Below are 230,686 nucleotides of genomic sequence, written 5' to 3' on the forward strand. Positions count from 1 at the left end.
GTTTGGCGCCGGCCTGATAAAGAAACTTGCATAGAAGGTAGCCGACATTGCCGACCCCTTGCACGGCGACTTGTACGCCGCCCAGGTCGCGCTTGAGCTTGTAAGCGACAGCGGCTTTGATGCCTTCAAATACTCCGCGGGCGGTGTATAGAGACGGATTGTCTTCGTCGCTGGTGCTGGTGACATGATTGGTTTCGCGACGGATGTAATCCATTTCCCGGGCGCTGGTGCCGGAATCGATCGCGGTGATGTAGCGTCCGTTGAGAGATTCAATAAAGCGGCCAAATGTGCGGAAAAGTTTTTCCGCATCGTAAGCGCCTTTGGGTTTCATGATGACGGACTTGCCGCCACCCTGCTCCACGCCCGCCAGCACAGCTTTGTAGCTCATGCCTCTGGCTAGCCTAACGGCGTCAAGCAGGGCCGCCTCCGTGGAATCGTAAGAGATAAAACGGCATCCGCCCAGGGCGGGACCGAATCGGGTATTGTGAATAGCGATAATCGCTTTGAGCCCACTGTCTGCATCGTCTCTGACATGCAATTCGTTGACTCGATATTTGTCGAGCAGATCAAACATGACTGCACTCCTCTTAAAAACTCACGTTACAGCTAAGGGGGAAGGAGACTTGTGGTCGCCGCGCCTTGCCGGAGCCGTGAAAGGTGATAACCTCGCGTTAACAGAGGAAACGCGCTTTTTTATTTTGGGCGGATGCGCTTTGCTGTAGGAAGCTAAGACTCCGCGTTAGGAGTTATTTCCCGCTCTAAAGACGGGGCATAACCTCGTTTGAGTATAAAACGACCTGGCCGCTTAATAAACCCGCTGCCAGGTCCGGGAAAAATACTGGCGCAGTGACAGAGCGAAGCGGCTTGGCTATGCTCTTAGGTATCGGAGAAACCCATTAAAAATAAATAATTAAGCTGGCGCTCCAAAGCGTAGAGGAGATTCCGGCCGTGCGTACGATTGAAGAACTTGCGCTGGCGAATGAATTGATGAAATGGGCGTACGTGAAAAAACTCACGTTGCACCCTGACTCTGAGGATTTATCCGCCATTCTCGAACAGCACCCTAAATTAGTGGTGACGATGAATCATGGCCCGGCGCTAGGCGCGCTGGCGGCGGCGATTGCCCTGATGCACGCGTATTTGCGCAATGGAGGCGAAGAGCGTGTGCCTTTTGCGTTGACTTGGCGAGGTTACTATCAGGCGCCTGTGCTGAAGCAGTTTTTTACGATGCTGACACAGGTTGATCGCGCCTTGTCGTTTAATGATGTCCTGCGGTTGATGCGGGCCAGCCGCTACACGGACTGCCTTATCATGCCGGAAGGCGAGAATTGCAGCTTCGGCGATGGCCTGAACGTGCAGCCTTTCCTGAGCCCACGCTTTATTGAGCTTTCCTTGCGGTCGCGCGCGCCATTGTTGCTGTGTCTGCATCAGGGAGCGGAATCCTGGGCCAGATCGGTGCGCATCCCTCCATGGCTATTAGGCGTGGGGAGGCTGTTGCCCAGAAACATGGAGCAGCGGCTGCGGGATTCGCGCATGCTCAGCATTCCCCGTTTTCCGCGCAAACTCAGTAATCTGAATGTGATGTTCCGACTTTATCATCCTCGCCTGTTGGAAAAAGATCTCAGCGACGACGCCTCGATCAGGACGCGTCAGCTCTGGCAGGAGGCCTGGCAGATCCACGCTGTCATGCAATCCCATATTGAAAAAATGGCGCAGGCGACGGCGCCCAGCTTACATGGAAATGACTATGAACTTCACTCAGGAGGTTAGCGCGTGGCTGTCGGAGAATGGATATGGCGAGCTTGAGTCATCGCAGTCCGTGGGGGGAGGTTGCATTAATCAAACTCTGGAAATTCACACCAGCCACAAAGAGCGGTTCTTCCTGAAATATCATGGCTCGCCGCCGGTAGGGATGTTTTCGGTGGAGGCGCGTTCACTGGATATATTGCGCGAAGCCAAAGGCGTGCGCGTTCCGGTGGTGATCGCCAATGCGGAGCACTATCTACTATTGGAGTGGGTGGAGCCTCACGAGAGAGCGCCGGACTACTGGACTCGCTTTGGCGAGGGGCTGGCGAAGCAGCATCAATCTGTGGCACCGGAATTTGGCTTTGGATTCGCCACCTATTGTGGAACCACCTTGCAGCCCAATGATAATTACACCGACGGATATGTTTTTTTCGCACAGCAGCGTTTACTGTTTCAAGGGCAGCTCGCCTACGACAGCGGTAAACTGGATAGCGGCTCTATGTGGCGTTTGGAAGCCTTGTGTCGCAAGCTTCCCGAACTGGTGCCACAGCAGCCGCCATCGCTGCTGCATGGTGATTTATGGTCCGGTAATGCGCATCAGGATGAAAACGGCGCTCCCGTCTTGATTGATCCCGCCTGCTATTACGGTTGGCGTGAGGCGGAGCTGGGAATGACCATGTTGTTCGGCGGGTTTGGTGAAGAGTTCTACGCCGCCTATGACGCGGCGTACCCGCTGGAAGAAGGTTGGCGCGACAGAGTCGACATCTACAACCTTTACCATTTATTGAATCATCTCAATTTATTTGGCGGCGGTTATGCCGGGCAGGTGCAGCGCATATTGGGCGCGTACACCTGATTGGCGCGTTTAATCCATCGTCAGTACGATTTTGCCGCGCACGTGTCCGCCTTCCAACATTCGATGGGCCTCCGCCGCTTGCGCCAGCGGGAAGGTCGCTTGCACTTCCACGCGCAACTTTTCCTTGGCGGCTGAGGTCAATAACGCCTGCAGACGACGCGGGTCGGGGTGTACGGTATAGCCGCTGGCCTGTTTCCCCTGAACCTTGGCCGCATCGCAAATGGACGTGGCGCTGATGGTCGGCAAGGTCACCAATGCGCCCTTGGGGGAGAGGAAATCCAATGCCGCCAAGCCCGTTTCTCCGCCTACGGCGTCAAAAACGAAGTCCATATTGCGCAGTTTTTCCAGCTCGTGCGGATTGTGGTAATCCACAGGAGTGACGCCCATGCTGTTCAGAAAATCATGATGGGGTTTTGACGCAGTGCCCCAGACATGAGCGCTTTTGCTTTTCGCCAATTGCGCGGCGAGATGCCCAACGCCGCCCGCCGCAGCCAGAATAACCACTTTTTGCCCTGCGCACAGCGCGCCGACTTCGAATAACCCCTGCCATGCGGTCAAGCCAGCCAAAGGTAATGCGGCGGCTTGCACATAGGAAAGCTCCGCAGGAATTTTGACCAGATTGTCGGTGGACAGGGCGATGTACTCACTGTAGCCGCCAGCGGGCAGAGGGAAATTTACCAGGCCGCAAACCCGGTCGCCGGGTTCAAAGGACAATCCCGCGCCGTTCACTTCAACGATCTCTCCGGCGATATCGTACCCAGGCGTCCAGGGCATACGTGTTTTGACCTTCTCAGCTACGAAACCCAAGCCTCTGCGCGTTTTATAATCAATAGGATTGACGCCGCAGGCGCGCACTTTGATCAGTGCTTGATTGGGGGCGGGTGTTGGGATTTTCGCTTCGCTCAGTCGTAACGTGGATGGGTCGCCAAATTCACTTATCTGGACGATCTTCATGGGGGAAATACCTCCTGTGAACAACCTCTAAAGACGGCCTCACTGCAGGTGAGTATTATTCTTTTGAGTTATTTAAACGTTATTTAATGCGGGCAAGTATACCTTTTCGGGGAGTCAGTTTCAGTGCGGCGGTGACCTTTATTTATTTGTGTTTTAATAGAAAAGGCTTGACGCAGCGTTGAATTGCGGGTGGATTTTTAATTGTGAATGAATAGATTATTGTATATAGCGCATAAGTTATGCGGCGGATATGCAATGGAGCAGAAAGTTTGCGTGAGTAATCACCAGATTGAGATAGGTACTCCCCGCTCTGGGATTGTCGGGGGTTAGTGCTAAAATGCCGCTCAGATGACAACCTCAAAACAACGAACATATTTAGTCTCGTTACAGGAATTCGAATAATGAAGCTGAAAGCAGCCCTGATTGGATTAGTTGGCGCAGTGAGCATCCAGGCGTTAAGCGGTTCGGCCGGGGCGCTGGAGCTGACTTGGAATCCCAAGCAGGATATTGTCGGTAGAGAACATCGATTGGTGGCGAAAAGAGAATACACCTTCGTCGATCTCGGCGAGCAGTACAATTTTGGGTTTAATGAACTGGTGAGCGCCAACCCCGGCGTTGACGCCTGGTTGCCTGCGGAAGGCGATGAAATTGTCATTCCCGGACGCTTTATTCTCCCACCGGGATTGCGTAATGGCATCCTGATAAACTTGGCGGAATACCGCCTCTACTATTTCCAGCCTGATAAGAAGCGCCTTTACACCGTACCTATCGGTATCGGCACTGTCGATTTCCCTACGCCGATCATGGACACCAAGATCGTCACCCGCATGAAAAATCCAACCTGGTATCCGCCAGAGTCCATTCGCCAAAGACAGATGGACGAATATGGCGAGCAATTACCCAAAGCGATCCCCGCTGGGCCGGATAACCCATTGGGCTCCTATGCGTTCAAGTTGGATGCGGACAGTTATCTGATTCATGGCACCAATAAGGGCGTGGGTATTGGAATGCGCGTCAGCCATGGCTGTATCCGTCTGTATAACTGGGATATCAAGCAGATGATGTCGCTAGTGCCGGACGACACTCCGGTCAAAATCATCAATCAGTCCGTCAAGCTGGCCGTAGACGATGGCAAACTCTGGATGGAAGTGCATGCAGAGGCTGATGTTACTGAACAAAAACTGCGGGAAGAGTATACCTATCAACTGCTTAAGCTACAGTCGACTGGCGTCAGTGTGATGGTGGACGAAGAGAAGGTGACGAAAGCGCTGGCGGAGTTGAGTGGCCTTCCTTCGCCGATTGGAGAGCTGCAGCCGTCCCTGGCCGCAAGCATGTCATCCGGTTCGTAAAGAGCCGGATTACTTCATGCTGGCTCTTTCCAGCATGCGACGCGCGCGTTCGTTTGCTTCGTTAGCCGCTTTTTGAGCAGCCAGAGCTGCAGCTAAAGCTTCTTCAGCTTTGGCGTAAGCTTCGTTAGCGCGTGACAGAGCTGTATCAGCAGTGTTTTGCGCACCGGAAACAGCTTGCTCTGCGTTGTTCGCAGTAGTCGTGGCGGCGTCGAGGGCTTGACGGTCTTGCTCAGTCAAGCTGGCGCAACCACCGGCAAGCAACGAAGACATAACGATCCCTGAAACTAGAAGTTTTTTCATTGAGGTTTCCCCCTTTTTTATGGGTGGTGATAATCTGTTATGACTTTGAACTGAAGGTTCAAAGCGCCGGGTTAGTTTAATTAGACTGCATCGGGTTTTAAAGCCATTAAGTATAAATGCTAATCGGAATAATTAATTAGTAAGTTCTGCTCAAATATCAATTTATTTATGCCCTATAACAGGGCGTTTCAGTGGACGCTCCCTTAATCGCTGCATAATATTCCCCTGTTTTCGTGAAACGAACGATAATTAAGGGTGTGCGACTAAATATGCTTAATCAGATTTATTAATAAATGGTCATATTTAAAAACGGGATTAAGCGACAAACATCCAGGCAGCAGCAGATGACGCCCGGCTCTGGAGGCATGCGTTATTTGCGCAGCGGTATTTTTGTTCTGGTTTTATGTTTGCTTTTCAGCGGCATGATTTATGTCACTGAAGACTGGGCCCGGACCTCTGCTGTTCGGGAGCTGGAGCAGGACGCCGCTAATGAGCTACAGCGCTCCGTTTCCAGCCTGCAGGCGTTGTTGAGTAAGTATGAATCCCTGCCCCATATCCTCGCCGTAGATCCCCGCTTGCTGGCTTTGTTGCAGGACCCGACAAACGCTGAACTGACCAACCGCACCAATGCTTATCTGGAATCAATCAACTTCATTGGCGGCGCGGCGGATGTGTATTTGCTGAATGCGCGTGGAGACACCCTTGCCGCCAGTAACTGGCGTCTGCCGCGAACCTTTATCGGACACAACTTTTCCTATCGGCCCTATTATTCAGACGCCATGCAGGGGCGCTCCGGGCAGTACTTCGCACTGGGGACGACCTCAGGCGTTCGTGGTTTCTACTTCTCTTTTCCCGTATCGGATGACGATGTCATCCTCGGCGTCATTGTGGTCAAGATTGACCTCTCCGCCGTTGAACAACGCTGGGGCAGCCCTTGGGGGAAAAACGCCTATGAGGTGCTGGTGACGGATAATTATGGCGTGGTGTTTATTTCCACTCGCGCTGAATGGCGTTTCCGGTTGACGCGCCCGCTAGGGGCGGTGGAAGCCCGTGAGATAGAAAAAGAGCAGCGCTATGATCCGGAACTGTTAAAACCCATGATGCTGACGCAAACGCAGGCGTCGGATCAGCTACTGGACTCTGCTACACAGTTTGTCCGCGCCGGATTGCATGACGAAAGCGCGCAAACCTATCTGACCAAGTCCGCTGATATGCCCCAGGCCGGTTGGCGGGTGCAGGTTTTATTGCCGATGGAGCGCGTGAAGAAAGAAATCAGCAACGTTCTGCTGCTCAGTCTGTCGATGATTTTTATCATTGTGCTGCTGGCGTTGCTGTTGGTGGAGCGGGCGCGGCGGGAACGGGCGCTGCGCGCCGCCCGTGATCTGCTGGAGGCGCGGGTACAGCATCGTACTCGTGATCTTTCCGAGGCCAACGCGCGCCTGCTTGAGGAAGTAGAAGAGCGGGAAAGGGCGGAGAAAGAGCTTAAGCTGACTCAGGATGAGCTGATTCAAGCCGCTAAATTAGCTTTGCTGGGGCAGTTATCCGCAGGCATCAATCATGAGCTTAACCAGCCGCTGACGGCGCTGCGCACCTATGCGCAGAATGCGCAGGCGTTTATTGAGCGTCATATGTCGGAAAAGGCGCAACTGAATTTACGGGAAATTGTTGGTCTGACCGATCACATGGCCTCCATCATCGGGCAGCTGAAAATCTTCGCCCGCAAAGAGGCCAATGTGTCTGGGCCGGTGCACGTGAACAGTTGTATCGACGCGGCCTTGAAAATCACTGAGCCAGAGTTGCGTCGGGCGCATGTGGACTGGCGCGTAGACGCTGCGGCGGACGATATTTATGTTCAGGGAGATATGGTGCGACTGGAGCAGGTGTTGATCAACCTGATCACCAACGCTTTGCACGCTATGTCTGGCAGTCAGGAAAAGCAGTTGCGCATTCAGTGCGTCAACCAAAAGGGCAAAGTGCGCATCCAGGTTCGCGATACCGGTTCGGGCATCCCGGAGCATGTAATGCAGCACATCTTTGAGCCGTTTTATACGACCAAAAACAGAGGACAAGGCCTGGGATTGGGTCTTTCTATTTCATACAGAATCATCGAGTCGATGAAGGGCGAATTGCGCGCCGCCAACAATGAGGACGGGGGCGCGCTGTTTATTGTCGAGCTGCCGCTGGCTCAGGCGGACGCTTCCAACGTTCCCGACTCGCAAGCCGCCCTGCAGTCGGCCGGCGGCGACAATGAGGAGTAAGACTTTGCAGTCAGAGAATGCGGGCGCAACAGGCGCCGAACTGATGGTGTACTTCATCGATGATGACCGCCATATCCTGCAGTCCGTTGGCCAGACATTGGAGCTGGAAGGCCTGCAGGTGGAAACTTTTCTCAGTGCGGAAGAGGCGTTGCGGAACCTGCAGACTGACTGGCCCGGCGTGCTGGTCAGCGATATCAATATGCCGGGAATGGACGGGTTGCAGTTGATGCAGGCGCTGCAGAAAGTGGATTCCGAATTGCCGGTGATTCTGGTGACCGGGCATGGCGATATCTCAACAGCCGTTTCCGCCATGCGCGAGGGCGCCTATGACTTTATAGAAAAGCCCTTCAGTAACGAGCGCCTGCTGGATACCATCCGGCGAGCCATGGACAAGCGTCGCCTGACGCTGGAGAACCGAGATTTACGCAGAGAGTTGCAGGAACAGAACGCGCCCGGGCCGCGCATTCTGGGACGCACTCCTGCGATATTGCGATTGCGCCGCGTGTTGCAACAAGTGATGAACACCCCGGCGGATATTTTATTGTTTGGTGAAACCGGCGTCGGCAAAGAGCTGGTCGCGCGCTATCTGCATGAGCACAGCAACCGGCGCGAGCACAACTTCGTCGCCATCAACTGTGGCGCGGTGCCCGAAAATCTTATTGAAAGCGAGCTGTTCGGTCATGAAGCGGGCGCTTTCACCGGTGCAGATAAACGTCGAATCGGCAAATTTGAGCACGCTAATGGCGGCACGCTGTTTCTGGATGAAATAGAGAGTATGCCGCTGTCTCTGCAAGTCAAAATTCTGCGGGTGCTCGAAGAACGCAAGGTGGAAAGGTTAGGCTCCAATACGCTGATTCCACTGGATTTGCGCGTAATCGCCGCTACTAAAATCAGCTTGAAGGAAATGGCGGACAAGGGCGAATTTCGTAGCGATTTATATTATCGGCTGAACACCGTGGCGGTGGAAATTCCCTCTCTGCAGGATCGGCTGGAAGATGTGCCGCTTTTATTCGAGCACTTTGCGTTAGTCGCCGCCGCTCGCTACCAGCAGGAAATCGTACCGTTAAAACCTGAACAACGACATCGCCTGCTGACTCACAACTGGCCAGGCAATGTGCGGGAGCTGCGCAATTTGGCGGAGCGTTACGTGATTATGGGGGAGGAATGCTCCTTCGATATGGAGCATATGCTGGGCGAACCGGAGATTCAGAGTCGCCGCACGCTGACGGAGAAGGTCGAGCTGTACGAACAGACTCTCATCCGCGAAGCCTTGGCCGCCCATCACGGCAGCATTAAGGATACGCTCGTTGCGCTGGGCCTGCCGCGAAAAACCCTGTACGACAAGATGAAAAAATATGGCATCAGCCGCCAGGATTTTCGCGAGTCGGAGTAGGGCTCGCATTCTTATATTTCTCTTCAAGGCATGAAGTTATTTCGTTTATGAAACGTCTGCTGTGTTTCGTATTGGCGCTGGCGGCTTTGCTGTTTGCGTTATGGTATTACATCACTGTTCCCGTCTTCTTTGTTGCGTCGCCCGAGAGCTACCAGTCGCTGGCCAGCGCCGACACGTTGCGACGGCATGTAAGAACGCTTTCTGAGGAGTTACCTTCCCGCTCTGAGGACGCTGACGAACTGGCGGCGTCCGCGGGTTATATCCAGGCGCAATTTCAACAGCATACGGATAGAGTTGAAGCGCAACCCTTTGGCGTGTGGGGAATCGAATACCAAAATATATCGGCGAAATTCGGTCCTGACGACGACAATGCTCCAGTCATCGTCATTGGCGCTCATTATGACGCGTTCAAAGGCTTGCCCGGCGCAGACGACAACGCCAGCGGCGTCGCGGGATTGCTTGAGCTGGCCAGACTATTCGCTGCTCAACCGCCTCCTATCCAGGTAGAATTAGTCGCTTACGCCTTGGAGGAACCGCCGTACTTTCGCACTGACGATATGGGGAGTTTTCATCACGCTCAGTCTCTGAGGGAGGAGGGGGCGGAAGTCAGATTGATGGTCTGTCTGGAAATGATCGGCTATTTCTCTGAGCAAGCCGGCAGTCAGCGATACCCTTTAGCCAGATTAAATGCGCTCTACCCGGACAAGGCGGATTTTATCGCAGTTGTCTCCAACCTGGGCGGACACAGCGACGTCCGCGCATTGAAAACCGGCATGCTGCAAGCCACGCCTCTGCCCGTGGAGTCCATGCTCGCGCCCGCTTTCCTGGCCGGCGTCGACTTCTCCGATCACATTAACTACTGGTTTCACGACTACCCTGCGGTCATGGTGACCGACACCGCATTCTACCGCAATCGCGCTTACCATACGGTCCAAGATACCTGGGATACGCTGGACTATGAGCGGATGGCGATGGTTGTGGATGGTGTGTACTCGGCTGTTAAGGAATTACCTTCCTCGTTCTGAGTCCCTTCTGATGAGGATGCTCAGCCGTTATTGCCACTTCGATTTACACTGTTCAGTTTCAATTCAGCTTGCATGTACATAATGGCCTCCGTGTTGTTGCTTCATCTGGTTTGACCGAGGTGGAGGGCGCATCTAACGGTAGCCTGCAGCTTTTGATGATAACGGGTGGTTTTCACCGCTGGCGTGGTCGGTTGTATGGCGGATTATCAAATAGTATTCGTACATAAGTCATCTCAGGAATATCTATGAAAAAGGTAGTGGTAGCGTCGGTTCTAACTTCATTTCTTCTTTCCACTGGTTGCGCGAGTATTGTCAGCGACAGCAGCTATCCCGTAGCGATCAGCAGTTCTCCTTCCGATGCGCAGTTCATCGTTGAAGATTTAAATGGCAACGAGATTCACGCGGGCCGTACACCTGCAACGGTAACCCTGAGCGCTGGCGAAAGTTACTTTCAAAAAGCGAAATACCGAGTGAAGTTCCACAAAGACGGCTATGACGATAAGACCGTCATGCTGGAAAGTAAGCTGGATGGCTGGTACTTCGGCAATATCTTGCTGGGCGGCGTAATTGGCATGCTGATAGTCGATCCGATTACTGGCGCCATGTGGAAGTTGCCTGAAGGTCAGGCGACAGTATTGGAGCAGAAGTACGCTGCAGCGCCAAATAACGGCGGTCTGACTATCGTATCTATTGATCAGCTTTCAGATATCGAGCGCGATTCCCTGGTGCGGATTAATTAAGACTCCCAGTCCCGCAGCGGGTGAAGCCCCGCCCTCTGCGTCTACTCTCCTCTTCGATCATCTCCTTGCATCATGCGCAGAAAGCGCTAGGCCACAGGCGCCAGTCGGCGTGAACGGTAGCGCATCACCGCATCCCAGGACACCAGCGCCAAAGCGCACCAGATAATGACGAACGTGATCCATTTGCCTTGCGGCACAGGCTCCTGGTAGAGCGTGATCGCCAAGATGAACATGATGCTGGGGCCGAGGTATTGGAAGAAGCCGAGGATTGTCAAAGTCAGCCTGCGGCTGGCGATGATGAACAGCAACAGCGGTAAAGTTGTTGCGGGCCCTGCTGCGAGTAGCAACAAGTTGTGGTAAGCGTCGTTGGTGAGCATGTCGCTGGCGGGAGACGCGGAGGTCCACATATAGATCAGCGCAGCCGGCGCCAGCAGGCAGGTCTCCACGCACAGTCCGCTGACGGCGTCCACCGCCACCTGCTTGCGCAATAAGCCGTAAAAGCCGAAGGAGAGCGCCAGCACAACAGCGATCCAGGGCAGGGAGCCAAAGGCGACGATCTCCAGTAATACTCCACCCACCGCAAGGGCGGCGGCGATGCGTTGCAGGAAGGTGAGTCGTTCACCCAGAAACAGATAACCCAACAGCATGTTGACCAGTGGGTTGATGTAATAACCGAGACTGGCTTCCGTCAAATGATTGTTGTTCACCGCCCAGATGAACAGCAGCCAGTTGCCGCCCACCAATAACGCCGACAATGCCAGCCACCGCAATTTGCGCCATTCGAGCAGACCCGCGCGCACCGCCATCAGGCGACCGCTGACGGCGCACAGCAATACTGTCAATACGCTGGACCAGACGATGCGATGCCCCAGGATTTCCAGAGCGGGCATATGGCTCAGTTGCTTGAAATAAATAGGCATGAACCCCCAAAGGAGGAAGGCTCCCAACGCGGCTAAGGCGCCGGTGGATGAAGACGGTGGTGTTGACGATGCGCTCATGGGTTCCTGCAGAGGCAAAGGTAGGGACTGGTTACTATGCTGATGAAAAGCCTGACTGGCAAGCTCGGATTAACCTGAACTCATACAGGGTGTGATTCGGTGGCGAGAGGAACTGGAGCGTTGCATAATTTGTCCAATAACCGTAACCGGTTCCCGCTTGCTGCTAAAATCAGGCGCAATTACGCAACCCGCCGAATATGGAGACTGCTGCGATGCCCGACGCAATCCGAAATCTGACATTTACCCTGGTTGAAATCGCCACCTTTTTCGGTGCGGCGGTGATCGCCATATTGGTAGTTTGGGTGTTGATCGCCTATGTCATCGATATTACCCAGAAGAAACACGCGATTCGCCGTAATTTCCCGGTGATCGGACGTTTCCGTTATTTTTTCGAACACCTTGGCGAATTCTTTCGGCAGTATTTTTTCGCCATGGACCGGGAAGAGTTGCCTTTTAATCGGGCGGAGCGGGCCTGGGTTTATCGTTCCGCGAAAAATGTCGATAACACGGTGGCGTTTGGCTCAACCCGTAATCTCACTCATGCGGGCGAAGTCATATTTTTGAACTGTCCTTTCCCCACGCTGGAGGAAGACGCAGTGCCGCCAAAGGAAATCACCCTGGGAGAGGGCTTCGCGCGCACGCCCTACAGCACCAGCTCCATTTTCAATATCTCCGGTATGAGTTATGGCGCGATCTCGCGTCCAGCGGTCCTGGCGTTGTCACACGGCGCCAAAGAAGCGGGCGTGTGGATGAATACCGGCGAAGGCGGGTTGACCAAATATCATTTGGAAGGCGGCTGCGACCTGGTGTTTCAAATCGGTACGGCTAAATATGGCGCACGCAACGAAGAGGGTGCGTTGAGCGACGAGAAGCTGTTGCAGATTGCGTCGCATGAGCAGGTAAGAATGTTTGAGGTCAAGATGAGCCAGGGCGCCAAACCCGGTAAAGGCGGCATTCTTCCCGGCGGTAAAGTGACGGAAGAAATTGCCGCTATCCGGGGCATCCCTGAGGGTAAATCCTCTATCAGCCCCAACGGTCATCCGGAAATCCGCAATGTGGACGATCTGATGGATATGATTCACCACATTCGTGAAGTCACCGGGAAACCGGTGGGATTTAAAGCGGTGATTGGCGCTTACGGCTTTCTCGACACCTTGTTCAAACGCATTCATGAACGTGGGCTTGAATATGCGCCGGACTTTATCACCATCGATAGCGCGGACGGAGGCACGGGCGCGGCGCCGCAGAGCCTGATTGACTATGTAGGGCTGACCATCAAAGAAAGTCTGCCTCTGGTGGTGGATAAACTGATGGAGTACGGCTTGCGACACCGTATTAAAGTCATTTGCTCCGGTAAGCTCATTACGCCTTCCGGCGTCGCCTGGGCATTGTGCATGGGAGCGGATTTCATCGTTTCCGCGCGAGGGTATATGTTCGCTTTGGGATGCATTCAGGCGCTGCAATGCAACAAGAATACCTGTCCAACTGGCGTCACCACTCATGATCCGGAACTGCAGAAAGGCCTCGACCCCGCCAACAAAGCCGTCCGCGTCGCCAACTACGCCAAGAAAATGGCTTATGAAGTGGGAGTGATCGCCCACTCTTGCGGTGTGCGCGAACCCAGGGAGCTGCGTCGCTATCACGCCCATATTATTAACGACAGCAGTTTCTCTACGTCCCTGGAAACACTGTTTCCCACGCGTCAGGTGCGTCCGGAGTACGCGGAGGAAGTGGTTAAGTTAGTCCAGTCCGAGTAAGCGCTGTTTCAGCGACTCATCAAAAGGGCGTCGGCCCAGCCAGATATTGAAGTAGGCGTGCGCCAGCGGCTCCTCGCGCAGGCGCGCCAGCTCCTGATCGTTGAGCAACAAGCGCAGGCCATCGTTGGCTTGATACTCCAGGCGATACTGGTCGCCATCACTTACATCGCGATAGCTGGAATGGAATTGGCGCAGGGCGCTGGCGTTTTCAGGCAAGGATTGGTTGCGACGCAACAAGGTTTCCGCACTTTCCGTAAAGGCGTGGGCGGGGATGTTGCGTTCATAGCGAAACAGCATCACGCGACTTTCCTGTGTGTCCTGTCGCCAGGATGTTGCGCAGTTCTCACGGTAGAGAGCGGCGGCGCCAACGGTGAACAGTCGGTAGGCCTTTAACTCGGCGACGCCGCAGCGTTGTAACGTCACGTCAGCAATCTGCTGTGTTGATGGAAATCTAACTGAGTCTGCAGCCCAAATCTTTGGGGTGGTTAGCGCCAGGATGAGCAGCAGGCAGGCTTTCACTGGTTTGCTCCCACGCCGCCGCGAATCTTCTGCAGGACGCCTCCGACCAACGGGAGGTGGTAGTAAAAACCCTCAGCACTGTCCCAGTAGTCCTGATGAAGAACGATCTCTCCTTGAGCATTGAAACGTAGATGAGAGATGCCGATGGAGGTCACTTCGACCTGCTTCCACCAGACTTTGAACTTTAAGGTCATGGTCCAGCGCAGCAGGATGTCATCGCCTGTCGATGCAAAGTCAAGGAACTGTACTGACGTGGAGGCTTTCTCCGCCATCGCGACGAAGTAGTGCGTCAGGTCCTCCCGCTCCTGCAAGCTGTGAAAGGTGTCATTGAAATAAAATGTCTTCGCGTAAGCGCGCTCGACGGCGGCGGGGATAGTGTCTGGCGTGAAATTATTCATGAGCGCTATGAAACCTTGCAGTCGTGGTTCCTGCTCAATGGAAGAGAAAGTGTCGGAACCCGCTGCGGTTAAATAATCCTGATGGGGCGTCAACGGACCTGAACTGGAGCAGGCGCTCAGTAAACTTGCGAGGGTGGCGGTCAAACTGGTGCGGAGAAGTGCCATAACGTCGATTCCTGAAAGGTTTCCATGTACTTGATGCTAAGCTTTACGACGCTGGACGAGATTCAGTTTTGCCATGGTCGGCGATGATGACGTTGAAGCCTCGTCGAACCTGACCAAGACAGTTATAAAATCCCGCCTGCAAACCAAACCGCTTCTTCGTTCGTAAGATATTGGCGATGGCAGCGGCGACTCTCTCAACTGAGGACTGATTTTAATATGCAAGGCTTGGGCAGGTTATTGAGCTGGATTGATAATGACCGCAAAGGAATGTCGGTAGATGTGGGTCGGGACGCTGTGGACTGGTATAGAGTCTGGCCGTTCGTCGGCATTCATCTGGCCTGCCTTGCGGTGCTTTGGGTGGGCTGGAGCCCCGTAGCGGTGTGGGTGGCGGTGGGCGCTTATCTGTTGCGCATGTTCGCCATCACGGCGTTTTACCACCGATATTTTGCTCACAAATCCTTTCGCACCAGTCGCCTCGTGCAATTCGTTTTCGCTGTGCTGGGGGCTTCCGCCACCCAGCGCGGCCCACTTTGGTGGTCGGCGCATCATCGCCATCATCACCGCACATCAGATACCGAAGCAGACCCTCACTCGCCCCGACACGGCTTTTGGCGTAGTCATGCCGGCTGGTTTTTGGGAGGCAAGTACTTTAAGGCTCCGCTGAATCTGGTGAAGGATTTCAGTCAGTATCCCGAATTACGCTGGCTTGATCGGTTTGACATGTGCGTGCCTCTGGCTTTCGGTTTCAGCATGTGGTGTCTGGGCGAAGGGCTTGCCTATATGGCTCCGCAACTGCAAACCAGCGGCTGGCAAATGCTGGTGTGGGGCTACTTCATTTCCACAGTGGTGTTGATTCACGCGACTTTGGCCATCAATTCCCTTGCTCATCGCTGGGGGCGGCGGCGCTATGAGACAGGGGACGACTCCCGCAATAATTTTCTTCTGGCGCTGCTGACTCTGGGAGAAGGCTGGCATAACAACCACCATCATTATTCCGGCAGCGCGCGCCAGGGTTTTTTTTGGTGGGAGCTGGACTTGAGCTATTACCTGTTGCGATTGATGGCGGTGGTAGGCTTGATCTGGGATCTCAGAGATGTCCCTGAACATAAGAAGTGGGCTCACAAACCTGAAGTTTCAGGCCTGACGCTGAACGGAGGCCGTAGATGAATATCGCGATCATCGGCGGTGGCGTTTCCGGTCTTACCGCGGCTTATTATCTGCATAAAAACCATGAAGTGACGCTGTTTGAGGCGAACGGACGTCCAGGCGGCCACACCGATACTCATTCTTTGCGACTGGATGGTCAGGATGTGGCGGTTGATTCCGGCTTTATTGTATTTAATGAACACAACTACCCCAGATTCTGCGACATGCTGCGAGAGTTAGGCGTGCAATGGCGCGACAGCGACATGAGTTTCAGCGCAGTGAATGAGGCGACGGGCATGGAGTATGGCGCGGCGGGGTTGAGTCGTTTGCTGGCGCAGAAGCGCAATCTGCTGCGCCCGGACTTCTATCGGATGCTCAAAGATCTTGCGCGTTTCTACAAAGAAGCGCCGAGGCGGGCCCTGGAAGTTGATACGGATCTGACATTGGGCGAGTTCCTGCGCCAGGATGGATATAGCCGCGCGTTTATCGACAACCACATTGTGCCCATGGCATGCGCGCTATGGTCCGCGTCCGCGCGAATGATTGAGGCTTTTCCGTTTCGTTTTTTTATCTCCTTTATGGATAACCACCGCATGCTGCAATTGCGCGGTCGGCCGCAGTGGAAAGTCGTGCAGGGCGGTTCGCAGCAATATGTGCTGCGCATTCAGGCAGTGCTTGGACGACGTGTGCGCCTGTCTTGTCCGGCCGCCGTGGTGTCTCGTTGTGGTGATTCCGTGATGGTGCACTCGGAGCGCTATGGCGCTGAAAACTATGACGCCGTCGTCTTCGCCTGTCACAGCGATCAGGCGCTGGCTCTGCTTAAAGACTCGGACCGAACGGAACGTGAGGTTTTGGAGGCGATTCCCTATCAGGACAATCTGGCCGTGGTGCATTCCGACACACGCGTCATGCCCTCGCAGCGCGCCGCCTGGGCGAGTTGGAACGCCTTTATTCCACAGCAGACAACGCAGCATTGCTCCGTCAGCTATTGGATGAACTCCCTACAGGGTCTTTCTTGTGAGACGCCCGTGATGGTGACCTTGAATCCAACCTTCCCGATCGCCCCTGAAAAAATATACGCCCGTCGCACCTATGCGCACCCCGTCTATACCCGTGAAATGTTGGCCGCCCAGGCGCGCCGGGAGGAAATTAATGGTCGCCGCAATACCTATTTCTGTGGCGCTTATTGGGGCTGGGGGTTTCATGAAGACGGCGTGCGAAGCGCGTTGGATGTCGTGTCCCTGATCCAGCGGAGGCGTTATGGCGTTGCGGCATAGCGCAATCTGCGAAGGTAAAGTGCGGCACCGCCGTTATACGCCAGCGTCGCATCATTTTGAGTATCGCATCAGCATGACCTGGCTTGATTTGGATGAGCTAGAGGAAATCAACACTCTGCCTTTCTGGTCCAGTCGAGGCTTTAATTTGATGCAATATCGGCGTTCGGACTATCTGCGTCGAGATGTTCCTGACTTAAAGCAGGCGGTGTATGAACGTCTACAGGAAGCAGACGTGGCCCCGCAGGCTGGCGCTATTCGCCTGTTGACCCATTTACGCTCCTGGGGATTTTGCTTCAACCCAGTCTCGTTCTATTTCTGCTTCAACCAGCGGGATGAGCTGTACGCCATCGTCGCGGAGATCAATAACACGCCCTGGAACGAACGGCATTCCTATGTGTTGCCGCTGACGCCGCAACGGCTGCAGGGACAGGCGCTCACTTTCAGCTTTGATAAGGCGTTTCATGTGTCGCCCTTCATGCCGATGACTCTGAAATATGAGTGGCGATTTCGATTGGACGAGCAGCGGGTCTGGACGCACATGCGTTTATTGGACAACGGCGCAGCGGTGTTCGACGCCAGCCTTCGGCTGGTCAAGAAACCCCTGACCGCCGCCAATGCCTGGCGCGCGCCGCTTAAATTTCCCTTTATGTGCGCCACCGTCGCAATGGCGATTTATCGGCAGGCGTTTTCGCTTTGGCGCAAAGGCGTTCCTTTCTATCCCCATCCCAACAAAAAGGCGCGGGGAGAGGGAAAGCGGATGAATCAGGAAACGGTTTAAAACGGCGTTAAGCCGTGATAGTTCAAATAGCTGGAGACATAACTATGTGGGCGAGTGCGATCAGCAAACCCTTATTGTTGCCCGAACGTTTTTGGAAACAAGCTTTATACCGTTTGTGCTCGGGAATACAAGGCGGGGAACTTGAGCTGCGCAGCGACGGAGAAAGTCGCGTTTTCGGCGCGCCGGGACGGGATGCGTTACGCGCCAGAATTGATGTCGCCACCGCCGATTTCTACCGCGTCGCATTGACTGGAGGCGTCAACGGCCTGGCGGAAGCCTGGATGGCGGGCTCCTGGACGTCACCGGACCTGACTGCGCTGGTGCGCTTGTTGTTGCGCAACCGCGCGCGACTGGAGCAGTTGGAATCCGGCATGGCGCGCCTGCCGGGGGCGCTGAGTAAGCTTTGGCACAGCTTCAACCGCAATACGCTGCAGGGCTCCCGCAAAAATATCGCGGCGCACTATGACCTCGGTAATGATTTCTTCCGCCTGTTTCTGGATGAAAGCATGATGTATTCCTCTGCGGTGTATGTCACCGGCGAGGAATCTCTGGAACAGGCCTCGAAAGCCAAATTGGAGCGAATTTGCCGCAAGCTGGCGTTAACGCCTAACGATCACCTGCTTGAAATTGGTTCAGGTTGGGGAGGCATGGCCTTGTACGCCGCTGGGGAATATGGCTGCAAGGTCACCACGGCGACCATTTCCGTCGAGCAGCACGCCGCCGTAGTTGAGCAGGTTCAGCAGGCGGGGCTGCAAGATCGGGTGACTGTGCTGTTGCAGGACTATCGCAAACTGGAAGGCAGCTATGACAAGGTGGTGTCCATTGAAATGGTGGAGGCGGTGGGACATCAGTTTCTTGATGGCTACTTCCGTCAGATCAGCGGCCTGTTGAAGGATGATGGTCTGGGGCTGATTCAAGCGATCACCATTGATGATAATCGCTACGAAAAAGCGCTGCGGCATGTGGACTTCATCAAACGCTATATTTTTCCCGGCAGCTTTATCCCCTGTGTGTCCGTGCTGACGCAGAGCGCCGCCAATGCCGGCTTGCGTCTGTTTAATCTGGAGGATATCGGGGAAAGCTACGCCCTTACTTTGCAGGAGTGGCGCAGTCGCTTCTTGCGAAATTTGCCGCAAGTGCGCGAGCAGGGATTTGACGAACGTTTCATTCGCATGTGGGAGTTTTATCTTTGCTATTGCGAGGGTGGTTTCCGCGAACGGGCGATCTCCAATGTGCAGATGTTGTTCGCCAAACCGGGCTGTCGTCGCAAGCAATGGCTGTGAATCTGATGCTGCTATGGTGGTCGCCGGTCTGTTTGGCGGTCGTGTTCTTAGTGGCATATCTGTGGCAAACCCAGAGCCGCAATGCCGGCTGGGTTGACGTTTGCTGGGCGGCCGGCGTAGGCGTCACTGGCGCATTGCATGCCCTGGTGGGAACCGGCGATGCGTCGTTACGTTTGACTGTGGCGTTGATCTATCTGGTGTGGTTCGGACGATTGTCGTTGCACCTGGCTGGCAGAGTCGCAGGAGCAGAGGAGGATGGCCGTTACGCCGCTCTGCGTGTATGGGCGGGGGATCGTTGGCGGAGTGTGTTTCTGGGAATGTATATGACGCAGGCGTTCTGGGTTTGGCTGTTCGCGCTGCCAGCCTGGGTGATCAGTCAGGCCCAGGAACCGCCAGCGGTATTGTATGTGGCGGCGCTCCTCCTGGTCGTTGTCGCGTGGCTTGGTGAAACCCTGGCGGATCGTCAGCTCGCAGCGTTTAAAGCCGATCCGCAAAACCAGGGTAAAACCTGTCGAAAAGGTCTATGGCGCTATTCGCGACATCCCAATTACTTTTTTGAATGGCTGCATTGGTTCGCTTATCCGCTACTGGGGGCTGCATCTCCCTGGGGATTCTGGCTCTGGAGCGCGCCGGCGGTAATGTTCGTCTTCTTGTATTTCGTCACCGGCATCCCTTTTACCGAACGACAGGCGTTGCGTTCGCGGGGGGAGGACTATCGGGATTATCAACGCCGCACTCCCATGTTTATACCCTGGAGGCCAAAATCATGAGTATGATCGAACTGGCGGAAAAAGGCTGGTTGCCTGACGCCCTGATTCGTTTTGGTATTCGCCGACTGTGTCGCGAACGTCTGCTGCAGGAACGCAAGCGGGGCGGCGGCGAGCTTGAAAGAATCGCCCGCTATCTTAATGGTCCTATCGCCATAGAAACGCGTGCGGCCAATGAACAACATTATGAAGTGCCTGCGGAGTTCTATCGTCTGGTTCTAGGGCCGCGCTTGAAATACAGCGCATGCTGGTGGGGGAAAGAGGTTGGCGATCTTGCTGAAGCGGAGGAGGCTATGCTGGCGTTATACGCCGAGCGGGCGCAGTTGGCCGATGGACAGCGTATTCTGGATTTGGGGTGCGGCTGGGGCTCTCTAAGCCTGTGGTTGGCGGAGACCTTTCCCAAGGCGGAGATTACTGGCGTCTCCAACTCCGCATCGCAGCGCAGCTATATTGAGGAACAGGCGGCGCTGCGCGGTTTACGCAATCTTAAAATTCTGACTTGCGATGTAAATGTGTTTAGCCCTTCCACCACCTTTGATCGCATCGTTTCGGTGGAAATGCTGGAGCACGTACGCAACTATCAGGCGTTATTTGAGCGAGTCAGCCAGTGGTTAGCGCCGGCGGGATTGTTCTTTGCTCACATATTTTGTCATCGCAACCTGCTTTATCCCTTTGAAACGGAAGGCGCCAATAACTGGATGGGCAGATACTTCTTCACCGGCGGACTGATGCCTGCGGCGGGAACGTTCGGTCATTTCCAGCAGAACCTGCGCCTGATGCAACAGTGGATGCTCAATGGTCGTCATTACGGCGCGACAGCGGAAGCCTGGCTGGCCAACCTGGACGCCAACGAAGCCAAAGTAAGGAAAATCTTCGCTGACGCCTACGGAGACGAGCAAGCCGATCTCTGGACCCAGCGGTGGCGCATGTTCTTCATGGCTTGTGCGGAGCTGTTCAATTATCGCTCCGGGGCGGAATGGCAAGTTGGTCATTATCTCTTTATGAAGCAGTAAGTTGCGCTGCATCTGGTTTATGGCGCTGCTGCTCAGCGCCTTATAGTCCCCTTTGACGCCTTGCGGACTGCAATCGCCGGGCAAGACCCGGCATAGCTTCTGACATGGCCACGCACTTGAGGCGGCGCGAGATGTGCTGTCTCAGCCTGCTCATAGACAGCGAATCAATGACTGTCCTTTCGGAGGACTTTGGTGTCGTCTGTTCACAAAATGTAATAACGATATTCATATAAATGAATATATATCTGCTAGTTCATTGTTGCTTCGCGGAATAGCGCTGAAGTGTACGACTTTATTATGAATTTTAAGCCCGCCATTTTTATAACTACATGATAATAAAAGCCATTATTAATGCTCATCCGGAGAGTGTAGGCGGTACGATCGTCCAAATAGTCCATATGGATGGTCGTAATTTCATCAATCATGGGGTTAAATACGCCGCTTGTTGGATGATTCGCGTGTAAGCAGGATAGGTTTCAGTATTGGTCGCCAGGGTATCCGGCGCTTTTTCCGCCGCAAACGCGAATATTTTGCAGAAAAGGTTAGATAGATTCTATGGAAGAACCCAGAAATCGGGCCGGTTTCGTTTCTCCGGAGTTTGAGCGGGGAGAATGACGATGTTGAAACTCGTGCTTAAATTTTTGTTTCTTGTAGGCGCGCTAAGTCTGTTCGGTTGCGGACAGGACGAAAGCGCTGCGGACAAGGCTCCGTTTTCTCTCGAAATCACCGATGCGCCGGTGGATGGAGCGACCAAGGTGGTCATTGAATTTACCGGCGTGGAGATCCAGTCTCAGTCAAACGGTCGTTCCGTCTACGAATATGCAGAGCCGCGCAGTATAGATTTGTTGTCAGAATCTCTGGCGGGAAATCGTATTTCCCTGTTGCAGGGAGAGCTGGGCATTGGCGCGTACTCATGGTTGCGACTCATGGTGAATGCTCGTTTGGACGGTATTTTCGACTCCTATATTGAGTTAGCGGATGGCTCACGCTATGAGTTGGCCATTCCTGAAGATAATCTGGATGGACTGAAAATTGACCGGGAGTTCCTGGTTAGCACTGGACAGCCCAAAGGTTTTCTTATCGATCTGGATTTGAGACGCTCCATCATTGAGAACAACCGTCAGTTCAAGCTGAAGCCCGTACTGAAAACGGTGGACTTGAACAGCGTGCGCTCTTTGACCGTCAATGTTGCGCCCGAATTGCTGGCGGCGAACTGTGATGACTCCGGCCAGTATGCTGGCGCGATATATATGTTCGCCGGCGCTCATGCAGTTCTGGACGATATTGACGGTGACGACAAAGATCCAGTGGCGACAGCCGTGCTGTCCAGCGCCGCGAACCCGGAGAATGGCATGTATAAGGCGGTTATCTGGAATCCGGACAACGGCGCATATCGCTTGGCGTATAGTTGTAATCCCAAAGATAATCCAGAGCTGAATGACCAAGGGTTCTCCTTCGCCGAACAAACGGTCACAGTCGTTGTTGTTAATGATGACGGCGATAAGACTGCAACCCTGGACGCGTCCGCGACGCCGCTATAAGCGGCGTCTGCTTAGACATCACTCATTACCTTTAGGCCTTGGCGCCGTTTTCTAATCTACTCCCTCTCCTTCCTGACGCTACGCCCCTTCCTGCGGCGTTATAGATGATGCGCCTTGGCCCCATTTCACCGAGCATTTTGGTTCTGACTGCGACACATCCAATAACAACTTTGCAGGAGAACAAGAATGCAAAAGCCTATCCTTATTTCCGCTTTGGCGGCGTCCCTATTGCTGGCCGGTTGCGCCTCCACTGGAGGCAAACGCGACCTCAGCCAGTCGCTGTACCTGCGGGGACAGTTTGCATGGTGGGATGCGCTGGATGAATACAAGGTTAAAAAAGCCGGACCGGATCTTTATGTCGCCAGCGTGGAATTGAAAGCGGACGGACAGCCCTACGAACTGAAGTTTGGCGACGCAGCCTGGAGCGCTGGCACTAACTGCGGCTTTCTGTCTCAGGAAGATCAGATGTTGGAGTTTGGGAAGAAGTCCAAAGCCAATTGCTCGTCCGTTTTTGAAAACTTCAAATTCAACCCACCCGAAACCGGGGTGTACAGCTTTTATCTGGATAACAGCGGCGAACAGCCAGTGGTTTACGTAGAGCCGGCTAAATAAAGTCGTTATCCCTGCTGCAGGCTGGTCCCGTTTCTCAGTGACGTGGCCAGTTTGTACAACTGATCTGGAGGTAAAGGTTTGGCGAACAGGTATCCCTGAGCTTCATCGCAACCCTGTTTTTGCAGATAGGTGGCTTGCGCCTCTGTTTCCACGCCTTCCGCCACGACGCTCAGATTAAGGTTATGCGCCATGGCGATGACTGCGTTAATGATGACCCTGTCATCCGCGTTGGTTTCCAGCTGCGACACAAAGCTGCGGTCGATTTTGATGCAAGAGATGGGGAAGTGCTTGAGATAGGCGAGGGAGGAGTAGCCAACGCCAAAGTCGTCGATGGATAGACGGAAGCCCATTTTAATCAGCTCGTTAAGATGGGCCATGTTGGACTCAATGTTCTGGATGAAAACCTCCTCTGTCAGTTCGAACTCCAATTGCCTCGGTGGGACGTCGAACTCTCGTAAGAGGTCGTCGATTTTGTGGACCAGTTCTTTATCTTCCAGTTGGATGGCGGATAAGTTGATCGCGAGCCGGATATTGCCTAATGGAGTACCTCGCCATTCCGATAATTGCTGGCAGGCTCGGCGCACCACCCACATGCCCAATTCTTTTATCAAGCCGGTTTCCTCCGCCAAGGGAATAAACTCCACCGGGGAGATAAAGCCCTGTTCTGGACGATACCAACGCAGCAGCGCCTCGGCTCCAGTGTACTCGCGGGTCTTCAGATTCACTTTTGGCTGGAACGCCAGGCTGAGTTCGTTGCGCTCGATTGCTTCGCGTAGCCAGCGGTCCAGCTCTAGGCGTTTAAGCGCCTCCGCGTGCATGCCTGTGGTGTAGAAATGGTAGCCGTTGCGTCCTGCTGCCTTGGCCCGGTAGAGCGCGGCGTCGGCGTTGCGGATCAAGTCTTCGGCGCTGACGCCGCCTTCTGGATAGACAGCGATGCCGATGCTGCAGGTAATGAAGACTTCTTCGTCGTTGAGCGTGAAGGGCTGCTTCATGCAGGCCATGATGCGATTGGCGATTGCAATCACCTCATCCACAGATTCGGGGTTTTCCAGCAGCATCATGAACTCGTCGCCACCGGCTCGCGCGATGCTGATTTCGCTTTCCAGTAACGTGTTGAAGCGTTTGGTCAGCGATACTACGAGTTGGTCGCCGGCGCTGTGAGTGAGGGTGTCGTTGATTTTCTTGAACTGATCCAGATCCACTAGCATGACGGCGAGATATCGGTTGGCGCGCTGGGCGCGAAGAATGGCTTGAGCCAGGTCTTCCTGGAAGAAGGATCGATTGGGCAATCCGGTCAGTGCGTCATGGGTGATGACATGAGACAGCGTTTGCTCCACTTCTTGTCGATTGGCGATTTCACTTTGCAGGGACTCGTTGGCGCTGAGCAGTGAACGGCGTTGACGCCCTAAAGACATGGCGAGATAGCAAACCCAGGCCAGCAAAGCTGAGGAAATAGTTCCTGCGCTCATGACGAAGGCGGGAAGAGGGGATGAGTAATTGTGCAGCCAGTCGGATTTTGGCTGTACGCTCAAGCGCCAGGAAAACTGCAGTGGCTTCCAGTCCGCCGCGGCGCTGGTGTCGGGACTGACGTCAGCGGAGCTGTTGCTGAATATCAGTTTATCTTCTTCATACACGCGGACATGGAAGTGATCTTCTTCCTGTGGCGAGATGAGGCTGCCCAGCAACTGCTCCACCAGGAAAACGCCGACGATAAATCCCTGAAAGTCCTCGCCTTTGCTAATGGGGGCGTACACAACCACGCCCTGGCCGCCTTGTTGCAGAGTAATTACCGGCGTGGAGTTGATGTCGCCCTGTGCGCGGGCGGCGTCCAGCGCCCGACGTCGGCTCTCGTTGAAGGCCACGTTGAAGCCCAGGGCCTGTTCATTTCCTGCCATCGGCTCGATCCACTGGATAACGTAATTTTTATCTGTCCACTCAATGGCTTTGAAGTTAGGGAAATCCCGATGTAGCGCCTCCGCGTTCTTGCGCCAGGTTTCCTTAGTGAAGCCGCCATTATTGTCCCAGTAAGCGGCGAGGCGCTTGAGCGCGCGCACTTGCTCCAGAAACTGGCGGGTAATGCGCTTGCTGAGAAATTCGGCCTGGTAATCCAGAGCATGCTGTCGCCTTTCGCTGGTTTCGATATCAATGCGCGACCATAAGGACAGCGTCATTGTAAAGCCCAGGCAAAACACGAGTAGCGACAGTAGCAAGTGATAAGACGCTCTAGCGGACAAATTGCACCCTGCAGGATTGTGAGACTTATCAATAAAAAATAGCAGGCGCAGCCATTATCGACAAAGACTGAAGGCGTCTGGCGTAGGCAGTAAAATCTGACGGGCAAAAAAAGGGCCGGTTAACCGGCCCGAACACTTGGGTTGAGATTGGGGAATGGGAGGTGGATTACCACCAGGCTTCCATTTGGACGCCGAAGTTCAGCACGCTGTCTTCACCGCCTTCAAACGGCGTACCTTCGCCATCGTTAATGTAGCTGGCGAAAACCCGGATTTCCGGACGCGCCCAGAAGCTGGGGCCGGCGGACCAGGCTTGTGCGATAGTGACCTTGTCCAATTGAGAGTCGACGCCATTATCATCTGCAGCGAAGTGACCCACTTCCAGATACGTGCGCATGTAATCAGACCACTTATACGCGGGGCGTGCGGAGATGCTGTAGAAAGACGAATCGTCATTCATGGTGTCGTCGTCGAAGACGCCATACATCGCGGCATAGCTGAGTTCGATATTGGAACCGGCTTTCACTACGCCCCAGTCGATCAGACGAAAGCCTTTGCCGCCTTTGTCCAACGTCCCGTTCCATTGACCGCCGCCGAAGTTACGCATTGGAGAGGCGTAGCCTTCCGTTCCATACTGGAATACGATTTTGTTGAAGCCATCGAAAATAGAGGTGGACAGTTCAGCGGTGAGCAAGGTGCTCAGATCGTCCGCTGCGCCCGCGTCTTTTTGGGCGTCTGTCAGTCGTGGTTTGGCCAAGTCCAAGCCCACTTCCAATGAGCTGGCGCCGACTTGAATGCCGGAATAACGGAAGTCGAGGATATTGATGTTGCCGTAGCCTCTGGTCCAGGCGGCGGAGAATTTGCCCGCGCCTGCGTCGATACCTTCAATGCCCGCGCCAGGACCGGATACGTCCCAGTAGAAAAGATCCAGATGGTGAATATCATGGCGCTGATAGTAGCGTTTACCCGCCCACAGCGTTGCTTCGGGGGCGAATCCCAGCACCCCTTTGGCCTGAACGTTCATCTGGCGAAGCGCGATTTCGTCATCTTCGCTGTTCAGGGCTTCATAGTCTCCGTCCTGGTTGGATTTATAACTGAGCATGGTTTCAACTTTGAACGTTCTGCCGTCGCGGTTGAAAAGCTCTTGCTGAAGATCCAGCTCCGCATAGGTTTCGCATTCGTTGCCCAAACGGCCAACCGCCTGCTTGTTGATGCACTGCTGGTCGCCGTTGTCGCTCATGCCAATGCCTGAACGCGCATAGCCATGCCACTCAACGGCGCTGGCGTTCACGGTGAACAAAGAAGCCGCGATGGCGGTCGCCAGAGGGGCTACTTTGAAGAGGCGCTTGTTGTTCTTGTCTGTCATCGTTTTTTCCTGCTCTTGTTGTTAAAGGACTCGCCAGGCCGGACCTTTGAGTACGCCCGGATAACGGAGGCGCTTTGTCGATGGGACAAATTGTTATTTGCTTGGTCTCATACTCAGTGAACGCCTGATATGGCACATCCTCCGTTAGGAAAGTTTTGGGGGGGGAGGAGTCAGGGGGAGGGGGGAGGAGAAAAGTAGTAATGCGTGCGTCAGGCTGATAGCGAGCGCTATTTCAGTGATGAAGGATGCAAAACGAGGGCGCCCGGAGAGTAGCTGTTACGCTCCGGGTGTGGGCTTATATAGAAAGCAGAAATAGAAGAATCAGCGCGCAGATTTAGGCGCCTTCAGCGCCGTCATCGTGAGGATAACGGGTGTCGCGCAGGCTGTCCTTGATGCGCTTCAGATGTGAGTGGAAGTCTGCGCCGCGCTTGAGGGTGACCCCGGTGGCGAGAATGTCGATCACCGCTAAATGCACGATGCGCGACGTCATGGGCATGTATACGTCCGTATCTTCCGGCGCGATAACGTCCAGCGCCACGGTGCACTCCTTCGCCAACGGAGAGTCCGGCGCGGTGATGCCGATCACGATGGCGCCCCGCTCCCGCGCAATTTTGGCGACTTCCACCATTTCCCGCGTACGACCGGTGTAAGAAATGGTGACGATGGCGTCGCCGGTATGCGCGGCGGCGGCGACCATGCGTTGCATGAGAAAGTCGTCGTAGGCGGTGACCGGAATATTGAAGCGGAAGAACTTATGCTGGGCGTCGATAGCTACGGCGGCGGAGGCGCCCATGCCGAAAAACGAAATTTGCTTGGCCTGGATCAGGTAGTCCACCGCCTTGGAAATGCCGGAGGTGTTCAGGGACTGTCTGGCTTTATCCAGATCGGCGATAGTACTGAGGAATATTTTGTCGCTGTACTCCTCAACGGTATCGCTCGACTCCACGCTCTGGCTCACATAAGGCGTGCCGCTGGCGAGGCTTTGCGCTAGCTGGATTTTGAAGTCGGGAAACCCGCTGGCCGCGAAATTACGACAAAAGCGGTTAACGGTCGGTTCACTGACGTCGGAGGCGCGCGCCAGTGCGGCTATACTGTAGCGAGTAGCGGCTTTGGGGTCGCGCAGGATGACTTCGGCGACTTTGCGCTCGGATTTATTCAAATCGTCGAGCCTCTGCCGGATCACCTCCAGCAGATTCTGGTGGGATATGGTTTCATTCATTATCTGTATGGATTCCGGGAGCGATTTATTTATTGTTGTAGTGAAATTACTACACATTTTGTTATCGCCTCTAATATAACCCTGCGCATCCTGGGTCGCCAGCCGAACGGTCGGTCGGCCACTAGTCAATAAGTGGAAGGGAAATCAGTGAAAACGGGAAATGTAGTAAAATTATCACAATATTTGCCGTTTCAGGTTGAAAATACCAATTTTTTGTCTCAAAATTACGAATAATTACTACCAAATATGAAAACTATGAATCGAGCAGCATCTACACAATGTGACTTGGCGCTCTTCGGCGCGCTGGGCGATCTGGCGCAACGCAAGTTGTTTCCGGCGCTATTTCAACTGGAGCGGGCGAAACTGCTACATCCGCAGACTCGCATTCTCGCGCTGGCCAGACAGGAAGTTGACGAAGAGTCCTTCAAAGCGCAGACCCTGGAGCGTTTCAAGGCGTTACTGCCCAAGAATGACTTGGAAGAGGCGGCGCTGAAACGCTTTTTCGACAAAGTCCGCTTCCAGCAGCTCGATTTCGGCGATGCCGAAGGCTATCGCAGTATCAATCAATGGCGCGGGGATTCTGAAGTTCCTCTGATCGTCTATATGGCTACCCCTCCCGCGATCTACGGCATGATCGGGGAAAACCTGAAAAGCGCCGACTGCGTTCAGCCGTCCACCCGCGTAGTGGTGGAGAAACCCATCGGTCATAATCTGGAGTCTTCTTTCGAGATCAATGACCGTTTGGCGGAGTTCTTTGATGAATCCCAGCTGTATCGCATTGACCACTATCTGGGTAAAGAAACCGTACAGAACCTGATTGCGCTGCGCTTCGCCAACAACCTGTTCGCGACTCAGTGGAATCAGCGTTACATCTCCCACGTGGAAATTACGGTGGCGGAGAAGGTCGGCATCGAAGGGCGCTGGGGATATTTTGACAAGGCGGGACAGCTGCGTGACATGGTGCAGAACCATTTGCTGCAATTGTTGTGTCTGATCGCCATGGACCCGCCTTCTGATCTGTCCGCTGGCAGTATCCGTGATGAAAAAGTGAAAGTGCTGAAAGCGCTGAAGCCGATTACGCCGGATCTGATGGAAACTCACATGGTGCGCGGACAGTACACCGCTGGCAACATCGACGGCAAACCCGTTCCAGGATATCTGGACGAAGAGGGCTCCAACGAGGGCAGCTCCACGGAAAGCTTCGTCGCTATCAAGGCGGAAATCTGCAACTGGCGTTGGGCGGGCGTGCCTTTCTATATGCGCACCGGTAAGCGTATGCCGCAGAAGCTGTCGGAAATCATCATTCACTTCAAGCCGGCGCCGCACTATATATTTGATCCTGACCAGAAACATCTGGCCAACAACAAACTGATTATCCGTCTGCAACCGGATGAAGGCATTTCCCTGCAGGTGCTGACCAAAGACCAGGGCCTGGATAAAGGCATGCGTCTGCGTCAGGGCCCATTGCAACTGAGTTTCTCCGAAGCTTTCAACACAGGCCGGGTGCCTGACGCCTACGAGCGATTGCTGTGGGAAGTCATCAAAGGCAACCAGTACCTGTTTGTGCGTCGCGATGAAGTGGAGTACGCGTGGCGCTGGATTGACCAGGTCATTGAAGGCTGGGCTGAGTTGGGACTGCCGCCCAAGAAATATCCTGCAGGAAGCTGGGGGCCCGTGGCTTCCATCGCCATGATCACCCGGGACGGAAGGAGCTGGTACGAAGATGCTTGAACTATCCTGGCCGCAGGGCGTCACCCTGCAATTGGAAGAAGAACGTGAAGCGCTGGCGCATAAGCTGGCGTTGCAAACAGCGGAGTGGCTGCGCGCCGCACTGCTGGAAAAAGAACGCGCCTTGCTGGTAATTTCCGGTGGCCGTACGCCGGTGGCTTTCTTCAAGTCGCTGGCGCAGCAGGAGCTGCCTTGGAGCAAGGTGGACGTCACTCTGGCGGACGAGCGCTGGGTGGATGAATCTCACGATGACAGCAACGCCGCGCTGGTGAAAGAATTTTTATTGCAAGGCCCTGCGGCGGAAGCGAATTTCATGCCGCTGAAAAATGCAGCTGCGACCCCTGAAGAAGGGTGCGAACAACTGGAAGCCAGTCTGGCTGAATTGTCCTGGCCGATTGATGTTCTGATTTTGGGAATGGGCGCGGACGGACACACCGCCTCTCTGTTCCCGGGCGCGAAAGAGCTGGCTCACGGCCTGGACACCACAGACAAGTGCGCACCGATGCATCCGGTCACGGCGCTGCATCCGCGCATGACGCTTTCCTACAAGGTTTTGGCGGCGGCCAAGCATCAGGCGCTGCATATCACTGGCGAAGACAAGCTGACCACCCTGAACAAGGTGCTGGCCAAGCTGGACGCCGTGGCGGAGATGCCCGTGCGCGGATTTATCCGCCCAGGCCTCAATGTTTTTTGGAGTCCTTGAGAAGGAACCTCGAGAGTAATAGAGAGAATAGAAACCTATGACATCCCAGACCTATCCTGAAGCGTTGCAAAAACAACTGGACGCTATCGTAAGCAGTTGCCCGTTGGTGCCGGTCATCACTATCGATCGTCCGGAAGACGCATTGCCGCTCGGGAAAGCCCTGGTGGAAGGCGGCGTCCGTATTCTGGAAATTACCTTGCGCACGCCGCACGCCCTGCAGGCGATCACGGACCTGCGGGCCGCGCTCCCCGAAGTTTGGGTTGGCGTAGGCACGGTGGCGACGGTTGAGCAATTCAAGGCAGCGGAAGATGCTGGCGCTCAATTCGTTATCACGCCGGGCTCCACCAAAGAACTGCTGGAATATGGCCTGACGGCGAAAATTCCGATGTTGCCGGGTGTATCTTCACTGTCTGAAGTCATGGAAGGTTATCGCCTGGGATATCGCGCATTTAAGTTCTTCCCGGCGGAAGTCGCTGGCGGCGTGTCTGCCCTGAAGGCTTTCTCCGGTCCTTTCCCCAATGTGAAGTTCTGCCCGACAGGCGGCATCACCCGGGAAAAAGCGAAAGATTATCTTGCCCTGCCAAACGTATTGGCGGTTGGCGGCTCTTGGTTAACCCCCAAAGACGCTATTTCCGCTGGCGATTGGCGGCAGATCCGGACTATTGCTGAAGAGAGTCTGGCCGCTATCTGACGGCGACTGGAATCTCTCTTTATCGATAGCAACGACCCTCCCTCATTGCATTAGCAATATATTTTTACCCGTCGCCTGGCGGGTTTTTTTATTTCTGAGCAGACCTATTCAAACAGGGTCTGCATGAGATCAGGTGTTGGCGCAGTCTATAAAGTAGAACAGGCAGTCGGTGGTGGCGATGATGGGATTGGTGGTCACCATGAACAGTTTCAATGGATGTTTGGGGGATAGTCTGCCGTTGATATCGGCGAAGTGATCATGCAGGCGCTCCCGCCCCAGATGGTCTTTGGCGGTCAAAGCTTCCAGGCCCGCCGCGCCTAGAATAGCCAGACGTTCGCCGGTGGGCACTGAACCGTAATTGAAACGGGCGGCGTCCAACGGCAGTGTTAGCGCCGCATCGGGGTCAGCAGCATCGCCGTAGTGCACTCGTCGGCCTGGCTTCAATTCCATGCGAATAGGATTGCGAAACCGGTTCACGCCATAATCGCGCCCGGCGGCGGCAAGCACCTGCTCGCTGCCGAAGTAACGCTGCATGCCTTCCCGCGCGATCAGCAGAGAGGTTTCATCCTGGGCTCCGCCGCATTCTATCGTCACCGTGGGCACGTCCAGCTCGCTGATTTCCATCAGAGCGCCCAGGCGCAGGTCGGTGACGATCAGGTCGTTGGTCCAGAGTGAGGTCAGGGCGCGGTGATCGGCGTCGCAGCGTATGGCGACGCCGAAGGCGGGACCGCTGCCTGACGTATTGTGCAGATCAATCAGGCACTCGGGTTTGCTGTCGTGCAAGAATCGCAGAATCGCTTCGGCTAATTTGCCCTGACCATCATCAAAGGGGGGGCGGAAGCAGCGGTTGAGATCACGCTGGCCAGGCAGCATGCGCTGGCTGAACATCGGAGGGGCCAAAGCTGCGGGAATGGAAGCGATAATGACGTCCAGATCCACCGCTGGGGTTTCGCCGGAGCGCAGGTACGCGTACAAGGCGCGGGCGCCGGAGGGCTCGTTGCCGTGCAGCAAGGTGCAGAAAGCGCGGCGGCGTGAATGGTCGCGGCCCTGCAGACGAATCAGCGTGGGACCGCCCAGGCGTTGCAAGAAACGGGTGAGGTCCTCTTCCAGCGCTAAACTGCGAATTCCTTCAATGACCTTGAGCGGCATAATAGACAGCCCCCTTGGGGATTCTCTGAGTCGATGGACGCATAAGACTTAGTAGGTCCATCGATGCACGGGTTCTCCACTACGATAATTATCCTGATAGCGAATCACCAGCTCTCTTAACGCCTCTTCATCATTGCGCTGGAGACGCAGTTTCTCAAGCATGCGTAATTGCCAGAGCGCGCCGTTGACCGGTTGCGCCAGATTCTGAGCGCACACTCCCAGATAGTGACGAATCTCCTCCGGGTCGATGGGCAGTACGTTCAGGCCTTGTTCCGCCACCGGCAGCATGTCGTCCAGAATGTCCATGACTGGCCGCTCCTGCAAGCCTTCGCCGTCTTGTCCCGGCCAGAACAGTCTGGCGCGCAGTCCGTATTTGGCGGCGCGATAAAAGTTGTATTCGCAGTAGCGGAAAGGAATGGCGGGAAGCATATCCTGCATGGACGGGCGCAGCCCTTCGATCAGCCCCACCATCAAGGCGGCGTTGGCGAGCATGTCCGTGGTGCTGGGGCCGGCGGGCAACGCGCGAATTTCTATGCGGATATGGCCGCCGTCCACCGGATCATAGATGGGGCGATTCCAGGCCCAGATACTGCCCTGATGCAAGCGCAGCTCATCCAAGGGCGGCGCCTGCCCGGGACGGGGTGCGTCTTCATCGCCGCAAATGGGGAGCAGCGGCTCAAACAGCGAGACGCCTTCGCAGAAAATCTCATGGGCGTCCTTGCGCACCCAGCCATTGCCGAATAACACCCTTGCGGGCAGCCTGAAGCGCAATGGCGTTTCCATACGACAGTCTGTCGCCTGTTTGAACAGGGCGATACGGGTTTCATGCCAGAGTCGACGCCCCAGAAACAACGGAGAATTGGCCGCCAGCGCCACGGCAAGCGGCGTGGCCAGTTGCGCGGCGTTAAAGGCGTCGGCGAAGTCCCCAGGGTTCACCCGATAATGAAACTGGAAAGAGGTGTTGGCGCCTTCCAGGGATACATCCTGCCAATACAGATCAAGCGTATCGCGGCCTTTGATGCTGATGTGAAAATCTTCACCTCGTTTATCCCGCAACTGTCGCGCCAGGGCCTGATAACGGGGACTCTCTGTAATCGCCTCCGGCCCCATATCGTCAGACGTCAGCGTCGGCAGAATGCCAATGGGCAGGAGTGAGGCCCCTTGCGCGGCGGCGTGAGTTTCCAGCGATTGCAAGACGCCGTCAATCTGTTGCTGCAGGGCGCGGAAAGGCGTTCCGGCGGCGGGTGTCGGCTCCAGATTATATTCTAGATTGAAGCGATTCAGCTCCAGCGTCAGATTGGGATCGTCAACGGCGGCCTGGATTTCCTGGTTTTTGGCCGTGGGCCGACCGTGCTTGTCGATGATGTATAGCTCCAGCTCCGCTCCGAAGGACGGCGGTCCGACGCCAAAGGCAGGGTCATCGAGCAAGTTTCGCAACGTCGCCAGATTTTCCTGTAATCGTCGTTGGAAGTCCGCGTATTCCTGAGCGCTGAACCGCGCCTTATCAATATGTCGCCCCATCTTCGCGAGTTCTCCAGCAACCGCTCACGCAGCTCACTTTTTTAATTAAAGTAGGCTAACTTTTCAGGGTGCGAAACTGCAGTGTGAAAAAAGCGGTTGCAGGGCGTCTTGTTCTGCTTACTCAGCCTGCTTGAAGGGAAGGTGGGCATTGGCGTCGCGAACATACTCACTGACGCCTTCGCGTTCTTCATCCAGAAAGTTGGCGATGGCCTGACGGAAAGCGGGATGCTCGATTCTATGCAGGGAGTAGGTGGGCGTGGGCCGAAATCCTCGCAGCAATTTATGCTCCCCTTGAGCGCCTGCGTCAAAGCGCAGCAGTTTATGCGCAATGCAGTAATCGATGCCCTGGTAATAGCAGGTCTCGAAATGCAGGTGATTGAACTCTTCAGTACAGCCCCAGTAGCGGCCGAACAGTGTTGACTGATTCTTCAGGAACAAGGCGCCGGCGACGTAGCGCTGCTCCCGTTGCGCCAGGATGAGAAATACCTGCTCCTGCATGACAGCAATCAGGCGCTGGAAAAAGGCGTAGCTGAGGTAGGGCCGCTGTCCTCGTTTCAGGTAAGTTAACTGGTAGAAGTCGTAAAAAGCCTCCAGTTCAGACTCGCCCACATCCGCTCCTTCGATCACCTTGAATGCAATGCCCTGGTTGAGCACTGCCTGGCGTTCTTTACGGATGTTCTTGCGTTTGCGTGAGGCTAGCGCCAGCAAAAAGTCATCAAAGGACGCATAGCCTTCGTTGAGCCAGTGGAACTGGGTTCCGTGGCGCAACAGCAGAGATTTGTCTTCACTCAGACTTTTCCGCGTGGCTTCGTCTGGAAACAACAAGTGCCAGGAAGAGGCGCCGGTTTGATGTATGCGTTCGCCCATGGCGTGACTGATCGCCAGTGAGACGCGCTCCCGCTCAGCGTTGGCGGAGACCAACAGACGCGGTCCGACGGAGGGCGTGAAAGGGATGGCAGTGAGCAGCTTCGGGTAATACTCCAGACCATGGCGATGGTAGGCGTCCGCCCAGGCCCAGTCGAACACATATTCTCCGTAGGAGTGGGATTTCAGATAACAGGGCGCAGCGCCGACTAAGACGTCTTGGGCGTCGCGGATCAGAATATGTTGCGGCCGCCAGCCGGTTGTTCCGGTGACGCAGCCGGTCGTCTCCAGGGCGTGCAGAAACTCGTAACGGATAAAAGGGTTGTCCACGCAGCTCAACTGATTCCATTGAACGGGGGAGACGGCTTCAATGCTGTCGATAAACTCCGCGCGCAGCGCTGTCATACTCGGGCCCAATGCATGTTTCGATGAAACCAGGAATTTGGCCCATTATTGGTCAGTTCGCCGTAAAGGAAAAGCCGGAGCGACGCCTGCGCCGTCCGGCGGAAGGAGATTACATGACGGATTCCAGGCCGCGCTGGGCGAGAATCTCCCGCGCCTCGCCGGATTCATAGGTTTTACGCAGCGCCTTATTGAACTGGTTCACCAGTTTGCGTCCGGTTTTTTTGCTGAACCCAATGTGATAGTTGCGTTCCGTGTGGGTCCAGGCGAAACGGACTTTGTCCGCGAGCCCGCTTTGCCGCATCAGGTCGAGGCCCACATCGCGATTGATATAGACAGAGTCGAGTTGTCCCTGAATCAGTTTTTTCAGGTTGCCCAGATCGTCCTTGGACAATTGTATGTCCATGTTCACCACAGGATTGATGCGATCCAGCGTCTTGGAGCTGCTGGACGGACCAAACACGCCCACCCTTTGGCCGCTGAAGCTGGACAGGGTCAGGTAGTCCTTTTTGTCCGTCGCCGGCACGAAGAATCCCCAGCTGGTGCGCAGAACTGGGAGGGTGTAGTACATCCATTCCGCGCGGCTTTCGCTCCAGCTCACCAGATAAACGCCATTGACGACGCCGGCTTTTACCTGTTCTTCCGACTTACTGAAAGATTCCTGTTTGATGCTGCATTCCACATTGATCTTTTTGCAGGTGAGCAGAATGACGTCGGTGACGGGTCCCCCCATCTTGCCATTTTCCTCGTAAACGAAGGGGCTGAATTCCGCAGAGTTGAAGATGAGCTGTTCGGATCTGGCGAAGCCCGCCAGGGAAAGGGAGATGAAAGTGATGACCGAGATGATTAAGCGCATTTTGACTCCTGTATAGTTGGTCGTTTTATCGGAGCGAACTGCAAAAAGGGGGCAGAACCGAAGTTCTGCCCCCTGAATTACTTACATCGGGCGGCGGCGTGCGAACCGCATGGTCAGCAGAGCCAGAATGCTCAGCAGACCCAGGCTGCCGCCTCCGTCATCCTTGCCTTTGTCCGTGGACTTTAAGTCCATCGTCACCACAACCGGATCGTGGTCGGAGCTGCGATAGGGGCCGACGCCGAAATATCCGGTGGAGTCTTTGTAGTATTTGAACAGGCCGTCCGCCTGCAGGGCGTAGGCTTCGATGGAGTTAACGTTCCAGTGATCGAGATCCACGATATCCTCCATGGCGGCGCGGCTGGCCAGGATATGGTCAAGGCTGCCTTGCGCGCCGTCGTAGGTATAAGAGAACCCTTCCGCATCATGGGTTTCAGCAACCAAAGCATAGCCATAGTTTTTGCTTACTTCCACTGCGGCCCCTGCGTCCATGCCAGTGTTGGCGGCGGTTTTGATGGTGTAGCCGTGGGTGGCCGGGTTGTAGTCGGTCAGCACGGAAATTGGGTCTTCCTTGGAGTAGGCGTTCAGGTCGCCCAGGATCAGAATGCGCTCAGGCAGACCCAGCGTCGCCAAGGCTTCGCCGAGGGTGACCGCAGCGGAAACGCGCAACGGGTTGCAGTTGCCCTGCATCTGGTCGATATCCGTGGGAGCGCTGTTATCGCAGGCGCTGCTGGAACGCTTGGATTTGAAGTGGTTGATGGAGACGGCGAAGCTCTGCCCGGTTTTCTTGTGAGTGAACGCCTGCACAAGAGAAGGACGCATGGCGGCGGTTTCTGCGCCTAGAGTCTGCTCGGGCATATCGACCACAATGGCGTCGCCTTTGGGGGTGACGTTGGCGGCGCGATAAATCAGGCCGACGGTGATTTGATCCGTCCCAGGCTTGCTGCCGTCTTTCGTCGACACGTAGGTATAGGCGTCTTCGCCGATTTCATTGTTTAGCGCCGTCACCAGTGTGTTGATAGCGGAGTCGTCGCCGAAACCGTCGTTCTCCAGCTCCATCAGGCCTACGACATCCGCGTCCAGAGTTTTCAAGGCTTTGACGATGCGCGCCTGTTGCAACAGGAACTCGTCCTCTGTTGTAGCGCCCCGTGGGTTGGCGGAGTAGTCGATGGAACCGTCGTCTTTTTTCACGCCGTTGAAATAGTTCAGGACGTTGAAGCTGGCCACCGCCAGATTGCCCAGCGCGGCTTCCGGCGCTGCGGTGCGGCCGGGGGAGGTGACGCTAATCGGAGCCATTGGGTTGATGCGGTACACATCGTAAGAGAAGTTCAGCGGCCCGGTGGCGGACACCAGATCGCCCAGCAGAATAGGATTGTCGTAGCCAAACTCAGGATAGAAGCTGACGCTGGCGGTATTCTGGCTGGAAGTATTGTCTTCGATGTAAAGCAGGTTGGCTTTGTTTTCCGCAATGACGGCGTCGTATTCCGCGCTGCCGGGAATGGCCGCGTCAGTGGGGGTCCATTTCAGCTTGTCGCTGATGGTAATTTCCCCATAGCGGCCCAGGCCGTAAGTATTGGCGACCACTGCATTAGACACGCTGACGACCATGCCTTCCAGCGCTTCCAGATTAAGATCTGCAGCAAACGGCAGGGTGATTGGCGTGACCGTGGCGACGGCGTCAGTGGCGCCGCAATCCGCCAGTTCGGAGACGCTGATCTGGCTGTTGCCGTGGTAATCGGAAACGGCGCCTTTTATACGCACCAGATTGCCCAGGGTCAGAGAGCCGCCGCCATTGCTGAATGCAAAGATGCCTTCAGAGGTCTGGGGATTGCCGTCTTCGTCAGAAGGTTCTTCCTGGACGAAGAAGCCGTTGTTACGAAAACCGGTGATTATGCCTTCAACGGTCACGGTCTGGTCTTTCATCGCCACTTCGTCAGCACTGCCTTGTACGGCGCTGATCAGTGTGGCTGCTTCGCCGCAGGCCCCCAGGGTCGGCGCAGGATCGCCGCCGTCGCCGCCATCTCCTCCGTCCGCGCCAGGGGCTTTGCCCAGCCCGCTGAAGGTGTCTTTCGCCAGTGTTTGCCACTGATCCTGGTTAAAATCCGGGTTGGCGGTCGTATCTGTACGGGACAGAGTGACATCTTTCAGGTAAGCGCTTGCGCCTTCTTTAAGCGTTCCCACACGGTCGACGATCGCGCCGCCAACCAGGCGCAACACGACGGAATCGCCGCCATTAAATCCGATGGCGTCGTCAGTTGAGGTGCTGTTGGCCAGCGCTTTCAAGCCATCATTAGCGCCGCTGTTAGCGTGCACATATACCGCGCCGGCCGCCAGGGAAAACGAAGGCAGGGTCATGTAGGCGTTAGGAGTTTCTGCGCCGTCTTTAAAACGGGCGATCTCATAGGCGCTGAGTTCTACGGCGTCGCTGCCGGTGTTGTAGAATTCCAGGGCTTTATTGTTGGAAGAACCTTCCACGTATTCCGAAATGATGAGGTCCGCCTGAGCGGAGAGTGGGAACGCGGTGATCATCGCCGCCATGAGGGCGCGGCGTCTGCTGTTTTCAGGATATTTCATTTTAATTATTTCCGAGTTACAACCAGGATTGTATAAAGTGCGTCCGGCCAATACTGCTCTGACTCCAGCCAGATATAACCGGACGAGAGCTTAGAGCAAGCGTTATGCCACGATCAAGGCGGGGGAAGAGCGTAATGTGACCTGGTTACAATAAATATAAATACCTATTACTCGGACAATAGAGGCAGCTGCAAACAAAACGGATTTAATAAGCGGCAAATCAATTGCTTATGAGGCGTCAGCCGGAGTCTGGCGAAGTTGGACGGACTAATCCGGGATAGAGTCAGGCTCTGTTTATTATTTGACCATATGATCAACAAGAGTGCATTTTCTGACGTGAAGGTCAAAAAATGCGCATCCTGAAAATCGCCTTTTATGGCGAGATGTTCAGTCAACAAATCCCAGTGGACTGGGGTAAAATCCTCCCTTCGTCATCTTCAAAGCCAAGTTGGCGGCATACCAATAAAACTACAGGTGGTCCGAACGGTGTCGGAAAATGAAGTCGCCGCGATGAGTTGGTGCGTGTATATGTTGCTGGCCAGCGATAACTCGCTGTATACCGGCATCACCAATAACCCTGCGAAACGTTTTCGGGATCATTTGCAGGGCAATGGGGCGAAGTATTTTCGCGGGCGTAAGCCAGTGCGTCTGCTGTATGTGGAGGCGGGACACGATCGCGCCAGCGCAAGCCGCCGGGAAATTGAGATTAAAAAACTAAAACGCAGTGGCAAACTGCGCCTGATAGAAGAAAATGTATTGGATAACGCTTTTCGGGAGTTGAATCGTAGTTGCTTCGGCCTGTGACGACAGGTCCCGCGTTCCTGATGCGACCTTCACCAAGTGAGATGGGAGAACAACACGATGTCCACGGACGTAATCGTCAGCCACTTTCTGGCTATTTTTTTCACCATGATTGGCGTGCATTACACCTGTCGTAGCCTGGGGCTGCGCAAGCGCACCGGCGTCAGTCATATTCATTACGGTTCCGCCGCCAGCAAAAGCTGGTTCGTGCGCTGGGTGTTCAATCTGTTTCGTTTACTGATTCTGGCGGTGACGGTGGCGCGGGTGTTCTATCCCGATGTGGACGCCTATCTTGGCGTATTTCCTGCGCTATACACGCCGGCGGTGTTGTGGACGGGAGTCGGCTTGCTGCTGTGTTCTTTTGGGTTGATTGATTACGTGCATTCCTACATGCACACGGACTGGCGCTCGGGCATTGATACTGACGGCAAGGCGCAGTTGCTGACTCAAGGGCCTTTCCGTTATTGCCGTAATCCGTTGTTCGCTGGCGTATATATCGGCCAGATTGGGCTGTTTCTGGCGCTGCCGTCACTGTTTACTTTGGCGTGCCTGCTCATCGGCGCAGGGATGATCGCCATTCAAACGCGATTGGAGGAGGCCGCTCTGCGACGCGCATACGGACAAGCCTATGAGCGTTACTGCGAACGGGCGCCCCGCTGGCTGCCCCGTTTCGGTAAGGCCATAGGGCCGGGCTGGCAGGATTAAGCGTTCAGCCCTTTTCCGCTTCCAGCAGGCGCATGAAAACCAGGGTGATTTCCGCGGTTTCCTCCGGCGCTTCGATCATCGGCGCGTGGCCGACGCCATCGATGATCATCTTGCGTGAATTGGCGATCTGCCGGGTGAATACCTCCGCATTGCGATAGTTGATCACCCGGTCTTCTTTCCCCCACAGCACCAGGGTGGGGCTTCTGATGTCCAGCAACACTTGCTTGAAGTCATAGCGGTGTCGCTCTCTCACCAATTCCGCGAATATATGGTCGTAAATGCCCGTGTTGGCGATGGCTTTTTCCGTGAGCACGGAAGTAATCGGCCAGGGAATGAAAGGCTTGTCCTCCATGGCGAATTCCATGAGGGCGTCAAAATCCTCCGGCTTTCTCACTATTAGCGGGTTTTCTCCCTTTTGCAGGCGCGTTTCCAGCTCGCTGGAAAAGTCATACACGCCAGCGGGGTCCATCAGCACTAACGAAGCGACGCTGTCTGGATATTCGGCGGCGTACATCGAAGAAATCGCTCCGCCCATGGAATTTCCCATCAAGTGAAAACGGCTCAGGCCGGCGGCTTCGGTAAAGGCGCGCACGTAGCCGACCTGATCGTCGATATCATAGGGAATGCTGGTGTCCTTGCTGCTGTCGCCATGGCCCAACAGGTCGAGGGCGACGATCTGATAGCGCGGGGGAAGATGGCGTATGAAACGCAGCCAGTTTTCTTTGCTGGCGCCGAAGCCATGCAACAGCAGGATCGTTTCGGCGTCCGGCGGCGCCTGATTTTCCAGAAAAGCGAAATGACGCCCCTGGGTCTCCAGGCTTTTGGGAGTCACGCCCGCCTGGGAGCGTTCGAAGTCCATGGCGAGATCGTACAGGCCGTATTTGATCTCGGAACACGCCGACAGCAGGGTCAGCGCAGCGATGAGAAACCCGGCCCGGAAAATCTGAGCGGAATGAGACATGCGCATGCTGTTTCCTGTAAATCCATACTGACAGACAGGAGCCCTGTGAGCGTCGCTGGACACGGGATCTAAGGGCTGCCGTAAGCGGACATTTAATCAAATCCGGAGCCGCCGAGGCAACGGTCTAGCCTTGAATCTGAGTGGCGGCGCGGCCGAATTCTCCACACTGATCTACACTGAGATTGATCTGTAAATCAACGCGTCTTTTGCTTCTACATGAATATGACGCCCAGGCTGATTGCGGTGGAGAACCAGGCTATGAACGCTGACACCCAACCCCCTGACGACAGTTATTGGCGCGACGCCGATCGCGAAGAAAGCGATGAGTTGAAGTTTCAGCTGGAGCAACGCGCCCGTACGGGCGAGCCCATGCGCGGATTCAAGCTGAGCCGTGCGGAACTGTCCGGGGTTGATCTGGTGCGGCGCAACGCCAAGGGCGGCTATCAACTGGTGGAGTCCGATCTTTACCGCGCCAACCTGGAAGGAGCCCATTGCTTTCACTTGGATTTACGGGGCTCTTCCCTGATGAAAGCCAATCTCAGCAAGGCGAATTTACACTGCGCCAACCTGCAGGACTGCAACCTGTTGGGGGCGGTGTTTGAGCAGACCAAAATTGAACACATCCAGTGGGGCGAAAAACTGCTGCAGGAGAAACTGGCGGAAAAAGCCGCCAATCGTGAGCAGAAGCTGGATTTGTATCAGCAGGCGGAAGAAATCTATCGGCATTTGCGCAAGGTCGCAGAGCAGCAGGGACTTTTCGAAACCGCCGGCCATTTTTTCCAGAAAGAAATGCTGATGCGACGTTTCCAGCTGCCGCCTTTCTCCGGCGCGCGCTTCGTCTCCAAACTGGTGGATTTATTCTGCGGTTACGGTGAGCGTCCTGACCGCGTCATTATTTTTTCCTGTCTTATGGTGCTGGCCTTCTCTCTGATCTATTTCACCCTGGGCATCCGCGAAGGAGAGCAGGCCCTATATGCGGGCGGCGGCGCCAATTTGTGGTCGGAATTGCAGTATTTTCTGAGCTGTCTGTATTTCAGCGTCGTCACCTTCACCACCCTGGGCTATGGAGACCTTGCCCCGGTGGGTCTCACCCGTGCGTTCGCCGCGACCGAAGCCTTTGTCGGCAGTTTCACCCTGGCGCTCTTTGTTGTCGTTTTCGTGAAGAAAATGACGCGATAGACGGCCCGGTTGAAATCTGATCCCGCCGTTGTCCCTTCAGGACATGGGCTATAGTTAAATTAATTGTGACAGGACTGAAATATTCGGGAGCCGGCTTATGGGATTCTCATATTTCATGGTTGCGGCGGTGTTGAGCGCTTCATGCAGTCTGGAGCCGCCCGCGCCTACGCAGCCTTTATACAGGGTGGCGGTGATTGACCGTTTTTATCCTGGCGATGAGTCCTTCGCTTCCGAAGAAGACAAGGACATGGACGGTTGGCTCAATGGCATGGTCGACCTGGATCGCGACCGCAAGCGGGAACCGCTATACCATGGCGACATCGTCAGCCTGCTGGCCTCCGCGCCGCAAGTGGAGGTGACGCCTTATCCTCTCACTCCCGGTCAGCCTGCGCAGGAAGAAATCCTGCGGCAGTTGGCGGAAGTACGCAAACATGTCTTCTGGGGCGAGCCCATCGACGCGGTGGTGTTGTCATGGGAGTCCTCCACTTTGATCAGCGCTTTTGAAAAGCCCCTGCGTGCGGAGAATGTGGAAAACTACAAAGCGGTCGTGCGCAGCTGGGCGGAGCATGATCCGGTATGGAGTCTCAGTTATCGCATCATTCGTCTGATGGAGGATCTGGCGGAAAGCGGTGTGCAGGTCTACACCATCGCCGGCAATGGCGGGCGCGGCATGGTCAACACCTATTCCTTTGCGGATGGCGTAGTGACGGTGGGCGCGGTGGAGGAGGAACTGGGCGACTTCATCGCCGATAACGAATTAGTGGATACCCACGAGCAAGCCGCGTACTTCTTCCGATTGGTGCTGGACGCCACCGGCGCTCCGGTAGGCTACGATGTAGACGGAGATGATTGCGCGGATGTGCCGGTAACCTGTCTCACAGGCTACTCCCCTGAACGTAAGGATTATCCGGCGAAACCCTGGCCGCCATTGAAAGGCTCTTCCTTCGCCGCGCCCATGGCGCTGCGCAGGCATCTTTTGGGCGATCAAAGCCACAGGTGCTCTGGGACCTGAAGCAAATTGAGGGGCGCTTCCGCCGTTACGCCACCAGAAGGTTGCGGAAGCCTTTTTTCAAATACTCCATCTGATCCGCCAGAATGCGTCGATTGGCCAGATACAGATACTCGTAGCGGTTCGGCGTATAAGGCACCGCCAGCAATTCCATGTTGCACTCGCTCAACAGCCGCGCGCCCTTATGCCCGTTGCAGCGTTTGCAGGCCGTCACCACATTGGTCCACACGTTACGACCGCCACGGCTCAAGGGCACGATGTGATCGCGGCTCAGCAGACTGTGGTGGAATTTTTCGCCGCAGTACATGCAGCGGAAGCTGTCTCGGGAAAAAAGGTAGCGGTTGAGGAGGGGAGGAATGCTGCGTAGTTCTTTGGGGTCCTTGCGGCCAACGATGATCTGCGGCACGTCAATGCTGGACTGAACTCCTTGCGAGTTATACCCGCCATGCAGTGTGGAGCATATTTCTCCAAATGTGTATAACGCCCTATCGCACACGATCTCAGTCACGGCGGCGTAAACATCCAGCCAACACTGAGGAAGTCCTGACGGCGTTATCTTGAGTACCATGGGATACATGGACACCTCTGATCTTTCGTCAATTAGGCACGTTCCAGTGCTATATGAAATACATTTACTCTGACAGTTGTATTACAAGTGAGCAGTTTTTTCCATGTATTTCGGTAAATTAAGTGAGCAAGTCGATGATTTTTTGTACGCCCGGAACGGATTTTGTATTCCTGAAAGTGGTCAGTGTAAGCGCTGTAAAAATGGCGGGAAACGGTCCCCCGAAACCGCTTTCTTATGCTGCCTGTCCAGTCATCAATAACCGGGTGGTTCTTTCCCTCTGCTACACTTTCAACAACAGCCTTTCAGAGCAGGGACATGGATATGAGTGGGAGTATTTCAGAGGCGCAGTTGCAGACAGTCGGAGGTGCGCCGACAGTGAATAAAGCGCCGTTGTCCGCCTACCGTCCTTCCACCAAAATCGCCTCAGAAACCAGCAATGACGAGGACATGCTCAACCGGTCGCCTCTGGCGGACACCCTGGCCGGCTTTCTGGCCGCCCCGGCTAACAATGATCATCAAACCATTGGACTCATGGGGGATTGGGGCGTTGGCAAAACCTCGTTTATTCAGCAGTTGAAGAAGACGCTGCGGGAAAAGTACGGTGAGGAGCAGCCCTTTCTCTTCGGCGAGTATAACGCCTGGAAATACGAGCATACGGAGAGTCCTCAGGCCGGGCTGGCGCAGGAGACGATCAAGGCATTGTCAGCGTTTGCAACACCGGCAGGGAACGGGAAATCCTCTTCCTTGAAGCTTAATATGGTCGGAAAGGCGCTTTTTTCACTGGCTGCGGTGATTATTCTCGCTCTCGCAGCGCTGCATTTTCTAAAGGCCTACGCCGGATTCAATACCTGGGTGACCAATTTAATCGGCGACGGCATGGTGTCCTGGCTGATGTCCGCCAGCGTCGTATTGGCGGCGTCCTCCATCCTGTATTTGCTGTACCTGGGATATCACAACCGGCAAAAACTGCTGCTGACATTCAAGTTCGGCTGGAAACTGAAGTCAGAGCGCATTTGTATCTTCGCCGCCGTATTGGGATTGCAGATCGTATTCTGGTGCGTGCAATACTCGGACGACACTTCCGTGTTCTCCTCAGGCATCGGCAAAATCGCCGCGCATATTCCCGCATTGTTGCTGGCGGGTTCCTATAAATACTTTCAGACGGTCTGGGCGAGTCCCATGGCGCCGGAGTTGAACACGTATCTGCGTCTGCCCACCTATGGGCACTATCTGGGAACCGCTCCGGTCATGCACAACCATCTGCAATCGCTCTGCGAGCTGCGGCTGAATCCGAAAAAAGGACCGGAAAGCCGCTTTCTGCTGGTGGTGGAGGATTTGGATCGCTGTAGTTATGAAAACATCGTCAAAACCTTTGAGACCCTGCGTCTGGTGATGAATATTCCCCGCGTCACCGTGATCATCGCCATCAACCAGCAGATCGCCCTCACTGCGCTGGCGATGCATTACGAAAAGCTGGCCCCGCAGCACAAGTGGCAGAATCCCCAGGCGATTGCGCGGGATTATCTGGCGAAAGTCATGCATGTGCCTATTACGCTCAGCGAGCCGGATGCGGCCGCCGTAACGCGCTATTTGGGAAGTGTTTGCGGCGCTCAGGCTGACCTGCAGCAGGAAACGTCCCACATGGCGATTCATAAACTGCTGCCCGATGCCCCAGCTCGCGCCAACGCGGAAGGCATGGCGCCCCAGCAAAAACAAGCGTTTTATTACTGGCTGGAGCATTTCGAGTTAAGTAATCCCAGGCAAATCAAGCGCCTGTATAATGGTTATAACCTGCTGCGCGCCTACCTGCGGGAGGACTGGCTGCAGACCGAGGATGAAGCGCCGGGCCTGAGCGAACAGCGGCAACCTCTCGCTTATCCCATGATGGTTGCGCTGTTTGCGATGGAATACGTCAACGATCATCCAGATCAGCTTGGCGAGAAAGGGCTGCATTACTGGAAAAAATTCCTGCGCGGCGAGCGGGTGAAACCGCTGGAAGACGGCGACAGCCTGGGCCGCATCGATCATGACGTTCTGACGATCATCAAAGAGCCGGCATGGGAAGACAAACTCATTCCGGCGATTAAGGCGTTTGTGCTGCCCGCCATTGAAACCGAGGAGATTGAGCCCGTGCTGAAGGGCTGAAGCAGGACGCCCCCAACCTTTACCCGATACCAATTCCCGCCGCATACCAGTAAAGTGAGTATTTAAGGCAGGTTATTGATCGTACGTTTTATGCTGAGTAGAGTTTTGGGCGGGTGTTTGCGGCCGCTGATTATCGCCGTGACAGTGTTCCTTTCCGCTTGCGCAGAGACTACATCCAGTCCGCAACTGCATCTTGGCGATGCGGATCTGGACTGGGTAGGGCGCAAAGTTTTTCAAAATGAATGCGCGGGCAAGCGCGAATGTCTGGTGACCTGGAATCAGGGAGAAGCGTTTCCATCCCTGGGAATCGGTCATTTCATCTGGTATCCCGCAGGTGTTGAGGAGAAGTTCAAGGAAAGCTTTCCTCTGCTGTTTCAATACATGCTGACGCAAGGCGTGGTCGCTCCTTCCTGGATACTGGAGCTGGACCCGCTCGACGCCCCCTGGCCAACCCGACAGGCGTTTCTGGCGGTTCAGAACAGTCCGCAGGTTGAGGAACTGCGGGGCTTTCTGGAACGTACTAAAGCGCAGCAGGTCGCCTTTATGTTTCAGCGGGCGTCCACGTCGTTGGAAGCGATCATTGAATCTGCGCCGGTCGGCAGCCATGAAACCATCCGTCTGCGGGTCATGCGCTTGAGCGAAACCCGCGGCGGGGCCTATGCGCTGATTGATTACGTCAATTTCAAAGGCGACGGCCTGTCGGAGTCGGAGCGCTACAAAGGCGAGGGCTGGGGCCTGAAGCAGGTGCTGGAGGAGATGGATCGCTTTGAGCAGGGAAGGACGCCTTTGCTGGCGTTCCGGATGGCGGCGATCTTTGTGCTGGAAAGACGGGCGCATAACGCCGCAAATCCTATCGAAAAGGAAAAATGGCTGCCGGGATGGAAAAACCGGCTGACCACATACACGGACCCGGAGGCTTCGTAATCGTGCTGGAGATTTCCAACAAAGTCAGCATTCCCGACCATGAAATTGACATGCAAGCCATCCGCGCCCAAGGCGCGGGGGGGCAGAATGTCAACAAAGTGTCTTCCGCCGTGCATCTGCGCTTTGATATCAGGGCGTCGTCGTTGCCGGACATTTACAAGGAAAGGCTGCTGGAGCTGAGCGATCAGCGCATCACCAAAGACGGCGTTATCGTCATTAAAGCCCAGCAATATCGCACTCAGGAGCAAAATCGCGAGGACGCGCTGGTGCGGTTGAAGGAAGTGATCGTGGGAGCGATGGCGACGCGCAAGAAACGCATCGCCACCAAGCCTACCAAGGGCTCACAAACCCGACGCCTGGACGGCAAAACCAAGCGCGCTCAGGTCAAATCCTCCCGCGGGCGAGTGAACCGTTACGACTGATTTATATTATTAATATGGCGATGATATTGGCCTGCCTGATTAATAGTTCTCGCAGTCCGCCGACAGACTGTGATTGCAACCGTCGCGGCCAATATACTGCTGAGTGCTGTACTCGGCGATCGGCAGTTTAGCCACGGTCATGCCGTCTTCGGTGAGCGCGTCCACATAATCCACGAATCCCTGCGCATACTCGGTGAACGTATCCACATACAGGCCGGCGTTATAAGGCGTGGCGAACGTGTTGTAGCCATCCTGGCCGGAGGCGATGAAGTCGTTGGTGACCACGGTGTAGGTCGCGTTCAGGTCGATGGCGCTCCAGTCCCCCGCCACACGTGAGTTCACCTCCACATTGGACAGGCGCGCGCCTTTGGCCTGTGAGGCGTCCACATTGAAACGCAGGCCGGCGGCGTAGGGGTAGGAGCCGGAAGAGCCATTGTTATCCAAGGTATTCGACAGCGCATCCTCCAGCACGTCGACGATTTGTTGTCCTGTCATCTCCAGCGTCACCAGGGTGTTGGAGAAGGGAAGCAACGTAAAGGCGTCCGCCACGGTGAGGTCGCCCATGGGAATGTCCGTTCTCACGCCGCCGCCGTTCTGGATGGCGATATCGGCTGTGGGCGTCACGGTCAGGAAGGCTTTGGCGACGATATTGGATATGTCGCTGCCGTTAACGTAGTTGTCTGCGACATCGCACAAACTGGAGCGCGATTCGCCGGGCCAGCGGACCAGACACAGGTTGTCTGATACCGTACCGATCACGGTCTGCTTCAGGGTATCCACTTCATCGTCATAAATCGCCAGCAGGCGCTCTGAAATGGCGTCCGCCGTGGTGGAGACGATTTCCTTGCGGCTGGTCAGCGCTTGCGTCACCCGGTCGGCGTCAGCGGCAGGCAGGGTTTTAGTGACTTTATCCGCGGCTGTATAGGTGAACGACTTGGCGACTGGCATGTAAGGATTTCCGCTACAGGCGGTGACTTTTCCGCTGGCGTCGAAGCTGACGTCCAGGGCGCCCAGCAGGTGCGCGTATTCCCATGCGTGTACGATACAGACCGCGTCCCCGGCTTTATCCGTGGCCTTTTTCGGGTAGTCGCTGACGACGTTGAAGCCCAGTTGGGTGAACGTTTCTCCGCCCATCAAGGTGTGGGAGTCGCCGCCGACAATGACATCCACCCCAGTCAGGCTCGCAGCCAGGGTTTGGTCGTTGGCGTAAGTGTAGTGCGTCATCAGGATGATTTTGTTGACGCCCTGGGCGCTGATTTCATCAATGTATTTCTGCGCGGTGGCGGTTTCGTCGAGTAGAGTGGTGCCGGCGTCAGGACGGCTGGATTCCTGGGTCTTTTGCGCGATATCGATACCGATAAGGCCAATTTTCTGGCCGCCCACTTCTTTGATGACATACGGCTTGATGTAGCCTTGGGCGATAGGCGAGGCGTCGCCGGGAGCGACGTTGGCCGCCAGGACGTCGGTTCCGCAATCGTCCGCCGCCAGATAGTTCAGGAATGACGCCAGGCCGCTATCGCCGTTGTCGAACTCATGGTTGCCGAGGGCGAAGGCGTCAAAACAGATCCGGTTCATCATCTCCGCATCCGCTTCGCCGCCGAACAGCGTGAAATACAGAGTGCCGGTGACCGCGTCTCCAGAGTGTAGTTTCAAGACATTGCGCTTTTCATCCGCCAGGGTGTCGGCAAGGCTGGTCAACATAGGAAAACCGCCGTAAGAAACGGTCACCGAACCGATGTCAGAGCCGTTATCCGCCTTGGTTTGCAGACCCAGCGCGCTCACGTCGTAACTGAAGGTGGACGCGGCGAGATGGGAGTGATGGTCGTTGATGTGCAGGATGCTCAGGCTGAACCCGGAGTCGTCATTGCTTTGGGTGTTGTTGCTGTCGCTGCAGGCGGCGAGTGCGATCGACGCGCACAATACTGCGCCTGTGCGCGTTAAAGGAAAAGGCGCCATAAGACATGCTCCACAGTGAATTTGAGTGTTGAAGTTCGTTGTTATCGGAGCAGGGAGTGTCCCACTGAATTATTGCGGCAATGTTGCAACTAACGGAGAAGGAAAGAGGGGCGCTCCCTGTGGCGCGGCGTCAAGGGAGCGGTAGCGATATGGCGTCGCGTCAGGATGACTTGGGGACGCCCAGATATTTCTGGCGAATGCGGTCGTACTCGCCGGACTCGCGAATCATGCGCAAACCTTTGTTGAACTTCAGCATGGTGTCCAGACTCATGGGGTGTCTTTTGCTGAAACAGGTGTAATAGGGCGCGCTGGATATGCCGATGAAGTTCAATTCGGGGGGATTCTCCATCTGCTGCGCCTCGTACTGAATCGTGTCGGCGAAGGAATAGATGGCGTCCACGCGCTGGAAGGTGAGCATATTGAGCAGCAGTTTGTCTGTTCCCACGGTTTCGATGTTTTCCAGTCCCGCTTTTTCCAGCTCCGTCTCCAGGTTGTAACCGCGCACCACCGCCAGCTTGTAGGGTTTCATATCACTCAGTGCGACGACTTTATGAATTTTGCGTCCGCTCAAGGTGAAAAAGCCTTTCTCCAGTGCGCCCAGTTCGTCGGAGAAGTATAGAAAGCTTTCTCTTTCCGGCAGATACGAGCAACTGCAGAGGCCGTCGTAGGTTCCGGTTCTGGCCAGCTCCAGCGCGCGATTCCATGGGAAATAGCGGAAGGTGACCGCCACGCCCACCTGTTGGAAGGCGGCCTGTAACAGCTCGATGTCGTAACCCGGCCGGTCCGTGTTCTCGGGAGAGTCGATTTTTTGAGGAGGGAAGTAGTTGCACGCCAGATTGATGGAACTGTCAGCGGAGGCGGCGGTTGTCCAGAGTCCTGTGCTGACCAGTAACCAGAACGCCAATCTACGTAATAAAACGATGCTCAATAGGACCTACCCGTATGCTCGAAACCAAATCAAGAATTATCATGAGGCCCGGCGCTGCGTGACGAGTGCATGTTTAGAAGAGCGTCGTCGCACGAACTCGCGCTGGGCAAAATTTCACCAATCTAAAGTATGTCCGGCCCTGGTCTATTTCAATTCAGGCGCGTTCCCAGCGTCCGTATTTTTACACTCTTTTTAAAAGTGACGCTATTTGACTTTTTTACAGTAGATTGATGAAAAACGAGTCAAATTGTCATGATTTTGTTGCGAACAAGCCGGATCAGGGCGTGGGGAGCGTGATCCTGTCGTTTCGATGTTTACAATTTGCGTCTGCGTGAGAGAAGGGAGCCGAGACGCTCCGGGTTAAGCTTTCGCTCTCTTTTCTCACGCCATGTTCACCCACTCTGTCGACAGGAGGACATTGATTTGTCATATGAACAGCGATTGCGGCGCACCGAGAAAGAGTATCCTTTCGATCTTTGGGCGGAGCGTTTCCAGGATGGGTTGGAGCAATATACGGACGAGAATAACACCGCCGCCAGACGGATTATGGATAATTTGTTGCAAGCTCTGTTGGAGCTGAGTGAAGGCGCGACGGAGAAGGTGAAGGTCAAACAGTTTGAGGTCGCCGTGGAGTCGCTTAACTACCTTAACGACACAGTGGGCGGGGACTTGATCGAAACGGCGGAAAGGGAAGAGCTGTGCGATCTGTTTGACGCCATCGCGGTAGCGGCGGGCATCGATCCGGAAAATTATGGCGACGGGGAGGGTATCGCCAGCGAGTGGCGAGACTGGTAAGCTGCTGATGTGACAAGTCGTCCGCTCTGATGCAGGCGCGTTGGAGTGGGCGCGAAAGGAATAATAATCAGCGAGAAAGCAGGAATGACCGACTTCCACGATATTCAGAAGACTTTTCCCCATGAGCAGGACTGGACGGCGCTTCAGGAAAATACCCTGATAGAATTAGTCCAGGATTATCAATCAGAACCCTTCTGCGCCAACTCCGCCCTTGTTGAACTCGCCATCCGCAATCATCCGAAAACCACCGAACTGAGCGAGCACATACTGGACGACGAACGGGCGGACAAATGGCTGAAGGCCTCCGCGCTGGGCTCTCTCCTTACCAAAGACTTCAAGCGCGCCTTGGACAAGTCCCTGGGTTTTATCGACCACTGCGATCACCGGCTGCTCTGCGAGCTGGTGGAAGCGATGAATTATGAGTTTCAGGGCGAACTCAAAGACTACGCCGCCAACCACGCCACTACTCAGAAATTGAAACAGCGCCTGCGCGCCGGCGCGGACAAAGACGTGGATTACTGCGAATTGTTTTACGAGTACGTGGGGGCTGAGTAAAAATAGCCGCTTTCGATTATTCGTAAGCTAAGGAGTCAAAACGTGCTCGTCAGCACCATTTACCCCGTTCAACCTATTGGAAACGGCCGCTTTTCCGTCATGGCCAAACCGGTCGCCGGGGAGTGGATGGAAGAGGAGTTCGCGGGCATCGCCCGCAGCGGCGTCACCAGGATGCTGTCTCTACTGGAGACCCAGGAGATTCGTGAGCTGGGGCTGGCGCAGGCGCCGGAGCTGTGTCGCCGCTTGGGCATGGCGTTTACCCATTTCCCCATTCCCGATTTCGGATTGCCCAGGTCCGTGCGGGACGTCGCCGCACTGCTGGACGCTATTTATCCCGCCGTGTTGGCGGGCGATCATCTGGTTATTCACTGCCGCGCCGGCATCGGACGCACTGGCACGATCGCCGCCTCTTTGCTGGTGCGTCATGGCTGGACCCCAGAGCAGGCTTTCGCTGAAATCAGCTTGAAGCGCGGCGTGGAAGTGCCGGATACGGACGCGCAGCGGCGCTGGGTGATAGAGCATGCCCGCGCTTTATCCCAATAATGTCAACTTCTCGTCTACGTAGTACTACTTAGATTGAGTCCGTAGTTATGCGGGCGTATTCGCCCACCGCCTAACGGCGCTAATACGGATAGAATTTGATCAGTCAAAAAGAGAGCATTTTGTGAAGCGCCCGGGTACGAGTGCGACGCGAGCCCGTTGCCGTTTAACGGCGACGGCGGTTATTACGCGAAAATAAATATAAGAAAGGTACACAATATGACTCTTAAGCGATTCCTGAGAATCCTTCCCGTATCTGTTTTGTTGGCTTTCGGAATCTCCGGATGCAACGAATCCAGTCCGGCCGCCAGTGCGCAGGCCGCCTCCCCAGAAGCCAAAGCCCCGGAACAAGTGTATACCTTGAGACTGGCGGAAACCTGGCAGCCTAACTTCCCGATATTCGGCGATGCGCCCCGCAATATGGCGGCGATGGCGGAAAAGATGTCCAATGGCCGGCTGAAAATCACCATTGATTCCGCCAACAAGCACAAAGCGCCCTTCGGCGTGTTCGATATGGTCAAGACTGGCCAGTATGACATGGGCCACTCCGCTTCCTATTACTGGAAAGGCAAAGTGCCTGAGACGCTTTACTTCACCACCATGCCTTTCGGCATGATCGCGCCGGAGCAATACGCTTGGTTTTACTACGGCGGCGGCATGGATCTGATGGAGAAAGTCTACGCCAAGCACAACATACTCTCGTTCCCTGGCGGTAATACCGGCAACCAGATGGGCGGTTGGTTCCAGAAAGAAATCAACTCGCTGCAGGACCTGCAGGGTCTGAAAATGCGTATTCCCGGATTCGCCGGCGAAGTATTGGCCAAAATCGGCGTGAGCCCCACCAATATCCCTTCCGGCGAGCTGTATACCGCGCTGGAGCGCGGCACCATTGACGCTCTGGAGTGGGTCGGTCCCTCTCTGGATTTGCGGATGGGCTTCCACAAAATCGCGCCTTATTACTACACCGGCTGGCATGAGCCTGCGACCGAGTTGCAGTTTATGATCAATAAGAAATCCTGGGAGAAACTGCCTGCGGACCTGCAGGAGATTCTGCGTGTGTCCATGCGCACCGCCGCCTACGACATGTATATCCAGTCCACTCATGAGAGCGCGGTGAATTGGGCGACCATTCAAACGGAATTCTCCAACGTCAAACTGCGCACTTTCCCCAAAGAAGTTATCGCCGCCATACGTAAGGCGAACGACGAGCTGCTGGCGGAAAAAGCCGCTACCGATCCCATGGCGGCGGAAATCCTCAAGTCGCAGCACGATTACATGCTGAAAGCGCGTCGCTGGACCGAGATTTCCGATCTCGCCTACCTCAACAGCCAACCCCAAGGCTAATCGCAGTTAAACCCGGGGCCGTTCAGACAGAGCGCGCCTCCGGCGGAACTTTCACTGGCGTATACAAAGCGCCTGCCTGTTATAGGCGGGCCTGAGGAGACGCTGTGTGTGGGAGCAATCTGCTGGAGGGCTGTCCTGCGCCCGGGCCGGAGTGGAATATGCAGTGGATTAAGATCTTCGATCGCCTGTTCGAGCGGGCGTCTCACCTCTGCGGCCTTATCGCCGCAGGCTGTTTCCTGATGATGCTGGTCAACGTGTTTTATGACGTGGTGATGCGATATCTGTTCAATCAGGTGTCTATCGGCATGCAGGAATTGGAGTGGCATCTGTTCGCCGCCGTCTTTTTATTAGGCGTTCCTTATGCGCTGCGTACGGATGGCCATGTGCGCGTGGATGTGCTGTATGAAGGCTGGTCGGATCGAGTGAAAGCCATCGTCAACATGGTTGGGGCGATCGTATTCGTCACGCCATTCTCACTGCTGGTGATGTATTTCGGTTTTGGCTTCACCGTGGATGCTTTCGATCTGATGGAAGGCAGCGGCGATCCAGGCGGTTTACCTTATCGCTGGATCATTAAGTCATTGATTCCTCTGTCCTCTCTGCTGATTCTGCTGTCCGGCCTGGGCATGATCACTCAGGCGCTGAGAGTGCTGCTGTTGGGAGAGAAGTACGCAGAGTCTCATGCGAAGGAGGGCTTGGCGTGATCGGCATTATTATGTTCGCGGTGGCGTTGCTGATGTTGATGTTCGGCTTCCCCGTCGCATTCACTTTTGGCGGCGTGGCGTTGGTGTTCGGCTTGATCGCCCAGGGGCCGGAGCTGTTCGCTTTCATGCCGTATCGTATTCAAAGCATCATGGAAAATACCGTGATGATGGCCATTCCCATGTTCATTTTCATGGGGTTGGTGTTGCAGAAGACCCGATTGGCGGAGCAGCTGCTGGAGGCCATGGGACGTCTTTTTGGCGGCGTGCGCGGCGGCTTAGCCATTTCCACCGTACTGGTCGGCGCCTTGCTGGCGGCTTCTACAGGCGTGGTTGGAGCCAGCGTGGTGGCCATGGGGCTGATTTCATTGCCGGTCATGCTGAAGTACGGCTATCACAAGGGTTTGAGCACCGGGACCATCTGCGCCTCCGGCACCTTGGGGCAGATTATTCCTCCCTCTATTATTCTGATTATTCTGGGCGATGTGATGGGCATTCCCGTAGGCGATCTGTTTCAGGCGGCGGTGGTTCCTGGCGTGGTGCTGATCGTCGCCTACATTGCCTATATTTTGATTGTCGCCTGGCTGAACCCCGATATGGCGCCGGCATTGCCGGACAACGGCGAGAACCGGGCGCAGCAGGTGAAAATCGCGCTGTTCTCTATCCTGCCGCCATTGGCGTTGATTCTGGTGGTGCTGGGATCGATCTTCACTGGCGTCGCGACGCCGACGGAGTCCTCCGCTCTGGGTGGCGTGGGCGCCTTGCTGCTGGCGGTGTGCTATCGCCAGTTTTCCTGGAAAATGGTGTGGGAGTGCAGTCGCGAAACCGTGACGGTCACCGCCATGGTGTTTGCGATTCTGCTGGGCGCGACGGCGTTTTCCATGACCTTCACTTATGCGGGAGGCGATACGCTGGTGGAGCACTGGATGACGCAATTGCCCGGTGAGAAGTGGGGCTTTCTGATCCTCACCATGCTGGTTATTCTGGTGCTGGGATTTTTCATCGATTTCGTGGAAATCTCTTTTATTATTGTGCCGATCCTGGCGCCGGTGGCGGAATCGCTGGGCATCAGTATGGTCTGGTTTGCGGTGTTGATCGCCATGAACCTGCAGACCAGCTTCCTGACGCCGCCGTTTGGGTTTAGTTTGTTCTATCTTAAAGGAGTCGCTCCGAAAGAGGTGACTACGATGGACATTTACCGGGGCGTGACGCCATTCATCATCCTGCAGGCGCTGGTGCTGATTTTGCTGCTGGTCGCGCCAGGATTGTTTGGCTTTGAAGTCTGATTGAGGCGAGGCGCAGGGAGGCGCTCCGCCAGATCCTGTTTATCTGCTGGAGGCTTGCGTCATGACGCTGCGCACTAAAGTTGTTCTGTTGGCGTTAGCGCCGTTGCTGCTGATCTCCATCGCATTTGCGCTGGCGATGGTGAATCTGGCGGATGAGCTGGCGCAGCGTGAACTGGAGACCTTTGAGAACAATCTGTTGCGCTCCAAGGAAACGGCGCTGAAAAGCTATGTCAGCATCATGCGCATCACCTCCGGCTACCTCATTGAGAAGGCGGAGTCCGACGAAGAGGCGAAGCGCAGCATTCAGGAACTGATGCAGCGCATGCATTTCAGTGAGGACGGCTACTTCTTCGCCTACACCCCCAGCGGCGTGAATCTGGTGCACGCCACCCAGCCCGGACTGGTGGGCATGGACCTGCTGAATATTAAGGACAACAATAGTAACTACGTTATCCGCAATCTGCTGGCGCGCGCTACGGAAGGCGGCGGCTTTCACAACTATCTCTGGCAGAAACCGACCTCCCGGGTGACCGTGGACAAGATCAGCTATGTGGAGTCCCTGCCGCCTTGGAACTGGATGTTCGGCACTGGTCTCTATCTTGATGATATTCAACAGGAAATGGAGCTGATCAAAGACGGCGTGGACGAGAACGTGGCGGATGCGCTGCTGACCTTCGTCATTATCGCCTTGCTGGCGGTGATGGGTGTGCTGATCGCTTCAATCTGGTTCAACGTGCATGAACACCGCCTGGCGGATCAAAGCCTTAAGGAACTCAGTCATAAAACAGTGCAATTGCAGGAGGAAGAGCGGCGAAGGGTGTCGCGGGAACTGCACGATGGCATCAATCAATTGCTGGTGTCGGTGAAATATCGTATCGAGACGGTGCTGGGCCTGCTGCAGGAAAGCCAGCAAACCTTGCGCGAACCTCTGTTGAAAGGACGGGAAACTCTGAAGCAGGCGATTCAGGAGGCGCGGCGTATCAGTCACGACTTACGCCCCAGCATTTTAGACGATTTGGGTCTGGTGGCGGCGTTGGAGCATCTCGGAGAAGATTTTGAAGAGCGCTCCGGCATTGACGTATCCGTGTATCTGCAGGTATCGGAAACCAAGTCGGATGAAGATATCGCCACGACCCTCTACCGCATCGCCCAGGAAGCGTTATATAACGTGGAAAAACATGCCGGCGCCAGGCAGGTGACGTTGCGCCTGGAGCAGGATGCGGAAGGACTGTTTCTTGAAGTGAAGGACGACGGCGCAGGATTTTCGTTGCGGCGTCTCGGTCACGGCAGAGGCATCGGGATTCGCAATATGCGCGAGCGAGTGGAGTTTCTTGGCGGAAATTTCAGTGTACATTCGGAAGAAGGCAAAGGGACCTGCATTCAGGTGACCTTCATGGGATAAAGAGACAAGAATGATAAGACTGGTATTGGTTGACGATCATATTCTGGTGCTGGAAGGCATCCGCGCCCGGCTGGAGCAGGAGCCTGACATTGATGTAGTGGCTCAGGCCACGGACGGTCAGCAGGCGATTGAAGCGGTGGCGACCCATCAACCGGATGTCGTGATGATGGACGTGAGCATGCCGCGCATGAACGGCATCGACGCCACGGAGTACATGGCGCAGCACTTTCCCGATACCCGCGTGCTGATTCTCAGCATGCACAACAATAAAGAGTATGTGTCGCAGATTCTGCACAAAGGCGCCAAGGGCTATATTCTTAAAGATGTGTCTGTGGATGAAATGATTCGCGCCATTCGCACAGTGTATGAAGGCGGCACCTATATCAGCAGCGGCGCCTCCGCAGCCCTGTTTTCCCAGCCGCAGTTGCGCGGCGAGACGTCCGCCAGTCTGACTCACCGGGAGGCGTCAGTATTGAAGAAAGTGGCGGAAGGCAAGAGTAACAAGGCGATTGCGGAAGAGCTTGCCATCAGCGTGCGTACAGTGGAAACTCACAGGCAGAATATCAAGGCGAAACTGGGACTTAGCTCCACGGCGGAATTAACCAAGTACGCCATTAAGCATGGGTTAATGTAAGTCGGTTTATCGTTTCGCCTGTCAGCGCAAGTTTAGAGGATCGGCCGATGCGTATATCCGGATTCATATTAATCACCATTTTGATGGCGTTCGCCTCCGGGTGTAGCTCTGTGCGGGTGAATCGTCCGCCGACGGCGATACCCTCTCCAGAACAAATATCCAGCCCTGTCGCCGCTGCTTTGTATGACCAGTATGACGAGTGGCGCGGCGTAGACTACCGCTATGGAGGCCTTGATAAGTCCGGCGTGGACTGTTCAGGTCTGGTGTACCTCACTTTTCAGGAGCGCTTCGACGCCAGGCTGCCCAGAACCACGAAAGGGTTGGCGCAAAAAGGGCGTCAGGTGAGCCGAAAAGAGTTGCAGCCCGGCGACTTAGTGTTCTTCAAACCCGGCGGCTGGAAAGGGCTACATGTCGGCATTTACGTGGAAAATAACCGTTTCCTGCATGCATCCACCAGTAACGGCGTGGAATTGGCCTATCTGCATAACGGCTACTGGGCCGACCATTTTTGGCAGGCGCGGCGGGTTAAATAGTAGGTCCGCCGTCGTTGGCGCAGAAAAGCTTTAGGCTAGGCGCAACATTCATCAACTTCTGAATAAAGAGCTGCTCACGGTTTCATTGGGTTTAAATACATCTTGAGAAATATCCTATTTGTTTGCAGTCGTAACCAGTGGCGCAGCCCTACTGCAGAGCAGGTTTGGCGCAGGCATCCAGAGTTGCGTGTTCGCTCGGCGGGGACCAGCCCTAAAGCCCGCAAAAAACTCGGTCCGGCGGATATTCTCTGGGCCGACATTATTTTTGTTATGGAAGATAAGCATAAGCATCGTTTAATGTCGGAATTTGGCCACTTGCTGGAGCACAAGCAGGTGCATGTTCTCGATATTCCGGATGAGTATCAGTACATGGACCCAGAGTTGGTGGAGATACTACAGATATCTGTCGCATCCATTCTTGAATTAACCAATTTTTAATCAACTAACGCCAGCCTGAACAGGTTTATTTCCTTTATGATGGTTCAATTCAATATTGAACCCTTGTGTGGGACTGACCATGAAAATGACGAATCTTCTTGAAAGGAAGTTGATCGGCGTCGATCCATTTTGGGTCGTCAGAATCGACTATTCTCCTTTGACCGCAAAATTGTGTCTGGATCTCACACCGGAGCCGGAATCCGGCATCGTTACCAGAAGAGCAATTTTTTCCGGGGTCACTACCTGCAAAGCGGATTATTTTGACGCCGTCGGCGACGCTGACTATATGCCCACCGTTATTGGCGTGCTGAGCGCGCAGAAAGGCGCGCAACAAAAGATTATCGTTACGACGGATGCGTTCGAACTGACCTTTGACTGCGCCGGAGAGCCCGAAATCGACCTCTAATTTCACAAAATTTTTCCCGCCATGCACATTTGAGACTGTTTGTCAGCCCTTATAATTTTCGGTTATCTCTTTATAATGTTCGGCCCTCTCGAAGTTAGGTCTTCGAGCAGGAAAAAGAAGAGTGTGCGGCAACGAATTTGAGGTTTTTGGTGATAGTTTTTACTGCTACCGATCAAGTTACGGGGAAAGTTTTTGCGGGCAGCACCCGCAGGTCATTGGAGGATCATTGGGGGCATTTGTTGGTCCAGGAATCCGAAGGCGCAATGGGTGAGTTCTTTGAAACTCTGCGGTCCAGCGGCGCGGACTCTTTCAAAATGGAAGAGTGGGGTTATTCTGATAACCCTAAAGAACTTCGGGAAATGTTGGCTGAAGCGATGGAAGCGCTGGGCGCCAAAGCAATCAAAGTCACACTGACTCGACCAGAGAACAAATCCAAACCATCAATGGATCTGATGAAAGAGTTGGAAGCATTGAAACAGGAAATGTCGGACGGCTCTGACGATCCCGACTATACGCCGAAGAAAAAAGAGGCTGTGGTTAAGCCGGAAGCTCCAAAGCCCGCCCCTAAAGCGGAACCGAGACCACTGCGTCACACTGCTTCCACCCGTGAGGCGGAAGAGATGCGCGCATTGATTGCCGGTATCGAGGCCCGCCGTCGCGGTGGGACCAAAGCGGGGCAGAAGGCGGCGAAGAAAGCCGGCGCTGCAGGTCTGGCGAAAGCAGCCAAATCTGCGACTGGCGCAACCGCTCCCGCTCCAGTGAACCGTCCCAAGCTGTCTGAAGGCCGTACTGGCTCAGCAGCGAAGGAAAAACGCATTCGCGAAGCGATTGCGGCTGAGAAAGCGGAAATGGAAGCGCAGAAGCGTAACCAGGCTTCAGAAGAAGCGAAAGAAATGCGCGAGATCATGGCGCGTTTGGATCAGCGCACCAAAGAAGGCGCGCGTATCCATCGTCGTCTGTAGTACAGCGTGTTCTAAGCAGGGCTCTGTGATCAACAGGCCCTGCGACCTCTCCCGAATATTCTCTCTTTCCTCATCTGTAGTAAGTATAGTAAGCAACACTGTTATCTATTCCAGACTTGTCCCTGTTCGTCTTCCTGATGATGTCGGCGCTATTTTGCCGAACGCGTTTCTAGTGCTATGATGCCGCCTCCCCGCTGTTAGGCGAGAGGAGCAACAATGACGGAAACATCAATGGAGGTGTGTCATGCGTACCAAATACGAAGAAATGCTGTGCTTTCGAGGTCACCAGTAAGCGCAGGAAAGGTTATCCATCTGAAGCTCAGGTGAAGCGCGGCTACAGAGTCGTTCATGGAGACAAAGATCTGCATGAGAAGCTGGGGAGAAATGACCCCTGTCCCTGTGGCTCACGGAGGTTGTTTCAAACAATGTTGTCTTAAGTCAGGTTGCTTTCGACGGCGTTAACCGAGACGACTATTTCCGCTAAGCAGGCGCTTGTGGCCCCTGTGTCGACAAGCGCGCAAAATCAGACTTACCTCAGCCATCGCCGCCGCCCATACAGGCGGGGCGATGGCCTCCAGATACTTCCCTATCTATACCCCTTTCTACTTCATTGACCCCCTGTGCGTGACAGGGGTACATTGCTGGGAGCGATATTTGATCTACAGCGTTATGGCGGTGGCGTATGAGTCTGGATACTTATTTGATGTTTGTGGTGGCCTCTCTGGTCGTGGTGATGATCCCCGGACCTTCCGTCATGCTGGTGGTCAGCCAGGCGCTGTCGTCAGGCAAAAGCTCTGTCGCGCCATTGGCGGCGGGCGTGGGATTGGGAGATCTGGTCGCCATGACTTTGTCCTTTCTCGGCCTTGGCGCTATTCTGGCGGCTTCCGCCTTTACGTTCACGATATTGAAGTGGGTCGGCGCGTTATATCTGGCCTATCTGGGCGTGAAAATGTTTCGCTCTTCCACGTCGCTGAGCGCTGACGATGGGCAGACGACTGGCGTCAGCGGGCGCAGTCAGTTCCTCAGCGCGTTTATCACCACGGCGCTTAATCCCAAGAGCATCATCTTCTTTATCGCCTTCGTGCCGCAATTTGTCTCCACTGAGGCGGCGCTGGCTCCACAATTTGTCATACTCGGCGCTACTTTTCTGGTGTTAGGCGTTCTCAACGCCGCCATGTATGCGGTGTTCGCCGGCAAACTGCGCTCCATATTACGTGATCCCAAAGCGCTAAAGCGTTTCAACCGCGTTGGCGGCTCCCTGCTTGTTGGCGCAGGCGTGCTAACCGCTGCGGCGAGGCATGGCTAGGCGGTTTGCGAGGTGACTCCAGATATCACTCCGACTCCTCGGAAGAGCTGGCGCCGGGAACGGGCGTGGCGATCATTTCTTTGGGCGCCGAGCGGCGTATTTCCTACCGTAGTAAAGCGGATAAGGCGCATGTTGTAACTTATATGCTCGAACATGGTGCGCTGCTGTACATGGATAAAGGCGTACAGGACCGCTGGATGCATGCGATTCCCAAAATGCCGGGCGTGGGGGAGCGCATCAGTCTTACATTCCGACTCATTCTCAAATAAGGAACCTTGGCATGCAGTCAATTGGAGCCGCCTCCTCTCTGTGGCGTTATCCGGTTAAATCACTTTTGGGAGAAACGCTCGACGCTCTGGCGTTTGATGGACGCGGTGTGGTGGGCGACCGGATATTCGCTGTCCGCAACAGAGCGGGTAAATTTGGCAGCGGTAAGAACACAAGACGCTTCGCCAGGATAGAAGGGCTTTTGAGGATGAGCGCGAGCTCTGATGCCGACTCGGTATCGTTGCAATTGCCTGATGGGCGGGTCATGTCGAACGACCATCCCGACCTGAATCAAGCTCTTTCCTCCCTGTTGGAGCAGGAGGTAACGCTGGTGCGAGAAGAGGCTGTATCGCACCTTGATGCGGGGCCTGTACACCTGATTTCAACTTCAGCGCTGCACTGGTTGCGAGGGCTGCTGCCTGAGTCGCGTATCGATGAACGCCGCTTTCGGCCTAATATCCTGCTGTCGACCACTGGCGTTGGCGTGGTTGAGCATGACTGGCTGGGTAAGACCCTTTCCTTTTCCGGCGGGCTGCGTCTGCAAATTAGCGGACTGACTGAACGGTGCGTGATGACGGGGATGCGGCAGTTTGAATTACCCGATGATCTTATGATCCCCCGGACGATTGGCGAACATATGCAGTTTAATTTCGGCGTCTATGCGCAGGTGATAGAGCCCGGTGTATTGCGGCAAGGCGAACACGCTTTTTTAGAATGATTGCTCTGTGGCGCCATGGCTGAAAGTCATCGCACAAGATAAATAAGCTACGTCTAAACTTTACTTGTAATCCATACTTTTCACGTAATCCGTTAATACTGGAAGGCGCGACGCAGGAGGCTTCGTCCTATCCTCAACGCAAGAGGTAAGCGTCATGGCGTGGTTGGTGGCGGGAGCGGTCATTGCATTCATACTCTATCGCGTGCTGCATAGTCGGGTGCGACGACAAGCGCTGAAGGCATTTCAATTTCCCGGTAGCATAAAGAGCAAGGTCCAGAACAAATATCAGCATCTGAATGACTCGCAGTTAGAGATGGTCATGACAGGGCTGAAGGAGTATTTTGCGCTCTGCCAGCTTGGCGGTCGGCGCATGGTGGCCATGCCCTCGCAGGCAGTGGACGTGGCTTGGCACGAGTTCATATTATTCACCCGCGCGTACGAGCAGTTCTGTCAGAAGTGCTTCGGTCGGTTCTTACATCATACGCCAGCGGAAGCCATGCAAAGCCCCACCCAGGCCCAGAATGGCATTAAGACCGCATGGCGGCTGGCCTGTCATAAGGAAGGCATAGATCGTCGCAACCCAAGTCGCTTGCCGATGATTTTCTCGATGGATCACGATTTGCAGATTCCTGATGGTTTTGTTTATAGCCTTAACTGCAAAGGTCCAGGCGGCGTGGGCTATTGCGCCAGTCATATTGGATGCGGCTCCGGCTGCGCCGGTGGCGGAGATAGCGATGGCGGCGACGGAGGATGCGGAGGCGGAGATTGAGCCCAAATCGCAGGCAAAAAAAGAGCAGGGTGGAATGGGGACTCCGGAACCCTGCTAAATCACTCAGATTGCGAGTGCGAGAGTGTGATCGAAAATGAGGAGGCCGGGTTAGACGCGGCCTCCCGCAAAAGTGGATAAAAAGCGTTTGGGACCCTTCATCCTTACTGAATAGAACCTCCTACGCGTACGATCTTCATCGTATTGGTGCCGCCCTGTGCGTTGACGTAGTCGCCCTTGGTAAGGATTACCAGGTCGCCATCGGTCACTACATTGCGTTTCACCAGCTCATTCACCACCAATTGGTTGATCTCTTCGTTAGGATGCTGATCCGAATCGAAGGGGATCGTTTGCACACCGCGGTACAGAACGACTTTGTGCTGAGTTTCATGGTGGCGCGAGAACGCGTAAATCGGCAGAGGCGATTTGATGCGCGACATCAACAACGGCGTAGCGCCGGTTTCAGTCATACAAATGATCGCCTTCACGCCTTGGAGATGGTTGGCCGCATACATCGCCGACAGAGCGATGGATTCGTCGATGCGGGCCATCCCCTCGTGAATACGGTGTTTGGATTGATGCGTGGACGGATGTTTCTCTGCGCCAACGCAAATCCGCGCCATGGCTTCCACCGCCTGCGCCGGATACTGGCCCACGGCTGATTCGGCGGACAACATGACTGCGTCGGTGTAATCCAGCACCGCGTTGGCGATGTCGGACACTTCCGCGCGAGTCGGCATGGGGCTGCTGATCATTGACTCCATCATTTGAGTCGCAGTGATCACCACCCGGTTCAGGGTTCTGGCCCGGGCGATAATGTGTTTCTGTACGCCGACCAGTTCTGCGTCGCCGATTTCCACCGCCAGGTCGCCACGAGCCACCATGACTGCGTCGGAGGCCAGAATAACGGCGTCCAGTTGTTCGGGATTATGAACCAGGTCTGCGCGTTCGATTTTCGCCATCAGGCTGGCGTTGGAACCTTCCGCCTTCAGCAGCGCGCGCGCTTCATGCATGTCTTCCGGAGTGCGTGCGAATGAGACGGCGACATAGTCCGCACCCAGTTTGGCGGCGGTCTTGATGTCTGCTTTGTCTTTATCCGTCAGCGCTTTGGCGGAAAGTCCGCCGCCTTTCTTGTTCAGGCCTTTGTTGTTGGAAAGTTTGCCGCCAATAATCACGCGGCAGATAATTTCCAGACCAACAACCTCTTCGACCAGCAGCTCCAGACGGCCATCGTCAAGCAGGAGTGTGTCTCCGGCGGAGACGTCGTTCACCAACTGCTCATAGTCGATGCCGACGCGATCAATGTCGCCGGCTTCTTTGTCCAGGCGCGCGTCCAATACGAAACGCTGGCCTGGCGTCAGAGTGACTTTGCCGTCGACAAACCGCGCGATGCGCAGCTTGGGGCCTTGCAGGTCGGCAAGAATGGCGACAAAACGATTTTGCTTGCGCGCGAGTTCGCGCACCAGTTCCGCACGGGCGATGTGCTCAGCGGCCTCGCCGTGGGAAAAGTTGAGCCGGACAACATCGACTCCCGCCTTGATAATGGATTCCAGCGCCTCAGACGAACTGGTGGCTGGACCCAGTGTGGCGATTATTTTGGTGCGACGTAACATATCTCTACCTCTCGTATGAACCGGATTATCTGGCGACCTTCATCAGAGCCAGCGTGTTGTCCAGCATACGGTTGGAGAAGCCCCACTCGTTGTCGTACCAAGCCATGACTTTTACATGGCGGCTTTTAACTTTGGTTTGGCCCGCGTCAAAGATGCTGGAGAACGCCGAATGGTTGAAGTCGGCCGATACCAGTTTCTCTTCGTTATAGTCGAGAATTGCTGATTTCGCAGCAGCTTCCCGCATGATTTGGTTGATTTCTTCTTTGCTGGTGTCTTTGCCCGCGATGAAAGAAAAGTCCACCAGAGAAACATTGATGGTTGGAACCCTCACCGCCATGCCGTCCAGTTTGCCTTCCAGTTCCGGCAACACCAGGCCGATCGCCGCAGCGGCGCCAGTCTTGGTGGGGATCATGGATTGGGTGGCGGAACGTGCGCGATACAGGTCCGAGTGGTATACGTCAGTGAGTTTTTGATCGTTAGTATAAGAATGAATCGTGGTCATCAAACCGCTTTCAATACCTACCGCAGCCTGCAGAGCCTGAGCGACCGGCGCCAGACAGTTGGTGGTGCATGAAGCGTTGGAAATAACCTGATGGTCCGCGCTAAGAACATTCTCGTTAACGCCGAAGACCACTGTGGCGTCTACTTCAGTCGCGGGAGCGGAAATAATCACTTTCTTGGCGCCGGCTTCAATGTGAGCCATGGCCTTGGGCTTGCTGGTGAAGAAGCCGGTGCACTCGTAAACCACGTCTACGTTCAGGGCTTTCCAGGGCAGCAGCTTGGGGTCTCTTTGTGCGCTGATGGAGATACGGTCGCCATTGACGGTCATGGACTCTTCGTCATGGCTGACTTCACCGGAGAACCGCCCATGAACTGTGTCATACTTGAACAGGTGAGCGTTGATGGCGGAGTCGCCCAAATCATTGATAGCGACTACCTGAATGTCTTTGCGATAGTTGTTTTCATAAAGGGCGCGGAGAACGTTGCGTCCAATGCGACCAAAACCATTAATAGCAACTCGAATCGTCATGCCAATCCTCCAGGTGGGGAATTTTTTGTTTTCACATGTAGTAAATATAACAAAATAATTTCTGGAATGGTACGGTCATGTCGTGATTTTGATCAATTAATCTTGTAATATTACCAAATAATTGGTTTTTTCCTCGTCGGACTTGGCGTTACCCGCGTATCAGCGCAGCCGCCCGGCGTTCAATTGGGACAAACAGACGAACATATAAAAGAGCGATCAGCTATGCACCCGACTGTAGACAGAGTTACCCGACGCATTATCGAGCGCAGCAAAGCCACCCGAGCAGCCTATTTGCAGCGCATGGAGAACCTGAAAAACAACAAGCCGCAGCGTAAAACGCTGGCTTGCGGCAATTTGGCGCATGGTTTCGCGGCCTGTACGCAGTCGGATAAAGATGTGCTGCGTTTGATGAATCAGGCTAACGTCGCAATTGTCTCCGCCTACAACGACATGCTCTCCGCCCATCAGCCCTACGAAACCTATCCCGAAGTGATTCGCAATGCAGTGCGGGATATGGGCTCCGTGGCGCAGTTCGCCGGCGGCGTGCCCGCCATGTGCGACGGCGTGACGCAGGGGCAGCCGGGCATGGAGTTGAGTCTGTTCTCTCGCGACACTATCGCCATGAGTACGGCGATTGCTCTCAGTCACAACATGTTCGACTCCGTCCTTTTATTAGGTATTTGCGACAAGATCGTGCCTGGTCTACTGATCGGCGCGCTGAGCTTCGGTTACCTTCCTTCTATATTGATTCCCGCCGGTCCGATGCCATCAGGTCTGCCTAATAAAGAGAAGCAGCGCATTCGTCAGCTTTACGCCGAAGGCAAAGTGGGCAAAGACGAACTGCTGGAATCGGAAAGCCAGTCTTACCACAGTCCGGGCACCTGTACTTTCTACGGCACCGCCAACAGCAACCAGTTGCTGGTTGAGGTGATGGGCTTGCACCTGCCAGGCGCGGCGTTCACGCATCCCAATACCCCGCTGCGGGAAGCGTTGACCAAAGAAGCAGCGCAGCAGGCGGTGCGTTTGTCCGCGCCCAATGGCGGCACGCTGGGCATGGCGGATATGGTGGACGAGAAAACCATCGTCAATGCGTTGGTGGCCTTGCTGGCTACTGGCGGTTCCACCAACCACACTATGCACTGGGTGGCGATCGCTCGGGCGGCGGGTGTGATTATCAACTGGGACGATTTCTCAGAGCTTTCCGACGTGGTTCCTTCGCTGACCCGGATCTACCCGAACGGTCAGGCGGACGTGAATGCATTTCATGAGGCAGGCGGCACGCCTTTCCTTATTAAGGAACTGCTGGGTGCTGGTTTGCTGCATGACGATGTGGAAACGGTGGTGGGTAGAGGCTTGAGCCGCTATGCGCAAGGGCCTGTGTTGCAGAACAATGAACTGGTCTGGAAAGACGCGCCGACGGAAACCCTCAACCCCGCCGTACTGAGCTCGGCGGCGGAGCCGTTCTCTCCCAATGGCGGATTGAAAGTGCTGTCCGGCAACCTGGGTCGCGGCGTTATCAAAGTGTCCGCCGTTGCGGAAGAGCACTGGGTGGTGGAAGCGCCCGCGGTGGTGTTTGATGACCAAAACGACCTGGGCGACGCTTTCAGCAGCGGCAAACTGAATAAAGACTGCATTGTGGTCGTGCGTTTCCAGGGGCCGAAAGCCAATGGGATGCCGGAATTGCACAAGCTGACGCCCTATCTGGGCGTATTGCAGGACCGTGGCTTCAAAGTGGCGCTGGTGACGGACGGACGCATGTCTGGGGCATCCGGCAAGGTGCCGGCGGCCATTCACGTCTACCCGGAAGCCGCCAACGGCGGTCCGCTGGCGAAAGTGCGCGATGGCGATTTGATCCGCCTGGACGCGCGTAGCGGCGTACTGGAAATATTGACGTCTGCGGAAGAGTTTGACGCCCGCCCATTGGCGACGGCGAATCTGAGCGCGAATGAACTTGACTATGGCCGCGAGTTGTTCGGTATGATGCGCCGTCAAGCCAGCCATGCGGAAGCTGGCGCGTCTAGTTTCTGGAGTAGCGTCGATGAGTAAAGCGCAATACGCCCTGGTGGGCGATATTGGCGGCACCAATGCGCGTTTCGCGCTGGTGGCCCGGGATAGTTTCGAACTGGAGCACATCCAGGTGCTTCCTTGTAATGATTACGCCAATTTGGATGAAGCGGTGCGGGATTACCTGGCCGGCCATCCCGAAGCGGAGGTTCATGAAGCCTGTATGGCGTTCGCCTGCCCGGTGCATGGCGACACCATCAAAATGACCAATAATCACTGGACTTTCAACAAGGCCGACATGCAGGCCCGTCTGGGCTTTGACACGTTCAAATACGTCAATGATTTCACCGCCATGGCCCTGGGCACTCTGCACGTGACGGATGCGCATTTGCAGCAGGTGGGCGGCGGCGAAGGCAAACCTGGCGCGGCCAGATTAGTGATTGGCCCTGGTACGGGATTGGGCGTATCCGGTTTGGTGCGCACCATGACCGATTGGGCGCCGTTGTCCACCGAAGGCGGCCATGTCGATTTCGCGCCGACGGATGAAGTGGAAATCAGCGTGTTGCGAATCCTGAAAGAGCGTTTCGGGCGGGTTTCCGTCGAGCGGATTCTGTGCGGTGAGGGCTTGTTGAACCTGTACCGCAGCCTGTGCGAGATCGACGGCGTGGAGCCTGCGCACACGCAGCCTTCGCAAGTAACGGAAGCCGCTCTGGCGAACAGCGACTTGATCGCTCATAAGACCTTAAAACTGTTCTGCGCCATTTTCGGACGCGTGGCGGGCAATGCGGCGCTGACATTGGGCGCGCTTGGCGGCGTTTACGTGTGCGGCGGCATTATTCCCCGCTTTATTGAGTTTTTCCGCGACAGCGATTTTCGCCAGTGTTTTGAAGACAAAGGGCGGATGGGCGATTATCTGGGCGGCATTCCGGTCTACGTCGTGACGGAGACCTACACGGGCTTGCTCGGCGCTGCGGAAGCATTGAAAAACCAAGAGGTGCATTAGTAGTGACGGATCAAATTCGGGCTGAGCTGCAAGAAGCCCCTTTGGCGCTGGGAATGATGCGCCTGCTGGATTACCCGGAACTCTGTCCTGCGCCAGCGTTGGCGGAGTGGATCGAGGCTCGCCTGGATCAGGGACTGAAGGTATTTGATCACGCTAATATTTATGGCGGCGGCGAGTGCGAGCGCCTGTTCGGTCTGGCGTTGCAGGCCGCTCCAGAGTTGAAAGAGCATGTGCGCCTGATTTCCAAGTGCGATATCGTCCCTCCCACTGAGGACGGTTCCTCTGATTTCGTGAAGCATTACAACACGGAAGCCGCTTATGTGATGGCTTGCGTGGATGACTCCTTGCGTCGTCTGCAAGTGGACAGCATCGATTGCTTTCTATTGCACCGGCCAGATCCGTTGATGCCGGTGGAAAATACGGCGCGGGCGCTGGAAGACCTGCTGATGGCCGGCAAGATCAAGTCCATCGGGGTGTCTAACTTTCTGCCCGAACACTGGCGTCTGCTGGCGGACCACCTGAATGCTCCTTTGCTGTGCAATCAGATAGAGCTTTCCCTGCTGGCGAACCAATCTTTGTTTGATGGAACCATGGACGCTCTGCGGCGGGACCAGATGCAGACGATGGCGTGGTCTCCATTAGGCGGTGGCGGATTCTCGCGGGTTCCTGCGTTGGGTGACGTCTTGGCCGCCATGTCGGCGCAAACTGGCGTGTCTGAGACCGGATTAGCCTTATCCTGGCTGAAACGCATCCCCGGACGGCCATTGCCGGTATTGGGCTCTTTGCGTGAATCCCGCATTAATGACGCTTTGGGCGGGGCTGGCCATGAGATGTCCCGGACTGATTGGTATGCGTTGCTGGAAGCGGCTCGCGGCCACTGCGTCGCCTGATCCAGCGCCTTGCGTCAGTCTGGCGTGAGGCTTACAGGCACCTTGATGCGGCCAGCGAGCCCGTCAAGGCGCCTAACAAGTTGACCGCCATGTCCTTATAACTCCAATACTTCCCTGCATAGTTTTCATCGTAATACTCTTTTCCCGCGCCGAATGTCATGGCCACTCCTACGCTTAACGCCGCGCTTCCACAGTCGCTGCGCGAGCTGCTGTCCAATTGATCGGTCGCCGCCGCGGCGAGAGCGGCGGAGGCGGTAAAGTGGGCGATTTTGTCTTTGCCCAGCCAGTCGCTGGGATCTTCGCGCAATGCGGCGCAGCCGCCTAAAGTTAAGCTCAGCGTTAGCGCGAACAGAGGTTTTATGCAGTGGCCCATTTCACCGCCATGGCGCAATGCAAGTCTGTGGTGTCGTAGAGGGGAATGACGCAGTTTTCCGGGCTGACCAACAGGCCGATTTCCGTGCAGCCCAGAATCACGCCTTCCGCGCCCTGGCTGGCTACGTCGTCAATGACGCGATAATAGAAGTCTCTGGACGAGGGCAGCAGCTCGCCCCGGCACAGTTCTTCATAAATGATCCGGTTGATTTCTTCCTGCTGCGCCGGTTCCGGTGTGATCACTTCAATACCGGTGGCGTCATGAATGCGTGTTTTGTAGAAATCTAACTGCATCGTGTAGCGGGTGCCCAGCAGCGCGACTTTCTTATGGCCGTTGCGCTGAAGCTCGGCAGCGGCGGCATCGGCTATGTGCAGCAGAGGAATAGTGAGGCGACTCTCCACTTCCTGCGCGACTTTATGCATGGTGTTGGTGGCGATCAACATGGCTTGCGCGCCAGCGCGCTCCAGACCAGCAGCAGCTTCCGCCAGCATGTTGGCGAGACTGTCCCAGTCCTGTTGCGCCTGCAGACGCTCAATGTCGGCGAAGTCAAAACTGTGCAGGAGAAGCTTGGCGGAGTGCAGGCCGCCCAGGGTGTCTTTAACTCCCTGATTGATGAGGCGGTAGTAGCTTTGGGTCGACTCCCAGCTCATTCCGCCCAGAATGCCCAGGGTTTTCATGGTCTGTTCCTTCTGGCGCAGGTTGATGATTTATAAACGGTTGAGTCACCACGCTAACGCCTGTGGCATTCTCTGGCAAGAGGATGCGCCCGCCAGCTTAAGCGTTTCGGCTTCAGGCGGGCCTATCAGGATCAGACTTCGCGGTATTCCACTTTGTTGTCGTAAACCACCATGCGCGATTTGCCCGCCAACCAGGCGCGATCATAGGGCGAGATGAAGTAGACGCCGGTGATGAACAGGTAAAACACGCCAAACATGTAGGAGTAGGCGAAGGTGGCGATGCCGACGAACAATACGGCTGCGCCCATCAGATACAGCTTGAGTTCGCTGAGATCGGTGACGGTCGCCATCTGCAGCTGCTGCAGGATGATGAACAACTTGGTGGAGATGTAGACGGTTCCTGTGAAGACCAGGAACAAAAGGATGTTCGACCAAGTCACGCCGCCAAAAAGGAAATGAGCAGCGGAGAAAAATAATGAAACCTGGACCAATCGGGTAGGGGTTTTATCGCTTAATTGCATAACTGCGCTCCTTAGGCTCTGTTGATACTGCAAATACGCCCGATAAGTAAAATGGGATCGGTGGGGGGTAATGGTCATTCTAGACCATAAACTCCCCCTGGGGGATTACGACTTGGTTATTAATCAGCGGCAATTTGTAAGGATTTTTAGCTGCTCCGACGGATGCGATGGGGTTCCGTCGGAGGCGAATGGGCAAGGAGGCGCTTAACGCCGGTTTTCTGCGGAGATAATAATGACGCGGTCGGCGCCCTGAGTGCGGGCGAATGCATAAGGCGCGTCGCTGAGCTTCTGATGCTGGCCCGCGCCAATGGCGGCATGCCGTTGGCGGAACTGGCCGATCTTACGCCAATGCGCCAGGATTGCGTCCACAGCGCCGGAGTCAATTTCCGCCCAGTTCATGTCGGAGCGGGTTCCCTGGCTGGGGTCAGAGCCGGTGGGGCCGAAGCGGCGCAGACTTTCATCGCCGTAGTAAATCTGCACGGCGCCTGGCGCCAACAGCAACGCGGCGGCGACACGCTTTTGCAGCTCCGGCGATTGCTTGGCCAGGGTGCTGAACAGCTGGGTGTCATGGGAGGAAATGTAGGTCATGACGTTGAATTCAGGGTCGCTGTTCAGCTTATCTGCGTAGTCGCGGTATACCGGCTCCAGATTGGACAGGCAGTCCGCTCCCTGGCGGGCGAACTTACGTTGAAAGTCGAAGTTGATCACCGCGTCGAAGCCGGCGTCGAAATAGGCGCTCTTGCTGACGTCATGAGGGAATACCTCGCCCACCATCCAGAAGGGGGCGTTAAATCCATCGGGAGCGTCGTGCTGATTGCGATATTCCGCCAAAGCGGCCGTCGCCCCCTGCTTTAACGCCAGCCAGGACGCTGGCTCCACATGTTTGACGGTGTCTACCCGAAATCCATCAAGGCCGTATTCGCGCACCCAGTGGGTGAGCCAGCTGACCAGATAGTCCCGCACTCTTGCGTTGGGAAGGTCGCGGGCGCCCGTGTTGGGTTTATTGCGTAAAAAGGCGGGCAGGGCGACGGTCTGGTCGGACTCGGTTTTAAAATCCGGCAGAAACGCCAGCGAGCCTTTGACGGGATCGACGCCAGCGTTGGGCGGACTGTCGTAGTTATAAATACCCGCCCGCACCCAGTCCCGCCCCCACCAGTCCGCCCATTTGTCGTGGTCGTAATTGATGTTGGCGTGATAGCCGTGGAAGTTTTCATTGCCGCTGGGTTTCCAGTCGCCCCAGCGTGGCGGCAGGTATTGTTCAAAACCATCGAACAGGCCGCCGAAGCCGAAATCCTGCATATCCTGCAGGGTGGCGTAGCCGGGGTGGTTCATTACAACGTCGAACAACACCCTAATGCCTCGCTTGTGGGCCTGTTCAATTAATGTCTTCAGCTCCGCCTCCGTGCCCATGTTGGCGTCCAGACGGGTGAAATCAAGGATGTAGTAGCCGTGATAGCCATAGTGGCGGAAATCGCCGCGATCGCCGCCGCCGACCCAGCCGTGAATCTGCTCGAAGGGCGGCGACACCCACAGCGCGCTGACGCCCAGGGATTGCAGGTAGTCGAGTTTGCCGATAAGGCCGGCGAAGTCGCCGCCATGGAAGGTTCCGATCTCCTCTGCGCCATCCGCCTGGCGTCCGTAACTATGATCGTTATCCGTACGTCCGTTGGCGAAGCGGTCAGTGAGAGCGAAATAGACGGTGGCGTTGTCCCAGGTAAAGGGTTGCGGGGTGGCTGTGTCCGCCTCAAGCAGCATCAAGCCCTCGCTGTCGGCGGCGGGCGACAAACTGATCTTGCCGTCTATGACTAGGGCGCGCCGACCGGAGTAGAAGTCCCGCACCCACTCTCCATCCTTGAAAACTGGCGCGACCTGAATGCTTTGCTCTTCTATGGCGGGCGCGCAAACCCCGGCGACTGTGGCGTTGGCGTTCGTCTTTGGTATGGCGGTCTGCTTGGACGCGGCGCGTTTGCTGACGCGGAAATGCGGCTCATCCCCCTGATTCAGCAAAATCTGGTAGACGCCGGCGGTTTCTATTTGCAGGATGTAGTCCCCATGCAGATCCGGCTCCAGATTCACCTTGCGATACAGCTTGATGGCGTCCGCCGGCGCGTCGGCGTCGCCAAAACGTAAATGGTACTGGCCAGGCTCGAACTCGCCGTAGGCCAGCTTCTGGTCAGCGCTGGGGGTTTCAAAACGCAGCGCCACCGAAGACGCTCCGTCTATATAGACCCAGCTCGCCTGAGGCCCGCCTGTCGGCTGATTGGCGCAAGCGGTGAGGAGCGTCGATAGATACAGGGCGGGTAGCAGAACACGGGGGCTGGCCATGTTGGAAACCTCTTGTTTTATTCTTGGATGGGCGGACCAGGCGACGTTCAGACGTCTTCAACAGACCCTAATGGAAGCAGAATAGACGGCGGGAGAGTAGGTGGAATTAGGGGGATGAGTCTACTCCCCCCCTATACGCCTATGGGATTAAAAATAGGGATGATGCGGATCTTACTCATATGGCGGAGTATCCCTAAACACATAATGCCCCCACATGGCTTGTGGACAACAACAATAACCCACAGAGAGGTAATACAATGAAAGCTTGGCAAAAGCTTGTCGGCTCAGTCGCAGCCTCATTGCTAGTGTCGGCCGGAGCGGTTTCGAGCGCGCATGCCGATATAGAAGAAGGGAAACTGGTTGTCTGGATAAATGGCGACAAAGGTTACAACGGACTACAGCAAGTCGGCGACTGGTTTGCGAAAGACACCGGCATCGAGGTGAGCGTCGCCCACCCTGATAATGTCACCGATAAATTTCAACAGGCCGCCGCTACCGGCAACGGGCCTGATATTTTCATTTGGGCTCACGACCGTTTTGGCGAGTGGGCGAAGTCCGGTTTGATCTCTCCGCTGAATCCTTCCAAGAAAATCAAAGACGAAACCGTCGATTTCACTTGGGACGCGGTGAGCTGGAACGGCAAAGTCTATGGTTATCCTATCGCACTGGAAGCGGTTGGTCTGATCTACAACAAAGATCTGGTCCCCACGCCCCCCGCTACATTTGAAGACGTCATGGCGCTGGACAAGAAACTGGCGGCGGACGGCAAGCGCGCCATTCTGTGGGATTACAACAACACCTACTTCTCCTGGCCTCTGTTCGCCTCCAATGGCGGCTACCCCTTTAAAAAGAACGGCGCAGGCTATGACGTCAAGGACACCGGCGTGAACAACGCAGGCTCCAAGTCCGCGGCGAATCTGATCAAGCAGTTGATCGATCAGGGCATGATGCCGAAAGGCGCTGACTACGGCGTCATGGAGTCCAAGTTCAACAAGGGCGAAGTGGCCATGATGATCAATGGTCCCTGGGCTTGGGGCAACCTGAAGAAGAGCGGCATCAACTTTGGCGTGGCCATGATTCCTTCCGTCAACGGCGAGCCCGGCAAACCCTTCACTGGCGTCCTGGCGGCGGCGGTCAACTCCGCCAGCCCGAACAAAGAGCTGGCGATCGAGTTTATCGAGAACTACATGCTGAACCTGAAAGGTCTGAAGATGGTGAACGACGACGTGCCTCTGGGTGCGGTGGCCAACAAGGCCTTCATGAAGGAGTTGTCCGCAGATCCTAATATCGCCGCCACCTTCAAGAACGCGGAAATGGGCGAGCCCATGCCAAACGTTCCTGAAATGGGCGCTTTCTGGTCCTCCATGGGGCCTGCGCTGCAAAACATCACGTCTGGCAGACAGAGCGTGGATGAGGCGTTGGACATGGCGGCGAAGCGCATCATTCGCTGATGCGGCCGCTCGGGCTCATGGACGGGCCCACGCCTGATCGGCCTCGCCGACAGGATAGCGACCTTTTTCCGGCGACGCCGGAACAGTACGACCATTATTGATCAGACGTAGCAATAGGGGCTATATACATGCTAACTCACGCCCTTTCGTCACCTGTTGTAGATAACAAGCGACCCATGACAAAAGCAGTTTTCAAGTGGGCGGCGGTCGGAGCCGTACTGTTATTGGCTCTATATTTGACTGTCGCACTTTACGCCCAGAACCAGATCGCCTTCGCGCTGCTGTTTCTGGTGGTAATCGGTTCGGCCGCTTATATCTTCAGCAGTCCGAAAGCATATGCACACCGCTATATTTATCCCTCCATCGCCGGCATGGTGGTGTTTATTATTTTCCCCCTGTTGTACACCGTCGGCATAGGTTTCACTAACTACAGCGCCAGTAACCTGCTGTCTCAGGAACGGGTGCTCGAGCAACTGCTCAGCCAGCGTTTTCAGACTGGCGAAGAAAGATACGATTTCAAGCTCTATCCAACGGACGACAAATTTGTCATGCGCCTGGAGAGCCCTGCGGGACAAAGCTGGGCGTCCGCGCCATTCAGCTTCAGTGAACTGCAGAATAGCGCGTTGGCGGTGGCCCCGGTTGAACTGGCGGCCCCGGATACTCAACCGCTGGGGATCAAAGACGTCATCAAGCTGAAAGAAGACCTGAAAAGTCTGTCCGTCAATCTGGAAGGCGGCGCTTCGTTAAGCCTCGCCGGATTGCGCAACTTCGCGCCCATGCAGTCGTTGTACGGCCTGCGTGACGACGGCAGCCTGGTGAATCAGCAGACTGGCGTGGTGTATGCGCCGAATCAGGATATTGGTTTCTACGAAGGCCCGCAGGGCGAAACCCTGTCTCCGGGCTGGACCGTCACCATTGGCTGGGACAACTATGTGCAGGTAGTTACCGACTCCAGCATCCGTGGGCCTTTCATTGAGATCTTCGTGTGGACGTTGGCGTTCGCCACCATGACGGTGCTGTTTACTCTGGCGGTAGGTCTGGTGCTGGCGAATATCCTGCAATGGGATCAGCTCAAGGGCAAAGGCTTCTATCGCATGATGCTGATCCTGCCTTATGCCGTGCCCGCCTTTATTTCCATTCTGGTGTTCAAAGGGTTGTTCAACCAGAACTTTGGTGAAATCAACCTGGTGCTGGAGAACCTGTTCGGCGTGCGTCCGGACTGGTTCAGCGACCCCGCGCTGGCGCGCACCATGATTCTGATCGTCAACACCTGGCTGGGTTACCCTTACATGATGCTGCTGTGCATGGGGTTGCTGCAGGCGATTCCCCGTGATCTGTATGAGGCCTCCGCCATGGACGGAGCGACTCCGCTGGATAACCTGTTCCGCATCACCTTGCCGCAGATCATCAAGCCGTTGATGCCTTTGTTGATCGCCAGCTTTGCATTCAACTTCAACAACTTCGTGTTGATCGCTCTGTTGACTGGCGGCGCGCCGGATATTATCGGCGCCACGACACCGGCGGGCACCACGGATCTATTGGTCAGTTACACCTACCGCATCGCTTTCCAGGATTCCGGGCAGAATTTCGGTCTGGCGGCGGCTATCGCTACGGCGATCTTCATCCTGGTGGGTTCGCTGTCGCTGATCAACCTCAAGTTGTCCAAGATAAAGGTATAGGAGCGTTATTATGGCGATGGTGCAGCCGCGTTCAGTGCGCTATCGGGTCTGGGCGACCCACTTTGGACTGCTGTGTTTTATCGGGATCATCCTGTTCCCGCTGCTGATGGTGGTGTCGATCTCCTTCCGCACCGGCAACTTCGCAACCGGCAGCCTGCTGCCGGAGCATCCCTCTCTGGAGCATTGGTCGCTGGCTCTGGGCATTCCCTATACCCAGGCGGACGGCACGGTGCTGCAGCCGCCTTTCCCGGTGTTGTTGTGGCTGTGGAACTCCATCAAGATCGCGGTGATCTCCTCCGCGCTGATCCTGTTGCTGTCCACTACCAGCGCTTATGCGTTCGCCCGTCTGCGCTTCAAGTTCAAGGGTGTGATTCTGAAGTCCATGCTGATCTTTCAGATGTTCCCGCCGGTGTTGTCGCTGGTCGCGCTGTACGCCTTGTTCGATCAGATCGGCAACCACGTGAGCTGGCTCGGCATCGACACCCACGGCGCGGTGATTCTCGCCTCGCTGGGCGGTATGGCGTTGCATATCTGGACGATCAAAGGGTATTTCGAATCCATCGACCGCTCGCTGGAGGAGGCCGCCATTGTGGACGGCGCCACCACCTGGCAGGCGTTCCGCTACATTCTGCTGCCGCTGTCGGTGCCGATTCTTGCGGTGGTGTTCATCCTCGCTTTCGTGATGAACATCATGGAGTACCCGATCGCCTCCATCCTGCTGTTGGATGTGAACAACCTGACCCTGGCGGTGGGCGCTCAGCAGTATCTCTATGAGCAGAACTATTTGTGGGGAGATTTCGCGGCGGCGGCGGTGCTGTCCGGGCTTCCCATCACGCTGATTTTTCTTTATTGCCAGAAATGGATTGTGGGTGGACTCACTGCAGGTGGGGTGAAAGGGTAATCGCGCAATCATCCTCTCGTCTTCCAAATTATTCCTTGCGCGTACCCGGCCGGATGGCCGGGTCTTTTTTTGTGCGCCAGTCGAGTTTTTCGAACTGGGTCTGAGTATTCCTCTCCCGCTGTGATAAATTGAATCTCCTGATAAGGAGATTCCCTAATGTTCCCGCGAATTTCGTTAATTATCGCAGCTTTATCCCTGACCGCCGGACTGGGCGGCTGTTCCGCGTTTTCCAAACTACCGGACTATATGGCGAAAGAAGACGGTCGGCCCCACGGTTATTCCGAAATTGCGTTGCCGGAAGGGGGTTATCAGGTCAGTTACGAAACCTACAAGAAATATGAATTGGTCGAAGTGGAAGAGCTGGCTATTCGGCGCGCCGCAGAGTTATCGGTAGAGCAGGGCGCCAAGGGGTTTGATGTCGAGAATACCCTGTGCTTCAAGGAATACCAGTTCGATAACGTGCCGGAGCAAAGCGCGTCCGGGCGTACTGTCACGCTGGCTTCGGCGGCGGGTCCTGTCTCGGTGCCGGTGGATGAACCCAACTTCCCCGGTTATACCCGCACCTTCGAGGTCAGGAAGTGCTTACTTAAAATCAAGTTGTTGCAGGATCTGGACGCCCCTGGCGAAGGGGGCGGCGCAAGTTGACGCTGTCGCATTCGTCACGGGTGAATAAAGGGTTGGCGGTGGTGATATGTCATCAATTGGAAATGGGAATGTTCCATAGTTAAATCATTTGACGTTTTGCCACTTTTGTTCCAGATTTGTATGCATTGTGCGCAGGCGCGAGAGCGGGCCTGCAACCGAATTAGCCAGCGGTTGGCTAGTCACTGACGATAATTGGAGCGTTTGGTTTTCGTCAGTGTGATTGCTACAGGCGCTCGTGACAAATAATGAGATGGTGAGATGAATATTTATGTTGGAAACCTGTCCTATCAGGTAACAGAAGACGATTTGCGGGAAGCGTTTGCGGCCTATGGCGATATCAGCAACGTCAATATCATCCGCGACAGAGATACCGGCCAGTCCAAAGGATTCGGCTTCGTAGAAATGTCCGATAACGGGCAGGCGGAAGAGGCGATTCAGAAGCTTAATGAAAGCAATCTGAAAGGCCGTAACATGAAAGTTAACGAGGCTCGTCCCCGGGAAGAAAAGCCAAAGCGTAATTTCAGACCTCGCCACTAATTTGTCATTGTAAGGAAAATAACCGTTCACCGGCTTAGCCGGGCGGCGATTTTTGTTCCTTACTGAGCGATGCTTTGTAGCAGCCGCTTCCGTTCGTCCTGAACGGAAATTGTGCCGCTAAGCGCGCCTTTGCTTTTCCAAACCCGGCCTTGCGCCGGGTTTTGGCGGTTTTCTTTGTATCGGTGAAAACGTCGGATCGTGGCTAATGTTTATTCTGCGTCAGCGGAGAAAAACAGCGTCGACGGATGAGACGGCTTAAATCCGAACCTCTGGAAGCGTAAAGCGGGTGAGCGCCAGGATCAGCGTGTCTGCGTACAGGCTTTCGCGGCTGAGCAACTCTCGGGTCAGCAGTCCGATTGCGCCTGTCTGTTGCTTGCTGTTCTGCGTTCCAAATAACCGGTCGTTGGCTTCTCCCAGCTCCATTCCCTGATCCATCATTTCGACGACGGCATGCGGTAGCGGCAGTGCTGCTGAACGCGCGTAACTGATATCGTCCCCGTGTCCCACCGCCACCCAGGCGACCGCGAACAGTTGGGAGCGAATCCGGTCGACGCCGCCTTCAAAGCTCACCCAGTAGTCGGCTGAAGGATGCGCTTCCCGCGCCGCCTGCACCCGGTTCAGGGCGCCTTGCAGGGTTTCGTCGTCGGTGAGGGGCTGAGAAGCGACGCCGGATTCGGTTCCGGCGCCGACGCAGTGAATCTGCGAATCGGGAAAACAACGACCGAAGCCGTTGCGCGCCGCATTGACTTTAACTGGATTGACGGAGGCTACGATGACTTCCATAGACATCTCACTGTTGCAACAAAATCGCAATTAAAACTTGTTGGTTTGCGGCGAATCAAGCCATATATTCTGTTTAGTGACATTCTTGCCAGGGAGAGCAATACCAGCCTGGGATACCACAGTAAGCATCGCGAAGGAGAGATTATGCAGCAGTCCCATATCAAGAACAGGTTGTCCGAGCAACTGACCGAACTCATCACCCGTCTGGAAGAGATCACCCGCGATCTCACCTCGGAGCACTCTGCGGACTCAGCGGAGCAGGCGCAGGAGCGGGAGAACGACGACGTGCTGAACGCGCTCAAAGTTGAGACGGAAATTGAGATCAATCAGGTGAAAAAGGCCCTGCAACGGTTACAGCAGGGTGAGTATGGCGTCTGTGCCGCATGTGGGGAAGATATTCCCGAGTCCCGCCTGCAGGTGTTGCCTTTCGCAGAGCTGTGCGTCAGTTGCGCCAGCAAGTCTGAATAACCACCTCTCCGGCATTACTTCCTATGACTCCAGGCTGAACTGCTCCAAAGCGCGGTTCAGTTCTTCAGGAGGCAGTTTCATCATTTCGGATATTTGCTGGATCAGCTGTCGATTCCCTGGATTAACCCGCAGACCCTGATGGAAGATGTCATTGGTGGTGAAGATGGCGTTGTCGATGATCGACATGATGGAGTGTTCCTGCTCTTCCGATAACCCCAGGGTATTCAGGGCGAACACCATTTGTTCGGCGGCGTTTTCCGTGGCGCTGATAATTTGGTCCGCCACGTCGGCATAGCGCTTGTCGATCTCGTCCAGCACCGTCTCTGCTTTGGACGTCAGTTGTTTGAGAATCTCCACCTGAAGTTCCGTGGTGCGGCGGTCGTCCAGCGCTTTCACCCGGCTGTCCATGCCCTGCACCAGATAGAACAGGTTGTCGCGCAGACGTCCGCAGCGTTTATCGTCACCCAGCGGCATGTTTTTCACCAGTAGCGACACCTGGTCGAAGTTGATGAACAGGCGGCGTCCGGCGGCATGCAGGCGCCCCGCGTCCTGGAAATGTCGCAGCAGACGGCTTTCCAGATCCCGGGAGAGGCCGTTGGGCTCCATGTTTTTTTCTTCGAAGCGCCCGCGAATCTGCAGACTGCAGCGCACATCGTAATTATTCAGCGCCTGAAACAGGCGTTGTCCCAGCTCGTCGAAGTTATTGCAGTCGGCGGAATCCAGCAGGAAGTTGATATTGACGCCCATATCGCCGCTGTCAGTCATGGCGGACATGGCGACGTCGTGGGTGAACTGCAGTTGCGACTTGAGCTGTCGGTTGGCGATGAGGTTGATGATGGCCTTGTTGATGCGGGCGATAAACTCTTCCGACGGCGTATTGGTGGGGATGACGTCATCCGCGCCGGAGTTGAACAGCGCAATGGTGTCTTCGACGCTATTGTCGGAGGTCAGGCATATCAGAGGGGTGTCGCCGATCTGGGTGTCCTGGCGCAACATGCCGAGAGTCATTTGCGCTTCTTTCAGCGGTTGCTCCACACAGAGAATGATCGCATGCCATTGGCCATCGTTGATCTTTTCAATGGCGTCGTGCAGTTCGCTTTGTTGCAGTTCCAGTAGGCTCAGGCTGGCTGTCTGCAGGGGCTCGGGCAGCGATCCTATGACTAGACCTGCGTATTTCAGACCCATATGAAACTCCTTGCCGATGATCCGTATTCCGCTTTTTCGCATGGTTATTCCAGAAGCATAGCGCATTTTTCCGGGTTGGCTGCGATGCGTCAGCGCTGATCCCGGGAACCCCGGTTTATTTTGATCAGGGTCTATTTTTTAAACGGCGGCGGCAGGTTGTTCTATAGTTATTAAATCCATTTCTAACAGCTTTCCTGGAATCCTATGCTTTCAATGACACAGAACCTCATGGCGAAAGACCCAATTGTGTTGGCTGCCCTGGGAACAGGACTGGCGACGCTTTGCGCCGGCTGGTTGACGTCGGGATTGCTCTCCGCTGGACTGTTCACCGCCTCCAGCCTGTCATTTTTCGCTTCCTGCCTGATTTCCGACGGCAAGCAGAATGAAAGCAAAGGAGAAGAGGAGCGACAGCGACAGAGCAGCGAGCGTGATTTCCAGAGCGCGGTTAAGGAAATCGACAATTACGCCAATGGGCAGTTGGCTTCCATCAGCTCGGATAATCGCGATCTGGCGGACACGATCAGTAACAACATTGAGTTATTGGGGCAGGCGTTCGTTTCTTTGAGTGAGTTGGCCAATCATCAGAATGAGCTGGCCAAAGAAATCTTCGAACGGATGAAGGGCAAAAAGAGCGACCCCAAGAAAGGCGGTAAAACCGGCGGAAAGAATGAAATCGGCGATGACAATATCAGCATCGAGTTTTTCGCCAAGTCACTGGATCAGGTTATCGGGACCTACGTTGACCTCTTGGTCAGCGTCAGTGAGAAAAGCGTCAATGCCGTGCATCGTATTGAGGATATGGTGACTCACATCGACCAGATGTTCTCACTGCTGGGCAATATTCAGGAAATCGCCGACCAGACCGACCTGCTGGCGCTCAACGCGGCCATTGAAGCAGCGCGGGCGGGCGAGGCCGGACGTGGCTTCGCGGTGGTGGCGGACGAAGTACGGCGCCTGTCGCGCACCTCCAGCGACCTTAACACTCAGATAAAGGGCAAGGCCAACGAAACCAAAGACGCGATTAGTAAAGTGCGGGCGATTGTCGGAGATGTGGCCTCGCTGGATATGAAAGACGCGCTCAATGCGCGCAGCTACATCGACCAGATGCTGCATACCATGCGGGAAGTCAATGATGAAGTGAACGACGCCGTGGGCCGCATGACCCAGCTTACCAAGGAAATCAAACAGTCTGTGGACTCCAGTGTGCGCGGTCTGCAGTTTGGCGATATCGCCATGCAGACCTGCGGCCGCATGTTGAGACGGTTGGAAACGCTGAACAACGCGATGCTTTTGCAGTCGGAAGTCTGCGGCAAAAGCGCTCAACATGCGGATATCGGCAAGATCAGACAACGTTTGGACTCCCTGCACAATGACACCAGCAAGCATGGCTCCGCCAAGGCGGCGGAATCCGGCGCCGATATAGAGCTGTTTTAATTTAGAGATCCGGTTTGGGGCCCGAGTCGACGGGTCCAAAACGCTGGCGAGCGCGTAGAAGGAATTATCAGCACGCAAACAGTGAGAGTCTGGTTGCGTGTAAGCGACAGGACCTGGGCAGATCGGGTTCTGTCACCCGCGGCTTGTCGCCGCGCAGGCGCATTTATGCGTCTGGTGATTAACATGACGACGATGTCGCCTGGTTAATCCGTCAGATCAATCTCAGGGAACAGGGCGTTATGACTATAGAAACCAAAGTCACCTCGGACGGCGCTGCCGTCACTATCTACATTCGCGGACGTTTCGATTTCAGCGTGGTGAACCAGTTCCGGGAAGCCTACGAGGCTCACAAGCAAAAGAAGCATTTCTACATCGATATGCGCCAGACTGAGCACATGGACAGCTCGGCGCTAGGCATGCTGTTGAATATGCGCAGCTATCTGGGCTCCGATGCGGTCAAGATTGAAATCGTCAATTGCTCCCCCGGCATTCGCAAAATTCTAGAGATAGCGAAATTTGACAAGAAGTTCGCCATTAGCTGAACTCGCGCGGCTTTGTGAGGGGGATCGGTATGAATATTCTGGTGGTGGACGACGATATGTACAGTCGTCAGCTCATGGGGTTCGTATTGGAGGAAGGCGGCCACAAATGTGAGTTCGCGGAGTCCGGCGAGCAGGCGCTGGAGATCTGGCGCAAGCAAGGCGCGGATGTGGTGCTCATGGACGTGCTGATGCCGGGGATGAATGGCTACGAAGCGGCGCGCATCATCAAGGAGGAGGCGGGACAGGATCATATCCCTATCGTATTTCTGACTGCGCTGGATGATGACCGTGCTTTGGTGGAGTGCCTTTCCATCGGCGACGACTTTCTTGGCAAACCGGTTAACTTCGTCACCCTGCAGGCGAAAATCCGCGCCCACTCGCGCACCCTGGCGCTGAACCGGCAGGTGGTGGAGCAAAACCGCGAATTGGCCTATTTCCACACCAAGGTGCAGGCTGAGCATGAGATGACCCAGCACATCATGACCGCGGCGCTCAAGCTCAGCGCCAAGGATGTGTATGGCGTTCGCTACCACTGCACCGCGCGCTCCACGTTTAATGGCGATCTGGTCTTGCTGAAAGAGAAGCGAGACGGCGGCGCTTATGTGCTAGTCGGGGATTTCACCGGGCATGGATTAGCCGCCTCGGTGGGCTCTATTCCTGTGGCGCAGGCGTTCAGCACCATGTGCGAGCGTAATCTTTCGGTGAGCGAGATTTCTCTGGAACTGAACAAAATCCTCAAGCGATTTCTTCCTCCCACCATGTTCTTCGCCGCCTGTATGCTGGAGATTAACCCCACTCGCAGCAAAATTGAGGTATGGGCCGGCGGGCTTCCTGACGCCTTTATCGTGAGCGGCGACAACAAGATTCGACGCACTATTCATTCCGCCCATATGCCTCTGGGAGTGATGGATATGGACGAGTTTGAATCCTGGACGGAAGTGATCTCCGTTACTCCACAGGATCGTCTCTATATCTACACCGACGGCATCACTGAATGTCCCAATATCGCTAACGAAATGTTTGGCGAGGAACGTCTGCGCGAAGTGTTGGAATCCGGTAAGGACAATCTGTTCGACGCCTTGATCGGGGCGGTGCATGAGTTCAACGACGATCCGGATTTACAGGACGACTTGTCCTTGGTGGAGCTGAAATGCGCGCCGCCGCCTGAGTCGGTATGCGAAGCCTCGCCGGATCAGGAGACAAAGGACGATGAGACCTCTCCCAAGTCCAATCTGCCGGAGTTTCATTTGGAGCTGCATTGGGGGCCGGATCAACTGCGCGATTCCGATCCGCTGATGATTTTGCGTCAGTGGCTGGGCAGTCACGCGGTGGTGCGTAATAACAAGGAAGTCGTGTTCATGGTGTTGGCGGAGCTGTTCAACAATGCGTTGGAACATGGCGTATTGGGATTATCGTCATCGCTGAAAGACGAAGAAGAAGGCTTCGACCGCTACTACCAGGAACGCGGCGCCCGTCTGCAAAAACTGGAGGACGGTTACGTCAGCCTGCAGGCGCATTTATCCAACACCCGTCCGGCGCGCATGATGGTGATGGTCAGCGACAGTGGGCCCGGTTTCTCCATTAAAGTTGAAGATCTGGACTGCAATGACGAATCCTTCGGCCGTGGTTTGCCGCTCATCAAAGCCTTGTGCTCAGAGTTTGAACTGGACGGAGAAAACTCCACCGTCAAAGCGTTGATCGAGTTGGATTGAGCGCGCCGGGGCGACGGGAATGTCGCCTCAACGGTTAGCGGTGCGCAACGCCGAGCCCACTTCCAGTTGCTCCAGCCAGTCCAGGAAGCGTCCCACGTCGTCGTCTTTGAAAATGCGTCCATGTTGCGGCGCCATGTACTTGATATCCAGCCGCCGCACCCGGGCGACCCAATCATTCTTGGCGGTATTGGACGGCATCCAGCGCTTGTGGAACAGCTCCATATAGCGGGTGTGCTCCTTGAAATTCTCCACAAACAGCGGTGGTTGTCCCGGCTCCAGGGAGGCGCCGATATCGCCGCTCATCAGAATCTTGAGCTCAGGATCGTAGACGTTGAAGTTGCCGGAAGAGTGCATGTAGTGAGCGGGAATCAGCTGCAGATTGACGCCGTCCAGCTCCAGCACGCCGCCTTCATCCGGCAGGGCGACGTATTCGATATGGCTCATGCCGAAATGGCGGATAAATCCTTCCCACAGCCAGGGCGCATGCAGTCGCGCCTTGGGCAGCGCCTGATCCCAGAGTCCCAGCGAAGAAATGATATCGGGGTCCTGATGGGAAGCGAACAAATCGGTGATCTCATGGATCGGCGCCCAGTCCAGCGCGCACGCCAGCATGGCGGAAAACAGCTCGATGCCGCCGGGCTCCAATATCAGCAAGCGGCGGTCGGTGCGCACCATGTATTGATTGGTGTCGATGATTTTTTGAGGTTTGCCTGTGTCTCGGCCGCAAATAATCCATTTATGGCGTTTGCCCTGCCATAGCGCTTCAGAATGCATGGACGCTGCTCTCCACCTGTCTGCTACAGGAAACGCCAGACCGCGCGCGTTTCCGCATTGTTGTCGTTCAATGCCTGCTGTGTTCCGAGGCGGTTGGCGTCAGGTCAGCAGGCCCATCAGACGCAGACCGATTGCAATACGTTCGCTGATGCGTTCGGCTGCGTTTTCTATATTCTCGGCAATAGTGAACAGGGATTCCTGAAAGGGTCCCGCCCGGGACGCCTCGATACGACAGTTGGCGACGATGGACTTGAGGGCGCGGGTGCAATCCCTGATCTCAGTCAACAGTTTGCGCACGCTGCGATAATAACCGTTGGTTTCTTCTTCCAGTTGCGCCTGGTCTCTCAGATTGCGCTGAAGAATCTCCCGCAATTCCTCCGACTTCGCCTCATTGGCGCGCATGGATCTGTTCAGCGCTGACGCAAATTTCTGCTGGTTCATCAGTTTGACGGCGCTGCGTGACAGCTCCCTGGAGGCGGCGCCGATATCCGCGGCGCACACCATGCTGCGGGAGGCGATTTCCTCGATGAATTGAGTGATGCCGCTGAAGCCTTGCCCCCATTCGCCGGCGCGGGCGGTAATGGCCTGGGCGTTCTTGGAGGAAATGGCGATGAGTTTGGCGTAGTGAATGGTGCTTTTCAGTTCGCTGGCCAGGGTCGCCGAGGCGACGAAACGGGGAATGGAACGGCCTTCGTACTGACGCACAAGATCGTCAATGTCTTCCTGCTTCAGCACATTGAGTTCAGCCATTGTCGCGGATCGTCCGTTCCTGATCTTTTCTTCAATTAAAGCGGAAGTTTTCGCTTTTACAACTCGCAGAGCCTCATGGCGAAGGCTTTCGCGTCCCTTTCGCGAAACCGGTGCGTCTCGCGTTCTTTGCTCCTGTGATTTTTAAATATGCTGCTATGCTTTTATTTCAGGTTCCGGTTAAGTTTTGAGCCGTTATTCTGTTTGAGCCGTATAAGACAGTAATCTGGGTTAGTTCGGGAAACCTGACCGGTTTATTGCGCACAATCAAAAAAAGTGTTGGGGACTATATGGCAAAGATACTCGCAGTGGATGACTCCGCCTCCATGCGCCAGATGGTGACGTTCACACTCAAGGGAGCCGGATACCAGGTGGACGAAGCCGCCAATGGTCAGGAAGCGCTGAGCAAAGCGAAGTCCGGCAAATACGATCTGGTGATCACCGACGTCAACATGCCCGTCATGGACGGCATCTCCCTGATCAAAAACCTTCGCGCGGAAGGGGCTTACAAATTTACCCCGTTGCTCATGCTGACCACCGAGTCCGGCGCAGACAAAAAAGCGGAAGGCAAAGCGGCGGGCGCGACCGGGTGGATCGTCAAACCATTCAACCCGGATCAACTGGTCGCCACGGTAAAAAAAGTCTTGGGATAACCGGCCTGACGCCGGCTTAGGAGAGTCGCATGAGCATGGATCTCTCTCGCTTTCATGATGTCTTTTTTGAAGAAAGCTTTGAAGCCGTCAACACCATAGAGGCGAGCCTCTTGGAAGTGGATCTTGACGCGCCAGACCCTGAATCGATCAATAACATTTTTCGCGCCGCCCACTCCATCAAAGGGGGGAGCGCCACCTTCGGTTTTTCTCAGGTGGCGGCTTATACCCACGTGATGGAAAACCTGCTCGACGAAGTTCGCGCCGGCAAACGCCGTTTGACCCAACCCATTGTGGACGTGTTGCTGGAGTCCGTGGACGCGCTGCGCTTGTTACTGTCCTCCGCCAAAGCCGGCGAGGATATTCCCGAAGAAGAGTTCGCCCAACATAAATCCAAGCTGGAGGCCATTTCCAAGGATCAATCGTCATTAACGACCGCCACTGCGTCCTCAACCAGCGACTCAAGCGCCCCCGTGGCGGAATCAGCTGGCGGAGACGATGGCGTCGCCGGCTGGCGCGTGGTGTTCACCCCGCACAAGGAAATGATGCAACGGGGCAACGATCCTTTGCGTCTGGCGAAAGAAATTGCGTCCCTGGCGGAAGGCGACGCAGAGATCGAATGCGACATCAGCACGCTGCCGGACTGGGAACACTTTGAACCGCTGAACAGTTATCTGGGCTGGACTGTGAGGCTGCGTCAACCGGTGGAGAAAGCCGCTATCGACGATGCTTTCGCCTGGGTCGAGGACGAGTGCGACATGGCCATCGTCCCCATACCTAAAGCCCAATCGGCGCCGCCGCAACCCCAGCATGAAAAGCCCTCTGAGCCTGCCGCCTCAGCGGCGGAATCAGTGCAAACAGCGGAGAAAAGCGCTGCGCCCGCCGCCAAACAAGCCAAGGCTGCGGTGGTGACGGAAAGCCAGTCTATCCGCGTCGACCTGGACAAGGTGGATGCGCTGATCAATATGGTGGGCGAGCTGGTCATCACTCAGTCCATGTTAAATATGCTGAGCGAGGATGAAGCCTTGCAGGGCATGGAGAAACTGCTGCAGGGACTGACCCAGTTGAAGCGTCAGACCCGGGCGCTACAGGAAGGCGTCATGCAGATCCGCATGCTGCCGATCTCCTTCTGCTTTAATCGCTTTCCGCGCATGGTGCGGGATTTGAGCCGGCAGCTGGGTAAAGATATTGAACTGATGCTCAGCGGAGAGAATACCGAGGTCGATAAAACGGTCATTGAAAAGATTACCGATCCTCTGGTGCATCTGGTGCGCAACAGCGTCGACCATGGCATTGAAAACCCGGCGGACCGCGTCGCCAAGGGCAAGCCCGAACATGGCTCCGTGTACCTGCGCGCCTATCATCAGGTTGGCAATATCGTCATTGAGGTCGAGGACGACGGCAAGGGGCTGGACCCGCAAGTGCTGCTGTCCAAAGCCAAACGTAAAGGGCTCATCCCCGGCGACGCCATCCTTAATGAGGCGCAGATTTTTGAACTGATTTTCCTGCCTGGCTTTTCCACCAAGGAAGAAGCCAGTGATTTGTCCGGCCGTGGCGTCGGCATGGACGTGGTGAAGCGCAACGTGCAAAGCCTCGGCGGCAGTATTCAGGTGGAGTCTGAGCTGAATCGACGCACCCGTTTCACCATTCGATTGCCTTTGACTCTCGCCATCATGGATGGCCAGCTCATTTCGCTGGGCGAAGAGCTTTATGTGATTCCCCTGGTCACCATCATTGAGTCCCTGCAACCGGACCCCTCCATGATCAACCGGGTGGCGGGCACCCATGAGACCATCAAACTGCGTGGCGCTTATCTGCCGGTGCTACGGCTATCGGAGGCGCTGGATGCGGCGCAGAGCGAAAGCGAAAAACCTAAGCCGCTTACAGATGGCATTATTGTGATCGTCGAGCATGAAAGCCGACGCTTTGGTTTGTTTGTGGATGAGCTGCTCAGTCAGCAGCAAATCGTCATCAAATCCCTCGAAGAGAATTACCGTCTGATTCCTGGCGTATCGGCGGCCACCATTCTCGGAGACGGCAGAGTCGCGCTGATTCTGGATGTCGGCGGCCTGTCGCAACTGCAAAAAGATTCGGAAATCAGCTATGCAGATGCAGGTTAAACAATCCCTTGAAGAAGAACAGGATGCGGAGCAGCAGGCGGAACAGGAAGATGAATATCTGACGTTCAGTCTGGCGGACGAAGAGTACGCCGCGCCCATCATGCTGGTGAAGGAAATTCGCGCCTGGGAGCCGGTGACGCGGGTGCCCTACGCGGAGCCTTGGGAATGCGGTCTGATCAATGTGCGCGGCTCCATCGTGCCGATCATCGATCTGCGCAAACGCATCGGACTGACCAAACTGGAGTACAACAAACACACTGTCGTGGTGATGTTCGCTTTTGACGCCGGAGGACGGGAACGGGTGCGCGGCGCGGTCATTGACGCGCTCAATGACGTAGTCCGCTTTCCCTCCCGCAAAATCCAACCCTCGCCGGAATTACGCAAACGCAAAGCGACGCAGTTCGCCCAGGGCGTTGTCGAGTATGACGGGCGCATGATCGTGATGTTGGATTTGATGCGGGCGTTGGGAATGGACGTCGAAAAAAGCGCGTAAACGCAGGGCGGCAACAAGAATAACTTTGGGATAGCGGGGAAGGACATGACGTTAAAGCGTACTTTATGGCTTGCTGGGGCGGCCGTCGTCATTATTTTTGCTGTAATCGTAACAGTGTTGGTGGTGCAGAACCGCTCCACGGTGTCCAACCAGGATCAAATGGAGCGCTTGACCGAGGTGGTCCGGGTGATGGGCAACCTGGACATGCGCAGGGAGGGCGTGCGCGGCGCCACCTATAATTACGCCTATGGGATGGAAACCTCCAGTCAGGCTTTGCAGGAAGGAGCGCGTAAGGATTACGCGGGCTTCGAAACGGCGATACGTCGGAATGTGGAGACCCTGCTGAACACCCATGTTTCCGAAAAAGTGTCCAACGCAATGAAGGATGCCGTTCCAAGAGTTGAAGCCTTTCTCACCGCCGCTAATCAAGTAATGCAGAGTCAAACTGTCGCTGCGTTGCACTCTAATACACCCGTATTCGCCCGCGAGTTTGATGAGTTGGAAACCCGCACTATGGCGATGAAAGAGCTGCTGAAGTCGGAGCGCGACCGCATTCTGCAGGGTAATCGCCAGGAAATCAGCACATCTTTCGCCGCAGTGTTGGGCATCGTCATAGTGGGTCTGGTCATTATCGGCGTCGGACTTTGGCGTTTCGGCCATAATCTGCTGGCGACTCTGGGTGAGGAGCCGGCGGTGCTGGAGAGCGCCGCCGTCACCATCAGCGCTGGGGATATGGACGCGCAGATGACAGCGGCGGGCGGGGTCTACGGCAAATTGCGGGAGATGCGCGATGAGTTGAAAGAGCGTATTGAGCGGGACCGCCAGCAGCTGATCATCACCACTCGCCTTAAACAAGCCATAGAAACCACCTCCACCGCGTTGATGGTGGCGGATGAGGCGTTCAATATCGTCTACGCCAATCCCGCCGTGAAAAGGGTGTTGAAGGATGCGGAGGCGCAAATTAAAAAGAAGCTGCCTAACTTTAACGCGGACAAATTGGAAGGCGTCTGTATAGATACGTTTCATCGTGATCCATCCCACCAACACCGTTTGCTTAGAGGGCTGCGTCAGCCTTATGACGCCAGCCTGCAGTTGGGCGATGCCTATTTTGATCTGACCGCAGGCGCTATCCGCAGCGAATCCGATCAGATATTGGGCTTTGTGGTGGAATGGCGCGACATGACCACCCAGGTGAATACCGAAAGGGAAGTGCAGCGCATTGTGGAGTCCGCACGCAGGGGCGACCTGGATGTGAAGGTCGATTTGACGGGCAAGAAAGGCTTTTTCTTGTCCCTCGGTGAAGGTCTGAATGCGCTGATTGATGTGATGGACGACGTGCTTGGCGATGTCGGCAAGGTCATGGACGCGCTGGCGGAAGGCGAACTGCAAGGGCGCATGCGGGACGATCACGAAGGCCGCTTCGCTGCGCTGGCGGAAGCGGTGAACGGCAGCATGGTGCGGCTGGCCAATATCGTCACCCAGCTGGTCCAGAGCAGTGATTCCGTAAGGGCGTCCAATCAGGAAATTTCCACTGGTAACAGCCAATTGTCGGAAAGAACGGAAAAACAGAGTTCCAGCCTTGAGGAGACCGCCTCCAGCATCGAAGAGCTGTCCAGCAACGTCAGCAACACCGCGGATAACGCGCGGCAGGCGGATCAACTGTCGAGCCTCACCCGCAATACGGCGGCGGAAGGCGGCGAAGTCACTCAGCGGGCGGTGAAGTCGATGCGGGAAATCAACGAAGCCAGTCGCAAGATCGCCGAGATTATCGGCGTCATCGACGACATCGCCTTCCAGACCAACCTGCTCGCCCTCAACGCCTCGGTGGAAGCGGCGCGCGCTGGCGAACAGGGACGCGGGTTCGCAGTGGTGGCGACGGAAGTGCGCAATCTGGCGCAACGCAGCGCCACCTCGGCGAAAGAAATCAAAGATCTGATCGAAGACAGTGTGAAGAAAGTACAGGCCGGCTCCAATCTGGTGGATGAATCGGGGCAAAAGCTGGAAGAAATCATCGGCAACGTGAAAAAAGTCGCGGACTTGATTTCCGATATTGCTGCGGCGACGGAAGAGCAAAGTTCCGGCCTGGACCAAGTGAATCAGGCGGTAATGGAGCTGGATGACATCACCCAGCAAAACGCCGCGTTGGCGGAAGAAACCGCGTCTTCGGCGGAATCCTCTCTGGAAAGCGTAGAACAGATGGCGCAATTAATGTCCTTCTTCAAGGTGCGTGGGAGCGGGGGAAGCCCTCCTGCGAGGTCGCCGAAACCTAAACTGGCGCCCGTGCCTGAACCGGTCGCCCGACAGTCGAAGAAACCCGCCGGCAAGCCAAAAACAGAAGGCGGAGAAGATGACTGGGAGGTGTTTTGAAGGACCTGTTTCTTTCGTAGGACCCGGCGACGAGCCGGACAACGCCAATAAACGATAACTCCTTGATGACAGACGCTATTCGGAGGACCGAAACATGTCTCTAAAGCGTACGCTGTGGTTGGCTTTAATTCTCCTTACTCTGGTATTTGCTGTAATTGTCATTGTTCTGGTGGGACAGCGGTCCGCCAACGACGCCAATCAAAGTCAAATGGAGGCTGTGGTCACCGCCGTGCGCGCAGCGGGGGATCTGGATATGCGTCATGACGGCATTCGAGGGGTTGTATATCAGTACGCCTATGGGATGGCGGAAGGTCGCGCTAGCGATATGCAGTTGGCTCGTAATGACTTTGCCGAGCATGAGTCGGCCATGCGTAGTGACATTGAGGTGATTCTGAAATCAAGTATTTCAACGGCGGTGGGGGAGGCGCTGGAAAACGTCAAACCGGATGTTGAGCATTATTTCTCTACGGCAAAAGAGGTTCTGGGCAGCCCAACACTCACCAGTGTTGAAACTAACGCGTTGAAATTTCAAGAATCGTTTGAGGTGTTGGAGGAAAAGCTGGGTGCGCTGAGCGAGCTGATTGAAGGCCGCACGACCAGCATTGGCGAGATGAATCATGCGGAATTGAATCGCACCTTTACCATTGTCCTGACGGTGGTGCTGGCGGGTCTGTTTGGCGGGGCGTTTGGCATCTGGCGCTTTCGTAAATGGCTGTTTAACGTGCTTGGCGGAGAGCCTCTTGAGCTGCAAAACATTGCTGGCGCAGTCTCCGAAGGGCGCCTGGATGAGGCCATGGAAGAGCGACCAGGGGTGTACGGAAGTTTGTTTTCCATGCGCAATATGTTGCGGGAGCAAAGAGAGCGGGACCATATCCAGATGGTGCGCATGTCGCGTCTGCGCCAGGCCATAGAAACCGCCAGCGTAGGACTGATGGTGGCCGATGAAGAGTTCAAAATCACTTACATGAACCCGGCTGTGACGCAGGCATTGAAGAATGCGGAGCCGGAGATTCGTAAACGCTTGCCCCAGTTTGATGCGGACAAATTGATTGGTGAATGCATTGATGTGTTTCATAAGGATCCCAGCCATCAGCGTCGTTTGCTGACGCAGCTCCAAAAGCCTCATGACGCCAGACTGCAACTGGGCGACGCTTTCTTTGATCTGACGGCGGGGACGATTCGCGACAAACAAGGCGCCATTCTGGGCTTCGTCGTGCAGTGGAGTGACATCAGTGCGCAGATCGCCATCGAGCGTGAGGTGCAGGAGATGGTCGAGAAGGCCAAGCTTGGCGATCTGAAGAAGCGTATTAGCATGGAAGGCAAAGAAGGCTTTGTGCGCTCGCTGGCGGAAGGATTGAATGAACTGATCGGCGTGATCGATTTGGTGCTGGAGGATGTCAGGAGCCTGATGCAGAGCCTGGCGGAAGGCGAGCTGCAAGGGCGCATGCGTGATGATTATCAGGGCGGCTATGACGATCTGGCGCAGGCGGCCAACACCAGTATGGAGCGTCTGGACAGCATTATGCGTCAGCTCATAGACAGCAGCGACAGTGTGCGTTCGTCTAATCAGGAAATCTCCAGCGGCAATAATCAACTCTCCGAGCGCACTGAAAAGCAAAGTTCCAGTCTGGAGGAAACCGCTTCCAGTATCGAAGAACTATCCAGCAATGTGCGCAATACGGCGGACAACGCCCGTCAGGCGGATCAGTTGTCCAATCTGGCCAGAGACGCCGCGACTACCGGAGGCGAGGTCACCAAGCGCACCGTCGCGTCTATGGGCGAGATCAATGAGGCCAGCCGCAAGATCGCTGAAATCATCAGCGTCATTGACGACATCGCCTTTCAGACCAATCTACTGGCGCTAAACGCCTCAGTCGAAGCGGCCCGCGCCGGTGAACAAGGTCGAGGGTTCGCTGTGGTGGCGACGGAGGTGCGTAATCTGGCGCAACGCAGCGCTACTTCCGCGCGGGAGATTAAAGACCTCATCGAAGACAGCGTGAAGAAGGTGCAGGCCGGCTCGAAGCTGGTGGATGAATCCGGCAAGAACCTGGATGAAATTATTCTGCATGTGAAAAAGGTCAGCGATTTAATTTCCGATATCGCAGCGGCGACGGAGGAGCAAAGTTCAGGGCTGTCGCAGGTCAACAAAGCGGTTATGGAGCTGGATGAAATCACCCAGCAAAACGCCGCGCTGGCGGAAGAAACTGCGTCGTCAGCGGAGTCTTCCCTGGATAGTGTGGAGCAGATGGTGCAGTTGATGTCGTTCTTTAAGGTTGATGGCGGAAAGGAAACTGTGGCGAGCGCGCCAGCGTCCGCCCCTCGACATAAATCCGCCTCCGAAACGAAGTCCAGGAAAACGTCCAAACCGTCCGCAAAACCTGCGCCCAAGTCAGGCTCAGGAGATGATGAGGATTGGGAAGTGTTCTGACCTTTGCCTGGAGCACACAATCTATGTGCAACATAACAAGTGGCTGGCGTAGATGATCAAATCGGAGGGGGTATGTTTAAAAAGCTAAAAATTTGGCAGCAGCTGGCGATATTCGCGTTTATTTTCACTCTCCCGATGGCGTTCTTATTGGGGAAAAGCATCGTTGACGCGCAGACGCTGCTGAATGAGGAAAAGATGGGAGAGCAGGGGCTGGAGATCATTCGTCTGATTATTCCTGTGCAAAAACTCACAGCCGAACATCGAGGGACCACCGCCTTGCTGATAAATGGCGACGCCAGTGTGGTTGGGGCCCTGCAGGCGAACGAGGGGAAGCTGGCCTCCGCTTGGAAGGAGCTTGTGGATGCGGCAGTCAAATATGACCAGACACTCGGCTCTGCGGAGTCGGCCCAGGCCCTTTCCAGTGATTGGTCCCGCTTAAAAGCTGGTTATGGTTCCTTGAGCGGTCCAGACAGCTTCGCGCGGCATACCGATATCATTGCAGGACTGAGTGAGTATTTTAAATTTGTGGCGGAAAATTCCGCGCTGGCGATCAGTCATGATGTGGATGTCCGGTTTCTGACCACAATTAACGCCACAAACCTCCCTATTATTGTGGAGAACATGGGAAAACTCCGCGGCGGTTTTTCTGGCCAGTTGGCGCGCTATGTCGAAAGGGGCGATACGGATCTTAATACGCTTTCTCAAGCAGTTGGGCTGGGTAATGCAGTGATGCAGCGCTTGAAGGATATAGAGCACAATGTCGGTCTGGTGGCGGAACGTTATGCTGAGTTGCCTCCATTGCTGGAAAAATCACTGATCGCTTCCCGTGGCTTAGTGACCAAAGCCAGGGAACTGACGGCGGCCATAGATCGTAATGAGACTATTCCGCAAGCCAGCGGCAAGCAGTTCTTTACAGATGCGACGGCGGCGCTGGCTCACTCTTTCGAGTTGTGGGACAGCTCTGTGAATGCGCTGGCGAAAGCGATTGAGGCGGATATTTCTGAGGCTACGTTAGCCCGTAACTTTGCAATCATCTTAAGCATTGCGATCCTCCTCGCCCTGCTGGCCTGCGGCTACTTTATTGTGCGTTCTATTACCGGCAGTCTGGGAGGGGAACCGGGGGAACTGGAGGCCATTGCGAAAAATATTGCGGCGGGAAGTTTGGAGCAAGATCTGGAGGAGCGTGCAGGCGTTTATGGCCAACTGCGGTTAATGCGAGATCAGTTGAAGGAGCAAATGGAAAGAGACCGCAAGCAGCTGATTGTCACCAGTCGTTTAAAACAGGCGGTGGACACGACTTCAACCGCTATTATGGTGGCCGATGAAAGCTTCTGCATTGTCTATATGAATCCGGCGGTAAGAAAAGTGTTGAAGAATGCGGAATCTGAAATCAAAAAACGTTTACCTCAATTCGACGCAGACAAACTGGATGGGCAATGTATTGATTTCTTCCATCAAAACCCAAGCCATCAGCGCAACTTACTAGCCGGACTACGCCACCCCCATGAAGCCAAGTTGCAACTGGGAGACGCGCACTTTGATCTGACCGCCGGGACCATTCGCGGCGAGAACGACGCGGTCATTGGCTTTGTCGTGGAGTGGCGCGACGTCACAAACCAGGTCGTTACCGAAAGGGAAGTTCAGCATATTGTGGAAAGCGCCAGAAGAGGCGATTTAAAGGTGCAGGTGGCCATGAAGGGCAAGTCCGGGTTCTTCCAGTCGCTGGCGCAAGGGCTGAATGAACTGGTAGAGGTAATGTCTTCCGTTTTGGAGGATATCAGCTCGGTGATGGGTTCCTTGTCGGAGGGCGATCTGCAGGGGCGCATGCGGGATGATTATGAGGGCCAGTACGCCAGTCTGTCGGAGGCGGTAAATAGCAGTATGGTGCGCCTGGACAATATTATTTCGCAATTGAATCAAAGCAGCGAAAGCGTGCGCGCTTCCAATCAAGAGATTTCCACCGGCAATAACCAACTGTCCGAGCGGACGGAAAAGCAAAGTTCCAGCCTTGAGGAAACCGCCTCCAGCATTGAAGAGTTGTCCAGCAACGTGCGCAACACGGCTGACAATGCCCGCCAGGCGGATCAGCTCGCCAACTTCGCGCGCAGCGCCGCCGCCAAAGGCGGAGAGGTCACGCAACGAACGGTTTCCTCCATGGGCGAAATCAACGAAGCCAGCCGCAAGATCGCCGAGATTATTGGCGTCATTGACGATATTGCCTTCCAGACCAATCTACTGGCGCTGAACGCCTCTGTGGAAGCGGCGCGGGCCGGCGATCAGGGGCGCGGTTTTGCAGTGGTGGCGACGGAAGTGCGCAATCTGGCGCAGCGCAGCGCCACTTCGGCGCGGGAAATCAAAGACCTTATCGAAGACAGCGTGAAGAAAGTTCAGACGGGCTCTCATCTGGTAGATGAATCCGGCAAGAATCTGGATGAAATCATCCTGCATGTGAAGAAAGTCAGCGATCTGATTTCCGACATCGCTTCCGCCACGGAAGAGCAGAGTTCCGGTATTGAGCAGGTCAATCGGGCGGTGATGGAACTGGACGAAATCACTCAGCAGAACGCCGCGTTGGCGGAGGAGACAGCATCCTCGGCGGAATCTTCGCTGGAAAGCGTTCAGCAGATGGTGCAACTGATGTCTTTCTTCAAAGTACAGGGCGCCGGCACTAGTGTGTCAGCGCAGTCCACGAAGCCAAAATCGACCAAAAAGTCGGCGCAGCAGGTCAAACCTGTTGCTAAAACAGCAGCGCGACCGCAAGCGGACAAAACGCAAACAGACGAAGACTGGGAAGTGTTCTGATGGATAAGCGACAGAATGCGCAGCAGAGCGCGGACAATAACCTGCAATTTCTGACCTTCTGGCTGGGTGACGAGTCCTATGGCCTCGACATCTTGCGCGTGAGGGAAATTCGGGGCTGGAACAGACCACGGGAAATTCCCAATGTGCCCAGGTACATCAAGGGCGTCATCGACTTTCGCGGCGGCATTGTGCCCATCGTTGACCTGCGGGTGCGCTTCGCGTTGCCCAAGGCGGATTACGACCGCGAAACCGTGGTGATCATTGTCTCCGTGGAGTTGGACAAGGCCGACGGGGCGGAACATCACACCATGGGCATGGTGGTGGATCGGGTGGCGGACGTCATGGATGTGGCGGAGAAGGATATCAAGGCGCGTCCGCAACTGGGCTCCAAGCTCGACACCCGCTACCTCACCGGCGTCGTCAATCGCAATGAAGGCATGGTGGTGCTGATCGATGTGGACAAACTGCTCGATCCGGAAACATTCACCCAGATGGAATCCTGGAGCAAGGAATGAGCGAACAACATCAAGGCAATGAGTCCGGCGCCATTAAGTTGCCCGGCACATTTTCCATCAGTTCGGTGGAAAAAATCTATGAGCAGGTGAATGGCGCCTCCGCCTCGCAACGCATCAAACTCGATGGCTCGGAGGTGGAGGTCATGGACGCGGCGGCGCTGCAACTGCTGCTGGCGGCGCAAAGGCGACAGGCCAGTCATGGCGGTGGCGTCGATTGGCTGGAAGCGTCGGACTACATGAAGCAGATCGTGCGCATGTTGTCCCTGCAGTCGCAACTCCCTGGTCTTGCAGACTGAAGGAAGGCGGCTTATGAACGATAAGCTGCATACCGGCGAACGGGCGCGGGAATTTAATTTCACTCAGGAGCATTTCGCCAAACTCAGCGCCCTGAGCTACGACCACACCGGGATCGTGGTGCAGGACAATAAGTATGAAATGTTCTACTCACGTCTGGCCAAGCGCGTGCGTGCGCTCAAACTGAGCAACTTCGATCAGTACGTGGCGTATCTGGAGCGGCACAAGGACGAAGAATTCACTCATTTCATCAATGCGCTGACCACCAATCTCACGTCCTTTTTCCGGGAAAATCATCACTTTGAGTTTTTGCGCGACAAGGTGGTTCCAGAACACGCCAAGGCCGGCGTCAAAGAATTCCGGGTATGGTCGGCGGGCTGCTCCACCGGCGAGGAAACCTACTCTATCGCCATGACCCTGGCGGAGGCCACGGAAGCCACCAAGATGAGCTGGCGGATCACTGCGTCCGACATCGACACCGAGGTGCTGGGCAAGGCGCAGCGCGGCGTTTATCCCCTGGAGCGCGTCGAGTCGATTCCCGCTGCGGTCAAGAAACGCTGGTTACTGCGCGGTAAGGGCGCCAACGCGGGCATGGCGCGGGTGTCTGCGGAGCTGCAGAAAAACATTGAGTTCATGCAGGTGAACCTGATCAAACCGTTCTCCTTTCAGCACAAATACCATGTGATTTTCTGCCGTAACGTGGTGATCTATTTTGATCGCGAAACCAAACAGAAACTCATCGCCCGCTATGCGGACAGCCTGGTGGACAAAGGCTACCTGATCATGGGTCATTCCGAATCCCTGCACGGCGTGTCCAGCCAGTTTGTCTCCCTGGGGCAAACCATTTATCAAAAGGTGACCTAGCGTGAACTCCGCACAGAAAAAACCGCAACCGCCGCCGCTGAGTCTGCCTTGGTTCCAGAATGTGAATCGCTTCTGGGTGCAGAACCAGGGGCGCTTCATGGCCAAGATTATGCCCGGGGAGTATTACGTCACCAACCAGCAGGAATTGATCGGCACTGTGCTTGGCTCCTGCATCTCCGCCTGCGTGCGCGATCCGTCCTCGGGCGTGGGCGGCATGAATCACTTTATGCTGCCGCAAAATGCCGGCGGCGGCCGCATGGATATCCTTAGCGACGCGTTTCGCTACGGCAACTACGCCATGGAGCATCTGATCAACGACGTCATGAAGCTCACTGGCAAACGCAGCACTCTCGAGGTGAAGATATTCGGCGGCGCTAATGTGATTCGCGGCATGAGCAGCGTAGGGGAGAAGAATATCGACTTCGTGCGCCGTTATCTGGAGGTGGACGGTTTCAAGATTATGTCGGAGGACGTGGGCGGCGATTACCCGCGCAAGATCCTATATGACCCCTCCAACGGCAAAGTCATGATGAAGCGTCTGAAGTCTCTGCATAACGATACGGTGATTCAGCGTGAAGAACATTATATGGACGAGTTGAGCCATACCAAGGTCGCGGGAGATGTGGACTTGTTCTGAGCGGGATGGAGGTTTCCGGCGCATTTGAACGAATAATGACGAGGCACAATTATGAGTAGCGGAGCGGGGAAGGTATACAAAGTCCTGGTGGTGGACGATTCAGCGCTGATGCGCAAGATTCTGGTGGAAATTCTCAATCAATCGCCACAGCTGGAAGTGGTGGACACTGCCGGCGATCCCTATCAGGCGCGGGATAAGATCAAGGCGCTCAGTCCGGACGTCATCACTTTGGACGTGGAAATGCCGCGTATGGACGGGCTCACTTTTCTGCGCAATCTGATGCGTTTGCGTCCCATGCCGGTGGTGATGATTTCCAGTCTGACCGAGCAGGGCGCCGCGGTGACGCTGGACGCCATGGAGTGCGGCGCGGTGGACTTCATCGCCAAACCCAAGATCGATTTGCGCGAGGGCATCGAGGAAAAGGCCCAGGAAATTATTGATAAAGTCATCACCGCCGCGCGCATCCCTCACGACAAACTGCTTCTCAAGCAACAGCGGCTGCAAACGCAGCATCAGAAAGTCGCCGCCGGCGAGAGGCCGCAACCGGTGTTCGCCACCACGGACAAGCTGATCGCCGTCGGCGCTTCCACCGGCGGACTGGACGCCATTCGTGACCTGCTGGATGGGTTGACCATGGACCTGCCGGGCATCGTCATCACCCAGCATATTCCCGGCGCCTTCTCGCGCTCCTTTGCGGAACGTCTGGACCGACGTTTGCCCATGAAAGTGGAGGAGGCCTACGACAACGCTCCCATCACCATGGGGCGGGTGTACATTGCTCCCGGCGAATATCACCTCGAAGTGGTGCGCACCGGCGCCAAGTACGTGTGTCGTCTCAGTGAAACCCCTCCGGTGAATCGTCATCGCCCCAGCGTGGATGTGTTGTTCGACTCGGTGGTCAAAGCCGCCGGCGCCAACGCCATGGCGGTATTGCTGACTGGCATGGGCAAGGACGGCGCTGCTGGACTGCTGCGTCTGCATGAGGTCGGCGCCTACACTATTGCCCAGGATGAAGCCTCCAGCGTGGTGTGGGGCATGCCCGGCGCGGCGGTGAAACTCAACGCCGCCGATGACGTTTTACCCCTGGAAAAAATCGCCTCCTCGGTGAAGCGCTGGTATGCGGAGAACCCTGGCTAGGCGCGCTGATCCCAGCCGCGCTCCAGCTCCACAAAATGAGCATCTTCCCCGGTAATCCGGTAGCCATGGCGACGGTAGAAGCGAATCGCCCCATGGTTATCTTTGAAGCTGGAAAGGGTGATCGGGCGCTGCGTCTCTTGCGCCAGACGATGTAATTGCGCCATCACTTGCGACCCCAGCCCCTGACTTTGCGCCTCTCTGAAGATTAACGCCAAATGCAAATGCAAATGCAGATGCAGCGCGTCCTCATGCAACCGATAGCAGAGCAGGCCGACCCGTCTGTCGGCGCTGACGATCCAGTACAGATCCTCCACCGCGTAGCGGCTGTGAAAGCGCTGGGTTTGATAGTCTTCATCCCATCCGAACGCGGTGTCGATGGACGTATAGAGCCCCGCTTTATAAGCGGCGAACGCCTCGCTGAGCTGGTGTGTCTTGAGAGAGATAAATCTTACGTCGGCGTCTTCGCGCATGCCTCAGCTACCTTGTCCTTTCACTCGCATTTCAATGGCGTCGTGCAGCCAGAATTCTCGCTCCAGCGCGATAGGTTCGCCAGCGACTTTCACCTGACGCTCCAGTTTTAGAGAAGGGCTGCCCTCCCGCACCTGCAAATGTTGCGCATGGCTGTGGCTGAGAGGCGAGGAGGAGATGCTGACGTCCAGCTCTCTGGCTCGATAGCCGTATTGTTCCCGCACCAGTGCGGTGAGAGACCCGGCCAGATCATGGGAGAGCAGATCAGGGAAGGCGGATTCCCGAAAGTAGCAGACTTCCAGCAACACCCAGCGCTGGTCCACCGCGCGGCGACGGGTGACGACAAAGGCGCTCTGCGTCGGCGCCTGTTTCAGCGCCTTGCTGACCTGGATCGGAGGTGTCTCCCGCCCGGCGCTGAGCAGTTCCGTGGTCAGCGCCCGATGCTGGTTGATCGCCTCTTCCTGAATACTGCTGCTGCGGGTGGGATCGTAAATAAACACCGGCGGCGCCACGAACCAGCCCATACGATTCAAACGATAGATCAATCCCTGTGACTCCAGTGCGTGCAGGGCGTCGCGGGCGCTGACGCGGGAGACTTCGAATAGGGCGCATAAAGCGCGTTCCGAGGGAAGCTTGCTGCCGGCGGGCAATTCGCCGTTGAGAATGCGCTGCTGCAGTTTGGCGGCGAGAGACAGATAAGCGGCTGCCTGATTCACAATTCATTCCTTACGTCTTTTCCGGCGCGGACCCGCGTCCGGTGTTGGCTTTGGCGCATTACAGCGAATCGGCGTGACATAAATATGACAATCTGGTTCGTACCAGCGGTCATAAAACTGCCTTGTTTATGAAATTTTATGGAAATTCCAATGAAATATTCCAACTTTATCTTGGTCCGAACCAGATGATTCGCCAGTTATTAACACGACGCTGATATTGACGTGTTGGTAACCGGGCGCCGGGATGCGCCTGCGAGGCGGCAAGCCGCGAAGGCAGGACCTGACACGTGCAGGCCCTGTCGCTTCAGACAAACAGAGGGACGCTGTTTGGCTGCCGGATTCATAACCTACAAGGAATATCTCATGCTTCATAAACGACTTGCTTGGTTGGCCTGCGGTCTCGCCTTCGCTCTGGCCGGCTGTTCCGGCGACCAGGACCCCACCGACCCGCCTGGCTCTGATGTCGAGCCGCCGAGCAGCGCCACCGCGCCGGATTTTATCGTGCAACCCTATCTGCAGGCTCCCGCGTCCGATCAAATGACGGTGATGTTCGAAACGGGAGAAAGCAATGCGGAAGTATGGGTGCGCCCCTTCGACGGCAAGGGCGAATTCACCCGCGTCAGCGCGGAGTCTCATTCCCTTGACGGCTTGGTGCGTAAAGCGCCGATACATCAGCTCAGCTCCAATACGTTGTATGAGTACTACGTGGTCACCAAGGTGTTGGGGGAACAGCGGGCGACGCCGCGTTACGCTTTCAAAACCTGGCCCCAGGCGGGGGATGGCGTGGAGCAGGCGCGCGTCATCGCGTTGAGCGACACCCAGTTGGATCGGGATGAGTACGCCAAGGTGCTCACCAATGTGGTGAACCAGGGTTTTCTGCAGCATGAATGTGATGCCGCGCAACCGCAGACCTGTGCGGAAAACATCGCCGCCATCACGATTTCCGGCGATGTAGTGCAAGTGGGCGGCAATCGCCAGAACTGGCGCGAGCAGTTGTTCGGCAGTCTCGCCGCCATCACGCCCTATGTGCCGCTGGTGACTGTGCCCGGGAATCACGATTATTACAGCGACGCTGAATTACGTCTGTACCGCAGCTATATGGCGCCGCCGGAAAATGGTTCTATCGGTTACGAAGACAAGTGGTACTACCTGGACTACATGGACCTGCGTCTGGTCGGGCTGGACAGCTACACGATCTCCGGCGCCCATGGCGCGTTCAACCGGGATACGCTGGCGGTGCAACGGCAGTGGCTGAAAGAAACGCTGAACGACGCGGAAGTGCAGGGCAAACACTTTGTGCTGGGGATGTTCCATCACGGTTGCCTGTCGGAAATGTGGAACGTGGGAGAGAGCATCGGCAGTTGTGAAATGGTGGCGGAGCTGGAGCAATACAGCGCTCGCACCGGCGCGGTGACCGGGCACCTTTTCGGTCATACTCACGCCTATTCCCGAGGACAGTCACGGGATGTGAATCACCTGTGGCTCAACGCCGCCAGCGCCTCCGGCTACATCGAACCGCTGGATGATGCGGATCATCAGGCCAAGCAGATCCGCGATTACGATACTTTCGAAATCAGCCGCAGCGAGTTCGGCTATAACCTGCTGACCTTCCATTTCGGCGACGCGCCGACGATGACGCTGGAGCGCAAGAAAGGCGGCTTTGACGGCGACACGGAATTCTCTGTGGTGGACAGCCTCACCTTCTCCGTCGAGGACAATATCAATCTTCCTCTGGTCACGGCGGGAACCGGTGAGCAGGACGCCAGCGCCGTGGAGCTGGGCGTGCAGGTGGCTATGCCGGATGCGGTGCGCGCGGTTCATTGGCAAGTGTCGGAAAGTCCCGAGTTCGACGGCGCGGTTTACGATATCTGGGGCAACCGCACGCGCCGCCAGAATCTGTACTACGGTCCTGCCGATGAGGTCGAGGGCGATCATGAAAGCGGATATGTCGCTATTGATACGCAGGCGGATGCGGACATTTTTAATCTGCAGTTGAGCGACATGTTGAGCGCCAGTTCAGTGCGTGTCGGCGGCGATGACTACTATCGCTGGAACAAGCGCTACAGCGAGCAGAACACCCATACTTCCAGCTATGACGCCTACGCAGGCCAGAGTCGGCCGGAGCTGGCGTTGCGTCCGGGGACGACCTGGTATTGGCGCGCCCGAGTGCGGGATGAACATATGAACTGGTCCGCTTGGAGTGACGTCGCCAGTTTCGATATCGCCGGAACCCGCACCGATAACCTGATTCTCAATGGCGATGCGGAAGCCGGGGACATGAGCGGATGGAATCTGCAAAAAGGCATGATGAACGCCATCACCGCCAACGACAATGGTGGTTTTGGTCCCGCTGAAGGAACCTATTATTTCGCCGGACGCGGCTTCGGCAAAGGCGCGCCTTCCGACTGCTGTGAAGAACAGGTCATACAGGAAATTGACTTGTCCGCCTACGCCACGGAAATAGATGCTGGCGACGCCTACGCGGAATTCAGCGCCATGCTCTCCACCTGGAGCGGCGCTGATGAACCCCGTCTGCAACTGATCGCTTTAGACGCCGACGGCGCTGCATTGGCCTGGGCGGGAGATGACGTCCTGACCAGTAAAAGCTCGCAATCCTGGGAAGCCCGGCAGGTCTCAGGCCAGCTCCCCAGCGGCGCCCGCACCCTGCGCGTGAGCATGGGAGGCGTACGCAAAGCCGGTAACGACAACGACGTGTACTTTGATGATTTGAAGCTGTTTTTGTATTACTGAGGGGAGTGCGGAAAGCCGCGCTTCTGCATTGTTTCGGCATTGCTTCCGCATTCGAACGTTAACGGGGATCAGTCCGTTAACGTTCTTTCCCTTTTTAGCCTGGCCGCGCCGCCCTCCCACGTGAGTTCAATAACGTCGCCTTCCGACATCGCGCGCATGGCGCTACGAATGCTCTCGCAAGAGGTATTGGCCGGCTCTCCGTTAATGGACGTGATGGGTTGACCGACCTGCAATCCCGCAGCCTTGGCGGGTGAATCGTTCCAAACCAGGGAAACCCTAGGCGTCTCTTCGAAGTTCAGACCAAACCCATACGACGAGCGCGAGAAAGGTCCGTCGCGATACGGGAGAAAGTAAGCAGAGGAAGACCGTGAATCCAGTGTGACAATAAAGTGCTCCAGCACGGATGCGCCAATCAGACTGGGCGGCGATTCTCGCAACAGCGCGCCAACCCGACCTAACTCAACATTGCCGATCGACAGGTTTTTAAACTGCATCTGCAGTTGTTCTTTGTTTGGCGCCGCGCCGCCCAACGAGCCACCGAGCGAACCCGCGCCCGAGAGGCTGGCGCCAACGCCGCCGTTGCGCTTTGCGCCCTCGAAATCAGGAGGAGAAACCGCCAGATACTCGGGCGAACCGGTATCAAACATTGCCTTGCTTTTGGCCTTGTCCGCGAACTGAATATCGAATATCGGCGCATGCGGATAACCAAAGTCATACAGAGTCTGCTTTTTGGCTTTATCGAGGTGGTCCAGCTTCGATAACTCGGAATGACAACGCAGTACGGAGGAGGATAAATCAATCTGCCAGGCGCAAAGCGGCAGCACTTCAGAGCCGAGTACGCCATCAAACAAGCACTGCGCCGTCTTTGGAAAATCCGCTACGAAGAGCGGCGTTTTATGGAAAACCGTTCCCCCGACATTCAAATCCGCCTGCACAATCTCACTCTCGACGATCGCCCCGTGAGAATCTCGCCCTTGCCGTTTGTCGATGCCTTTCAGGCCTAACTCCTGCGCGAGCTTCGCACTCATCATCGAAGGCGAACCGGTGTCAAAAACAAAACGCCGAGGCGCGCCGCCAACTTCCACTTCAACAAATAACTTGTTAGCCAGAACCTCCAGAGGGAGTTCGAAAGAGAACGCCTTCTCCGCGACGTAAGGACCCTCCGTCACCCAAACCTGCGCCTCATCGGACGCGAACGATAGGGAAGAGGCGGCGACCAGCGCGACGAGGGGAAGAATGGCTTTTGGCAATTTCATATCGGTGTCCCTATTAGGTTTGAAAGGGGGTGGGCAATGCCCTGGCGCTGTGCCTCTCGGAATCTGGCCACGCTCTTAATAGAGTGCTTTGATATCCGCTATGAAGCTAATTTACCCAGAAAGAAATAGCCGCAATCGGCTTAGCGATAAATCTCCAGACCCTCCTCATAAAACCATAGCGCATCAAGCGGCGCCAACCCTTGTTTAACGGGCTTGGCGGAGGCGGGGTTTAAGGTCTTTGTCAGAAGCGTAGGAGACTCCTACGATAACGCCTTGGCAGAAACCATCAACGGCTTATACAAAGCGGAGGTTATCCACAAAAACGGGCCCTGGAAAGGGCTGGATAAAATCGAACAGGTGGCCCACATCTAGAGGGAGTGGTTCAACAATCATCTATTGTTACAGCCGATAGGAGATGTGCCTCCCGCCGAGTACGAAAACCTGTATTATCAACAAACCGACTCTGTAGTTGCATGACTCAAATAAAACAGCCTCCGACAAAACCGGATTGATTCTCTCGGAGTTTTGAGGCTATTTTGGGGCAGCCTTGAGCAACTGTAACTAGAAGTGTGAAACTCAATTGGGGCCCAGATTTGGTTCCCAAAAAATGGATAGTAATTCGTAAATGGACACCAACAAAACTCATCAAGTAATTAAAGGCTGGTCAGGTTTTGTCGAGGCTGCTGGTATAGAGAATAGTAAAATTTCAGCACAGGATATTAATGATAACCAACAGCTACTGATTAAAAAGGGCGACATTACAGAGGACGACAATGGAATTAACTTCTCACTAACCCCAGAACAATTATCATTTCTCAAGCGTCGCTACGTAACAAGCAATAACGACAACGAAATATCCGTCGAAACTCTTCAAGTCGGCTTTCCACTACTGCGGTTTATCGAACAAGGTAAAACCAACTACTATCCATTATTTAGATATAGGCTATCTGATAATCTGCTCACTGGCGAAGAGCTTAATATCCATATACCGGTAAAGCAAGGAATTGAAGTTGATACAATAGAGCAGACATTCCTTCAACTATTAGACACAAATATTCAAGAGCTGGGCTCAGATCGCCACATGACGAGCATTATCGCTGCATGTATGGAGAAAAAAGAAGATAACTTTAATGTCCTCTTTGAGTCATTTTTAAAGTGGATAAAGGGAAAGTTAAAGTCATTAACAGAGGCTTCAAAGTTTGAAAAAAGCAGTGGGTGGCGGAAGAAAATATCACTAGAACTCGGCTTTAATATGCTAATCAGCCAAGAATCTAATACTGACTTCAACATAAATGAGCAATTAAAAGACTATAAAAACCTATCCATTGAAAACATCAATAATTTCCCACTATTAGAGAAATACATTAACGCAACATCAAATGAGAATCCCAAGGAAGCCAAAATTATGAGCTTCCCATATGGTGCTTTTGAGGAAAAATATCCCTTAAGTCACGGGCAAATGAACTCTCTCCTGCAAGTCAGCAACAACATTTCATTAATAGCTGTTCAGGGCGCTCCAGGCACAGGTAAAACCACTCTATTCAAATCATTGATTGCCAGCCAGATTGTAGAAAGAGCACTTGCCATTATCCATGGTAAAGACCGTAATCTAGGTATTCTGGTAACCTCAACAGCAATAAAAGCAGTAGAAAACGTTATTGATGATCTTAGGGAAGACCCTAAGCTTAAACCGCTGAACTGGTTGTTTTTTCAAAGTGGCAGCAAAGACCAGGTTAGTGCAGAAGTTAACCGTATAGATCGGTTAATTGATCAACTCAATTTAGAATGCTACGACGAAGGCGTTCATAAAAATCATGCAAACGAACTGAAACAGATTAAGTCAATACTCGATAAAAGCTTTGACGAATTTTGCACGCTACAGGAGAATTTTCAAAAAGCATTCCGTCAGCTTGATTGTGATAATATTCCCCAATTTATTGAAAAGTGCGATTCGATAAGAGCGATTATAATCAACAAGTGTTCAAGCTTAGGAATGTCGTCCCAGCCAGAGCATTCCAATCTATTAACATTGAAAACCCTATGCGATGAAACCATCAAGAAATGCGAGGAAAACTCCAGTCACTATATCCGTGCAAAAGAAGAAATTTTTCACAGCTACGACAAATTAATAGGGCCGACGTTTTCTAAGAATGAATATGGGGAGTGGTTAGGTAGCTGGATTAGTAAAGCTATTCAGCATCATTTCATTAAATATCCCCAATGCTCTTTGGGACGATTTTATTTCAGATTCTTTTCCGATAAATACGAAAAAGCATGGAAACAAATTAAGTCAAATCACCCCTCTGATGTGAAATCATATAGTCTATCTGAGCATAGCCATATGAAGTTATCTGAGCTCGCCCGTAACCGAATGTCTTTCTTCAATAAGACTACTGCTAACCAGCTTCTTGACGATTTTAAAAATTATTCTGGAGAAGCCGCGAGACAAGAATCACTGTTACAACTAAAAACAAGTATCGAGGATCTTGAGAAAAAGAAGCAGCTATTGCAAGAATACTATGACGCAGTTAGTGCGCTGGAAAAAGCTTATCCCGAGAATGACTGGATTGATGTACTCCGTAAGCGCTTTATTTCGGAGCAACGGAAGATGTTCGAAATATCTATAGATTTTCTCTGGCAGGAGTTACTTCGGCAACGCGAACAGGTTGTTGCTGTTTTACCTCTATGGCAGAGTCTCTTGATTGGTCAGACGGATAGTGGCTTTTATAAGTGGAAAGAGAAGCTGAACGATTTTTATAGAGTGCTTTCTCTTGCATACCCAGTATTAGCCTCCCCATTAGTTTCTATTCAAAAACTTGCTGGTTACCGTGATATTGCTGATTTTAAACAAGTTAAGCCTCATTACTTGAGCCTAATTGATGAAGCTGGCATGGTATCAGTAGAGTCTATGGTGCCAATACTATGCCGTAGTGAACGAACTATTTTAGTTGGTGATCCTCTTCAAATAGAACCCGTCCGAACCCTAAGCTCTAGCGCACGAGAAAGACTTCGACTTCGGTATTTCCATGATGACAATGCACTTTATGAAGCAGTCTCACCTGCACTGGTTACAGCTTATCATCGGGCTGCTGGAACAGAAACAGGGCACGTATCTGATGTAGGCAATGGAATTTTGCTTGATGAGCATCGACGCTGTCAGCCCGCCATTGCCGAACTCTTTATGGATTTGGCTGGCTATAAGGGCGTGAGCATCGAAACCACCGCTCCCAAAGCAAACATTCAGCAAGCATTTGATAGAATGGGCGCTTTCAACCTTATGTTCTATGGAGTGCAAGGTAAGCAAGGCGATCTACCAAATACTAACATAGACGAGGTTGAAGCTATCGGTTCGTTGCTGGATAAACTCTCTGAAGCAGGCTACGACATTACCAAAGACGTGGGCATCATTACCCCATACTCAAACCAAAGACAATTACTGACGATACACTATGGGGCGCGGCTTAAAAACAACGAAGCATTAAAGATAGGATCAGTTCATCAATTTCAAGGAACAGGATTCGAGGTAATAATATATTCTCCAGTTATATTCCGGGTTAATGATCGAGATTTTTTCCAAAATAGTAAGCCTAACCTTATAAATGTGGCGGTTTCCAGGGCAAAGCAGCAATTCATTGTAGTCGGCAATTACCAACGCCTTATTTCCGCTGGAAGGTACTTAGAAAAACTGGCAAAAACATGTGCCAATCAATTTCTAGTCGAAATGGAAAGCCAAAGCAGCCTCTATAATGCCGCAACAAATTTTAAGGATATAACTTACTACCAAGATTGTGAGCATTGTTCTGGTCAAATCCCACCGGACACTTTCTTTAGAGAGTTTTCATAATTAACCGGCGACATATCATTGTTCGCCGTATGCAGTCTTTCGAGGTTGTAATACCTCATGTAGGCTGCGACATCCTGCTTCATGTGTTCCCGGGTGGGCTGGGGGATTTTTAATATCCAGTCATGCTTAAGGCTACCAAAAAAGCGTTCAACCACCGCATTGTCCCAACAGGCTCCTACATCGCCCATACTTGCCCTGATTTCATACTTTTCCAGCAGTTTTCGATAATGTCCGCTGGTGTACTGAGAGCCCCGGTCACTATGGAATACCAGGCCCTTGGGCGGCTTCCGCAAATTGTAGGCCTTGATCAGCGCCTGGCTGACCAGGCTCGTTGTCATGCGCTTATCGATGCGCCACCCGACGATCCTTCGGGAATATAAATCCATGACAATGGCCAGATATATCCAGCCTTCTCCTGTTTTCAGATAGGTCACGTCGCCAGCCCAAACCTGATTGGGCGCGGTAGGATTAAAATTCTGATTCAACAAGTTATCCGCCACCGCATGATGGTGTTTGCGCCTTGTAGTGGCTTTGTAAGCAACGCGTTGCGTGACCTGAAGACCAAGCCGCCTCATGAGCTTGCGAACCCGGTAGCGTCCCACCTGAAAGCCTTCTTCGCGTAGCTTCTTCATCATCTCTCGACTGCCCAGACTGCTTCGAGAAGCGTTAAACAGTCGCTTCATTCGCCGATGCAGATGCAGCTCATCAAACCGGATCACCGGCGCGGAGCGCCGTCGCCAGGCATAGAATGCTGATCGACTTGCACGCAGAGCCCGGCAAAGCACTTTCACAGGGAAGCGATTCGACTCTGCCTGAATGAAGGCGAACTTTATTTCATTTCTTTCGCGAAGAAGGCCGAAGCCTTTTTTAGAATTTCCTTTTCCATGCGCAGCTCTTTGTTTTCTTTGCGAAGCCGTTTTAACTCGGCGCGCTCGTCTTCAGCCAGAACCTGATTTTCAAGTTGAGCTTCAATCTTTTCCTTCCACTTGTAGAGCATATTGGCGCTAATGCCGAGGGATTTAGCCGCTTCTGGGACGGAATAACCTTGGTCGCGCACCAAGGAAACGGCCTCTTCTTTAAACTCTTTTGTATACTGCTTATACGACTTTTTCTGACTCATGCTGACACCTTAATCGTTGACGGGTATTGTCTCTTATTAATGTGTCCGGGACTATTAGACCACTACACATATCGAAGCATTCCATTCACTGCTCACGAGCTGTCGCAGTTCGTTTAAAATTATCGTACCTTGGATTCGCACCAATCCCTATCAGCCTCACCCGCCTCTAAAGTTGCTTAAAGAAGCCCAAGACCGAGGAATAAATATCACCGTATTTTATGGTTACAACCATATGGACCACCGCGACGCTGACGATGGAGATCACAGACTGATAAAGGAATACCGGAAAATTTTAGGGGATAAAAATATCATCAGACTTCCAGAAGGTACACACGAAAAAATATTAATTGTTGACGGCCTAGAAATAGTAGTGGGAAGCTGGAATTGGCTTTCACATTCATATTATAAATATTGTGAAAACCCCAAAATGTGGAAGTTGCGTATCCGTAGGGAAACAAGTGTTAAGCTCAATGATGGAGAATTTATTTCAAAACTTAACTCTCAATTAGATATACATCCACATTCACATTAATGAGAAATTACTCCCTTAAAAATGAGGCTCAGGTAAATCAGGGCAGGGGAACCTGAACTGCTGTAAGAAGAGGCCGGGTTACAAACAGAAATAATGCTGGCGTTATTGTATTTGTGCCTGTTTTTTGATCAATCGTCCTTTGGGACTAACGCCAGTCATGAAAAAGGAGTAAGTGAAAGTAGCGCTGTAGAGAAGGGGGCGGTTTACGTGTTTAAAACAGATCGATTTCTCCGTCATCTTCGTTTTGTTTTGCCATCTCATCCAGATAGTTGGCTTTGAAGTGGGCTAAAGCGGTTTCAATGGCGACGCCATTGAGGATCATATCGAACATTTCTCTCTCGCAGGCCATGGTGTAGCGACCTTTGAGTTCCTGTTGCAGGTTCTTCCATTCTTCCGGTTTGTCCAGACGTTCGCGTGCCTGCAAGAGTCCGCCCAGTTCGCCCAGGCTTTCCTTTACGTGGCAAAGGCGTTGCGCCAAGCGGTCGAAAAACTGGAAGTCGACCACGGCGTTATGGACGTCTTTCTTTAATCCGTCCAATTGCAATTTCAGTTCATGGGCTTGTGTAGATGGGTCTGGGGCGGAGTTGACGGTTTCCACGATGGTCGTGAAGGACTGGGTCAAACGGCCGAAAGATTTCTCGCTTTCCAGAATGGAGGCTTCGATCTGCGCCACCGCCAGCGTAAGCATGGTGATGGTTTCGTTGATGTGCAGCCATTGCTCTTCGCTTAGCTCCAAAGGGGTTTCTGCCTTGCTCATCCGTTTGCCTCTATTGTTTGTTCTGATCTTACGCCCTGTTTCGCCTGTCAGATTTCCACAATCGTGACCCGGTCGCCCTGAGCGCCGGCTTTGATCAGGCCCTGGCGGGCGCGGTTGAGAACGCTTTCCGGGCGTTCATCCAACAACTGGTTCTGGGTAATGCCGATACTGACTGTAAACGGCGGCCGGATGCTGGGGTGGCGGTCCACCAGCGCCGCCAGCTTGCTACGCAGTCGCTCTGCGGCAAGGCCCGCCTGACGCAGATCCGTTTCCGGCATCAATACGGCGAATTCGTTTTCTCCGATGCGTCCGAGGGTGTCCTCGCGACGGAATACCGCTTTGCAGGTCGCGCCGATAAGCGCCAGCATTTGCTGGCTTTGCTCCGAATCTCTGGCATGGGAGGCGTTAAACTGGTCCACCTGAAAAGTGAGTAGCGAGAACAGCGAATGATGTCGATAGGCGCGGCGCCATTCTTTGTCCAGTCCATCAAGGAAATGGTCCTTGTTGGCGAGCAAGGTGGTTTCGTCTTTACCGGCGGCTTTGGAGAAGTGCTCCTCCAGTTTCACATACGCGCTGATATCCCGTTGGATTGCAGCGAAATGGCTGACCGCGCCGCTTTTATCCAACAACGGCATAATGCTGATTTCGATCCAGTATTGGCTGCCGTCTTTGCGATAGTTCAGCAGCCTGCAACGCACTTGTGACTTTTCCTGCAAGGCGCGACGAATGCGTCGGCAGGCGCTTGCATCGGTTAATGGTCCTTGCAGCATTCTGGGAGTGGCGCCGAGAAGTTCATTTCTGGAGTAACCGGACAAGTCCTCCATGGCGCTGTTGACGTAAACGATTTCCGGGCCAGGATCGTCCAAGGGCGAGGCTTTGGTGACCAAGACGCCGTCAGCGGCGTTTTCCACAATGTCTTGAAAACCGAACTCTTGTTCCAGTGCGTTCATTGCTGTCCCAATTGCAGGTGTTCCACTTTTAAGTCTAGTTAAATCTGTCTGTCATCACTCATTTTTAGAAAATATGTTTATAAATCAATTTGTTGATATATCTATAATAAATAACTGACTTAACCCAGGATGCATATAATTAATTAACTTCATTCAAGTGTAGTAGAAAGCTGAATAAAGCCATTATCTGCACGGACTCTATGGAAAGACGCGAAACCTATGCAAAGTATTGAGATTAAAGCGCCGCTCACGCTGACGACGGAGCGCTTAAGGTTGCGCCAGTTTACGGAAGCGGATTTGCCGGATTACGCCAAGATGCTGGCTGACGACGAAGTGATGCGGTACATGGCGAACGGCCAGGGGTATGATTTGGACGCAGCCTGGAAAAGCCTCGCGCTGATGCTCGGCCATTGGCGTCTGCGGGGATATGGTTTGTGGGCGTTGGAGGAGATTGAGAGCGGGCGTCTGCTGGGGCGTGCGGGACTCTATTATCCGCAGGGATGGCCAGGTATGGAAATCGGTTGGCTATTGCGTCGCGCATCCTGGGGGCAGGGCTATGCCTATGAAGCGGCGCAAGCGATCAGGGATGTGGCGTTTTCGCACGTGGGCGCGTCCTCTCTGGTCAGCCTGATCCATCCCATGAACGCCCGCTCGCGGCGTCTGGCGGAAAAGCTGGGAGGGAAAGCCAGTAAAACCCTGGAGATTCAGCAGAAGCAGGTTCTGCTTTACAGCATTCCAAAATCCTGATTTGGGTAGGAGTCGATATGTCGAGAAAGACAGGACAAAGTAAGCCGCCTCCATTAGTGAAAGCGGGCTGTGGCGTCCGTTTCGATCCAGAGCAGTTGGACGAAGACACGGGATTTGATTTTTCCGGCGCCGCCGACTTATTAAAGGAAGAGAAAGCCCTGCAGGAAAGCGATGAGCGTGAACAGGAAACAACCGCGGCAGACGAAAAAAAACCCGGCGAAGGCCGGGCAAAGCGCTGAGTAAACACTCAGGGTCGAGGTGCTTACATAGACGGAGTGAGCGACACAGGAATCGCTTGATCCGTCTTATCACTGCGGTCGCAGTAATCCTTTAACGCCGCTGAACTGGCGCCAGCAGCGGGCAATCTCCAGCTTCTATTCCGGCGTTGGCTTACAGCTCTACGCCAGGCTCCACATAAAGACGCGGGCAGGCGCTGCCGTCTTCTTTGAACAGATGACAGTTATGCGCCTTGAGGCCCAAAGCAATCGGGTGATTTTCCCGTACAGGATTGGCGCCGGGCGTACGCAGGGTCAGGGTGCTGTCGAATCCTTCTACGTCGGCGTGCACCAGGGTTTGATAGCCGAGTCGTTCAACCACATTCACCACGCCATTGAGGATGACTTCGCCTTCTTCCGCGCTGACGAAATGCTCCGGACGAATGCCCAGGGTCGCCTTATCGCCGGTTTTCAGTCCTGCGCCATTAACTGGAACGATCAGGTCGATGGCTCCTGGCAGTGAGACTTTGACGGAATGAGCGCTGGCTTCCAGCACCGCGCAGGTGACGAAGTTCATCTTGGGTGAACCGATGAAGCCGGCGACGAATTTGTTGGACGGATAGTGGTAAAGCTCCAGTGGCTTGCCCACCTGAGCAATGCGTCCGTGATCCAGCGCGACGATTTTGTCCGCCATGGTCATGGCTTCCACCTGGTCGTGGGTGACGTAGATCATGGTGCTCTGCAAACGTTTGTGCAGCTTGGATATCTCAATACGCATCTGTACCCGCAGAGCGGCGTCTAGGTTGGACAAAGGCTCGTCGAACAGGAACACCTTGGGCTCGCGCACCATGGTCCGGCCAATAGCCACCCGCTGACGTTGTCCGCCAGACAGGTCTTTCGGCTTGCGTTGCAGCAGATGCTCTAATTGCAGAATGCGCGCGGCGTTTTCCACTCGCTTGTCGATCTCGGCTTTGGCGGTTTTCGCCAGTTTCAAACCGAACGCCATGTTTTCCGCCACGTTCATGTGGGGGTACAGGGCGTAGGACTGGAACACCATGCCGACTTCGCGCTGCATGGGCGCCTTTTCGTTCATGCGCTCTTCGCCGATGAACAGGTCGCCGGAGGTGATTTCCTCCAAGCCTGCGATCATCCGCAGCAAGGTGGATTTACCGCAGCCGGACGGGCCGACGAAGACGACGAATTCGCCGTCTTCAATATCCAGATTGATGTCTTTGGATATTTCTACCGTGTCATAACTTTTGCAGACATTTCTTAGCGTTACGCTGGCCATGGCTGGACCCTCTTAACTTGATTGCCGGCGTTGTTTACGCCAGCTGACAAATACCGATTCCGTATGCAGGAAGGTGCACGCAGGCGTCGCTCCATTCCGCATTGAGAACGCTGAGATCGCTCACCACCGTTTTGGCTCCGGCGGGCAGTTCGATATCCACGCTTTGCGCCGACAGGTTCAGCGCCACCAACATGCGTTCGCCGTTCAGGCTGCGCTCATACAGGAGGGTATCCTGTGGGCTTGGCAGGAAGCGTATATCGCCTTTCTGCAGAAGCGGTTGCGCCTTGCGCCAGACCAGGAATTCCCGATAGGTATGCAGCAGGGAATCTTCCGCATCCTCCTGTTCCGCCACGGCGGCGGCTACATGCTCTGGATGGACCGGCAGCCAGGGCTTTCCAGTCGTGAAGCCGGCATGCTCCTGCTCAGCTTTCCAGGGCATCGGCGTGCGGCAGCCATCGCGGCCTTTGTATTCCGGCCAGAAGGCGATGCCATAGGGATCGACCAGATCTTCGTATTCCAGCTCCGCTTCCACCAGGCCGAGTTCTTCACCCTGATAGAGGCAGACGCTGCCGCGCAGAGTCAACAGCATCGTCATGAAGACTTTGTTCAACGCCAGCGGCGCTTCCTGTCCGCACCAGCGCGTGGCGACGCGGGCGACATCGTGGTTGCCGATCGCCCAGCAAGGCCAGCCGTCCACCAGTTTTGACTCGATGGTTTCTACAGTCTTGCGCAGAAACTTGGCGTCGCACTGTTCGGTCAGGAAATCGAAGGAGTACGCCATGTGCAGCTTGTCGCCGTCGGAGGTGTAAGCGGCCATGGTGTCCAGGGAGTTGTCGTCGCCGATTTCGCCCACGGTGGTTGTACCCGGGTATTTCTCTAACAGGGCGCGCACCCGTTGCAGGAACGGCAGGTTCTCCGGCTGTGTCTTGTCGTAAAGATGACGCTGATAGGCGTAGGGGTTTTCTTTACGCACGCCGATGGAGCCTTCCGCCACTTCGGTATTGGCGGGGTTATCCCGCAGCAGCTTGTCGTGGTAGCAGAAGTTGATGGCGTCGAGACGGAAGCCGTCCACGCCTCTTTGCAGCCAGAACTCGACATCGCTGAGCACTTGTTCAACCACGTCAGGATTATGGAAGTTCAGGTCAGGCTGGCTGGTCAGGAAGTTGTGCAGATAGTACTGACGACGACGGCTGTCCCACGCCCAGGCGGAACCGCCAAAGACAGACACCCAGTTATTCGGCGGCGTGCCATCGGGTTTCGCCTCCGCCCACACATACCAGTCCGCTTTCGCATTGTCGCGACTGCTGCGGCTTTCCTTGAACCAGGCGTGCTGGTCGGAAGTGTGGCTGAGCACCTGATCGATGATGATTTTCAGGCCGCGCTTGTGCGCTTCCGCCACCATCGTCTCGAAATCTTCCAGGGTTCCGAAAATAGGATCGACGTTGCGATAGTCAGAAACGTCGTAACCGAAATCCTTCATGGGGGAAGTGAAGAAAGGAGACAACCAGATGGCGTCCACTCCCAGACTGGCGACATAGTCCAGCTTTGCGGTGACGCCCGGCAGGTCGCCGATGCCGTCGCCGTTGGAATCAAAAAAACTACGGGGATAAATTTGGTAGATGACTGCGCCGCGCCACCAATCACGATCAACCTGCATGTCGCCTCTCTTAACAACTCCAAACCAGGTAACGCACTTGCACCCACAGAAAGTGGAAGACGTTGTTATTTTTACAGTTATGGAGATGGTGCCTGCGGCGAACCGGCCGAACATCCTCCCTCCCTCTTTTTTCTTGGCGTAGTAGTGGGGATGAGGGGGGAGGAGGAGGCGGAGGGTGGGTATGAGGGGGAGCTGCGCTCACTCCCCCTGTATCTTACTCAGCAGATCCCGCGCCAGATTGATGGCTTCGGAGCGGTGGGTGATGTTCTGTTTTTGGTAGAGGCTGCGGATGTGGGTTTTCACGGTGGTGGGCGCCACTTTCATGTGCTCGGCGATCTGGTCGTTGGACAGACCTGCATGGATAAGGCTGAGCACTTGCCACTCCCGACGGGTGAGGGGAGAGGTGCGGATGAGTTCCGGCACGTCAGGGCGGTCGATAATATCCTGGATGATGGCTTCATCCAGTGAAATGCGAATCGCGCGGCTGAAATCTCTTTGTTGTTGCGCCAGTTGGATCAGGCGTTCCGCCCGCTGTTTTTCCATCTCATCCAACTGCTCTTCGCTGATCAAGGCTTTGAGAATGTTGATCAGCACCTTACCGATGCGCAGGAAACTGCCCACCGCGCCGGTGGTGCTGGCGAGTTTGAGTGCAATGGCCATGTGGCGCAGGGCGTCTTCACGCTGCTCGTTGAGCCAGTAAAGCTGCGATAAATGGATATGGTTGCGATTGATATCGGTTTTCAGGCCAAACTGTTCCGCCATGCTTTGGATGCCTTCCAACAGCGGCAGCGCCTTGTCGAAATCTCCCAGACTGACGTAGGCCCGCGCCCAGTTGCGGATATTGCACTGGGTAAAGTGGTTGGTGGCCTGCTCTGGCGTGGGCTCCGGCGCCGCGGTCAGCCAGCGTTGAATGGATTCTTTATCGCGCACCGCGTCCCAATAAGAGAGCATGGCGGCGTGCGCGTTGGCGGTCCAGTCGATATGGTATTCGCCGGAGGCCAGCATCTTGTGAATCTTCTGCACATAGTCCGCGCACAGCGACTGACGTCCCCGCGCCTGGGCGATCTTCGCCAGCATCACGTAGCTTTGGATAAACCAGCGCTCCCCCTGGCTTTCCAGTATCTCGATGCCTTTTAGCGCGCATCGCTCCGCGCTTTCCAGATGGTGCCACTCCCACATGATCTGACTGCGTATGCGGTACAGGAACTCCAGAATGGGCAGACGCTCCAGGCTGTGGTCTTCCGCATATTGCAGCGCCTTCTCCTGGATGTTGTAGGCTTTTTGCAGATAGCCCTGGGCGACACTGATCTCTGATTGCTGGCACAAAGCCCAAATCACGTTCTGGTGCGCATGTTCCGCCAACGCCAGTTGTTCGGTGTCCTGCATGCGGTTAATGGCTTCCTTGAGGTGGCCCTGCACGAATAAGGATTCGCCAATAACCGAAGACGCCGCGGTGCGAGAGGTGGGCAGATACACCGGATCATGGGCCAGCGCAGATTTTGCGAAGGTTTGCGCCCGTTCTGCGTCCCCGACATTCATGGCCACCTGGGCGCGCACGGCGTTGAATTCGCCGGTAATGGCTTCCCATTCTTCTTCGCTGCAGTGGGTTTTCAAATGCTGCTCCGCCGCTTTCAGCCAGGATTCCACTTCAGACCACTGGTACTGCCCTTGCGCCACCCAGGCGCGCAGCAGGGTGAGAATAGGGTGATCGGCGATGACTTCTTTATTCAGCGCGTCGAAACAGCGTTGCAGCAGATTGAACTGCCCTTCGGTGAAAAAGTCGCGGCCGCAACTGAGCAGGATATCCTTGATGCGTTGCTGGTCTTTGGCCAGCACTGCGTGACGGGCGGCGTCTTCAAAAAAGCCCATTTCACGCCAGGCGTCGCTGGCGCGTTGGTGAAGACGTGCGGTTTCATCCGGCAGCACGCAGGCTTGCATATGTCGCAAATAGGCGGCGAATAGTGGATGGTAGCGGAACCACAGGCCGCTGCTGTCCAACGGCACGATAAACAGCCCCAGGTTCAACAGAGAGTTCAGAAGAAACTGGCCGTCCTGTTGTTGCGCCAGACGCATCACCATTAACGCATTGAAGCGTTCCAGCACGCTGGTGCGCAGCAGGAACAGGCGCTGCTCGTTGTCGATACTGGTGCGGGTAAGCTCGTCAAAGTAATCGAATATATAGTGATTGCCGCTGTGCAACTGCTCTACGTATTCGTTGAATTCGACGCCAGTAGAAGCGGTCGCCGCCAGCAGTTGCAAGGCTGACACCCAGCCTTCGACCCGGCGGTTGGCGCGCTCGATACTCTCTCGGGATACTTCAAATCTCAGGCGCTGCTCAAAATACACCTGAGCTTCGTCGGCGCTGAAAGAAAGGTCCTTGGCGGTGATTTCCAGCATCCGCCCCTGCATGCGAAGTTGCGCGACACCGATGGGCGGTGTGGTGCGGGATAACAGCACTAATGTAATGTAGGGAGGCAGGTGGCGCAGCAGAAAAGTCACGCCGCTATGGATCTCTGTATTGGTGATCAGGTGATAATCATCCAGCACCACAAGCAGCGGATCGCCTTCCAAGGGTAACTCAGACAGCAGGTCAGTGAGGAACGTCTGCAAGGTCGGGTAACCTTGTTGGTTTAACGTGCGCAGGGTTTCCGGACAGGCGCCTCGGGTGGCTTCATTTAATGAATTAGCGACATAAAAGGCGAACTGCTCGCTCAGGTTGTCCTGAGCGTCGAGACGGAACCAGGCGGCGTTGGCGCCCAGTGCGTTCAGTCGATCGTCGATCATCGTGGTTTTGCCGTAACCAGCGGGCGCCTGCACCAGGATCAGGTTGATCGGATCGATCTCATGCAGCAGGTCGTCGAACTTCTCCCGCTCCAACAGGCGCGCAGGCCTGGGCGGAGGCATTATCTTGGCTTTTATCAAGGTTAAAGACTCGGGCTTTATTGTAGTTGTCATCGGCGACCCTAATTATGTTTCAGCGCTAATGTCGTCCATTATTGGCCGGTTCATACGCCGGTCATGAATTTGTGATTATATGGAGCCGTGGCTCCCTGGACGCAGTTACATCAGACTTTAGCAAATATCGCTTTGGAAAGTCAGCGTCCATTCACCGTATACGCCCTGACAGCGGGCGCTTATGTGGTTATTGCGTATTGCTGGTATGGGGCTGGAAGACCACCATACGCGGATGTATACGACAGTGCGTTTTCATTATTTCACTTTGCCCGCAATGTCTTGCGCATCCATTCTGCGATGTGCGCATGCGGCAATGGTGAAATAGCGGGATCGTAACAGTTCTTGATGCCGCAGCGGTTCTTCCCCTGCGGCTTTTTTTTTGCCCTGAGGGCCCGATCTAAAGTTCCCCGACTGCGATAAATCTGTGACGACGAGCGGCTGTGTTTAAGGAAAGGCGCGGAGGTTGGCGGTGGTTATTCTTGCATATGCGATGGTGATATTAGTCTGGTCCACGACGCCGCTGGGAGTCGTCTGGAGCAGTCAGTCCTTTCATCCGACGGTGGCGGTGGGTTTGCGCATGACGATCGCGGCGATCGTCACTGGCGTGGTTATCCGTCTGTATCGCATTCCAATGCACTGGGACAGGGACTCCTTCTATAGCTATCTGTGCGGAACCATGGGTGTCTTTGGCGCGATGATGCTGACCTATTTCGCTTCGAAAACCGTTCCCTCCGGATTGATCTCTGTGATGTATGGTCTGTCGCCGATTATGTCCGGCCTGCTTGGCGTGTATCTGTTGGACGGCGCGCGCTTTCAGAAAAGCCAGTGGCTTGCCCTGGGTCTGGCTATTAGTGGGTTGGCGACCGTATTTGGCAAGGATCTGCATGCCTCAGGCGCTATCGCATTTGGTTTGCTGCTGGTGTTGGGCGCAGTGGCGTTGTTCAGTCTTAGCGGCGTGTTGTTGAAGAAACAAAAAGCGACGCCGCATCCGCTGGCGCTGACCTTCGGCTCGATTCTGCTGGCTTTGCCCGGTTACTTTATTCTGTGGGCGTTGATGGATGGGGAAATCCCCCAGATTACCCTGAACGATCGTGGTCTGTGGGCGGTGGTTTACCTGGCCCTGGTAGGCTCCGTATTGGGCTTCTTCGCTTACTACTATGTTTTGCAGAAACTGCAGCCGTCCACGGTGGCCATGGCTACGCTGGTCACGCCGGTTCTGGCGTTGCTGTTGGGCGTTACGCTGAATGATGAGACGATCCATCCCACAGTGCTGCTCGGCGGCTGCCTCATTCTGCTGGGGCTGGCGTTGTACTTTGATCTGCCGCGCAAGACGCTACGTTGGCTGCGGCCGCTCAGCACGCCCGCATTGGTTATTCCGTTAGGCGAAGAAGAAAATAAACGCACTGACCAGCAGAGCGCAGGCGAGGTTTAAATAGAAGCCTACCCTGACCATCGTTTTCTGGGGCACAAGCCCAGTCCCGTGAACGATGGCGTTGGGTGGCGTCGCCACCGGCAACATGAAGGCGCAGGAGGCGGCGATACCGATGGTCAGCGCGGTTTGTTCGGGGCTCAGCTGCCCCGTCGGCAAAGCCAGAAAGATCGGAACCAGTAAAGCGGCGGTGGCGGTATTGCTGGACAGCTCGGTCAGGAATATCACAAAGGCGGTGATGGTCAGCAGCAACAGATAGGCGGGCCAGGCGGCCACCAGCGCCGCCAGGGATTCACCCAGTAATTGGCTGGCGCCTGAACTCTTCAGCACCACACTTAAAGTCAAACCTCCTCCAAATAGCAGCAGCACTCCCCAGTCTGTGGTGGCGCTGACGTCTTTCCAGGCAACGACTTTGCTGACGGTCAGCGCGACCAGCGCCAATATAGCGATCCAGCTATCCAGGTCTTTTTCTATTCCCAGCAGTTCTCCTAAAGGCTTGCTGAAGAGCCACATCGCAACCGTGGCGCTGAATATGCCCAGTAGAATTAAACGCTCACGGGTCCAGGTAAAGTCGGAGCGTGTCCCTGTCTGGGCGTGACCGCTAAGATCCGGTCGCAGCGCTTTGTAGAGAATGAAAAGCATCACCGGCCACAGCATCAGCGTCACGGGCAAACCCAGTTGAATCCAGTCGCTGAAGGACATACCCAACTGCGCGGCGACAATGGCGTTGGGCGGACTGCCCACCAAGGTGGCGACGCCGCCGATGCTGGCGGAATACGCCACCGCCAGTAGCGCGAATACGCGAGGATTATCCGGACGATCATTTTCCTGGCTGAGCAGGCCCAGAACCAGAGGCATCATAATGGCGGTCGTAGCGGTGTTGCTGATCCACATGGAGAGCAGCGCGCTGAGGGCGCATAGTAAAATCAGGGCGTGACTGATTTTGCCGCGCGTGAGGCGCAGCACCTTGGCGGCGATGGCGCTGTCCACTTGCTGTTTATGCAGCGCTGAAGCCAGAGCGAAGCCGCCAAGGAACAGAAAGATAATGGGATTGGCGAATTCACTGAAACCCTCCCTGACCGACAGTAAGCCCAACGTCACCGCCATGATGGGAATCAACAGGGCGGTGACGGTGACATGCAGCAACTCCGTCATCCACAACACGGCGGCTATCCACAAGATAGAGAGCCCGTGACGGGCGTCGGCGGGCGCCTGAACCAGCGTTTCCAGGCATAGCGGCCCTGCGGCTAGGATTATCCCTATCAATTTCAATCGCATATTCGCTCAGCCATGGCTTCCATTAACGCCGGGGTCTTGGTTGATGTAACGTCAAAAATGGGGTAATTATCGGTTTCTCATAGAGAAATTGACTTGATACAACGCAAAAGGACGCCAATGACCTCGAACGCTTCTCAGTTTAGCCTACGATCCATCACCGCTGCGGATAACTCGCAAATGGCGGAGGTCATCCGTCAGGTCTCCGCCGAACACGGGCTTACGCCTGAGCGAGGATTTGCTGTCGGAGACGCCAGTGTAGGCGCCATGTATGAAACCTATGCAACCGCTGGCGCCGCCTATTGGGTGGTGGAGTATGAAGGACGCATCGTCGGCGGCGGTGGCGTGGCGCCGTTGGCGGGAGGAGACGGCTCGGTGGCGGAACTTCAGAAAATGTACTTCCTGCCGGTCTGCCGTGGGCAAGGCTTGGGTTACAAAATCGTGCTCATGGCGCAGGAGTTCGCCAGGGACCAGGGGTTCAAGCAGTGCTATCTGGAAACGACAGCCGCGTTGAAAGAGGCTATCGCTTTATACGAACGCCTGGGTTTCGAACTGCTGACCGACCCCATGGGAGATACCGGACATCAAGTCTGTGAAGTACGTATGATCAAGGCGCTGGACTGACTCCGCGCCTTACATCCAACCAATCGTGTTCAGCACGGTAATGCCGATCGCCAGGGAGACGAAGGACGCCAGAGTGGATAAGGCGACAATGGCGGCGGCCAACTCACTATCCCCACCCATGGCTTTCGCCATCACGAAACTGACGGTGGCGGTCGGGCTGGCGAACATGAGAAAGAGCGAACCCAGGTAGATATCGCGTATGCCTATGGCGAACGCGATAACGATCTGCGCCACAGGCAGCCAGACCAGCTTCAGTTGCGTGGCGTGCAGCGCGAGTCGGGACGTCGCCCGCAATACTTTGCCGTTGATGGAGCCGCCGACGCAGAGCAGCGCCAGAGGCAGGGTCAAATCGGCGAAGTAACCGGCGGCTTTTTTCGCCATCTCCGGCAATGGAATCTGTAATGCCGCAAATCCAAGCGCCAGTACGATGCTAATGATGAGGGGATTGCGGACGATCTCTTTCAGCACGCCAGCCCAGGGCAGCTTGGCGTTTTGATGTTGCGAGGCGGTTAACGCCCAGACTGACAACAGGTTGTACAGCAAGGTGACGAAGCCCAGTAGCACCGATCCTATCGCCACGCCCTGCGCGCCATAGGCGCCGGCGCATAACGCCAAACCGACGATGCCCAGATTGCCTCGAAACGCGCCCTGTACGAACACGCCCAGTTGCGTAGGTTCTGAAATATAGCGTTTGGCGATGAGCCAGACTGCAATAAAGCCAATCGTCGTGGAGACGATGGCGTAGCCCAATTGCGCCAGATTGACCACCTGCCCCAACTGTAGTTCGGCGACGTTGAGGAAGATGAGAGTAGGTAGCGCGATTTTGAATACCAGACGGGAGCCCGTCTCAATGAACGCGCCGTCAATCATGTTGCTGCGTCGCAATAGAAAACCAAGGATGACGAGAAAAAATATCGGCAGCACCACACCGGCGGCGAAAACGGCGCTTTGCAGCAACAACTCAAACATGGGCGGACTCTGGAAATTAATGGGCTTGGTTGAGGAGTTTAAGCGAGATTGCCGTAGCGTATGAATGAGATGTCAGTATGACGAGAGGGAAATATTCAATCGCTGGCGGACAGGTTGGCCAGGCGGCTACGTTGGAAGACCGCCCGGCCGAGATCGATCGTTACGAATCAACGCGCTGACAGCTTGTCCAGGTCGCGCTCGATTTCCTTGATCTTGTTGTTCACGACGCGCTCCAAGTGGCGCAGATCCTTCAGGATCTTCTCTTTTACGTCGACCTGTTCGGTTTCTTTGCAGGTGATTTTGTCCAGCTCATCCAGAACGTGCAGCAGGTTAGGCGCAATTTCAGATGTGTTTTCATAACGCTTGGTGCCGCCTGAATCCACCAGCAACTGCTTTTGCAGACGGGGGAATTTAACTTTCAGGCTTCTGTGGAAAAGGTCGCCTTTTTCCTTTTTGTAGTAGATCTTGAGGATGTCGTTCTCAGCTTCGGTGCGCAGCGTGTATTTTTCGATGCGTTGGGGATCGGCGACGCCGATATGCTTGAGATGGTCAGTCATGGGTACTCCAGATTAGTTTTAAAATTTAAACCTTAAAAGTCAGTTTAGTTAAGAAATCGGTAAGTTGTTAAAACAACGATGAAAAACTGTATTGGGGCATATCTTGAACTTTTGGTAAAAAATTGATATAGGTACAACCCGACAAAAATGTTACCAACGGTAACCTTTTTGACTTATGTCTAGTTCTGTGAGCGGCGGATGTTTTTTGTACAACTGTGTAAGTTGGTCTATAAATCAAAAGTAGGTCCATCAGTTGTAATTTGGACGGCTGTTTGCTCGTATGACTCGCATAAATATTCTGAAAGATATGATTCGTTTGGGGATGCATTTCATTCCCAACAATTTGATGGCTTATCGTCTGTGCGCCTCTCAGACCTCGTGGTTTATTCATGCTCCGCCGGGGTTCTCCAGCGAGCCTTGTGAAATTGACGGGTTACAGGCGTTATGGTTGAGTCATCGCACTGAATGCGAATCCCGCGTGGTTCTGTATCTGCATGGCGGCGGATATGTCATTGGCTCCAATCGCACCCATCTTGAACTGGCCTGCCGCATCAGCAAGGCCGCCAAAGCGCGCACTTTGATGCTGGAATATCGGCTGGCGCCGGAGCATCCATTTCCTGCGGCGTTGCATGATGTGGTGGCGGCTTATAAACACCTTTTGGATCGAGGCGTTAAAGCCAGGCATATTGTCATTGCGGGTGATTCCGCCGGCGGCGGCCTTACCATGGCGGCGCTGCAATTCATTCGTGATATGGATTTACCGACACCTGCGGCGGCGGTGTGTATTTCGCCCTGGCTGGATTTGACCTGCCAGCTGTCGAGCAAATCTCATCGCCTGCCTCATGACCCGGTGATTTCGCCAGAGCGCATACGCTTTTTTGCCCGCCATTATGCAGGAGAACACGATCCTAAATTGCCTGGCATCTCGCCGTTCTTTGGCGACTTGCACGACCTGCCGCCAGTACTGATTCAGGTGGGCGGTGATGAAATTTTGCTTTCAGAATGTAAGCAGTTTCACCGGCGCGCCCGACTGCAGGGCGTACCTCTGCAATTACAGGTGTGGCCGCACATGTTTCATGTCTGGCATTTCGCATCCCGTCTTTTGCCGCAGGGCGGTCGCGCCATTCATGAAATCGGCGATTTCATTCGCTCGCACACCCCGCTGGGAGCGACGGCTGCGGCTTAATATTCGTCACGCGGGAACAGAGCAAAAAAACAATTCGCGTGTGGTAAATTCCGCTCTATAATTCTTCGCCCGGTCAGCACGGCAGCCGCCATTGACCTTGACGTCCTCCTATTGTTCTCGCCGCCGGCGCGGAAGGAATTGCATCCTATGTCCTTGAATCAAGATATCGCTCAGTCGGGCGCTTCAGCCTGTGTGCTTCCTTCTCAGGAATGGCATGAGCGGATGGCTGACGTTTTGGCGCAGCAAGGATGGGGCGTCTTTGACGATTTGATGCCGCTCGACTTGGCTTCCCGTCTGCGACAGGAAGCGGAATTTATGTATACCGAAGGCGGTTTTAGTCCCGCCCATATTGGACGTGCGGAAGACCGACAATTGAATGACTCTGTGCGGCGCGACTGGTCATGTTGGCTGGATGGGCGCAGTGAGACGCAACAAGAGTTTCTGCTCTTTCTGGAAAATGTGCGTCAGGTTCTGAATCGCACTTTGTATCTGGGCTTGCAGGAAGTGGAAGCGCATTACGCTGTATATGAGCCGCAGGCGTATTACCGCCGTCATGTGGACAACTTTCGCGGCCGCAGCCCCCGTAAGGTGACGCTGGTGCACTACCTGAATCAGGAATGGCTTCCAGATGAAGGCGGCGAGCTGGGTTTATACGATGGCGGAAACGGCGGTCTCATCGCGGATATTACTCCCGAGATGGGCCGGACAGTGATCTTTCTCAGCGAAGATTTCCCTCACGAAGTCAGACTGACTCACCGCGCCCGCTGGAGCATCGCCTGCTGGTTGCGCACTAACTCATCGCTGTTCTGAAGCTCCGCGGGGATACGCGGAGCCTTCTTCTGATTTGAAAATAACTATCTGGTCTATTTGCCCAGCAGGATTTTGCTGAGATGGAGTTGCTCGTCGACTTTATCCAGCAACTCTTCATCACTGGGTGGCGTACGCGGATCGAAGCGCGCTACGCAGCGGCCTTCGCCATTCACCAGAAACTTCTCGAAATTCCAATGTATGTCCTCGCCATCGCCGATGAGCCACTGGTAAAGCGGGTGCCGTCCCGGGCCGTTCACCTCTATCTTGGCGGTCATGGGGAAGCTCACCTGAAAACGCGTAGAACAGAACGCGTGAATAGCGGCTTCGTCGCCTGGCTCTTGTCCGCCGAACTGGTTGCAAGGCAGTCCCAATATCACTAAGCCATCGTCCTTGTGCTCTTCGTATAGCGACTGCAGCTCTTCGTATTGAGGCGTCAGACCGCATTCACTGGCGACGTTCACCAACAATAGCGTTCTGCCTTTGAACTGCTCCAGCGGCAGGTCGGCGCCATGAATATCTTTGACGGTGAAATCGTAAAGCGTCGTCATAGTTGGATGTCCTTATGTTGCTCTGGATGTTTGGGGGCTGACCCCTTATCCGCCGTGGCGACAGCGGGGTCCGTTTTGGCGTTGGCGGGGCCGGCGATTGCCAGCAAGGCCGCGCTGCCGGCGCCGCATGAAATAATGGTGCGAATAGCGGCTTCCACTTTGATATCCGGTCTTAGCGTCACTGCTTCGCCTAGAACGTGAAAAACGAAGCCGGTGGTGGGATTGGGGCCGGTCGGGACAAAAACCGTGTAGCGGCCGTCGTCGTGCGTGCTGGTGACAATGGCGGTGACGCTGGTCGGCGTTGAAGGGCCAAATATTTTGACTTCCGCCACGGCGCCGGATCTGAATGGCGAGTTTTTCTTATCGCCCAACAACTGGGTGACGATCTCCTTCACCATTTGATAGCCCGGCGCGATACGGCGTAAATGACCGTCAAACCGAGAATGCAGATAGCGACCGATGCTGGTGGCGGTGAGGCTGCCCACCAGGATGCACGCAATAGCGATCACTAGGATGACGACCATATCTCCGACCACTTCCGGCGCCGACACCATGCGGATGACGATATTGGTGATCGGTTGAATCAGGTCTGTGACGGCGCGGAAAAGCCAATTGAAGAATAAACCCAATATGGCCAGTGGTAACAGTACGATAACGCCGCCGATAAAGGCGTTGCGCAATAACAACTTCAGTTTTGTCATAAAGGTTAGAGATTACAGTCCCAGTCGGGTGATTTCGATTTTCGGGCAGCGGTCCATGACGACTTTGATCCCCGCATCCATTGCTTTCTGCGCCGCCGGCTCATGGATGACGCCCAACTGCATCCACACGACGCTGGCGCCAATGGCGATCGCGTTGTCGACGATGTCGGGAACTGCATCCGGGCGGCGAAAGATATCCACCATGTCTACAGGGACGTGAATGTCGCGCAGGCTGGCGTAAACGGTCTCGCCCAGCAAGGTGGAGCCTTTCAGCGCGGGGTTGACGGGAATGACCCGGTATCCCTTGTTTTGCAGAAATAGCATGACATGGTGGCTGTCGCGCCCCGGTTTATCGCTGGCGCCGACCATTGCGATAGCGTGTACGCTTTTCAATATTCGGCTGATTTCGGCTGCTGAGGGCATGGTGTCGTTGGCTCCGCTGATAAGCTGTCAGCATTATGCGGAGCACCGTCGTCGCCTGCAACTGCACTCAGACTACTTGGGATTTTTCGGCTGTAATCTCAGCAGCTCGCCCATCTCTGCGGCGGGCAGAGGTTTACTGAACAGGTAGCCTTGGTAGTAATCGCATTCGTTCTCTTTCAGAAACTCCAGGTGCTCAACGGTCTCCACGCCCTCCGCCACCACCTCAAGATCCAGGTGTGAGGCCATGGCCAGGATCGTGGAGACAATGGCGGCGTCGTTTACGTCGCTGTTGATGTCGGTGACGAAGGAGCGGTCGATTTTCAGGCAGTCGACTGGCAGCCGCTTCAGATAACTGAGGGACGAGTAGCCGGTGCCGAAATCATCCAGGGAAAAACGCACGCCCAATCCTTTAAGGCTGAGCATCTTGTTGATGGTGTCTTTGACGTTTTGGATAACCACAGTCTCCGTCACTTCCAATTCTACGCAGTGCGCAGGGAGTCGGGTGGCTTGCAGAATTTCTATAATTTGTTCAACAAACTCCGCCTGATAGAACTGCTTGGGACTGACGTTGATGGCGACGCGCATATCCTCTTCCCACCACCCTTTGTCCAGCCACTCCTTCACCTGCATACAGGCCTGGGTGAACATATCCAGGCCGGCGGTGAGAATCAGGTTGGAGTTTTCCAGCACGGGCACGAATTCATCGGGAGTAATCAGTCCTCGTTGTGGATGGTTCCAGCGTATTAACGCCTCCGCGCCGATAATGCGTCCATCGGTGACGCTGACTTGAGGCTGGTAGTAGAACATTAGCGCCTTGTCTTTTACCGCTGTGCGCAATTCATTTTCGATACTGAGACGCTTGCTCACTGCATCCGCCATCTCCGCTTTGAAGATGGTCATTTTGTTGCGGCCTTCATGTTTAGCCTGGAACAGCGCTGTGTCGGCGTAGCGCAGGATGACTTCCGTGTTGGCGTCTTTGTCTGGATACAGCGCCACGCCCATGCTGGCGGTTACGGTGAATTCCTGAGTGTTGAAAAAGAACGGAGAGGACAGTTCTGAGAGGACTTTCGCCGCGATCAGGTTGGCGTTTTGCTCCGCCTCCTCCGGCGTGCGTCCCAACTCTGGCATGATCACCGTAAACTCATCGCCGCCGAGGCGACCGACAGTGATTTCTTCATCCAGACAGTTACGCAGATTTTTCGCCACATTACGCAGTAGCTCGTCGCCGACCGAATGCCCCAGCGAATCATTGATGTTTTTGAAATTGTCCAGATCGATCAACAATAGCGCCCCGTAGGCTCCGTGGTTGCGGGAGCGGGCGATGTCCATGGTGAGACGGTCATAGAACAGGTTGCGATTGGGCAGGCCGGTGAGGGGGTCGTGAAAAGCCAATTGTTCCACGCGGGATTGCGCCTCGACTCTGTCAGTAATGTCCACGGATACGATCAGCGCACAGGGTTTGCCGAAAAAACGAAACGGGATTTTGTTGCTTTGCAGAATGCGACGGCGGCCATAAATATCCGTGAGGCCGTGTTCGGGAATGAACATGACTTTCTGCTTATCGATGACCTCTCTGTCTTCGTTATCGAAGCGCACGGACTCCAGGTTGGAAATCAAATGGTGCAACGAGTGGTGATCCGTTCCCTCGATTTCTGTGATATTGCGATCGTAGAAGCTTGCCAGCGCCTGATTGACGAAGACAAAGGCGCCGTTGCGATCTTTGGCGTAAATCAGGTGGGGAACCGTATCGATAATCTGCCGGGTCTGGCGTTCACTGTCGCGTAAAGTCTCTTCCGCTTCGCGACGCTCTTCCAGGCGTTTTTGTAAGGTCTCAAGAAACTGGTTGCCGATCTGCGCCAGATAGCCCAGCTCATCGCCGTCATGACTGCGAGGCAGGCGCAAACGGCGGTCGCCGGGATCTTCCGGATTCACCTCAGAAAAGCTGGCGGCGAGAGAAATCAGCGGTCGCGTGATCATGTAATAGAAGGCGATAAACAACAGCAACACCAGCACCATGTTGCGCACGATGCCGATGATCAGTACGTAATAGGCGCGATTGAAGAAGGGCTCCAGCGCTTTGTCCACATTCACCACCACTTCCATGCGGCCGGTCTGGAGCTGGTGATAAGACTCCATTTGCAGCGCGATAGGATAGGTGCGATAAATCGCGCCGATGCTGGACGTAATCCAGCCAGTGTTGGAGTCGGCGACAGGCTTGGCGCCTTCAGCGAGGGTTTGCCCCAGTTCGTCAACGATCAGCACCTGATGAACATAATCATATTGCATGAGGCCAGTGACGACTTCTTCCGCCAGGCGAGCATCCAGAGTGTGAACGGCGCGTACAGCGGGAGGACGGGCGGCTTGCAGCACGCGCTCAATAAAGTCCTGAAAATCCTTCTCATGACTCAAATAGTCGAAATACACCTGTATGGAGCTGAGCAGGCCCCCAAGGATAAAGGCCAGAATGACTCCGGCGCGCGCCAGCTTGAAGGATATACGTCGATGAAACTTCAGTGTCATGTCGGAAACTGCGTCAGGCGCATCCCTCGACATGATCGGTGCGGCGGTGAGAAGGGATGCTGAGTAAATGTTATCTAATCAGTATAGTCGGAAAATCTGCGGCGCCGGCTAACGGGAAACATTGGATTTTCAGGTTATTGCAGCGGGGTTTATTCCTCCGCTGCGCAAGCCGTCGTAATGGCGTTGAGGATGTCTTGCGCACTGAGCTTACGGTAGTCCCTGCCTTCGGCTTCCGCTTGTTTAATCAGGTCCATCAGTGTCCGGTTAACTGGACAGGGAGCGCCTAACTTGTCGGCCAAGTGCGTTACTTCGCCATTGATGTATTCCACTTCCGTTTTTTTACCAAGGCGGAGGTCATCCTGCATGGAAGAGCCAGCGTCGGGATCAATGGCCAGCGCAGCATTAGCGATAAGCCGGAACAGCGGCGTCGGAAGATGCAGAAGATAGGGCGACAGTTCCGGCACAATCGCGCCCAGCCGAACGGTCTGGAAGCCTGCCTGCTCAATCACCCTTAACGCTTCCCGTTGCGCCGCCGCCAGTGCCTTACGATAACCGGGGTTGAGCAACATGGCGCGCAAAGGCAGTCCCGATAAAGCATTAATGGCGTTGTTGAGGTTGAGCAACAACTTGCTCCACTGTACCGGCTCCATCCGCTCGTGAATATCCAGCGGCAATCCACCCGCCTTGAAATCTTTCTGAATCTGTTCTGAAAAGGGAGAGGCCTGGATGGCTAAATGGCCGGACGAGACTTGCCGCAGATCGCCTGGATGAGGCTGGATCACGTTGAATGGAACCATCCCGGGAATAATCTTATGGGGTAAGCGGGCTTTGAGCTGTCCGGCATTGCGGACTCCGTTCTGGAAGCTCACGATAATGGCGGATTCTGGAGCGTGACGACGCAGAACCTCCGCTGCGCTGGCTGTATCCTGGCTTTTGACCGTCACTAGTATGCAGTCGGCGTTGGCCAGAACGGCGGGGTCGTCGCCGAAATGAAGCTGTGAGCCATCGAAGTAACGTCGTCCGCCTTTGAGGTTGCGTAGATGCAGGCCCTCCTGAGCAATGAGCTGTGCTTGCGCCGAGCGGCCAACGAACCAGACGGGATTGCCGCCTGCCTGCAGCATTCCTCCCAAAAAACTGCCTATTGTTCCTGCGCCGAGGACGGCGTACCTCATCTTTCTACTCCTTTTGTTATTTTTCAGCATGCTGAGCGGCAGATTTTGTCCGGATATCCGGACGCAGGCAGACACTTTTTGGCGGTGAGTTCTATCTCCTTTTAATTGCCGCCATGCCCAAGGGGCCGGGCATTAGAGCGCATACCCTCAATGAATGTAGCACCAAAAACAGGATAATAAAATTAATGACAGGTTCATGCAGGGAACAAATTCAAGGAGTTACAAAATATATGTGTAATGTTGTTCCTGTCGTCTAGATACGGAAATGCTACAACAAATGAAGGTGTAAAATTTTCAGACGTATATTTCCGCTTTTGTTAAATACTTTACAAAAGCCTTGTAAAGTTTATTGAGTCACAAATGAATATAAAAATAGATATATATAATCTAATTTATTATAAAGGACGTTTGTATGAGGCGACGGTGGGGACTCTGTAAGGGAAACAGAAGAAAAGCTAACAAATTCAATGGATAAGAGGCTTTATTGATAACGCTGACTACAGCTCTCCCTGAAGGAAAGGGGCGTCGGCGATAAATAGAAGACTATTTAGCGCCGACAAATTGTTTAAGTTCCTGACAAATCGCGTCAGCTTCCGCCTGTAATACCAGACAACGTAGTTTGTTGCCTGCAGTCATTGCGCGGTTAAGTTGTTCCATTTTGCTACTGTATAAACGCTCTAAGCGTTTGTTGTAGTGTGAAATTTGGCTGGTCATTGCAGTTACCTCCAAAATTTCTGTCTGTAATATTTTTGCCATGATCCTTGCTCACTATATCGGCAGTTTTACTCTCATCTATAGATAAGCAAAATGCTTGCCTATCTCCCTCTACTACAGCCTTTGGACTTTAACTACTCTGTCTCTTCAAAAGGCTCTCTTACTTTTAGAAAGCGCTGAACCTTGATAATTCCCTTGATTGAAAATTGTTGTGAATTATTGCCATAAGAAAAGAATTTGCAACCTTACAACATACTTTTTTACAGCGCTCAACCAAGGGAGGAATGAGCAAAACCTTATTTATTTAGTAGTTTAGACAAAGTTTTTAATAAGTCAGTTAAAAAATGCACAATAATTTAAAAATTTCGGAAATTACCTAAGTTACAAATCGTTTCCGAAAGAAAATGAATATGAAGACTATGTGTTTATACGCACATATAAACGCATATTAGAGGAAATAAAGTGGTACGGAAGTGCAAATAAATCAATGAGTTGGTCGCACTTCCGTAATTAAGAAGAGCTTACTTGGCGCTGAGATGTTGGCGGAGTTCTTCACTGAGATGAATATTTTCATCAGCGCCTTCAACTGATTTATGAGTGTCTTCCAATAGATTCTGAGTGCGGTGATTGAGTGAATCGAGCTCTTGTGAAAGATGGTCGAAATCCCGAGCGACGCCTTTTGCCGCCTCCGCGCTTTCAGTGGCGGAACTCATTAATTGGTTGAGATTGCGAACGGTTTCGCTGGCGATAGTGACGCTGCTGCCTATGACTTCGGACACTTCCTGCTGCTTCTGGATGACGCGTCCGGAAATGTCGGTGATTTTCTTTATTTCGCTTTGTATTTCTTCCGCCGATTCGTTGGCGGTGGTGGCCAGTTGCCGTACTTCGTCCGCGACGACGGCGAATCCTCTGCCGTGCTCACCCGCCCGAGCGGCTTCGATAGCAGCGTTGAGGGCGAGCAGGTTGGTTTGGTCGGCGATAGCTTTGATGGATTCGACTAGCTGATTGATCGTCTTGTTGCTTTCTTCCAACGAGGACAGCAGATCGGTGAATTCATTGATGTAGCGCGAAGAGGCTTCGATATTTGAGGACAGTTGCTTGATGTCGGCCACACTTTGCTGGGTGGTGTCGACGGTGCCCACCGCCACCTCCACGGATTGTTCCGTCACCCCTTTGATTTGTGCGGAGTGATCTATAAACGCTTCCAACTGATGACAACTGTCCTGAATTTCAGACAGTCGCTTTTCTGTGGATTTTTTTACTTTGACGGCATTGTCGTGGATCGATTTCGCCATGGCCGCAGGGCTCTTCTCCATAAGCCTGTCTAGCAATTCCGCTTTGCGCTCCAACTCCCGCAAGCGTGAGTTGTCTATGATGGTCTGGTCGTCATTTGCGCGTGGTTTGCCGAATCCGAACATATTCTTATCCGCCTGTGGTCATGTTTTTTGTCATCGCCCGATTTAAGCAGGCCTGCGCCGGTGGATGGCGTCAAGGAGTATTCTTGAGTGTAGACGCAGGCGGTAAATTTCGCCTGCGCAAATCTATTTAAAATTCATAAAGATGAGGGGTCAGTATTGCGGTCCTTTCTCTGACTCTATAGGCGTCAGAACGCCATCCAGCGAGGACCAGAATACGCAATTACGACCATAAGACTTGGCCTGATAGAGCGCTTTGTCCGCAAGCTCCAGGAGTTGTTTGGGCGTCATGGTCTCTCGAGGAACGCCGCTGACCCCGCCGATGCTGATCGTGACGGATACCGGGTCCGATAGATTCCACACGGCGCATGCCGCCACCGCTTTGCGTAATTTCTCCGCCAGCGCGGCGGCTTCCTCCGCATCCACGCCCGGCAAAATGATGCCGAATTCTTCTCCGCCATAGCGAGCGAGGACATCGCTGTTGCGTTGTAATTGTCGCATCAGGGTTTGTGCGGTTTGCACCAGACACTCGTCGCCAACCAAGTGGCCGTAGCGATCATTGACCCGTTTGAAGTGATCGATGTCGATGAGCAGGAGTGATATGGGGTAGTTCAACCGGGAGGCTCGCCGCAAATCGGTATTTAGAATTTGGTCAAAATAACGGCGGTTTTTGACGCCGGTCAGACCATCTTGAATCGTCAGTTCGGTCAGGTATTTGGCCTGTTGTGACAGCTTTATGATGCTTAACACCGCGACTTCGTATTCGTGACGGGGCAAGGTGGAGATCCAGCTCATACCCAGGCCGAAAGTAATCAATAAAAAGCCGACCGCGCCAGGTTGGGTGGCGTAGGGGGAAAACAGCGCCAGAGTCATAGGGCCCAGCAGGCAAATGATGAACAGATTCACCATGCGACCCAGAATCGCCAGGGATGCGGCGCCGCCGGCGCACAGTCCGAGAGTGCAGGTAAGAAACAAAGGGAAGTGCGGTGAAAAAGGCGTAGGAAGCACTGATAGCGCAGCGATGCCGCCCCACAGACCTGCGCTGAAGCTGGCGCCAAATAATAGAGGTATATAAGAAGCCTCATGCCCTACCTCAAGCTTACGCATGAACTGGTGCATCGCGTAATAACGATAGCCTGATACGGCAATGATCAGCAGGGCGACATAAGCCAGCCAAAGAGATTTCTCTGGGGTGGGAGAACTAAACATGATCGCCGCCGAGATGAACACCCAGGTTGCGGGATAGAACAGGATTCCGGGGCGCTGGCGGTTGGCCAGGTCACGTTTGCGCTGTTGCTCCAGTTCATCTCGCAACTCCGGTGGGAGGTCCCGATTATTTGGCGAATTGCGATGGAAGGCGAATCCTCGCATGGGATATTCCCAATAGGAGTAAATTTTTGACTATAAGCGCATACTGCTATTTTTTCACGCCTTGAAACGCGCATGCCAGTTCCTCTGTCTCGACCCGATGGATGGCGTACAATGCTCCGGGCAGCTTGCGGATAATTTAAATATTAGCCGCTTTCCTCGCATAGAGCGCGCTGCGAGACTAGAAAAAGAGAATGACGATTATGACGACCCCTCCCGGAAAGGCCTTAAAACTTGGCGAGCAGCTTTGTTTTGCTCTTTACTCCACTTCGTTGGCGATGAGTAAACTATATAAACCCCTATTGAGCGAGTTGGGGCTGACCTACCCGCAGTATCTGATCATGCTGGTGCTTTGGGAGCAGGAAGGGCTGACCTCTTCAGAGCTGGCGAAACAATTGACCCAGGATCTCGGCGCTCTGAGCCCAGTAGTTAAGCGTCTGGAAAAAGAGGGGTTGCTACAACGCAAACGCTCAACGGAAGATGAAAGAGTCGTGCGTCTGTTTTTAACGGAAGCGGGAAGACAATTAAGAGACTCTGCGGAAAGCATTCCAGAGCAGGTGCTTTGCATTTCCGGTTTAAAGATGGATGAAGCGAAGGCGTTGCGGAAGCAACTGGAAGAATTACGTCAGGCGTTGTTGAAGCGTGAGAAGTTAGAGTGAGGCGTTGTTGAAAATTATACGTTGGTGTCTAGTTCTGAAATAGGTGTCAACTCTATTCAGGACGAGTCAAATATAAAAAAGCCGGCGTCGCCGGCTTTTTTATTTAAGCGTGAGTTACGCTGCTTTACGACGACGGGACAAGCCGAAGCCAGCCAGACCCAGACCAATCAGAGCTACTGTTGCAGGCTCTGGAACATCGACAGTTTCGATGGTGACATGTCTCAGTTTGAAGTGGTCATTGTATGAAGACCAGCTCTCGCCGAAGGCAGGGTTGTAAGCGCCAATCAACCAGAACTTGGACGCGATGTCAGTGCCAGTTGCAGTTTCGTTTTTCTTGGTGTCGGCGTAGTTGCCCGCCACGCTCCAGCCGTCGCCCAACAGATCGTTCCACTCTTTGTCATTCAGGTCATAAGCGGAAGCGCCGCCAGTGTAGGCCAGAATGGAAACGTCGGAGTCGGAGTAGTACCAGCCGTTCTTGAAAGAGCTCAGGTTAACGGCTTCAGAAAAAGACAACATGATCATGTCGTAGTCGGCGCCGTAGCCGCTGTCGTTGTCAATTGAATGCTCAGGAGAGGCGCAACGATCCGCTCTGTACTCGTCGTCGTTACAAACGCCCAGGCCGTCCCAACGTCCCAGACGCGCATCTTCGAGTTTGTTGTCGGAAGAACCTTTGGTGTCGCTCCATGCGGTGACAGTCAGGCCCAGGCCGTCTTTAGAGTAAGAAATAGAGTTGTTGTAGGAACCGTAAGCAACGCCATCATTCAGGTCCCAGGAGATAGTGCTTGCGAATGCTGAGGAAACCGTCAGCCCGGAGACCAGTACGCTTTTTGCGATAAATTTGAACATGTCGTTACTCCATTAAGAAATATCTTTGAGGTTGTAGTGAAATTCTGGCTCATTAGATAGCAATAGGCGTGCCACGTGTTTTAAAACAAAGAGTTACGCATATTGTTAAGGTTGATTGTGTAAAGGAATATGACGCTTTGTCTTGCCCAATAAAGCAGGACTACGATAACTTTCTTTGTGCGTGGCCTTGGCGCGCAAGGCCTTCGGGGCGGATTGCATTTTTAGTGCGGTAGACTATTTTTTATACATGTGTAAAGGGAAATAGTGGGTGAAATTTCCCTGGTCGCTGATGCCTCTTCGATTCTGCTGGAGAACGCGCGATTGACGCTACGCTTGCCTGCGCCGACAAGGATCGAAGACCGGCCCGCAATGCAATACGGGGGAGGGATGTATGGGCAAGTCGATAGTTGTCTGCTGCGATGGTACTTGGAATAGACCGGAATCCGAACAGGATGTGAATTGTCATCCTACAAACGTGCTCAAGCTGGTGCGCTCTATTACACCTTGTTACCAAGGGGCGCATCAGGTGGTGTTCTATGACATGGGCGTGGGTGTGAACGGCTTGTGGGACCGTTTTGTTGGGGGCGCGTTGGGTGCAGGACTGTCCGATAATGTCATGGATGCTTATCGCTTTCTGGCCAATAACTGGTCGGAAGGTGATCGCATCTATCTGTTTGGATTCAGCCGCGGCGCCTACACTGTCAGGTCTCTCGCCGGCTTCATTCATTTATTCGGGTTGCTGCCGAAATATGAAATGAAAAACTTCCCATTAGCCTATCGCTACTATCGCACTCAACCAGAAGAACGTGAGCAGTTGGCGCAGGCCTACACTGCCCGTCGTTTGATTGATCTGGTGGAGAGTCAGAATCGGCGCGTGGAAATTGAGTTCATGGGAGTATGGGACACCGTTGGCGCGTTGGGCGCTCCCATTACGGGTTTGCGCGCGCTGTCCCGACGCTGGGTGGGGTTCCATGACACTCAGTTGTCCGATACGGTGAAGTTCGCCGTGCAGGCCCTTGCGATTGATGAGTTGCGCAAGCCGTTTTCCCCGGATCTGTGGACCCATCATCCTGACGCTTCCGAGTTGCGTCGCGATCGGGATAACCAGCGCATACTGCAGGTCTGGTTGCCGGGCAGCCATTCTGATGTGGGAGGCGGCTACAGCGAAGCGGAATTGTCTGATTTGACTCTGGCGTTCATGAGTGAACAAGCAAGGGCTCATGGCCTCTATACTGATTCGTCCATGGTAATGTCCACCGCTGAGGAACACCGTGAAATGGGTTCCTTGCATGATGAATTCAACGGTATTTATGCGGCGATGGGCGAGTTCTGTCGTCCGATTGGTCCCCAGCAGCGTGAAGAGCTTGGGTTGGAGCTGGGAGTGAATGAGAAAATTCATCACTTTGCGAAAGTCAGGTCGGACAATAAAGGCTCCGGGCTCAATAAGGGCAACTTGTACGCTGCATTCAATGATCATGTTCCCCTGTTCTATCCCCGTAGATGTGAGCGCATTCTTGTGGACGAAGCTGCAGTGAGCGCGACGCTTACCGGAACGGGAGAACTTTGCCGGGTACTGGATTACTCCGGTGCTGGCGCTCGCCTGGAGGCGGTCGGCGCTATCAGCGAACAAAACCGTGTTACTGTTCGACATCCATTATGGGGCGAGCGTTTTGCGGAAGTGAAATGGCGTAATGGACAAGAGGCGGGGTTGGCATTCGCTGCATGACGGATTAAGCGGTTCCGTTCCTTTGCGCCTGGAGGTCCGAGGGGTTCCAGAGCATAGAGATGAATTAAAAGGGAAGGAGCGCGAAGGAAAGTGAGCAGCAGCCTGGACGAACGCATAAAGAGTCATCAGCACATTCGTAAGCGCCGCACGCTGATGACCTTTGGGTCTTACCTCCTCACCTTCGCTGTCGCCTTGGCGGGGTGGGCGTCAGGCCTGCTTGAGCTGCGCTATGCGGTGCATTTCCTCATCATGAGCGTCGCCATCAACGGCGGTTTTTACCTGTGCTTCCTGAGTAATTGGAATTTAAGCCGTAAAGATCCCAACCTCACGGAAGAGCAGATGCTGGTCTCCTTATTTCCTCCGCTGTATATCATGTATTTCATGGACGACAACCAGGCCCGCAGCGCAGTGGCGATGGTGGCTATCATTCCTCTGCTATATGGCATCCTCGGCATCGACACCAAACGCTATATTCGCGTTGCTGCAGCTTATTTCGGCGGGTATCTGGGGCTGCTAGGTTTGTTGCTATGGTTGAAGCCGCGCTTAGTGACGCCGAACTCGGAACTTGTATTGTTGACTGCGCTTTTCATGGTCATGGCGCAGATGGCTCTGATTGGCGGCTTCATCAGTAAATTACGCGCGAGCCTGAGGGCGAAGAATCATCAATTGAATGAAGCGCTGGAAAAAATCAGCGTGATGGCGAGTACAGATGAGTTGACCGGACTCTGCACCCGACGGGAATTAATGAAGCAACTGTCCAATGAGCTCAGTCGTTGTCGGCGTAGTTCAGGCGCTTTGTCGCTCTGTCTGCTGGATATCGACCACTTCAAACGCATCAATGATTCCTATGGCCATCAGGCGGGGGACGCCGTGCTGAAAAAAGTGGCGGAAACCATGCAGTCCCTGGTGCGTTCTATCGATTGTTTAGGACGCTATGGCGGTGAGGAGTTTTTACTGATTCTTCCGCAAACGCCCCTTGATGGCGCTTTCATTACAGCAGAACGATTACGGCGGGCGGTCATGGAGACTTCATTTTCGGAAGTAGCGCCGGAGTTTCGCGTCACCATATCTCTTGGCGCGGCGGAGTTGGAAGAGGGCGAGGCCATGGAAGCCCTGATCGCCAGAGCGGATCAAGCCTTGTATGCGGCCAAAGGCGCGGGACGTAATCGAGTGGTATCCGCGGGGCAAACCGCGGATACCCTTACCTAGAGCGACTCAATATTAATCGCTGACTGCAATGCCGCTAGGAACCTGGTTGGGAATCAGTTTACGAAGATCAAGGCTGTTTGCGTCCGTCAACGTATGCAGGAAGGCGATTAAAGCGCTGACCTCCGCATCCGATAGCGGGTTGGGGCGTAGCTCGTTGTTCTGAGCGATCTTGTCCCGTAGCGAAACATCCTCGTAGCCCTGAAAGTCAATCTCGTCCAGATCGCTGCGCGAGGGCATCAACGTCTGCGATGTGTCGTAGTTGTCCAGTGACTCCAGCGCATTCAAATGATGCCTGACGACGCCTTCCAATGATGCATAAGCGCCGCTGTGGCCATACGGAGCGGTATGCGCGACATTGCGCAGCGAGGGCGTTTTGAACTTGGCGAAGTCACTCTGTTCACGACTGGCTTCCGTCCGACCGCGATCCTCTAATGGCATGCGCGCCTCCGGCCCGGGGCCGATTTGCGGCATGGCGATGTTATGGAAGCTGTGGTCGGTCTGGAATTTACCGCTATGACAGCTGTCGCAACCTGCCGCGCCATAGAATAAGTTCATACCTTCCACTTCCTTCGGACTGAGAGCGTCGACATCGCCTCGCAGATACTGATCAAAACGGCTGTTGTCGGCGCGAAAGGCGTTGGTTTCAAAAGCGGCGATGGCGTTTGCGTAATGAGCGATCTTGATATCTTCAGGCAGGCTGATATTGGGATATGCGGCCTGGAATAACTCGACATATTCTGGAATGGCGCGGATGCGTTTCAGATAACCTTCCCAAATGGGACGGAAGCGACCATTGCCGGGGCGGACGGAGTCGGCGATTTCATTCTCACCGCGTTGTCCGATCATCTCATTGATGTTGGCGATGGGGAACAGCGCCTGTCCGGCTAGCACGTTATCCAATCCCCCTGGTTTTTCCGGGCCTGCCGGAATACTGATTTCGCTGGGCTTGTCCGCATTGCCCTCCATGATGCCTTGCCAGTTGAGATGGATAAACTCCCGCGCGCCCAGGTTATAAAGGTGTGGCGCATGTCGACCTATACGACCGGGCACGGCGTCGTCGCCGAAACCTGTAGTGCGATAAGGACCGATAAAACGCCCGCCTTCGCCGATGCCCAAAGACAAACCATCCGTTGTAGCGAGCAGTGGGTTATGGCAAGTGGCGCAGGAAATATTGCGATTGCCGCTCATGATTTTGTCGAAGAAGAGCATCCGCCCTAACTCATATTTAGCTGGAGCCGGATCGCCATTATCGTAGTAATCCGAATCGACGACAGGCGTCGGTAAAGGCCCGGCCAAGGCGTGTGCGCTGGTTAAAATAGTAAGTGCGATAGAACGACGTAAGAGATTATTTTGATTGGAACGAGTCACAGCATTCTCCCTGTAAAAGCTGTCGCAGTAATACTCCCTCTGCTTTGTATTATTTGTTGTTAGCTTGTATGAGGCGACGCGGGTTTTAGCATCATTTTTCGTATTTTGGTTAACCCGGAGCCTCTGAAATTGACCCGACTTTGTACTTTTGGTGGCGTAGCTCTCCTTTGCTTTTTCGTTAGGTAGGTCTATACGACTTTATTCAAATGAATTTTCTTTGTAAACAGAATGTTACGTTTATTGTAGGGGCAGTGAATTTGGGGCATGTCGTCGTTGGGGTAAGGGCATGTAGAGCATGGATATACAGCCCGCATAATTGATCCTGTTCCGCCGTAGGCGTCCAGCCGGCTCCCGTCAGATGGGACAAATCCTGTCTTAGTATTTAACCCGGCGGCGGTAACGCCGCCTGGTCGCTCAGAAAATCTATGAAGGCTTTTATTCTGGCGCTGGTGAGGCGGCGGCTGGCGTGTAGCGCCCAGACTTCCACTGGTGGGGTGGGCAGGCGTCCCCAGTCGACCAGGGTTCCGTTGGCCAGATCCTGTGCGATTAAAGCATAGGGCAAGATGGCGACCAAACCGCCGGTGAGCACCGCGTCGCGCTGCATCAGCGGGGAGGGCAGACGTAGTGCGCTGCGAAGCAGGTAAGCCCGTTCGATTTGGCCATCCAGCACGCGTAGCGTGCGTTCGTCTGGCGTGCTGGAACGAGTGACCGCAGGTATGGGAACTGTTTCATCACGGGGTTGCGAGAGCCCGGCCGGGGCCACGAGGTGTTGGACGTTACGCAGTATGCAGCGGCCGACAAGCTGGCTATCCGGGCGGGGATTGACGCGAATGACGACGTCATACCCTTCTTCAATCAGGTCCACCTCGCGCTCTTCCACCGTCACCTCCAACTGGATTTCCGGGTAGGCCTGCGCAAACTCGGCGGCGCGCCGTCCCATCACCATATGTCCAAACATCATCGGGCAACTGACGCGAAGGCGGCCGCGGGCAGGAGCGCGGTCGTGGGTCAACGCGGTCACCGCCTCATTCAGATCGGCCAGAAGATCGCGTGTTCTTTCGTGCAGCCATTGTCCTTCTTCAGATAAGGCGAAAGCCCGGCTGTCGCGGTTGATCAGACGAATGCCCAGCTGATCCTCTAACCCCCGAACCTGTCGGGAAAGCGTGGCCTTAGGTTTGCCAGAAGCCTGTTCCGCCCGACTGAAGCCGCCATGGCGCGCGACGAGGTCGAAGTGCGCCAGGGCGTCCAGGACAATAGCTTGTTTCATTTATGGAACGCTCCGTCAGAATATTGGTTATTTATTGTCATTTGTGGGATGGCCTATTCTACCCGAGTTCCATTCGCAGGGCGCAAGCAGACGGCTCTTAACCCCCGCCCCGTAGCGGTTGTTGTATCGCGCCTGTCGTAAGTTGTTCGAATTACAGAGGTGTAAAAAGATGTCCCGAGACCAAAACGAACTCTTCACCAACCATCCCGTCAGCCCGGCCGACCTCGCCGTTGTAGACGCCATACGCCAGCAAACCGCTCCTTTCAAAGGCATGCTCAATGGGCCGCAGGCGCGTGACAGTTATAATCAGATGATAGAAGAAACGCCCGCCGCCGCTGGTGTGGAGTATTACTCCGATACCGTGGGCGGCGTGCCGGGGGTGTGGGTGCGGGTTAAGAACGCGCTTTCCGGCGCGGTTATTCTCTACTTGCACGGCGGTGGTTATGTGGTGGGTTCCGCGCATGCCTACCGGCATTTTGCCGGGCAATTCGCCGCGCGGACGGGAATCGATGTGTTTATCGCAGATTACGGACTGGCGCCCGAGCATCCGTTTCCGTCAGCGTTGAACCAGGCGAAAGCGGTATACGCGGGGCTGATTGCGGCGGGACGCCAACAGATCGCCATCGTGGGGGATTCCGCAGGCGGTGGGCTAGCTCTGTCACTGGCTGAGCAGATCGGCGCTGACAAAGAGGGCGCTTATGGGCTCGCACCGGTTTGCTGTGTGACCATGTCGCCGTGGACCGATCTGGCTCTGACGGGGGCGAGCCACGAAGAGCGCGCCGAAGAGGAGTTCTATCTGACGTATGACGCGGTGGCGGCATTTGCTGGATATTACCTTGCTGGCCACGATGCATATGATCCGAAAGTCTCGCCCCTGTATGGTCAGCATTCCGGATTGCCTCCATTGCAGATTCATGTAGGAACGGCGGAGATACTGCTGAGTGATTCACTGGCGTACGCAGAGAAGGCGCAGGCAGCCGGCGCTGTGGTCAGCGCGCATGTTTGGGAAGCTATGCCGCATGTATTTCCTAATGGATTTGCTCAGATTGATGCGGCGGAGTGCGCTATGCAGTTGATGTCTGATTTTCTTGTCTCTCACTTTTAAACGTGATCGGGGGGGGGAGCGTCATTATGGCGGTTGGGCGATGATTCGCCTCGCCAATGCTTTTCGGCGCTCTTCTCAGACTCTTTCAATGGTCGCGATCTTGAGCCGCAATAAGAGAATTGACGGGGAATGGGCTATAAGTACTTGTTATAGTGATGGGTTCCCTGTCCGCGCTGCAAGCGTGTGACGTACTTATATTTAGCTATTACGCCGGCGCGTCCTAACGCAGGCTGTAGCCCAACACTGACCCTGTTAACGACTGATATATCATTATGCGACGTTCCAGTTCCGCCACCGATGCGCCGGACAACGAAGCGGGGATCAAAACTCTCCGATCTTTGTGGCCTTATCTGCTTGAGCATAAACGCCGGGTTTCATTGGCTTTGTTATGTCTGATGGGGGCTAAGGGTGCCAGCGTCGGCTTGCCGTTTATTCTTAAGTACATTATCGATGGCCTCGATTCGGGGCGCGCCAACATTGTGGTGGGATTGCCGCTGGCGTTGCTGTTGGCCTATGGCGCGGCAAGGCTCGGCAATGTGCTGTTCGGCGAAGTGCGCGATGCGTTATTTGGAAGAGTGACGGAGCGGGCCATGCGGCGCATCGGCTTGCAGGCGTTTCAACATTTGCACTCCCTGGATCTGGATTTTCACTTAAATCGCAATACCGGCGGCCTGTCTCGGGATATCGAGCGAGGGCTGTCCGGCATCAGCTTTCTGATGCGGTTTATGGTGTTCAATATCGCGCCCACGCTGCTGGAAATCCTCATGGTGATCGGTCTGCTGTTGATGAACTACTCCCTGTGGTTCGCGCTGATCACCTTTGTCGCCGTGGTGTTGTACGTCGCTTACTCCGTGGTGGCGACGGATTGGCGTACGGAGCATGTGCGGGAAGCCAATCGCGCTGACTCTGAAAGCAATACCCGGGTGGTGGACAGTCTGCTCAACTACGAGACAGTGAAATATTTCACCAACGAAGAATACGAGGCGCAGCGCTATGACGCCGATCTGGCGCGTTGGGAGCGGGCGCGGCGCAAGAACCGCCTGTCGCTATTCGTACTGAACGGCGGGCAGGCGTTTATTGTGGCGCTGGCCATGACGTCGATGATGATTCTGGCTGCGCAAAATGTCGTGGCGGGAGACATGACCTTAGGCGACTTCGCCCTTATCAACGCTTTTATGATGCAGCTATTCATGCCGCTGAATTTCCTGGGTTTTATCTACCGCGAGATGAAAGGCTCGCTCGCCAACATTGAGCAACTGTTCGTACTGTTGCGCAGAACCTCGCAAGTGCCTGACAAGGCGGGTGCGCCGGAGTTGCAGGTCGGACAGGGGGCGCTTGAATTTTCTGACGTCCATTTCGGCTATTCGCCCCAACGCCCCATATTGCAAGGCGTTAGCTTCCGCATTGAACCGCAGCGCAAAGTGGCGGTGGTGGGAGGCAGCGGGGCGGGGAAGTCGACGCTGGTCAAACTGCTGTTCCGTTTCTATGACGTCAATGGCGGCGCGATAAAAGTGGATGGGCAGGATATTCGGGAGGTGGCGTTGAGGTCGCTGCGTTCTGCGATTGCGATTGTGCCTCAGGATACGGTGCTGTTTAACGACACCATATACGAAAACATCCGTTATGGTCGGATTGATGCGACCGAGGAAGACGTGTGGCGCGCTATCCGTATGGCGCATTTGGAAGGGTTTATCCAACGTTTGCCTGAGGGCGCAAATACGTTGGTGGGAGAGCGTGGATTGAAGTTGAGCGGGGGGGAAAAACAAAGGGTCGCTATCGCCCGTGCGATTTTGAAGAACCCGCCCATACTGGTGTTTGATGAGGCGACCTCTTCGTTGGACAGTAAGTCCGAACAAAGCGTGTTGCAGGCGATCAGGGAAGTCTCTCAGGGGCAGACCAGTCTGGTGATCGCCCACCGGCTGTCTACGGTTATCGACGCCGACTTGATTGTGGTGTTGCAGGAAGGAAAAGTCGCTGAGCAGGGGACGCACTCTGAACTGCTGGCGCGCAATGGCGTATACGCCAACCTTTGGCGCATTCAGCAACGGGAGGATGCGGAAACTCCGGCCGCCGGGCCGGAGCAAGAAGCCTCAGACGAGAATTATTCAACGCCCAAATAATCAGCTTTGCCGATGTCTACACCGTTATGGCGCAGGATGGCGTAGGCGGTGGTGATGTGGAAATACAGATTGGGAAGCACGAAGTGCAACAGGTAGCGCTGACCGGTGAAGGTTGGCGTATAAGAGCCCAGCTTCAGTTGAATGGTCTTTTCTTCCGTATTGTCGATCTGCTCTGGCGTGAAGGTTTTTACGTAATCAATGGTCTTGGTGACCCGGGCGGATAACTCCGCCAATGTGGTCTCGTTGTCCTCGAAAACCGGCGGCTGTTGGTCGGAAAGTCGTGCGACGCAGCCTTTCACTGTATCAGTGGCGATCTGAATCTGGGAAGAAAGCGGCAGCATATCTGGATACAGGCGGTAATTAACCAGGTTTTGAGGATTGAAGCCTTTTTTCTCCGCGTGGGCGGCGGCTTTCTCCAGGATCTGGTTGAGGTTGCCGAGCATGCGGATGAAGATGGGGACGGAAGTCTGGTACATGGATATAGACATAATATCGCCTCCAGCGATGATAAGAGTTGGTTATTTGCGGTCATAAGGCCGGTCATGGCCGGTAAATACAAGCTAACCAGACGGCGCCGACAGATCCTGGCGCCGGGCTCCCCATTCTAACTGGCTCAGAGTGGGAAGACGTAACTTAATGACATACTTTTTAGCGGTTACGGTTTTCCGACGTGCGATTGGTTAAAATTTGAGTATAATGTCGCCCGCAAATTTTTTGCTCTGGTTTTACGTTCCAGCACGCAATATAGGAAAAGTGAATGTCACAGTATGTTATCTGTGCGCTGTACAAGTTCGTCGCCCTCGACGACTTTGAGGCGCTGCGCGCTCCATTGCTTGAAGTCATGGAGAAAAATGAAATCAAAGGCACCTTGTTGCTGGCCCGCGAAGGCGTAAACGGCACGGTCTCCGGAACCCGCGAGGGGATGGATGCGCTGCTGGCCTGGCTGAAATCCGATCCTCGTATGGCGGACCTGAGCTACAAAGAATCCTACGATGAGAACATTCCGTTCTATCGCACCAAAGTCAAACTGAAGAAAGAAATCGTCACCATGGGCGTGGAGGGCATTGATCCGAAACGTGTGGTGGGCACTTATGTCAAACCACAGGATTGGAACGCGCTGATTACCGATCCTGAGGTGTTGCTGATCGACACTCGTAACGATTACGAAGTGCAAATCGGCAAGTTTAAGAATGCGATTAATCCAAATACGGAAACGTTTCGTGAGTTTCCAGATTACGTCAAAAGCAATCTTGATCCAGCCAAACACAAAAAAGTGGCGATGTATTGCACTGGCGGCATTCGCTGTGAGAAATCCACCGCTTACTTGAAAGAGCTGGGCTTTGAGGATGTCTATCATCTGGAAGGCGGCATTCTGAAGTATCTGGAGGAAGTGCCTCAGGAAGAATCAACCTGGGAAGGCGAGTGCTTCGTATTCGACAACCGGGTGGCGGTGGATCACGGCCTCAACAAAGGCAGCTATGACCAGTGTCACGCCTGTCGTATGCCGATCAGCGCGGAAGATATGCAGAGCGAGCATTACAAGAAGGGCGTCAGCTGCCCTCATTGTTATGACAAGGTATCCGAAGACCAGCTTCGCCGTTTCGCAGCGCGTGAGCAGCAGATTGAACTGGCTAAGTCGCGCGGAGAAGAGCACATCGGCTCTGAAGCGGCCAAAGCCATCAAGAAGCGCCAGGCTGAGAAAAAGCTGAAGCGCAAAAACTATCATCAGCACCTGACTCAGGGCGCTGAATAGCAAAAAGGCCGGCTTAAACGCCGGCCTTTTTCGTTGTGGTTTCCCCTGCCTTAATCCGCAATCAGACGGCTGAGTTGTTGGTTCAGTCGCGCCACTTCGCGTCTGAGTTCGTTGACCTCGTCCAATAAATCCAATGACATGGCGAGCCCGGGCAGGTTGAGCTGCAGGTCACGCTGCAGGCGCATCGCCCGACTTAATCGCGCCAATGCCAGCGTATCGAACTGCCATTGGTGGGCGGGCCGCTCCTCCACTGGCGCGATGACGCCATAACTGACCAGCTCGATAATGAACTCGGCGTTGACGCCGCCGCGCTCGCATAATTCGCGCAACGTGTAGGTGTCGCTTTGTCCAAGCACTTCCACCGTGCTGATGATCGTTTTACGCGTCATCTCTCACACCCCCAACTTGCTGCGCGGATTATAGGATTTTTCTTTTTCCGCAAGCTCCTTATAAAGCGCTTCCGCATCTGCGCTATGGGACTTGGGTAAGGTTACCTGCAGTACGATAATCTGGTCTCCGGCGGGATTGCCGGGCAACCCTTTGCCTTTCAGTCTCAGCTTTTGTCCGCTGCTGGCGCCTTTGGGAACTTTTACGTTGACCTTACCGCTCAATGTTGGCGCGGTCACTGTGGCGCCCAACGCAGCTTCCCATGGCGAGACCGGCAGGGTCAGGTAAATATCCTTGCCGTCGACGGAGTACACCGGGTGGGGCGCAAGCTCCACTTCCAGAAACAGATCGCCGTTCTCAGCTCCGCCAAATCCTGCCGCGCCCTGACCGCGCAAACGAATGTGCTGTCCAGGTCCCATGCCGGCTGGAATTTTCACATTGAGAGATTTGCTGCGATGACCTACCAGCCCGTATTCGTCGATCTCCGGCACTTGCACCTGAACTTGTTTCTCACATCCGTGGAAAGCTTCCTCCAGGAACAAGGCGATTTTGGCGTGCACGTCCTCGCCGCGCATGCGGAAGCTCTGCTGATGACCCTGCTTATAGGTGCGATGGGCGGAGCCGCCGCGACCGAAGATGGACTCGAAAAAGTCGCTGAAGTGGCGCGCGTCCGCCTCGGTGAAGCCGCCGCCGTTGAAGTTTGAAGCGGATTCCCAATCTGGCGGCGGACGAAAACGGCCATCTTCGCCATAGGCGCCCATGCGCTTGAGTTGATCGTACTCCGCGCGTTTTTCCGGGTCTTTCAATACCTCATAAGCTTCGCCGACTTCTTTGAATCTGACCTCCGCATCCTGTTCTTTACTGACATCCGGATGATACTTACGGGCGAGCTTGCGGTACGCTTTTTTGACGTCATCGGCGGATGCTGCTTCCGCGACGCCGAGAATCTTGTAATAGTCTTTGAATTCCATAGATTTTTACCAACCTTCACAGACCCTGCGTCTCATTGCCGTTAGAATATCCAGCCCAAGGTCGGGCGGGCATTGCCATAGGTCAGATATAATGCTGAAAAGGCGACATTCAACGTCGGACCACATAAAATAAGCGGCTTTTTCAGGGGAAGGAGTCAGCGCCCTCTATGCTGAGCTATCAACATGTCTATCACGCAGGCAACTTCGCCGATGCCCACAAGCATTGGGTGCTGTCTTTATTGCTGCAGGCGCTATGTAAAAAATCCACGCCCTGGCGCTATCTGGAAACCCATGCAGGCCGCGGCGACTATGACCTGACCTCGGAGGAAGCGCAAAAAACCTCAGAGTGGACGGCGGGCATTTTGCCGCTGATGCAGGCCAAAGGGACCTGTCCGCCGGAGTTCGACGCCTATTTAGCGGCGGTGAGAGGGTTGAATCCCGACGCTGGAAAACTGACCCGCTATCCAGGCTCTCCAGCTATCGCCGCTGGTTTCCTGCGTGAGACGGACCAGTTGGCTTTGTGCGAACTGCACCCTAAAGAATACGCAGAACTTAAGCGTCAATTTGGCCGGAACAGGCAAATCCATGTCCACCAAAGAGATGGCTTCGAGGGCGTTATGGCGATGTCGCCGCCGCCGGAGAAGCGCGGCCTGGTGATGATTGATCCCAGCTATGAGCTGAAGGACGACTATCAACGTATTCCCGCCTATGTAAGCAAACTTACGAAGAAGTGGTCGAACGCGGTCATCGCCATCTGGTATCCCGTACTTGCGGAGAAGCGTCATGAACAAATGCTTGAGTTGATGCGTCAGCTCCCTTTGCACAAGACGCTGCGTAGCGAGTTGATCTTAACGCCGGTGGCGCGCGGAATGTACGGAAGTGGTATGCTTGTGATCAATCCGCCCTGGCGGCTCGATAAGCAACTGCAGGCGGGTTGGGCGCACCTCAGCGAAGCCCTTCGCGGCGATCCAAAAGCCTCCTGTAGCGCTGATTGGCTGATAGCGGAGTAATTACCGCAGCGACAAGCCGGCCTGGGAGCGCCGACGCTTGAGGATGACACAAAGGGGATGCGGCAGGCGCCGCAGCCTACTGGACATGAATTCATTGGATACAGGTTTGTGTGGTGAATTGGACTAGCCAAGGAACAATATTAATAACCGGAGCGGCCCAGAGGGTTGGGCTCCATTGTCTGCAGCGGTTGCTTGAAAAAGGCGAGCGGGTCGCCATGACCTATCGCTCCGAGCGGCCGGAAATCACAGAACTGCGGGAGCGCGGGGCGATATGTCTGCAGGTGGATTTTACGGAACAAAGCTCCGTCGAACGGCTTATACGACGGTTAAAGGAGGAAGTGGGCCCACTTAGGGCGTTGATACATAACGCGTCCTCATGGGCTCCCGACCGGAGTGAGGATACGGACTACCGGGCGGTGATGCAGGATATGGTGGCGATACACATGACGGCGCCTTACCTGCTGAATATGCATTGTTACGACCTGCTGGAGCAGGGACGTAACCCATGGTCCGATATCATTCATATTTCCGATTACGTGGTTGAAAAAGGAAGTGACAACCATATTGCGTACGCCGCCGCGAAAGGGGGAATGGAAAGCATGACCCGATCTTTCGCCAAACGCTACGCGCCGCATATCAAGGTAAACACTATCGCTCCGTCGTTATTGATGTTCAATGACGGCGACGATCCGGACTACCGAACTAAAACCTTAAGGAAGTCCGCCCTTGGGATCGAGCCCGGTCCCGACGTGGTCTGGCAGGCGATCGCCTTTATCCTGGACTGCTCGTATATGACCGGGCGGGAAATCAAGCTCGATGGCGGACGTCATATCCGTTGATCATAATGATCCATAGGTAATGTAGAGGAACCAACATGTTAGACAAACTGGTCGCGCAGTACAGCGCAATTATTGAATCCCTCGGAGAAGATGTTAACCGAGAGGGACTGCGCGATACGCCTAAGCGCGCCGCCAAAGCGATGCAGTTCCTGTGTCGCGGCTATAACCAGTCGTTAGAGGAAGTCACCAACGGAGCGATTTTCGAGTCGGATACGGACGAAATGGTTCTGGTTAAGGACATCGAATTATACTCCCTGTGTGAACACCATCTGCTGCCCTTCATCGGGCGTTGCCACATTGCCTATATTCCGAATGGCAAGGTGTTGGGCTTATCGAAGTTTGCGCGCATTGTGGATATGTTCGCACGTCGAATGCAGATTCAGGAGAATTTGACCCGACAGATCGCAGAAGCCGTCCTGAAGGTCACCAACGCTCATGGCGTCGGCGTGATCATCGAAGCGCGCCATATGTGCATGATGATGCGCGGCGTTGAGAAGCAGAACTCGGTTATGAGCTCATCCGTCATGCTGGGCTCCATGCGCAACAATCCTTCCACCCGCAGTGAGTTCCTCACGCTGGTGCATAGCCGTCGGGCGCTGTAAGCGCTATCGACAGGGGCGCCGCACCGCGGCGGCCTCCGCACAGGCGCTTGTCAGGTGATGGGCGCTTCGCTGCGGGAAATATGATCCTCCATATCGGAGTGGAATGTCTCCACTACCTGTTCCGCCAAGTCCACCTGATTAAAGCGCGCAATGTGAAAGATCGCCTCGCCTTCATGAGCCAGCGGCAAATTACTGCGTCCTATGACAATGCCGGAGCAGGGCGATAAAATGGGTTCGCCCTGGCTGTCCAGGGGGCCATTCAGGTAGCCCAGCAAGTCTCCTTTGTTAACCCGACTTCCCAGGGGTTTCAAAGCACGCAGAAATCCGCCTACCGGCGCCCGCACCCATTGCGAGGACCGCGCTACCACTGGCGTAGCTTTAGCTCTGCCTTTCACACGCATCTTGATCATGCCCAGTTCTTCCATCACCCGGCGCACGCCACGAACGCCGGCGGCGATGCAGTTCTCATCAAAGCGCAGCGCTTCTCCCGCTTCATAGGTGATGATCGGTACGCCAAGGTCGTCTCCGGCGCCGCGAAAGGAGCCGTCACGGATTTCCGCATCAATAATCACCGGCACGCCAAACATATGCGCCAGATCCGCCGCTTTCTGGTTGTCCAGATGTACCCTTATTTGCGGAAGATTGCTGCGATCGATAGCGCCTGTATGAAGGTCAATGGCGTAATCCGCCTGTTGCAATACGCAGGTGGTGAACAGGTGCGCCATACGCGCCGCCAGTGAGCCTTTTTCGCTACCGGGAAAGCATCGATTGAGGTCGCGTCGGTCAGGTAAGTAACGGGATCGATGAATGGTGCCCAGCACGTTCACGATGGGAACGGCGATCAGGGTGCCTTTCAGATTTTTCAACCAGGTGGCGTGCAATACACGCCGCACGATCTCTACGCCGTTGAGTTCGTCGCCATGTATCGCAGCGCAAATCAGCAGACGCGGACCTTTGGACCTGCCGTGAACCACTTCGACAGGAATGGATACATCGGTTTGGGTGTAGAGCTGTCCGACGGGAAGCTCGAATTGTTGACGATGTCCCGGCGCGACCTGCGCGCCGAGAAATTCAAAAGGTTTGGACTTAACCGCCATTGTTGCACATCCTGACTGTCTTCAAGCGGCGGCTTCGTCCGAAGTTCGCCAAGCGTTACCGCACCAGTTCGATTTCGCCATTGACGGTCATGGTGACCGTTTGCGTGCCGGCTGCGACGGCAGGCGTCGCCATGTCGGCCATCTTGGCTGCGCCGAAGCTGCGCATTTCCTGGCGGGCATAATAGACGGGACCGCTGCTTGAAATATTCATGTTTACGATTTTGTAGCTCTGCGCTCCCAGTTGGGAGGTAATCAACTTGGCGCGCTCGCCAAATGATTTCAGCGCTTCGCCGATCAGTTCGTTTTCTTTGGCCGCTTTCAGAGCGTCAGAGGCGTCGAATTCCACATTTTGTACTTTCAAACGCTCCTGCAGTTCGCCAATAAGGCCGGACAGCGCTTCGATATCTTTACTTTCCAGTTTCAAAGACTGCTCCGCGTTCCAGGCTACGATTTTTTGCTCTTTGTAGCGGGGATCTGTGCGGTAGTCCTGAGTCTGATACTTCACGCTTTTGGCGGATTTTACTTCATCCAGCGCCCAACGCATGGCTTTGTTTACATCATCCGCCGCTTGTTGCGCGGTTTTCTGCTGTGATTGGGAGTGTAGTACGACGCGCATGATGTCGTTCTCCAGTTCGCCTTTGGCTTCGGTGGAGAGTTGAACGCGATCGTAATTGGTTTGCTCCGCAGCGAACGCCGGCATGGCCAGAACGCTGAGTACAAGAAATCTGCTTATCGACATGATTTTCTCCCTAATCCTAAAAATAGTTGCTGTTCAGCAACATAGCAAAATGATCCTAAGTGCTAAAGATAAATTTAGTTAAGGAGATGCGGTGACGAATGAATTTACGACGGGACGTGTTAGTAAAGAAGGGAGAGGGAAAAAAATTCAGCAACGTGCTTTATTCAGGACAAAAAAAAACCGCGAAATAAATTTCGCGGCAGGAATTGTGCACTTTCATCAGGCTGGAGTCCAAAGGGTGTCAACAGTAGTAGATGCTGTTGAGATACTCATCCAACGCTGCAAAATTTGCTTGCTCTTGGTCAGTATTTGGAACACAGACTTTCCAATTTTCATCATACATCATACTTGTCTCTCCCTAAGTCAAGTGGCCTGAGTCGGTTCTCTAGGGCCTGAAAACACAGTTAAACGATGGCTACTGCTTCACGTTTACGGGATTCATATTATCAAGGCGAAAGAAAACTGGCTTGACCTCCTGTGTTAAGCTTTTGACATTCTGTTGCAACTTTGCGCAGCTATGGTCGGCTTCTTCTGTAATTGCTACAGCGTCTGCATTGTTGCGGAAAAATCGCCCCCGACTCTTACCGCCATACGTGGATGATTGTTATATTGGCCGCTAATAATAATTAACAGTCCCATTTAAATGGTTGAGATTAGTTGATATGGATCAGCCCACTGTCGCCGGTTCCACCGTTAAAGCGCTTTGCTTTTGGCTTGCTGAGCGAGGGATGGATATCAATGCGTTGGCGCTTGAGGCTGAGCTGGACCTCTCCATGCTGGAGGATCAGGACTATCGTGTCCCGTTACCGGCTTATAATCTGTTGTGGTCGCGTGCAGAAGAAACTTTGGAAGACCCTGCTGTTGGCCTGCACGTAGGAGAGTGGGTTGATTCGCGTCGCATGGGGGTGATTGGACACATTATCTTCAACAACCGCACTCTGGAGCAGGGGTTAAAGCAGTACGTACGTCTGTCTGCGCTAGTGAACGAGGGCGTGCGTACGGAATTTCACCTGCAGGGGGACGATGCGGTCATTGAGTATCACTGCGAACGCCCCGAGTATTATCACCGCGCGGGCATGGATCGAATGCTGGCGTTGTCAGTGACCAGGGCGCGACGCTTTGTCAGCGAGAAGATCTTCTTGACCAAAGTGGGGTTTTCTCACCCCGAACCTGAGTATGTCGCTGAGTACGAGCGTATATTTCAATGCCCGGTGAGCTTCGGCCAGCCCTGTTGCTCCCTCGCCTTCAATAAAGACTTTCTTACCTTTGAACTGCCCCAGCGTAATCCCTATCTGCATCAGGCGCTAACTCGCCAGGTGGAGGCGCTGCTGCAAAAGCTGTCCCTGCGCCGTACGGTGTCGCACAAAGTAAAGGCGATTGTGGCCAAACGTTTGTCCCGAGGCGATATCGAAGCGGAAAAAGTGGCGGAGAAAATGAACATGTCGCGCCACACCCTGTACCGCAAATTGAAACAGGAAGATGTGTCATTCCAGGAACTGGTGGAGCAGGTGCGTAAGGATAAAGCCTTGGATTATCTGCAAAAAGGCAAGTATTCCCTTAGTGAAATCGCTTTTCTGCTGGGATTCTCCGAGCTGAGCGCATTCAGCCGCGCGTTTAAGCGCTGGACCGGGGAGAGCCCCGCCAACTATCGCAGTCAGCAATAGCTGGCGTCATAAGGCTTAGCCTTCTAAAACCCTTCCGCATCAGTGTCCGCCTCACCGCTCTTCCGCGTGGGACGGGCGAGCAGTAACGACAACAGAATGCTGATGATGGCTCCGGAGATAAATAGGGTGACCGTGTAACGGTTATTGGTTTGATCATGGAAGGCCTGATTGGGCGTAATGCGCAACAGCCACTGCCGCTCTGGCAGTTCCAGCGTATCGCTGTACAGCCAGGATTTGCGTTTCTTAATATTCTCCTCACCGTCCGGCGGCAGCACCAGCTTCACTAATGGGTCGCTGGCGTAGCGCATCAAGTCAAACATGGATAGGGTGAAGCCCTCAGGCTTGTAGTCGACGACCGCGGTTTTCAGGCTGTGCTCCAGATCGAAACTGATGGCGATGAGCATATCGTCGACGCGACGGATATAGCGAACTTCGCCGCGGTAGGCGGGATTCTGGGAGTTGATGCGGGTCACCGGCGTTGCGATGGTTTCCCCGCTGCGCCACGCCTCGTCGAAGGCGGGTTGCAGCTCGGGCAGTTCGGTGACGCGCTTGATGTCGTTGAGCGTCAGGGGTTGCAGGCTGTTGATGTCCGTTACGCTGAAACGACGGCTATCATCGGCGGATTTGGCGATAATCAGGTGCTCAATGGAGCTGATGTTGGGAAATCCCTGCAAAAACACTCGTGTGGCGTCAGTGGCCGCGTCCTCCGACTCGGGACGAGCGCTGCACATGCGAAACCACAATTCCGCAGCGGCGCGATTTTGCTCGAACGTGCGGCGGACCGTTTGTGCAATAAACTGCGCTTCCTGGACAAAACGCGCATGAGCGTCTTTTTCTTGCTGCTTATTGGAAAAATAGGACATCGCTGCGGTTAGCGATAGCCCCACCAATAGCGCCAGGAGTGATGGCAGAGAAAGTAAAAAACCGTACATATTGCGGGACTGCATTGAATCCTCCGGATAATTGCCGCCCCCAGGCGGTTACCAACCTACTTCCGCTGAAAGCGTACTCCATATTCGTGACAGCCGGTAACTATAGAGTTCCCTATTATCCGCATCAAGCGGAAGCCTGAAAGCCTTTATCTTTGATATACATAAGTGCCCGGTGCGTCACAAAGTTGCGGATAATCGGAATCCGGCGCGCCAAGCGGCGGAGGCGAGGTTTGCTCAGGGCTGCTGTGATCCCGCAGCCACTGGCTCCAGGCTGGCCACCATGAACCGTCATGGCGAGACGCGATGTTAAGCCAGTCGTCGGGGCTGTAATTGCGGTCCTTGCCGTAGCGGGTGTTGATTTGATAACTGCGCCTCGGGTGACCGGGCTCGCTGATGATGCCGGCGTTGTGGCCGCCGCTGGTCAGTAAGAAAGTAATCTCCGCGGAGCTGGTGAGACGGCGGATTTTATAAACGGATTTCCAGGGCGCGACATGATCTTTGGTGGCGCCAACGACGAAGATGGGAATGCGGATATCGCGTAAAAATATCGGACTGTCATCCACTTCAAAACGGCCTTCGGCGAGGTCGTTATTCAGAAACAGGCTGCGCAAATATTGTGAGTGCATGCGATAGGGCATGCGGGTGGTATCCGCGTTCCAGGCCATCAAGTCGTTCATCTTGCTGCGTTCGCCCAGCATATATTCGCGCACGATGCGCGACCACAGCAGATCTTTCGAACGCAACATCATGAAGGCGCCGGACATTTGCGTGGCGTCCAGGTAGCCCTGTTCCCACATCAGGTCTTCCAGGAAGGTGAGCTGACTTTCATTGATGAACAACATCAGTTCGCCAGCTTCCTTGAAGTCTGTTTGCGCGGCGAAAAGGCTGATGGTGGCGAGTCGTTTATCTTCATCTCTCGCCATCGCGGCGGCGGCGATGCTGAGCAGGGTGCCGCCGAGACAATAGCCGACGCCGTGTATCGGCGGCGCGTTGGGAACGATGGCGGAGATAGCGTCCAGCGCTTCCATCACGCCCAGATGCAGATAATCCTGCATGCCGAGATTGCGATCTTTGCCATCCGGATTCAGCCAGGAAATCATAAACACCGTATGGCCTTGCTCCACAAGATAGCGCGCCAGGGAGTTATGCGGCGACAGGTCGAGAATGTAGTACTTCATGATCCACGCGGGAACGATAAGCACTGGCTCTTTGTACGTGCTCTCAGTCGTAGGCGCGTACTGAATCAGTTCTATCAGGCGATTGCGATAAACCACTTTGCCCGGAGTCACGGCGAGGTTCTCGCCAACCTTGTAGTTTTCTGAGCCGACAGGCGGGTCGCCATTGAGCAGGCGCTGAGCGTCTTCGCGCCAGTTCTCCAGGCCGTCGAGAAAATTTTTGCCGCCGGTTTCCAGGGTTTTCTTGATGACCTCCGGATTCAACCAGGGAATGTTGGATGGAGACATCAAATCCAATATCTGACGCGCGCAAAAGGAGACGATATTTTCGTTGCGGGGCGACACGCCGGGAATATCCGTGGTTGCGTAGTGCCACCACTGCTCGTAAAGCAGGAACCATTGGTAGGCCAGATTAAAGGGAAAGTGACCCCATTCCTCGTTGCGAAAACGCATATCCTGGGGAAGGGGTTCAATGACTGGCTCCGGGTTCTGGTTGGCGATGGCGCGGGAGCAATAGACGCCATAACGCAGCAGATTGCGGGAGATGTTTTTGGCCAGTTCAGCCTGCTTTCCGGGCGCCATGACCGCATGACTGACCCAGTCTGTGTACGCCTGAATGAAAGCGGCGGGAGAATTGCCGCCAGTGCCGTACCCGATAAACGCATGCAGGAGGCGGTCAATCGCCTTGGATTCCGCAAATAGAGAGCTGTCGTCCACGTTAGCCTCTTTGTTTTAGTAGACGTTAAAACACGACGCGAAACGCAGGAGCGCGTCCTGGGTAGATCCGGGGACTGCTTGTGGAGTGATCACAGTAAGGAGTTGAGGCTTTGAAAGCAACCGTGAAAGACGGCCGGCGAAACGTAATGCTCGCCGGCTTTGCTTTGGGTCAAGCGTGGCGTAGGCGGTGTGCGCCCATGCTGCTTAAAAACAGGACGAACGCTGCAACGACGACCGATGGTCCGGCGGGAGTGTCCCACCACCAGGACAGGCTCAGTCCCGCCACTACCGCGAAGACGCCGCTGGCGATGGCGAGCGCCGCCATTTTTTCCGGTGTATCGCTGAAGGGCCGGGCGGCGGCGGCGGGGATTATCAGCAAGGAGGTCACCAGCAGTACGCCGACGACTTTCATAGCGAGAGCAATGACCAGCGACATCATCAGCATCAATAGCAACTGGGTGCGTAATACGTTGTAGCCTTCTACCGCTGCGAGATCTTCGTTCAGAGTCATCATCAGCAGGGAGCGCCACAGTAGTTTGAGCATGATGATGGCCGCCACCGCACCAGCGAAAATCCAAATGACATCCTGATAATTGAGCGCCAACAGGTCGCCGAACAGATAGCTCATCAGGTCCACTTGCTGATCCCGCATAAAGCTCAGCGCCACCAGGCCCAGAGACAAGGAGCTGTGCGCCAGGATGCCCAGCAGCGTGTCGGTAGCGATATGCTTTTGCCTCTGCATCAGGGCCAGCGTCAGGCCCATTAGCACGCATCCGGCGGTGATGGCGAGGCTGACGTTCACCTCCAGCATCAAGCCTAACGCCACGCCCATCAGTGCGGAATGGGAGAGGGTGTCGCCGAAGTAGGACATGCGTCGCCACACCACAAAGCAGCCCAGGGGGCCGGTGATAAAAGCCAGACCAATGCCCCCCAACAGGGCGGGAATGAGAATATCAAACATGGTGGCCGCCGTGAGAGCATTCGCTGCCGGCGGCGACGGTGCCGTCGGCATGGTGATGATGGTCGTGATGGTGGTGGTAGACCGCCAGCGAGCGCGCCGCCTGAGTGCCGAACAGATTGATGAAAGCAGGCTCGTTAGACACTTTTTCTGGATGCCCGGCGCAGCAGATATGCCGGTTCAGGCATAACACTTGATCCGTAGACGCCATCACCAAATGAAGATCGTGCGAGACCAGCAGAGCGCCGCAGTGCAGTTCATCCCGAAGCGAGCGGATAAGGCGGTACAGCTCCGCCTGACCGGTAACGTCCACTCCCTGCGCGGGTTCATCCAGCACCAATAAATCCGGCGCCCGCTGTAACGCCCGGGCCAGCAGCACACGTTGCAGCTCGCCGCCGGATAAGGTATGCATGGGCTGTTTGGCGACGTGCTCCATTTCCACTCTTTGCAGCGCTTCACGCCAGCGTTGCGGGTTGTGCGCCAATTGCAGAAAGCGTTTGACGGTCAGAGGCAAAGACGCGTCGATGTGAAAGCGCTGTGGCATATAGCCGATTTTCAGGCCGGGACGGCGCAACACTTCCCCGCGGCTTAAGGCCTGTATGCCCAAGAGCGCTTTGGCCAGCGTGGACTTGCCGGCGCCGTTGGGACCAATGACCGTGATAATCTCGCCGGGATTGATGTCGAACGTGACGTTTTCAATCAGCGTGCGGCCTTGAATCTCCACGGTGACGTCTTGCAGACGTATCAATGGCGGCGCGTTCATTGGGCGGTCCTGCAGGTGGTGCACAGGCCGCTGATTTCCAGCGTCATACTTTCCACTTCGAAATTTTGCTCCTGCGCCAGGCTTAACAACTGTTTGCGCAGAGTGTCCTCAGTAATTTCCTGCGCGCGTTTGCACTGTTTGCAGATCAAGAAGCCGCCTTGGTGACCTTCCTGCGGACAAACGCAACCCATGAAGGCGTTCAGTGACGCAATGCGATGCACAAGACCGTTTTCCTGCAGAAACTCCAGCGCCCGGTATACGGTCGGCGGCGCGGAATTACGGCCTTCCTGCCCAAACTGAGCCAGGATGTCGTAGGCGCCGATGGGCTTGTGAGATTGCCAGATCAGCTCCAGCACCCGCAGGCGTGTATCAGTCAGTCTCAGACCGCGTTCTTTACAGAGTTTCTTGGCGGTAATCAGCGCGTCATGAATGCAGGAGGCGTGATTATGTTGCTGAAACACGGCTTTGTCAGATTGGCTGTTCATAATGATTCCGCAAGAGTTGCAATGCAGGCGTTAGCGCCGTCGTCGGCGGAGGCGTAAGAAATGTAATGTTATAACAATTGAGCTTGCGCTGAAACCGTCAACGGCGTTCATCGCCGCGCCTGACGTGAAACAGGTCGCCAAAGTGGCGAAATTTCGCGTTTTTATAAGGTTGCTTGTATGCAAAACCGCCGGTTAGGGTCCATAATCCTTGGCTGGATGTTCGACAGGCGCTTGTCGACGTCCGCATTATAAAAATATAAATCAGGGCGGAATGAAACCGGCGTATGCCGGATTGCCAGGAAGGTCGCGCTGAGTCCTCGGGTCGAGACTTCGAACCCCGTGAGACTTCAGAGGTAAAATAAGAATGTCAGCGCTAAAGAACCTTTTCACACTGGCGTTATGCTTAGTCAGCACTTTCGCCTGCGCGTTTGAAAAAGACTCTCTCATTGTCTGGATAGGAGCCGACAAAGGCTCAAAAGGCGTCGCCGAAGTGGGCGCCGCATTCACTGCAGCCACTGGTATGAAAGTGAAGGTGGAGACGCCGGACGATCTCACCGTTCAATTCGACCGCCTCGCGCCCACGGCGCAAGGTCCGGATATTGTCATATGGGCCCATGAACGTTTTGGTCCCTGGATCAATGACGGCTTTCTGGAGCCGGTTACCCCCTCTCAAAAGATGCGCGACAGCGTAGCGCCTTTCACTTGGCGGGCGCTGACGGTTGGCGACGATATATATGGCTTTCCCATCGCCATAGAAGCGGTGAGCCTGATCTATAACAAGGCGCTGGTGAAAGCGCCTCCGCGTACGCTACAGGAAGTCATAACGCTGGATCGCGACTTGCGTAAACAAGGCAAGAAAGCCATTGAGTGGGACTATAAGAATACTTATTTCAGCTGGCCTTTTATCGCTGGCGCCGGCGGCTACAGCTTTGGCAAGTCCGACGGCGTTTATAATCTGGCGGACGTCGGCTTTGACAACCGCGGTTCCGTCGATGCCGTGCAAGCGATCAAGCAGCTGCTGGATCAGGACGTACTGGAAAAGACCGCAGATTACGGCTCTATGATGAACGGCTTTAAGAATGGCGACGTGGCGATGATCATCAACGGTCCCTGGTCTTGGCGTGAGATCCGCGACGCGGGGATCTCCTTTGGCGTGGACTATATTCCCGGGCTGACGGCGGAGCATCCAGGGCGTCCTTTTGTCGGCGTGCTGGCTGCGGGAATCAATTCTGCGGGAAGAAACAAAGAAGCGGCCCAGCGTTTCCTGGAAGACTATCTGCTGACCTATGAGGGGCTAAAGAAAGTAAATACTGACAAGCCCTTGGGCGCGGTAGCCAATGTTCAGTTAATGAAAGAGCTTTCCGCTGATCCGTTGATCCGCCACACCTTCGTATCAGCGGAAAAAGGAGAGCTGATGCCGGATGTGCCGGAAATGAAACGTTTCTGGGGATTATTTACCTATAAGTTGCCCGCGATGCTGAAAGGAGAGGCGGCGATCAGCGCAACCCTGAACGATATGGCGGATCGATTGCGGAAACTGGACGAACTAAAAGGCTGGGGGCGGCGGCACTATCTTTCCGATAAGGAAAGCTGAGCGTTGACTCTATAAACGACTGGGGCGCATGAGCGCCCCGGTAAATCGATCAGCGTGCGGAAACCGCCTGTAGTGCGAGCAGCTCCATTTGTTCCAGAGAAGGAATAATGGCCTCTTCGCCGCTGACCTTCACCATCATCTTGTCCATAGGGCCCAGATCGGCTTTTTCGTGGGCGCTGACTTCTTCGCTCCGCACTTTCATCAAACGAGGCAGGCCCTGGGTGACGAACGCCATGAATGGCAGTTGTTTATGCTTGTCGCCAATGGTATTGGTGACGGCGATCCGGGTATGGGCGGATTGTGCGCCTGTGGCGGATTTATTGGCCTTGTCATAAGACACCAGCGGCAGACGCAGACCGCGCCAGCGGATGTAGCCCAGGAACCAGTCCGCGCCGTCTTCAACGGGCTCCGGCGCCTGATAGTCAACGATTTCAGCGATGCTGGCGTTGGGTAATAGCAAGTTCTTTCCCTGTACGGGAATCAGTAAACAGGAGATCTGTCCGGAGGTTTGCTCCACCATGAATCTATCCTCGAAATCGTTTGTCTTACAGGCGCCTGTCTCACGGCGGGCGCGAATATCTTCTCTGGACCAGCCGCAGGTCCAAGCCGATAGAGCTTCAGTCTGAGTCTAGCTTAACAGACTGGGTTAGGGAACGTCAGGCCAGGCCGCGCTTGCGCTTCGCCAGTTCCTCAAGCTCTACGGTTTTCAGTAACTTTTCCGCCAACTGATGTGGCGAGCCGCGAAACTCCACGCATCCCGTCGCGGCGACGGAGTCCGGCATTGAGCTGTTGGCGCAGGTGTCCGAAGTCTGTGACCAGATACGACTGCCATAGGCGCGCAACAGAGGGCCGGCGAGAGAACCGTCATTGCCCATGCCGCTGAAAATAATCGCACTACAACGGCCGCTATAATAGCCGCCGACATTCAACATGACCTGATCAATGGAGGGTCCATAAGGACCCGGCCAGGCGTTTTCTCGGACCTCCATCGTTCCCTCAACGCTGAACACCACTTCGTGGTCGACAGGCATGATCACCACTTCGCCGTAATGCAGGCGCGCGCCGTGCTGCACTTCTTTTAGATCGAAGGCTGAATGACGACCTAACACCCGCACCAATACATTGGCGGCGTTCTGGTCGATATGCTGAGCATAAACGAAGGCGACGGGCAGGCCTGAGGGCAAGCAGTCGAGAAAGCTCTTCACCGCCGCGGGGCCGCCTAAAGACGCGCCTAGAATCCATACCCTTTCCACTGGATCGTTAACGCCGCCGGGCCGGATATGATGAGGCAATGGCAGCGCGGAAGGACCGCCAGGAGAAGCTTCCAGTGCGGTTAGAGATGCGCTGGCCTGGTTAAGTGTGGGCGGCTCGCCCAGCAACTCCACCAATTTGGTGAACAGGCGCCGCTCCCACTTGGCGTAATCAAGGCTGTGCTTATTGGGCGCTTCGCCTAATCCGAACAAGACGGGGGCTTCGCTATGATCGATCAGCGTATCAATGGCGTCCGCCCAACGGTCTTCGTCGGTCAGTATGACGATCCATACCTCGGCAGCGGCGTGGCGCTCTAAGAGCTCCGTGCTCAGCCGGGAAGGATCACAGCTGGCGATCACCGAAAAACCGTATCCTTCCACCGCGCTTTGCATGATATGCCGCTGTAAAGGGCAGTCCGAAATAATGCCAACTTTTGCAGCCTGCACTGACATCCAGTTATTCCACTAGTCGTTCTATCGTCTCAAGCAGAATTTTTTCCTGGAAGGGTTTACCGAGATATTCGTTAACGCCGATTGAAATCGCACGCTCGCGGTGTTTCTGTCCGGTACGCGAGGTGATCATAATAATCGGCACATCTTTCAGGCGCTCGTCGTGACGCACCAGACTCGCCACTTCGAATCCGTCCATACGCGGCATTTCTATATCCAGCAACATGACGTCCGGTTTGTGATCCTGCAACAGTGCGATCGCGTCCACACCGTCCTTCGCGGTAATGACTTCCATACCGTTCCGTTCCAGCAGGCGAGAAGTAACCTTCCGCACTGTAACCGAGTCGTCCACCACCATAACGGTAGTTGGGCCGGATGCTGCGCGCGCAGGCTCCCCGGCTGGTTTGAGCGTCGGAATGAGGCTTGGGCCGTAGTGAGACATATCGCTGCGGATAAGCGCAGGCAAGTCAAGAATCACGACCACGCTACCATCCCCCAGGATGGTGGCGCCGGAGACGCCGCGCACTGAAGAGAACTGGGTGCCGAGACCTTTTACAACGATCTCGCGGGAGCCCATCAAGCTGTCCACCTGCAGGGCCAGAGGCTGATCGCCGCCGCCGCGCACCAGAATGACCGGCAAGGGCAGGGGCTGACCTTGCAGTTTCGGATGGTGTTCGCTCTTCAACAGGCTGCCCAGGTACTGCAGACGATATTTTTGGCCTGCGTACTCGTACAGCGGCGCGTTGGGTTTGTAGTACTCCTCCAACTCGTAGGTGCTGACGCGCACGATACCTTCAATCGTGTTCAACGGAATCGCGTAATAGTCCTCGCCGGTGTTCACCATCAGCGCCCGGTTCACGGATACCGTGAACGGCAGGTGGACGATAAAGCGCGTGCCGTGGCCGGGCTTGGAGTCGATTGTGACGCGTCCGCCAAGCTGTTTGATTTCGCTGGCCACAACGTCCATGCCGACGCCGCGTCCGGAAATCTGAGTGACTTTCTCCGCGGTGCTGAAGCCTGCCTGGAAGATAAACTGCAGCATATCGTGATCGCTAAGGTGCGTGCCTTCGTCGATCAAGCCGCTCTTAATGGCTTTATTTCTGACCGCGTCGACGTTGATGCCGCCACCGTCGTCGGAAAGAATCAGTACGACGTCGCCGCCTTCACGGCCTACCGACAACTCAATGCGTCCGGTTTCCGATTTGCCTTTGGCGCGACGCTGCTCGGGCATTTCCACCCCGTGGTCGATCGCGTTACGCAGCATGTGCTCCAATGGGGCCAGCATGCGCTCCAAAACGGTACGGTCCAGCTCGCCTTCCGGGTTGTACACTTCGAAGTCGGCTTTCTTGCCAAGTTCGGAGCTTACCTGCCGGATGATACGGCGCAGCCTGGGCACGATCGAGGTGAACGGAACCATGCGGGTTTTCATCAACCCTTCCTGCAGCTCCGTATTGATGCGGGATTGTTGCAGCAGCAGGGTTTCCGCGTCACGGGCCTTATCCATCATGGTTTCACGAAGGTCGGTCAAGTCCGAGGAGGACTCGCTTAACGCTCGCGACAACTGCTGAATAGAGGAGTAACGGTCCATTTCCAGCGGGTCAAAGTCTTCGTATTTGACGCCGCTCTCTTTTTCCATGCGGAACAGAACCTGAGCTTCCGTCTCCATGTCCATCCGACGTAGCTGCTCGCGCAGACGGTCGATGGTGGACTGCATCTCTTCCAAAGTGTAGGTGAAGTCACTGATCTGCTGTTCAAGCAGACCACGGGTGATACTGGTTTCACCCGCGAGGTTAACCAGGTTGTCGAGCAGGTTAGCGGAGACCCTGACGGTTTCCGCGGCCGCCTGACGTTGCGCCGCAGGTTGTGCTGGCTGTATCTCGGTTTTGGCCGGCTCTTCTTTTTTGACAGCGGGAACGGCTTGCTCACGCTGCATTTGCACCATGCGTTCAGCCAGGGCCTCAGGTTCGCTCTTCGGCGCTTCCGCCGCCGCAGCTTCCACTTCGGCTTCCTGCTGACTGCTGTAGAAGTTTTTAACCTGACCGATTTCACTCTTCAGGCGATTGAACAGGATCTCGATTTCACTGCGCAGGGCGTCGTCCAGCTCATGCTTGTGGTCATAAGCTTCTTTGACGACGGATTCGATTTCCTGAGCCAGGTCGCCGATGTTGGTCAAGGTCGCCAGACGCGCGCCGCCTTTCAGCGTATGCAGTGCGCGGGACATGGAGTCCGCATGTACGCTGTTGCGAGGCTCACGGGTCCAGTCGTTGAACTCGCGCTCCAGACTGGCCTGCAGTTCATTCGCTTCTTCTACGAAAACTTGCAGGATTTCCGGGTCGACATCCAGCGCAAACTCAGAGGCGGGCAGTTCTTCTCCGCTGCCGACTTCTTTCAGTTCGCGAATCAGTTCATTGGGAACTTCTGGCTGCTCCAGCTGTTCAATTTGGTCCAGCAGGCGGCCGATGTAACGGATAGAGCGGTCCACCAGTGTGATCAGTTCGTCAGGCACCTGATGCTTGCCGTCGACGACGCTCTCCATACGCTCGGTGAGCGCTTCAGTGAGAGCATGCACGCTGTCGATATTCGCCAGCTTGGCGCCGCCGTTCAGGGTTTGCAGGTCCCGAACCAGCTCTTTCGCCGGCGTAATGTTATCTGGATTGGCTTTCCAGCGATCAAAGCAGTCAATCACTGCGTCCATGATGTCCCTGGATTCGTCCAGGAATATGCTGCGCAGATCTTCGTCGCTGGTTTCCTGAGCGGAATCCAGCAGAGACTGCTGTTCGCGCTCGATGTCCAAAATGGTGTCTTCGCGATCATGAGGGCCTTTCGCCGCCAGATCATGTTGCGCGCAGTATTTGATGACTTGCTGGGCCAGATCGTTCGCCGCGCGTACCGGGCTGTTGCTGGTGACGCTATCCACCATTTCCGCCAGACGGTCATGGCAGGCCAGCATTAAGTCAGACAGTGACGGTTCCGCCAGGAAACGACCTTCGACAATGCCCTCGAACAATGTTTCCAGTTCGTGGGCCAAATCGCCGATAGGCTTGATTTCCGCCATACGCGCGCCGCCTTTCAACGTATGCAGGGCGCGTTGCAGTTCCTTCACATGCTCGATATTTTCGAGTTCGCCCAACCAGCTTTGCAGGTTGCGGGCGGTGGAATCCACCAGTTCATTGGCTTCTTCCAGGAAGATGGAGACCAGTTCCTGATCCAGATCACGGATGTCGTAAACTGGGTTCTCGATGGGCGCTTCTTCAACCGGCGCAGGCTCCGCTGTGATCTCTTCGACGCCAGCAAGGTCTTCCGCTATCTCTTCCACTAGAGGCTCGGGCGTTGTCGCAGGAGCGGCTTCCACTTCCGGATGTGCGTCAACGATATAGTCGTCTTCGCCATCCGCGTAGTGATGACCGGCGCCTTGCGCCATGTCGTGAACACGGCCGATCAAGTCGCGAGCAGGGGAGGCCACCTGGTTCTGGGCGACGGCGTCCACCATACCCGCCAGACGGTCGTGACACTCCATCACCAGACCAACCATGGCGGGCTCTGGCGACAGACGGCCCTCTGTCATTCTTTCAAACAGCGTTTCCAGCTCGTGAGCCAAGTCGCCAATGGACTTGATCTCCGCCATTCTGGCGCCGCCTTTCAGCGTATGCAGATCACGCTGCAGCTCTTTTAAATGCTCCAGATTGCCCAGCTCTTCAGACCAGCTGTGCATGGTCTCGCCGGTGCGCTGGATAATGTCCTGAGCTTCCTCAAGGAAGATTTCGACCATTTCTGGATCAAGGGGCGCGACTTCCTCAAGGACAGGAATTTCGTCCTCTTCGTTGAAATCCATCGTCGGCAGACTGGCTTCGTCGTAGGAAACCTCATCGCCTTCATCCTCTTCGTCTTCTGAAGAGCGCTCGCCGGACAGATAAGCGTGCAGGGCGTCGATCAGATCCTGAGCGTCATTACAGGTGCGCGTGGCGGTGACAGAGTCAACCATTCCCGCCAGGGTGTCATGCGCCAGCAAAGACAAGTTGCTGGCCTCTTCATCCGGCGTGACGCGCTGTTCTACGATGCCTTCGAACAGGCTTTCCAGCTCATGGGCGAGGTCGCCGATAGGAGGAATGCCCGCCAGTCTGGCGCCGCCTTTCAAAGTGTGCAGATCGCGCTGTAATTGCTGAACTAACGCAATGTTATGAAGATCCTGCGACCACTGCTGCATCACATCCGCGGAGGATTGAATGATGTCCTGGGCTTCTTGCAGGAACACATCCGCCAGCTCTGGGTCCAGTTCGTACACCACGCTGCCGGAAGCGACAGGCGCAGGCGTTTCTTCGATCTCCTCCATGAAGCTTGCTGAAGGTTCAATCACCTCCGGCTCTTCAGGCAGACCAATATCAAAATTAATATCTTCGGCGAGATCGTCTTCTTCCGCCTCTTCGATGATTACGTCGTCCAGAAGAGGAATCTCGTCATCCGCTGAGTGGGCGACTGGTTCCAGGTTTTCTTCTTCGGCGACTTCCGCGACGGGAGGAACGTCCCCAGCAGGCGCAGATTCAACAGGCTTGGCCAGGGCGTATAGCTCTTGAATCAATGATGCGTCAGACTGCGTGGCGAGACCCGCTGCAACTTGGTCCATCATGCTAATCAGCACGTCATGACCGCGTTTCGCGATAGTGAAGAAACGATCGTCTGTGTTGGCGCCGCCAGCTTCCGCCAGCTCATAAGCAGTTTCCAGCGCGCGGGAAAGCTCTGCGACATCTTCCAGGCCGGCCACTTCTGCGCCGCGGGATAACGTGGTCAGCTCAGTGACCAGCTTGTTCAAATCTTCTTTGGAGTTCGGGTCCTGGCTCCACTCGTTAAGGATGCGCTCGGCGTCCAGCAGAATATCAACGCCTTCCGTCAAGAACAGATTGATCAGTTGCGGATCAGGCTTGCTGGTGGCCTGCAGCACATCACTTTGCGCGGCGTTAGTCAGGATGCGATTGCTGACGGTAGCCAGCTTCTCCAGGTACTCGTTGGCGCCGTCCAGCGGCTTCAGCGGCGTGCTTTCAATTTGATCCAGGCCGCGACGCACAAAACCTGCGCCTTCCTGCAACAGTTCGCGAATGTCGCTGTCCACGCTGACGCCGCGAGCGCGGGCTTCTTTGACAAATTTCTCAAGCGGCACCACTACTGTGGCGATAGGCTCAATGCCAGCGGTATTGGCGCTGCCTTTGAGCGTATGCATGGCGCGGGAGATTTCGTCCGTAATCGGCGTAGGCTCGCCATTTGCGGCGGCTTTAGCGGTGAACGTCGCCAGCGTCTCAAGGTGGCTTTCTGTTTCCGCCTTGAAAATGTCTTTCAGGGCTGGGTCGATGTCCAGGGTCGGCTCGCCTGACTCTGTGCCGGAAGCGTCCTGATCGAGCTTCAATGGCTTGGGAATCTCGCCCTTTGCGATGGCGTGAGCCTGATCCATATACGGTTGCGTATTATGGCTGGGCTTACGGCGCAGTTTGAAGTCTTCGACAAGATCCGGAAGGATCTTGGTCACAGCCTGCATCAGCTCGCCAATATCCTGGCTCATGAAAATAGTGCCGTCGATGATACGGTTCAGCAGATTCTCAATAGACCAGGCCAATTCGCCAACGAGCGTAGCTCCGACCAAGCGACCGCTGCCTTTCAAGGTGTGGAAGGCGCGGCGAACTTCGATCAATGCTTCCTGATTGTCGTAACTGGCCACATAAGAGGGCAGGTACTGACCAATGGTGTCCAGTACTTCAGCCGCTTCTTCGACGAAGATTTCGATGATTTCGTCATCGATCATGTCATCTTCGTCTTCTTCCTCCAGTTCTGGAACCTCTACGGTTTCAGCGACAGGCTCAGGGATAGACGGTGGCTCAATGGGCTCTGGCTGCGTTTCTTCAACAACAGGCGCTTCTGGTTCGGAAGCCGCTACAGGCTCTTCAACTGGAGCAGGAGCGGGCTCTTCTTTGGGGACGGACAGATCGATATCTGACGCCGAGCTTTTCTCACGGGAAAGGCGACGGGCCGCCGCCAGCGCTTCGGCCTTGGCGACGAACTGATCTACATCGTTGATTTCCTGACCAGTCTTAAAGCGCTCAATCAGCTCAGGCAGCTTGTTGATCACGCCTTCCAGCAGTTCGAACATTTCCAGCGTGGCGGTAATGGAGCCATCGATCACGCGGTTAAGCATGTTCTCCACACTCCAGGCCAACTCGCCCAGCGTGGTGGCGCCGACCAAACGGCCGCTGCCTTTAAGGGTATGGAATGCGCGACGGATTTCCGCCAGGGCGACCTGATCGTCAGGATTGCTTTGGAAGCTGGGGAAGTAATTGTGAATGGTCGCAAGAACTTCTTCTGCTTCTTCGACAAAGATTTCGACGATTTCGTCGTCGATAAGCTCCTTGTCGGAGGCTTTGTCGCGGGACGACTCGGGCGGCGCGGACATTGTCGGCGCAGTGCCCGCCACGGTCTGCGGCGCGATGGCGACGGCGTCGCCCACCGGATAACCCAGTTGCGCCAGGCTTTCTTCCGCAACCTGCAGAATCAGTTCGTTGTCCTGGCTGCCTTCGCTCAGACGCTCCAGGTAGTACTCAATACTGGTGATGGCGTCGGCCAGCGTATCCAACTGGTTCCAGTCTGGAGACTGGTCGCTGTCGAGCAACCGGTCCTGGATATAGCGCGCGGAGGCGTCCAACAGATCGGCGGCGCGCTCCAACGGGATAATGCGCAGCCCGCCGCGGATGCTCTGCAGCAGCTTCGGCACGCTTTCAATTTCAGAGCGATCCCAGTGAGAGGCGATATACTCGACAATATCGGTTTTCGCCTGCTCCAGGCCGTTACGGGCTTCACGAATAACCGCTTCGTGAGCGTTGTCGACCTGCTCTTTCGGAATCGCTGCGCCGCTGGCGTTGTCGCCGCTGCTGGCGCGCTGTGAGCCTGCGTCGTCGCTGAAGCCGCTAAGCGTGGCTTCGACGTAGAGGAGCGCTCCGGCGATGTCCATCAAGACGTTGTCGTCCGGCGTATCCGTACCAGAGGACAGGGTATCAATTAAATCGATCTGCTCTTGCACTACTTTGCGGGGAATACCCAGGCCCAGAACCGCCATGGTGTTGGCGACCTGATGCAGTCCCGGCAACAGCTCCGCCAAGTCGCTGCTGTCTTTGAATTCGCCCCGGACGAACAGGTCCAGCTGGTCTTTAACCCGGGCCAGCTCTTCGTTAAGCGCTTCTACTACGGATTCAATCGCGCCTTTGTCCGGGCCGGACATTTTCTGACGCTCGATATCCACTTCTTCGTCGCTGGGGAGAGCCTGATCCAGACGGTAATCTTCACGCACGCCTTCTATGGCGGGGGTGCGGGCGTCGGAACGAGCGACGTAGTAGAGCAAGTGCTTCAGTAAATCTTCAGGCGGCGCCTGCACCAGAATGTCGATGTTCTCATCAATGACTTTCTTGATGCGGTAATCCAGCGCGCGCAACAGGTTCTTGATCGCGGAAGACAGGTCGATGCCGTTATTCACCAAGGCTTCGATGAAGGCATGAGCAACCCGCCAGATCTGTCCTTGCGCGGTATCGCGGCAGAGGGACTCAAGGCGTTTGAATACCTTGCCCATATAGCTGAAGTTAGCCGGCAGCTCGCTTTCGCGGATAACTCCGGCGAGGGCGAACTGATACATTTGCCGTAACTTGCGCAACTGCATGATGACTTTGTCGTCGTGCAGGCGCTGATTCACTCCCGGCGGCGCCGCGACGCGAGCCATGGAAAGGTCAGGGGTGAACAGTGATGTGTCGGAAAGCAGCGATTCACCGCGCGAAGCGCGCAGGTCGTTCAAAATCGGCAGCAGAATGACGGGCAGATCGCGCCGGCTTGACTGCAGGCGGTTAAGATAGTTAGGCAGTTGCAGAATCGCCCGCATCAGCACTTCGATGGCTTCATCGGGGTGCGGAACGGTTTCCTGCAGGACTGCCTGCGCCAACTTCTCCATTTCTTCCGCCAACAAGGCGGCGCCATAGAACTCGACCATCTGCAGAGTTCCATGGACCTGATGTATGTAATTCAGACAAAAGCGTAATTTGGCGCTGTCTTCAGTGTTGTTGACGTAGTCCTCAAGCGCTAACTGCGCTTGCTTAAGTGTACTGTCGATTTCGCCCTTAACCCAATCAAGAGCTACATAGTCATGGTTGCCCGCCATAACTTCTCCAATTAACTGTTGCGCTCGTTTCGCCTGATAAAAGCGAGAGTTTTGTCACTTCCGACCCGCTGCAAAAGAGGGTGGGTCCAGTCAACGATTTCTCCCAGTCCCAATACCAGAATGCCACCTGGCACCAGGCGTTCAGCCAAGCGGTTAAGAATTTCCTTCCGCCGCCAGCGTCTGAAATAAATCAATAAGTTCTGGCAGAAAATAATGTTCATGCCATGCATCGGCGCGTCTTTAAGGTTAAGCACGTTAACCCTTGCAAAACACACTCTCTCTTTCAAGCGCGGGATAACTGCGTAGAGATTCCCGTTACGCTTTTCAAAAAATTTCTCTTTGCGTTCTTCGTTCAGGGTGACCAGTTTGCGTGCCGGATAAACAGCGGTTCGAGCCTTCTCCAGCACCGGCGAGGATATGTCCGTGCCGGTAACGCCGTAGTACTTGGCCAATCCCAGAGCTTCAAGACACTCTTCGATGATCATGGCCAGCGTGTAAGGCTCTTCTCCGGTTGAGCAGCCTACGCTCCAGGCTTCGATGGTGGACTTGGCCAGTGCTTCAACCGGCCGGGTCAGCAGATAATCCTTGACCAATCCAAACGCATCTTCGTCTCTGTAAAACCGGGTTTCCTGAACCGTCAGCCGATCTACCAGGATGGCCCATTCGACGACGCCGGATGGACTGTCAACGATTTTGTGAAAGTACTCCTGATAGGAGGGGCAGCCGATTTCCCGCATCCGAATGCCCAAGCTGGTCTGCAGAAATGTCTTGCGCTGTATTGGCAAGTTCATTCCAGTGCGCTTTTCCAGCAACGCCTGCCACCGGAAGAATTCCTGATCTTCCATTGGCGGCAGGGTTTTTAAACTCCATGATCCCTCAACTTCAGTGCCATCATTGATCGCCATAGTGGCGCCTTAGTCGTGTCCTTGCTGTTGTCGGACGATAGGTCATTGGAACATCAACACAGGTTTAGGCGGCGTCGATGTCCAGGTCTTCCTCGTTGCTGTGACCTACCTGGTCAGGCAGCTTGAAACCTGCTACAGAGTTACGCAGCTGGTTGGCCAGTTCCGCCAGTTTACCGATGGACTTCGCTGTCGCGTTCGTACCTGCGGAAGTCTGCGAGGTGATTTCCTGGATAACGTTCATCGTATTGGAAATGTGACCTGCTGAAGACGACTGCTGACGTGCGGCGTTCGAGATGTTCTGGATCAAGTCCGCAAGGTTTTTCGATACGTTCTCGATTTCTTCCAGGGCGACACCCGCGTCTTGTGCGAAGCGCGCTCCACGCACCACCTCTGCGGTGGTTTGTTCCATGGAGATTACCGCCTCGTTGGTGTCTGTCTGGATGGTTTTTACCAGTGCTTCAATCTGCTTGGTCGCTGCAGAGGAACGTTCCGCAAGGCGCTGTACCTCGTCCGCAACAACCGCGAAGCCTCGACCTGCGTCACCGGCCATAGATGCCTGAATCGCAGCGTTCAAAGACAGAATGTTGGTTTGGTCGGCAATGTCGTTGATCAACGATACGATATCCCCGATCTCCTGGGATGATTCACCCAGACGCTTGATCCGTTTGGAAGTTTCCTGGATCTGCTCACGGATGTTATCCATGCCGCGAATAGTAGACTGTACGATTTCTGCGCCTTTCTTCGCGATCGCAACCGACCGCTCCGCAACCGCTGCTGATTCGGCGGCGTTGGAAGATACCTGGTCGATAGAGACGGCCATTTCGTTGATCGCCGCGGATGCGCCAGCGATTTCCTGCGCCTGGTGCTCGGAAGCGTCAGCCAAGTGCATCGCAGTCGCCTGGGTTTCCTGGGCTGCGCCCGCTACCCGTACTGCGGTTTCGTTAATGGAGGTTACCAACTGACGCATCTGGTCGATCGCGAAGTTGATGGAGTCGGCGATGGCTCCCGTGAAGTCCTCAGTTACCGTCGCCTCTGTAGTCAGGTCGCCGTCCGCGAGGTCGGCCAGTTCGTCCAGCAGTCGCAGGATCGCGTTCTGGTTCTGTTCGTTCTGGGAAGCCTCTTTTTCGTAACGCTTTTTGGATTCCTGAGAACCAATGTAGAAGATGATCAAGATCGCAACGATGATGAGGAACAGCAGGGCGTAACCCAACTGGTCGCTAACCAGACGGCCTTCAGCCTGAGTCTGGAATACTTCGTTCAGTTTGGAAGTCTCGGTCAACAGCGCCTGAGATTTCTCAAAGATGTTGTTCGCAGCTTCACGCACCCGGAACAGTTCAGGGGACGTTTCAAGAATGGTGTCTACGTTTTCGTTAACGAATTCGAACAGTTCCGCGATGGCTTCCAGACCGAAAGTAGCGTCTTCGTCAGCCACTTTGGTGATGCCCATAACCTGGTTGCCTTCGACCATCCCGTTCAGTACGCGACCGAACAAGTTTACGTCGCGGCCGAAACGGTCGGCAGCGGTTACCGCGTCCTCGCCACCGGCGAGGACCTTGTTAACGCTTCGTACAATACGTTCCGCCAGCAGTGACTGACGCTGGGCTACCGCGACCTGATCGGCGGGCGCGTTATTTTCCAAAAGAATCTGTACAACGTCGTCATACTCAACCTGTAGCTGGGGAATGGTGTCGTTGAGTGTGATGGCGACCTGGTGCAACTGCAGAACGGTGTCTTTGGAGCCGAGGATCTGGTCCGCCGCCTCACGTACGTCGTCCCACAGGCCGGTTACGTTAGACATCTGCACGCTTTCTACAGCAGGCAGGTTACGCTCGGGATTGCCTTTGGTCAGATAATCCCACAAGCGTTGGAAGTCGTCCCGGGAGCGGCGCAATTCTTCGAAAGCCTGCGATTTACCGTCCGCGGCCTCCGAGGAGTTCTTTGCGATCTCCTGAGAAAGTACCCGCAGCTCGGAAGCGTAACTGATGTAGGTCTTATCCTGACTCGCGTTAAGGTTTACCGTAAATATAACGTAGAGAAGGGCGATTACCGCCACAATCACCACGCCATACATGGCTAGCTGAATAGGGTTCGCACCCTGTCCGGACGAAGTTTTTCCAGATATTGATATCATTGCTTTGGCTCCCCAGCCTTTTCAACTCTAACCATCTAACAGCGTAGCAGACGCTGTAATAGCTGCGCAGCGATTTCTCACTGCGCTACGTTTATGAAATTGGAATCTGCCACCAGACTGGTCGTATCGAATACAATCCAGCGTTCGTTACTACGGGCGTAAAAGCCGCTTACGTAAGGTCTCAGCACTTCCGGGATATCCGGCGCGTCCTTTTGGAAGCTGTCCACCGGGAAGTACTGCATGCCAAGCACGCCGTCCACTATCAGGCCGCTGAAAACATCGCCCTGCTCAATGACCAGTACGCGCCTGTTTCTCGTGCTGCGGGTTTGTTGCGGCAGCTCGAAGAAAGAAGTCAGGTCCATTATAGGAAGAAGCCGCCCACGTACGTTGGCGACGCCCTGCATCCAGGTTTTAACGCCTGGAATCTGTGTGAAACGGGGGACCGGGAGGATTTCAACCACCTCTCCCATTGCTGCGACGAAGTTAAGTCCAGCCAGAGAGAAACCGATTCCGTTCCATAACTCAATGACGTCTTCCTGCGCAGGCAAACCCTCTGCTAAGGCCTTGCTCTTGGCTTCAATCTCGGCAAGTACGGCAAACGGGTCCGTAGTAATTGACATGATAAAAAGTGGCTCCGCCTATCTGATGAGCTCGTTGATCGTATTGATCAGATCGCTTTCATTGACAGGTTTGACCAGATAGCCCTTGGCTCCCTGACGCGTACCCCATACCCGGTCAGTTTCCTGGTCTTTGGTAGTGACGATAACCACCGGAATATTGGCGGTTTCTTCTGCGCGAGTCAGCTGACGAGTCGCCTGGAATCCGTTCAATCCGGGCATAACGACGTCCATCAGGACAAGGTCAGGTTTTTCCGAACGGGCGAGCGCCACGCCGTCGGCGCCGTTGTCGGCGGTTAAGATTTCGTGTTGATGCTTTTCCAGAATACTTGAGATCTTGCGGACCTCAGTTGGCGAATCATCTACGATAAGTATGCGAGCCATAATTCCCCCGAAAACTCATGTGTAACCCTGTAAAAAAAGTGTAGCTTAATAAACTGACATCATTTCTTCGGCAAATGATTTCGAATTGTACCCAGTAGTTCGTCCTTGCTGAAAGGCTTGGTCAAATACTGGTCCGACCCCACAATGCGTCCCTTGGCCTTGTCGAAGAGTCCGTCTTTGCTTGACAGCATGATAACGGGAGTGCTCTTGAATGCGCTGTTGTTTTTGATAAGCGCGCAGGTCTGGTAGCCGTCGAGCCGGGGCATCATTATATCGACAAAAATGATGTCCGGGTGAGAATCGGCGATTTTTGCCAAGGCGTCGAAACCATCTGTCGCGGTAATTACAGTGCAGCCGACTTTTTTTAGAAGCGTTTCGGCAGTACGACGAATCGTCTTGCTATCGTCAATCACCATAATTTTGAGGTTTTCAAAGTTATCTTCCATCTCAATATGGCCCTGGTAATGAGGTCATGTTTTCGTTGTGTGAGTCACTAATTCGGCTGGCTGATTTACGTCGGAAAGCGGCGTCAGACATGTTAATGGCTTTTTTAACATAGAATTACAACGCAATCTATAAGTAAATACTATTTATAGTTCAGATGCCCAGTAAGGCAAAGAAAATCTTTGTGTATAAATGTCACAAAACCACTAACAACCTTAACAATTGGAATCTGACTACCTTTTAATTAGCAGACTAGTACAGAAAATAAGATAGTACAGAAGTGGGCTTTGGGCCCGGAAAGTGGCATCATTATGCCCGCCCGTTTACCGGGCGCCCAGTTAATTTTTGCAACCGTCTTTTAACGCATTTAAGTAGGTGCGGATATGACTATCAGGTTGGGTGTGGTGATGGACCCCATCGCCGACATCAACGTTAAAAAAGACAGCACGCTCGCGATGCTGTTGGCGGCCCAAAAACGCGGTTGGTCCGTGTATTACATGGAACAGGAAGATCTGTATCTGGAGCAGGGGCGGGCCTATGCGCGGATGCGCACCCTGGAGGTGGCGGACGACCCTTCCAGTTGGTTTGAGATTCAGGACGAATTTGTGGATGCGCTGGCGTCGCTCGACCTGATTCTGATGCGCAAAGATCCACCAGTGGATAGCGAATTCGTATTCGCCACTCACATCCTCGAAGCCGCTGAGCGCGAGGGCGCGCTGGTGGTTAATCGGCCCCAGAGCCTGCGCGATTGTAACGAGAAGTTATTCGCCACCCAGTTTCCGGATCTGTGCCCGCCTGTTTTGGTCAGTCGCGACGTCATGCGCCTGCGCCGCTTTTTTGCGGAGCACGAGGACGTGGTGTTCAAGCCGTTGGACGGTATGGGCGGCAAGTCTATCTTTCGGGTGAAAGCCGGGGACTTTAACCTTGGCGTTATTCTCGAAACGCTTACGGACAATGGGCGTCGCCAGATTATGGCGCAGCGTTATTTGCCAGAGATCAAAGACGGCGACAAGCGTATTCTGATGATCAACGGCGAGCCGGTTCCCTATGCGTTGGCCCGGATTCCGTCGCAGGGCGAAAACCGCGGCAATCTGGCGGCGGGAGGCAGCGGCGAAGGTCGCGAACTGAGCGAGCGGGATAAAGAAATCTGCGCACGCGTCGGACCGGTGTTAAAAGAGAAGGGTCTGCACTTTGTTGGACTGGATGTAATTGGCGACTACCTCACAGAAATAAATGTCACTAGTCCTACCTGTATTAGAGAGTTGGATAAACTTTATCATTTGGATATAGCGGGACAATTAATGGATTATTTGTCGTCTTTATTAAAGTCACGTCGGGATATTGTTGTTTAAATAAATATGAGTGATAAGTCGCTTTCTTCTCCGGCTGCGGGAGTCACCGCTTTTGATCGCCTGGGTTTTTGTATGTTCTTCGCTATCGCCGTACATGCGGCGATTGTGTTGGGAATTACCTTTACTATCGAACCAGAGCGCCCTGTCCCTCTGACAGTCGAGGTCACCCTGGCTCAATTTGATGATAAAGAAGAACCGGAGGACGCCGACTTTCTCGCGCAGTCCAATCAAAAAGGCAGCGGTTCGGAAGAAGATAAGAAAGAGCTCACTACCACTGAGCAGGCGGACTTCCGTGATATAGAAACTCATGAAGTCGCACAGCTGCAGCCTGAAGCGGTAAAACCCAGGGAGGCCTCTGCCGAACGTCAGGTGGTTTCGAACAAGACTTCCGATCGCGACATGAGCATGTCGGAAAAGCCGAAGAAGGATAATCCGGAAGAAGCTCCTCCAGAAGAGCGCAGTCAGTTGTTGCAACGCAGTCTGGAGATCGCCAGTTTGGAGGCGAAGCTTTCCGAACAGCAACAGGCGTACGCCAAGCGTCCCCGCGTGACGCGTTTGACTGCGGTGTCGGCGAGAAAGACCGCCAGCGCGTATTATATGGAAGAGTGGCGTCGGGAGTTGGAGCGCATCGGCAACATCAACTACCCGGAAGAGGCGCGTAAGCGCAAGCTGGAAGGGAAAGTTCGCGTAGCCGTCATTATTGAGCCTGATGGACAAGTGCAGGAAATCAATATCCTGTCCTCTTCCGGCGCCAAGATATTGGACGACGCGGTGGTCCGGATTATCCGCCTCGCTGAGCCATTCCCACCGTTCACTGAAGAGATGCGCAAAGAGTCGGACCTGTTGGAAATCATCCGTACTTTCTCTTTTGGCGAGCGCATGTACGCTACTGATTCATGACAACTTTCCGGTTAATCCCTTTGGTTTTTTGCCGCATCGGGGTTAACTGGTTTATGCTTAGAACTATACAGGCAGTTAAAAAGGCCGCAACTGCATGAGTTCATCAATGTCTACATTACGCAATCAATTTCTGATTGCCATGCCTCACCTCAAGGACCCTAATTTCGAAGGGACCATCAGCTATATATGCGACCACAATGACGAAGGCGCCATGGGGATCGTCATCAATCGGCCTTTGGATATTCGGCTTAGCGATATGCTGGCGCAACTTGAACTAGGTGGAGAAGGCATCGCCATGCCGGTGTATTCCGGCGGTCCCGTGCAAATTGAGCGGGGCTTCGTTCTGCACTCGCCTTTAGGCGACTGGCAATCCTCTATTGAGATCGCTCCTGACATTTGCATAACCACTTCCAAAGACATTCTGGAGGCCATGGCTCGCGGCGTCGGTCCGGACCGCACCCTGGTGGCGCTTGGCTATGCAGGGTGGGGCGCTGGCCAATTGGAGAAGGAAATCTCCAACAATTTCTGGATCACCTGTCCTGCTGACTCCGCTATCATTTTCCGTACGCCGGACAGTGACAAAGTCGTTTCCGCATTGGGACGGGTGGGTATCGATTATCACCGTCTCTCGTCGATTTCCGGGCATGCCTGAAGCTGTGACGCAGAGGACGTTCGGGAGGCTCGACACGTAAATTATGGCGACAGTGGTAGGCTTTGACTTCGGACTCAAGCGCTTTGGCGCGGCAGTCGGACAGTCGGTATCGATGACGGCTTCTCCTCTCAAGGAAATTCCCGCTCAGGACGGCATCCCCCGATGGGAGGCGATTGAAGCGCTGTTGGAAGAATGGAAGCCTGCGCTGGTCATCGTGGGAGAACCTTTGAATATGGACGGCAGCGTCAGTGAAATGGCGTTGCGCGCCAGGAAGTTCGCTCGGCGTTTGCACGGGAGATATAATCTGCGCGTCGAAATGGCGGACGAGCGACTCACCAGCAGCGAAGCCAAATCCATGGTGAGGGAACGCTACGGGCAGCGCGACTTCGGACGATACGCCGTGGACTCCATCGCCGCGGTCTTTATTGTGGAAAGCTGGCTGGAAACCCACGCCGACAATCTGGACGCATTTCTTCATCCTCCTCGTAAACAAGGAAAATCCGATGACATCATTGATTGATGTTGATGCGGCCATGCGGGACATGGTCGAAAAACTCAAACTGCTCTGCGCGGAACGCAATATAGATAAACCTGCGCTCGTAGGCATCCATACTGGCGGAGTATGGGTCGCGCGACGACTGCAAAGCCTGTTGGGCTGGGATGGCCCGGTGGGCGAGCTGGATATCTCATTCTATCGCGATGACTTCACTCGCATCGGCTTGAATCCCAAGGTTAAAGCCTCGTCTTTGCCTTTCGAAACAGAAGGTCGGGATGTCGTGCTGGTGGACGACGTGATTATGAGCGGAAGAACGATTCGGGCCGCCATGAACGAACTTTTTGACTTTGGCCGGCCGGCAAGTATCCTTCTCGTCGCGCTCATGGATGTGGGCGGTCGCGACCTTCCCATACAGCCGGATGTGGTCGGCGCCAGCCGGCGGCTGGAGTCAAATCAACGTGTGAAACTGCTGGGGCCGGACCCTTTGGCGGTGGAGCTGCGGGAGAAAACAGGCTCCAGCTGAAAGACCTTAGCGACAAGTTCACACATGGGCGAAATCCATCAACCTGAGAATTGATTTCCATGCCTAGCATAGACGACGAACTCAGTCCCCTGCAGTTGAACCGGTTTCAGCATCTTCGACATTTTCTGACCATCGAAGGGCTGAGCCGGAAGCATCTCACGGACATTCTGGACACGGCGGACACCTTTATTGAAGTCGGCTCCAGATCAATCAAGAAAGTTCCTTTACTCCGCGGCAAAACCGTCGCCAATTTATTCTTCGAAGCAAGCACCCGCACCCGCACTACCTTTGAACTGGCCGCCAAACGTTTGTCGGCGGACGTTCTCAATATCAACATCACCACCTCCGCCACCAGCAAAGGCGAATCATTGTCCGACATGCTGCGTAACCTGGAAGCGATGGCGGTGGACATGTTCGTAGTGCGTCACGCGCAGAGCGGCGCCCCGCATTTCATCGCTAAATCGGTGACGCCAAGAGTCTCCGTCATTAACGCTGGCGATGGCCGCCATGCGCACCCGACTCAGGCGATGTTAGACATGCTGACCATTCGCCAGCACAAGCATAAATTTGAAGGGCTTAAAGTCGCCATCGTGGGGGATATTCTGCACTCGCGGGTGGCGCGCTCTCAGATTCAAGCCTTAAACCTGCTCGGAGCCGAGGAAGTTCGGGTTATTGCGCCGGATACGCTGCTGCCGCCCTATGTCGACCAGTTTGGCGTCAAAGTGTTCAGCTCCATGAAGGAAGGTATGCGGGACGTGGACGTGGTGATCATGCTGCGTTTGCAAAAAGAGAGAATGGAAGGCGCCCTCCTGCCCAGCGAGCAGGAATTCTTCCGTCTCTACGGATTGTCCCAGGACAAACTGGCTTTGGCCAAGCCTGACGCGATTGTCATGCATCCCGGCCCGATTAACCGGGGTGTGGAGATAGAGTCCGCTGTCGCTGACGGTCCGCAATCCGTCATATTGAATCAGGTGACCAATGGCATTGCGGTGCGGATGGCGGTCATGTCCATGGCGATGAGCGGCCAGATAGCTGAATTGACAGCGGATGAGGAGGTTGCGTGAGCGGGCGGATACTCATAAAAGGCGGTCGAATCATCGACCCGTCTCAAAGTCTGGATACCCAGTCGGACTTATACATTGCTGACGGCGAAGTCGTCGCTATCGGCGCGGCGCCAGCCGACTTCAATGCAGATATGGTGATTGAGGCAGCTGGTTCCTGGGTGACGCCCGGGTTGGTGGATCTGTGTGCGTATCTGCGCGAGCCGGGTTATGAACATAAAGCAAGCATCGCCAGCGAGTCGTTGGCGGCGGTGAAGGGCGGTTTTACTACGCTATGCTGTCCTCCGGCGACATCGCCGGTCAATGACACTGCGGCGGTGACCAATCTTATATACGATCAGGCGCTGACTGCAGGTAAGGCGAAGATACTGCCCATCGGCGCGCTGACCAAAGGGCTGGCCGGCGAGCAACTGAGCGAAATGCACGCGCTGCGCGAGGCGGGCTGCGTTGGCGTTTCCAATCTGCGCTATCCTTTCCGGGACAATCAGGTCATGAAGCGCTGTCTGGAATACGCCTGCTCTCAGGACATCACCATATTCGTATGCCCGGAAGATTACGCACTGGCGAAAGATGGCTGCGTACATGAGGGCGCCACCAGCGGATTGCTGGGGCTGAGCGGTATTCCCGCTATTGCGGAAACCATGGCGGTGGCGCAGTGGTTGATTCTGGCGGAGGAAACTGAGGCGCGGATACACCTTGGACAGTTGTCCTGCGCAAAATCGGTCGAGCTGGTCGCAGATGCTAAACGTCGTGGCTTGAAAGTCACCTGTGATGTGGCGCTGGCGAACTTGATTTACACCGATGCGGTGATCAAAGACTTTAATCCTGCATTTCATGTGCGTCCTCCGCTGCGACGGGAGGAAGACCGTAAAGCACTGCTGAAAGGCGTGAATGACGGCATGATCGACGCCATCTGTTCTCATCATCAGCCCCATGAAAGCGCGGCCAAGCTGGCGCCGTTCGCGGAAACCCGTTCAGGCATGTCGGTGATTGAGCTGGTATTGCCGCAGATCATTGCGCTGACGACGTCTGGCGAGTTGCGTCTGGATGCGGCGATGCGGGCGCTGACCACAGGTCCGGCGCAGGTGCTGGAGTTGTCTACGGGGAGCTTACAGATTGGAAGCGCTGCGGATGTGGCGCTGATTGATCCGACTGAGAAGTGGCTGGTGACCGAATCAAATCTGGTCTCCAAAGGCAAGAATTGCCCATGGCTGGATACGGAAGTGGTTGGACTGGCCTATAAAACCATTGTGGAAGGACGTGTGGTGTACGATCGCGCGTTGATGATGGAGTAGCATTCCACGTTCACTTATTGGCGGTGCTTGTCAGTTTTGACGAGACAATGACGAGTTGATTGAAGGAGGTTGGGAAATGGGATCTTTCATCCTGTTTATAGCGGTATTGGTTATTATTTATCAGTTATCGAACATCTCCCGCAATACTGCGGACGCATTGGATAAACAGGTGGCGTTGCAGTATGAAATCGTCGCTGTCGAGAAGCGCCTGGATGAATTGACCGAGTTGCTGAGCGCGCGACAATCTGAGGGTGGACGGGAGAGCGAGGCCACTGCCGACGCGGATGAGCTGGTCAACATTAACCACGCGACGCTTAAGCAGCTGACTGCTTTGCCCAAAATTGGCCGCGCTACGGCTCAGAAGATTGCTGAAGCGAGGCCGTTCTCCAAACCGGAAGACCTGAAACTGGTGCAGGGAATCAATGAAGATATCTTTGCGGATCTGGCGGAAAAAATAACGGTCTGAGTCCGTTGCTTACAACCTTCTGATCCTTCAGGTCTTCTTAGACTTCTGCGGCGGAAGCGCCCTGTTCCCGCCTGTCCGGACGGATAGCGGGCAGGACGGGGCTTCCGCCGCTACTATTATTTATTGACCGCATCCTTCAAGAGCTTGCCAGCCTTGAACCCAACGGTTTTGCTGGCGGGAATTTTAATAGCGGCCCCAGTTTTGGGGTTTTTACCTGTACGTGCGCTCCTATTGCGCTGACTGAAGGTTCCGAATCCGATCAGTGAGACGGTTTCATTACGGGATACCGCGTCGGCTATTTCATCGGTTAACGCGTTCAGTACCTCCGCAGCTTTGCTTTTCGACAAATTCGTGCGTGCTGCAATCGCTGCGGCAAGTTCAGGTTTGCGCATACTCTTCTCCTATCGGGTTTGTATTGTTATTGGTGGCGAACGCTGTGAGCCGAAGTCCTACAAACCCTGCTTCAGGCCCAGCGCTCCTTTAGTTATAGCGGCTCCCGGAGCCCTGTCAAATGCGCGGCGGCGTAATTTCGGCCTTTTTTGAAAGGGGCTTTGGTAACGGTATTTATCGTTTTTTGTCTTTTTGTGCCAAATTTATTGAGCTTTGTGCCGTTCATCTCACAAAAAACCTTCCAGTTTGTCCATAATCTGGCCCGTCCTAAGCATAAACCCCTATGCTCGCCCGGCTGCGGCGACATCGAAGAATAAAGACAAAAGGCAACTGGGAGGTTTTTGTGAGCCCACATTTCTTGAGGTTTTCATCTGCGTTACTGCATTGCGTCAGACCGGTCCGACAGCGGCTTTCCAGCAAGCGCGCGGCGGTTCTCGCCATGAGTCTGGCGCTCGCTGGATGCGGCGCGACGCGCAATGTGATGTACAAGACCACTGGCGACGTCATGGTGGGCTTTGCGCAGGAACATCAGACTCCCTTTGTTCTCAGCACGGACGATGTCTCCATGAACTGCGGCATGTCGGAAGCCCTGGCGCCGATGCTGATGTCCTTTGGTCGCGTCCGCGACGAACCTCATTCTCTTGCAGTCATGATCTACGGCTCCGCCGGTATGTGCGCAGAATCCCGCGCCCTCAATGAAGAGCTGCGCTATATGCGAGCGATTCGGGATCAGGACGCTGCGGAAGCCGAAGATGCGTTAATCGCGCAAAAACGCTTTAACACCCTTGCGGCCAAGCGCAACTACGAAGCGTATCAGCATCTCGTCGCCCAATATGGCGAACCTGGTGGAGCCTGTCCGGAACTTGACGAAGACTACGACGAATTCATATGGATGATGGGCATGATTGCCGGCTTGCAGGCGCTTAACAACGAAATTGCGTCGGGAGCAGGGCTGGGCGTACCCAAGAATATCGCGGCGAAAGTCGAACGCTCCGCGGCATGTGTGGATGACGACAAGTGGTGGGGCGCGCCCATGGCGATTCGCGCGACAGTATGGTCCATGCTGCCTGGCGCTGAACCCAAAGGCGAGAATGCCTCACTGAGACTGGCTGCTGCGGCGAAGAAAGGCGAGCGCGCCGGCGTGCGTCTGGCGCATGTATTTCAAGCGTTGGCTGCATACGGGAAAGGGGATGTGGCTGCTGTAAAGCAGGTTATTCGCGCCCATGCCAAGTCCAAGGCTAACAAGGAAGCCCCTCCTGAGGCGCGTCTGTTGGACGAGTTGGCGACGACCATGCTGACCGGGTTGTCCGATCGCATGTGGACGGAGCATACCGGCCATCGCACGCCAGTGGGCGCATTGGGTAAGTTCTGGGACGATAAGAAGCAAACCACAGCGGAGACTGTGGATCTCAGCGATATTTTGTAGCTGACCGGCATGGCGGGAGCGCACCGGATCAATCTCAAAGAAGCTAACGACTGGGAAATTAAAATGAAAACAAGGGCGATAAGAAAACAACTGGCGGCTCTGACCTGCGCCGCCGCCATGACGCTGGCGGGTTCCGCCAGCGCGGAAATGGTGGAGCGTTCGTTCTGTGTGTTTGATCCGATTGGGGCCAACGGTCCACTGTTCAACATCATGAAGACGGCGAAGCCATCTGCGCTGGGTTGGGGTGTGAACCTGGATTTGCGCGCTTACACCGACGAAAAGGTGGCGGCGGAGGATTTCAAAGCCGGGCAGTGTGACGCTGTGTTATTGACGGGCACTCGCGCCCGAGAGTTCAACCGGTTTACCGGCACCTTGGAAGCGATGGGCGCGATCCCTGGCGATGAGGAAATGAAACTGCTGCTGCAGACGCTGAATCAACCCAAGGCGGCGGCGCTGCTGACGGAGGGTGAGTTTGAAGTGGCTGGCATTCTACCTGCCGGCGCCGTTTATCTGTTTATTCGAGATCGTAATCTGGATTCCGTTGAGGAGTTACAAGGCAAAAAGGTCGCCACCCTGGATTACGACAACGCGGCTTTAACAATGGTGCGCCGTGTAGGCGCCTCGGTAGTGAGCGCTAACTCCAGCAACTTCGCCGGTAAATTCAATAACGGCAATGTGGATGTCGCCTACGCACCGGCGGTGGCCTACACCCCATTGGAGCTTTATAAAGGGCTGGAGCCGGATGGCGGCGTGTTCAATTACAAACTGGCGCAGATGAACTTCCAGATCATTATTCGCCAGGACCGCTTCCCCGAAGGCTATGGCCAATTGTCGCGGGAGTACGCGGCGGGCCGATATGAGGAAGCCTACCAAATCATCCGCGATGCGGAAGCGGAGATTAAGGACGAGTACTGGATGCGCCCGGCGGCGCAAAAGCTGGAAGGCTACGACAAGTTGCTGCGCGAGGTGCGCATTGCTTTGCGGGACGAGGGCGCCTACGACAGTCGCGCTTTGACGCTGATGCGTAAAGTCCGTTGCAAGACCAACCCCACTGCCGCGGAATGCGTGGAAAACCTCGAGTAATCCGTACCGTTCCGGCTTGGGCGCATAGCCCCGGAGGCCGGCGGGCGGTCATCGAACATCATCTGGATTGCACTAAATCATGAATGGTTCCCTAGCCTATGAGTCCGGCGTAGCCATCGGCCGGACCAAGCGGGAGTGGTTTTCATCATTTCCGGTTTGTCTGCTTTTGGCGGCGGTGGTGGCGTTCGGCGCCGCCAGCGATATCCACAATAAAATTCTGCAAATGGGGCAGGCGATTTGGCCGGGATATTACGAGTTGCGTACTGAGCCGGTCGCGCCGGAGTGTAATCCCAACCCAAATATTGAGTCTGAGTTGCAGCGATTGATGGTGCAACAGCAAGCCCCCGTCGACGATCTGGGATTGTTCGAGCCGGACCCTGTCGATCCTGCGACATTGCGGGCGTCTTTACTCAACGCCAAGGCCGCGTGCGTCGAGAAGTTTCAGCGCTATGAAGCCACCAAGGATCGCATCACCCCAGGGCTGAGGGCGTTCCGGGCTGGGGAGCTGTTTGTGGCGGACGTCATCGCATTTGGCCTGACTTCTCAGCGCTTTATCCTGGTCATTCTGGTGTTGATCTGCGCAGCCACTGCGACCGCCGGCCGTCACCATATCGCCATGCGGCCGATGGTGACGGCGCGGGATCATCGTGTTTCCACCGCTTTGCAACTGATCGCCAATGCGATGCTGCTCGCGTCTTCCTGGTCCTTCCGTGAGCTGGGGGTTGCTCATGGCGGCGAATCGCCGCAACGGGACGCATTGCATCTGTTGTGGATGTCCGGATTTGGCGCTCTGACTCTGATGAGCCTCTGGCAACTGATCAAAACGCCGGATGACGCCAGGCCAGGGGGCCGCCTTGGCGGAGCGTTACTGAGCGTGCCGTTGTATACCACCATGTGTCTGATATCCGGAACCTACTTCATGCTGGAGGGACATGTCGCGGGAGTGGGTATCTATCTGGATAAGATGATGGATTTATCCGACATGTTCCTGAATGTCGGGCTATATGTCTGGATTGGCATGATGCTGAAGGAGACAAGACTCGCCAGCCTGGTGTTCAACGTATTTCACCCTTGGAAGATGCCCCCGGAAATGCTCGCCTTTGTGGCGATCGCTGTTGCGGCCATACCCACGGCGTATACCGGCGCCTCGGGCATATTCGTGATCGCAGCGGGCTCGGTTATCTATCTGGAACTACGTAAAGCCGGGGCGCGCCGCCAACTGGCCTTAGCGGCCACAGCTATTTCCGGCAGCCTTGGCGTAGTGCTGCGTCCTTGTCTGCTGGTGGTGATCATCGCCTACTTGAACCGGGAAGTGACTACGGATCAATTGTTCGGCTGGGGCGGCAAAGTATTCGTGCTGACGCTAATGCTGTTCGCCGCCTTCAGTATGACCATAAACCGCTGTAGCCCTATTGCGCTGGCTCCGGTGCGCGTCGCTGCGCCAGCCATGCTGGCCGCGTTAAAACCGCTTATCCCTTATGTGTTGGCGATCAGCGCCGTCGCTCTGGTTTATTCCTGGGGATTAGGCGTTGCTCTCAATGAGTTTACCGCCCCGCGCATATTGCCGGTGATGATGCTGGCTATCCTGATTTACGAGCGCTATCGAAAACCAGACGTGGCGGAAACAAAAGAGTCTTCCGAACAAGGAAAACAAGCTGGTTTTGAGAAGGCGTTGCGCTCGGCGACGAATGAAACGACGACTCATATCGGCGCTCTGTTATTCTTAATGGGGCTTTCCGTCAGTGTAGGAGGCGTGATAGAGCGTTCTGGCCTGATGGAAATCTTCCCGCACAGCTTCGCCAGCGTCTGGATGGTCATGTTGATGCTGGTGGCGATACTGGTGGTGATAGGGATGGTGATGGACCCTTATGGCGCCGTCATTCTTGTCAGTGCGACCATCGCCAGGATTGCTTATGACAATGGCGTCGATCCCGTTCATTTCTGGATGGTGACCCTGGTGGCCTTTGAATTGGGCTATTTAAGCCCACCAGTGGCGCTCAATCATTTATTAACACGGCAAGTGGTTGGAGAAGAGGAAATCCGCTTGGCGCAGATGGAGGAGGGAAGCTTCTATCAACGTCATGAACGTATTCTCATGCCGCTGCTGGTGTTGGGTAGCGCTTTGGTCATCGTGGCTTTTGGTCCATTAGCTTATCAAGCATGGAGCTAGCCAGTTTCGGATGCGTTGACGGTAAAGTCTGGGCATAAAAAAACCCGGCGAACCGGGTTTTTTGACAGAGCCGTCGCTTAGTCCAAAGAAGGACCCGCTGCGCGGATGGCGTCGGAAACGTCGAACTTTTTAAAGTTCTCCACGAACTGCTGGATCAGATCCTGCGCCTTGGCGTCGTAAGCTTCTTTGTCCGCCCAGGTGTTGCGCGGGTTCAGCAGTACGCTGTCTACGCCTTCCAGTTCTTTAGGAACAGTCAGGTTCAGTTTTTCCAGGTGCTCCGTTTCGACATCCGCCAGCTCACCGCTTTGGATGGCGCTGATGATGGCGCGAGTCACAGGAATGCTGAAGCGCTTGCCTACGCCGTGGGAGCCGCCGGTCCAGCCAGTGTTGACCAGATAAACCTTGCTGCCGAATTCGTCCATACGCTTCATTAACAGTTCTGCATAAACGCCTGCGGGGCGAGGGAAGAACGGTGCGCCGAAGCAGGTGGAGAAAGTGGATTTCAGCTTGGAGCTGGAGCCCATCTCAGTAGAGCCTACCAGGGCGGTATAGCCGCTCAGGAAGTGGTAAGCCGCTGCTTCTTTGCTCAGGATGGAAACAGGAGGCAATACGCCCGTCATATCGCAAGTCAGGAAGACGATCGCAGACGGTTCGCCTGCGCGATTTTCCAGCACGCGTTTTTCCACGTGCTCAAGCGGGTAGGCGCAGCGAGTGTTTTCGGTCAGGGATACGTCAGTGTAGTCCGGCGTGCGGTCTTGATCGTCAATGACGACGTTCTCGACGATGGCCCCAAAACGAATAGCGTTCCAGATAACCGGCTCGTTTTTCTGGCTTAGATCGATACACTTCGCATAGCAGCCGCCTTCCACGTTGAAAACCGTGCCGCGTCCCCAGCCGTGCTCATCGTCGCCGATCAGAAAACGGGACTCGTCAGCAGACAGCGTGGTTTTGCCAGTGCCGGACAAACCGAAGAACAGGCATGTCTGACCATCTTCGCCGACGTTGGCGGAGCAGTGCATGGGCAGCACGTCTTTTTCCGGCAGCAGGAAGTTCTGCACGGAGAACATCGCCTTCTTCATTTCTCCTGCGTACCGCATGCCGGCCAGTAATACTTTGCGGCGCGCAAAGTTGATGATTACTGCGCCATCGCTGTTGGTCCCGTCGCGCTCAGGCTCGCACACGAAGTCTGGAATGTTCATCACTTGCCATTCCTGTTTGTCCGCCGGGTTGTAACGCTCGGGGCGAATGAACAGGTTACGGCCGAACAGGTTGTGCCAGGCAGTTTCGGTGGTGACTTTGATAGGTAGGTAGTGCTCGGGATCGGCGCCTACGTGCAGGTGGGAAACGAATCGGTCGCGGGTGGAGATGTAATCTTCGACGCGGTCCCAAAGCGCATCGAATTTCTCTGCATCGAAGGGGCGGTTAATCGCGCCCCAGTCGATCGCATCCGCAGTGCTGGGCTCCTGTACGATGAAACGATCCATTGGGGAGCGTCCCGTTCGTTTTCCGGTGTTGACCACCAGGGAGCCGTTGGCGGCCATGCGGCCTTCTTTACGGCAAATAGACTGTTCAACCAACTCGGCTGAACTAAGATCTGTATATATATTGCTCACTTAACCTCGCCCTCATTATAACAATCATAGGCGCAGACGCCGCCGTTCTTTTAGGTTTTGTTATGCTCGGGACGCGCTGCGTTATCGCAAACAGGGGCGCTATTATGCCAAAAGCAGGTTGAAAAGACGACAGTTTCCGGGTGTGCGTAAGGCCTAGTCCTGCGGGCGTTTCCGGCCCGCCCCGTGGGGGCCGGCCGGGGTGCGCGAAACGGTTCGCGCGCGCGTCAGGTTCAGTGAAGGGTGGGGGAGTCGAATAACTGCTCTATGCGCTCGCGGGCAAAGCTATAGCGCTGCATGCAAAACTGGCAGTTCATTTCTATTTCGCCGCTCTCATCCAGGATGGATAAGGCTTCTTCGCGGCCCAGGGATTTAACCACTTCCAGGGTTCTCTCTTCTGAGCAGGAGCACCAGAAACTGGCGGGTTCTTCCTGCAGGACTCTGACGGACTCCTCATGGAACAGGCGATGCAACACTTCTTCCGCGGGCAAACTGAATAACTCCTCCGCCGTTAGCGTGGCGGATAGCGCAACGATACGCTCCCAGTTTTCAGCGGAGTGCTCGCCGCCACGGGCTGCGGGAAGTTGTTGTAACAGCAGTCCACCCCAGCGCCCGTTGGACTCATATAGCCAGATTCTGGTCGCCAACTGCTCGGAGCGCTCAAAGTATTCTTCCAGACAGGCGGAAAGTGAATCCGAAGAGAGAGGCACAATGCCTTGATAGCGCTGACCATTTTGAGGCGTAATAGTTATCGCGAGAGCGGCGCGATTTCCCAGCAATTGCTTTAATGACGCGCTGTTTGGCGTACCTTCCCAGCGAGCGATGCCGCGGGCGGTGCGGCGGTGGGTCGCTTCAGCCATCAATAGGCGTAACTCGCCTTCGCCGGTGGCTTGCAGGGTGGTGTCGCCCTTGATTTTGAGCGTTGCGCTCAGCAGCAGACCCGCGCTTAAAGCCTGGCCCAGTAAAGACTGGATGGCCTGTGGGTAGTCATGGCGAGACAGCGCGTCCTGTACGGTTTTTTCCAAAACCAGCAGTTCGCCGCGGATGTCCAGTTCGTCAAAAATAAAGCGTTGCAGTAAATCGGCTTTCATGAGTGAGGAAATATCCTGCTCTAATCAATATTAATCGTGTTCAGCTTGTTCTTTGAAGCGGTGGATCATACGCCGTTGCTTCTTCGTCGGCCTGCGCGCCGGCGGCAATTGCGCCGCCTGAATCTGCTTCTGCTGCCAGGCCAGTTGTTCGCGTTTTTCGACGCTGGCTTCCGTTTCTTGATATAGCTTCTGCGCCACAGGGGCCGGGCCGCGTTTTTCGGATATGTCCAGTACCAGCACAGTCTTTTCCGACCAGCCCTGTTTGAGCGTGACCTCCGCCCCGGCTTCAACTACCCGTCCGGGCTTAACGCGGGCTCCATTATAGTGCACTCTGCCGCCTTCAATGGCCTCTTTGGCGAGGGTGCGGGTTTTGTAGAAGCGCGCGGCCCATAACCACTTATCCAACCGCACTTTGTGTTCTGTCGCTGAAGCCTGCTCCTTCATTTATTACCTGTCTCTAAACTTTACTGTTGACGAAGACGTTGGCAGGCAAAATCTGATCGAAGTGCAGAATGCCCTTAAATTCCGTCTCTTCATTTGCGGGGCGCTTACTGTCCGGGTGCAAGACCGCCAGCAAGTGCGCGACGCCGTATTCTTTGGCTGAGCGCAGTACGGGCAAGCTGTCGTCTATCAATAGCGCTCTGTCCGGCTGGAATGGCTCAACCTCCTGCAAACGGCTCCAAAATGCGTTGTCCTCTTTGGGAACCCCAAAGTCGTGGGAGCTGACAATGTTGTCAAAATAAGGCGTCAGGTCGACCTGGCGTAACTTGAGGTCAAGGCTTTTGCGATGGGCATTGGTCACCATTACCACTCGATGATGGCTGTCCCGCATTGTCTTGAGGAACTCCTCAACAAAGGGGCGATAGCCAATAAGATGTCGGACTTCTTCTTTTAGCGTGGGAATGTCGACGTCCAGCTCACGACTCCAGTAGTCGAGACAGTACCAGTTCAGCTGCCCCTGCAGTTGGCGGACTTTATCGAGCAGATCTTTGCTCACGACTTCCGGATGAATATCTTTAAGCTCCGCCAAGCGCTTTGGCAGGTGCTCCATCCAGAAAAAGTTGTCGAAATGTAAGTCCAGTAATGTGCCATCCATATCAAGCAATATGGTATCGATGGCGCTCCAATCCAGCATGCAATAACCTTCTTTACTTCATGAGTAACTCTGTTAGATTGTAACTCTTTCAAAGAGTACAGGACAGGCGCGTGCAAAGATGGCGTCGTCCCCCTTCCCATCAGGACAAGGTTACATGATTGATAAAAACACCATTGAGCGTATGCATGCCGAAATTCAAGGGATTATGAATGCGGCCGGAGCAGCGATTCTCGATGTATATGAAAAAGCAGAATCCATTGAAATCACCACCAAAGATGATGACTCCCCATTGACCCAGGCGGATCGCAGAGCCCATGCAATTATCGCTGAAGGCCTGCGTAAAATGCCGGAAGGGTTTCCTGTGCTGTCGGAGGAGTCCACCTTGCCGGACTACGAAGAGCGCCGTCAATGGACGACCTATTGGCTCGTCGACCCGCTTGACGGCACCAAGGAGTTTATCAACCGAAACGGTGAGTTCACGGTCAATATCGCGTTGATTCATGAAGGCTTTCCGGTTGCAGGTTGGGTGTATGTGCCTGTGAGAAGCCAGTTGTATTATGGCTGGAGTCTGGATGGCGACGCCGCTGCGTTTTTGGCGGAAAATGGCGCATCTCATGCAATCACCGCCCGCAAGCTGAACCCGGAGGCGGACGTCGTGGTAGTGGCCAGCCGCCGTCATGGAGGCGAAGCACTGCAGCCCATGCTGGATAAAGCAGAAGCGCGTTTTGCGAAACTGGAGCGCAAAAGCATCGGCAGCTCTTTAAAAATCTGTCTGGTGGCGGAAGGCAAAGCGGATTGGTATCCCCGTTTGGCGCCGACCTCTGAGTGGGATACTGCTGCGGCTCATGCGGTGCTACTTGGCGCGGGGGGCATTATGGTGGACGCAGAATATAAGCCGCTGCGCTATAACTCTAAAGAAAGCATCTTGAATCCGCACTTTCACGCTATCGCAGACGATGGCGAAGTATGGAAAGAGCTGGTGCTCTAGTTGCGCAAGCCTTCTGCTTCAAAGGTGGGGCACTAAAACGAAAAAGCCGGCGTAAGCCGGCTTTTTGTATTCTAAACGTAGTCTGTCGACTTAATTTTGAGCGCCTTCGTCGCCCAAAGTCACCACTTTCTCTTTACGGCCAACCTGGGTGCAGCCCAGGCAACGTACGAAGGTGGTTTTGGCTGGGCCGATAACCAGAGTCTCCGCCGCTTCGCCAGCGTTTCCACCCAAGGCGGAAAAGGGCAGTGACGCGACATAAACGACAGAGCCAATGACGGTGATGCCGAACAGCACTGGACGGGCGAACAGAGCGTCACCGGTCATGGCCAACGCGGATGGCTTTTCCTCCACGGTTTCGCTGTATCCTGCAGTAGGCATGACAAAAGCTGCAGTGGCGACAACAATACTAATCCAACGAATAAGCGTCTGGCGCATGGGTGAACTCTCCCAATTAACAAATCCAATAGTCTATCTATTAAGACAAATATAACAGGCTTTTGAAAACTTTCTAAAAAAGAATCAGCTGTTTTGCAATAATATTTTGTGTATTTTCTAACTTTGCTGCGCCCCTGTCGACGCCTTTTGTTGAGTTTGTGACATTCTCCCATCAGGCGCCTATAGCGATAGTAGGCTTATCTTATCGTTGGCAAGAGGGGCAGAACACGCTGGCCCGCTGGCCTAATTTGATTTCTTTGAGTTCCGTTTTACACAGTATGCAGGGCTGTCCGCCACGACCATAAGCCCGCAGCGTTTGCTGAAAATAACCGGGCTTGCCGTCTCCGCCTACAAAATCACGCAAAGTGGTGCCGCCCATGTTGATGGCGTCGCTTAGTACTTTTCTTACCGCATCCGCCAGAGCCTGATAACGTTTTAGGCTAACTTCTCCTGCTGGTCGCGTGGGGCGGATGCCCGCCAGGAACAGAGCTTCATTCGCGTAAATATTGCCTACGCCGACCACGATGGCTTGGTCCATGAGAAATGTTTTTACCGGTGACTTGCGTTGTCGGGACAACTTATAAAGAAGCTCTCCACTGAACTGGTCGCTCAAGGGCTCAGGACCGAGATGTCTCAGCAGGGGGTGTTCCTGCGTTGGCGGATTTAGGAGCAACAGGCAGCCGAAACGTCGTGGATCGTTGTAACGCAGAGTTATATCGCCGTCGAGCAATATATCTACATGATCATGCTTCATGCGTGGGGTTTCCGGCGCCACGATGCGCAGATTGCCGGACATTCCCAAATGAAAAAGCAGCTCATTTTCACCCAGATTGATTAACAGATATTTGGCGCGCCGGGTGACGTCCTGCACCGTTTTGCCCTCGGCGGCGGCAGGCAAGTCGGTTGGCACCGGCCAGCGTAGCCGTGGTTCATAGACATTTACTTTAAGAATTTTACGGCCGGTGATGTGGGGCGCGACGCCTCTGCGGGTGGTTTCCACCTCTGGTAATTCTGGCACGGGGTAAACCTTTGTCTTCGAACTGGGTAAGAGGGTGAACGTTATCGGCTTGATTATACCCCACGGAAAAGGTGGAGCTCTTAGCATTCGCCGCGTAAAAATCACAGTCTAACCATGAGGTTGCGAAAAACCTATAGAGAACTTCCCCGAGACAGCATGAGTTAGCCTTTGTAATCGCTGATTGCAGAGTGCGAACATCGTCCCGTTTCAGGCCGGTTTTTCAGCAATTTCTTACAAACTTTAATATGCGGGCGCGCAAAGTTTAGCGTACACTTGTACGCTCAAATTTCGGGATACAACAAGAGAGATTTCCACATGTGGTATGAAGGCCTGCTGGGGCTGACTGCTTGGCAAACCGTCCTGGCGACCCTGATTCTTACGCAAATCACCATTGTGAGCGTCACTGTTTACTTACACCGTCATTCGGCTCATAACTCAGTCGATCTGCATCCGGCGTTAGCACATTTTTTCCGTTTCTGGCTGTGGCTGACAACAGGCATGATTACGAAAGAGTGGACAGCTGTACACCGTAAACATCATGCGAAGTGTGAGACTGAAGAAGACCCGCACAGCCCGGTGAAAAAAGGGCTGAAGACCGTATTTTGGAGTGGCGCGGAGCTCTATAAAGCCGGCGCTACAGAGGAAACCCTCAAGCGTTACGGACAACGCACCCCGGAAGACTGGCTGGAGCGTAACCTATATGCTCCCTACAACTGGATTGGCATCACCGTCATGGCGGTGATTGATCTGCTGCTGTTCGGCGCCAAGGGGATTACCGTATGGGCGGTGCAGATGATGTGGATTCCCTTCTTTGCCGCTGGCGTTATTAACGGGATTGCGCACTTCTTTGGCTACCGCAATTTTGAATGCACCGACAACGCCAGAAATATTTCGCCCTGGGGCTTTTTCATTGGCGGCGAAGAGTTGCACAACAATCATCACACCTATCCGCACTCTCCCAAGCTTTCCGTTAAACCCTGGGAGTTTGATATTGGCTGGATGTGGATCAAGATCTTTGAATTTCTTCGTCTGGCCAAAGCTAAGCCTGTCGGCCCTATTGCGCATCAGGTGCCCGGAAAGGCGCTGCTGGATATGGATACACTGATGGCCATCGCTAACAACCGCTTTCAAGTGATGGTGCAGTATCGTAAAAAAGTGCTGGCTCCGTTACTAAATGAGCGCAAGCTGCAACTGCCACCGGAAGAGCGCACATTACTGCAGAAAGTGCGTAAGTTGATGTATCGGGAGGAATCTCTGATTCATCCGCAAGAACATCACCGCTTGCAGGAAGTGCTGGCGAAGCATGAAACCCTGCAGATGATCTATCAAAAGAGCAAAGAGCTGCAGGCGATCTGGAAACGTCAGCCGGGTATGCAATATCAGGATAAAGTCGCGGCTTTGCGTGAATGGTGTCATCAGGCGGAGCAAAGCGGCGTGCGCCATTTGGAGGAGTTTGCCGCCTGGCTGAAATCCTTCTCTTTGGTCCCGGCGCCTGCCGTGGCGCGATAGCGGCTTCCTCTGCCTGACATATCTCTGGAAAGACCGGCGGAAGCCGGTCTTTTTTATCCTCTTTCCCCAATCTTTGACCATACTTTCCTCTGACTCAGGCGAGAATCAGTCCGCCGCACTTTGCGCTGTTCATCTATCAGGAGGAAACATGAAAAGCGAAAGCACAGTCGGGACTTTCTTATATATTTCTTTGCTCACCTTGCTCATCCTTGGCGGGTGTGATTCTGACAACAACTCATCAGATAGCGGTAGTAGCGGAAGCGTGTCCGCTACGGTTGATTTCCCCACAGGCGTGACTGTGGCCAGTCCTGTGGACGCCTCCAGTGGTCTGGGCGCTCTAAAAGTCGGCGACAAATCGCAACGGAAGGAACTTCCCGGCGCTGCCTTTTCCGCCTCAGCGGTGGCGTCTTCAAGCGCCTACACGGAAACGTCTGCGACCATCTCTCGGGTTTTGAGCCGAGACTTGGCGTTGACTGCGAGCTTTGATCCGACGGCGTTCTTTACCCGCGGTGGTAATGCCTCCTGTTACGGACCGACATTAAAGTGGCAAAACCACCCTGATGCAGGGATGGGCGATCCCGGTTCGGGCGAGCTACCGAGTGGGGATCTGGGCATTTGGAACGCCAGTACGGAGGACGGGGAAGCTTGTGCGGCGGCCCAGTTGAACGCTCGAATGCGGGATGTTCAGGCGCGAGTAGGGATGGGGATGCTGACATTGGCGGGGATGGTGGCGGTTTACGAGTCCACCGGCGCGACTTGGCCGGACGATATCAGCCCTGGCGCGAGTGTCGACCTGACGGATGAGCTGAATGCGTTGAGTCTGAGCAGCATGACTTTTAACAGTGCGACCATGAGCCTGGATGCTGGCGGCTCTGTCTGGTCTTACAGTTTGTCCGTGAGTTACGACGACGGATCTGGATCTCGCAATATCGTCTTGAGTCTACAACACGCGATTACTGATCGTGACGCGGGTCTGTTCGAAGGTTTATTTTCGTACATTGTAGAGGATGTTTTCACTGGCGGTAATTGCGGCGTGGGGGATAACAACGTCTCCCACAATGGTTCCGTCCACTACAAGAAAACGGGTTCCACCAACGTCACTTTGCAATCAAGAAGCGCCACAGCCTGTGGCTGGGCCAGTACGACGCCAGCAGCGGATATCCGGGATAATCTGGTTTCCTCTACGGTATTGAGCGAGGCCTTTGCTGTTGATCCGGGTGGGGCGTGGGCGGACAACTTCAATGTATTTACTGCTGAGTTTAATACCGACAGTCTGCTGGGCCTCTATTCTTATTCGTGGCAGGCGGGTTCAGGCGACTCCCATGCGCGGATTTTGGATGTAGGTATAGAGACCACGGCCGGAGGCGAAGCATACTTTGGTTTTGGCGACAGGGTTCAGGAGAGTCTGAGCGGCCAAATTAATGGTTTTATATGTAACTGGGCTGGCCCGGGAGGCGATCACAGTCCAACGGACTTTAATCAATATGCCCAGAGACAGTTTCTGACTTATGACTCGACCAGCGACAAATACATCGTCTCCAGCGATGGTTCGTCCGACATTACCTATGCCCCAACCAATATCTGCATGTATGCAGGCGGCGCCTTTTTATATGATCGGGATCTGGATAGTGATTTGAGTGATGAAAACGCCAACACCGTCAACGTTGTGGACGGCGGCTCGCCATTGGATTTTGACTTAATGACAGTATCTGACTCGGAAGCCAATATTTGGGAGCATATTCTTGCTCGGGGTTACAACCTTCCCGCATATCCATGATAACCGCTTACTGAAGATGAAAGCCTGAGTGCGGCGCTCTCCGGTAGTGAGCGCCGCTAAAAAATCAGTCTGGCTGGCGAACCTGACATAATGCATATTGCACTTGCCCCGCTGTCTTATGACGGGAAATAGTCCAGCCAGGAGGCAATGGGAGGGGATTGAGCTCTACCTCCGCTTCTATGTACACATAGGCGTTTGCTGCAAGCAGTTGTCTTTCCGCCAGGATTTGCAGGACGGGAGCAAGAAACTCTTTTCTGAAAGGCGGATCAAGAAATACAACTTCCCAGGGCTTGTCCGGCGATGCCGCTCTTAACCAACTCAACGCGTCTGCGTTCGCCACGCTGGCATTATCCGCGCGTAGAAGCTGTATTTGGCTTTTCAAATGAGATGCAATCACTGGGCTTTGATCAATAAAGGTCACATCCGCCGCGCCGCGGGAAAGCGCCTCCAATCCCAGCGCGCCGCTGCCGCAGAATACATCCAGGCAGCGAGGGCCGGGAAATATGGGCATTAGCCAGTTGAATAGCGTTTCCCGCACCCGGTCTGGGGTAGGGCGCACGCCGTCCAAAGCGGGAAACGTCAGTTTTCTACCCCGGTGGGAGCCGCCGATAATGCGCAACTGGCCCAACTCCGGGGCGGACTTGCCTTTATGTCTCATGCTATGTGTGTAGTCCGAATGAAATGTAAATTACCAGGCGCTTAGGGCGTCACGTCCTCAATTTCGCCGCCTATATTTGAGCGCGGCGGAGCAGGTAGGGCCGTTAGCCTTGCGTACGAACATCGCAGGTTAATAGAATAGGGCCCCATTTGCATCTTCGCCTAAGTTTTGGACATCTCTGATATGCATTCAATGATCAACTATGTGTTTATGGCCCTGATGGGGCTGTCGGTATTGTTATTGATCGCCGACATTCTGTCCCGTAGAAATAGCCTCCCGCGTCCGCGCCCATTCGAACTGAGCCCGCCTGAAACGCAGAAGCAAGCTGAAGCGAAGGGCGTCACGCCGGCAAAGACGCAGCCTGAGCCTGCACAAGAGGTCGCTGCGCAAGAGCCTTCCGGCGGATGGTTGACGAGGGTGCGCACAGGCTTGAGCAAAACCCGCGGCCAGTTTAGCCAGAACCTTATGGCGCTGTTCGCCGGCACAAAGGCGATAGATGAAGAGCTGCTGGAAGAAATCGAAACCTTGTTATTATCCGCCGACGTGGGTATTGAGGCCACGACGCAGATTACTCAGGCCATTACTGAAAAGCTTGATCGTAATCAGTTAAAAGACTCATCTGCCCTCTATGAAGCTCTGAAAGAAGAGCTTCGCGGCCTGTTAGAACCATGCTCCAGCCCTCTGCAAGTCGAAAACAAGACCCCTTATGTGATTCTGGTGGTGGGCGTGAACGGCGTCGGTAAGACCACCACGATTGGCAAGCTGGCCAATAAATTCCAGCAGGAAGGCCGCTCTGTCGTCCTGGCCGCCGGAGATACCTTCCGCGCCGCTGCTGTGGAGCAGCTACAGGTTTGGGGTGAGCGCAACAATGTGCCGGTTATCGCGCAACATACCGGCGCGGACAGCGCCTCCGTCATTTTTGACGCGGTGCAGGCGGCTAAGTCGCGTGGAGTGGACGTTGTTATCGCTGATACCGCGGGACGTCTGCAGAACAAAGAGAATCTGATGTCCGAGCTGGAGAAAGTGGTTCGCGTCATCAAGAAGCATGACCCGGAAGCGCCTCATGAGGTGTTGTTGGTGCTGGACGCAGGTACAGGACAGAATGCGCTGAGTCAGGCTCAGTTGTTCCGTCAGGCGGTTGGCGTCACCGGTATCGCCATCACCAAACTGGATGGCACGGCGAAAGGCGGTATCTTGTTCGCCATCGCCAAGCAACACGGATTGCCGATCCGCTATATCGGCGTAGGGGAAGGTATTGACGATCTACGCCCATTCAACGCTAGCGAATTTGTGGATGCGCTGTTTGACGCATAAAACCGAGGCTTAAGAGCAAGGCGATGAGGCAAAGAGGAAACTTATGATCGGCGACAGCATGATCCACTTTGATCGGGTCTCGAAACGCTACAGCGGTGGGTTTGAAGCCCTGTCTGAGGTCAGTTTTTCATTGCGGCGCGGAGAGATGGCGTTTCTGACCGGGCACTCTGGCGCGGGCAAAAGCACGCTTTTGAAATTGATCATGCTCATGGAGCGTCCCAATCAAGGGCGCATTTATATCGGCGGTCAGAATCTGGAGAAGTTTCCCCGCCGGCAAATTCCCTATTTCCGTCGCCATGTAGGGGTCGTGTTCCAGAATCACCATTTGCTGTTTGATCGCACTGTATTTCAAAACGTCGCCTTGCCATTGGAAATCGCAGGCGTTTCCTCCCGGGAGATTGGAAGAAGGGTGCGTGCGTCTCTGGATAAAGTAGGGCTGTTGAAGAAAGAAAACTCATTGCCCATCACTTTATCTGGAGGGGAGCAGCAGCGGGTGGGCATCGCCCGGGCGGTGGTGAACAAACCGCCATTGCTGCTTGCCGATGAGCCGACAGGAAACCTGGACCCTGAGTTGTCCGCCGAGATCATGCGATTGTTCCAGCAGTTTAATCAGGTCGGTGTGACCGTGCTGATCGCCAGCCACGATCTGGCGCTGATCTCTCATATGAAGCATCGCGTAATGCGACTGGATCATGGCCAACTGGTGGCCGGTCGCGGCTGATTAAAATCTCCCGAGCGAAGAGAATAAAAGAATATGAAAGAAAACATACCGCGCGGAGCCAGCCCTTCAAGATCGGGTCGTAAACAGCCGCCTCCTCCGCCAGCGGAAGCCCCGCCACGTCAGGGCGCCTCCGCCGGATTAGAGCAAAGCGGCCTGGAAGCCTACTTTTCCCACCACCGTCTGATCGCCCGCGACAGCTTAATGCGCCTGATACGAAGTCCTTTGTCCAGTCTGATGACATGGCTGGTGATCGCTGTGGCGCTGGCTTTACCGTGTGGCTTGTTTGTCATGCTCGGCAATCTGGGTGGACTGACGGAAGGGCTGGAGGGCGCCTCGCGGGTATCGCTCTATATGAAACTGGATGTGGACGACCAGGCAGCGTATCAATTGGCGCAGAAGCTTAAAGAGCGTCCTGAGGTGCAGTCAATGCAGTTCATTAACCGCACTCAGGCGTTGGAGGAGTTCAAGTCTCTGTCTGGTTGGGGGGATGTACTGGCTTATCTGGACGATAACCCGTTGCCGGCGGTGATTGTATTGCAGCCCGCGCCGGAATACGGGCAGGCGGAAAAGGTGCAGGCTTTCACGGAAACGTTGTCCAAGCTTCCTGAAGTGGACAATGTGCAATTGGATCTGCAGTGGGTGAAGCGCTTGAATGCCTTGTTTGAAGTGCTGGGGCGCAGCACCTTGGCCATAGGCGCGTTATTGGGGCTGGCCGTCATTCTGATCATCGGCAACACCATCCGCTTGGCGATTGAGAACCGTAAAGACGAAATTCTGGTGGTCAAGCTGGTAGGGGGTACCGATCCCTTTGTGCGCAGACCGTTCTTGTATACCGGTTTTTGGTATGGCGTAGGCGGCGCTTTATTAGCCTGGCTATTGGTGAACATGGCGCTGCTCTGGCTGAGCGGACCGGTGAACCAGTTAGCGGCGTTGTATTACAGCAGCTTCAACTTGTCCGGCTTGTCTATTGAAGCCTCTTCCTTGCTGCTGTTGACGGGCTCTTTCCTGGGCTGCGGCGGCGCCTGGCTCGCCGTAAGACGGCATTTGGATGATATTGAGCCTAAATGACCAATTTTTAATATCGTCCAGCTATTGAAATAATGACAGCCGGCCTTAATTACAGTTAAGTCCTGTAATCCAGTGCGGGCGGCGGGCTTGATAGGGATAGGCTCGCAGAGGCTTTCAGACGAGGACGATAAAGTCGATTGCAGCGTTACATATCGTTACAATGGGGAACTTTAGACTGCGTTGGCAGTCCAATCGTCAAGTGCTATATTTCACGTCGAGTAAGATAATTGGAGATTTTGAATGGGTACCAGTTTACGGCCTGTAGAAATGCTTGCTCCAGTAGGGAATCTGGAGGGATACGTTCACGCGGTAAACAGCATTCCTGTTCTCAGCGCTGAAGAAGAGCGCGAATTGGCGGAACGTTTCCACCAGAACGAGGACTTATACGCAGCCAGACAGTTAGTCATGGCTCACCTTCGCTTTGTGGTGCATATCGCCAAGAGTTATTCCGGATACGGTCTGTCTCAGGCTGACTTGGTCCAGGAAGGGAATATTGGATTGATGAAAGCGGTTAAACGCTTCAACCCTGAGTTCGGCGTTCGTCTGGTTTCCTTCGCGGTGCACTGGATTAAAGCGGAAATTCACGAATTCATTTTGCGTAACTGGCGTATCGTCAAAGTGGCGACCACCAAAGCGCAACGCAAACTGTTCTTTAACCTGCGCTCCGCCAAGAAGCGTCTGGCTTGGTTGACCAATGACGAAGCCAAAGCCGTTGCGGAGGACTTGGGCGTCGATACCCATGTTGTGCGGGAAATGGAAAGCCGATTGGCTGGCCAGGATACGTCTTTTGACGCAGGCGCGGATGAAGACGACGAAACGGCGTTCAGGGCTCCGGCGAACTATTTAGAAGATCGCCGCTATGATCCGGCGATGATGCTGGAAAATGAAAACTGGGAGGAAGACTCCAACAGTCGTCTCCACGACGCGCTGACTCAGTTGGATGAACGCAGTAAAGACATCATTCAAAAGCGTTGGCTGGCTGAAAGCAAAGCCACCTTGCATGAGCTTGCCGATGAGTACGGCGTTTCCGCTGAGCGTATACGCCAGCTGGAAAAGAATGCAATGAAGAAGGTCAAGCTGATGCTTGAAGCATAAGCGACGCCAGATATTGAAAAAACCGCCGCACGGCGGTTTTTTTTTGCGGTGACTCTGCTGCCCACCTTTAGAGGAAACAATACCATGCATATCGCTTTTCTTGGCGTCGGCTTGATGGGTGCGCCCATGGTGGAGAATCTGTTAGGCGCTGGTTATTCCTTGACGCTATGGAACCGCACTCGCGCAAAGGCCGAAGCGTTTGCTGAGCGAGCCCATATTGCTGACGAGCCTGCGCAGGCGGTTGCAAAGGCGGATGTCGTTATTTTGATGCTGGAAAACGGTCCGGTGGTTGACGACATTCTGATGCGGCAGGGCGTTGCAGATGCTGTTCCGCCCGGGGCTTTAGTCATAGATATGGGCTCTATTCCGCCGTCATTAGCGCGTAAACACGCTGGTTATCTGCAAGCAAGAGAGGTGGCTCACCTGGATGCGCCCGTCTCAGGCGGGACGGTGGGGGCGGCGCAGGCGACGTTATCGATAATGGTGGGGGGCGAGCGGAGTCAGTATGACAAAGCCCAGCCTATCTTCGGCGCATTGGGTAAAACCACCTACATAGGTCCTCATGGAGCTGGGCAACTGGCGAAGCTCGCTAATCAGGCGATTGTGGGAATCACCATCGGCGCTGTGGGCGAAGCCTTAATGTTGGCGGCCAAAGGCGGCGCCGATCCGGTGGCTGTGCGAGAGGCGTTGTTGGGCGGGTTCGCATCAAGCCGTATTCTGGATTTACACGGCCGCCGCATGCTGGAGCGCGATTTCCAGCCAGGAGCGACAGCCAGAGTACAGCACAAAGATTTGACCATGATCCTTGATGAGGCCAAAGCGGAGGGGTTAACTCTGCCCCTCACCGAACAGGTTTTCGAGGAATATCAGGCTTTGTTGGAAGCCGGGCATGAGAATGTGGACCACAGTGGCCTATTGCTGCACATAGAGGCGCTTAATCAGATTCGTCTTGATGGAGAGCATAAGGATGCCTAAGTTCGCCGCCAATCTTTCCATGCTGTTTACCGACGTTCCCATGGAAGCGCGTTTTGCGGCGGCCGCCGAGGCTGGATTCACCGGAGTGGAAATGCAGTTTCCTTATGCCTGGGATAAAGCTTTACTGTCCGCCAGCCGAGAGAACGCCGGCGTCAGTGTAGTGCTGCATAACTTACCTGCTGGGGATTGGGATGCCGGTGAGCGCGGAATTGCATGCATTCCGGGCCGGGAGAGAGAGTTTAGGGAAGGGGTGGAATTGGCTATCACATACGCCAAGGCTCTCGGCGCGCCCAGATTGAACTGCTTGGCGGGGATAAAGCCTGTTTCAGTAAGCGATGAGCAGGCATGGCTCACGCTGACCGAGAATTTGCGCTATGCGGCGAAAAAGCTGAATGACGAGGGTATTGTGCTGACGTTGGAAGCGATCAATAGCCTGGATGTCCCTGGTTTTCTGGTCGACAGCACAGAAGCGGCGTTGCGTGCGATTCAGCTATCAGGTGTGAATAATATTAAATATCAATATGATATCTATCATATGCAAGTGATGGAGGGAGATCTGGTGCGGACTATCAAACGCCATCTCGCCAATATTGGACATATTCAGTTCGCCGATAATCCAGGGCGTCATCAACCTGGAACTGGCGAAATCAACTTTGCATATATTTTCTCTCAGCTTGATGAAATGGGTTATCAAGGGTGGGTGAGCGCGGAGTATATTCCCCTTGGAAATACGCGGGATACGCTGGGGTGGTTGCAATAAGCGGCCTCGCCCCCAAATTACTAAATCTTAACTGGGCGTTTATTTACCCTGTACCTAGACTACGCAATGGGTAAATAATGAACTACCAGCTTAGTAAATTAACATCAGACGACGACTGGAGACTTGGAATTTAATGGGCTGGTGGGGAAAAGTTATCGGCGGCGCATTTGGATATGCATTAGGTGGTCCCTTAGGGGGATTGCTCGGCGCTGCAATCGGACATAGTTTTGACGTCGGCGTGCAGCGGATCGAATTAGAACCGCCGAACTGGGGCGCAGGCGATCAGGAGCGGGTGCAAACGGCCTTCTTCACCGCCGTGTTCAGCGTAATGGGGCATGTCGCCAAAGCTGATGGCCGCGTCAGTGAGGTGGAAATCCAGGCTGCGCGCCACATCATGGCGGGTATGCAACTGAATCCGGAACAGGAAAAGTTGGCGATTGAATTATTCAATCGCGGTAAACAGCCGGAATTCGACCTGCAAGCGGTATTGCTACAGTTCCGGGATGAGTGCCATCGTCGCGCCAACTTACTGCAGATGTTCCTGGAAATATTGCTGGCGACTGCGCTGGCGGATCAGGATCTGCACGCCAATGAACAACGCATACTGCGTGAAGTGGCTGAAACTCTGGGGTTCAGCCGTCATCAATTTGAAGGCTTGCTGGCGATGGCTATCGCCAGACAGCGATACGCCCAGGAAGGTTTCCACGCCGGCGCGAAAGAAAAAACGCCGAGTCTATCGGACGCTTACGCCGCGCTGGGAGTGAATGAAAACTCTACTGATGAAGAAATTAAGAAAGCCTACCGGCGTCTGATGAGTCAGCACCATCCGGATAAGCTGGTGTCGAAGGGCCTGCCGGAGGAAATGGTTAAGATAGCGACGGAGAAAACTCAGGAGATCCGCACCGCCTATGAGCAAATCAAGCGGGCGCGGGGCGGATGAGTTCGGACGCTGTTGGCAAGGAACTTCTGTTTCTGTAGTGGTATCAGGTAGTGAAGAGACGGGGATGAAAAATGCGAGTTTTAGTTATTGAAGACGACAAAGATGTAGCTGCCTATCTGAGTAAGGGACTCAAAGAAAGCGGATATGTGGTGGACGCCACTGAAAACGGAAAAACCGGCCTGCATATGGCCACGACCGAAAGTTATGATCTGCTGCTTGTGGATCGTATGTTGCCGGAGCTGGACGGCTTGTCCGTCGTGCGCATGCTGCGCGCAGGCGGCTCAAAAACACCCGTGCTGGTGTTAAGCGCGCTTGGCGAAGTGGACGATCGCGTTCAGGGCTTGCGCGCCGGCGGCGACGACTATCTGGTTAAACCCTTCTCCTTCAGCGAGTTGTTGGCGCGTATTGAAGCCTTGCTGCGTCGTTCTCAGCAGCAACAGGACGTCGTCACCACGCTGAAAGTGGCGGATCTGGAAATGGATCTGTTGGCGCGCACGGTCAAGCGAAATGGTTTGTCCATTGATTTACAGCCGCGGGAATTCCGTTTGCTGGAATACTTTATGCGCAATCCTGGTCAGGTTCTGACGCGCACAATGTTGCTGGAGAAAGTGTGGGATTATCACTTTGATCCGCAAACCAACGTTATCGATGTTCATATCAGCCGTCTGCGGGCCAAGATCGATAAGGATTTTGAGACACCCCTGTTGCACACCATTCGTGGAGCAGGGTACGTCCTACGTGAAGCTGCCTAAGCTATTACGCACCTCGGCATTTCAGTTCGCAATATTGTACATGCTGCTCTTCGCAGCCTCTGTACTCTTCCTTCTAGGCTTCATTTACTGGGCGACGGTAGGTTTCATGTCCGCCCAGTTCGACGAAACCATCCAGGCTGAGATTCAAGGACTGGCTGAGCAATATCGCCGGCAGGGGCTGCGCGGTATGGTCAGCGTCATGAATGAGCGTGTACTGAACGATCCTCAAGGCGAATCATTGTATCTGCTGGTCAATTCCGACCTGCAGCCGCTGGCGGGCAATTTGAATGAGTGGCCTGCTTTGGTGGAGGATGAGGACGGTTGGATCGGCTTTTATCTGAATCGTTCAGGAGGCCGCTTCGCAGCTCCCCACATGGCGCGCGCGCGCGTGTTCACGCTACGGGGCGGCTACCGCTTGTTAGTGGGGCGGGATATCTTTGACCTTTTCCGGGTGCGGGAGTTGATCGAGCGCTCACTGACCTGGGGGGTGGCCATAACCCTTGGATTGGCCTTTCTAGGGGGCGTGGCGCTGGCGAAAAGTACGCGACGACGAATTGAAGCGATTACTCATACCAGCCGTCAGATTATGCAGGGTAACCTGTCATTGCGCGTTCCAGTGCGTGGCTCTGGCGATGACTTCGACGAGCTGGCGGATCACTTGAACCGTATGCTGGACCAGATCGAAGCCCTGATGGCGGGAGTTCGTCATGTCTCAGACAACATCGCGCATGATTTGCGAACGCCATTGACCCGTGTCCGCGGTCGACTGGAGTTGTTATGCCAGAAGGATCTGCCTGAGGATGCCCGCGCCGTGGTGCAGGAAATTATCGGCGAGGCGGATCAGCTACTACAAACGTTCAATGCGTTGCTGCGAATCGCGCGTATAGAATCTGGCGGCTATAGCGCCAACTTCTCGGAGGTGGACCTGCATGGCCTGGTGGCCGACGCCGTTGAGCTGTATGAAGCTTTGGCGGCGGATAAGTCTCAGACGCTGTCTCTGGACCTCGCCCAGGGCATTATCGTGAAGGGCGACCGGGATTTACTGTTCCAGGCCATCGCTAACTTACTGGATAACGCCATCAAATATACCCCAGTAAACGGTAACGTCGGTGTCAGATTGCGGGCGTTTGACCAAGCTGTCATCAGCATATGGGATGAAGGCCCTGGTATTGCCGAAGACGAGCGCGACAAGGTGGTGCAGCGGTTTTATCGGGTAGATAAGACGCGGGGCTTGCCGGGCAACGGATTGGGACTGAGTATGGTGAAGGCCGTGTGCGAAATGCACAAAGGCGCGTTGGAGTTGAGGGATAACCAGCCTGGTTTGCGTGCTGAAATGAAATTACCTATCCCCAAAGCGCTGCCTGCTGCATCTGCGCCGGAGCAGGACTCGCCGGGAAAAGCGCCCGCCTTGCCAAGCTGACGTTGAGAGGAGAGGGAAAGTCCTGCTCTTCCTCTCCTGCAGTCCTCTTCAATCGTATCGAGAGAAAACTTAGTTCAGGCGTGATCTTATCAGGCTCAGAGTTTGTTTGAGCGGATAAGCGGCCGTTTCCAGGGTGGTATTCACGAGCCCCTCCACTTGCCTGCGCGCCCGCTCAATTCTGGCTTTCTGCACGCCTACGCGAGCGCTGATGCTGTCCAGTTCGCCTTCAATATGCTTTTGCTCCGCCATAATGAACGCCAGGACGGTGTGGCGGTTTACTTTGTCTGTGACGCCGTAGTGTTCCAATTGGTAGCCGATGTAATCGAGCCCGTTCAATGCATTATTGAGAATATCTTGGGTCTTCATGATGAATTTTTCCCTGGGCTGTCCGCTAGGATAGGTGATGAGGTTGTGCAGAACCTACCTACAAAAAATAGAGGAGACAACCTAATTTTTCCATCCCGCCCCGGCCTTGCTGGGCTTGCCTAAACTGAGCGCTTTAGCTTTGTTGTTCCCGGTGGCGATCTACAAATCGCTGCAGCAGCAAATCCAATATGTGCTCGTAGGTTTCCAGCGGCGTATCCGTTAAATAAGCGGTATTGCCTGTCAAATGAAGGCTGACCATGCCATGCAGCAGACTCCATAGTTCGATCAACATGGTGCGGCGCTGATCGCCGGATGCGTTTAGGCCGACACGATCCAGGACTGACTGCAGACAAGTCTCAGCGAAATTGGCCACTTCCATGGAAAGCGCGTATTCCTGATTGGACAGAGGTTCTATGTCTGTTCCTTTGTATTCACGGAATTTTGGCGCGTGGGAGGAGAACATCAGCTCATAATGCTCGGGCTGGCTGAGTCCAAACTCAATGTAGCCGCGCATGATAGCGCGTCCGCGGGCGATGGCGTCTTGCTCCGCATCCGCTCTCTTTATCAGATAGGCGCGGAGTTTGCTGAAGCCCTGAATCATCAGGGTGACGTAGATTTCGTCTTTGCTTTGGTAATAGTTGTAGAGGTTCGGCGCGGTCATGCCGAGGGCTTTGCCAAGCCTGCGCATGGTGAGGGCGGCGAATCCTTCCTGAACGATGAGGCGCAAGGCCACATCGAGAATATTCCTTTTAAGTTGCTCAACTTCTTCGGGGGGCCTGACTGGGCGCATTAGCTCTATCTAACCTGGGGTATTCCGATTGCATCAGATTAGTTCGTGACAATAACAGCGGCGGAACCCTAAATTCAACTATTGAATGCAGGAAAACGGGAATTTTTCATGATGAAAGTCAAGTATCCCTGAATATTCTCTGAAAACAGAAAGTTAAGTCATATTTTCAAACGAGCTCCGCCCTTTAAAAAAGGTTAATAATTAATCCACCTTGGGGCAATAAGCCATCCTGTAGTCTTAGCTCCAAGGATGGTGAAAAGAAGGTTTCACCCAAACGCGCAACGCACAGTGTTTTAGGTTTGTTTTTTTATGTGCCAGTTGACGTAGTTGTTGTCCTGCCCTTGAGTGTTGTTTTTTTTAAGAGCGTTAGCCACTGCCTAGATTATCCCCTGTTTTGCAGGGGATTTTTTTTGTCCGCCGCGATAGAATTTGACCCTGTACCAACGCCTCAGTCCCTGCTTACCGGTGGCCATCAAACAGGGGACATACGGCGCCAGTCAACTCATCGTGCAGATACGGCAGTTAATTTTCTTATGACGTTGAATTTCCGAGCAGTCATTCTAGGAACCGTTTTTGACCTTGGCGGCTCTATAATCGCCATTCGGCTCATAGCTGGCTTTTATCTTGCGATGATGCATGCAGGAGGCGCCTCCAAAGAGGAGCTTGAGGCATTCCTCGGCAACCCCAGCGACGCCTTTGCGCTAATGGCTATTCTGATAGGAGTAGGTATTGCTTTTGATGGTCTGGCGGGCTATCTGACAGCTAGAATGGCGGGATTCCTGGAGTATTGGCACGTTTTGGCCATGTGGGGGCTGCTGACGGTTATGCAGTTTGCGCTCAGTTCCGGGAGCGGAGAAAGCGACGCAATGTTGATTCCCTCATACGTGTTCGTTGTGGGTTATGTCGGTGGTTTGATTGCGGCGTTCACCGGCGCTTATCTTTTCAAAAAAAGCAAGCGTGAGCGTCCTTGAGCGCGCCCAGTTTATGGTGAGAACTTAAGATGAGTCGTTATCGCCCTCCCAGCCCTCCGAAAGCCCGTTATATCACCTCGGAAGGCGAGCGCACCTTGCGCGAAGAGCTACAGTATTTGTGGAAAGTAAAACGCCCGGAAGTCACCAAGGCCGTGTCTGAAGCGGCGGCAATGGGCGACCGCAGTGAAAACGCCGAGTATATCTATGGCAAAAAACAACTGCGTGAGATAGATCGGCGCGTTCGCTACCTGACCAAGCGGTTGGATGAACTCAAGGTGGTGGATCGTCCACCGGAGGATCAAAGCCGGGTTTATTTTGGCGCCTGGGTGACCTTGGAAGACAAAGAAGGCGATGAGCATCGTTACCGCATCGTTGGATCGGACGAGCTGGGCGCTCAAAAAGGTTACATCAGCGTTGACTCCCCTATGGCGAAGGCGCTGTTGAAGAAGCAAGTAGATGATGAAGTGATAGTGACGACGCCTTCCGGCCGGAAGTCCTATTTTGTAATTGAAATTGAATATTGCGGCGCGTAAAGCGTTTGGTTCCGCGGGTGACTATGATGTATGCGACTGCGCCACAGGCGCCTGTTCAGAGAAGTAAGTTTCATTGGATGTTCGGTCTGGCGTTTGTCGCGGGCCTGTATTTGTTGTTTGCGGATGTGGGGCCTCACAAAAGCTCCTCCATGCTGTACAACGCGCTTTGGGATTTTGGTCATGTCGTCTGGACCGCCGTTGTGGTGGCGTTGGCGCTGCGTCTACCGCAGATACGCCGGTTCGGCGCCAATAGACTGTGGTTGCTGACGCCCGTGGCGGCGTTCGTATTCGCTGGCGTGGTGGAATTGATTCAGGCGCATATCGGCCGTTCTCCTTCATGGGGAGATGTGTTCGCTGATGTCGCCGGCGCCCTGATGGGATTGATGCTGGTGATGCCGTCGGAAGGCGTACGCCATCGCTCTTTCGTCGTCCTGCGTTGTGTCTTGGCTATCGCTGCGTTTTTGTACACATGCTTGCCGGTGGCGAAGGCGGTTAACATCTCACTGCATCAAAGCGCAGAGTTCCCTGTGCTGGCGGATTTTGAAACCGCACGTGATCGTCAGCGCTGGACAGGACGGGTGATCAAACTTACCCGGGAGCACGCCAGCCATGGCGAGCAGGCGCTGTATATCGAATTGCGCAAACAGGATGTTTTTCCCGGCGCGTCTTTCGTTGAGTTTCCTCACGACTGGACAGGCTATTCCAAGCTGTCGTTTTCCGTGTATGCCGAGAAAGACATGCATGTAGCTGTTCGTTTGGATGATGGGTTCTATTTGGACATGCCGACAGACAAGTTTGAGGACCGGGTTAATATCCGCCTTCAGGCCAAGAAAGGGTGGAATGACTACACCCTGGATTTTGACGAGTGGACCATGACTAAATCCGGCCGTCGTCTGGATGTATCCGATGTGCGCAACTTCTTCATCTTCACGACCCATGATTACGGCGCCAAGTGGATGATTGTCGATAACATCCGTCTGGAAAAGTAATTCACCTTGTGAACTTGGTCACGAATGACGGCGAAAGGCGGTGAACCCGCCTGCGCCGTCCATAGAATAGGACGATACCCTGATCAATATTTGCTGGGGATAGTCATGTTCACAACAAGAAAAATATTATTGTCTGTTACCGTATCCTTTTGCTTCTGTACTCAGGCGATGGCGGCGGAAGCTCCTGTCGTTCACGTTCAGGAGGGGTATAAAGAAAAGTCGACGCTCGAAACCTTTCCTTTGCAGTCTCTGGACTCTACAGCCTTATCCGCTGCTGTCATCGGTGGCTCTTTGGATGCTCCAGCGGCGGGAGAAGAGACTGATGCGCCTTTTGAACTAAAGGAACGCACTGCTCAAGCTGAAAAAAGGGAAACGCAGGATGAGTTTCGGGCGCTATCCATTCCCGCTGATGCGCCTCAGCCTCGCTTCACGCCCGTGACGCCGACGACCCATATTTACGATTATCTGATTACGACAGAGCGCTAACTGCAGGCCCGAAGATCGTCGTTAGGCGGGTTGCATATCATCCAGTCCTGGCAGTGGTTTTTTCAGCACATCCTGATACATGAAGCGTAATGCCTTCAGTGCCTGTTTACAGCGTGCGGGCGAAGCGCTCAGTGTTGTAGCGACATAGCGCAGAAAGCGACGCACGTCTTTTTCGCCAAGTTCTTTTGGACTGCGGTTTTGATTAAAGGAAATGAAGCGATAAATCCAATGCAGGTAAGAGTGTTCGGTGCGGGGACTGAAGCCCTGCGACTCAATCGCCTGCTTCAATTGGCAAATAAATTCAGGTTCGTTCGGCAACATTAATTCAGCAGTTTCCATTACGATAACCTCGCTGGTTCTTCTTTTTATAATTATCCTTAAATTCTATTACAACGAAATGTTGCCTGCAAAGTTGGTTTGATGAAGCTTTTGCAAACTTTTGCCGGTTGATTATTTTGTTAGGTTTTTGGGCTCTGGGATGAGCCTAATTGGAGAGACAAAGGGAAACGAACGCAGCGCCCGTTTCCCGGCAAGCGCTTAGCTGTAGCGCTTTTTCAGATCGGCGATGACGTCCACATAACGCTGCATCGCTTCATCTTTGGACACCCCTTGCAGCTTCGCCCAGGCATCGTATTTGGCGCGTCCCACGAAATCCATCATACCGGGACGGGAACCGCTGACGTCGCCCTCGCAGGCCTGTTTGAACAGCGCATACATTTCCAGCTTCATTTCATTGGAGGGAGAGAAATCGCCCTCGGCGGTTTTGACGTAATTGAGCGCTTCTTCGAACGCTTTTTGTAAGTCACTCATTGCATAGTCCTTAACTGTTTGGGTGTGAAAGGGCATTATAGCCCGGCGGCAAAACTGACTGAAGGTCATTTAACCTCTCCGTGATCGGTTTCGTCGCCTGGGGCCCAATAATAAACGCAGGTAAAGAACATGAATAAATTAATGTCTATTGTCCGCAAAATTAATTTGTTGCCGGAGATCGCCCGCAGTAGAGCTTTGTCTCTGTTTTTCGGAAAGACGGTCAAGTATGCGGGAACTACGGGAATCGTCGTGGAAGAGCTTACCCAGCGCCGTTGCGTTATTACACTGAAAAATCGTCGCGCCGTGCGAAATCATATTGGCTCCGTGCATGCTGTCGCCAATGCGTTGATTGCAGAGTCGGCCACGGGTTTCCTGGTGGGAATGAACGTGCAGGATCACGCCGTGCCGGTCATTAAAACCATGAAGCTGGATTACGTGAAGCGGGCGAAAGGCGATATGCGCGCGGAAGCCCATTTGACGGAGGAGCAGGTACACGCGATTCAGACACTTGAAAAAGGCGAGGTGACGGTGGCTGTTGCGATTACTGACAGTGAAGACAAAGAGCCGGTCATGGCGGAAATGATCTGGGCCTGGACGCCTAAGCGGCGCTGAACGCCAGCCGTCGCAAAAGTCTATTGGAGGAGGGCGAGATGCGGCTAGCGCCCGTCAGGCCGTCGCACTAGAATGGAGTCATCGCAACAGGCGTCTGCGTCGCCGTTCTGGCTGTCGCCCAGACGCTTTTCATTGCGTTTGATCGAAGTAAGTCGCGGAGGACATTTTGCCAGACCAACAACGCCATACTGACCGTACTGAAACCGCCAACGAACGATATGACTGGCGGCGAATCCGGAATATGGTGCTGGCCTACAAGCCGCAGTTGGCGAGGGCGAACCTGATCGCGGTGCTGGCTACATTGGCGGCGGTCCCTGTGCCGTTACTGTTGCCTTTGCTGGTGGATGAGGTATTGCTGGAGCAACCTGGTCCTGTGATTGCGCTGATTAACCAGTATTCTCCAGAGTCATTACACGGGGCTACGTTTTACATAGGCGTCATGGTGTTCGCCGCTCTGGTCTTGCGCTCGTTTTCGCTGCTCATGAATGTGTGGCAGGGCAGGCAGTTCGCCAGTATCTCCAAAGATATCATTTGCCGTATCAGACAGGATCTCTTGAGCCGACTTAGCAGCATCTCCATGGCCGAATATGAAGTTATGGGGAGCGGCGCGGTGGCGTCCCGCTATGTGACCGACCTCAATACCATCGATCAATTCATCGGCAGTTCGGTTAGCCGTTTGCTGGTGGCGTTGTTGACGATAGTCGGCACTGCGGTGGTGTTATTGTGGGTGCACTGGCAGTTGGCGCTGCTGATTCTGTTTTTTAATCCCTTCGTGATTTATCTGACCACGCGCCTCGGTAAAAAGGTCAAAGAACTCAAGCGCCGGGAAAATCAGGCGTTGGAGCTGTTTCAGGAAGCGCTGACGGAAACGTTGGACGGGATTCATCAGATCCGCGCCGCTAACCGCGAACAGCATTACATTCGTCGCCTTTTGGATCACGCCTGGGGCGTTCGCAATCACGCGGTGCAGTACGAATGGAAGAGCGACGCCGCCAACAGAGTCAGCTTTATGCTGTTTCTGTTTGGGGTGGATCTGTTTCGCGCCGCCGCCATGCTGACAGTGTTTTACTCCGATCTGAGTATTGGGCACATGTTTGCGATATTCGGCTACCTCTGGTTCATGATGGCGCCGGTGCAGGATATTTTGAGCATGCAGTACAGTTTCTACGCCGCCAACGCGGCGTTGGGAAGGATTAATCAATTGTTGCAGTTGCGGCGGGAGCCGGTCTACCCGCCGCAAACCAATCCCTTCTCCGGAAAAAGGACCGTCGCGCTGGATGTGGAGAATGTGCATTTTTCCTATGGCGATGGCCCTGACGTGTTGCAGGGCGTGTCTTTGCATATCAATCCAGGGGAGAAGGCGGCGCTTGTTGGCGCCAGCGGCGGCGGAAAATCCACTCTGGTGCAGGTGTTGTTGGGGATGTATTCACCTTCCCAGGGCTCCGTCCAGTTCGACGGCGTGCCGATTCAACGGATTGGACATCATCGAGTGCGTGAGCACGTAGTCACGGTATTGCAGCACCCCACGTTGTTCAATGACAGCCTGCGACAGAATCTGACGATGGGGCGACCGCATACTGACGCGCAACTCTGGCAGGCGTTGGAGGTGGCGCAACTGAAGGCGGTCGTGGAGAACTTGGCGGAAGGGCTGGATACCTTGGTCGGTCGGCAAGGCGTCAGGCTGTCGGGCGGGCAGCGGCAGCGGGTGGCGATCGCCCGGATGATTCTGGCCGACCCGCAAGTGGTGATTCTTGATGAGGCGACGTCGGCTTTGGATGCGGAAACCGAGTACAACTTGCATCGGGCGCTGGCGGACTTTCTCGATCAGCGCACCACACTGATCATTGCTCACCGCCTCAGCGCTGTGAAGCAGGCGGACCGTGTCTATGTATTTGAAGACGGCCGCATTGCCGAGGAAGGCAAACACGAAGAGTTGTTGCAGCAACGGGGTCTGTATGCGCAGCTTTATGGCGAGCGCCAGCACTGAGCTGGCCTCTGACGATTTTTGGCGATGAAAGGAGAAGCGTGTGCGTCAGGTCTATGAAGCCGCCAACGTCTTGGAAGCTCACATGATTAAAGGCGTGCTGGAGCAATCCGGCGTTACGGGATTTATCGACGGCGAGTTCCTTCAGGGGGGAATGGGAGAATTGCCGGCGGCGGGGTTGGTGAGGATTTCCGTTAATGACGTGGATTACGAGCAGGCCCGTTCAATTCTGCGAGATTGGGAAAACTCCCAAGTGCAAGACGCGCACACACCGGCCAGTCACTTTACCGGGTGGATTGGCATCTTTTTATTCGGCTTCATCACCGGATTAGTCACTGCGTTTTGGTTGATGTAATTTGCCTCACCCGCCCAGAGAGCTGAAATAGAGATGGGCGCTTTTCTTGCTGAAATTCATTCTGCGACCATCCTCAAACTCCACCTGAAAGGCGTCGTCGAGATCGGCGATGACTTCACCCTCGCCCAGAATGCTGTGGCGCACCCGATCACCGGACCAGATCTGCTCAGGCTCCTTTGCGGCGGTCTGCGCTGGTTGTTCATAATTAACGTCGTGCCATTCGAGATAACGGGTGGCGATGGGCGTCAGTCGTTGCGTCGATTCGTAATGGCCTGAATCTTTGGCCTTAGATTGCTTACGCTGATCCAGAAACGCGCCCACGGTCGTGGAAACGTCAATGCTGGCTTCTTTAACAAAGCGGCTGGGTTTGTCATCCTTGCTGAGCGCGGCCTTGCCGTTCAGGGTTGGAGTGAACAGATACAGGGCCTCTTTGGCCCGGGTCATGGCCACATACAGCAGACGCCGTTCCGCTTGCAGGTGGTCAACGATGTCTTCGCCGCCGCGCATACTGTAGGGAAGATATTGTTCGTTCAGCCCGATGATCATCACCACAGGCCACTCCAGACCTTTAGTGCGATGCATGGTGGATAAGGTGACGCCGCCTTGCTGCTTCTGCGCTCCCGCCAGACGCCGCAATTCATCGAAATGCTGTAGCGTCTCCAATGACGGCAGGTTCAGCGTGGCGAGGTAATGCTCAATGCCGAGCACGTTATTAATGCGCTCGTCAGCGGTTTCATGGGTGAGGGCTAGCTCCTCAAGGGTCTTGAACAACTCCGTATCGTCAATATAAAAGCGCACGATATCCGCGGCGGAACCTTTCATTTTCGGCAGGAGGCTCCAGGCTTGAGCGGTGCGCTTCAACTTGCGTTTTTGCAGGGCGTGGAGCGAGTCAGGAATCCATTCCAACAGCTGATCGCCCCAATGCGCGTCGTGTTGCGCCAGTATATGCGCCAGCTCACGCAGGGTGTCGTCTTTCAATCCTACATGAGGGAAGCGCAGCAGGCCGGCGAGCACCTCCGCGCGCTTGTTTTCCTCCAGCATACTCAGCCGTCCCGACGCCATTTCCAGCACATATTGGATGTGCATAACTTCGCGATTCGCCAGAGCGCCTTTGTCTCCGTCAATACGATAGGGGATGCGGTGAGCCAGAAGAGCCAGCTCAATGGGCACGGCCTGGGACCAGACTCTGAATAAAATGGCGATCTCTTCCGGCTCGCAGCCGCTGTTAAGCTGTCGCCCTAATTGCAGCACCAGTTGACGAGTTTCATCGCCGCCCTGCAGGACGTTGACTTCCGTGGCGGGCGTTCCCGTGTGCGAGCGACATAGAACATCCTTGCGTCCATGATTGTGAGTAATCAGGTGATTGGCGAGCAAGGCGACTTTATGGCCGTAGCGAAAGGTATACGAAAGAGTGAATTCACGAGGGCTTTCAAACTCCTCCGCGAAGCGATTGAGAATGAACTCCGGTTGCGCGCCGCGAAACTCGTAGATGGTTTGATCAGGATCGCCCACAACGGTCACCCGGGCGCGTTTACCGGCGATATAACGCAGCAGTAAGTGCTGGATCTCGTTAGTGTCCTGATATTCGTCCACCAGGATCACATCCATTTTGTCCGCGACCAGTTTTACCAGATCCGGGGACTCCTGCAGGCATTTGACCGGCTCGTAAAGCATGTCTGCGAAACTGATGCGCGCATGCGACTTGCGCCAGGCTTCAAAGCCGTTGACGACTTCAATGAGAAACGCGAGTTCTTTGCGGTACTCCAATTGTTCGAAGACGGTCTGCAGTGGCAGCAGCGACGTTTTGCTCATATCCAGCAGACGAGAAGCCAGCTCAATGAACTCTTTCTTATTGCGCTTGACGCTGTCCTGGTGCGATTCGGGCGCGTGCCGACGCAGCAATTGCCAGAGCTGGAAGTGAATCTCCTGATCCGACAGCACTTGCCCTACAAACGCCGGTAGCACACCTTCGCGGATGAAGCGCTGATACAGGCGTAATCCCATGGCGTGGTAAGTGCGGACTTCCGGCAGTTCGCGGTAATGCGCGCCCGCAACTTCTCGCAGCTTGCGCTCGAAGTCTTCTTTGGCGGCGCGGTTGAACATCAATATCAGAATACGGCGCGGATCATGCCCCTGGTCCATCAGATGATGGATTCGATGAGCGAGAGTGGTTGTTTTGCCGCTGCCGGCGACGGCGGTGATAACGCTGTGCTCAAAGCCGGACTGGATGATCCGCTGCTGCTCTTCGGTTAACTGCATGCTCGCCTGATAGTGATGGTTGGAGAGACCGGGCTCATTGGCCCCTGATCGAGGGGCCTAAGTTTAACCACAGGAGAGGTTGGCCTCCAGCCTAATTTCAGACGTGGGGAGTGGGATTATCCGCTGTTGCGGGATTTGTCTATATGGCCCAGTGACTTATCGGGGCAGGCGGCGTCTCGGACAATCTGTTTTAGTGTCGCGACATCAGGAAAGCCGCCATGCACGCTGCGATCCCAGATAGTCTCTGCGTCACAGAGTATTTTGAATTCGCCTTTGCCGGCGGGAACCAGGGCGACTTCTTCAAGTTCGCCGGTAAATGTCGTCAGCAACTCCTGCGCCATCCAGGCGGATCTTAGCAGCCAGCCGCACAGAGGGCAGTAACGTATGGATATTTTGGGTTTCATGGTGTGGTCCGCATATTCCGCATAAGTTTTTCCCTATTATAAATTGCAGGTGAGACGACGGTGGAGTGCGGTAAGCATCGTCGAGCGCCTGTATTTCCAACGCGAATAATAATTAAGACATAAGCAGCGGCATAGGAAACAAACATGCTTTGCATTCGATACCGTCAACTTCCCCTATTTTCTCTTCTTTTTGCCTGCAGGACTGGCGTTGAAATTTCTTGGACGCCATTGTCGAAAATGCTGTGCGCGCTGTCGATCAGCGTTGTGGTAAGCGCCTGCAGTTCACACCCGTCCCAACAGCAAACGGCGGTGTTAACGGCGGAACAGCCGACCGAAGTCATTGTGGCGACACAGCAGGGCGACCAAGGGCGTCTGCGCAGTTTGCTGGCCTCGGGCAGTCCAGTGAATGTCGTGGCGCCAGTGGGTTCCGCTTTGGATGTCGCGGCTCAAAATGGCGATACGGAAGCGGTGATCGCATTGCTGCGAGCAGGCGCAGATCCTAATGTGGGACTCCGCGCGGGTGCGCCGTCACCCTTGCACTACTTGGCTGAGCGGGGCGACGCCACTGGCGTAAAGGTGCTGGCGGCGGCCGGCGCCAAGCTGGATTATCCGATGGCGAATGGCGCCACAGCGCTGGCGCTGGCGGTGCAAAATGGCCACCTATCCACCGCCAAGGCGCTGATAAAAGCAGGCGCTGACGTCAATGTCGTCTATGCGGGACGGTCTCTGTTGATGTATGTGGTGGAGCAGAACTCTCTATTAATGGCGCAGCTCTTGGTAGACGCTGGTGTTGACGTTAACTATCGCAACGCCACTGGCGACTCAGCGCTGAGTACGGCGCAACGCAAAGGTTTACAGGACCTGCAAATGCTGTTGTTGCAGTCTGGTGCCCGCTCCTAGCTGAGGTTGGATAAAAATTGAACTGCGTCCTAGACTGATAAAGGGCGCAGAAAATAACAATCAGCGTGGCGTTCGCCCATTTCAATGCGCTGCGGTGTTGGTCGGGATCAGGTTTATGTGCGTATCTCCTGGACGAAGTCTGGGGGTGTTCGTCGCCGTCGGCTTTCTTTGCGTGATGCTGGCGTGCAACGGAGTGTCTGCGATAACCCCTGGTATTCATGATGCAACCCGTCGCGTGTTGTTCATCAGCTCGTATCATCCACAGTTTCCCACGTTTTCTGAGCAGGTCAGGGGGCTCAACAGCGCCTTCGATGGACAGAACATTGAGCTCGATATCGAGTTCATGGACAGCAAGCGCCTCAGCAGTCCCGAGCACTATCAACGCTTTTACGAATTATTGAAGGGAAAGTTACAAGCGCTGCCTTCCTACGAGCTGTTGATTGTGGGCGATGATAATGCGCTTCACTTTGCTCTGGAGCGACAAGCGGAAGTCTTCGCCGCGACGCCAATCGTCTTTTTCGGCGTCAATGACGAACGTCTCGCCGCAAGTCTCAGCGGAAGAAGTGGGGTGACTGGCGTTGTTGAGGCTATTTCAATGGACGATACGGTGCAGTTGATGCGGCGCTTATATGGCCCCAAGGCGCCGATTACCGTGATTACGGACGCGACGACCACCGGGCGTAACGATCTTGGTAGTTTCATTCACTTCATGACGAGAAGTCAGGACCGCAACTTTCGGGTGCTGTCATTGGAGCAACTGAGTTTTGGTGAGCTTTATGCGGAGCTGCGCGCGATACCCGCCAATGAGCCTGTGCTTCTGATCTCTCTGTTCCGGGACAAGAATGGCGCAACCCTTGAGTTTCAGAAAAGCCTGTCTTTGATCCGCGATCATCTGAAAGCGCCTTTGTTTCATTTATGGATGCATGGAATCGGTCAAGGCATTCTGGGAGGTAAAGTCGTCTCTCATTTCGAGCAGGCGCGCGTCGCCGCCGATATCGGACTGAGGGCGCTTAGGGGGGAAACGGTTGGTGATATTCCGGTCGTGACCGATAGCCCAAACCGCTACGTGTTTGATTATCGTGAGATGCTGCGGTTTGATATTGGAGAGGATGAGTTGCCGCCGGACAGCGTATTACTGTTTCGTCCGGTGACCTTGTATCAGCAGCACAAGACGTTGTTTTGGGGTGTTGTGCTGGTTGTCGGCTTTCTCTCTTTGTTGGTTATGCTGCTGATCGTCAGTTTGCGCATGCGGGTGAGAACCCAACGTGAAGTCATGAAAATCAATGTGGATCTTGAGTCCAAAGTAAAGGAGCGTACGGAACAACTGGAGGAGAAAAACACGCAGCTCAGTCTGGTGCAGGCGATCGCCCAACTAGGTTCTTTTGAGTATCTGCCTGAACAATGGAGCGTATGCTGTAACGCGGAGTTTTGCTCTATGGTTGGATTGCCCTTTGAAGCCAGAAGCCTCAGCGTTGAAGCCTTCATGAGCTTTATCCATCCCTCGGATCGGGATGAGCTGCGTAACGCGACGGAACGCGCCTTGAAGATCAATCAACCTTTTCATGGCTGCCTGCGCACCATTCGTAAAGACGGCTCACTCTGCTATTTCAATTACACCAGCCGTCCCATCACCCACCGGGATGGGCGTACCTCCATTCTGGGATCGGTGATTGACGTCACCCAGCTGAAAGAGGCGGAGTCCCGCTTCAAAGAAATGGCGAACCATGATGATCTGACTGGTCTCGCCAATCGGCGCCTTTTGGATGAGTTGTTCACCAAAGCGGAACATATGGCCAGACGATGCGCGAACGAAATTGTGGTTCTGTATTGTGATCTGGACAAGTTCAAGCCGATCAATGATCAATACGGACATGATGTCGGCGATGCGGTCTTAGTGGCGGTGGCGCAGCGCTTGCGGGAAAGCTTTCGCGAGTCGGATACGGTGGCGAGAATTGGTGGCGACGAGTTTGTCGTTCTGTTGAATGGGCACTGTTCCAAAGATCAGCTCCACGGCATTATCCACAAGACCAAACACAGCCTGCGCGGTCCTATTCATATCAAAAACGTCAGCTGTAACCTGGACGTCAGCATCGGGTACGCCGCCTACCCAGGAGACGGCGTTTGCCTGGATACACTGTTGAACGTGGCGGACAGCAGGATGTACCAGGAAAAGCAATATTCGTGATCATTTGTAATACTCAGGGAACCTTCGGCGAGCAGCCCGGTCTAACTGTGCAATTCAATATATCTAGAGGAAATAACAATGCCGAACGCGCTAATCATGCCTTTTCAATGGGGAATCAAGGCAGTGGAGATGTTGCAGCCAGTATATTTGCTGGCCATCCGGATTTACCTGGCGAAAATCTATTTCATGTCCGGAATGACCAAGATAAAGAGCTGGAGCACCACATTGGCGTTGTTTGAGTATGAGTACTCTGTTCCTGTTGTTTCTCCCGCTTTCGCCGCGTATTCCTCTACGGCGGTTGAGCTGATCTGCTCTGTTCTGTTGGTGGTGGGCTTGGGCGCCCGTGTCGGCGCGGCTGGCTTGTTGGCGTTGAGTATTGTCGGTATCTACTCTGCGGCTGAGTTGATTGGCGCAGTGGGAGTGAAAGAGCTGTTGTTCTGGGGCGGGCTGCTATCTGTGATTGTCGCCTACGGTCCTGGTTTACTGTCTGCGGATCATTGGCTACGTAAACGTTATTTGCCGACCGCCTGATTCCAATAACTGACCGAAAAAAGGGAGCTGTACTAGCTCCCTTTTTTAATGCTTAAGGAATATATCCGGCGATAAATCCTGCTTGTATACATTGTTGTAGCAGGCTGCCCAAGTCGGCTTCCGGGAAGTTTTCGGCGAACCGCTCACACACCTCTTCAAAGTCAGAGAGTTCCTCTATGAGCAGCAGAAAACGAAAAGTGGGCGCGTCTAAAGGATCTATTCTGGCGCTCCATTCCGGACGCCAGATCATCAAGTAAAAGTTGTCCTCAGATAACTCGACGGAGGCAAGATCTCCACCGGGTTGATGCGCGGCCCATATTTCATGCGTCGGATAAGCGCATTGCAAAAGCGTGGCGTTTGCAGGCAGGCGAAACTGTAGCGGAAGACCTTGAGCGCAGTAGTCGTTGAACTGCGCCCAGTCATCACTGACATGATCGTCTGCTTCTTCCGCAATATGGATCAGCAACTCCAGCTTGGCTACATCAGTAAGAAATTCGATATGTTGAAGAGGCGTAAAATCAGCGAGAAAGGCGACAAATGCGGCGCCAAACTCTGTGAAGGAGCTTTCTTTAGAGGGAACTTCTGCAAAATAGCGGCGACTCGTCGCGCGGAAGCACTCTTCTCCTAACAGTTCCTGGCAGACTGGAAACATAGTCTGCAAAGCGCGGACATGGGTTTCCCGTAAACTGTCGCGATAGATATCCACACAGGTGCGTGCGCTCAAGCTGGTTTTGTCCTTGACCTGCAAGCACTCGCCTTGCTGGCGAATCTCCGCGAGCATACTGAGTTGTAAATCACGCAGCGACATCTACTTCCTCCAAGATGCGCTGAGCGATTGCGGCCTCGGCGGCGACTTCTTCAAAGCCGGGAATATCATTATCCCGCTCAATAAGAGTCGGCCTTGCGCCAATGGTTCTCAGGGCGTATTCATACAAATCCCAGACGCGCTGGTCCACCGGGGCTCCGTGGGTATCAAGGAGGTGGGTCTTCTTGTCTTCGAATCCCGCCAAATGGTATTCAGCTACACGCTGTGCAGGAATCGCGTCGATATAAGTGCGCGGGTCAAATTCATGATTGATGGCGCTGACGTAGATATTATTGATGTCGAGTAACAGCAGGCAATCCGCGTCTTCTGCAATCTGACGCAGGAAATCCCACTCGCTCATGCAAGAGCTGTCATAAGTGAGATAACTGGACACGTTTTCCAGCAGAATCCGGGTCTCAAAAGTATCCTGCACGATTTTTATGCGTTCAGCGACATGGCGTATGGTTTCCTCCGTATATGGCAGCGGCATGAGCTCATGCAAATCGACGCCGTGGACAGAGGTCCAACAAAGATGTTCTGAGATCCAGGCCGGGCGTAACTCACGGCTCAAGGTTTGGAGTTTACGTAAATAGTCCTTATCTAACGGCTCTGTGCCGCCCAAAGACATTCCGACGCCGTGTAATGCGACAGGGTAGATAGAGGCGATATCAAGCAGGCGCTTTTTGGCTACGCCGCCAGCAGTCAGGTAGTTGTCGGTGAGGGCTTCGAACCAGGGAAGAGAAGGGCGTTTTTCGAGGATATGACCGAAGTGGCAAGAGCGGAGGCCGATTCCCGCTCCGGAAATCGGCCCAGTCGCCTGCCGCCAAAGCGGCATTGGAATCATGACTTAACTTTGCCGCCTGACAGTTTTTCGCAAGTACCGGCGGGAACGTAGATCCACTCATCAGATGCATTGTCTGCTGTAGACTGGCCTGCACAACCGTGGCTGCCTGCGGCGCAATCATTCATGCCAGCTTTTACGACGCCTGCGCATTTTTCGAAACCTGGTTTGGCTGCGTTTGCGGAACCTGCAACGCCCAGAGCAAGAACGGCTGCGATAGCGGTGGCTGCGGCAGTATTTTTAGCTTTCATCTACTTTATCCTTTAACTGATTTGGTTTGATAAATTGCAATGCACTGAATGTTTGGTGCTGGCAATTTTGACCTGCTGCGAAGAAAAAAGTTCACAACACTTCTGCAACGAAGCCAATTCTTTGATTAACTTTCCTTAACCAGCAGTTTTCGACGGCGTATAACCTTCACTTCTGTTCGAGGCGGCTGCGACGAATTCTGGGCTGGGTATCGGGAATTATAGGGCCTGACGTGTTGGCGGGCTAGAATGGTTTCACGGGCGGATCGTATAAGCGCACACAGTGTGGTCGGGTCCATACTGGTTGGCACGTTGAATGGCGTTATCTGGCTGAGCTCGCCACCAGTGAGTTTAAATGCGACCTTTAAGCCTGAGCTGTGCTCAGCCTCCTGCATGATAGAGTCTATCTCCCAATCCATATTTCCCCTCCAACTTAAAGTCTGAGTCCTAACCGCCGGAATCTAAACGGTTAATAAAACTTGAGATTGTAGGGAGATTTCCCGGATTTACATCAGGAACATGGACGAGTGCGTTCTGTCTGAACTGCCTATGACTTAGGCTTATAAAGAGAGGATATTGGTGAGGAAGTAATAAGGGGAAGCGGTTTTGGGCTGACAAATAAAAATGCGGAGGGGCCGAAGCCCATCCGCACTTTCTGCTGGTTAGCGAAAAAACTATTACAGCTTTTTGCCAGCTTCCAGGTCGTAACCAACGCGCTCTGGAGTTTTGCCAGCGTGCTTCTTGTCAGAAGCAGTGTAAGACATGGTCACTTTAGAGAAGCTCAGAGATACTGACTCGCTAGGAGCGGACTCTGCGCCAGCGGAAACGCTGTAGCTGCTGATCATTACGTCTTCCATTTCGTAGGAAACGTATTTTTCGATTTTGTCAGCTTGGGTGCGAACGATGTCGACCACAACTTTAACGCCAGCAGTACCAGTCAAAGACTCTTTGAACAGACCGGAAGAAGCGCTGTCCATCAGCTTGGAAACGGAGATTTCGCTGATGCTAGGACGAGTAGCTTCGCGGTTGGACATATGGCCTGCTTCCATAGTGATGTGGCGACCAACGCCGAATTGGAAGCTGTCCAGACGAATCCAGTCTTTGTAGCCTTCAGCAGTTACGTTGCCTTTAACTTTCAGACCGTCGTAGTTCATGTAAATAGCCATGGTGTATTCCCTATTCTGTAGTTTACGAATGTTTTGTGATCGACATTATATAAAGCGTCTATCAATTGGAAATGCCGTCAAAAAATTTCATGAAAAAGTAAATTTTTTTCAGAGGCCTGCGGCATCCCGTTGAGACAGCATAATAGAGAAGAGGGCAAAGGGTGGCAATACGTAAAATCCTTATTTTTTAATAACTTAAATCGACTCTGACACTATTTAATTGTCAAGGGAGTACGACTTTTACTCCACTCTGATGGCTTTATTTTGACCAAATCTAGTTCACTCTGACCCTATTTATTTTGTTGAGAGTGTAATGATGTCCTTAAATTACTTATATGCCAGTATCTTCACTCTGTCCCCATTTTTTAAATCACTCTGACACTATTTAATTTGGCCTGATATAAATTACAGTTATTCACTCTGAGTATTATTAATTGAAATTATTTTTATGCGCTTTCATAAGAGGGGTTGTAACTAAAATAAAATCAATCAAAAGGCATAATCCTATTGTTTTATCTGGGTGGTGTTAACAATGAATTTAAGTTGGGTTTTACCGTCGCGATGAATGGTCTGTATATATTTTGTTCGCTATGGGCGTAAGGAAAATAAATGTAGGAAGCAGGTAACGGAAGAAAACGAAACTATTCGCGAATGGAATTGATTGAGGGAGAGTGACTTATTCGAGAAGACTGGTCGTCACCAGCTTCTCGAGGTCAGCGTGAGCGGCTCGAAAGCGCCGGACTTGTTGAGCTGAAGAGCCCAGACGTTTTCGCTGGCCTGATGATCAATGGAACTGAAAGAGATCAACTCTCCAATCCCGAGGTCAACATCTCTCAGGCTTTCCAGCGTGGAGACCATTGTTTCCGTATTAAAGTTGCGGCCGGCCCGCTGTAAGGCTTCGGTAAATATTGATGCGGCCAGATAGCCTTCAAGGGATTGCGCGTCAGGTTTGTGATCTGGGAAGTAGCGCTGCATAGCCTGACGGTGGCGCAGCACGCCGGTTGCATAGGAATGCACTGGAGGGGTTGCCTGGGTTGCGATAAGTCCGGCTGTGTGCGGCGCTTCCAGACTTTTTAAGTCCTCCGCCAGCGCATCAGTGCTGGCGGAGGATACGACGGCGATCCGTCCGTCCCAACCTGCTTTGCGGATGCGATTAATTGTTCTCGCTGTGGCGGCATAGTTGCCGATAACGACCAGGGCCTGAATTTCACTTTGCTCTTGGAGAAAAAGACGGGCAGGACCTTCGATTTGCTCTATATAGGGCTGGTAGGTGAACTGCGGAATATCCCGTGCGTGCACATTATAGAAAGCGAGAGCCCGCTCCATTCCAGCAAGCCCGTCACGTCCGGAGGCGGTGTCTTCATAAAGTACGGCGATTCGGCTGGGTTCAACTTCCTGAATATCCACAAAGTGGCGCACGATAGCGAAGGTTTCATCTGCATATCCAACCCGGAAATTAAAAACGTAACGATCAGGGGGATTGCGGCGTAGCGCAGCCGCGCCGGATTGCACGCCGATCACCAGCGTCTGTTGCTCCATAATTGCCGGGAGGAGGACTTCCGGTGCGCCAATATTGCCAATAAGAGCGAATGAGCCGTTCTGTGATAGCAGCGTTTGCATGTTGATACGGGACTTCAGCGGCTGATTTGCGTCGTCGAAGGCCTGTAATGTCAGCATTCGGCCATGGATGCCGCCTTTGGCGTTGAGTTCTTCAAAACGGGCCTGTACTCCACGTCTGGCGGAGCTGCCTTGCGATTGGCCCTCTTCACTTATCGGGGCGCTCATGCCTATGCGAATCTCATTCTCGTTCACTCCCCGTGGCGCGGACCAACCATTAAGCTCTGCGTTCAGATCGGACAGCTGGTAGCGTACTTTTGGCGATAACAGGCTGGCTGATAACAAGCCCATGACAATGGCGGCCCCAGCAAAAAAGTATTTAACTGCGGCGGGGATACGGAATGCCTTGCGCTTCTTAGACTCGTGCGCCTGGGGCAATTGCGTTGCAATACCGGAATGAGACTGGCTGGTTGTGCCGGATGTTCCATTACGAGTGAGGTGAAGCGACTTGGTCAGTGTGGTTGAGTCTACTTCAATAGGCTGACTGAAGGCGCGCTCTTCTCTTGAATGAGCGGGGTCAACCAGCGTCGCCGGGTTCATATCTTCTACATGGCCGAGGGCGCCTAAGGCTTTAAAGGCGGATTGAAACTTCTTCGCCTGACTTAGGTTCAGGTTCTTGCGAACGATAATACGCTTACCGCTGAACATTTTTTTCAGGCCGGCGTCACTGATGGAAAACTTGGTCTTCAGTTTTTTCAGGACGACGGCGCGTTCGACGCCTTCCGCCAGTTCGCCAGCAAAGACAAACGCGTAAGTGGTCAGGTTGACCAGCTTCAGGCCGTGATCATTGCTGTTGCGTACGGCGTTTCGCGCCCGCAATTGCAGGTCGCGGACCATATCAAGGCAGTTTTCGTAGCGATCCGCAGGGTCAATCGCCATGGCTTTGGTGAGCACAGGCTCCAGTATTTTATTGCGCGGGTCAGCCAGCTCTTTATCACTTAAGGGCTGCGGCAGGTATTTGCGCTGTTGCGCCATGATGTGGTGATGCGTCTCGCCATTGAAAGGACGCTCGCCTGTGATGCAGTAATAAAGGACGGCGCCGAGCGCATAGATATCCGCACGTCCGTCGATGTCTTTCGAGCTGTCGATCTGTTCCGGCGCGAGATAGCCCGGCGTACCAACCACCAGACCCATCTGGGTGTATTGCAGATCCTGTTCTTCCAGCGGTTTGCTGATGCCGAAGTCGAGCAGCTTGGCGACGGAATGATTGCCCGATACCTTGGCCACCATGATGTTGCCGGGCTTGAGATCGCGATGGACGATATTGAGCTGATGCGCCGCCTGCAGACCTGCGGCCATCTGTTCGATAAGCCAGACGACATTTTCCAGCGGCAGTCCGTTCCCGTGCTTTTCCATCAGGTCGGACAGGACTTCTCCTTGCAGGAACTCCGCCACCAGATACAGCATATTGTCTTCGGTGGCGCCGAAGTCGAATACCTGCATGACATTGGGGTGATTTAGCTGACTCGCGATGCGGGCTTCGCGATAGAAGAGCTGGATATAGCCCACATTCGGAGCGCCAGAGCGCAATACTTTGACGACGACCAGCCGGTCCAGCGACAACTGACGGGCGACATAAACCCGGCTCATGCCGCCATCGGCCAGGAGATATTCCAGGCGGTACATGCCTTTAAGCACGCGGCCGATCATTGAGTCGGCGGCGTTATAGCCCGCGGCGTCCTCGAACGAGGCGGGCGCCGGAGTGTCTGTTGTGAACTTTGCAATAGCCGTCATCAACGTCCCTATTCAGATCTGGACAAATTATTCTGTCTCCCATCCGGACAAAAGCGGGGTGGGCGCGTTGACGCCGGAAGATTCCGCGGAGACTGAAGGATGGTTTTGGATTCCAACTGCCGGGCCTAAATGTGTGGCCGGAATCTGTTCAAAGTCGATTCAACTTTGATCAGTTTTTATCTTGCCTGATATTCTCTCATATTTATTTAGTGAGTATGGTCTAGGCTATTCGGGTGAGGCCAGAGAGCCCATGGAATGGGGCTTCCGTGAAAAATAAAGGCGGCATTCAGGCCGCCTTTTTTGACGAGATTTTACAAAGTTGTCACGTTTTGTCTGCGAATAATTTTTGGATGCTGGAAAAGTCCAGCTGTCCGGACCCCTGTCTGCTGTGCGCTTGATACAGAGACTTGGCCAAGCCGCCCATCGGCGTGCTGGAGCGGCTTTGAATAGCCGCCTCCAAAGCCAGGCCGAGATCTTTGTTCATCAGATTAACGGCGAAGCCGCCTTCATACTCGCGACCGGCCGGCGCGTTTTCCATAACGCCAGGATAGGGGTTGTAAAGTTCCAAAGACCAGTTTCTGCCTGAGCTTTTCAACATGATGTCGGAAAGCACCTTAGGATCGAGCCCCAGATTGACGCCCAGCTGGAGCGCTTCCGCAGTTCCGATCATGTGAACGGCCAACAGCATATTGTTGCAGATCTTTGCGGCTTGTCCGGCCCCGTGATCGCCGGCGTGGAACAGGTTTTTACCCATTGCTGACAGAGCTGGCTGCGCTTTTTCCAGATCCTGAGGCGAGCCTCCGATAATGAAGGTCAGCGTCCCTGCTGTGGCTCCCGCTGTGCCGCCGGAAACTGGCGCATCCAACATGGCGAAACCTTTCTTGCTGGCTTCCGCAGCGATGCGGCGAGATGTCTCTGGCGCGATGGTGGAGCAATCGATTAGCAGAGGGCGCTCGCTAAGCTGGTTCAGCAGGCCGTTTTCACCGAGATAAACGGCTTCAGAGTGCTCACTGGCCGGCAGCATAGTGATCACCGCATCAACGCCTTGGGCGGCTTCCAGGGCGCTGCCGCAAGCATTGGCGCCAGCCTTCTCCGCAGCGGAGACCGCATCTTTGACCAAGTCGAAAACACGTAACTCAAATCCGGCTTTCAGCAGGTTGTGAGCCATAGGGCCACCCATGTGCCCGAGGCCGATAAATCCGATAGTTTTCATGGTTTCCCTCCAGATTGTTATTTTTGTCTGGGTGATTAATTGAAGGTCCGGGACCGTTGCTTGTGCTTACAGTACTGCTAAGTCATGCAAGGGACTGATGTCCCAGGGGGAAGAGAAGAATTCATCCACCCACGCCTCCGGAACATCCGCAAACGACGGATAACGCCATTGCGGTTTGAAGTCTTTATCAATGAGCAGGGCTCGCACGCCTTCGCGGAACTCGGGGTGCATCGTACACTGCACCGCCATAATCAGTTCGCGTTTGAATACGTCGGGCAAGCTCAGGCCGCCGCCCTCGTGAATTTGCCGCCATACAAGATGTGCGGTGGTCGGGCAGCCGTTACGCAGAGATTTCTGCGCTTTGCCAACCCATTCATCCACGGTGGGGTAGTTCAAAATGGCGTCCACCACCTGAGTGACGGAGTCGCCCTGGGTAACCTGCTTGATCATGGCGCGATGCTGCGCCACCTGACCGCCCGGACGTTGCGACTGATGCTGCTCATTCCAGGAGCGCAGCAGTTGCGTGACGCGGGTATGGTTACTTTCAGGGCTGCTCCAGGAGGTTCGGGTCAGCGCTTGTAGAAAGGCATCCTTTTGCGCATGGGGTAAAAAGCCGTCAGCCCAACCCAGCTCAAGCGCATCGGCGGCGTTACAGGCGGCGCCGGTCAAGCCCAGATAAAGGCCTGCACCGTCAGGCATGCGGTTGAGGAACCAAGTGCCGCCGACATCGGGAAAGAGCCCGATGGTGACTTCTGGCATGGCGATACGGGAAGATTCCGTGACGATGCGATGACTGGCTCCGGCCATCAGACCCAGTCCGCCGCCCATAACGATGCCGTTGCCCCAGCAGACGACAGGTTTAGGATAGACGTGAATGAGGTAGTCGAGACGATACTCCCGCGTGAAGAACTCTTCTGCGTAAGCCGGCGGACCCTCGCCTGCGTCGCACATGGATTCATACATCTGCACGATATCGCCGCCGGCGCAGAAGGCTTTATCGCCCGCCCCCTGCATAAATACCGCGACGATTTTGTCGTCCAGCCGCCATTCCTGCATGACGCTGTACATCGACTCGATCATGCTCAGCTTCAACGCGTTGAGCGATTTCTCCACGTTCAGGGTGATCACGCCTATGCGGTGACCATCGCTGCATTCGCGTTCTTCAAATAAAACAGGTTTTTCGCTCATTCCACTCTCTTCCATCTATTCAATATTGTCAGGCGTCGCCTTCTAGCGGTTTTTCCATTGCGGCGAGCGTTTTCCGAGGAAAGCGTTTACACCCTCTTTCTGGTCTTCGGTATCAAACAGATCCACAAACAGTTCTCTTTCTACCGGCAGGCCCATAAGTTGCGGCGCGCTGCGGGCGGACTGAATCAGTTCTTTACAGGCGCGCACTGCGGGCGGACTCTGACGTGCGACTTTTTCCGCCCAAGCCAGTGCGGTCTCGCGGGCGGCGCCTTTTTCCACGACCGCTTCCACCAGTCCGATATTCAGCGCGGTTTCAGCGTTGATTCGCTCGCCCATCAATATCATGCGCTTCGCCCAGCCTTCGCCGACCAGCCAGGGTAGATTCTGTGTGCCTCCCGCGCAGGGCAGCAGGCCGACGCTGGCCTCGGGCAGCGCCATTTGCGCATGAGTTTCGGCGATGCGCAGGTCGCAGGCGAGCGCGCACTCCAAGCCGCCGCCCATGGCGTAGCCGTTGATTGCGGCGATGGATACGCCGCGGTAGTTGGATAGGGTTTCGAATGCTTCGCCAAAGATACGCGCCATGTGGCGCGCTCTGGCTTTGTCTCCATCGGAGAACAGGTTCAGGTCTGCGCCGGCGGAGAAGAATTTTTCGCCTTGCCCGGTGATCACCAGCGCATAAACGTCTTTGTTGTCATTGAGTTGCTGAATTAATGCCTTGAGCGCCGGCAGACTGGTTTCATCCCAGGTGTTGGCGGGCGGGTTGGCGATAGTGAGCACGGCGGTGCGCTCAATGATTTCAAGTTGGAGTTTCTCGGTGCCTGTCATTAGCGAATAGTCTCCATGGCGTGTTCGAGGAGTAGGCGGCGTGCGATGATGACGCGCATGATTTCGTTGGTTCCTTCCAGAATCTGGTGCACCCGGCTGTCGCGAACGAAGCGTTCCAGCGGATATTCCTTGATGTAGCCATAGCCGCCGTGGATTTGCAATGCGTCATTACAGACCTTGAAGCCGGCGTCTGTCGCGAAGCGTTTGGCCATGGCGCTATAGGTGGAGGCTTCCGGGTGTTTGGAGTCCAGTTTGAACGCAGCGAGTCGCACCATCTGGCGGGCCGCCACTAAATCCGTAGCCATATCCGCCAGTTTGAACTGCAGCGCTTGAAAGTCGGACAACTTGCGCCCGAACTGCTCACGCTCCTGCATATAACGCTGCGCGGTTTCCAGCGCCGCCTGGGCGGTGCCGATGGAGCAGGTTGCGATATTAATGCGACCGCCATCAAGCCCCATCATCGCAAACTTGAAGCCTTCACCTTCCGCT

Annotated in this window: 211 protein-coding genes and 1 pseudogene (2 of these 212 cut by a window edge); 120 read left to right on the plus strand and 92 right to left on the minus strand. The window is 54.6% G+C overall.

All coding sequences use genetic code 11. From position 1 onward, the window contains the following. Positions 1–574, minus strand: the 5' portion of a protein-coding gene (locus ACQYWX_RS01515) for a Leu/Phe/Val dehydrogenase (RefSeq protein ID WP_431687649.1). The gene continues 461 nt to the left of window position 1, outside the view; only the first 574 of its 1,035 coding nucleotides appear in the window; the start codon lies at positions 572–574; its stop codon lies off the left edge, out of view. 374 nt (positions 575–948) lie between these two features. Between ACQYWX_RS01515 and ACQYWX_RS01520 the strand changes: the two genes are divergently transcribed. Next, entirely contained in the window at positions 949–1,770 is an 822-nt protein-coding gene (locus ACQYWX_RS01520) for a hypothetical protein (RefSeq protein ID WP_431687650.1), read from the plus strand. Further along, the gene (locus ACQYWX_RS01525) at positions 1,748–2,602 is read left to right on the plus strand and encodes a fructosamine kinase family protein (protein ID WP_279500209.1); all 855 of its coding nucleotides are present in this window, start codon (positions 1,748–1,750) and stop codon (positions 2,600–2,602) included. Before ACQYWX_RS01520 ends, ACQYWX_RS01525 begins: the two co-directional genes overlap by 23 nt. A 9-nt stretch (positions 2,603–2,611) precedes the next feature. Here the strand turns inward: ACQYWX_RS01525 and ACQYWX_RS01530 are convergent, their stop codons facing one another. Beyond that, complete coding sequence (locus ACQYWX_RS01530; RefSeq protein ID WP_216735502.1) at positions 2,612–3,556, minus strand: NADP-dependent oxidoreductase; 945 nt, start codon at positions 3,554–3,556, stop codon at positions 2,612–2,614. A gap of 401 nt (positions 3,557–3,957) precedes the next feature. Here ACQYWX_RS01530 and ACQYWX_RS01535 point away from each other — a divergent pair, with 401 nt between their 5' ends. Beyond that, entirely contained in the window at positions 3,958–4,905 is a 948-nt protein-coding gene (locus ACQYWX_RS01535) for a L,D-transpeptidase family protein (RefSeq protein ID WP_431687651.1), read from the plus strand. A gap of 9 nt (positions 4,906–4,914) precedes the next feature. Here ACQYWX_RS01535 and ACQYWX_RS01540 read toward each other — a convergent pair whose 3' ends face one another. Beyond that, positions 4,915–5,205: an Lpp/OprI family alanine-zipper lipoprotein gene (locus ACQYWX_RS01540; RefSeq protein ID WP_011394313.1), complete on the minus strand. Its 291-nt coding sequence runs from the start codon at positions 5,203–5,205 to the stop codon at positions 4,915–4,917. A 344-nt stretch (positions 5,206–5,549) separates the two neighbouring features. On the opposite strand from ACQYWX_RS01540, the gene ACQYWX_RS01545 reads away from it, so the two are divergent. From ACQYWX_RS01545 to ACQYWX_RS01560, 4 genes are all read left to right on the plus strand, one after another. Beyond that, positions 5,550–7,463 (plus strand): sensor histidine kinase, encoded by a 1,914-nt coding sequence (locus tag ACQYWX_RS01545; RefSeq protein ID WP_431687652.1) that lies wholly within the window; start codon positions 5,550–5,552, stop codon positions 7,461–7,463. Positions 7,464–7,467: 4 nt separating this feature from the next. Next, entirely contained in the window at positions 7,468–8,856 is a 1,389-nt protein-coding gene (locus ACQYWX_RS01550; RefSeq protein ID WP_431687653.1) for a sigma-54-dependent transcriptional regulator, read from the plus strand. 47 nt (positions 8,857–8,903) lie between these two features. After that, positions 8,904–9,881: a M28 family peptidase gene (locus ACQYWX_RS01555; protein ID WP_431687654.1), complete on the plus strand. Its 978-nt coding sequence runs from the start codon at positions 8,904–8,906 to the stop codon at positions 9,879–9,881. Positions 9,882–10,126: 245 nt separating this feature from the next. Beyond that, the gene (locus ACQYWX_RS01560) at positions 10,127–10,621 is read left to right on the plus strand and encodes a hypothetical protein (RefSeq protein WP_216740365.1); all 495 of its coding nucleotides are present in this window, start codon (positions 10,127–10,129) and stop codon (positions 10,619–10,621) included. An 86-nt stretch (positions 10,622–10,707) separates the two neighbouring features. On the opposite strand, the gene rarD is transcribed toward ACQYWX_RS01560, so the two are convergent. Then, positions 10,708–11,619, minus strand: a complete 912-nt coding sequence (gene rarD, locus ACQYWX_RS01565) for an EamA family transporter RarD (RefSeq protein ID WP_431687655.1) — start codon at positions 11,617–11,619, stop codon at positions 10,708–10,710. Positions 11,620–11,831: 212 nt separating this feature from the next. Here rarD and ACQYWX_RS01570 point away from each other — a divergent pair, with 212 nt between their 5' ends. Then, positions 11,832–13,376, plus strand: a complete 1,545-nt coding sequence (locus tag ACQYWX_RS01570) for an FMN-binding glutamate synthase family protein (RefSeq protein WP_279500192.1) — start codon at positions 11,832–11,834, stop codon at positions 13,374–13,376. Here the strand turns inward: ACQYWX_RS01570 and ACQYWX_RS01575 are convergent. Beyond that, positions 13,359–13,895: a chalcone isomerase family protein gene (locus ACQYWX_RS01575; protein WP_431687656.1), complete on the minus strand. Its 537-nt coding sequence runs from the start codon at positions 13,893–13,895 to the stop codon at positions 13,359–13,361. The genes ACQYWX_RS01570 and ACQYWX_RS01575 overlap by 18 nt on opposite strands. Further along, entirely contained in the window at positions 13,892–14,458 is a 567-nt protein-coding gene (locus ACQYWX_RS01580; RefSeq protein WP_431687657.1) for a nuclear transport factor 2 family protein, read from the minus strand. Before ACQYWX_RS01580 ends, ACQYWX_RS01575 begins: the two co-directional genes overlap by 4 nt. A gap of 216 nt (positions 14,459–14,674) precedes the next feature. Here ACQYWX_RS01580 and ACQYWX_RS01585 point away from each other — a divergent pair, with 216 nt between their 5' ends. The 8 genes from ACQYWX_RS01585 to ACQYWX_RS01620 all read left to right on the plus strand — a co-directional run bounded on the left by ACQYWX_RS01585 (position 14,675) and on the right by ACQYWX_RS01620 (position 22,875). After that, complete coding sequence (locus ACQYWX_RS01585; protein ID WP_431687658.1) at positions 14,675–15,625, plus strand: acyl-CoA desaturase; 951 nt, start codon at positions 14,675–14,677, stop codon at positions 15,623–15,625. Further along, positions 15,622–16,881, plus strand: coding sequence for an NAD(P)/FAD-dependent oxidoreductase (locus tag ACQYWX_RS01590; RefSeq protein WP_431687659.1), 1,260 nt, complete (start codon positions 15,622–15,624; stop codon positions 16,879–16,881). The genes ACQYWX_RS01585 and ACQYWX_RS01590 overlap by 4 nt, the downstream gene beginning before the upstream one ends. Further along, positions 16,865–17,659, plus strand: coding sequence for a DUF1365 domain-containing protein (locus ACQYWX_RS01595; RefSeq protein WP_431687660.1), 795 nt, complete (start codon positions 16,865–16,867; stop codon positions 17,657–17,659). Before ACQYWX_RS01590 ends, ACQYWX_RS01595 begins: the two co-directional genes overlap by 17 nt. Before the next feature lie 44 nt (positions 17,660–17,703). After that, positions 17,704–18,942 (plus strand): class I SAM-dependent methyltransferase, encoded by a 1,239-nt coding sequence (locus ACQYWX_RS01600; protein ID WP_431687661.1) that lies wholly within the window; start codon positions 17,704–17,706, stop codon positions 18,940–18,942. Beyond that, a complete protein-coding gene (locus ACQYWX_RS01605; protein ID WP_431687662.1) occupies positions 18,933–19,712 on the plus strand; it encodes a DUF1295 domain-containing protein in 780 nt (259 codons plus the stop codon). The genes ACQYWX_RS01600 and ACQYWX_RS01605 overlap by 10 nt, the downstream gene beginning before the upstream one ends. Next, positions 19,709–20,722, plus strand: a complete 1,014-nt coding sequence (locus tag ACQYWX_RS01610; RefSeq protein WP_431687663.1) for a class I SAM-dependent methyltransferase — start codon at positions 19,709–19,711, stop codon at positions 20,720–20,722. Before ACQYWX_RS01605 ends, ACQYWX_RS01610 begins: the two co-directional genes overlap by 4 nt. Positions 20,723–21,339: 617 nt before the next feature. Then, positions 21,340–22,263, plus strand: coding sequence for a DUF4382 domain-containing protein (locus tag ACQYWX_RS01615; RefSeq protein ID WP_431687664.1), 924 nt, complete (start codon positions 21,340–21,342; stop codon positions 22,261–22,263). A gap of 186 nt (positions 22,264–22,449) precedes the next feature. Next, a complete protein-coding gene (locus ACQYWX_RS01620; protein ID WP_279500178.1) occupies positions 22,450–22,875 on the plus strand; it encodes a hypothetical protein in 426 nt (141 codons plus the stop codon). Between the two features lie 5 nt (positions 22,876–22,880). Here the strand turns inward: ACQYWX_RS01620 and ACQYWX_RS01625 are convergent, their stop codons facing one another. The 3 genes from ACQYWX_RS01625 to ACQYWX_RS01635 all read right to left on the minus strand — a co-directional run bounded on the left by ACQYWX_RS01625 (position 22,881) and on the right by ACQYWX_RS01635 (position 27,691). After that, positions 22,881–25,046, minus strand: coding sequence for a bifunctional diguanylate cyclase/phosphodiesterase (locus tag ACQYWX_RS01625; RefSeq protein WP_431687665.1), 2,166 nt, complete (start codon positions 25,044–25,046; stop codon positions 22,881–22,883). 229 nt (positions 25,047–25,275) lie between these two features. Continuing rightward, complete coding sequence (locus tag ACQYWX_RS01630; protein WP_431687666.1) at positions 25,276–26,472, minus strand: maltoporin; 1,197 nt, start codon at positions 26,470–26,472, stop codon at positions 25,276–25,278. Between the two features lie 334 nt (positions 26,473–26,806). After that, the gene (locus ACQYWX_RS01635) at positions 26,807–27,691 is read right to left on the minus strand and encodes a MurR/RpiR family transcriptional regulator (protein ID WP_216738925.1); all 885 of its coding nucleotides are present in this window, start codon (positions 27,689–27,691) and stop codon (positions 26,807–26,809) included. A gap of 246 nt (positions 27,692–27,937) precedes the next feature. On the opposite strand from ACQYWX_RS01635, the gene zwf reads away from it, so the two are divergent. From zwf to ACQYWX_RS01650, 3 genes are read left to right on the plus strand one after another with little or no spacing between them, the layout of a single operon-like run. After that, positions 27,938–29,422: a glucose-6-phosphate dehydrogenase gene (gene zwf, locus ACQYWX_RS01640; RefSeq protein WP_431687667.1), complete on the plus strand. Its 1,485-nt coding sequence runs from the start codon at positions 27,938–27,940 to the stop codon at positions 29,420–29,422. Beyond that, positions 29,415–30,122 (plus strand): 6-phosphogluconolactonase, encoded by a 708-nt coding sequence (gene pgl / locus ACQYWX_RS01645; protein WP_431687668.1) that lies wholly within the window; start codon positions 29,415–29,417, stop codon positions 30,120–30,122. Before zwf ends, pgl begins: the two co-directional genes overlap by 8 nt. Positions 30,123–30,159: 37 nt before the next feature. Further along, on the plus strand, positions 30,160–30,813 hold the full coding sequence (locus tag ACQYWX_RS01650) for a bifunctional 4-hydroxy-2-oxoglutarate aldolase/2-dehydro-3-deoxy-phosphogluconate aldolase (protein ID WP_127968059.1): 654 nt from the start codon (positions 30,160–30,162) through the stop codon (positions 30,811–30,813). 129 nt (positions 30,814–30,942) lie between these two features. Here the strand turns inward: ACQYWX_RS01650 and ACQYWX_RS01655 are convergent, their stop codons facing one another. The 5 genes from ACQYWX_RS01655 to ACQYWX_RS01675 form a co-directional block, all read right to left on the minus strand. Further along, positions 30,943–31,962 (minus strand): hypothetical protein, encoded by a 1,020-nt coding sequence (locus ACQYWX_RS01655; RefSeq protein ID WP_431687669.1) that lies wholly within the window; start codon positions 31,960–31,962, stop codon positions 30,943–30,945. A gap of 48 nt (positions 31,963–32,010) precedes the next feature. Continuing rightward, positions 32,011–33,483: a hypothetical protein gene (locus tag ACQYWX_RS01660; RefSeq protein WP_431687671.1), complete on the minus strand. Its 1,473-nt coding sequence runs from the start codon at positions 33,481–33,483 to the stop codon at positions 32,011–32,013. 117 nt (positions 33,484–33,600) lie between these two features. Next, on the minus strand, positions 33,601–34,752 hold the full coding sequence (locus tag ACQYWX_RS01665; protein ID WP_431687672.1) for a GNAT family N-acetyltransferase: 1,152 nt from the start codon (positions 34,750–34,752) through the stop codon (positions 33,601–33,603). 109 nt (positions 34,753–34,861) lie between these two features. Continuing rightward, positions 34,862–35,605: a substrate-binding periplasmic protein gene (locus tag ACQYWX_RS01670; protein ID WP_431687673.1), complete on the minus strand. Its 744-nt coding sequence runs from the start codon at positions 35,603–35,605 to the stop codon at positions 34,862–34,864. 81 nt (positions 35,606–35,686) lie between these two features. Next, positions 35,687–38,176, minus strand: a complete 2,490-nt coding sequence (locus ACQYWX_RS01675) for an ExeM/NucH family extracellular endonuclease (protein WP_431687674.1) — start codon at positions 38,174–38,176, stop codon at positions 35,687–35,689. A gap of 486 nt (positions 38,177–38,662) precedes the next feature. Between ACQYWX_RS01675 and ACQYWX_RS01680 the strand changes: the two genes are divergently transcribed. Both ACQYWX_RS01680 and ACQYWX_RS01685 read left to right on the plus strand, forming a co-directional pair. After that, positions 38,663–38,980, plus strand: coding sequence for a GIY-YIG nuclease family protein (locus ACQYWX_RS01680; RefSeq protein ID WP_216738933.1), 318 nt, complete (start codon positions 38,663–38,665; stop codon positions 38,978–38,980). Positions 38,981–39,037: 57 nt separating this feature from the next. Further along, the gene (locus ACQYWX_RS01685; protein WP_279500159.1) at positions 39,038–39,682 is read left to right on the plus strand and encodes a methyltransferase family protein; all 645 of its coding nucleotides are present in this window, start codon (positions 39,038–39,040) and stop codon (positions 39,680–39,682) included. 4 nt (positions 39,683–39,686) lie between these two features. On the opposite strand, the gene ACQYWX_RS01690 is transcribed toward ACQYWX_RS01685, so the two are convergent. Next, complete coding sequence (locus ACQYWX_RS01690) at positions 39,687–40,649, minus strand: alpha/beta fold hydrolase (protein WP_431687675.1); 963 nt, start codon at positions 40,647–40,649, stop codon at positions 39,687–39,689. 252 nt (positions 40,650–40,901) lie between these two features. Between ACQYWX_RS01690 and ACQYWX_RS01695 the strand changes: the two genes are divergently transcribed. Together ACQYWX_RS01695 and ACQYWX_RS01700 are read left to right on the plus strand one after the other, a co-directional pair. Then, entirely contained in the window at positions 40,902–41,822 is a 921-nt protein-coding gene (locus tag ACQYWX_RS01695; protein ID WP_431687676.1) for an ion channel, read from the plus strand. A 97-nt stretch (positions 41,823–41,919) separates the two neighbouring features. After that, entirely contained in the window at positions 41,920–42,834 is a 915-nt protein-coding gene (locus tag ACQYWX_RS01700; protein WP_431687677.1) for a hypothetical protein, read from the plus strand. Between the two features lie 25 nt (positions 42,835–42,859). Here the strand turns inward: ACQYWX_RS01700 and ACQYWX_RS01705 are convergent, their stop codons facing one another. Beyond that, positions 42,860–43,399, minus strand: a complete 540-nt coding sequence (locus ACQYWX_RS01705) for an HNH endonuclease (RefSeq protein ID WP_216739001.1) — start codon at positions 43,397–43,399, stop codon at positions 42,860–42,862. Between the two features lie 321 nt (positions 43,400–43,720). Between ACQYWX_RS01705 and ACQYWX_RS01710 the strand changes: the two genes are divergently transcribed. The 3 genes from ACQYWX_RS01710 (at position 43,721) to arfB (ending at position 46,890) form a co-directional block, all read left to right on the plus strand. Further along, entirely contained in the window at positions 43,721–45,544 is a 1,824-nt protein-coding gene (locus tag ACQYWX_RS01710; protein WP_431687678.1) for a P-loop NTPase fold protein, read from the plus strand. 90 nt (positions 45,545–45,634) lie between these two features. Beyond that, complete coding sequence (locus ACQYWX_RS01715) at positions 45,635–46,468, plus strand: hypothetical protein (RefSeq protein WP_216738939.1); 834 nt, start codon at positions 45,635–45,637, stop codon at positions 46,466–46,468. 2 nt (positions 46,469–46,470) lie between these two features. Beyond that, positions 46,471–46,890: an alternative ribosome rescue aminoacyl-tRNA hydrolase ArfB gene (gene arfB, locus ACQYWX_RS01720; RefSeq protein ID WP_431689491.1), complete on the plus strand. Its 420-nt coding sequence runs from the start codon at positions 46,471–46,473 to the stop codon at positions 46,888–46,890. Between the two features lie 39 nt (positions 46,891–46,929). Here the strand turns inward: arfB and ACQYWX_RS01725 are convergent, their stop codons facing one another. Together ACQYWX_RS01725 and ACQYWX_RS01730 are read right to left on the minus strand one after the other, a co-directional pair. After that, positions 46,930–48,846 carry a 5'-nucleotidase C-terminal domain-containing protein gene (locus ACQYWX_RS01725; RefSeq protein ID WP_431687679.1) on the minus strand — a complete coding sequence of 639 codons (1,917 nt, stop codon included), beginning with the start codon at positions 48,844–48,846 and terminating at the stop codon, positions 46,930–46,932. Between the two features lie 160 nt (positions 48,847–49,006). Continuing rightward, the gene (locus tag ACQYWX_RS01730; RefSeq protein ID WP_431687680.1) at positions 49,007–49,774 is read right to left on the minus strand and encodes a substrate-binding periplasmic protein; all 768 of its coding nucleotides are present in this window, start codon (positions 49,772–49,774) and stop codon (positions 49,007–49,009) included. Positions 49,775–50,197: 423 nt separating this feature from the next. Between ACQYWX_RS01730 and ACQYWX_RS01735 the strand changes: the two genes are divergently transcribed. The 17 genes from ACQYWX_RS01735 to ACQYWX_RS01815 all read left to right on the plus strand — a co-directional run bounded on the left by ACQYWX_RS01735 (position 50,198) and on the right by ACQYWX_RS01815 (position 62,430). After that, positions 50,198–50,569, plus strand: a complete 372-nt coding sequence (locus tag ACQYWX_RS01735; RefSeq protein ID WP_431687681.1) for a hypothetical protein — start codon at positions 50,198–50,200, stop codon at positions 50,567–50,569. Positions 50,570–50,653: 84 nt separating this feature from the next. After that, positions 50,654–51,124: a hypothetical protein gene (locus ACQYWX_RS01740; protein WP_216738944.1), complete on the plus strand. Its 471-nt coding sequence runs from the start codon at positions 50,654–50,656 to the stop codon at positions 51,122–51,124. A gap of 42 nt (positions 51,125–51,166) precedes the next feature. Beyond that, complete coding sequence (locus tag ACQYWX_RS01745; RefSeq protein ID WP_431687682.1) at positions 51,167–51,667, plus strand: protein-tyrosine phosphatase family protein; 501 nt, start codon at positions 51,167–51,169, stop codon at positions 51,665–51,667. 216 nt (positions 51,668–51,883) lie between these two features. Beyond that, complete coding sequence (locus ACQYWX_RS01750; protein WP_431687683.1) at positions 51,884–53,008, plus strand: TRAP transporter substrate-binding protein; 1,125 nt, start codon at positions 51,884–51,886, stop codon at positions 53,006–53,008. 158 nt (positions 53,009–53,166) lie between these two features. Further along, positions 53,167–53,712 carry a TRAP transporter small permease subunit gene (locus tag ACQYWX_RS01755; protein ID WP_431687684.1) on the plus strand — a complete coding sequence of 182 codons (546 nt, stop codon included), beginning with the start codon at positions 53,167–53,169 and terminating at the stop codon, positions 53,710–53,712. Further along, positions 53,709–54,995 carry a TRAP transporter large permease gene (locus tag ACQYWX_RS01760; protein WP_216738948.1) on the plus strand — a complete coding sequence of 429 codons (1,287 nt, stop codon included), beginning with the start codon at positions 53,709–53,711 and terminating at the stop codon, positions 54,993–54,995. Before ACQYWX_RS01755 ends, ACQYWX_RS01760 begins: the two co-directional genes overlap by 4 nt. Before the next feature lie 61 nt (positions 54,996–55,056). Then, a complete protein-coding gene (locus ACQYWX_RS01765) occupies positions 55,057–56,397 on the plus strand; it encodes a cache domain-containing protein (protein WP_431687685.1) in 1,341 nt (446 codons plus the stop codon). Between the two features lie 10 nt (positions 56,398–56,407). Beyond that, complete coding sequence (locus ACQYWX_RS01770) at positions 56,408–57,031, plus strand: response regulator transcription factor (RefSeq protein ID WP_216738950.1); 624 nt, start codon at positions 56,408–56,410, stop codon at positions 57,029–57,031. Between the two features lie 47 nt (positions 57,032–57,078). Next, on the plus strand, positions 57,079–57,564 hold the full coding sequence (locus ACQYWX_RS01775) for a C40 family peptidase (protein ID WP_431687686.1): 486 nt from the start codon (positions 57,079–57,081) through the stop codon (positions 57,562–57,564). Positions 57,565–57,666: 102 nt separating this feature from the next. Next, complete coding sequence (locus ACQYWX_RS01780) at positions 57,667–58,002, plus strand: low molecular weight protein tyrosine phosphatase family protein (protein ID WP_431687687.1); 336 nt, start codon at positions 57,667–57,669, stop codon at positions 58,000–58,002. Positions 58,003–58,081: 79 nt separating this feature from the next. Next, the gene (locus ACQYWX_RS01785; protein WP_216738953.1) at positions 58,082–58,408 is read left to right on the plus strand and encodes a hypothetical protein; all 327 of its coding nucleotides are present in this window, start codon (positions 58,082–58,084) and stop codon (positions 58,406–58,408) included. A 263-nt stretch (positions 58,409–58,671) separates the two neighbouring features. Further along, a complete protein-coding gene (locus ACQYWX_RS01790) occupies positions 58,672–59,370 on the plus strand; it encodes a hypothetical protein (protein WP_253938580.1) in 699 nt (232 codons plus the stop codon). Positions 59,371–59,693: 323 nt separating this feature from the next. After that, positions 59,694–59,807: an SEC-C metal-binding domain-containing protein gene (locus tag ACQYWX_RS01795; RefSeq protein ID WP_216738955.1), complete on the plus strand. Its 114-nt coding sequence runs from the start codon at positions 59,694–59,696 to the stop codon at positions 59,805–59,807. Between the two features lie 245 nt (positions 59,808–60,052). Next, a complete protein-coding gene (locus tag ACQYWX_RS01800) occupies positions 60,053–60,676 on the plus strand; it encodes a LysE family translocator (protein WP_216738956.1) in 624 nt (207 codons plus the stop codon). Between the two features lie 5 nt (positions 60,677–60,681). Continuing rightward, positions 60,682–60,945 carry an alpha-ketoglutarate-dependent dioxygenase AlkB gene (locus tag ACQYWX_RS01805; RefSeq protein WP_431687688.1) on the plus strand — a complete coding sequence of 88 codons (264 nt, stop codon included), beginning with the start codon at positions 60,682–60,684 and terminating at the stop codon, positions 60,943–60,945. Between the two features lie 11 nt (positions 60,946–60,956). Then, a complete protein-coding gene (locus ACQYWX_RS01810; RefSeq protein ID WP_431687689.1) occupies positions 60,957–61,661 on the plus strand; it encodes an MOSC domain-containing protein in 705 nt (234 codons plus the stop codon). Positions 61,662–61,815: 154 nt separating this feature from the next. After that, positions 61,816–62,430 carry a glycine-rich domain-containing protein gene (locus ACQYWX_RS01815; RefSeq protein WP_431687690.1) on the plus strand — a complete coding sequence of 205 codons (615 nt, stop codon included), beginning with the start codon at positions 61,816–61,818 and terminating at the stop codon, positions 62,428–62,430. Between the two features lie 161 nt (positions 62,431–62,591). Here ACQYWX_RS01815 and pyk read toward each other — a convergent pair whose 3' ends face one another. Next, positions 62,592–64,040 carry a pyruvate kinase gene (gene pyk / locus ACQYWX_RS01820; RefSeq protein ID WP_431687691.1) on the minus strand — a complete coding sequence of 483 codons (1,449 nt, stop codon included), beginning with the start codon at positions 64,038–64,040 and terminating at the stop codon, positions 62,592–62,594. A gap of 25 nt (positions 64,041–64,065) precedes the next feature. Continuing rightward, the gene (gene gap, locus ACQYWX_RS01825) at positions 64,066–65,070 is read right to left on the minus strand and encodes a type I glyceraldehyde-3-phosphate dehydrogenase (RefSeq protein WP_431687692.1); all 1,005 of its coding nucleotides are present in this window, start codon (positions 65,068–65,070) and stop codon (positions 64,066–64,068) included. A gap of 222 nt (positions 65,071–65,292) precedes the next feature. Here gap and edd point away from each other — a divergent pair, with 222 nt between their 5' ends. Genes edd through ACQYWX_RS01840 form a run of 3 tightly spaced genes read left to right on the plus strand, consistent with a single transcriptional unit; the run spans position 65,293 to position 68,967 of the window. Then, a complete protein-coding gene (edd, locus tag ACQYWX_RS01830; RefSeq protein WP_431687693.1) occupies positions 65,293–67,116 on the plus strand; it encodes a phosphogluconate dehydratase in 1,824 nt (607 codons plus the stop codon). After that, on the plus strand, positions 67,109–68,077 hold the full coding sequence (locus tag ACQYWX_RS01835) for a glucokinase (protein ID WP_216738962.1): 969 nt from the start codon (positions 67,109–67,111) through the stop codon (positions 68,075–68,077). Before edd ends, ACQYWX_RS01835 begins: the two co-directional genes overlap by 8 nt. 2 nt (positions 68,078–68,079) lie before the next feature. Next, positions 68,080–68,967 (plus strand): aldo/keto reductase, encoded by an 888-nt coding sequence (locus ACQYWX_RS01840; protein ID WP_431687694.1) that lies wholly within the window; start codon positions 68,080–68,082, stop codon positions 68,965–68,967. Positions 68,968–68,998: 31 nt separating this feature from the next. On the opposite strand, the gene ACQYWX_RS01845 is transcribed toward ACQYWX_RS01840, so the two are convergent. The 4 genes from ACQYWX_RS01845 to ACQYWX_RS01860 all read right to left on the minus strand — a co-directional run bounded on the left by ACQYWX_RS01845 (position 68,999) and on the right by ACQYWX_RS01860 (position 72,863). Then, positions 68,999–69,340: a YfiM family lipoprotein gene (locus ACQYWX_RS01845; RefSeq protein WP_431687695.1), complete on the minus strand. Its 342-nt coding sequence runs from the start codon at positions 69,338–69,340 to the stop codon at positions 68,999–69,001. After that, positions 69,325–70,017 (minus strand): aspartate/glutamate racemase family protein, encoded by a 693-nt coding sequence (locus tag ACQYWX_RS01850; RefSeq protein ID WP_431687697.1) that lies wholly within the window; start codon positions 70,015–70,017, stop codon positions 69,325–69,327. Before ACQYWX_RS01850 ends, ACQYWX_RS01845 begins: the two co-directional genes overlap by 16 nt. Positions 70,018–70,148: 131 nt before the next feature. Further along, positions 70,149–70,538: a hypothetical protein gene (locus ACQYWX_RS01855; protein WP_216738965.1), complete on the minus strand. Its 390-nt coding sequence runs from the start codon at positions 70,536–70,538 to the stop codon at positions 70,149–70,151. 204 nt (positions 70,539–70,742) lie between these two features. After that, the gene (locus ACQYWX_RS01860; protein ID WP_431687699.1) at positions 70,743–72,863 is read right to left on the minus strand and encodes an alpha-amylase; all 2,121 of its coding nucleotides are present in this window, start codon (positions 72,861–72,863) and stop codon (positions 70,743–70,745) included. Positions 72,864–73,120: 257 nt separating this feature from the next. Here ACQYWX_RS01860 and malE (ACQYWX_RS01865) point away from each other — a divergent pair, with 257 nt between their 5' ends. The 5 genes from malE (ACQYWX_RS01865) (at position 73,121) to ACQYWX_RS01885 (ending at position 78,076) form a co-directional block, all read left to right on the plus strand. Beyond that, on the plus strand, positions 73,121–74,314 hold the full coding sequence (malE, locus tag ACQYWX_RS01865) for a maltose/maltodextrin ABC transporter substrate-binding protein MalE (protein ID WP_216738967.1): 1,194 nt from the start codon (positions 73,121–73,123) through the stop codon (positions 74,312–74,314). A gap of 128 nt (positions 74,315–74,442) precedes the next feature. Beyond that, positions 74,443–75,993 carry a maltose ABC transporter permease MalF gene (gene malF, locus ACQYWX_RS01870; protein ID WP_431687700.1) on the plus strand — a complete coding sequence of 517 codons (1,551 nt, stop codon included), beginning with the start codon at positions 74,443–74,445 and terminating at the stop codon, positions 75,991–75,993. Between the two features lie 10 nt (positions 75,994–76,003). Continuing rightward, positions 76,004–76,894 (plus strand): maltose ABC transporter permease MalG, encoded by an 891-nt coding sequence (gene malG / locus ACQYWX_RS01875; protein WP_216738969.1) that lies wholly within the window; start codon positions 76,004–76,006, stop codon positions 76,892–76,894. Positions 76,895–77,050: 156 nt separating this feature from the next. After that, positions 77,051–77,539 (plus strand): CC0125/CC1285 family lipoprotein, encoded by a 489-nt coding sequence (locus ACQYWX_RS01880; protein WP_279500099.1) that lies wholly within the window; start codon positions 77,051–77,053, stop codon positions 77,537–77,539. 258 nt (positions 77,540–77,797) lie between these two features. Then, complete coding sequence (locus ACQYWX_RS01885) at positions 77,798–78,076, plus strand: RNA recognition motif domain-containing protein (RefSeq protein ID WP_011394431.1); 279 nt, start codon at positions 77,798–77,800, stop codon at positions 78,074–78,076. Between the two features lie 255 nt (positions 78,077–78,331). Here ACQYWX_RS01885 and yjjX read toward each other — a convergent pair whose 3' ends face one another. Beyond that, a complete protein-coding gene (gene yjjX / locus ACQYWX_RS01890; protein WP_431687701.1) occupies positions 78,332–78,859 on the minus strand; it encodes an inosine/xanthosine triphosphatase in 528 nt (175 codons plus the stop codon). A 144-nt stretch (positions 78,860–79,003) separates the two neighbouring features. On the opposite strand from yjjX, the gene ACQYWX_RS01895 reads away from it, so the two are divergent. After that, positions 79,004–79,327 (plus strand): TraR/DksA family transcriptional regulator, encoded by a 324-nt coding sequence (locus tag ACQYWX_RS01895; RefSeq protein WP_216738972.1) that lies wholly within the window; start codon positions 79,004–79,006, stop codon positions 79,325–79,327. Between the two features lie 21 nt (positions 79,328–79,348). On the opposite strand, the gene ACQYWX_RS01900 is transcribed toward ACQYWX_RS01895, so the two are convergent. Continuing rightward, the gene (locus ACQYWX_RS01900; protein WP_216738973.1) at positions 79,349–80,512 is read right to left on the minus strand and encodes a response regulator; all 1,164 of its coding nucleotides are present in this window, start codon (positions 80,510–80,512) and stop codon (positions 79,349–79,351) included. Between the two features lie 204 nt (positions 80,513–80,716). On the opposite strand from ACQYWX_RS01900, the gene ACQYWX_RS01905 reads away from it, so the two are divergent. The 3 genes from ACQYWX_RS01905 to ACQYWX_RS01915 all read left to right on the plus strand — a co-directional run bounded on the left by ACQYWX_RS01905 (position 80,717) and on the right by ACQYWX_RS01915 (position 84,200). Further along, complete coding sequence (locus tag ACQYWX_RS01905) at positions 80,717–81,946, plus strand: methyl-accepting chemotaxis protein (RefSeq protein WP_431687702.1); 1,230 nt, start codon at positions 80,717–80,719, stop codon at positions 81,944–81,946. Positions 81,947–82,185: 239 nt separating this feature from the next. Beyond that, positions 82,186–82,488, plus strand: a complete 303-nt coding sequence (locus tag ACQYWX_RS01910) for an STAS domain-containing protein (RefSeq protein WP_279500087.1) — start codon at positions 82,186–82,188, stop codon at positions 82,486–82,488. Between the two features lie 29 nt (positions 82,489–82,517). Continuing rightward, the gene (locus ACQYWX_RS01915; protein ID WP_431687703.1) at positions 82,518–84,200 is read left to right on the plus strand and encodes a SpoIIE family protein phosphatase; all 1,683 of its coding nucleotides are present in this window, start codon (positions 82,518–82,520) and stop codon (positions 84,198–84,200) included. 27 nt (positions 84,201–84,227) lie between these two features. On the opposite strand, the gene ACQYWX_RS01920 is transcribed toward ACQYWX_RS01915, so the two are convergent. Together ACQYWX_RS01920 and ACQYWX_RS01925 are read right to left on the minus strand one after the other, a co-directional pair. Beyond that, positions 84,228–84,974, minus strand: a complete 747-nt coding sequence (locus tag ACQYWX_RS01920) for an MBL fold metallo-hydrolase (RefSeq protein ID WP_431687704.1) — start codon at positions 84,972–84,974, stop codon at positions 84,228–84,230. A gap of 99 nt (positions 84,975–85,073) precedes the next feature. Further along, on the minus strand, positions 85,074–85,724 hold the full coding sequence (locus ACQYWX_RS01925; protein ID WP_216738978.1) for a hypothetical protein: 651 nt from the start codon (positions 85,722–85,724) through the stop codon (positions 85,074–85,076). A gap of 287 nt (positions 85,725–86,011) precedes the next feature. On the opposite strand from ACQYWX_RS01925, the gene ACQYWX_RS01930 reads away from it, so the two are divergent. From ACQYWX_RS01930 to ACQYWX_RS01980, 11 genes are all read left to right on the plus strand, one after another. Then, the gene (locus ACQYWX_RS01930) at positions 86,012–86,374 is read left to right on the plus strand and encodes a response regulator (protein WP_011394441.1); all 363 of its coding nucleotides are present in this window, start codon (positions 86,012–86,014) and stop codon (positions 86,372–86,374) included. Between the two features lie 29 nt (positions 86,375–86,403). Then, positions 86,404–88,491, plus strand: a complete 2,088-nt coding sequence (locus ACQYWX_RS01935; RefSeq protein ID WP_431687705.1) for a chemotaxis protein CheA — start codon at positions 86,404–86,406, stop codon at positions 88,489–88,491. Continuing rightward, complete coding sequence (locus tag ACQYWX_RS01940) at positions 88,475–88,984, plus strand: chemotaxis protein CheW (RefSeq protein WP_431687706.1); 510 nt, start codon at positions 88,475–88,477, stop codon at positions 88,982–88,984. The genes ACQYWX_RS01935 and ACQYWX_RS01940 overlap by 17 nt, the downstream gene beginning before the upstream one ends. A 45-nt stretch (positions 88,985–89,029) precedes the next feature. After that, positions 89,030–91,351 (plus strand): methyl-accepting chemotaxis protein, encoded by a 2,322-nt coding sequence (locus ACQYWX_RS01945; protein WP_431687707.1) that lies wholly within the window; start codon positions 89,030–89,032, stop codon positions 91,349–91,351. 94 nt (positions 91,352–91,445) lie between these two features. After that, positions 91,446–93,779: a methyl-accepting chemotaxis protein gene (locus tag ACQYWX_RS01950; protein ID WP_431687708.1), complete on the plus strand. Its 2,334-nt coding sequence runs from the start codon at positions 91,446–91,448 to the stop codon at positions 93,777–93,779. 72 nt (positions 93,780–93,851) lie between these two features. Beyond that, positions 93,852–96,581 (plus strand): methyl-accepting chemotaxis protein, encoded by a 2,730-nt coding sequence (locus tag ACQYWX_RS01955; RefSeq protein WP_431687709.1) that lies wholly within the window; start codon positions 93,852–93,854, stop codon positions 96,579–96,581. Beyond that, entirely contained in the window at positions 96,581–97,096 is a 516-nt protein-coding gene (locus ACQYWX_RS01960) for a chemotaxis protein CheW (RefSeq protein ID WP_216738983.1), read from the plus strand. The genes ACQYWX_RS01955 and ACQYWX_RS01960 overlap by 1 nt, the downstream gene beginning before the upstream one ends. Then, the gene (locus ACQYWX_RS01965; RefSeq protein WP_279500060.1) at positions 97,093–97,392 is read left to right on the plus strand and encodes an STAS domain-containing protein; all 300 of its coding nucleotides are present in this window, start codon (positions 97,093–97,095) and stop codon (positions 97,390–97,392) included. The genes ACQYWX_RS01960 and ACQYWX_RS01965 overlap by 4 nt, the downstream gene beginning before the upstream one ends. A 13-nt stretch (positions 97,393–97,405) precedes the next feature. Beyond that, positions 97,406–98,254 carry a CheR family methyltransferase gene (locus tag ACQYWX_RS01970; protein ID WP_279500058.1) on the plus strand — a complete coding sequence of 283 codons (849 nt, stop codon included), beginning with the start codon at positions 97,406–97,408 and terminating at the stop codon, positions 98,252–98,254. 1 nt (position 98,255) lies between these two features. Beyond that, positions 98,256–98,891, plus strand: coding sequence for a chemoreceptor glutamine deamidase CheD (gene cheD / locus ACQYWX_RS01975; protein WP_431687710.1), 636 nt, complete (start codon positions 98,256–98,258; stop codon positions 98,889–98,891). A 51-nt stretch (positions 98,892–98,942) separates the two neighbouring features. Then, positions 98,943–100,028: a protein-glutamate methylesterase/protein-glutamine glutaminase gene (locus ACQYWX_RS01980; RefSeq protein ID WP_431687711.1), complete on the plus strand. Its 1,086-nt coding sequence runs from the start codon at positions 98,943–98,945 to the stop codon at positions 100,026–100,028. Here the strand turns inward: ACQYWX_RS01980 and ACQYWX_RS01985 are convergent. Beyond that, the gene (locus tag ACQYWX_RS01985) at positions 100,025–100,498 is read right to left on the minus strand and encodes a GNAT family N-acetyltransferase (RefSeq protein ID WP_431687712.1); all 474 of its coding nucleotides are present in this window, start codon (positions 100,496–100,498) and stop codon (positions 100,025–100,027) included. The two genes, ACQYWX_RS01980 and ACQYWX_RS01985, sit on opposite strands and share 4 nt — an antisense overlap. Positions 100,499–100,501: 3 nt before the next feature. Beyond that, positions 100,502–101,212 (minus strand): UTRA domain-containing protein, encoded by a 711-nt coding sequence (locus ACQYWX_RS01990; protein WP_431687713.1) that lies wholly within the window; start codon positions 101,210–101,212, stop codon positions 100,502–100,504. Positions 101,213–101,575: 363 nt separating this feature from the next. Here ACQYWX_RS01990 and ACQYWX_RS01995 point away from each other — a divergent pair, with 363 nt between their 5' ends. Then, complete coding sequence (locus tag ACQYWX_RS01995) at positions 101,576–103,963, plus strand: metallophosphoesterase (protein ID WP_431687714.1); 2,388 nt, start codon at positions 101,576–101,578, stop codon at positions 103,961–103,963. Positions 103,964–104,031: 68 nt separating this feature from the next. On the opposite strand, the gene ACQYWX_RS02000 is transcribed toward ACQYWX_RS01995, so the two are convergent. Then, the gene (locus tag ACQYWX_RS02000; RefSeq protein ID WP_431687715.1) at positions 104,032–105,219 is read right to left on the minus strand and encodes an aspartyl protease family protein; all 1,188 of its coding nucleotides are present in this window, start codon (positions 105,217–105,219) and stop codon (positions 104,032–104,034) included. Positions 105,220–105,432: 213 nt separating this feature from the next. Here ACQYWX_RS02000 and ACQYWX_RS02005 point away from each other — a divergent pair. Next, positions 105,433–105,696: pseudogene (locus tag ACQYWX_RS02005) on the plus strand (IS3 family transposase); the annotation flags it as partial. 148 nt (positions 105,697–105,844) lie between these two features. Beyond that, positions 105,845–109,063 carry an AAA domain-containing protein gene (locus ACQYWX_RS02010; RefSeq protein WP_431687716.1) on the plus strand — a complete coding sequence of 1,073 codons (3,219 nt, stop codon included), beginning with the start codon at positions 105,845–105,847 and terminating at the stop codon, positions 109,061–109,063. Here ACQYWX_RS02010 and ACQYWX_RS02015 read toward each other — a convergent pair. Further along, a protein-coding gene (locus ACQYWX_RS02015; RefSeq protein ID WP_431685671.1) for an IS3 family transposase occupies positions 109,024–110,183 on the minus strand; the annotation gives its coding sequence in 2 pieces (ribosomal slippage) (positions 109,024–109,919 and positions 109,919–110,183; 1,161 coding nt in all). The genes ACQYWX_RS02010 and ACQYWX_RS02015 overlap by 40 nt on opposite strands. Positions 110,184–110,316: 133 nt before the next feature. Here ACQYWX_RS02015 and ACQYWX_RS02020 point away from each other — a divergent pair. Beyond that, positions 110,317–110,715, plus strand: coding sequence for a phospholipase D-like domain-containing protein (locus tag ACQYWX_RS02020; RefSeq protein WP_431689492.1), 399 nt, complete (start codon positions 110,317–110,319; stop codon positions 110,713–110,715). 211 nt (positions 110,716–110,926) lie between these two features. Here the strand turns inward: ACQYWX_RS02020 and ACQYWX_RS02025 are convergent, their stop codons facing one another. Together ACQYWX_RS02025 and ACQYWX_RS02030 are read right to left on the minus strand one after the other, a co-directional pair. After that, positions 110,927–111,472 carry a hypothetical protein gene (locus tag ACQYWX_RS02025; protein ID WP_216738995.1) on the minus strand — a complete coding sequence of 182 codons (546 nt, stop codon included), beginning with the start codon at positions 111,470–111,472 and terminating at the stop codon, positions 110,927–110,929. A gap of 47 nt (positions 111,473–111,519) precedes the next feature. Further along, complete coding sequence (locus ACQYWX_RS02030) at positions 111,520–112,422, minus strand: sensor domain-containing diguanylate cyclase (protein ID WP_431687717.1); 903 nt, start codon at positions 112,420–112,422, stop codon at positions 111,520–111,522. 219 nt (positions 112,423–112,641) lie between these two features. Here ACQYWX_RS02030 and ACQYWX_RS02035 point away from each other — a divergent pair, with 219 nt between their 5' ends. Both ACQYWX_RS02035 and ACQYWX_RS02040 read left to right on the plus strand, forming a co-directional pair. Beyond that, a complete protein-coding gene (locus tag ACQYWX_RS02035) occupies positions 112,642–113,169 on the plus strand; it encodes a GNAT family N-acetyltransferase (protein ID WP_431687718.1) in 528 nt (175 codons plus the stop codon). 17 nt (positions 113,170–113,186) lie between these two features. Beyond that, positions 113,187–113,408: a hypothetical protein gene (locus ACQYWX_RS02040; protein ID WP_431687719.1), complete on the plus strand. Its 222-nt coding sequence runs from the start codon at positions 113,187–113,189 to the stop codon at positions 113,406–113,408. Positions 113,409–113,559: 151 nt separating this feature from the next. On the opposite strand, the gene malK is transcribed toward ACQYWX_RS02040, so the two are convergent. The 3 genes from malK to malT form a co-directional block, all read right to left on the minus strand. Continuing rightward, positions 113,560–114,675 carry a maltose/maltodextrin ABC transporter ATP-binding protein MalK gene (gene malK, locus ACQYWX_RS02045; RefSeq protein WP_431687720.1) on the minus strand — a complete coding sequence of 372 codons (1,116 nt, stop codon included), beginning with the start codon at positions 114,673–114,675 and terminating at the stop codon, positions 113,560–113,562. 34 nt (positions 114,676–114,709) lie between these two features. After that, the gene (locus tag ACQYWX_RS02050; protein WP_431687721.1) at positions 114,710–116,332 is read right to left on the minus strand and encodes an alpha-glucosidase family protein; all 1,623 of its coding nucleotides are present in this window, start codon (positions 116,330–116,332) and stop codon (positions 114,710–114,712) included. A 198-nt stretch (positions 116,333–116,530) separates the two neighbouring features. Further along, positions 116,531–119,287, minus strand: a complete 2,757-nt coding sequence (gene malT / locus ACQYWX_RS02055; RefSeq protein WP_431687722.1) for an HTH-type transcriptional regulator MalT — start codon at positions 119,285–119,287, stop codon at positions 116,531–116,533. A gap of 469 nt (positions 119,288–119,756) precedes the next feature. On the opposite strand from malT, the gene ACQYWX_RS02060 reads away from it, so the two are divergent. Then, positions 119,757–120,719, plus strand: a complete 963-nt coding sequence (locus tag ACQYWX_RS02060) for a DMT family transporter (protein WP_431687723.1) — start codon at positions 119,757–119,759, stop codon at positions 120,717–120,719. Here the strand turns inward: ACQYWX_RS02060 and ACQYWX_RS02065 are convergent. Continuing rightward, positions 120,666–121,994, minus strand: a complete 1,329-nt coding sequence (locus ACQYWX_RS02065) for an SLC13 family permease (RefSeq protein WP_431687724.1) — start codon at positions 121,992–121,994, stop codon at positions 120,666–120,668. The genes ACQYWX_RS02060 and ACQYWX_RS02065 overlap by 54 nt on opposite strands. Positions 121,995–122,111: 117 nt before the next feature. On the opposite strand from ACQYWX_RS02065, the gene ACQYWX_RS02070 reads away from it, so the two are divergent. Then, the gene (locus tag ACQYWX_RS02070) at positions 122,112–122,615 is read left to right on the plus strand and encodes a GNAT family N-acetyltransferase (RefSeq protein WP_431687725.1); all 504 of its coding nucleotides are present in this window, start codon (positions 122,112–122,114) and stop codon (positions 122,613–122,615) included. Between the two features lie 9 nt (positions 122,616–122,624). On the opposite strand, the gene ACQYWX_RS02075 is transcribed toward ACQYWX_RS02070, so the two are convergent. Then, positions 122,625–123,584 carry an AEC family transporter gene (locus ACQYWX_RS02075; RefSeq protein ID WP_279508379.1) on the minus strand — a complete coding sequence of 320 codons (960 nt, stop codon included), beginning with the start codon at positions 123,582–123,584 and terminating at the stop codon, positions 122,625–122,627. A gap of 167 nt (positions 123,585–123,751) precedes the next feature. After that, positions 123,752–124,141 (minus strand): DUF3461 family protein, encoded by a 390-nt coding sequence (locus ACQYWX_RS02080; RefSeq protein ID WP_127968141.1) that lies wholly within the window; start codon positions 124,139–124,141, stop codon positions 123,752–123,754. 280 nt (positions 124,142–124,421) lie between these two features. Here ACQYWX_RS02080 and ACQYWX_RS02085 point away from each other — a divergent pair, with 280 nt between their 5' ends. Both ACQYWX_RS02085 and ACQYWX_RS02090 read left to right on the plus strand, forming a co-directional pair. After that, on the plus strand, positions 124,422–125,327 hold the full coding sequence (locus ACQYWX_RS02085) for an alpha/beta hydrolase (RefSeq protein ID WP_216738916.1): 906 nt from the start codon (positions 124,422–124,424) through the stop codon (positions 125,325–125,327). 147 nt (positions 125,328–125,474) lie between these two features. Beyond that, a complete protein-coding gene (locus ACQYWX_RS02090; protein ID WP_431687726.1) occupies positions 125,475–126,137 on the plus strand; it encodes a 2OG-Fe(II) oxygenase in 663 nt (220 codons plus the stop codon). Between the two features lie 53 nt (positions 126,138–126,190). On the opposite strand, the gene ACQYWX_RS02095 is transcribed toward ACQYWX_RS02090, so the two are convergent. From ACQYWX_RS02095 to ACQYWX_RS02130, 8 genes are all read right to left on the minus strand, one after another. After that, positions 126,191–126,685, minus strand: coding sequence for a glutathione peroxidase (locus ACQYWX_RS02095; RefSeq protein ID WP_431687727.1), 495 nt, complete (start codon positions 126,683–126,685; stop codon positions 126,191–126,193). Continuing rightward, complete coding sequence (locus tag ACQYWX_RS02100; protein WP_431687728.1) at positions 126,682–127,386, minus strand: DUF502 domain-containing protein; 705 nt, start codon at positions 127,384–127,386, stop codon at positions 126,682–126,684. The genes ACQYWX_RS02095 and ACQYWX_RS02100 overlap by 4 nt, the downstream gene beginning before the upstream one ends. A 12-nt stretch (positions 127,387–127,398) precedes the next feature. Further along, a complete protein-coding gene (locus ACQYWX_RS02105) occupies positions 127,399–127,809 on the minus strand; it encodes a CoA-binding protein (RefSeq protein WP_431687729.1) in 411 nt (136 codons plus the stop codon). A 72-nt stretch (positions 127,810–127,881) separates the two neighbouring features. Next, positions 127,882–130,329, minus strand: a complete 2,448-nt coding sequence (locus ACQYWX_RS02110; protein ID WP_216738911.1) for a putative bifunctional diguanylate cyclase/phosphodiesterase — start codon at positions 130,327–130,329, stop codon at positions 127,882–127,884. A 149-nt stretch (positions 130,330–130,478) separates the two neighbouring features. Beyond that, complete coding sequence (locus tag ACQYWX_RS02115; protein WP_431687730.1) at positions 130,479–131,501, minus strand: 2-dehydropantoate 2-reductase; 1,023 nt, start codon at positions 131,499–131,501, stop codon at positions 130,479–130,481. Between the two features lie 543 nt (positions 131,502–132,044). Beyond that, positions 132,045–132,257: a hypothetical protein gene (locus ACQYWX_RS02120; protein ID WP_279508371.1), complete on the minus strand. Its 213-nt coding sequence runs from the start codon at positions 132,255–132,257 to the stop codon at positions 132,045–132,047. A 479-nt stretch (positions 132,258–132,736) separates the two neighbouring features. Then, complete coding sequence (locus tag ACQYWX_RS02125) at positions 132,737–133,633, minus strand: methyl-accepting chemotaxis protein (RefSeq protein ID WP_305858281.1); 897 nt, start codon at positions 133,631–133,633, stop codon at positions 132,737–132,739. A gap of 150 nt (positions 133,634–133,783) precedes the next feature. Continuing rightward, entirely contained in the window at positions 133,784–135,001 is a 1,218-nt protein-coding gene (locus ACQYWX_RS02130) for a GGDEF domain-containing protein (RefSeq protein WP_431687731.1), read from the minus strand. A 200-nt stretch (positions 135,002–135,201) separates the two neighbouring features. Between ACQYWX_RS02130 and ACQYWX_RS02135 the strand changes: the two genes are divergently transcribed. Further along, a complete protein-coding gene (locus ACQYWX_RS02135; protein ID WP_431687732.1) occupies positions 135,202–135,657 on the plus strand; it encodes a MarR family winged helix-turn-helix transcriptional regulator in 456 nt (151 codons plus the stop codon). Between the two features lie 114 nt (positions 135,658–135,771). On the opposite strand, the gene xdp1 is transcribed toward ACQYWX_RS02135, so the two are convergent. Next, positions 135,772–136,503, minus strand: coding sequence for an exosortase-dependent surface protein XDP1 (gene xdp1 / locus ACQYWX_RS02140; RefSeq protein WP_216738906.1), 732 nt, complete (start codon positions 136,501–136,503; stop codon positions 135,772–135,774). Between the two features lie 391 nt (positions 136,504–136,894). Here xdp1 and ACQYWX_RS02145 point away from each other — a divergent pair, with 391 nt between their 5' ends. Next, positions 136,895–138,229 (plus strand): DUF2235 domain-containing protein, encoded by a 1,335-nt coding sequence (locus tag ACQYWX_RS02145; RefSeq protein WP_431687733.1) that lies wholly within the window; start codon positions 136,895–136,897, stop codon positions 138,227–138,229. A 90-nt stretch (positions 138,230–138,319) separates the two neighbouring features. Continuing rightward, a complete protein-coding gene (locus tag ACQYWX_RS02150) occupies positions 138,320–139,438 on the plus strand; it encodes a GGDEF domain-containing protein (RefSeq protein WP_431687734.1) in 1,119 nt (372 codons plus the stop codon). A 12-nt stretch (positions 139,439–139,450) separates the two neighbouring features. Here the strand turns inward: ACQYWX_RS02150 and ACQYWX_RS02155 are convergent, their stop codons facing one another. Together ACQYWX_RS02155 and ACQYWX_RS02160 are read right to left on the minus strand one after the other, a co-directional pair. Continuing rightward, positions 139,451–140,806: a cytochrome-c peroxidase gene (locus tag ACQYWX_RS02155; protein WP_431687735.1), complete on the minus strand. Its 1,356-nt coding sequence runs from the start codon at positions 140,804–140,806 to the stop codon at positions 139,451–139,453. Positions 140,807–141,188: 382 nt separating this feature from the next. After that, on the minus strand, positions 141,189–142,073 hold the full coding sequence (locus tag ACQYWX_RS02160) for a LysR family transcriptional regulator (protein ID WP_431687736.1): 885 nt from the start codon (positions 142,071–142,073) through the stop codon (positions 141,189–141,191). A gap of 169 nt (positions 142,074–142,242) precedes the next feature. Here ACQYWX_RS02160 and ACQYWX_RS02165 point away from each other — a divergent pair, with 169 nt between their 5' ends. Together ACQYWX_RS02165 and ACQYWX_RS02170 are read left to right on the plus strand one after the other, a co-directional pair. Next, complete coding sequence (locus ACQYWX_RS02165; protein WP_431687737.1) at positions 142,243–143,178, plus strand: alpha/beta hydrolase; 936 nt, start codon at positions 142,243–142,245, stop codon at positions 143,176–143,178. A gap of 272 nt (positions 143,179–143,450) precedes the next feature. Beyond that, on the plus strand, positions 143,451–145,298 hold the full coding sequence (locus ACQYWX_RS02170) for an ABCB family ABC transporter ATP-binding protein/permease (protein WP_431687738.1): 1,848 nt from the start codon (positions 143,451–143,453) through the stop codon (positions 145,296–145,298). On the opposite strand, the gene ACQYWX_RS02175 is transcribed toward ACQYWX_RS02170, so the two are convergent. Beyond that, a complete protein-coding gene (locus ACQYWX_RS02175) occupies positions 145,280–145,786 on the minus strand; it encodes a DUF1993 domain-containing protein (RefSeq protein WP_431687739.1) in 507 nt (168 codons plus the stop codon). The genes ACQYWX_RS02170 and ACQYWX_RS02175 overlap by 19 nt on opposite strands. Before the next feature lie 269 nt (positions 145,787–146,055). Here ACQYWX_RS02175 and ACQYWX_RS02180 point away from each other — a divergent pair, with 269 nt between their 5' ends. Further along, entirely contained in the window at positions 146,056–147,051 is a 996-nt protein-coding gene (locus ACQYWX_RS02180) for a rhodanese-related sulfurtransferase (RefSeq protein WP_431687740.1), read from the plus strand. Between the two features lie 50 nt (positions 147,052–147,101). Here the strand turns inward: ACQYWX_RS02180 and ACQYWX_RS02185 are convergent, their stop codons facing one another. Both ACQYWX_RS02185 and ACQYWX_RS02190 read right to left on the minus strand, forming a co-directional pair. Further along, a complete protein-coding gene (locus ACQYWX_RS02185; protein ID WP_216738897.1) occupies positions 147,102–147,440 on the minus strand; it encodes a chaperone modulator CbpM in 339 nt (112 codons plus the stop codon). 3 nt (positions 147,441–147,443) lie between these two features. Continuing rightward, on the minus strand, positions 147,444–148,409 hold the full coding sequence (locus tag ACQYWX_RS02190) for a DnaJ C-terminal domain-containing protein (protein WP_431687741.1): 966 nt from the start codon (positions 148,407–148,409) through the stop codon (positions 147,444–147,446). 167 nt (positions 148,410–148,576) lie between these two features. Between ACQYWX_RS02190 and ACQYWX_RS02195 the strand changes: the two genes are divergently transcribed. The 3 genes from ACQYWX_RS02195 (at position 148,577) to folE (ending at position 150,860) form a co-directional block, all read left to right on the plus strand. Then, the gene (locus tag ACQYWX_RS02195) at positions 148,577–149,419 is read left to right on the plus strand and encodes a 23S rRNA (adenine(2030)-N(6))-methyltransferase RlmJ (RefSeq protein WP_431687742.1); all 843 of its coding nucleotides are present in this window, start codon (positions 148,577–148,579) and stop codon (positions 149,417–149,419) included. Positions 149,420–149,532: 113 nt separating this feature from the next. Continuing rightward, positions 149,533–150,258, plus strand: a complete 726-nt coding sequence (gene folM, locus ACQYWX_RS02200) for a dihydromonapterin reductase (protein ID WP_431687743.1) — start codon at positions 149,533–149,535, stop codon at positions 150,256–150,258. A 35-nt stretch (positions 150,259–150,293) separates the two neighbouring features. Then, entirely contained in the window at positions 150,294–150,860 is a 567-nt protein-coding gene (folE, locus tag ACQYWX_RS02205) for a GTP cyclohydrolase I FolE (protein WP_216738893.1), read from the plus strand. A 50-nt stretch (positions 150,861–150,910) separates the two neighbouring features. On the opposite strand, the gene ACQYWX_RS02210 is transcribed toward folE, so the two are convergent. Both ACQYWX_RS02210 and ACQYWX_RS02215 read right to left on the minus strand, forming a co-directional pair. Next, entirely contained in the window at positions 150,911–151,957 is a 1,047-nt protein-coding gene (locus tag ACQYWX_RS02210; RefSeq protein WP_216738892.1) for a succinylglutamate desuccinylase/aspartoacylase family protein, read from the minus strand. Positions 151,958–152,012: 55 nt separating this feature from the next. Next, entirely contained in the window at positions 152,013–152,696 is a 684-nt protein-coding gene (locus tag ACQYWX_RS02215; protein ID WP_011394511.1) for an SIMPL domain-containing protein, read from the minus strand. A 662-nt stretch (positions 152,697–153,358) separates the two neighbouring features. Here ACQYWX_RS02215 and ACQYWX_RS02220 point away from each other — a divergent pair. Beyond that, a complete protein-coding gene (locus ACQYWX_RS02220) occupies positions 153,359–154,360 on the plus strand; it encodes an AraC family transcriptional regulator (protein WP_216738891.1) in 1,002 nt (333 codons plus the stop codon). A gap of 23 nt (positions 154,361–154,383) precedes the next feature. Here ACQYWX_RS02220 and ACQYWX_RS02225 read toward each other — a convergent pair whose 3' ends face one another. From ACQYWX_RS02225 to ACQYWX_RS02245, 5 genes are all read right to left on the minus strand, one after another. Beyond that, on the minus strand, positions 154,384–155,307 hold the full coding sequence (locus ACQYWX_RS02225) for a hypothetical protein (protein ID WP_279503751.1): 924 nt from the start codon (positions 155,305–155,307) through the stop codon (positions 154,384–154,386). 131 nt (positions 155,308–155,438) lie between these two features. Further along, complete coding sequence (locus ACQYWX_RS02230; protein ID WP_431687744.1) at positions 155,439–157,184, minus strand: PHA/PHB synthase family protein; 1,746 nt, start codon at positions 157,182–157,184, stop codon at positions 155,439–155,441. A 169-nt stretch (positions 157,185–157,353) separates the two neighbouring features. Beyond that, positions 157,354–158,145, minus strand: a complete 792-nt coding sequence (gene znuB / locus ACQYWX_RS02235) for a zinc ABC transporter permease subunit ZnuB (RefSeq protein WP_216738888.1) — start codon at positions 158,143–158,145, stop codon at positions 157,354–157,356. Continuing rightward, positions 158,138–158,905, minus strand: coding sequence for a zinc ABC transporter ATP-binding protein ZnuC (gene znuC / locus ACQYWX_RS02240; protein ID WP_431687745.1), 768 nt, complete (start codon positions 158,903–158,905; stop codon positions 158,138–158,140). Before znuC ends, znuB begins: the two co-directional genes overlap by 8 nt. Then, the gene (locus ACQYWX_RS02245; protein WP_431687747.1) at positions 158,902–159,390 is read right to left on the minus strand and encodes a Fur family transcriptional regulator; all 489 of its coding nucleotides are present in this window, start codon (positions 159,388–159,390) and stop codon (positions 158,902–158,904) included. The genes znuC and ACQYWX_RS02245 overlap by 4 nt, the downstream gene beginning before the upstream one ends. A 364-nt stretch (positions 159,391–159,754) precedes the next feature. Here ACQYWX_RS02245 and malE (ACQYWX_RS02250) point away from each other — a divergent pair, with 364 nt between their 5' ends. Then, complete coding sequence (gene malE, locus ACQYWX_RS02250; protein WP_431687748.1) at positions 159,755–160,984, plus strand: maltose/maltodextrin ABC transporter substrate-binding protein MalE; 1,230 nt, start codon at positions 159,755–159,757, stop codon at positions 160,982–160,984. Positions 160,985–161,033: 49 nt separating this feature from the next. Here malE (ACQYWX_RS02250) and ACQYWX_RS02255 read toward each other — a convergent pair whose 3' ends face one another. From ACQYWX_RS02255 to pilG, 8 genes are all read right to left on the minus strand, one after another. Next, a complete protein-coding gene (locus ACQYWX_RS02255; RefSeq protein ID WP_279503759.1) occupies positions 161,034–161,504 on the minus strand; it encodes a chemotaxis protein CheW in 471 nt (156 codons plus the stop codon). 136 nt (positions 161,505–161,640) lie between these two features. Beyond that, positions 161,641–162,687: a chemotaxis protein CheB gene (locus tag ACQYWX_RS02260; protein ID WP_279503761.1), complete on the minus strand. Its 1,047-nt coding sequence runs from the start codon at positions 162,685–162,687 to the stop codon at positions 161,641–161,643. A 4-nt stretch (positions 162,688–162,691) separates the two neighbouring features. Beyond that, positions 162,692–170,863, minus strand: a complete 8,172-nt coding sequence (locus ACQYWX_RS02265) for an Hpt domain-containing protein (RefSeq protein ID WP_431687749.1) — start codon at positions 170,861–170,863, stop codon at positions 162,692–162,694. 11 nt (positions 170,864–170,874) lie between these two features. Next, complete coding sequence (locus ACQYWX_RS02270; RefSeq protein ID WP_011394524.1) at positions 170,875–171,768, minus strand: CheR family methyltransferase; 894 nt, start codon at positions 171,766–171,768, stop codon at positions 170,875–170,877. A 64-nt stretch (positions 171,769–171,832) separates the two neighbouring features. Continuing rightward, positions 171,833–173,899 (minus strand): methyl-accepting chemotaxis protein, encoded by a 2,067-nt coding sequence (locus tag ACQYWX_RS02275; RefSeq protein ID WP_216738881.1) that lies wholly within the window; start codon positions 173,897–173,899, stop codon positions 171,833–171,835. 77 nt (positions 173,900–173,976) lie between these two features. Then, positions 173,977–174,519, minus strand: a complete 543-nt coding sequence (locus tag ACQYWX_RS02280) for a chemotaxis protein CheW (protein WP_127968179.1) — start codon at positions 174,517–174,519, stop codon at positions 173,977–173,979. Positions 174,520–174,537: 18 nt separating this feature from the next. Next, positions 174,538–174,900 (minus strand): twitching motility response regulator PilH, encoded by a 363-nt coding sequence (gene pilH / locus ACQYWX_RS02285; RefSeq protein WP_011394527.1) that lies wholly within the window; start codon positions 174,898–174,900, stop codon positions 174,538–174,540. A gap of 59 nt (positions 174,901–174,959) precedes the next feature. Further along, complete coding sequence (gene pilG / locus ACQYWX_RS02290; RefSeq protein WP_011394528.1) at positions 174,960–175,346, minus strand: twitching motility response regulator PilG; 387 nt, start codon at positions 175,344–175,346, stop codon at positions 174,960–174,962. Positions 175,347–175,727: 381 nt separating this feature from the next. Here pilG and gshB point away from each other — a divergent pair, with 381 nt between their 5' ends. The 8 genes from gshB (at position 175,728) to ACQYWX_RS02330 (ending at position 182,089) form a co-directional block, all read left to right on the plus strand. Continuing rightward, the gene (gshB, locus tag ACQYWX_RS02295; protein ID WP_431687750.1) at positions 175,728–176,696 is read left to right on the plus strand and encodes a glutathione synthase; all 969 of its coding nucleotides are present in this window, start codon (positions 175,728–175,730) and stop codon (positions 176,694–176,696) included. 6 nt (positions 176,697–176,702) lie between these two features. Continuing rightward, the gene (locus tag ACQYWX_RS02300) at positions 176,703–177,596 is read left to right on the plus strand and encodes an energy transducer TonB (RefSeq protein WP_431687751.1); all 894 of its coding nucleotides are present in this window, start codon (positions 176,703–176,705) and stop codon (positions 177,594–177,596) included. A gap of 94 nt (positions 177,597–177,690) precedes the next feature. Beyond that, positions 177,691–178,248, plus strand: a complete 558-nt coding sequence (locus ACQYWX_RS02305; RefSeq protein ID WP_127968181.1) for a YqgE/AlgH family protein — start codon at positions 177,691–177,693, stop codon at positions 178,246–178,248. A 43-nt stretch (positions 178,249–178,291) separates the two neighbouring features. Further along, the gene (ruvX, locus tag ACQYWX_RS02310; RefSeq protein WP_127968182.1) at positions 178,292–178,768 is read left to right on the plus strand and encodes a Holliday junction resolvase RuvX; all 477 of its coding nucleotides are present in this window, start codon (positions 178,292–178,294) and stop codon (positions 178,766–178,768) included. Continuing rightward, the gene (pyrR, locus tag ACQYWX_RS02315) at positions 178,752–179,267 is read left to right on the plus strand and encodes a bifunctional pyr operon transcriptional regulator/uracil phosphoribosyltransferase PyrR (RefSeq protein WP_216738876.1); all 516 of its coding nucleotides are present in this window, start codon (positions 178,752–178,754) and stop codon (positions 179,265–179,267) included. The genes ruvX and pyrR overlap by 17 nt, the downstream gene beginning before the upstream one ends. Positions 179,268–179,326: 59 nt before the next feature. Further along, complete coding sequence (locus tag ACQYWX_RS02320; protein WP_216738875.1) at positions 179,327–180,331, plus strand: aspartate carbamoyltransferase catalytic subunit; 1,005 nt, start codon at positions 179,327–179,329, stop codon at positions 180,329–180,331. Continuing rightward, positions 180,328–181,623 (plus strand): dihydroorotase, encoded by a 1,296-nt coding sequence (locus tag ACQYWX_RS02325; RefSeq protein WP_431687752.1) that lies wholly within the window; start codon positions 180,328–180,330, stop codon positions 181,621–181,623. The genes ACQYWX_RS02320 and ACQYWX_RS02325 overlap by 4 nt, the downstream gene beginning before the upstream one ends. Positions 181,624–181,699: 76 nt before the next feature. After that, positions 181,700–182,089 (plus strand): ComEA family DNA-binding protein, encoded by a 390-nt coding sequence (locus tag ACQYWX_RS02330; RefSeq protein ID WP_431687753.1) that lies wholly within the window; start codon positions 181,700–181,702, stop codon positions 182,087–182,089. Between the two features lie 116 nt (positions 182,090–182,205). Here ACQYWX_RS02330 and ACQYWX_RS02335 read toward each other — a convergent pair whose 3' ends face one another. Next, positions 182,206–182,481: an HU family DNA-binding protein gene (locus ACQYWX_RS02335; protein ID WP_011394537.1), complete on the minus strand. Its 276-nt coding sequence runs from the start codon at positions 182,479–182,481 to the stop codon at positions 182,206–182,208. A gap of 341 nt (positions 182,482–182,822) precedes the next feature. On the opposite strand from ACQYWX_RS02335, the gene ACQYWX_RS02340 reads away from it, so the two are divergent. The 3 genes from ACQYWX_RS02340 (at position 182,823) to ACQYWX_RS02350 (ending at position 187,158) form a co-directional block, all read left to right on the plus strand. Beyond that, a complete protein-coding gene (locus ACQYWX_RS02340; RefSeq protein ID WP_431687754.1) occupies positions 182,823–183,905 on the plus strand; it encodes a hypothetical protein in 1,083 nt (360 codons plus the stop codon). Between the two features lie 63 nt (positions 183,906–183,968). After that, on the plus strand, positions 183,969–184,988 hold the full coding sequence (locus ACQYWX_RS02345) for a putative solute-binding protein (RefSeq protein ID WP_431687755.1): 1,020 nt from the start codon (positions 183,969–183,971) through the stop codon (positions 184,986–184,988). A 79-nt stretch (positions 184,989–185,067) separates the two neighbouring features. Continuing rightward, positions 185,068–187,158 (plus strand): TRAP transporter large permease subunit, encoded by a 2,091-nt coding sequence (locus ACQYWX_RS02350; RefSeq protein ID WP_431687756.1) that lies wholly within the window; start codon positions 185,068–185,070, stop codon positions 187,156–187,158. Positions 187,159–187,235: 77 nt separating this feature from the next. Here the strand turns inward: ACQYWX_RS02350 and ACQYWX_RS02355 are convergent, their stop codons facing one another. From ACQYWX_RS02355 to yrfG, 4 genes are all read right to left on the minus strand, one after another. After that, entirely contained in the window at positions 187,236–188,771 is a 1,536-nt protein-coding gene (locus tag ACQYWX_RS02355; protein WP_216738869.1) for a phosphoenolpyruvate carboxykinase, read from the minus strand. A gap of 230 nt (positions 188,772–189,001) precedes the next feature. Further along, complete coding sequence (gene hslO, locus ACQYWX_RS02360) at positions 189,002–189,859, minus strand: Hsp33 family molecular chaperone HslO (RefSeq protein WP_431687757.1); 858 nt, start codon at positions 189,857–189,859, stop codon at positions 189,002–189,004. A gap of 30 nt (positions 189,860–189,889) precedes the next feature. Continuing rightward, a complete protein-coding gene (gene hslR / locus ACQYWX_RS02365; RefSeq protein ID WP_127968192.1) occupies positions 189,890–190,303 on the minus strand; it encodes a ribosome-associated heat shock protein Hsp15 in 414 nt (137 codons plus the stop codon). Between the two features lie 13 nt (positions 190,304–190,316). Then, positions 190,317–190,994, minus strand: coding sequence for a GMP/IMP nucleotidase (gene yrfG, locus ACQYWX_RS02370; RefSeq protein WP_431687758.1), 678 nt, complete (start codon positions 190,992–190,994; stop codon positions 190,317–190,319). A gap of 115 nt (positions 190,995–191,109) precedes the next feature. Between yrfG and cysQ the strand changes: the two genes are divergently transcribed. Then, positions 191,110–191,943 carry a 3'(2'),5'-bisphosphate nucleotidase CysQ gene (cysQ, locus tag ACQYWX_RS02375; RefSeq protein ID WP_431687759.1) on the plus strand — a complete coding sequence of 278 codons (834 nt, stop codon included), beginning with the start codon at positions 191,110–191,112 and terminating at the stop codon, positions 191,941–191,943. Between the two features lie 90 nt (positions 191,944–192,033). On the opposite strand, the gene ACQYWX_RS02380 is transcribed toward cysQ, so the two are convergent. Both ACQYWX_RS02380 and mutM read right to left on the minus strand, forming a co-directional pair. After that, a complete protein-coding gene (locus ACQYWX_RS02380) occupies positions 192,034–192,378 on the minus strand; it encodes a hypothetical protein (protein WP_279503793.1) in 345 nt (114 codons plus the stop codon). A 202-nt stretch (positions 192,379–192,580) separates the two neighbouring features. Beyond that, positions 192,581–193,396 (minus strand): bifunctional DNA-formamidopyrimidine glycosylase/DNA-(apurinic or apyrimidinic site) lyase, encoded by an 816-nt coding sequence (gene mutM, locus ACQYWX_RS02385; protein WP_431687760.1) that lies wholly within the window; start codon positions 193,394–193,396, stop codon positions 192,581–192,583. 315 nt (positions 193,397–193,711) lie between these two features. Here mutM and ACQYWX_RS02390 point away from each other — a divergent pair, with 315 nt between their 5' ends. Then, positions 193,712–194,905, plus strand: coding sequence for a DesA family fatty acid desaturase (locus ACQYWX_RS02390; protein WP_431687761.1), 1,194 nt, complete (start codon positions 193,712–193,714; stop codon positions 194,903–194,905). A gap of 148 nt (positions 194,906–195,053) precedes the next feature. Next, positions 195,054–196,682 carry a hypothetical protein gene (locus tag ACQYWX_RS02395; protein ID WP_431687762.1) on the plus strand — a complete coding sequence of 543 codons (1,629 nt, stop codon included), beginning with the start codon at positions 195,054–195,056 and terminating at the stop codon, positions 196,680–196,682. Positions 196,683–196,746: 64 nt separating this feature from the next. Here the strand turns inward: ACQYWX_RS02395 and rsmD are convergent, their stop codons facing one another. Next, positions 196,747–197,340, minus strand: a complete 594-nt coding sequence (gene rsmD, locus ACQYWX_RS02400; protein WP_431687763.1) for a 16S rRNA (guanine(966)-N(2))-methyltransferase RsmD — start codon at positions 197,338–197,340, stop codon at positions 196,747–196,749. 183 nt (positions 197,341–197,523) lie between these two features. Here rsmD and ftsY point away from each other — a divergent pair, with 183 nt between their 5' ends. The 9 genes from ftsY (at position 197,524) to ACQYWX_RS02445 (ending at position 206,385) form a co-directional block, all read left to right on the plus strand. Next, a complete protein-coding gene (gene ftsY / locus ACQYWX_RS02405; protein ID WP_431687764.1) occupies positions 197,524–198,654 on the plus strand; it encodes a signal recognition particle-docking protein FtsY in 1,131 nt (376 codons plus the stop codon). 58 nt (positions 198,655–198,712) lie between these two features. Beyond that, positions 198,713–199,375: a cell division ATP-binding protein FtsE gene (gene ftsE, locus ACQYWX_RS02410; protein WP_216738924.1), complete on the plus strand. Its 663-nt coding sequence runs from the start codon at positions 198,713–198,715 to the stop codon at positions 199,373–199,375. 33 nt (positions 199,376–199,408) lie between these two features. Next, the gene (gene ftsX / locus ACQYWX_RS02415) at positions 199,409–200,443 is read left to right on the plus strand and encodes a permease-like cell division protein FtsX (RefSeq protein WP_216738860.1); all 1,035 of its coding nucleotides are present in this window, start codon (positions 199,409–199,411) and stop codon (positions 200,441–200,443) included. Positions 200,444–200,683: 240 nt separating this feature from the next. After that, the gene (gene rpoH, locus ACQYWX_RS02420; RefSeq protein ID WP_216738859.1) at positions 200,684–201,538 is read left to right on the plus strand and encodes an RNA polymerase sigma factor RpoH; all 855 of its coding nucleotides are present in this window, start codon (positions 200,684–200,686) and stop codon (positions 201,536–201,538) included. A gap of 84 nt (positions 201,539–201,622) precedes the next feature. After that, on the plus strand, positions 201,623–202,513 hold the full coding sequence (locus ACQYWX_RS02425) for an NAD(P)-dependent oxidoreductase (RefSeq protein ID WP_431687765.1): 891 nt from the start codon (positions 201,623–201,625) through the stop codon (positions 202,511–202,513). Further along, the gene (gene hyi, locus ACQYWX_RS02430; RefSeq protein WP_431687766.1) at positions 202,506–203,273 is read left to right on the plus strand and encodes a hydroxypyruvate isomerase; all 768 of its coding nucleotides are present in this window, start codon (positions 202,506–202,508) and stop codon (positions 203,271–203,273) included. The genes ACQYWX_RS02425 and hyi overlap by 8 nt, the downstream gene beginning before the upstream one ends. 133 nt (positions 203,274–203,406) lie before the next feature. After that, positions 203,407–204,213 (plus strand): co-chaperone DjlA, encoded by an 807-nt coding sequence (gene djlA / locus ACQYWX_RS02435; RefSeq protein WP_216738856.1) that lies wholly within the window; start codon positions 203,407–203,409, stop codon positions 204,211–204,213. Positions 204,214–204,284: 71 nt separating this feature from the next. Beyond that, positions 204,285–204,965 (plus strand): winged helix-turn-helix domain-containing protein, encoded by a 681-nt coding sequence (locus tag ACQYWX_RS02440; RefSeq protein WP_216738855.1) that lies wholly within the window; start codon positions 204,285–204,287, stop codon positions 204,963–204,965. Then, positions 204,952–206,385, plus strand: a complete 1,434-nt coding sequence (locus ACQYWX_RS02445; RefSeq protein WP_431687767.1) for a sensor histidine kinase — start codon at positions 204,952–204,954, stop codon at positions 206,383–206,385. Before ACQYWX_RS02440 ends, ACQYWX_RS02445 begins: the two co-directional genes overlap by 14 nt. Positions 206,386–206,454: 69 nt before the next feature. Here the strand turns inward: ACQYWX_RS02445 and ACQYWX_RS02450 are convergent, their stop codons facing one another. Continuing rightward, positions 206,455–206,751 carry a hypothetical protein gene (locus ACQYWX_RS02450; protein WP_431687768.1) on the minus strand — a complete coding sequence of 99 codons (297 nt, stop codon included), beginning with the start codon at positions 206,749–206,751 and terminating at the stop codon, positions 206,455–206,457. A gap of 133 nt (positions 206,752–206,884) precedes the next feature. After that, complete coding sequence (locus tag ACQYWX_RS02455) at positions 206,885–207,484, minus strand: TetR/AcrR family transcriptional regulator (protein ID WP_371824079.1); 600 nt, start codon at positions 207,482–207,484, stop codon at positions 206,885–206,887. A 590-nt stretch (positions 207,485–208,074) separates the two neighbouring features. On the opposite strand from ACQYWX_RS02455, the gene ACQYWX_RS02460 reads away from it, so the two are divergent. From ACQYWX_RS02460 to ACQYWX_RS02475, 4 genes are all read left to right on the plus strand, one after another. Continuing rightward, the gene (locus ACQYWX_RS02460) at positions 208,075–208,512 is read left to right on the plus strand and encodes a hypothetical protein (protein WP_431687769.1); all 438 of its coding nucleotides are present in this window, start codon (positions 208,075–208,077) and stop codon (positions 208,510–208,512) included. Positions 208,513–208,541: 29 nt separating this feature from the next. After that, entirely contained in the window at positions 208,542–209,045 is a 504-nt protein-coding gene (greB, locus tag ACQYWX_RS02465; protein ID WP_431687770.1) for a transcription elongation factor GreB, read from the plus strand. Positions 209,046–209,062: 17 nt separating this feature from the next. Beyond that, positions 209,063–210,034: a hypothetical protein gene (locus tag ACQYWX_RS02470; protein ID WP_431687771.1), complete on the plus strand. Its 972-nt coding sequence runs from the start codon at positions 209,063–209,065 to the stop codon at positions 210,032–210,034. 129 nt (positions 210,035–210,163) lie between these two features. Beyond that, positions 210,164–210,520, plus strand: coding sequence for a hypothetical protein (locus tag ACQYWX_RS02475; RefSeq protein ID WP_431687772.1), 357 nt, complete (start codon positions 210,164–210,166; stop codon positions 210,518–210,520). Positions 210,521–210,541: 21 nt separating this feature from the next. On the opposite strand, the gene ACQYWX_RS02480 is transcribed toward ACQYWX_RS02475, so the two are convergent. Both ACQYWX_RS02480 and ACQYWX_RS02485 read right to left on the minus strand, forming a co-directional pair. Beyond that, positions 210,542–210,859 (minus strand): site-specific integrase, encoded by a 318-nt coding sequence (locus tag ACQYWX_RS02480; protein ID WP_216738847.1) that lies wholly within the window; start codon positions 210,857–210,859, stop codon positions 210,542–210,544. Positions 210,860–211,057: 198 nt separating this feature from the next. Further along, entirely contained in the window at positions 211,058–211,330 is a 273-nt protein-coding gene (locus ACQYWX_RS02485) for an acyl-CoA-binding protein (RefSeq protein ID WP_431687773.1), read from the minus strand. A 129-nt stretch (positions 211,331–211,459) separates the two neighbouring features. On the opposite strand from ACQYWX_RS02485, the gene ACQYWX_RS02490 reads away from it, so the two are divergent. The 3 genes from ACQYWX_RS02490 (at position 211,460) to ACQYWX_RS02500 (ending at position 214,281) form a co-directional block, all read left to right on the plus strand. Beyond that, complete coding sequence (locus ACQYWX_RS02490) at positions 211,460–211,942, plus strand: DUF4442 domain-containing protein (RefSeq protein ID WP_431687774.1); 483 nt, start codon at positions 211,460–211,462, stop codon at positions 211,940–211,942. 166 nt (positions 211,943–212,108) lie between these two features. Continuing rightward, positions 212,109–213,929: an ABC transporter ATP-binding protein gene (locus ACQYWX_RS02495; RefSeq protein WP_431687775.1), complete on the plus strand. Its 1,821-nt coding sequence runs from the start codon at positions 212,109–212,111 to the stop codon at positions 213,927–213,929. A gap of 40 nt (positions 213,930–213,969) precedes the next feature. After that, positions 213,970–214,281: a DUF2007 domain-containing protein gene (locus ACQYWX_RS02500; protein WP_431687776.1), complete on the plus strand. Its 312-nt coding sequence runs from the start codon at positions 213,970–213,972 to the stop codon at positions 214,279–214,281. Positions 214,282–214,287: 6 nt separating this feature from the next. On the opposite strand, the gene ACQYWX_RS02505 is transcribed toward ACQYWX_RS02500, so the two are convergent. Both ACQYWX_RS02505 and ACQYWX_RS02510 read right to left on the minus strand, forming a co-directional pair. Next, positions 214,288–216,540 (minus strand): ATP-dependent helicase, encoded by a 2,253-nt coding sequence (locus ACQYWX_RS02505; protein WP_431687777.1) that lies wholly within the window; start codon positions 216,538–216,540, stop codon positions 214,288–214,290. Between the two features lie 116 nt (positions 216,541–216,656). Next, positions 216,657–216,944, minus strand: coding sequence for a SelT/SelW/SelH family protein (locus ACQYWX_RS02510; RefSeq protein WP_431687778.1), 288 nt, complete (start codon positions 216,942–216,944; stop codon positions 216,657–216,659). A 237-nt stretch (positions 216,945–217,181) separates the two neighbouring features. Between ACQYWX_RS02510 and ACQYWX_RS02515 the strand changes: the two genes are divergently transcribed. The 3 genes from ACQYWX_RS02515 to ACQYWX_RS02525 all read left to right on the plus strand — a co-directional run bounded on the left by ACQYWX_RS02515 (position 217,182) and on the right by ACQYWX_RS02525 (position 220,560). After that, positions 217,182–217,844, plus strand: a complete 663-nt coding sequence (locus ACQYWX_RS02515) for an ankyrin repeat domain-containing protein (protein WP_253938564.1) — start codon at positions 217,182–217,184, stop codon at positions 217,842–217,844. 115 nt (positions 217,845–217,959) lie between these two features. Next, on the plus strand, positions 217,960–220,029 hold the full coding sequence (locus ACQYWX_RS02520) for a diguanylate cyclase domain-containing protein (protein WP_431687779.1): 2,070 nt from the start codon (positions 217,960–217,962) through the stop codon (positions 220,027–220,029). A 78-nt stretch (positions 220,030–220,107) separates the two neighbouring features. Beyond that, complete coding sequence (locus ACQYWX_RS02525) at positions 220,108–220,560, plus strand: DoxX family protein (RefSeq protein ID WP_127968222.1); 453 nt, start codon at positions 220,108–220,110, stop codon at positions 220,558–220,560. A 52-nt stretch (positions 220,561–220,612) separates the two neighbouring features. Here ACQYWX_RS02525 and ACQYWX_RS02530 read toward each other — a convergent pair whose 3' ends face one another. The 9 genes from ACQYWX_RS02530 to ACQYWX_RS02570 form a co-directional block, all read right to left on the minus strand. Continuing rightward, positions 220,613–221,368, minus strand: a complete 756-nt coding sequence (locus ACQYWX_RS02530) for an HvfC/BufC N-terminal domain-containing protein (protein ID WP_431687780.1) — start codon at positions 221,366–221,368, stop codon at positions 220,613–220,615. Then, entirely contained in the window at positions 221,355–222,209 is an 855-nt protein-coding gene (bufB, locus tag ACQYWX_RS02535; RefSeq protein ID WP_431687781.1) for an MNIO family bufferin maturase, read from the minus strand. The genes ACQYWX_RS02530 and bufB overlap by 14 nt, the downstream gene beginning before the upstream one ends. Continuing rightward, positions 222,206–222,457, minus strand: a complete 252-nt coding sequence (locus tag ACQYWX_RS02540) for a BufA1 family periplasmic bufferin-type metallophore (protein WP_127968225.1) — start codon at positions 222,455–222,457, stop codon at positions 222,206–222,208. The genes bufB and ACQYWX_RS02540 overlap by 4 nt, the downstream gene beginning before the upstream one ends. A 674-nt stretch (positions 222,458–223,131) precedes the next feature. Then, positions 223,132–223,620, minus strand: coding sequence for an Hcp family type VI secretion system effector (locus ACQYWX_RS02545; protein ID WP_011394613.1), 489 nt, complete (start codon positions 223,618–223,620; stop codon positions 223,132–223,134). Between the two features lie 696 nt (positions 223,621–224,316). After that, on the minus strand, positions 224,317–226,971 hold the full coding sequence (locus tag ACQYWX_RS02550) for an ABC transporter substrate-binding protein (protein ID WP_431687782.1): 2,655 nt from the start codon (positions 226,969–226,971) through the stop codon (positions 224,317–224,319). Positions 226,972–227,293: 322 nt separating this feature from the next. Then, complete coding sequence (mmsB, locus tag ACQYWX_RS02555) at positions 227,294–228,184, minus strand: 3-hydroxyisobutyrate dehydrogenase (RefSeq protein ID WP_431687783.1); 891 nt, start codon at positions 228,182–228,184, stop codon at positions 227,294–227,296. Positions 228,185–228,250: 66 nt separating this feature from the next. Continuing rightward, positions 228,251–229,372, minus strand: coding sequence for an enoyl-CoA hydratase/isomerase family protein (locus tag ACQYWX_RS02560; RefSeq protein ID WP_431687784.1), 1,122 nt, complete (start codon positions 229,370–229,372; stop codon positions 228,251–228,253). 42 nt (positions 229,373–229,414) lie between these two features. Continuing rightward, on the minus strand, positions 229,415–230,197 hold the full coding sequence (locus tag ACQYWX_RS02565) for an enoyl-CoA hydratase (RefSeq protein WP_431687785.1): 783 nt from the start codon (positions 230,195–230,197) through the stop codon (positions 229,415–229,417). After that, on the minus strand, positions 230,197–230,686 hold the 3' portion of the coding sequence (locus ACQYWX_RS02570) for an acyl-CoA dehydrogenase family protein (protein WP_431687786.1). Its footprint extends 671 nt past the window's final position; 490 of the gene's 1,161 nt are visible here — the last part of the coding sequence; its start codon lies off the right edge, out of view — the gene reads right to left on this strand; its stop codon occupies positions 230,197–230,199. The genes ACQYWX_RS02565 and ACQYWX_RS02570 overlap by 1 nt, the downstream gene beginning before the upstream one ends.

The sequence above is a fragment of the Hahella sp. NBU794 genome, from assembly GCF_050749805.1.
GTDB lineage: Bacteria > Pseudomonadota > Gammaproteobacteria > Pseudomonadales > Oleiphilaceae > Hahella.

Coding starts and splice junctions, on each gene's coding strand:
- ACQYWX_RS02145 (WP_431687733.1), top strand. CDS start 136,895: ATGGGCAAGTCGATAGTTGTCTGCTGCGATGGTACTTGGAATAGACCG.
- ACQYWX_RS01660 (WP_431687671.1), bottom strand. CDS start 33,483: ATGGGGCGACATATTGATAAGGCGCGGTTCAGCGCTCAGGAATACGCG.
- ACQYWX_RS01675 (WP_431687674.1), bottom strand. CDS start 38,176: ATGAAATATCCTGAAAACAGCAGACGCCGCGCCCTCATGGCGGCGATG.
- ACQYWX_RS01595 (WP_431687660.1), top strand. CDS start 16,865: ATGGCGTTGCGGCATAGCGCAATCTGCGAAGGTAAAGTGCGGCACCGC.
- ACQYWX_RS01605 (WP_431687662.1), top strand. CDS start 18,933: ATGGCTGTGAATCTGATGCTGCTATGGTGGTCGCCGGTCTGTTTGGCG.
- xdp1 (WP_216738906.1), bottom strand. CDS start 136,503: ATGTTCAAATTTATCGCAAAAAGCGTACTGGTCTCCGGGCTGACGGTT.
- ACQYWX_RS02480 (WP_216738847.1), bottom strand. CDS start 210,859: ATGGAAACTGCTGAATTAATGTTGCCGAACGAACCTGAATTTATTTGC.
- rsmD (WP_431687763.1), bottom strand. CDS start 197,340: ATGAGACATAAAGGCAAGTCCGCCCCGGAGTTGGGCCAGTTGCGCATT.
- ACQYWX_RS01885 (WP_011394431.1), top strand. CDS start 77,798: ATGAATATTTATGTTGGAAACCTGTCCTATCAGGTAACAGAAGACGAT.
- ACQYWX_RS02065 (WP_431687724.1), bottom strand. CDS start 121,994: ATGCGATTGAAATTGATAGGGATAATCCTAGCCGCAGGGCCGCTATGC.
- ACQYWX_RS02120 (WP_279508371.1), bottom strand. CDS start 132,257: ATGGCAAAAATATTACAGACAGAAATTTTGGAGGTAACTGCAATGACC.
- ACQYWX_RS01855 (WP_216738965.1), bottom strand. CDS start 70,538: ATGCAATTAAGCGATAAAACCCCTACCCGATTGGTCCAGGTTTCATTA.
- ACQYWX_RS01935 (WP_431687705.1), top strand. CDS start 86,404: ATGAGCATGGATCTCTCTCGCTTTCATGATGTCTTTTTTGAAGAAAGC.
- edd (WP_431687693.1), top strand. CDS start 65,293: ATGCACCCGACTGTAGACAGAGTTACCCGACGCATTATCGAGCGCAGC.
- ACQYWX_RS02035 (WP_431687718.1), top strand. CDS start 112,642: ATGCAAAGTATTGAGATTAAAGCGCCGCTCACGCTGACGACGGAGCGC.
- ACQYWX_RS01725 (WP_431687679.1), bottom strand. CDS start 48,846: ATGGCGCCTTTTCCTTTAACGCGCACAGGCGCAGTATTGTGCGCGTCG.
- ACQYWX_RS02490 (WP_431687774.1), top strand. CDS start 211,460: ATGAATAAATTAATGTCTATTGTCCGCAAAATTAATTTGTTGCCGGAG.
- ACQYWX_RS01560 (WP_216740365.1), top strand. CDS start 10,127: ATGAAAAAGGTAGTGGTAGCGTCGGTTCTAACTTCATTTCTTCTTTCC.
- ruvX (WP_127968182.1), top strand. CDS start 178,292: ATGGCGACAGTGGTAGGCTTTGACTTCGGACTCAAGCGCTTTGGCGCG.
- ACQYWX_RS02300 (WP_431687751.1), top strand. CDS start 176,703: ATGAGTGATAAGTCGCTTTCTTCTCCGGCTGCGGGAGTCACCGCTTTT.
- ACQYWX_RS02180 (WP_431687740.1), top strand. CDS start 146,056: ATGTCACAGTATGTTATCTGTGCGCTGTACAAGTTCGTCGCCCTCGAC.
- ACQYWX_RS02025 (WP_216738995.1), bottom strand. CDS start 111,472: ATGAGCAAGGCAGAAACCCCTTTGGAGCTAAGCGAAGAGCAATGGCTG.
- ACQYWX_RS01570 (WP_279500192.1), top strand. CDS start 11,832: ATGCCCGACGCAATCCGAAATCTGACATTTACCCTGGTTGAAATCGCC.
- rpoH (WP_216738859.1), top strand. CDS start 200,684: ATGGGTACCAGTTTACGGCCTGTAGAAATGCTTGCTCCAGTAGGGAAT.
- mmsB (WP_431687783.1), bottom strand. CDS start 228,184: ATGAAAACTATCGGATTTATCGGCCTCGGGCACATGGGTGGCCCTATG.
- ACQYWX_RS01650 (WP_127968059.1), top strand. CDS start 30,160: ATGACATCCCAGACCTATCCTGAAGCGTTGCAAAAACAACTGGACGCT.
- ACQYWX_RS02425 (WP_431687765.1), top strand. CDS start 201,623: ATGCATATCGCTTTTCTTGGCGTCGGCTTGATGGGTGCGCCCATGGTG.
- ACQYWX_RS01765 (WP_431687685.1), top strand. CDS start 55,057: ATGACGCTGCGCACTAAAGTTGTTCTGTTGGCGTTAGCGCCGTTGCTG.
- ACQYWX_RS01925 (WP_216738978.1), bottom strand. CDS start 85,724: ATGGCTGAACTCAATGTGCTGAAGCAGGAAGACATTGACGATCTTGTG.
- ACQYWX_RS02030 (WP_431687717.1), bottom strand. CDS start 112,422: ATGAACGCACTGGAACAAGAGTTCGGTTTTCAAGACATTGTGGAAAAC.
- ACQYWX_RS01895 (WP_216738972.1), top strand. CDS start 79,004: ATGCAGCAGTCCCATATCAAGAACAGGTTGTCCGAGCAACTGACCGAA.
- malG (WP_216738969.1), top strand. CDS start 76,004: ATGGCGATGGTGCAGCCGCGTTCAGTGCGCTATCGGGTCTGGGCGACC.
- ACQYWX_RS01530 (WP_216735502.1), bottom strand. CDS start 3,556: ATGAAGATCGTCCAGATAAGTGAATTTGGCGACCCATCCACGTTACGA.
- ACQYWX_RS02525 (WP_127968222.1), top strand. CDS start 220,108: ATGCCGAACGCGCTAATCATGCCTTTTCAATGGGGAATCAAGGCAGTG.
- ACQYWX_RS02545 (WP_011394613.1), bottom strand. CDS start 223,620: ATGGCTATTTACATGAACTACGACGGTCTGAAAGTTAAAGGCAACGTA.
- ACQYWX_RS02070 (WP_431687725.1), top strand. CDS start 122,112: ATGACCTCGAACGCTTCTCAGTTTAGCCTACGATCCATCACCGCTGCG.
- ACQYWX_RS02115 (WP_431687730.1), bottom strand. CDS start 131,501: ATGAGGTACGCCGTCCTCGGCGCAGGAACAATAGGCAGTTTTTTGGGA.
- ACQYWX_RS02165 (WP_431687737.1), top strand. CDS start 142,243: ATGTCCCGAGACCAAAACGAACTCTTCACCAACCATCCCGTCAGCCCG.
- ACQYWX_RS02095 (WP_431687727.1), bottom strand. CDS start 126,685: ATGACGACGCTTTACGATTTCACCGTCAAAGATATTCATGGCGCCGAC.
- ACQYWX_RS01705 (WP_216739001.1), bottom strand. CDS start 43,399: ATGGTACTCAAGATAACGCCGTCAGGACTTCCTCAGTGTTGGCTGGAT.
- znuB (WP_216738888.1), bottom strand. CDS start 158,145: ATGTTTGATATTCTCATTCCCGCCCTGTTGGGGGGCATTGGTCTGGCT.
- ACQYWX_RS01755 (WP_431687684.1), top strand. CDS start 53,167: ATGCAGTGGATTAAGATCTTCGATCGCCTGTTCGAGCGGGCGTCTCAC.
- ACQYWX_RS02485 (WP_431687773.1), bottom strand. CDS start 211,330: ATGAGTGACTTACAAAAAGCGTTCGAAGAAGCGCTCAATTACGTCAAA.
- ACQYWX_RS02520 (WP_431687779.1), top strand. CDS start 217,960: ATGTGCGTATCTCCTGGACGAAGTCTGGGGGTGTTCGTCGCCGTCGGC.
- ACQYWX_RS01980 (WP_431687711.1), top strand. CDS start 98,943: ATGAGTAGCGGAGCGGGGAAGGTATACAAAGTCCTGGTGGTGGACGAT.
- ACQYWX_RS02175 (WP_431687739.1), bottom strand. CDS start 145,786: ATGTCTATATCCATGTACCAGACTTCCGTCCCCATCTTCATCCGCATG.
- ACQYWX_RS01960 (WP_216738983.1), top strand. CDS start 96,581: ATGGATAAGCGACAGAATGCGCAGCAGAGCGCGGACAATAACCTGCAA.
- ACQYWX_RS02320 (WP_216738875.1), top strand. CDS start 179,327: ATGCCTAGCATAGACGACGAACTCAGTCCCCTGCAGTTGAACCGGTTT.
- ACQYWX_RS01920 (WP_431687704.1), bottom strand. CDS start 84,974: ATGCATTCTGAAGCGCTATGGCAGGGCAAACGCCATAAATGGATTATT.
- ACQYWX_RS02050 (WP_431687721.1), bottom strand. CDS start 116,332: ATGCAGGTTGATCGTGATTGGTGGCGCGGCGCAGTCATCTACCAAATT.
- ACQYWX_RS01880 (WP_279500099.1), top strand. CDS start 77,051: ATGTTCCCGCGAATTTCGTTAATTATCGCAGCTTTATCCCTGACCGCC.
- malF (WP_431687700.1), top strand. CDS start 74,443: ATGCTAACTCACGCCCTTTCGTCACCTGTTGTAGATAACAAGCGACCC.
- ACQYWX_RS01985 (WP_431687712.1), bottom strand. CDS start 100,498: ATGCGCGAAGACGCCGACGTAAGATTTATCTCTCTCAAGACACACCAG.
- pilH (WP_011394527.1), bottom strand. CDS start 174,900: ATGGCTCGCATACTTATCGTAGATGATTCGCCAACTGAGGTCCGCAAG.
- ACQYWX_RS02135 (WP_431687732.1), top strand. CDS start 135,202: ATGACGACCCCTCCCGGAAAGGCCTTAAAACTTGGCGAGCAGCTTTGT.
- ACQYWX_RS01845 (WP_431687695.1), bottom strand. CDS start 69,340: ATGGGCCACTGCATAAAACCTCTGTTCGCGCTAACGCTGAGCTTAACT.
- ACQYWX_RS02090 (WP_431687726.1), top strand. CDS start 125,475: ATGTCCTTGAATCAAGATATCGCTCAGTCGGGCGCTTCAGCCTGTGTG.
- ACQYWX_RS01750 (WP_431687683.1), top strand. CDS start 51,884: ATGACTCTTAAGCGATTCCTGAGAATCCTTCCCGTATCTGTTTTGTTG.
- ACQYWX_RS01670 (WP_431687673.1), bottom strand. CDS start 35,605: ATGCGCTTAATCATCTCGGTCATCACTTTCATCTCCCTTTCCCTGGCG.
- gap (WP_431687692.1), bottom strand. CDS start 65,070: ATGACGATTCGAGTTGCTATTAATGGTTTTGGTCGCATTGGACGCAAC.
- ACQYWX_RS01790 (WP_253938580.1), top strand. CDS start 58,672: ATGGGTGAGTTCTTTGAAACTCTGCGGTCCAGCGGCGCGGACTCTTTC.
- ACQYWX_RS01695 (WP_431687676.1), top strand. CDS start 40,902: ATGAACGCTGACACCCAACCCCCTGACGACAGTTATTGGCGCGACGCC.
- ACQYWX_RS02125 (WP_305858281.1), bottom strand. CDS start 133,633: ATGTTCGGATTCGGCAAACCACGCGCAAATGACGACCAGACCATCATA.
- ACQYWX_RS01700 (WP_431687677.1), top strand. CDS start 41,920: ATGGGATTCTCATATTTCATGGTTGCGGCGGTGTTGAGCGCTTCATGC.
- ftsY (WP_431687764.1), top strand. CDS start 197,524: ATGCATTCAATGATCAACTATGTGTTTATGGCCCTGATGGGGCTGTCG.
- ACQYWX_RS01915 (WP_431687703.1), top strand. CDS start 82,518: ATGAATATTCTGGTGGTGGACGACGATATGTACAGTCGTCAGCTCATG.
- ACQYWX_RS01615 (WP_431687664.1), top strand. CDS start 21,340: ATGTTGAAACTCGTGCTTAAATTTTTGTTTCTTGTAGGCGCGCTAAGT.
- malE (WP_431687748.1), top strand. CDS start 159,755: ATGTCAGCGCTAAAGAACCTTTTCACACTGGCGTTATGCTTAGTCAGC.
- ACQYWX_RS01785 (WP_216738953.1), top strand. CDS start 58,082: ATGAAAATGACGAATCTTCTTGAAAGGAAGTTGATCGGCGTCGATCCA.
- ACQYWX_RS01585 (WP_431687658.1), top strand. CDS start 14,675: ATGCAAGGCTTGGGCAGGTTATTGAGCTGGATTGATAATGACCGCAAA.
- malT (WP_431687722.1), bottom strand. CDS start 119,287: ATGACAACTACAATAAAGCCCGAGTCTTTAACCTTGATAAAAGCCAAG.
- ACQYWX_RS01770 (WP_216738950.1), top strand. CDS start 56,408: ATGATAAGACTGGTATTGGTTGACGATCATATTCTGGTGCTGGAAGGC.
- ACQYWX_RS02000 (WP_431687715.1), bottom strand. CDS start 105,219: ATGAAATTGCCAAAAGCCATTCTTCCCCTCGTCGCGCTGGTCGCCGCC.
- ACQYWX_RS02550 (WP_431687782.1), bottom strand. CDS start 226,971: ATGACGGCTATTGCAAAGTTCACAACAGACACTCCGGCGCCCGCCTCG.
- ACQYWX_RS02540 (WP_127968225.1), bottom strand. CDS start 222,457: ATGAAAGCTAAAAATACTGCCGCAGCCACCGCTATCGCAGCCGTTCTT.
- ACQYWX_RS01535 (WP_431687651.1), top strand. CDS start 3,958: ATGAAGCTGAAAGCAGCCCTGATTGGATTAGTTGGCGCAGTGAGCATC.
- ACQYWX_RS02515 (WP_253938564.1), top strand. CDS start 217,182: ATGCTGTGCGCGCTGTCGATCAGCGTTGTGGTAAGCGCCTGCAGTTCA.
- yjjX (WP_431687701.1), bottom strand. CDS start 78,859: ATGGAAGTCATCGTAGCCTCCGTCAATCCAGTTAAAGTCAATGCGGCG.
- rarD (WP_431687655.1), bottom strand. CDS start 11,619: ATGAGCGCATCGTCAACACCACCGTCTTCATCCACCGGCGCCTTAGCC.
- ACQYWX_RS02565 (WP_431687785.1), bottom strand. CDS start 230,197: ATGACAGGCACCGAGAAACTCCAACTTGAAATCATTGAGCGCACCGCC.
- ACQYWX_RS01540 (WP_011394313.1), bottom strand. CDS start 5,205: ATGAAAAAACTTCTAGTTTCAGGGATCGTTATGTCTTCGTTGCTTGCC.
- pgl (WP_431687668.1), top strand. CDS start 29,415: ATGCTTGAACTATCCTGGCCGCAGGGCGTCACCCTGCAATTGGAAGAA.
- ACQYWX_RS01905 (WP_431687702.1), top strand. CDS start 80,717: ATGCTTTCAATGACACAGAACCTCATGGCGAAAGACCCAATTGTGTTG.
- ACQYWX_RS01800 (WP_216738956.1), top strand. CDS start 60,053: ATGAGTCTGGATACTTATTTGATGTTTGTGGTGGCCTCTCTGGTCGTG.
- pyrR (WP_216738876.1), top strand. CDS start 178,752: ATGACATCATTGATTGATGTTGATGCGGCCATGCGGGACATGGTCGAA.
- ACQYWX_RS02260 (WP_279503761.1), bottom strand. CDS start 162,687: ATGTCAGTGCAGGCTGCAAAAGTTGGCATTATTTCGGACTGCCCTTTA.
- ACQYWX_RS01685 (WP_279500159.1), top strand. CDS start 39,038: ATGTCCACGGACGTAATCGTCAGCCACTTTCTGGCTATTTTTTTCACC.
- zwf (WP_431687667.1), top strand. CDS start 27,938: ATGAAAACTATGAATCGAGCAGCATCTACACAATGTGACTTGGCGCTC.
- ACQYWX_RS02130 (WP_431687731.1), bottom strand. CDS start 135,001: ATGCGAGGATTCGCCTTCCATCGCAATTCGCCAAATAATCGGGACCTC.
- ACQYWX_RS02040 (WP_431687719.1), top strand. CDS start 113,187: ATGTCGAGAAAGACAGGACAAAGTAAGCCGCCTCCATTAGTGAAAGCG.
- ACQYWX_RS02195 (WP_431687742.1), top strand. CDS start 148,577: ATGCTGAGCTATCAACATGTCTATCACGCAGGCAACTTCGCCGATGCC.
- ACQYWX_RS01900 (WP_216738973.1), bottom strand. CDS start 80,512: ATGGGTCTGAAATACGCAGGTCTAGTCATAGGATCGCTGCCCGAGCCC.
- ACQYWX_RS01555 (WP_431687654.1), top strand. CDS start 8,904: ATGAAACGTCTGCTGTGTTTCGTATTGGCGCTGGCGGCTTTGCTGTTT.
- ACQYWX_RS02245 (WP_431687747.1), bottom strand. CDS start 159,390: ATGAACAGCCAATCTGACAAAGCCGTGTTTCAGCAACATAATCACGCC.
- ACQYWX_RS02450 (WP_431687768.1), bottom strand. CDS start 206,751: ATGAAGACCCAAGATATTCTCAATAATGCATTGAACGGGCTCGATTAC.
- ACQYWX_RS02560 (WP_431687784.1), bottom strand. CDS start 229,372: ATGAGCGAAAAACCTGTTTTATTTGAAGAACGCGAATGCAGCGATGGT.
- ftsE (WP_216738924.1), top strand. CDS start 198,713: ATGATCCACTTTGATCGGGTCTCGAAACGCTACAGCGGTGGGTTTGAA.
- ACQYWX_RS02265 (WP_431687749.1), bottom strand. CDS start 170,863: ATGGCGGGCAACCATGACTATGTAGCTCTTGATTGGGTTAAGGGCGAA.
- hslO (WP_431687757.1), bottom strand. CDS start 189,859: ATGAAAGCCGATTTACTGCAACGCTTTATTTTTGACGAACTGGACATC.
- ACQYWX_RS02075 (WP_279508379.1), bottom strand. CDS start 123,584: ATGTTTGAGTTGTTGCTGCAAAGCGCCGTTTTCGCCGCCGGTGTGGTG.
- ACQYWX_RS01860 (WP_431687699.1), bottom strand. CDS start 72,863: ATGGCCAGCCCCCGTGTTCTGCTACCCGCCCTGTATCTATCGACGCTC.
- ACQYWX_RS01955 (WP_431687709.1), top strand. CDS start 93,852: ATGTTTAAAAAGCTAAAAATTTGGCAGCAGCTGGCGATATTCGCGTTT.
- folE (WP_216738893.1), top strand. CDS start 150,294: ATGTTAGACAAACTGGTCGCGCAGTACAGCGCAATTATTGAATCCCTC.
- greB (WP_431687770.1), top strand. CDS start 208,542: ATGAGTCGTTATCGCCCTCCCAGCCCTCCGAAAGCCCGTTATATCACC.
- ACQYWX_RS01740 (WP_216738944.1), top strand. CDS start 50,654: ATGACCGACTTCCACGATATTCAGAAGACTTTTCCCCATGAGCAGGAC.
- ACQYWX_RS02085 (WP_216738916.1), top strand. CDS start 124,422: ATGACTCGCATAAATATTCTGAAAGATATGATTCGTTTGGGGATGCAT.
- ACQYWX_RS01655 (WP_431687669.1), bottom strand. CDS start 31,962: ATGCCGCTCAAGGTCATTGAAGGAATTCGCAGTTTAGCGCTGGAAGAG.
- ACQYWX_RS02080 (WP_127968141.1), bottom strand. CDS start 124,141: ATGACTGACCATCTCAAGCATATCGGCGTCGCCGATCCCCAACGCATC.
- ACQYWX_RS01635 (WP_216738925.1), bottom strand. CDS start 27,691: ATGAATGAAACCATATCCCACCAGAATCTGCTGGAGGTGATCCGGCAG.
- ACQYWX_RS01710 (WP_431687678.1), top strand. CDS start 43,721: ATGAGTGGGAGTATTTCAGAGGCGCAGTTGCAGACAGTCGGAGGTGCG.
- ACQYWX_RS02275 (WP_216738881.1), bottom strand. CDS start 173,899: ATGATATCAATATCTGGAAAAACTTCGTCCGGACAGGGTGCGAACCCT.
- ACQYWX_RS01690 (WP_431687675.1), bottom strand. CDS start 40,649: ATGCGCATGTCTCATTCCGCTCAGATTTTCCGGGCCGGGTTTCTCATC.
- ACQYWX_RS01940 (WP_431687706.1), top strand. CDS start 88,475: ATGCAGATGCAGGTTAAACAATCCCTTGAAGAAGAACAGGATGCGGAG.
- ACQYWX_RS01950 (WP_431687708.1), top strand. CDS start 91,446: ATGTCTCTAAAGCGTACGCTGTGGTTGGCTTTAATTCTCCTTACTCTG.
- ACQYWX_RS02190 (WP_431687741.1), bottom strand. CDS start 148,409: ATGGAATTCAAAGACTATTACAAGATTCTCGGCGTCGCGGAAGCAGCA.
- djlA (WP_216738856.1), top strand. CDS start 203,407: ATGGGCTGGTGGGGAAAAGTTATCGGCGGCGCATTTGGATATGCATTA.
- ACQYWX_RS01815 (WP_431687690.1), top strand. CDS start 61,816: ATGGCGTGGTTGGTGGCGGGAGCGGTCATTGCATTCATACTCTATCGC.
- ACQYWX_RS02170 (WP_431687738.1), top strand. CDS start 143,451: ATGCGACGTTCCAGTTCCGCCACCGATGCGCCGGACAACGAAGCGGGG.
- ACQYWX_RS01665 (WP_431687672.1), bottom strand. CDS start 34,752: ATGACAGCGCTGCGCGCGGAGTTTATCGACAGCATTGAAGCCGTCTCC.
- ACQYWX_RS01620 (WP_279500178.1), top strand. CDS start 22,450: ATGCAAAAGCCTATCCTTATTTCCGCTTTGGCGGCGTCCCTATTGCTG.
- ACQYWX_RS01910 (WP_279500087.1), top strand. CDS start 82,186: ATGACTATAGAAACCAAAGTCACCTCGGACGGCGCTGCCGTCACTATC.
- ACQYWX_RS02255 (WP_279503759.1), bottom strand. CDS start 161,504: ATGGTGGAGCAAACCTCCGGACAGATCTCCTGTTTACTGATTCCCGTA.
- ACQYWX_RS02345 (WP_431687755.1), top strand. CDS start 183,969: ATGAAAACAAGGGCGATAAGAAAACAACTGGCGGCTCTGACCTGCGCC.
- ACQYWX_RS01610 (WP_431687663.1), top strand. CDS start 19,709: ATGAGTATGATCGAACTGGCGGAAAAAGGCTGGTTGCCTGACGCCCTG.
- hslR (WP_127968192.1), bottom strand. CDS start 190,303: ATGAAGGAGCAGGCTTCAGCGACAGAACACAAAGTGCGGTTGGATAAG.
- ACQYWX_RS02305 (WP_127968181.1), top strand. CDS start 177,691: ATGAGTTCATCAATGTCTACATTACGCAATCAATTTCTGATTGCCATG.
- ACQYWX_RS02395 (WP_431687762.1), top strand. CDS start 195,054: ATGAAAAGCGAAAGCACAGTCGGGACTTTCTTATATATTTCTTTGCTC.
- ACQYWX_RS02100 (WP_431687728.1), bottom strand. CDS start 127,386: ATGACAAAACTGAAGTTGTTATTGCGCAACGCCTTTATCGGCGGCGTT.
- ACQYWX_RS02225 (WP_279503751.1), bottom strand. CDS start 155,307: ATGCAGTCCCGCAATATGTACGGTTTTTTACTTTCTCTGCCATCACTC.
- malK (WP_431687720.1), bottom strand. CDS start 114,675: ATGGCCAGCGTAACGCTAAGAAATGTCTGCAAAAGTTATGACACGGTA.
- ACQYWX_RS02160 (WP_431687736.1), bottom strand. CDS start 142,073: ATGAAACAAGCTATTGTCCTGGACGCCCTGGCGCACTTCGACCTCGTC.
- ACQYWX_RS01970 (WP_279500058.1), top strand. CDS start 97,406: ATGAACGATAAGCTGCATACCGGCGAACGGGCGCGGGAATTTAATTTC.
- ACQYWX_RS01600 (WP_431687661.1), top strand. CDS start 17,704: ATGTGGGCGAGTGCGATCAGCAAACCCTTATTGTTGCCCGAACGTTTT.
- ACQYWX_RS02505 (WP_431687777.1), bottom strand. CDS start 216,540: ATGCAGTTAACCGAAGAGCAGCAGCGGATCATCCAGTCCGGCTTTGAG.
- znuC (WP_431687745.1), bottom strand. CDS start 158,905: ATGAACGCGCCGCCATTGATACGTCTGCAAGACGTCACCGTGGAGATT.
- ACQYWX_RS02330 (WP_431687753.1), top strand. CDS start 181,700: ATGGGATCTTTCATCCTGTTTATAGCGGTATTGGTTATTATTTATCAG.
- ACQYWX_RS02185 (WP_216738897.1), bottom strand. CDS start 147,440: ATGACGCGTAAAACGATCATCAGCACGGTGGAAGTGCTTGGACAAAGC.
- ACQYWX_RS01810 (WP_431687689.1), top strand. CDS start 60,957: ATGCAGTCAATTGGAGCCGCCTCCTCTCTGTGGCGTTATCCGGTTAAA.
- pilG (WP_011394528.1), bottom strand. CDS start 175,346: ATGGAAGATAACTTTGAAAACCTCAAAATTATGGTGATTGACGATAGC.
- ACQYWX_RS02460 (WP_431687769.1), top strand. CDS start 208,075: ATGACGTTGAATTTCCGAGCAGTCATTCTAGGAACCGTTTTTGACCTT.
- ACQYWX_RS02215 (WP_011394511.1), bottom strand. CDS start 152,696: ATGTCGATAAGCAGATTTCTTGTACTCAGCGTTCTGGCCATGCCGGCG.
- malE (WP_216738967.1), top strand. CDS start 73,121: ATGAAAGCTTGGCAAAAGCTTGTCGGCTCAGTCGCAGCCTCATTGCTA.
- ACQYWX_RS02105 (WP_431687729.1), bottom strand. CDS start 127,809: ATGCCCTCAGCAGCCGAAATCAGCCGAATATTGAAAAGCGTACACGCT.
- ACQYWX_RS02350 (WP_431687756.1), top strand. CDS start 185,068: ATGAATGGTTCCCTAGCCTATGAGTCCGGCGTAGCCATCGGCCGGACC.
- ACQYWX_RS02510 (WP_431687778.1), bottom strand. CDS start 216,944: ATGAAACCCAAAATATCCATACGTTACTGCCCTCTGTGCGGCTGGCTG.
- ACQYWX_RS02210 (WP_216738892.1), bottom strand. CDS start 151,957: ATGGCGGTTAAGTCCAAACCTTTTGAATTTCTCGGCGCGCAGGTCGCG.
- ACQYWX_RS02220 (WP_216738891.1), top strand. CDS start 153,359: ATGGATCAGCCCACTGTCGCCGGTTCCACCGTTAAAGCGCTTTGCTTT.
- ACQYWX_RS02530 (WP_431687780.1), bottom strand. CDS start 221,368: ATGTCGCTGCGTGATTTACAACTCAGTATGCTCGCGGAGATTCGCCAG.
- ACQYWX_RS01590 (WP_431687659.1), top strand. CDS start 15,622: ATGAATATCGCGATCATCGGCGGTGGCGTTTCCGGTCTTACCGCGGCT.
- ACQYWX_RS02380 (WP_279503793.1), bottom strand. CDS start 192,378: ATGCGCCAGACGCTTATTCGTTGGATTAGTATTGTTGTCGCCACTGCA.
- ACQYWX_RS01995 (WP_431687714.1), top strand. CDS start 101,576: ATGCTTCATAAACGACTTGCTTGGTTGGCCTGCGGTCTCGCCTTCGCT.
- ACQYWX_RS02440 (WP_216738855.1), top strand. CDS start 204,285: ATGCGAGTTTTAGTTATTGAAGACGACAAAGATGTAGCTGCCTATCTG.
- ACQYWX_RS01930 (WP_011394441.1), top strand. CDS start 86,012: ATGGCAAAGATACTCGCAGTGGATGACTCCGCCTCCATGCGCCAGATG.
- ACQYWX_RS01945 (WP_431687707.1), top strand. CDS start 89,030: ATGACGTTAAAGCGTACTTTATGGCTTGCTGGGGCGGCCGTCGTCATT.
- ACQYWX_RS02390 (WP_431687761.1), top strand. CDS start 193,712: ATGTGGTATGAAGGCCTGCTGGGGCTGACTGCTTGGCAAACCGTCCTG.
- pyk (WP_431687691.1), bottom strand. CDS start 64,040: ATGTTACGTCGCACCAAAATAATCGCCACACTGGGTCCAGCCACCAGT.
- ACQYWX_RS02270 (WP_011394524.1), bottom strand. CDS start 171,768: ATGGCGATCAATGATGGCACTGAAGTTGAGGGATCATGGAGTTTAAAA.
- ACQYWX_RS02010 (WP_431687716.1), top strand. CDS start 105,845: ATGGACACCAACAAAACTCATCAAGTAATTAAAGGCTGGTCAGGTTTT.
- cysQ (WP_431687759.1), top strand. CDS start 191,110: ATGATTGATAAAAACACCATTGAGCGTATGCATGCCGAAATTCAAGGG.
- ACQYWX_RS02335 (WP_011394537.1), bottom strand. CDS start 182,481: ATGCGCAAACCTGAACTTGCCGCAGCGATTGCAGCACGCACGAATTTG.
- hyi (WP_431687766.1), top strand. CDS start 202,506: ATGCCTAAGTTCGCCGCCAATCTTTCCATGCTGTTTACCGACGTTCCC.
- ACQYWX_RS01525 (WP_279500209.1), top strand. CDS start 1,748: ATGAACTTCACTCAGGAGGTTAGCGCGTGGCTGTCGGAGAATGGATAT.
- ACQYWX_RS01965 (WP_279500060.1), top strand. CDS start 97,093: ATGAGCGAACAACATCAAGGCAATGAGTCCGGCGCCATTAAGTTGCCC.
- gshB (WP_431687750.1), top strand. CDS start 175,728: ATGACTATCAGGTTGGGTGTGGTGATGGACCCCATCGCCGACATCAAC.
- ACQYWX_RS02280 (WP_127968179.1), bottom strand. CDS start 174,519: ATGTCAATTACTACGGACCCGTTTGCCGTACTTGCCGAGATTGAAGCC.
- yrfG (WP_431687758.1), bottom strand. CDS start 190,994: ATGCTGGATTGGAGCGCCATCGATACCATATTGCTTGATATGGATGGC.
- ACQYWX_RS01835 (WP_216738962.1), top strand. CDS start 67,109: ATGAGTAAAGCGCAATACGCCCTGGTGGGCGATATTGGCGGCACCAAT.
- ACQYWX_RS01625 (WP_431687665.1), bottom strand. CDS start 25,046: ATGACGCTGTCCTTATGGTCGCGCATTGATATCGAAACCAGCGAAAGG.
- ACQYWX_RS01630 (WP_431687666.1), bottom strand. CDS start 26,472: ATGACAGACAAGAACAACAAGCGCCTCTTCAAAGTAGCCCCTCTGGCG.
- ACQYWX_RS01850 (WP_431687697.1), bottom strand. CDS start 70,017: ATGAAAACCCTGGGCATTCTGGGCGGAATGAGCTGGGAGTCGACCCAA.
- ACQYWX_RS02110 (WP_216738911.1), bottom strand. CDS start 130,329: ATGACACTGAAGTTTCATCGACGTATATCCTTCAAGCTGGCGCGCGCC.
- ACQYWX_RS01580 (WP_431687657.1), bottom strand. CDS start 14,458: ATGGCACTTCTCCGCACCAGTTTGACCGCCACCCTCGCAAGTTTACTG.
- ACQYWX_RS01545 (WP_431687652.1), top strand. CDS start 5,550: ATGACGCCCGGCTCTGGAGGCATGCGTTATTTGCGCAGCGGTATTTTT.
- ftsX (WP_216738860.1), top strand. CDS start 199,409: ATGAAAGAAAACATACCGCGCGGAGCCAGCCCTTCAAGATCGGGTCGT.
- bufB (WP_431687781.1), bottom strand. CDS start 222,209: ATGATTCCAATGCCGCTTTGGCGGCAGGCGACTGGGCCGATTTCCGGA.
- ACQYWX_RS01775 (WP_431687686.1), top strand. CDS start 57,079: ATGCGTATATCCGGATTCATATTAATCACCATTTTGATGGCGTTCGCC.
- ACQYWX_RS01715 (WP_216738939.1), top strand. CDS start 45,635: ATGCTGAGTAGAGTTTTGGGCGGGTGTTTGCGGCCGCTGATTATCGCC.